General features: G+C 53.0%; 211 protein-coding genes and 12 tRNA genes (2 of these 223 cut by a window edge). 119 read left to right on the top strand and 104 right to left on the bottom strand.

The genetic code is table 11. The annotated features are described in order from the left end of the window. Positions 1-2412, bottom strand: the 5' portion of a protein-coding gene (locus ACTUJZ_RS00515) for a hybrid sensor histidine kinase/response regulator (protein ID WP_463634312.1). The gene continues 915 nt to the left of window position 1, outside the view; only the first 2412 of its 3327 coding nucleotides appear in the window; its start codon is at positions 2410-2412; its stop codon lies off the left edge, out of view. A 262-nt stretch (positions 2413-2674) separates the two neighbouring features. Here ACTUJZ_RS00515 and grpE point away from each other — a divergent pair, with 262 nt between their 5' ends. From grpE to ACTUJZ_RS00545, 6 genes are all read left to right on the top strand, one after another. Then, positions 2675-3319 (top strand): nucleotide exchange factor GrpE, encoded by a 645-nt coding sequence (gene grpE / locus ACTUJZ_RS00520; RefSeq protein ID WP_463634313.1) that lies wholly within the window; start codon positions 2675-2677, stop codon positions 3317-3319. A 92-nt stretch (positions 3320-3411) separates the two neighbouring features. After that, positions 3412-5343, top strand: coding sequence for a molecular chaperone DnaK (gene dnaK, locus ACTUJZ_RS00525; protein WP_463634314.1), 1932 nt, complete (start codon positions 3412-3414; stop codon positions 5341-5343). A gap of 188 nt (positions 5344-5531) precedes the next feature. Further along, complete coding sequence (gene dnaJ, locus ACTUJZ_RS00530; protein WP_463634315.1) at positions 5532-6665, top strand: molecular chaperone DnaJ; 1134 nt, start codon at positions 5532-5534, stop codon at positions 6663-6665. Positions 6666-6776: 111 nt separating this feature from the next. Next, the gene (locus ACTUJZ_RS00535; protein WP_463634316.1) at positions 6777-7259 is read left to right on the top strand and encodes a c-type cytochrome; all 483 of its coding nucleotides are present in this window, start codon (positions 6777-6779) and stop codon (positions 7257-7259) included. A gap of 100 nt (positions 7260-7359) precedes the next feature. Next, entirely contained in the window at positions 7360-7578 is a 219-nt protein-coding gene (locus ACTUJZ_RS00540) for a hypothetical protein (RefSeq protein ID WP_463634317.1), read from the top strand. 263 nt (positions 7579-7841) lie between these two features. Beyond that, on the top strand, positions 7842-10061 hold the full coding sequence (locus ACTUJZ_RS00545; protein WP_463634318.1) for a putative bifunctional diguanylate cyclase/phosphodiesterase: 2220 nt from the start codon (positions 7842-7844) through the stop codon (positions 10059-10061). A 15-nt stretch (positions 10062-10076) separates the two neighbouring features. Here the strand turns inward: ACTUJZ_RS00545 and ACTUJZ_RS00550 are convergent, their stop codons facing one another. Next, positions 10077-10760 carry a cytochrome b/b6 domain-containing protein gene (locus tag ACTUJZ_RS00550; RefSeq protein ID WP_463634319.1) on the bottom strand — a complete coding sequence of 228 codons (684 nt, stop codon included), beginning with the start codon at positions 10758-10760 and terminating at the stop codon, positions 10077-10079. A 148-nt stretch (positions 10761-10908) separates the two neighbouring features. On the opposite strand from ACTUJZ_RS00550, the gene dapB reads away from it, so the two are divergent. From dapB to ACTUJZ_RS00585, 7 genes are all read left to right on the top strand, one after another. Beyond that, on the top strand, positions 10909-11718 hold the full coding sequence (gene dapB, locus ACTUJZ_RS00555) for a 4-hydroxy-tetrahydrodipicolinate reductase (RefSeq protein ID WP_463634320.1): 810 nt from the start codon (positions 10909-10911) through the stop codon (positions 11716-11718). Between the two features lie 267 nt (positions 11719-11985). Beyond that, positions 11986-13113: a glutamine-hydrolyzing carbamoyl-phosphate synthase small subunit gene (gene carA / locus ACTUJZ_RS00560; protein WP_463634321.1), complete on the top strand. Its 1128-nt coding sequence runs from the start codon at positions 11986-11988 to the stop codon at positions 13111-13113. 15 nt (positions 13114-13128) lie between these two features. Next, on the top strand, positions 13129-16350 hold the full coding sequence (carB, locus tag ACTUJZ_RS00565) for a carbamoyl-phosphate synthase large subunit (protein WP_463634322.1): 3222 nt from the start codon (positions 13129-13131) through the stop codon (positions 16348-16350). Positions 16351-16459: 109 nt separating this feature from the next. Beyond that, a complete protein-coding gene (gene greA, locus ACTUJZ_RS00570) occupies positions 16460-16936 on the top strand; it encodes a transcription elongation factor GreA (RefSeq protein WP_463634323.1) in 477 nt (158 codons plus the stop codon). Between the two features lie 67 nt (positions 16937-17003). Further along, a complete protein-coding gene (locus ACTUJZ_RS00575) occupies positions 17004-18080 on the top strand; it encodes an alpha/beta hydrolase (RefSeq protein WP_463634324.1) in 1077 nt (358 codons plus the stop codon). After that, positions 18077-18631 carry an NUDIX domain-containing protein gene (locus tag ACTUJZ_RS00580; protein WP_463634325.1) on the top strand — a complete coding sequence of 185 codons (555 nt, stop codon included), beginning with the start codon at positions 18077-18079 and terminating at the stop codon, positions 18629-18631. Before ACTUJZ_RS00575 ends, ACTUJZ_RS00580 begins: the two co-directional genes overlap by 4 nt. 3 nt (positions 18632-18634) lie before the next feature. Next, positions 18635-19075, top strand: a complete 441-nt coding sequence (locus tag ACTUJZ_RS00585; RefSeq protein ID WP_463634326.1) for an RDD family protein — start codon at positions 18635-18637, stop codon at positions 19073-19075. On the opposite strand, the gene ACTUJZ_RS00590 is transcribed toward ACTUJZ_RS00585, so the two are convergent. Then, positions 19072-19512: an Hsp20 family protein gene (locus tag ACTUJZ_RS00590; RefSeq protein WP_463634327.1), complete on the bottom strand. Its 441-nt coding sequence runs from the start codon at positions 19510-19512 to the stop codon at positions 19072-19074. The two genes, ACTUJZ_RS00585 and ACTUJZ_RS00590, sit on opposite strands and share 4 nt — an antisense overlap. 273 nt (positions 19513-19785) lie before the next feature. Here ACTUJZ_RS00590 and ACTUJZ_RS00595 point away from each other — a divergent pair, with 273 nt between their 5' ends. Further along, positions 19786-20649, top strand: a complete 864-nt coding sequence (locus ACTUJZ_RS00595) for a type 2 periplasmic-binding domain-containing protein (RefSeq protein ID WP_463634328.1) — start codon at positions 19786-19788, stop codon at positions 20647-20649. Positions 20650-20712: 63 nt separating this feature from the next. On the opposite strand, the gene ACTUJZ_RS00600 is transcribed toward ACTUJZ_RS00595, so the two are convergent. Beyond that, entirely contained in the window at positions 20713-23205 is a 2493-nt protein-coding gene (locus ACTUJZ_RS00600) for a TonB-dependent receptor plug domain-containing protein (protein WP_463634329.1), read from the bottom strand. 606 nt (positions 23206-23811) lie between these two features. Here ACTUJZ_RS00600 and ACTUJZ_RS00605 point away from each other — a divergent pair. Next, the gene (locus ACTUJZ_RS00605) at positions 23812-24099 is read left to right on the top strand and encodes a GIY-YIG nuclease family protein (protein WP_463634330.1); all 288 of its coding nucleotides are present in this window, start codon (positions 23812-23814) and stop codon (positions 24097-24099) included. Positions 24100-25080: 981 nt separating this feature from the next. Beyond that, positions 25081-26637 (top strand): BamA/TamA family outer membrane protein, encoded by a 1557-nt coding sequence (locus tag ACTUJZ_RS00610; protein ID WP_463634331.1) that lies wholly within the window; start codon positions 25081-25083, stop codon positions 26635-26637. Here ACTUJZ_RS00610 and ACTUJZ_RS00615 read toward each other — a convergent pair. Both ACTUJZ_RS00615 and ACTUJZ_RS00620 read right to left on the bottom strand, forming a co-directional pair. Beyond that, positions 26614-27207 carry a hypothetical protein gene (locus ACTUJZ_RS00615; RefSeq protein WP_463634332.1) on the bottom strand — a complete coding sequence of 198 codons (594 nt, stop codon included), beginning with the start codon at positions 27205-27207 and terminating at the stop codon, positions 26614-26616. The genes ACTUJZ_RS00610 and ACTUJZ_RS00615 overlap by 24 nt on opposite strands. 101 nt (positions 27208-27308) lie before the next feature. Beyond that, positions 27309-27431, bottom strand: a complete 123-nt coding sequence (locus ACTUJZ_RS00620; protein ID WP_463634333.1) for a hypothetical protein — start codon at positions 27429-27431, stop codon at positions 27309-27311. 138 nt (positions 27432-27569) lie between these two features. On the opposite strand from ACTUJZ_RS00620, the gene ACTUJZ_RS00625 reads away from it, so the two are divergent. After that, on the top strand, positions 27570-27920 hold the full coding sequence (locus tag ACTUJZ_RS00625) for a VOC family protein (protein ID WP_463634334.1): 351 nt from the start codon (positions 27570-27572) through the stop codon (positions 27918-27920). Between the two features lie 8 nt (positions 27921-27928). On the opposite strand, the gene ACTUJZ_RS00630 is transcribed toward ACTUJZ_RS00625, so the two are convergent. From ACTUJZ_RS00630 to miaB, 6 genes are read right to left on the bottom strand one after another with little or no spacing between them, the layout of a single operon-like run. After that, positions 27929-29200 (bottom strand): Xaa-Pro dipeptidase, encoded by a 1272-nt coding sequence (locus tag ACTUJZ_RS00630; protein WP_463634335.1) that lies wholly within the window; start codon positions 29198-29200, stop codon positions 27929-27931. Between the two features lie 31 nt (positions 29201-29231). Then, on the bottom strand, positions 29232-30740 hold the full coding sequence (gene lnt, locus ACTUJZ_RS00635) for an apolipoprotein N-acyltransferase (protein WP_463634336.1): 1509 nt from the start codon (positions 30738-30740) through the stop codon (positions 29232-29234). 17 nt (positions 30741-30757) lie between these two features. Then, positions 30758-31615, bottom strand: coding sequence for a CNNM family magnesium/cobalt transport protein CorC (corC, locus tag ACTUJZ_RS00640; protein WP_463634337.1), 858 nt, complete (start codon positions 31613-31615; stop codon positions 30758-30760). 28 nt (positions 31616-31643) lie between these two features. Beyond that, positions 31644-32123: an rRNA maturation RNase YbeY gene (ybeY, locus tag ACTUJZ_RS00645; RefSeq protein ID WP_463634338.1), complete on the bottom strand. Its 480-nt coding sequence runs from the start codon at positions 32121-32123 to the stop codon at positions 31644-31646. After that, positions 32120-33199 carry a PhoH family protein gene (locus ACTUJZ_RS00650; RefSeq protein WP_463634339.1) on the bottom strand — a complete coding sequence of 360 codons (1080 nt, stop codon included), beginning with the start codon at positions 33197-33199 and terminating at the stop codon, positions 32120-32122. Before ACTUJZ_RS00650 ends, ybeY begins: the two co-directional genes overlap by 4 nt. Before the next feature lie 29 nt (positions 33200-33228). Then, positions 33229-34665 (bottom strand): tRNA (N6-isopentenyl adenosine(37)-C2)-methylthiotransferase MiaB, encoded by a 1437-nt coding sequence (gene miaB, locus ACTUJZ_RS00655; RefSeq protein ID WP_463634340.1) that lies wholly within the window; start codon positions 34663-34665, stop codon positions 33229-33231. Between the two features lie 280 nt (positions 34666-34945). On the opposite strand from miaB, the gene ACTUJZ_RS00660 reads away from it, so the two are divergent. Then, positions 34946-36127 (top strand): FAD-dependent monooxygenase, encoded by a 1182-nt coding sequence (locus tag ACTUJZ_RS00660; RefSeq protein ID WP_463634341.1) that lies wholly within the window; start codon positions 34946-34948, stop codon positions 36125-36127. Continuing rightward, the gene (locus tag ACTUJZ_RS00665) at positions 36115-36294 is read left to right on the top strand and encodes a hypothetical protein (protein WP_463634342.1); all 180 of its coding nucleotides are present in this window, start codon (positions 36115-36117) and stop codon (positions 36292-36294) included. Before ACTUJZ_RS00660 ends, ACTUJZ_RS00665 begins: the two co-directional genes overlap by 13 nt. On the opposite strand, the gene ACTUJZ_RS00670 is transcribed toward ACTUJZ_RS00665, so the two are convergent. Further along, a complete protein-coding gene (locus ACTUJZ_RS00670; protein WP_463634343.1) occupies positions 36272-36895 on the bottom strand; it encodes a TetR/AcrR family transcriptional regulator in 624 nt (207 codons plus the stop codon). The genes ACTUJZ_RS00665 and ACTUJZ_RS00670 overlap by 23 nt on opposite strands. A 91-nt stretch (positions 36896-36986) precedes the next feature. Here ACTUJZ_RS00670 and ACTUJZ_RS00675 point away from each other — a divergent pair, with 91 nt between their 5' ends. Beyond that, positions 36987-37538 (top strand): carboxymuconolactone decarboxylase family protein, encoded by a 552-nt coding sequence (locus tag ACTUJZ_RS00675; protein WP_463634344.1) that lies wholly within the window; start codon positions 36987-36989, stop codon positions 37536-37538. Positions 37539-37593: 55 nt separating this feature from the next. Here the strand turns inward: ACTUJZ_RS00675 and ACTUJZ_RS00680 are convergent, their stop codons facing one another. The 16 genes from ACTUJZ_RS00680 to lolB all read right to left on the bottom strand — a co-directional run bounded on the left by ACTUJZ_RS00680 (position 37594) and on the right by lolB (position 46910). Next, positions 37594-39039, bottom strand: a complete 1446-nt coding sequence (locus ACTUJZ_RS00680) for an alanine/glycine:cation symporter family protein (protein WP_463634345.1) — start codon at positions 39037-39039, stop codon at positions 37594-37596. A 192-nt stretch (positions 39040-39231) separates the two neighbouring features. Continuing rightward, a tRNA-Gln gene (locus ACTUJZ_RS00685) sits at positions 39232-39307 on the bottom strand. A gap of 39 nt (positions 39308-39346) precedes the next feature. Continuing rightward, a tRNA-Met gene (locus tag ACTUJZ_RS00690) sits at positions 39347-39423 on the bottom strand. Between the two features lie 37 nt (positions 39424-39460). Further along, positions 39461-39536: transfer RNA gene (locus tag ACTUJZ_RS00695), tRNA-Gln, on the bottom strand. Between the two features lie 54 nt (positions 39537-39590). Next, positions 39591-39666: transfer RNA gene (locus ACTUJZ_RS00700), tRNA-Gln, on the bottom strand. Positions 39667-39670: 4 nt separating this feature from the next. Beyond that, positions 39671-39755 (bottom strand) — tRNA-Leu (locus ACTUJZ_RS00705). Positions 39756-39785: 30 nt separating this feature from the next. Continuing rightward, positions 39786-39862, bottom strand: a tRNA-Met gene (locus ACTUJZ_RS00710). Between the two features lie 171 nt (positions 39863-40033). Further along, entirely contained in the window at positions 40034-40888 is an 855-nt protein-coding gene (locus tag ACTUJZ_RS00715; RefSeq protein ID WP_463634346.1) for a peptidylprolyl isomerase, read from the bottom strand. Positions 40889-41273: 385 nt separating this feature from the next. After that, positions 41274-42365, bottom strand: coding sequence for a redox-regulated ATPase YchF (gene ychF / locus ACTUJZ_RS00720; RefSeq protein ID WP_463634347.1), 1092 nt, complete (start codon positions 42363-42365; stop codon positions 41274-41276). Positions 42366-42388: 23 nt separating this feature from the next. Beyond that, positions 42389-42982, bottom strand: a complete 594-nt coding sequence (gene pth, locus ACTUJZ_RS00725) for an aminoacyl-tRNA hydrolase (protein WP_463634348.1) — start codon at positions 42980-42982, stop codon at positions 42389-42391. 6 nt (positions 42983-42988) lie between these two features. Next, positions 42989-43633, bottom strand: coding sequence for a 50S ribosomal protein L25/general stress protein Ctc (locus ACTUJZ_RS00730; RefSeq protein ID WP_463634349.1), 645 nt, complete (start codon positions 43631-43633; stop codon positions 42989-42991). A 211-nt stretch (positions 43634-43844) separates the two neighbouring features. Further along, positions 43845-44228: a hypothetical protein gene (locus tag ACTUJZ_RS00735; RefSeq protein WP_463634350.1), complete on the bottom strand. Its 384-nt coding sequence runs from the start codon at positions 44226-44228 to the stop codon at positions 43845-43847. 152 nt (positions 44229-44380) lie between these two features. Then, positions 44381-45319 carry a ribose-phosphate pyrophosphokinase gene (locus ACTUJZ_RS00740; protein WP_463634351.1) on the bottom strand — a complete coding sequence of 313 codons (939 nt, stop codon included), beginning with the start codon at positions 45317-45319 and terminating at the stop codon, positions 44381-44383. 40 nt (positions 45320-45359) lie between these two features. Further along, positions 45360-45435 (bottom strand) — tRNA-Gln (locus ACTUJZ_RS00745). 6 nt (positions 45436-45441) lie between these two features. Further along, complete coding sequence (gene ispE, locus ACTUJZ_RS00750; RefSeq protein ID WP_463634352.1) at positions 45442-46305, bottom strand: 4-(cytidine 5'-diphospho)-2-C-methyl-D-erythritol kinase; 864 nt, start codon at positions 46303-46305, stop codon at positions 45442-45444. A 2-nt stretch (positions 46306-46307) separates the two neighbouring features. Beyond that, positions 46308-46910, bottom strand: coding sequence for a lipoprotein insertase outer membrane protein LolB (lolB, locus tag ACTUJZ_RS00755; protein ID WP_463634353.1), 603 nt, complete (start codon positions 46908-46910; stop codon positions 46308-46310). A 114-nt stretch (positions 46911-47024) separates the two neighbouring features. On the opposite strand from lolB, the gene hemA reads away from it, so the two are divergent. From hemA to kdsA, 5 genes are all read left to right on the top strand, one after another. Next, the gene (hemA, locus tag ACTUJZ_RS00760) at positions 47025-48308 is read left to right on the top strand and encodes a glutamyl-tRNA reductase (protein WP_463634354.1); all 1284 of its coding nucleotides are present in this window, start codon (positions 47025-47027) and stop codon (positions 48306-48308) included. 14 nt (positions 48309-48322) lie between these two features. Then, positions 48323-49408: a peptide chain release factor 1 gene (gene prfA, locus ACTUJZ_RS00765; protein WP_463634355.1), complete on the top strand. Its 1086-nt coding sequence runs from the start codon at positions 48323-48325 to the stop codon at positions 49406-49408. Next, complete coding sequence (gene prmC, locus ACTUJZ_RS00770) at positions 49409-50263, top strand: peptide chain release factor N(5)-glutamine methyltransferase (protein WP_463634356.1); 855 nt, start codon at positions 49409-49411, stop codon at positions 50261-50263. It abuts the gene before it with no gap. A gap of 91 nt (positions 50264-50354) precedes the next feature. Beyond that, positions 50355-50729, top strand: a complete 375-nt coding sequence (locus ACTUJZ_RS00775; RefSeq protein ID WP_463634357.1) for a SirB2 family protein — start codon at positions 50355-50357, stop codon at positions 50727-50729. An 11-nt stretch (positions 50730-50740) separates the two neighbouring features. After that, positions 50741-51595, top strand: a complete 855-nt coding sequence (gene kdsA / locus ACTUJZ_RS00780) for a 3-deoxy-8-phosphooctulonate synthase (RefSeq protein ID WP_463634358.1) — start codon at positions 50741-50743, stop codon at positions 51593-51595. Positions 51596-51654: 59 nt separating this feature from the next. Here the strand turns inward: kdsA and ACTUJZ_RS00785 are convergent, their stop codons facing one another. Beyond that, positions 51655-51921 (bottom strand): hypothetical protein, encoded by a 267-nt coding sequence (locus ACTUJZ_RS00785; protein ID WP_463634359.1) that lies wholly within the window; start codon positions 51919-51921, stop codon positions 51655-51657. Between the two features lie 216 nt (positions 51922-52137). On the opposite strand from ACTUJZ_RS00785, the gene ACTUJZ_RS00790 reads away from it, so the two are divergent. From ACTUJZ_RS00790 to fusA, 5 genes are all read left to right on the top strand, one after another. Next, positions 52138-53037, top strand: a complete 900-nt coding sequence (locus ACTUJZ_RS00790) for a transcriptional regulator GcvA (RefSeq protein WP_463634360.1) — start codon at positions 52138-52140, stop codon at positions 53035-53037. After that, entirely contained in the window at positions 53027-53665 is a 639-nt protein-coding gene (locus ACTUJZ_RS00795) for an alpha/beta fold hydrolase (RefSeq protein WP_463634361.1), read from the top strand. Before ACTUJZ_RS00790 ends, ACTUJZ_RS00795 begins: the two co-directional genes overlap by 11 nt. Positions 53666-53673: 8 nt before the next feature. Beyond that, entirely contained in the window at positions 53674-54045 is a 372-nt protein-coding gene (locus ACTUJZ_RS00800) for a DUF423 domain-containing protein (protein WP_463634362.1), read from the top strand. Then, a complete protein-coding gene (gene rlmM / locus ACTUJZ_RS00805; protein ID WP_463634363.1) occupies positions 54038-55114 on the top strand; it encodes a 23S rRNA (cytidine(2498)-2'-O)-methyltransferase RlmM in 1077 nt (358 codons plus the stop codon). The genes ACTUJZ_RS00800 and rlmM overlap by 8 nt, the downstream gene beginning before the upstream one ends. Before the next feature lie 168 nt (positions 55115-55282). Further along, entirely contained in the window at positions 55283-57370 is a 2088-nt protein-coding gene (fusA, locus tag ACTUJZ_RS00810) for an elongation factor G (RefSeq protein ID WP_463634364.1), read from the top strand. A gap of 407 nt (positions 57371-57777) precedes the next feature. Here the strand turns inward: fusA and ACTUJZ_RS00815 are convergent, their stop codons facing one another. Genes ACTUJZ_RS00815 through ACTUJZ_RS00825 form a run of 3 tightly spaced genes read right to left on the bottom strand, consistent with a single transcriptional unit; the run spans position 57778 to position 61714 of the window. Then, the gene (locus ACTUJZ_RS00815) at positions 57778-59841 is read right to left on the bottom strand and encodes a transglutaminase TgpA family protein (protein ID WP_463634365.1); all 2064 of its coding nucleotides are present in this window, start codon (positions 59839-59841) and stop codon (positions 57778-57780) included. After that, a complete protein-coding gene (locus ACTUJZ_RS00820; RefSeq protein WP_463634366.1) occupies positions 59838-60794 on the bottom strand; it encodes a DUF58 domain-containing protein in 957 nt (318 codons plus the stop codon). The genes ACTUJZ_RS00815 and ACTUJZ_RS00820 overlap by 4 nt, the downstream gene beginning before the upstream one ends. A gap of 5 nt (positions 60795-60799) precedes the next feature. After that, a complete protein-coding gene (locus ACTUJZ_RS00825; RefSeq protein WP_463634367.1) occupies positions 60800-61714 on the bottom strand; it encodes an AAA family ATPase in 915 nt (304 codons plus the stop codon). Positions 61715-61920: 206 nt separating this feature from the next. Between ACTUJZ_RS00825 and seqA the strand changes: the two genes are divergently transcribed. The 4 genes from seqA to ACTUJZ_RS00845 all read left to right on the top strand — a co-directional run bounded on the left by seqA (position 61921) and on the right by ACTUJZ_RS00845 (position 67848). Further along, complete coding sequence (gene seqA, locus ACTUJZ_RS00830) at positions 61921-62529, top strand: replication initiation negative regulator SeqA (RefSeq protein ID WP_463634368.1); 609 nt, start codon at positions 61921-61923, stop codon at positions 62527-62529. Positions 62530-62568: 39 nt separating this feature from the next. Beyond that, a complete protein-coding gene (gene pgm, locus ACTUJZ_RS00835) occupies positions 62569-64221 on the top strand; it encodes a phosphoglucomutase (alpha-D-glucose-1,6-bisphosphate-dependent) (RefSeq protein ID WP_463634369.1) in 1653 nt (550 codons plus the stop codon). A gap of 233 nt (positions 64222-64454) precedes the next feature. Next, entirely contained in the window at positions 64455-66941 is a 2487-nt protein-coding gene (locus ACTUJZ_RS00840) for a glycogen/starch/alpha-glucan phosphorylase (protein ID WP_463634370.1), read from the top strand. Positions 66942-67065: 124 nt separating this feature from the next. Further along, on the top strand, positions 67066-67848 hold the full coding sequence (locus ACTUJZ_RS00845; protein WP_463634371.1) for a hypothetical protein: 783 nt from the start codon (positions 67066-67068) through the stop codon (positions 67846-67848). A gap of 6 nt (positions 67849-67854) precedes the next feature. On the opposite strand, the gene ACTUJZ_RS00850 is transcribed toward ACTUJZ_RS00845, so the two are convergent. The 6 genes from ACTUJZ_RS00850 to betB all read right to left on the bottom strand — a co-directional run bounded on the left by ACTUJZ_RS00850 (position 67855) and on the right by betB (position 74916). Beyond that, a complete protein-coding gene (locus tag ACTUJZ_RS00850; protein WP_463634372.1) occupies positions 67855-68730 on the bottom strand; it encodes a DMT family transporter in 876 nt (291 codons plus the stop codon). Positions 68731-68815: 85 nt separating this feature from the next. Further along, complete coding sequence (locus ACTUJZ_RS00855; protein ID WP_463634373.1) at positions 68816-69604, bottom strand: helix-turn-helix domain-containing protein; 789 nt, start codon at positions 69602-69604, stop codon at positions 68816-68818. 170 nt (positions 69605-69774) lie between these two features. After that, entirely contained in the window at positions 69775-70473 is a 699-nt protein-coding gene (locus tag ACTUJZ_RS00860) for a TorF family putative porin (RefSeq protein WP_463634374.1), read from the bottom strand. 9 nt (positions 70474-70482) lie between these two features. After that, complete coding sequence (locus ACTUJZ_RS00865; protein WP_463634375.1) at positions 70483-71700, bottom strand: BCCT family transporter; 1218 nt, start codon at positions 71698-71700, stop codon at positions 70483-70485. Between the two features lie 69 nt (positions 71701-71769). Beyond that, entirely contained in the window at positions 71770-73443 is a 1674-nt protein-coding gene (betA, locus tag ACTUJZ_RS00870; RefSeq protein WP_463634376.1) for a choline dehydrogenase, read from the bottom strand. A 9-nt stretch (positions 73444-73452) separates the two neighbouring features. After that, the gene (gene betB / locus ACTUJZ_RS00875) at positions 73453-74916 is read right to left on the bottom strand and encodes a betaine-aldehyde dehydrogenase (RefSeq protein ID WP_463634377.1); all 1464 of its coding nucleotides are present in this window, start codon (positions 74914-74916) and stop codon (positions 73453-73455) included. 588 nt (positions 74917-75504) lie between these two features. Between betB and astE the strand changes: the two genes are divergently transcribed. The 3 genes from astE to ACTUJZ_RS00890 are packed head-to-tail and all read left to right on the top strand — an operon-like array spanning position 75505 to position 77283. Beyond that, positions 75505-76542 (top strand): succinylglutamate desuccinylase, encoded by a 1038-nt coding sequence (astE, locus tag ACTUJZ_RS00880; protein WP_463634378.1) that lies wholly within the window; start codon positions 75505-75507, stop codon positions 76540-76542. Beyond that, positions 76542-76955 (top strand): HIT domain-containing protein, encoded by a 414-nt coding sequence (locus tag ACTUJZ_RS00885; RefSeq protein WP_463634379.1) that lies wholly within the window; start codon positions 76542-76544, stop codon positions 76953-76955. The genes astE and ACTUJZ_RS00885 overlap by 1 nt, the downstream gene beginning before the upstream one ends. Position 76956: 1 nt before the next feature. Then, complete coding sequence (locus ACTUJZ_RS00890) at positions 76957-77283, top strand: heavy metal-binding domain-containing protein (RefSeq protein ID WP_463634380.1); 327 nt, start codon at positions 76957-76959, stop codon at positions 77281-77283. A gap of 69 nt (positions 77284-77352) precedes the next feature. On the opposite strand, the gene ACTUJZ_RS00895 is transcribed toward ACTUJZ_RS00890, so the two are convergent. From ACTUJZ_RS00895 to ACTUJZ_RS00910, 4 genes are read right to left on the bottom strand one after another with little or no spacing between them, the layout of a single operon-like run. Then, on the bottom strand, positions 77353-77496 hold the full coding sequence (locus ACTUJZ_RS00895) for a DUF2897 family protein (RefSeq protein ID WP_463634381.1): 144 nt from the start codon (positions 77494-77496) through the stop codon (positions 77353-77355). Then, the gene (locus tag ACTUJZ_RS00900) at positions 77493-78167 is read right to left on the bottom strand and encodes a M15 family metallopeptidase (protein WP_463634382.1); all 675 of its coding nucleotides are present in this window, start codon (positions 78165-78167) and stop codon (positions 77493-77495) included. The genes ACTUJZ_RS00895 and ACTUJZ_RS00900 overlap by 4 nt, the downstream gene beginning before the upstream one ends. Next, positions 78164-79291 (bottom strand): succinyl-diaminopimelate desuccinylase, encoded by a 1128-nt coding sequence (dapE, locus tag ACTUJZ_RS00905; protein WP_463634383.1) that lies wholly within the window; start codon positions 79289-79291, stop codon positions 78164-78166. Before dapE ends, ACTUJZ_RS00900 begins: the two co-directional genes overlap by 4 nt. Then, positions 79284-79637 carry an ArsC family reductase gene (locus tag ACTUJZ_RS00910; RefSeq protein ID WP_463634384.1) on the bottom strand — a complete coding sequence of 118 codons (354 nt, stop codon included), beginning with the start codon at positions 79635-79637 and terminating at the stop codon, positions 79284-79286. Before ACTUJZ_RS00910 ends, dapE begins: the two co-directional genes overlap by 8 nt. Before the next feature lie 254 nt (positions 79638-79891). Here ACTUJZ_RS00910 and ACTUJZ_RS00915 point away from each other — a divergent pair, with 254 nt between their 5' ends. Further along, positions 79892-80323, top strand: a complete 432-nt coding sequence (locus ACTUJZ_RS00915; protein ID WP_463634385.1) for an OsmC family protein — start codon at positions 79892-79894, stop codon at positions 80321-80323. On the opposite strand, the gene ACTUJZ_RS00920 is transcribed toward ACTUJZ_RS00915, so the two are convergent. Both ACTUJZ_RS00920 and ACTUJZ_RS00925 read right to left on the bottom strand, forming a co-directional pair. Further along, on the bottom strand, positions 80320-80793 hold the full coding sequence (locus ACTUJZ_RS00920) for a PTS glucose transporter subunit IIA (protein WP_463634386.1): 474 nt from the start codon (positions 80791-80793) through the stop codon (positions 80320-80322). The genes ACTUJZ_RS00915 and ACTUJZ_RS00920 overlap by 4 nt on opposite strands. Further along, a complete protein-coding gene (locus tag ACTUJZ_RS00925) occupies positions 80786-81187 on the bottom strand; it encodes an ACT domain-containing protein (protein WP_463634387.1) in 402 nt (133 codons plus the stop codon). The genes ACTUJZ_RS00920 and ACTUJZ_RS00925 overlap by 8 nt, the downstream gene beginning before the upstream one ends. 490 nt (positions 81188-81677) lie before the next feature. Between ACTUJZ_RS00925 and ACTUJZ_RS00930 the strand changes: the two genes are divergently transcribed. Then, on the top strand, positions 81678-82751 hold the full coding sequence (locus ACTUJZ_RS00930) for a patatin-like phospholipase family protein (protein ID WP_463635217.1): 1074 nt from the start codon (positions 81678-81680) through the stop codon (positions 82749-82751). A gap of 126 nt (positions 82752-82877) precedes the next feature. Next, positions 82878-82954, top strand: a tRNA-Val gene (locus ACTUJZ_RS00935). Positions 82955-83116: 162 nt separating this feature from the next. Here ACTUJZ_RS00935 and ACTUJZ_RS00940 read toward each other — a convergent pair. From ACTUJZ_RS00940 to ACTUJZ_RS00950, 3 genes are all read right to left on the bottom strand, one after another. Next, positions 83117-84748 (bottom strand): methyl-accepting chemotaxis protein, encoded by a 1632-nt coding sequence (locus tag ACTUJZ_RS00940; protein WP_463634388.1) that lies wholly within the window; start codon positions 84746-84748, stop codon positions 83117-83119. Between the two features lie 380 nt (positions 84749-85128). Continuing rightward, the gene (guaD, locus tag ACTUJZ_RS00945) at positions 85129-86424 is read right to left on the bottom strand and encodes a guanine deaminase (RefSeq protein ID WP_463634389.1); all 1296 of its coding nucleotides are present in this window, start codon (positions 86422-86424) and stop codon (positions 85129-85131) included. A 118-nt stretch (positions 86425-86542) separates the two neighbouring features. Continuing rightward, positions 86543-86992: a 2-oxo-4-hydroxy-4-carboxy-5-ureidoimidazoline decarboxylase gene (locus ACTUJZ_RS00950; protein WP_463634390.1), complete on the bottom strand. Its 450-nt coding sequence runs from the start codon at positions 86990-86992 to the stop codon at positions 86543-86545. Positions 86993-87139: 147 nt separating this feature from the next. Between ACTUJZ_RS00950 and ACTUJZ_RS00955 the strand changes: the two genes are divergently transcribed. After that, on the top strand, positions 87140-87778 hold the full coding sequence (locus ACTUJZ_RS00955; RefSeq protein WP_463634391.1) for a TetR family transcriptional regulator C-terminal domain-containing protein: 639 nt from the start codon (positions 87140-87142) through the stop codon (positions 87776-87778). A 167-nt stretch (positions 87779-87945) separates the two neighbouring features. Then, complete coding sequence (locus ACTUJZ_RS00960; RefSeq protein ID WP_463634392.1) at positions 87946-88200, top strand: DUF3862 domain-containing protein; 255 nt, start codon at positions 87946-87948, stop codon at positions 88198-88200. 56 nt (positions 88201-88256) lie between these two features. Here ACTUJZ_RS00960 and ACTUJZ_RS00965 read toward each other — a convergent pair whose 3' ends face one another. Continuing rightward, positions 88257-89588: an NCS2 family permease gene (locus ACTUJZ_RS00965; RefSeq protein WP_463634393.1), complete on the bottom strand. Its 1332-nt coding sequence runs from the start codon at positions 89586-89588 to the stop codon at positions 88257-88259. A gap of 329 nt (positions 89589-89917) precedes the next feature. On the opposite strand from ACTUJZ_RS00965, the gene ACTUJZ_RS00970 reads away from it, so the two are divergent. Next, entirely contained in the window at positions 89918-90925 is a 1008-nt protein-coding gene (locus ACTUJZ_RS00970; RefSeq protein ID WP_463634394.1) for an adenosine deaminase, read from the top strand. Between the two features lie 34 nt (positions 90926-90959). Here ACTUJZ_RS00970 and ACTUJZ_RS00975 read toward each other — a convergent pair whose 3' ends face one another. Further along, complete coding sequence (locus ACTUJZ_RS00975; RefSeq protein WP_463634395.1) at positions 90960-91517, bottom strand: DUF924 family protein; 558 nt, start codon at positions 91515-91517, stop codon at positions 90960-90962. 280 nt (positions 91518-91797) lie between these two features. Here ACTUJZ_RS00975 and ACTUJZ_RS00980 point away from each other — a divergent pair, with 280 nt between their 5' ends. Continuing rightward, a complete protein-coding gene (locus tag ACTUJZ_RS00980; RefSeq protein ID WP_463634396.1) occupies positions 91798-92874 on the top strand; it encodes a mechanosensitive ion channel family protein in 1077 nt (358 codons plus the stop codon). A 3-nt stretch (positions 92875-92877) separates the two neighbouring features. Here ACTUJZ_RS00980 and ACTUJZ_RS00985 read toward each other — a convergent pair whose 3' ends face one another. The 3 genes from ACTUJZ_RS00985 to ACTUJZ_RS00995 are packed head-to-tail and all read right to left on the bottom strand — an operon-like array spanning position 92878 to position 95559. After that, positions 92878-93936 carry a DUF3080 family protein gene (locus ACTUJZ_RS00985; protein ID WP_463634397.1) on the bottom strand — a complete coding sequence of 353 codons (1059 nt, stop codon included), beginning with the start codon at positions 93934-93936 and terminating at the stop codon, positions 92878-92880. Then, a complete protein-coding gene (locus ACTUJZ_RS00990) occupies positions 93893-94654 on the bottom strand; it encodes a pteridine reductase (RefSeq protein WP_463634398.1) in 762 nt (253 codons plus the stop codon). The genes ACTUJZ_RS00985 and ACTUJZ_RS00990 overlap by 44 nt, the downstream gene beginning before the upstream one ends. Then, positions 94651-95559 carry a fructosamine kinase family protein gene (locus tag ACTUJZ_RS00995; protein ID WP_463634399.1) on the bottom strand — a complete coding sequence of 303 codons (909 nt, stop codon included), beginning with the start codon at positions 95557-95559 and terminating at the stop codon, positions 94651-94653. Before ACTUJZ_RS00995 ends, ACTUJZ_RS00990 begins: the two co-directional genes overlap by 4 nt. A gap of 255 nt (positions 95560-95814) precedes the next feature. On the opposite strand from ACTUJZ_RS00995, the gene thrS reads away from it, so the two are divergent. The 9 genes from thrS to arsH all read left to right on the top strand — a co-directional run bounded on the left by thrS (position 95815) and on the right by arsH (position 104526). Next, positions 95815-97731, top strand: a complete 1917-nt coding sequence (gene thrS, locus ACTUJZ_RS01000; protein ID WP_463634400.1) for a threonine--tRNA ligase — start codon at positions 95815-95817, stop codon at positions 97729-97731. 82 nt (positions 97732-97813) lie between these two features. After that, positions 97814-98356 carry a translation initiation factor IF-3 gene (gene infC, locus ACTUJZ_RS01005; RefSeq protein ID WP_463635218.1) on the top strand — a complete coding sequence of 181 codons (543 nt, stop codon included), beginning with the start codon at positions 97814-97816 and terminating at the stop codon, positions 98354-98356. Between the two features lie 116 nt (positions 98357-98472). Continuing rightward, on the top strand, positions 98473-98670 hold the full coding sequence (rpmI, locus tag ACTUJZ_RS01010) for a 50S ribosomal protein L35 (RefSeq protein ID WP_463634401.1): 198 nt from the start codon (positions 98473-98475) through the stop codon (positions 98668-98670). A gap of 16 nt (positions 98671-98686) precedes the next feature. Continuing rightward, entirely contained in the window at positions 98687-99043 is a 357-nt protein-coding gene (rplT, locus tag ACTUJZ_RS01015; RefSeq protein WP_463634402.1) for a 50S ribosomal protein L20, read from the top strand. 290 nt (positions 99044-99333) lie between these two features. After that, complete coding sequence (gene pheS / locus ACTUJZ_RS01020) at positions 99334-100314, top strand: phenylalanine--tRNA ligase subunit alpha (RefSeq protein WP_463634403.1); 981 nt, start codon at positions 99334-99336, stop codon at positions 100312-100314. A gap of 18 nt (positions 100315-100332) precedes the next feature. Beyond that, a complete protein-coding gene (pheT, locus tag ACTUJZ_RS01025; protein WP_463634404.1) occupies positions 100333-102720 on the top strand; it encodes a phenylalanine--tRNA ligase subunit beta in 2388 nt (795 codons plus the stop codon). Positions 102721-102723: 3 nt separating this feature from the next. Then, on the top strand, positions 102724-103023 hold the full coding sequence (ihfA, locus tag ACTUJZ_RS01030; protein ID WP_463634405.1) for an integration host factor subunit alpha: 300 nt from the start codon (positions 102724-102726) through the stop codon (positions 103021-103023). Between the two features lie 141 nt (positions 103024-103164). Beyond that, positions 103165-103719: a hypothetical protein gene (locus tag ACTUJZ_RS01035; protein ID WP_463634406.1), complete on the top strand. Its 555-nt coding sequence runs from the start codon at positions 103165-103167 to the stop codon at positions 103717-103719. Positions 103720-103806: 87 nt separating this feature from the next. Continuing rightward, positions 103807-104526: an arsenical resistance protein ArsH gene (gene arsH, locus ACTUJZ_RS01040; protein WP_463634407.1), complete on the top strand. Its 720-nt coding sequence runs from the start codon at positions 103807-103809 to the stop codon at positions 104524-104526. Positions 104527-104544: 18 nt separating this feature from the next. Here arsH and ACTUJZ_RS01045 read toward each other — a convergent pair whose 3' ends face one another. Genes ACTUJZ_RS01045 through ACTUJZ_RS01060 form a run of 4 tightly spaced genes read right to left on the bottom strand, consistent with a single transcriptional unit; the run spans position 104545 to position 106554 of the window. Further along, entirely contained in the window at positions 104545-104841 is a 297-nt protein-coding gene (locus tag ACTUJZ_RS01045) for an ArsR/SmtB family transcription factor (protein WP_463634408.1), read from the bottom strand. Further along, positions 104841-105263, bottom strand: coding sequence for a DUF6691 family protein (locus ACTUJZ_RS01050; protein ID WP_463634409.1), 423 nt, complete (start codon positions 105261-105263; stop codon positions 104841-104843). Before ACTUJZ_RS01050 ends, ACTUJZ_RS01045 begins: the two co-directional genes overlap by 1 nt. A gap of 9 nt (positions 105264-105272) precedes the next feature. Further along, the gene (locus ACTUJZ_RS01055; RefSeq protein WP_463634410.1) at positions 105273-105677 is read right to left on the bottom strand and encodes a YeeE/YedE family protein; all 405 of its coding nucleotides are present in this window, start codon (positions 105675-105677) and stop codon (positions 105273-105275) included. A 1-nt stretch (position 105678) separates the two neighbouring features. Continuing rightward, positions 105679-106554, bottom strand: coding sequence for an MBL fold metallo-hydrolase (locus ACTUJZ_RS01060; protein WP_463634411.1), 876 nt, complete (start codon positions 106552-106554; stop codon positions 105679-105681). Positions 106555-106636: 82 nt separating this feature from the next. Here ACTUJZ_RS01060 and ACTUJZ_RS01065 point away from each other — a divergent pair, with 82 nt between their 5' ends. Then, positions 106637-107386, top strand: coding sequence for a sulfite exporter TauE/SafE family protein (locus ACTUJZ_RS01065; RefSeq protein ID WP_463634412.1), 750 nt, complete (start codon positions 106637-106639; stop codon positions 107384-107386). 7 nt (positions 107387-107393) lie between these two features. Further along, positions 107394-107804 (top strand): rhodanese-like domain-containing protein, encoded by a 411-nt coding sequence (locus ACTUJZ_RS01070; RefSeq protein WP_463634413.1) that lies wholly within the window; start codon positions 107394-107396, stop codon positions 107802-107804. A 41-nt stretch (positions 107805-107845) separates the two neighbouring features. Here the strand turns inward: ACTUJZ_RS01070 and ACTUJZ_RS01075 are convergent, their stop codons facing one another. The 6 genes from ACTUJZ_RS01075 to ACTUJZ_RS01100 all read right to left on the bottom strand — a co-directional run bounded on the left by ACTUJZ_RS01075 (position 107846) and on the right by ACTUJZ_RS01100 (position 116046). Continuing rightward, positions 107846-109753, bottom strand: a complete 1908-nt coding sequence (locus ACTUJZ_RS01075) for a putative bifunctional diguanylate cyclase/phosphodiesterase (RefSeq protein WP_463634414.1) — start codon at positions 109751-109753, stop codon at positions 107846-107848. Beyond that, a complete protein-coding gene (locus tag ACTUJZ_RS01080) occupies positions 109746-111356 on the bottom strand; it encodes a sensor domain-containing diguanylate cyclase (protein WP_463634415.1) in 1611 nt (536 codons plus the stop codon). Before ACTUJZ_RS01080 ends, ACTUJZ_RS01075 begins: the two co-directional genes overlap by 8 nt. Continuing rightward, positions 111325-111717, bottom strand: coding sequence for a hypothetical protein (locus ACTUJZ_RS01085; RefSeq protein ID WP_463634416.1), 393 nt, complete (start codon positions 111715-111717; stop codon positions 111325-111327). The genes ACTUJZ_RS01080 and ACTUJZ_RS01085 overlap by 32 nt, the downstream gene beginning before the upstream one ends. A gap of 44 nt (positions 111718-111761) precedes the next feature. Further along, positions 111762-112988, bottom strand: a complete 1227-nt coding sequence (locus tag ACTUJZ_RS01090) for a porin (protein ID WP_463634417.1) — start codon at positions 112986-112988, stop codon at positions 111762-111764. 252 nt (positions 112989-113240) lie between these two features. Continuing rightward, a complete protein-coding gene (locus ACTUJZ_RS01095) occupies positions 113241-113705 on the bottom strand; it encodes an aminoacyl-tRNA deacylase (protein ID WP_463634418.1) in 465 nt (154 codons plus the stop codon). 55 nt (positions 113706-113760) lie between these two features. Beyond that, positions 113761-116046, bottom strand: a complete 2286-nt coding sequence (locus tag ACTUJZ_RS01100; RefSeq protein ID WP_463634419.1) for a penicillin acylase family protein — start codon at positions 116044-116046, stop codon at positions 113761-113763. A gap of 75 nt (positions 116047-116121) precedes the next feature. Between ACTUJZ_RS01100 and nagZ the strand changes: the two genes are divergently transcribed. Both nagZ and ACTUJZ_RS01110 read left to right on the top strand, forming a co-directional pair. Further along, positions 116122-117117 carry a beta-N-acetylhexosaminidase gene (gene nagZ / locus ACTUJZ_RS01105; protein WP_463634420.1) on the top strand — a complete coding sequence of 332 codons (996 nt, stop codon included), beginning with the start codon at positions 116122-116124 and terminating at the stop codon, positions 117115-117117. Further along, the gene (locus tag ACTUJZ_RS01110) at positions 117101-118471 is read left to right on the top strand and encodes an SLC13 family permease (protein ID WP_463634421.1); all 1371 of its coding nucleotides are present in this window, start codon (positions 117101-117103) and stop codon (positions 118469-118471) included. Before nagZ ends, ACTUJZ_RS01110 begins: the two co-directional genes overlap by 17 nt. 20 nt (positions 118472-118491) lie before the next feature. On the opposite strand, the gene ACTUJZ_RS01115 is transcribed toward ACTUJZ_RS01110, so the two are convergent. Next, on the bottom strand, positions 118492-118920 hold the full coding sequence (locus ACTUJZ_RS01115) for a nuclear transport factor 2 family protein (protein WP_463634422.1): 429 nt from the start codon (positions 118918-118920) through the stop codon (positions 118492-118494). A gap of 276 nt (positions 118921-119196) precedes the next feature. Here ACTUJZ_RS01115 and nhaC point away from each other — a divergent pair, with 276 nt between their 5' ends. Beyond that, the gene (gene nhaC / locus ACTUJZ_RS01120; protein ID WP_463634423.1) at positions 119197-120705 is read left to right on the top strand and encodes a Na+/H+ antiporter NhaC; all 1509 of its coding nucleotides are present in this window, start codon (positions 119197-119199) and stop codon (positions 120703-120705) included. Between the two features lie 403 nt (positions 120706-121108). On the opposite strand, the gene ACTUJZ_RS01125 is transcribed toward nhaC, so the two are convergent. From ACTUJZ_RS01125 to ACTUJZ_RS01145, 5 genes are all read right to left on the bottom strand, one after another. Beyond that, positions 121109-122005: an aspartyl protease family protein gene (locus ACTUJZ_RS01125; RefSeq protein ID WP_463634424.1), complete on the bottom strand. Its 897-nt coding sequence runs from the start codon at positions 122003-122005 to the stop codon at positions 121109-121111. 184 nt (positions 122006-122189) lie between these two features. After that, positions 122190-122711, bottom strand: a complete 522-nt coding sequence (locus tag ACTUJZ_RS01130) for a cob(I)yrinic acid a,c-diamide adenosyltransferase (protein WP_463634425.1) — start codon at positions 122709-122711, stop codon at positions 122190-122192. A 1-nt stretch (position 122712) separates the two neighbouring features. Beyond that, positions 122713-123984: a CsiV family protein gene (locus tag ACTUJZ_RS01135; protein WP_463634426.1), complete on the bottom strand. Its 1272-nt coding sequence runs from the start codon at positions 123982-123984 to the stop codon at positions 122713-122715. Beyond that, positions 123985-127476, bottom strand: coding sequence for a transcription-repair coupling factor (gene mfd, locus ACTUJZ_RS01140; protein WP_463634427.1), 3492 nt, complete (start codon positions 127474-127476; stop codon positions 123985-123987). 43 nt (positions 127477-127519) lie between these two features. Continuing rightward, the gene (locus tag ACTUJZ_RS01145) at positions 127520-128116 is read right to left on the bottom strand and encodes a PilZ domain-containing protein (protein ID WP_463634428.1); all 597 of its coding nucleotides are present in this window, start codon (positions 128114-128116) and stop codon (positions 127520-127522) included. A 175-nt stretch (positions 128117-128291) separates the two neighbouring features. On the opposite strand from ACTUJZ_RS01145, the gene ACTUJZ_RS01150 reads away from it, so the two are divergent. Both ACTUJZ_RS01150 and ACTUJZ_RS01155 read left to right on the top strand, forming a co-directional pair. After that, complete coding sequence (locus ACTUJZ_RS01150) at positions 128292-129494, top strand: lipoprotein-releasing ABC transporter permease subunit (RefSeq protein WP_463634429.1); 1203 nt, start codon at positions 128292-128294, stop codon at positions 129492-129494. Positions 129495-129592: 98 nt separating this feature from the next. Then, positions 129593-130153, top strand: coding sequence for a phosphoribosyltransferase (locus ACTUJZ_RS01155; RefSeq protein ID WP_463634430.1), 561 nt, complete (start codon positions 129593-129595; stop codon positions 130151-130153). Between the two features lie 67 nt (positions 130154-130220). Here ACTUJZ_RS01155 and ACTUJZ_RS01160 read toward each other — a convergent pair whose 3' ends face one another. From ACTUJZ_RS01160 to ACTUJZ_RS01170, 3 genes are read right to left on the bottom strand one after another with little or no spacing between them, the layout of a single operon-like run. Continuing rightward, on the bottom strand, positions 130221-130862 hold the full coding sequence (locus ACTUJZ_RS01160) for an energy-coupling factor ABC transporter permease (RefSeq protein WP_463634431.1): 642 nt from the start codon (positions 130860-130862) through the stop codon (positions 130221-130223). A 5-nt stretch (positions 130863-130867) separates the two neighbouring features. Continuing rightward, the gene (gene xthA / locus ACTUJZ_RS01165; RefSeq protein WP_463634432.1) at positions 130868-131677 is read right to left on the bottom strand and encodes an exodeoxyribonuclease III; all 810 of its coding nucleotides are present in this window, start codon (positions 131675-131677) and stop codon (positions 130868-130870) included. A 5-nt stretch (positions 131678-131682) separates the two neighbouring features. After that, positions 131683-132336 carry a biliverdin-producing heme oxygenase gene (locus ACTUJZ_RS01170; protein WP_463634433.1) on the bottom strand — a complete coding sequence of 218 codons (654 nt, stop codon included), beginning with the start codon at positions 132334-132336 and terminating at the stop codon, positions 131683-131685. A 48-nt stretch (positions 132337-132384) separates the two neighbouring features. On the opposite strand from ACTUJZ_RS01170, the gene ACTUJZ_RS01175 reads away from it, so the two are divergent. Next, on the top strand, positions 132385-134973 hold the full coding sequence (locus ACTUJZ_RS01175) for an HWE histidine kinase domain-containing protein (RefSeq protein ID WP_463634434.1): 2589 nt from the start codon (positions 132385-132387) through the stop codon (positions 134971-134973). Continuing rightward, positions 134970-137342 carry an EAL domain-containing protein gene (locus tag ACTUJZ_RS01180; RefSeq protein WP_463634435.1) on the top strand — a complete coding sequence of 791 codons (2373 nt, stop codon included), beginning with the start codon at positions 134970-134972 and terminating at the stop codon, positions 137340-137342. The genes ACTUJZ_RS01175 and ACTUJZ_RS01180 overlap by 4 nt, the downstream gene beginning before the upstream one ends. Here ACTUJZ_RS01180 and ACTUJZ_RS01185 read toward each other — a convergent pair whose 3' ends face one another. Together ACTUJZ_RS01185 and ACTUJZ_RS01190 are read right to left on the bottom strand one after the other, a co-directional pair. Continuing rightward, entirely contained in the window at positions 137343-137783 is a 441-nt protein-coding gene (locus ACTUJZ_RS01185) for a hypothetical protein (RefSeq protein ID WP_463634436.1), read from the bottom strand. It lies immediately after the preceding gene. Positions 137784-137793: 10 nt separating this feature from the next. After that, positions 137794-138645 carry a hypothetical protein gene (locus tag ACTUJZ_RS01190; RefSeq protein WP_463634437.1) on the bottom strand — a complete coding sequence of 284 codons (852 nt, stop codon included), beginning with the start codon at positions 138643-138645 and terminating at the stop codon, positions 137794-137796. A gap of 187 nt (positions 138646-138832) precedes the next feature. Between ACTUJZ_RS01190 and ACTUJZ_RS01195 the strand changes: the two genes are divergently transcribed. After that, a complete protein-coding gene (locus ACTUJZ_RS01195) occupies positions 138833-139264 on the top strand; it encodes a DUF2750 domain-containing protein (protein ID WP_463634438.1) in 432 nt (143 codons plus the stop codon). After that, the gene (locus ACTUJZ_RS01200; protein WP_463634439.1) at positions 139254-139643 is read left to right on the top strand and encodes a SufE family protein; all 390 of its coding nucleotides are present in this window, start codon (positions 139254-139256) and stop codon (positions 139641-139643) included. Before ACTUJZ_RS01195 ends, ACTUJZ_RS01200 begins: the two co-directional genes overlap by 11 nt. Here the strand turns inward: ACTUJZ_RS01200 and ACTUJZ_RS01205 are convergent. Then, on the bottom strand, positions 139636-140070 hold the full coding sequence (locus ACTUJZ_RS01205) for a hypothetical protein (RefSeq protein WP_463634440.1): 435 nt from the start codon (positions 140068-140070) through the stop codon (positions 139636-139638). The genes ACTUJZ_RS01200 and ACTUJZ_RS01205 overlap by 8 nt on opposite strands. 59 nt (positions 140071-140129) lie before the next feature. Further along, positions 140130-141356 (bottom strand): glycosyltransferase, encoded by a 1227-nt coding sequence (locus tag ACTUJZ_RS01210; protein ID WP_463634441.1) that lies wholly within the window; start codon positions 141354-141356, stop codon positions 140130-140132. A gap of 132 nt (positions 141357-141488) precedes the next feature. Between ACTUJZ_RS01210 and ACTUJZ_RS01215 the strand changes: the two genes are divergently transcribed. Both ACTUJZ_RS01215 and ACTUJZ_RS01220 read left to right on the top strand, forming a co-directional pair. Continuing rightward, the gene (locus ACTUJZ_RS01215; RefSeq protein WP_463634442.1) at positions 141489-142520 is read left to right on the top strand and encodes a 2-dehydropantoate 2-reductase; all 1032 of its coding nucleotides are present in this window, start codon (positions 141489-141491) and stop codon (positions 142518-142520) included. 128 nt (positions 142521-142648) lie between these two features. Continuing rightward, positions 142649-143491, top strand: a complete 843-nt coding sequence (locus ACTUJZ_RS01220) for an HDOD domain-containing protein (RefSeq protein ID WP_463634443.1) — start codon at positions 142649-142651, stop codon at positions 143489-143491. On the opposite strand, the gene ACTUJZ_RS01225 is transcribed toward ACTUJZ_RS01220, so the two are convergent. Further along, on the bottom strand, positions 143488-144303 hold the full coding sequence (locus ACTUJZ_RS01225) for an acyl-CoA thioesterase (RefSeq protein WP_463634444.1): 816 nt from the start codon (positions 144301-144303) through the stop codon (positions 143488-143490). The genes ACTUJZ_RS01220 and ACTUJZ_RS01225 overlap by 4 nt on opposite strands. 99 nt (positions 144304-144402) lie before the next feature. Here ACTUJZ_RS01225 and ACTUJZ_RS01230 point away from each other — a divergent pair, with 99 nt between their 5' ends. Next, on the top strand, positions 144403-145203 hold the full coding sequence (locus tag ACTUJZ_RS01230) for an alpha/beta fold hydrolase (protein ID WP_463634445.1): 801 nt from the start codon (positions 144403-144405) through the stop codon (positions 145201-145203). Here ACTUJZ_RS01230 and glgC read toward each other — a convergent pair. Further along, positions 145200-146453, bottom strand: coding sequence for a glucose-1-phosphate adenylyltransferase (glgC, locus tag ACTUJZ_RS01235; RefSeq protein ID WP_463634446.1), 1254 nt, complete (start codon positions 146451-146453; stop codon positions 145200-145202). The genes ACTUJZ_RS01230 and glgC overlap by 4 nt on opposite strands. A 281-nt stretch (positions 146454-146734) precedes the next feature. Here glgC and ACTUJZ_RS01240 point away from each other — a divergent pair, with 281 nt between their 5' ends. The 3 genes from ACTUJZ_RS01240 to ACTUJZ_RS01250 all read left to right on the top strand — a co-directional run bounded on the left by ACTUJZ_RS01240 (position 146735) and on the right by ACTUJZ_RS01250 (position 150058). Then, on the top strand, positions 146735-147268 hold the full coding sequence (locus tag ACTUJZ_RS01240; RefSeq protein WP_463634447.1) for an SRPBCC family protein: 534 nt from the start codon (positions 146735-146737) through the stop codon (positions 147266-147268). A gap of 135 nt (positions 147269-147403) precedes the next feature. Next, complete coding sequence (locus ACTUJZ_RS01245) at positions 147404-148672, top strand: MFS transporter (RefSeq protein ID WP_463634448.1); 1269 nt, start codon at positions 147404-147406, stop codon at positions 148670-148672. A 183-nt stretch (positions 148673-148855) separates the two neighbouring features. Then, positions 148856-150058 carry an NRAMP family divalent metal transporter gene (locus tag ACTUJZ_RS01250; RefSeq protein ID WP_463635219.1) on the top strand — a complete coding sequence of 401 codons (1203 nt, stop codon included), beginning with the start codon at positions 148856-148858 and terminating at the stop codon, positions 150056-150058. A 24-nt stretch (positions 150059-150082) separates the two neighbouring features. Here the strand turns inward: ACTUJZ_RS01250 and ACTUJZ_RS01255 are convergent, their stop codons facing one another. From ACTUJZ_RS01255 to ACTUJZ_RS01280, 6 genes are read right to left on the bottom strand one after another with little or no spacing between them, the layout of a single operon-like run. Further along, positions 150083-150991 carry a hydroxymethylglutaryl-CoA lyase gene (locus ACTUJZ_RS01255; protein ID WP_463634449.1) on the bottom strand — a complete coding sequence of 303 codons (909 nt, stop codon included), beginning with the start codon at positions 150989-150991 and terminating at the stop codon, positions 150083-150085. Next, entirely contained in the window at positions 150984-152981 is a 1998-nt protein-coding gene (locus ACTUJZ_RS01260; RefSeq protein ID WP_463634450.1) for an acetyl/propionyl/methylcrotonyl-CoA carboxylase subunit alpha, read from the bottom strand. Before ACTUJZ_RS01260 ends, ACTUJZ_RS01255 begins: the two co-directional genes overlap by 8 nt. Then, the gene (locus ACTUJZ_RS01265) at positions 152978-153781 is read right to left on the bottom strand and encodes an enoyl-CoA hydratase/isomerase family protein (RefSeq protein ID WP_463634451.1); all 804 of its coding nucleotides are present in this window, start codon (positions 153779-153781) and stop codon (positions 152978-152980) included. Before ACTUJZ_RS01265 ends, ACTUJZ_RS01260 begins: the two co-directional genes overlap by 4 nt. Positions 153782-153793: 12 nt before the next feature. Further along, entirely contained in the window at positions 153794-155401 is a 1608-nt protein-coding gene (locus tag ACTUJZ_RS01270; RefSeq protein WP_463634452.1) for a carboxyl transferase domain-containing protein, read from the bottom strand. Between the two features lie 58 nt (positions 155402-155459). After that, positions 155460-156629 carry an isovaleryl-CoA dehydrogenase gene (locus ACTUJZ_RS01275; RefSeq protein WP_463634453.1) on the bottom strand — a complete coding sequence of 390 codons (1170 nt, stop codon included), beginning with the start codon at positions 156627-156629 and terminating at the stop codon, positions 155460-155462. Then, the gene (locus ACTUJZ_RS01280; RefSeq protein WP_463634454.1) at positions 156626-157033 is read right to left on the bottom strand and encodes a MerR family transcriptional regulator; all 408 of its coding nucleotides are present in this window, start codon (positions 157031-157033) and stop codon (positions 156626-156628) included. Before ACTUJZ_RS01280 ends, ACTUJZ_RS01275 begins: the two co-directional genes overlap by 4 nt. A 258-nt stretch (positions 157034-157291) precedes the next feature. Here ACTUJZ_RS01280 and ACTUJZ_RS01285 point away from each other — a divergent pair, with 258 nt between their 5' ends. The 4 genes from ACTUJZ_RS01285 to ACTUJZ_RS01300 all read left to right on the top strand — a co-directional run bounded on the left by ACTUJZ_RS01285 (position 157292) and on the right by ACTUJZ_RS01300 (position 164117). Next, positions 157292-158467 carry a thiolase family protein gene (locus ACTUJZ_RS01285; RefSeq protein ID WP_463634455.1) on the top strand — a complete coding sequence of 392 codons (1176 nt, stop codon included), beginning with the start codon at positions 157292-157294 and terminating at the stop codon, positions 158465-158467. Between the two features lie 401 nt (positions 158468-158868). Next, positions 158869-161967, top strand: a complete 3099-nt coding sequence (locus ACTUJZ_RS01290) for a S8 family serine peptidase (protein WP_463634456.1) — start codon at positions 158869-158871, stop codon at positions 161965-161967. Between the two features lie 58 nt (positions 161968-162025). Continuing rightward, entirely contained in the window at positions 162026-162574 is a 549-nt protein-coding gene (locus ACTUJZ_RS01295; RefSeq protein WP_463634457.1) for a PEP-CTERM sorting domain-containing protein, read from the top strand. Between the two features lie 169 nt (positions 162575-162743). After that, entirely contained in the window at positions 162744-164117 is a 1374-nt protein-coding gene (locus tag ACTUJZ_RS01300) for a transporter substrate-binding domain-containing diguanylate cyclase (protein WP_463634458.1), read from the top strand. A gap of 3 nt (positions 164118-164120) precedes the next feature. Here ACTUJZ_RS01300 and ACTUJZ_RS01305 read toward each other — a convergent pair whose 3' ends face one another. Next, complete coding sequence (locus ACTUJZ_RS01305) at positions 164121-164534, bottom strand: hypothetical protein (protein WP_463634459.1); 414 nt, start codon at positions 164532-164534, stop codon at positions 164121-164123. Between the two features lie 148 nt (positions 164535-164682). Here ACTUJZ_RS01305 and ACTUJZ_RS01310 point away from each other — a divergent pair, with 148 nt between their 5' ends. Genes ACTUJZ_RS01310 through ACTUJZ_RS01345 form a run of 8 tightly spaced genes read left to right on the top strand, consistent with a single transcriptional unit; the run spans position 164683 to position 175025 of the window. Then, on the top strand, positions 164683-167040 hold the full coding sequence (locus tag ACTUJZ_RS01310) for a TonB-dependent receptor (RefSeq protein WP_463634460.1): 2358 nt from the start codon (positions 164683-164685) through the stop codon (positions 167038-167040). Between the two features lie 17 nt (positions 167041-167057). After that, entirely contained in the window at positions 167058-169208 is a 2151-nt protein-coding gene (locus ACTUJZ_RS01315; protein ID WP_463634461.1) for an FAD-dependent oxidoreductase, read from the top strand. Further along, positions 169192-170049, top strand: a complete 858-nt coding sequence (locus ACTUJZ_RS01320; RefSeq protein WP_463634462.1) for a DUF547 domain-containing protein — start codon at positions 169192-169194, stop codon at positions 170047-170049. Before ACTUJZ_RS01315 ends, ACTUJZ_RS01320 begins: the two co-directional genes overlap by 17 nt. Beyond that, a complete protein-coding gene (locus ACTUJZ_RS01325; RefSeq protein WP_463634463.1) occupies positions 170033-171259 on the top strand; it encodes an ABC transporter substrate-binding protein in 1227 nt (408 codons plus the stop codon). Before ACTUJZ_RS01320 ends, ACTUJZ_RS01325 begins: the two co-directional genes overlap by 17 nt. Next, positions 171256-172980: an ABC transporter permease gene (locus ACTUJZ_RS01330; RefSeq protein ID WP_463634464.1), complete on the top strand. Its 1725-nt coding sequence runs from the start codon at positions 171256-171258 to the stop codon at positions 172978-172980. Before ACTUJZ_RS01325 ends, ACTUJZ_RS01330 begins: the two co-directional genes overlap by 4 nt. Next, a complete protein-coding gene (locus ACTUJZ_RS01335) occupies positions 172977-173615 on the top strand; it encodes an ATP-binding cassette domain-containing protein (protein ID WP_463634465.1) in 639 nt (212 codons plus the stop codon). Before ACTUJZ_RS01330 ends, ACTUJZ_RS01335 begins: the two co-directional genes overlap by 4 nt. Next, the gene (locus tag ACTUJZ_RS01340) at positions 173609-174235 is read left to right on the top strand and encodes a CDP-alcohol phosphatidyltransferase family protein (RefSeq protein WP_463634466.1); all 627 of its coding nucleotides are present in this window, start codon (positions 173609-173611) and stop codon (positions 174233-174235) included. Before ACTUJZ_RS01335 ends, ACTUJZ_RS01340 begins: the two co-directional genes overlap by 7 nt. Then, positions 174228-175025, top strand: coding sequence for a sterol desaturase family protein (locus tag ACTUJZ_RS01345; RefSeq protein ID WP_463634467.1), 798 nt, complete (start codon positions 174228-174230; stop codon positions 175023-175025). Before ACTUJZ_RS01340 ends, ACTUJZ_RS01345 begins: the two co-directional genes overlap by 8 nt. Here the strand turns inward: ACTUJZ_RS01345 and ACTUJZ_RS01350 are convergent. Together ACTUJZ_RS01350 and sbcB are read right to left on the bottom strand one after the other, a co-directional pair. Next, positions 175022-176677 (bottom strand): DUF342 domain-containing protein, encoded by a 1656-nt coding sequence (locus ACTUJZ_RS01350; protein ID WP_463634468.1) that lies wholly within the window; start codon positions 176675-176677, stop codon positions 175022-175024. The genes ACTUJZ_RS01345 and ACTUJZ_RS01350 overlap by 4 nt on opposite strands. Positions 176678-176772: 95 nt before the next feature. Beyond that, the gene (gene sbcB / locus ACTUJZ_RS01355) at positions 176773-178203 is read right to left on the bottom strand and encodes an exodeoxyribonuclease I (RefSeq protein ID WP_463634469.1); all 1431 of its coding nucleotides are present in this window, start codon (positions 178201-178203) and stop codon (positions 176773-176775) included. Positions 178204-178379: 176 nt separating this feature from the next. On the opposite strand from sbcB, the gene ACTUJZ_RS01360 reads away from it, so the two are divergent. From ACTUJZ_RS01360 to ACTUJZ_RS01375, 4 genes are all read left to right on the top strand, one after another. Beyond that, positions 178380-179360 carry an isoaspartyl peptidase/L-asparaginase family protein gene (locus ACTUJZ_RS01360; RefSeq protein ID WP_463635220.1) on the top strand — a complete coding sequence of 327 codons (981 nt, stop codon included), beginning with the start codon at positions 178380-178382 and terminating at the stop codon, positions 179358-179360. Positions 179361-179502: 142 nt separating this feature from the next. After that, entirely contained in the window at positions 179503-179922 is a 420-nt protein-coding gene (locus ACTUJZ_RS01365) for a CBS domain-containing protein (RefSeq protein WP_463634470.1), read from the top strand. Between the two features lie 252 nt (positions 179923-180174). Further along, positions 180175-183981, top strand: a complete 3807-nt coding sequence (gene hrpA / locus ACTUJZ_RS01370; protein ID WP_463635221.1) for an ATP-dependent RNA helicase HrpA — start codon at positions 180175-180177, stop codon at positions 183979-183981. Positions 183982-184149: 168 nt separating this feature from the next. Then, a complete protein-coding gene (locus tag ACTUJZ_RS01375) occupies positions 184150-184452 on the top strand; it encodes a PilZ domain-containing protein (protein ID WP_463634471.1) in 303 nt (100 codons plus the stop codon). 61 nt (positions 184453-184513) lie between these two features. Here ACTUJZ_RS01375 and ACTUJZ_RS01380 read toward each other — a convergent pair whose 3' ends face one another. Then, complete coding sequence (locus ACTUJZ_RS01380) at positions 184514-185704, bottom strand: class I SAM-dependent rRNA methyltransferase (protein WP_463634472.1); 1191 nt, start codon at positions 185702-185704, stop codon at positions 184514-184516. 106 nt (positions 185705-185810) lie between these two features. Between ACTUJZ_RS01380 and ACTUJZ_RS01385 the strand changes: the two genes are divergently transcribed. Continuing rightward, the gene (locus ACTUJZ_RS01385; protein ID WP_463634473.1) at positions 185811-186791 is read left to right on the top strand and encodes an NAD(P)H-quinone oxidoreductase; all 981 of its coding nucleotides are present in this window, start codon (positions 185811-185813) and stop codon (positions 186789-186791) included. Positions 186792-186797: 6 nt separating this feature from the next. On the opposite strand, the gene rnhA is transcribed toward ACTUJZ_RS01385, so the two are convergent. Continuing rightward, on the bottom strand, positions 186798-187268 hold the full coding sequence (gene rnhA, locus ACTUJZ_RS01390; RefSeq protein WP_463634474.1) for a ribonuclease HI: 471 nt from the start codon (positions 187266-187268) through the stop codon (positions 186798-186800). Positions 187269-187355: 87 nt separating this feature from the next. Between rnhA and dnaQ the strand changes: the two genes are divergently transcribed. The 8 genes from dnaQ to ACTUJZ_RS01430 all read left to right on the top strand — a co-directional run bounded on the left by dnaQ (position 187356) and on the right by ACTUJZ_RS01430 (position 192142). After that, positions 187356-188072, top strand: a complete 717-nt coding sequence (gene dnaQ, locus ACTUJZ_RS01395; RefSeq protein WP_463634475.1) for a DNA polymerase III subunit epsilon — start codon at positions 187356-187358, stop codon at positions 188070-188072. Between the two features lie 48 nt (positions 188073-188120). Next, complete coding sequence (locus tag ACTUJZ_RS01400; protein ID WP_463634476.1) at positions 188121-189566, top strand: TIGR03503 family protein; 1446 nt, start codon at positions 188121-188123, stop codon at positions 189564-189566. Between the two features lie 183 nt (positions 189567-189749). Then, a tRNA-Asp gene (locus ACTUJZ_RS01405) sits at positions 189750-189826 on the top strand. A 26-nt stretch (positions 189827-189852) separates the two neighbouring features. After that, positions 189853-189929: transfer RNA gene (locus ACTUJZ_RS01410), tRNA-Asp, on the top strand. Between the two features lie 23 nt (positions 189930-189952). Next, a tRNA-Asp gene (locus tag ACTUJZ_RS01415) sits at positions 189953-190029 on the top strand. A 27-nt stretch (positions 190030-190056) separates the two neighbouring features. Continuing rightward, positions 190057-190133, top strand: a tRNA-Asp gene (locus ACTUJZ_RS01420). Positions 190134-190217: 84 nt separating this feature from the next. Beyond that, positions 190218-190910 carry a lipoprotein-releasing ABC transporter ATP-binding protein LolD gene (lolD, locus tag ACTUJZ_RS01425; protein ID WP_463634477.1) on the top strand — a complete coding sequence of 231 codons (693 nt, stop codon included), beginning with the start codon at positions 190218-190220 and terminating at the stop codon, positions 190908-190910. Continuing rightward, entirely contained in the window at positions 190907-192142 is a 1236-nt protein-coding gene (locus ACTUJZ_RS01430) for a lipoprotein-releasing ABC transporter permease subunit (protein ID WP_463634478.1), read from the top strand. Before lolD ends, ACTUJZ_RS01430 begins: the two co-directional genes overlap by 4 nt. A gap of 25 nt (positions 192143-192167) precedes the next feature. On the opposite strand, the gene ACTUJZ_RS01435 is transcribed toward ACTUJZ_RS01430, so the two are convergent. Then, a complete protein-coding gene (locus ACTUJZ_RS01435) occupies positions 192168-193514 on the bottom strand; it encodes a dicarboxylate/amino acid:cation symporter (RefSeq protein ID WP_463634479.1) in 1347 nt (448 codons plus the stop codon). A 118-nt stretch (positions 193515-193632) separates the two neighbouring features. Between ACTUJZ_RS01435 and ACTUJZ_RS01440 the strand changes: the two genes are divergently transcribed. Next, on the top strand, positions 193633-195864 hold the full coding sequence (locus ACTUJZ_RS01440) for an Ig-like domain-containing protein (RefSeq protein WP_463634480.1): 2232 nt from the start codon (positions 193633-193635) through the stop codon (positions 195862-195864). Positions 195865-195925: 61 nt separating this feature from the next. Here ACTUJZ_RS01440 and astB read toward each other — a convergent pair whose 3' ends face one another. Beyond that, a complete protein-coding gene (astB, locus tag ACTUJZ_RS01445; RefSeq protein WP_463634481.1) occupies positions 195926-197266 on the bottom strand; it encodes an N-succinylarginine dihydrolase in 1341 nt (446 codons plus the stop codon). 356 nt (positions 197267-197622) lie between these two features. Here astB and topA point away from each other — a divergent pair, with 356 nt between their 5' ends. Both topA and ACTUJZ_RS01455 read left to right on the top strand, forming a co-directional pair. Next, positions 197623-200262 (top strand): type I DNA topoisomerase, encoded by a 2640-nt coding sequence (topA, locus tag ACTUJZ_RS01450; protein WP_463634482.1) that lies wholly within the window; start codon positions 197623-197625, stop codon positions 200260-200262. 11 nt (positions 200263-200273) lie between these two features. Next, positions 200274-200825, top strand: coding sequence for a DUF2058 domain-containing protein (locus tag ACTUJZ_RS01455; protein ID WP_463634483.1), 552 nt, complete (start codon positions 200274-200276; stop codon positions 200823-200825). Between the two features lie 75 nt (positions 200826-200900). Here the strand turns inward: ACTUJZ_RS01455 and ACTUJZ_RS01460 are convergent, their stop codons facing one another. Then, positions 200901-201137 (bottom strand): hypothetical protein, encoded by a 237-nt coding sequence (locus ACTUJZ_RS01460; protein WP_463634484.1) that lies wholly within the window; start codon positions 201135-201137, stop codon positions 200901-200903. A 452-nt stretch (positions 201138-201589) separates the two neighbouring features. On the opposite strand from ACTUJZ_RS01460, the gene ACTUJZ_RS01465 reads away from it, so the two are divergent. Then, positions 201590-202708, top strand: a complete 1119-nt coding sequence (locus tag ACTUJZ_RS01465; RefSeq protein WP_463634485.1) for a porin — start codon at positions 201590-201592, stop codon at positions 202706-202708. A gap of 11 nt (positions 202709-202719) precedes the next feature. Continuing rightward, positions 202720-203526 carry a substrate-binding periplasmic protein gene (locus ACTUJZ_RS01470; protein WP_463634486.1) on the top strand — a complete coding sequence of 269 codons (807 nt, stop codon included), beginning with the start codon at positions 202720-202722 and terminating at the stop codon, positions 203524-203526. Positions 203527-203597: 71 nt separating this feature from the next. Here the strand turns inward: ACTUJZ_RS01470 and ACTUJZ_RS01475 are convergent, their stop codons facing one another. From ACTUJZ_RS01475 to ACTUJZ_RS01490, 4 genes are read right to left on the bottom strand one after another with little or no spacing between them, the layout of a single operon-like run. Further along, the gene (locus ACTUJZ_RS01475) at positions 203598-204101 is read right to left on the bottom strand and encodes a GNAT family N-acetyltransferase (RefSeq protein ID WP_463634487.1); all 504 of its coding nucleotides are present in this window, start codon (positions 204099-204101) and stop codon (positions 203598-203600) included. Positions 204102-204130: 29 nt separating this feature from the next. Then, a complete protein-coding gene (locus ACTUJZ_RS01480) occupies positions 204131-204580 on the bottom strand; it encodes a YaiI/YqxD family protein (protein ID WP_463634488.1) in 450 nt (149 codons plus the stop codon). Positions 204581-204623: 43 nt separating this feature from the next. Continuing rightward, on the bottom strand, positions 204624-205535 hold the full coding sequence (locus ACTUJZ_RS01485) for a bile acid:sodium symporter family protein (protein ID WP_463634489.1): 912 nt from the start codon (positions 205533-205535) through the stop codon (positions 204624-204626). A gap of 5 nt (positions 205536-205540) precedes the next feature. Further along, positions 205541-206341, bottom strand: coding sequence for a class II aldolase/adducin family protein (locus tag ACTUJZ_RS01490; RefSeq protein WP_463634490.1), 801 nt, complete (start codon positions 206339-206341; stop codon positions 205541-205543). Positions 206342-206425: 84 nt separating this feature from the next. On the opposite strand from ACTUJZ_RS01490, the gene ACTUJZ_RS01495 reads away from it, so the two are divergent. After that, positions 206426-207379 (top strand): LysR family transcriptional regulator, encoded by a 954-nt coding sequence (locus ACTUJZ_RS01495; RefSeq protein WP_463634491.1) that lies wholly within the window; start codon positions 206426-206428, stop codon positions 207377-207379. On the opposite strand, the gene ACTUJZ_RS01500 is transcribed toward ACTUJZ_RS01495, so the two are convergent. Next, positions 207318-208301: a phosphotransferase gene (locus tag ACTUJZ_RS01500; protein WP_463634492.1), complete on the bottom strand. Its 984-nt coding sequence runs from the start codon at positions 208299-208301 to the stop codon at positions 207318-207320. The genes ACTUJZ_RS01495 and ACTUJZ_RS01500 overlap by 62 nt on opposite strands. Positions 208302-208351: 50 nt before the next feature. Continuing rightward, complete coding sequence (gene rne / locus ACTUJZ_RS01505; protein WP_463634493.1) at positions 208352-211708, bottom strand: ribonuclease E; 3357 nt, start codon at positions 211706-211708, stop codon at positions 208352-208354. Positions 211709-212316: 608 nt separating this feature from the next. Here rne and rluC point away from each other — a divergent pair. Together rluC and ACTUJZ_RS01515 are read left to right on the top strand one after the other, a co-directional pair. Beyond that, positions 212317-213261, top strand: coding sequence for a 23S rRNA pseudouridine(955/2504/2580) synthase RluC (gene rluC, locus ACTUJZ_RS01510; RefSeq protein WP_463635222.1), 945 nt, complete (start codon positions 212317-212319; stop codon positions 213259-213261). After that, positions 213258-213911 (top strand): HAD family hydrolase, encoded by a 654-nt coding sequence (locus tag ACTUJZ_RS01515; protein ID WP_463634494.1) that lies wholly within the window; start codon positions 213258-213260, stop codon positions 213909-213911. The genes rluC and ACTUJZ_RS01515 overlap by 4 nt, the downstream gene beginning before the upstream one ends. Here the strand turns inward: ACTUJZ_RS01515 and ACTUJZ_RS01520 are convergent. After that, positions 213893-214513: a Maf family protein gene (locus ACTUJZ_RS01520; RefSeq protein WP_463634495.1), complete on the bottom strand. Its 621-nt coding sequence runs from the start codon at positions 214511-214513 to the stop codon at positions 213893-213895. The two genes, ACTUJZ_RS01515 and ACTUJZ_RS01520, sit on opposite strands and share 19 nt — an antisense overlap. A 162-nt stretch (positions 214514-214675) precedes the next feature. On the opposite strand from ACTUJZ_RS01520, the gene yceD reads away from it, so the two are divergent. From yceD to ACTUJZ_RS01590, 14 genes are all read left to right on the top strand, one after another. Next, entirely contained in the window at positions 214676-215203 is a 528-nt protein-coding gene (gene yceD / locus ACTUJZ_RS01525; protein ID WP_463634496.1) for a 23S rRNA accumulation protein YceD, read from the top strand. A 3-nt stretch (positions 215204-215206) separates the two neighbouring features. Beyond that, the gene (rpmF, locus tag ACTUJZ_RS01530; RefSeq protein WP_139756505.1) at positions 215207-215377 is read left to right on the top strand and encodes a 50S ribosomal protein L32; all 171 of its coding nucleotides are present in this window, start codon (positions 215207-215209) and stop codon (positions 215375-215377) included. Between the two features lie 20 nt (positions 215378-215397). Continuing rightward, positions 215398-216423 carry a phosphate acyltransferase PlsX gene (gene plsX / locus ACTUJZ_RS01535; protein ID WP_463634497.1) on the top strand — a complete coding sequence of 342 codons (1026 nt, stop codon included), beginning with the start codon at positions 215398-215400 and terminating at the stop codon, positions 216421-216423. Beyond that, positions 216420-217385, top strand: coding sequence for a beta-ketoacyl-ACP synthase III (locus ACTUJZ_RS01540; RefSeq protein WP_463634498.1), 966 nt, complete (start codon positions 216420-216422; stop codon positions 217383-217385). Before plsX ends, ACTUJZ_RS01540 begins: the two co-directional genes overlap by 4 nt. 39 nt (positions 217386-217424) lie before the next feature. After that, on the top strand, positions 217425-218342 hold the full coding sequence (gene fabD / locus ACTUJZ_RS01545) for an ACP S-malonyltransferase (RefSeq protein WP_463634499.1): 918 nt from the start codon (positions 217425-217427) through the stop codon (positions 218340-218342). A gap of 17 nt (positions 218343-218359) precedes the next feature. Beyond that, the gene (gene fabG, locus ACTUJZ_RS01550; RefSeq protein WP_463634500.1) at positions 218360-219100 is read left to right on the top strand and encodes a 3-oxoacyl-ACP reductase FabG; all 741 of its coding nucleotides are present in this window, start codon (positions 218360-218362) and stop codon (positions 219098-219100) included. 199 nt (positions 219101-219299) lie between these two features. Further along, on the top strand, positions 219300-219539 hold the full coding sequence (acpP, locus tag ACTUJZ_RS01555) for an acyl carrier protein (RefSeq protein ID WP_044056889.1): 240 nt from the start codon (positions 219300-219302) through the stop codon (positions 219537-219539). Between the two features lie 73 nt (positions 219540-219612). Further along, complete coding sequence (fabF, locus tag ACTUJZ_RS01560; protein WP_463634501.1) at positions 219613-220851, top strand: beta-ketoacyl-ACP synthase II; 1239 nt, start codon at positions 219613-219615, stop codon at positions 220849-220851. A gap of 117 nt (positions 220852-220968) precedes the next feature. Continuing rightward, positions 220969-221772, top strand: a complete 804-nt coding sequence (gene pabC, locus ACTUJZ_RS01565; RefSeq protein ID WP_463634502.1) for an aminodeoxychorismate lyase — start codon at positions 220969-220971, stop codon at positions 221770-221772. Further along, positions 221759-222814: an endolytic transglycosylase MltG gene (mltG, locus tag ACTUJZ_RS01570; protein ID WP_463634503.1), complete on the top strand. Its 1056-nt coding sequence runs from the start codon at positions 221759-221761 to the stop codon at positions 222812-222814. Before pabC ends, mltG begins: the two co-directional genes overlap by 14 nt. A gap of 9 nt (positions 222815-222823) precedes the next feature. Further along, the gene (tmk, locus tag ACTUJZ_RS01575; protein ID WP_463634504.1) at positions 222824-223447 is read left to right on the top strand and encodes a dTMP kinase; all 624 of its coding nucleotides are present in this window, start codon (positions 222824-222826) and stop codon (positions 223445-223447) included. Beyond that, positions 223438-224337 carry a DNA polymerase III subunit delta' gene (holB, locus tag ACTUJZ_RS01580; RefSeq protein ID WP_463634505.1) on the top strand — a complete coding sequence of 300 codons (900 nt, stop codon included), beginning with the start codon at positions 223438-223440 and terminating at the stop codon, positions 224335-224337. The genes tmk and holB overlap by 10 nt, the downstream gene beginning before the upstream one ends. 36 nt (positions 224338-224373) lie before the next feature. Next, positions 224374-225153, top strand: coding sequence for a TatD family hydrolase (locus ACTUJZ_RS01585; protein ID WP_463634506.1), 780 nt, complete (start codon positions 224374-224376; stop codon positions 225151-225153). A gap of 15 nt (positions 225154-225168) precedes the next feature. Further along, positions 225169-225729: a pyridoxamine 5'-phosphate oxidase family protein gene (locus tag ACTUJZ_RS01590; protein ID WP_463634507.1), complete on the top strand. Its 561-nt coding sequence runs from the start codon at positions 225169-225171 to the stop codon at positions 225727-225729. A gap of 104 nt (positions 225730-225833) precedes the next feature. Here the strand turns inward: ACTUJZ_RS01590 and ACTUJZ_RS01595 are convergent, their stop codons facing one another. The 3 genes from ACTUJZ_RS01595 to ACTUJZ_RS01605 form a co-directional block, all read right to left on the bottom strand. Next, positions 225834-226469, bottom strand: a complete 636-nt coding sequence (locus ACTUJZ_RS01595; protein WP_463634508.1) for an SDR family oxidoreductase — start codon at positions 226467-226469, stop codon at positions 225834-225836. A gap of 480 nt (positions 226470-226949) precedes the next feature. Next, a complete protein-coding gene (locus tag ACTUJZ_RS01600; protein WP_463634509.1) occupies positions 226950-227417 on the bottom strand; it encodes a CreA family protein in 468 nt (155 codons plus the stop codon). Between the two features lie 101 nt (positions 227418-227518). After that, positions 227519-227881, bottom strand: coding sequence for a winged helix-turn-helix domain-containing protein (locus ACTUJZ_RS01605; protein WP_463634510.1), 363 nt, complete (start codon positions 227879-227881; stop codon positions 227519-227521). 247 nt (positions 227882-228128) lie between these two features. Here ACTUJZ_RS01605 and ACTUJZ_RS01610 point away from each other — a divergent pair, with 247 nt between their 5' ends. Then, on the top strand, positions 228129-228533 hold the full coding sequence (locus ACTUJZ_RS01610; protein WP_463634511.1) for a hypothetical protein: 405 nt from the start codon (positions 228129-228131) through the stop codon (positions 228531-228533). Between the two features lie 614 nt (positions 228534-229147). Here the strand turns inward: ACTUJZ_RS01610 and ACTUJZ_RS01615 are convergent. Both ACTUJZ_RS01615 and ACTUJZ_RS01620 read right to left on the bottom strand, forming a co-directional pair. Next, positions 229148-229615, bottom strand: a complete 468-nt coding sequence (locus ACTUJZ_RS01615) for a YchJ family protein (RefSeq protein ID WP_463634512.1) — start codon at positions 229613-229615, stop codon at positions 229148-229150. 98 nt (positions 229616-229713) lie between these two features. Continuing rightward, entirely contained in the window at positions 229714-230064 is a 351-nt protein-coding gene (locus tag ACTUJZ_RS01620) for a hypothetical protein (protein WP_463634513.1), read from the bottom strand. A gap of 263 nt (positions 230065-230327) precedes the next feature. On the opposite strand from ACTUJZ_RS01620, the gene ACTUJZ_RS01625 reads away from it, so the two are divergent. Beyond that, positions 230328-230686, top strand: the 5' end (the start) of a protein-coding gene (locus ACTUJZ_RS01625; protein ID WP_463634514.1) for an efflux RND transporter periplasmic adaptor subunit. 832 nt of this gene lie beyond the right edge of the window; 359 of the gene's 1191 nt are visible here — the first part of the coding sequence; the start codon lies at positions 230328-230330; the stop codon falls past the right edge of the window.

Genomic DNA, 230686 nt, shown 5'->3' on the forward strand with positions numbered 1-230686 from the left:
ACTAAGAAGCGCTTCAGCGCTTTGCAGCGAGGATTGCAGCTGCTGGCTCAGCGAAAAATGGGGGGTGTGGCGGGTCTGCTCAGTAAGCAGGGCGGCAAACAGGGTGGCAGCATTAAATGGCTGCATCAGATCGTGACCGGCAGCGGCCAAAAAGCGGGTTTTGCTTTCATTGGCCTGTTCTGCCTGTTGTTGTGCCTGCTGCAGTTGTTGAGTGCGCTGGCGCACCCGCTGTTCTAATACCTGCTGGGTTTTGATGTGCTCGGAAATATCACTGTAGGTGGTCACATAGCCACCGCCGGGCAGCGGGCTGCCATGTAACTCAATAACCTTGCCATCCGGTTGCCGTCGAACGTATTTGTAGCGGGTGCCGGCCTGCATATGAGCAATACGCTTGGCAATTTCCTGCTCTACATTTTCAGCATCGCCCAACAGCCCGCGCCGGGCATTAAATGCCAGTAAGGCATGAATGGTCATGCCGGCTTGCAGTGCCTGGGGTGGATAGTCAAATAAGGTCGCGTATTGCTGGTTCCAGGCCAGCAGGCACAGATTATGATCTAGTACGCAAATTCCCTGTTCGATGTGCTGCACCGAGGATTGCAGCACCTCATGGTTAAATTGAAACGACACCGAGGCTTCTTCTGCCCATTCCACCAAATCCGGTACGGTATGGTGGCGATCTTCAGCGATGGCGCTGAGTAACACCCTGGCCCCGGGCGTGCCCACCTGGCCAGCCAGCAATTGTTCCACCTTATTTAACAGCGCGGCACTGGCAAAGCCCTGGTTGGACCCCAGGCGGGTCGCCAGTTGAGCCTGCAACGACTGATAATCGCCGGAATCCAGAACCCGTTCAGTCAGCTGCATCAGGGTGGCCAGGCGGATCATCAACAACGGTGGTCGGGCGTGCTGGCTATCTGTCTGAACCACGCGCGGCCGGGTAAGCAAGCTGATAATCAGCAACACAGTTACATTTGCCAGCAGGCTCAACACAAAACCGCGGGCCAGTATGGCATCGCTGGGCGGCGGGTCAAAATAATAACTGGATAATACACTGGGGTAGAGCACCCACACCAGCCAGCCGGCCAGGCCGGCCAGTAAGCCCGCTCCGGCCCCGGCTAAGCTGGCGCGCGACCAGTACAGCCCCAGCAACATCGCCGGTAGCATCTGGCCTAACAGGGCAATAGCAATGATACCGCTTTTCACCAGCGGGGCTGACTGACTGACATGCAGGTGATACCAGTAGGCGACGCTGAGCACCACCAACACGGTGGCGCGGCGAATGGTCAATATCCCGCCCGGGCGCATGGTGTTTAACGAGCGGGTGGAAATGCGCGCCCGCAGCCATAGCGGCGTCACCACATTATTGGCAATCATAATCCCCAGTGCCAGAGTGGCCACAATGATCATGCTGGTGGTGGCCGACAGCCCGCCCACAAAGGCTGCCAGGGTTATCGTCGGCGCATCACTGGCCAGTGGCAGCGCCAGTACAAATGCATCAGAACTGATGGTAGCCGTGTCAAGCAACACACTGCCGGCCAGCGCAATGGGCAGCACAAATACGGTCATGGCCAGTAAGTAGAGGGGAAACAGCCAGCGCGCAGTGCGCAGCTCGCCCTCGCCATTGCATTCAACAAAGTTCATATGAAACTGGCGCGGTAACACAAACATGGAACAGACCCCCAGCAGCATATGCCCGGCATACACCCAGCCGCTGGTATCGGCGCCTAGCACCGCCCGTCCGGCCGGATGTGCAGCAGCTTGCAATAACAAATCCAGCGGCCCGTCGAACAAGCTGTAGCACACAAATATTCCGACAATAGTCAGGCCGGCCAGCTTAAGCACAGATTCCACCGCGATGGTCAGCAGCAGGCCAGGATGTTTTTCTTTCAGACTTAAGCTGCGCGTGCCAAACAAAATGGCAAACAGTGCCATCAATGCGGCTACATACATGCCGACTGTATGGGGGCCGCTGGAAGCTTCAGGCGCAAGCAGCGCAATGCTTTTGGTGATGGCATCCAGCTGCAGGGCAATATAGGGCACCACACCAATAAAGCACAGCAGGGAGATAAGCGCGGCAATCATGTGCGAGCGCTGATAGCGCAATGCCACAAAGTCGGCCAGCGAACTGATGCTGTGCTGCTGGCACAGCCGGTTGATACGTAGGAGCACAGGAAACATAAAGGCCATCACCATTATGATCCCGGCATAGGTCGGCACGACCGGCCACCCAAACTGGAGTGCCTGTGTGGTAGTGCCAAAAAATGCCCAGGAGGTGCAATGTACCCCCAGGCCCAGGCTATACAGATACGGATGCTGCTGATTGGGGCGTAAATATTTATCGCCCAAAAAGGCCACAGCAAACAAAAAACACAGATACAGAATGACGATGGCGCCAACTGTCCAGATTGTCAGCATGTTAATCAGATGCGCAGAGTGTGTTGAGTCTATTAACATACCGAATAGTGCCGGGTCCGCCTAGTGTGTATTTCCACAAAAATCCGAAGGTCTTGCCCTTGAAGACATCACAAACAGCCCCATAAATTGCTGCACACGATGTTCAGCGTGCCATTTAGCTAAAGGCGGTAAAAAAAATTGTAGCCCAAGGCTGGAAAAATCGTTGAACGACCCTATTGAAGGGGTAATTCGAATTGCCCTGAATATTTAGTTGGAGGTAGGCATGAGCGACAAGCGCGACGAACAGGCGCAACCCGAGCAGGACGAGGTAGTGACCGAACAGGCGAACGACCAACAGGCACAAGAGGTGCCGGTACACGAAGGTGAAGTGGTCAGCGAAGACGCCGCCGGCGAAGATGCTGCCCAGGCGCGCATCTATGAGCTGGAAACAGCCTTGTCAGATGCCCAGGCAAAAATCAAAGAGCAGCAAGACGGCGTGTTACGCGCTCGTGCTGACATGGAGAATGCCCGTCGCCGTGCCGAAGCCGAAGTGGAAAAAGCGCGTAAGTTTGCGCTGGAACGCTTTGCTGGCGAATTACTCCCAGTGGTGGATAACCTGGAGCGGGCGCTGGAAGCCGGCGACAGCAGCAATGACGCAGTGAAGCCATTGCTGGAAGGTGTTGAGATGACGCAAAAAGCGTTTTTGAGCACCATCGAAAAATTTGGGGTGAAGACTATCGACCCACAGGGCGAGGTGTTTAACCCGGAACTGCATCAGGCGATGTCGATGCAGGAAAGTGCCGAGCATGAGCCAAATACAGTTATGGCGGTGATGCAAAAAGGCTACGAATTAAATGGCCGGTTGTTGCGGCCAGCCATGGTTATGGTCGCCCGCGCCCCGGACAGTGGCGTGGACACCAAAGCTTAAAAGCAATTTTTTTAAACACTCACTGTTGAATTGTGGGTAAATAACCCCACTAAAAATGCAGACTTTAAAGAATAGAAATTCGGAGACACGTAATGGGTAGAATCATTGGTATCGATTTAGGTACAACGAATTCATGTGTCGCGGTGCTGGATGGTGACAAGCCGCGCGTTATCGAAAATGCGGAAGGCGATCGTACAACTCCCTCCATTATTGCGTACACCAATGACGGTGAAACACTGGTAGGTTCAGCAGCGAAGCGTCAGGCAGTAACAAACCCTGAAAACACGCTGTTTGCTATCAAGCGTCTGATTGGCCGTCGTTTTGAAGATAAAGAAGTGCAGCGTGATATCGACATCATGCCGTACAAAATTGTTAAAGCCGATAATGGCGATGCCTGGGTAGAAGCCAAAGGCGACAAAATGGCACCGCCGCAGGTATCTGCTGAAGTGCTGAAAAAGATGAAGAAAACTGCCGAGGATTACCTGGGCGAAGAAGTCACTGCTGCGGTTATCACCGTACCTGCTTACTTCAATGATTCTCAGCGTCAGGCAACTAAAGATGCCGGTCGTATTGCTGGTCTGGAAGTTAAGCGGATCATCAACGAGCCAACTGCAGCGGCGCTGGCCTATGGTATGGACAAGAAAAAAGGTGACAATGTTGTCGCGGTATACGATTTAGGTGGTGGTACCTTTGATATCTCTATCATCGAAATCGACGCGGTAGACGGCGAGCATACCTTTGAAGTACTGGCGACTAACGGTGACACCCACTTAGGTGGTGAAGATTTCGATAACCGCATGATTACCTACCTGGTTGACGAATTTAAGCGTGAGCAAGGTATCGATCTGCGTAAAGATCCACTGGCCATGCAGCGTCTGAAAGAAGCCGGAGAAAAAGCCAAGATTGAATTGTCTTCAGCGCAGCAAACTGAAGTGAACCTGCCGTACATCACTGCAGATTCTTCAGGTCCTAAGCACTTAGCGATCAAAGTGACCCGTGCCAAGCTGGAATCACTGGTTGAAGATCTGGTTAAACAGTCTCTGGACCCAGTGAAAAAAGCTCTGGCCGATGCTGATCTGTCAGTAAGCGATATCCAGGACATCATCATGGTAGGCGGTCAGACCCGTATGCCTCTGGTACAAAAATATGTGTCAGAATTCTTCGGCAAAGATCCGCGTAAAGATGTAAACCCGGATGAAGCGGTAGCGGTAGGTGCTGCGATTCAAGGTGGTGTACTGGCCGGTGACGTAAAAGATGTACTGCTGCTGGACGTTACTCCTCTGTCACTGGGTATTGAGACCATGGGCGGCGTGATGACGGTGTTGATTGAGAAAAACACCACTATCCCGACTAAGAAGTCGCAAACCTTCTCCACGGCTGAAGACAATCAGTCTGCAGTAACTGTGCATGTACTTCAGGGTGAGCGTAAACAGTCCAGTGGCAACAAGTCACTGGGTCAGTTTAACTTAGAAGGTATTCGCCCGGCGGCCCGCGGTGTACCACAAATCGAAGTGACCTTCGATTTGGACGCTGACGGTATCTTGCATGTGTCTGCTAAAGATAAAGACACTGGCAAAGAGCAGAAGATCACCATCAAAGCGTCTTCAGGCTTGAGCGATGAAGAAGTGGAAAAAATGGTAGCGGATGCCGAAGCCAATAAAGATGCCGATAAGAAGTTCGAAGAACTGATTCAGGCGCGTAACCAGGCTGACGGCATGATCCACGCAACTCGCAAGCAGCTTGAAGAAGTAGGCGATGCGTTGAGCGAAGAAGACAAAGCTCCTATCGAGCAAGCATTGTCGGACCTGGAAGCTGCAAGCAAAGGCGAAGACAAAGCGGAAATCGAAGCGAAAACCCAGGCGTTGGTTGAAGCGTCTGGCAAACTGATGGAAGCTGCCCAGGCCCAGGCTGGTCAGGGTGAAGCTGACGCTGGTGGTGAGCAAGCGCAGCAGAGCAGAGGCAAAGGCGACGATGATGTTGTCGATGCTGAGTTCGAAGAAGTGAAAGACGACGATAAAAAGTAAGCTGTCGTTTGATGTTCCGGCCTGCTATCGGGCCGGGATGTAGTCACAGTGCAGGCGCAGCAGGACTTTCTTGTTGCGCCTTTTGTTGTGTAAGAGACAGGGCAAAAAAATGCACTGTAGCAACCAAATTTGAGTGGGTGGGCCGGTAAGCGCCCGCCCTCTGCTAACGAAGTAGGAAAAGTAGCGATATGTCGAAACGTGACTACTACGAAGTGTTAGGCGTGGATAAAAGCGCCGGTGTACGCGATATTAAAAAGGCGTACAAAAAACTGGCGATGAAGTATCACCCCGACCGCACCCAGGGCGATAAATCGCTGGAAGATAAATTTAAGGAAATTCAGGAAGCCTACGAAATTCTGACCGATGATCAGAAACGTGCTGCGTATGATCAGTACGGCCATGCAGGTGTGGATCCTAATCGCGGCGGAGCCGGCTTCGGTGGTGGTGGCGCTGATTTTGGCGACATTTTTGGCGATGTATTTGGCGATATCTTTGGCGGTGGTCGCGGTGGCCGTCAATCTCGCGCCCGCCAGGGTGCAGATTTGCGCTATAACCTGGAAATGAGCCTGGAAGAAGCGGTACGCGGCAAAGATGTCGAAATACGTGTACCGACCCTGGTTGAGTGTGAGCCATGTCATGGTTCCGGTGCTAAAAAAGGCACGTCGCCGACCACTTGCCCTACCTGTCATGGTGCCGGCCAAGTGCAGATGCGTCAGGGCTTTTTTGCAGTACAGCAAACCTGTCCAACCTGTTCAGGGCGCGGCAAGATCATCTCTGATCCGTGTAATAGCTGCCGTGGTCAGGGCCGGGTTGAAAAAACCAAAACCTTGTCGGTTAAAATCCCGGCGGGTGTGGATACCGGCGACCGTATTCGCTTAAATGGCGAAGGCGAAGCAGGTGAAGCGGGTGCTCCGGCAGGTGATTTGTACGTGCAGGTGCATGTTAAACAACATGATATCTTCACCCGTGACGGCAATAATCTGTACTGCGAAGTGCCGCTGAGCTTCACCACTGCTGCACTGGGTGGCGAGTTACAAGTGCCGACCTTAGATGGCAAGGTTAAACTGAAGGTCAGCCCGGAAACCCAAACCGGCCGCATGTTCCGCTTACGCGGTAAAGGCGTTAAATCGGTGCGTAACGGTATGGTTGGCGACCTGATGTGTAAGGTGGTCGTAGAAACGCCGGTCAATCTGTCATCTAAGCAAAAAGAATTGCTCAAAGAGCTCGATGCGTCGATGGACAGTGAAAAAAGCAAACACCGGCCCAAAGAACAGGGCTTTTTCGATGGTGTGAAAAAGTTTTTTGACGACCTGACCAACTAATTTAAAGACCCTCCGCTCGCGGAGGGTTTTTTTTGCTGGTAAGCAATCCCAGGACTGCGTAGAGTATAAAATAAACAGCACCCAATGGTGATAGTAAATAAGGAATGTTTTATGAAAACTCAGGTAAAGCACTTGCTGGCTGTAGCCGGCTTGTTACTGGCCCCTCATACCTTCGCGCAGGACACAGTTAAGCCCGCCATGTCTGAAAAGCATGCCAAAGCCATGGTGGACTACCGCCAGTCGGTATATACCCTGTTAGGCAGCAATATGGCGCCGCTGGGCGGCATGGCCAAAGGCGCAATTGAATATGATGCCCAGGCGATGCAAACCCACGGCATGCGGATTGAACAGCTAGCCGCCATGCTGCGCGATTATTTGTACGTGGATACCCGTGACTTTGAGGTTGAAACAGGTGCCAAAGACAACCTGTGGGATAACTACGAGGATGTGACCGCAAAAATCGATGCCCTGGCAGATGCCGCGCGCACCTTGCAGCAGATCGCGCAAAAAGGTGAGCAGGATAAATACCGCCAGGCCATTGCCGATGTGGGAGCCAGCTGCAAATCCTGTCATGACGACTATAAAAAGGATTAACCGCCGGGGGCCAGCCTAAGTTTTTGACGGGCGCGGTAAACTCTTTGGCGGTCTGAAGCGAATCTATAGACACCCTGACCAGAACTGCAAAGGACAAACTATGGATACCGACAAGTCAGATTCGCCAAATCAACAAACCATCGCGGGCATGGAAGGACTGCAATCCGCCATCGCCAATGGAGAGATCAACCGGGTAAAACAATTGCTTACCCACGAGATGCTGGACGAGTTGCAAAAGCAGCACCTTATTGAACTGGCCAAAAGCAGTAATCAAAGTGAGATTGCTGAACTGCTCGATAATACGCCAGCCAAACCCTGATTATCTGCACGCTGAACAGCCAACATTTTCTGTTGGCTGCTTTATCATTCTAACCTGCTGTTAAGTAAACCGTTGTTACGCTATACCGGTCAGTCAAGCGGTGTGTTGAATGCGTTTACATCATTTCCCGTGGCGATTTAAATTTGCCAGACCTACGGTTTGTGACTAGTTTCAAATGAAGTGCAGTGCTGCCAAAGTTGCAATAAAAGCGGGTATAAAGCTTTGTCGGTATTGCGTGTGCTAGGACACAAAGGAGAGCCCCGGTGAGTAGCGCAGTAGGATTATCATTATTTATCCAACCCGACGGCAAAGCCCAGTTAGAGATTGCACTGGCGGCGATTGCTACCCATCCCAGTATCAGCTGCTGCGCATTAGGCGTACGCCAAACCCCAGCCGGCCAATGGCGAGCTATTGCCGGTGAGTGCCCGTTGCCTGAAGCATTTGAATGGCCAGCGCCCCGGGCTCGCTACCCGCTGGTCTGCTGGCAGACGCCACAGGCAGGCTGGGCCGCCAGTCGGGTGTTGGCTGTGTCAGCGAATCAAGAAATCTGGTTTATTTGTCAATTGCAGCAGGATGCCGACGAGCGTCTGATGGCCCAGGTGAGCGCGGCCAGCAGTGCGCTGGATGCCTGGTTTACCGGCCACGCCGATCAGCACTGTGAGCCTGACGAGCCCCCAGTGCTCATCAGTGACGCCGAGCAATCGGCGATTGCATCACGCCGGTCCGACCCGGGGTATCTAAAAACAGTGCTGGATAGTCTCAATGATGCAGTGTTTACCATTAGCCAGACCGGTCAGGTGATTACCACCAATGCCGCTGTAAACCGTATTTTTGATCTGGCAACCGATGAGGCGGTTGAAGGCAGCATCAGCTTGTTTATTCCAGAATTGTTAAGCAGCGCTGACCACGGTGAGCCCGCACCTTTACTGCTCAAAAATGCAGTGCGCCATGTGCAGCATTACGGGGTGCGGCACAATGGCGAGTATTTTCCGGTAGAGCTCAGTGTGCATCCGATCGCCAGCCCCCAACCAGACCAGTTTGTGGTGATAGTCAGTGATATTACTGCGCGCAAGCAAGCCTCCGACGATATCTACCGCATGGCGTTTTATGATGATGTCACCGGTCTGCCCAACTTTAAATCGTTTGAAAGGGATGTGAACCAACTGATTGAACAATCGCGTCAGGCCAGACAGGACTTGTTTTGCCTGATGTTCGATATCGACAAGTTCTCCCATTACAACCTAACCTATGGCAAAGACACCGGCGATTTTATTCTGCGCATTCTGGCCAAGCGTATTGATGCGCACATCTCACCGTTGTTCACCGCGTACCGCGGTCATGCTGATTTGTTTTTTATCTTGTACAGCGCACCGTTTGATGCAGATAACAGCACAGTTGAAGCCATTTTGGAAGATGCCCAGCGTATCTTGCAGCAGGAGATCCTGGCGGATATCAGCTTGCATGACCATTGCCATCCCATCAGTGCGTCGGTGTCCTCAGCGCTGATCCAGGGCGAACTGGCCAGTTTTGAAAAAATTGTCGGGATCCTCGAATACGGCCGCAACCGCGCTAAGGGGCAGGGGGTAGCCGGCAAGGTCACTTTTGACCGGCGCGCATTTTCAGACTACGAACGGCACAATTATATCGCCCAGGCATTTACCGGAGCGCTGGAAAATAATGAGTTTTATCTGGTATTACAGCCGCAATACAGCGCCTCGGGGGAGATCATCTGTTCAGAAGCACTGTTGCGGTGGGAGCAACCCGAATTGGGCGCCATCGGTCCGGCCGAGTTTATTCCCGTTGCCGAAGAAAGTGATGTGATTGTGGACATTGGCTACTGGGTGCTAGAAGAAGCCTGTCGGCTACTCGCCCAAAGCAAAGCCAAAGGCTCGACCACCCGCATTGCGGTGAACATCAGTGGCCGCCATATTGCCCGCCCGGATTTTGACGACAAACTGATGGCCATCGTCAAAAAGTGGAAAGTGCATCCGAACCAGTTGCAACTGGAAATTACCGAAACCACCGTGGTCTCGGGGATCAGTATCGTGCGCGAACGCATGGCGGCGTTGGCTGCCTGTGGCTTTTCATTTTCCATTGATGATTTTGGCACCGGCTACTCAAGCTTAAGCTATCTCAAGGAACTGCCCATTTGTGAGCTCAAAATCGACCGTTATTTTGTCGATGAAATCAATTTTGAGCAGCATGATGTGCCAATTGTAAACACCATTATTGATATGGCGGATGCCATGGGGATCCGCACCGTGGCTGAAGGCATCGAAAACGAAGTGCAGTTAAGTTATCTGATCCAGCGCGGCTGCGATGTGCTGCAGGGTTTTCATCTGTCGCGGCCTATGCCAGAAGCGGATTGGCTGGAGTTGTTGCAATTGACACGCGACACCAGGCCTGCGACATGCAACCAGCCGGTACAAATCGGCCAGGCCAGCTTCCGCCCGTCTCGCTCAAATCAGGAAAAAGCCGGGTAGCCGCTGCAACTGCTGTTAGTAATAGAGCGCATCGGCCATCGGCTTAGGCGGCGCTACCTCAACCACATAGTAGGTCAGCGCACAGCACAGCAGAAGAATCACCAGCGCCAGCCACAACCGCGACGAGCCAATCGGGCGGTGCGCGGTGGCTTTTTTACCATGTACCATGGCACTTACCAGGGCCTGTCGCTTTCTCAGGACATACCAGGCCACAGCTACCAGATGCAGCGCAATCACCACCAGCAGGGCCTCAAAACTGACATGGTGTAGCCAGTTCATGAGCTCACGCGTGGCCTCATCGGCCTGGCCATACCAAGGCCCCTGCATAAAGATATCATCGGTCATAAACAGACCGCTGACTGCCTGGACCAATACTAGCGCCAGCATCACTAACACCCCGTAGCCGCCTAGCGGATTATGGCTGGCATAATCATTGGGCTGGCGCGAAAACACGCTGCGGCTGTATCGCAACACTGCCAGCGGGTGGGTCACAAAGGCGCTAAACCGAGCATAGCGCGGCCCGCACAGCCCCCAGCACAGACGAAACAAAATCAGAGTTAATAAGCCATAGCCAATATAAAAATGCCATTGCATGGCATCGTCCAGCCATTCAGCGGTGACATACTGCCCGCCTAACCCGACCACCAGTAGCCAGTGAAATAAGCGGGTGGGTAAATCCCAAATTAACTGTGGTTTCATGCTATGCTCCTGCCATTGACATGTATGTTGTATCAGCCTGCCTTAAAAAAACAAGCCTGAACATAATCTTACAGGTTTTGCCAGGCAGGCTTGCAGCGCCCCGGCAGACAGGCACAATACCCATATGCAAACCACAGGTAACAAAATAATGAACACAGGAATTTTTGGTGCCAACGGCCGCATGGGCCGGGTACTGATCGATGCTGTGCGCCAGCAAGAGCAAGCCACACTCAGTGCGGCAACCGTACGCGCTGACTCGCCATTCAAAGGCATGAATGTGGGTGAGCTGGCCGGCGTCGGTAGCTTGCCGGTGCACTGCCAGGCGGTGGCTGATATCGATCCTAAGCAGGTCGATGTCATGATTGATTTTACGCTGCCAGCAGCGTTGACCGACAACCTTGATTGGTGTGTCGAAAATCATATGCCAGTGGTGATTGGTACCACCGGTTTAAATGATGAACAACTGGCGCGGCTGCATCAGGCCAGTCAGTCGATTCCGATTGTGTTTGCCGCCAATTACAGTGTGGGCATCAACCTGATGCTTAGCCTGGTACGCCAGGCCGCCCGGGCACTGGGCCACAGCGCAGATATCGAGATTACCGAAGCCCATCACCGGTTTAAAAAGGATGCCCCGTCGGGCACAGCCATGGCCATTGGTGAAGCCATTGCCGACGAACTGGGTCGTGATTTATCCCAGTGTGCGGTGTACGGCCGTGAGGGGCATGAGCCAGAGCGGGATCAGCAAACCATTGGCTTTGCCACCATTCGGGCGGGCGACATCGTGGGCGAACACACTGCGTTGTTCGCGGATTTAGGCGAGCGCCTGGAGATCACGCACAAGGCATCCAGCCGTCTCACTTTTGCCAATGGCGCCGTGCGCGCGGCATTGTGGCTCAATGGTCAGCCACCGGGGCTATATTCCATGGCCGATGTACTGGGCCTGCCATCAGCGGGTTAACTGTAAGTTTCACGGTGTTTTACTGAAAATAATGGTTAAAGCGCTGTTTTTTACACTTTTCCCAGATCAGCGTAGACCTTGAGCAAAAGCTGCTGTATACTTATTGGAATTTGCCAAGATTTTGCGCTGAGCTGGGCTTAGCGCAGGTTTATTAGCTGCAAAGACTACAAACGGGAAGCAGAGCCAGCGTGACTCGCATCCCGTTTTTTGTACGTTTCGATACGTAAAGTGTTGAAACTAATGGTTATCCTTAATTTGGAGGTTGACTTGGCTAATTCTGCCCTTTTGGTGTTAGAGGATGGGTCTGTTTTTAAAGGTACGGCGATAGGTGCCAAAGGTACTGCCGTTGGGGAAGTTGTTTTTAATACTTCCATGACCGGTTACCAAGAAATCCTCACTGACCCCTCTTACGCTGAACAAATCATCACCCTGACTTATCCCCACATCGGTAACACCGGTATCAATTCTGAAGACGTCGAAGCTGACACCATCTGGTCCAAAGGCCTGGTGATACGTGATCTGCCCCTGATCGCCAGTAACTTTCGTCAACAACAAAGCTTATCTGACTATCTGGCTGCCAATAATGTGGTAGGCATTGCCGATATCGACACCCGTCGACTGACCCGTTTGCTGCGTGATAAAGGCGCGCAAAACGGCTGCATCGTGTGCACAGACGAGCTGGATGAACAGGATGCATTAAAGCAAGCCCAGGCATTCCCAGGCTTAAAAGGCATGGATTTAGCGAAGGAAGTGTGCACCAAAGAAGCCCGCGAGTGGACCAGCGGCAGCTGGCAGCTGGGGCAGGGCTATGTCACGCCTGAGTCGTTTCGCTTTCACGTGGTGGCCTACGATTACGGGGTCAAACACAATATTCTACGGATGCTGGTGGACCGTGGCTGTAAGGTCACGCTGGTGCCAGCCCAAACCCCGGCCAGCGAAGTCATGGCGATGCAACCGGACGGTGTGTTTTTATCTAATGGCCCGGGCGACCCGGCGCCTTGTGACTATGCCATCGCCGCGATTAAGGAAATTGTTGAAGCCGGCATTCCGACCTTCGGCATTTGTTTAGGTCATCAGTTATTGGCGCTGGCCAGCGGTGCCTCGACCATCAAGATGAAATTTGGCCACCACGGTGCCAACCATCCGGTCAAAGATCTGGCCCGCAATACGGTCATGATCACCAGCCAGAACCACGGTTTTGCGGTGGATGAAACCACGTTGCCGGATAATCTGGAAGTGACCCACATTTCTCTGTTCGATCAGTCATTGCAAGGCATCCATCGTAAAGATAAGCCGGCTTTCAGCTTTCAGGGCCACCCTGAAGCCAGCCCCGGCCCGCAGGAAGCCAGTGCATTATTTGATCACTTTATCGAACTCATCGAACAAGCCAAGTAGTAGGACACGCCCGCTATGCCAAAACGTACTGACTTAAAAAGCATTCTAATCTTAGGCGCTGGTCCGATTGTGATCGGCCAGGCCTGTGAATTCGATTACTCCGGTGCCCAGGCGTGTAAAGCCCTGCGCGAAGAAGGTTACCGGGTCATTCTGGTTAACTCTAACCCTGCCACCATCATGACCGACCCGAACATGGCCGATGCCACCTACATCGAGCCAATTCAGTGGGAAGTGGTGCGCAAAATCATTGAAAAAGAACGCCCGGATGCGGTACTGCCGACCATGGGTGGGCAAACCGCGCTGAACTGTGCGTTAGAACTTGACCGCAAAGGTGTACTGGAAGAGTTTGGTGTAGAGCTTATCGGCGCTACCGCCGATGCTATCGATAAAGCCGAAGACCGTGACCGTTTTGATAAAGCCATGCGCAATATCGGCCTGGAATGTCCACGCGCTGAAATTGCCCACAGTATGGACGAAGCGCACGATGTGCTCACCCGCATCGGTTTTCCGTGTATTATCCGTCCCTCATTTACCATGGGTGGCTCCGGCGGCGGGATTGCCTACAACATTGATGAATTCAATGAAATCTGCCACCGCGGGCTGGACTTGTCACCCATCAACGAGCTGTTGATTGACGAGTCGCTGATCGGCTGGAAAGAGTATGAAATGGAAGTGGTGCGCGACAAAAATGATAATTGCATCATTGTGTGTACCATTGAAAACTTCGATGCCATGGGTGTGCATACTGGTGACTCCATTACGGTGGCCCCGGCCCAGACCCTGACCGACAAAGAATTTCAGATTATGCGTAATGCCGCCATGGCAGTGTTGCGTGAAATCGGCGTGGAAACCGGCGGCTCTAACGTACAATTTGGTGTCGATCCACAAACCGGCCGCATGGTGATCATCGAGATGAACCCGCGGGTATCGCGCTCATCAGCACTGGCATCTAAAGCCACCGGCTTCCCCATCGCCAAGGTCGCCGCCAAGCTGGCGGTGGGCTATTCGCTGGATGAGCTGGACAATGACATCACTGGCGGCCTGACCCCTGCGTCGTTTGAACCATCCATCGACTATGTGGTTACCAAGATCCCACGGTTTAACTTTGAAAAATTTGCCGGGGCCAATGACCGCCTGACCACCCAGATGAAATCCGTGGGTGAGGTGATGGCTATTGGCCGTAATCAGCAAGAGTCCCTGCAAAAAGCCCTGCGCGGCCTGGAAGTGGGTGCTACCGGGTTTAACCCCATGATCAACCTGGACGATGCCGATGCCCGCAGCAAGCTGATGTATGAACTGCGCGAGCCGGGTGCTGAGCGAATTTGGTATATCGCTGATGCGTTCCGCATGGGCATGTCGGTGGACGAAATTTTTGAGCTGACTAATGTTGACCGCTGGTACCTGGTACAGATTGAAGAGCTGGTCCAGCTGGAAAGCCAGGTGGCTGAAATGGGCATCGGCAAAATTGATGCCCATATGATGCGCACCTTAAAGCGCAAAGGGTTCTCTGATGCACGGTTGGCCGAACTGACCGATGTGGCTGAGAGCGATGTGCGCGATGTGCGCCACGGCTTTGGCATCCGCCCGGTATATAAACGGGTCGACACCTGCGCGGCTGAGTTTTCTACCAGCACTGCCTACATGTACTCCACCTATGATGAAGAGTGTGAGGCAGCGCCGACCACCAATGACAAAATCATGGTACTGGGTGGCGGGCCTAACCGCATCGGCCAGGGCATCGAATTTGATTATTGTTGTGTCCATGCGGCGCTGGCGCTGCGCGATGATGGCTATGAAACCATCATGGTCAACTGTAATCCGGAAACCGTCTCTACCGATTACGACACCTCAGACCGCCTGTATTTTGAGCCGGTAACATTAGAAGATGTTCTGGAAATTGTGGCCAAAGAAAAGCCCAAGGGCGTGATCGTACAGTACGGCGGCCAAACTCCGCTGAAACTGGCTCGCGCGCTGGAAGCTAACGGTGTACCTATCATCGGCACGCCGCCGGATGCTATCGACCGCGCTGAAGATCGTAAGCGCTTCCAGCATATGGTCAATAAGCTGAGCCTGAAGCAACCTGCCAATGCTACGGTCAGCAACATGGAAGAAGCGCTGGAACAGGCTGAACAAATCGGTTTCCCATTGGTAGTGCGTCCGTCCTATGTACTGGGTGGCCGTGCCATGGAAATTGTCTATGACATGAAAGATCTGAAGCGCTATCTGACCGAAGCGGTGAAGGTCTCCAATGACTCGCCGGTCTTGCTGGATCGCTTTTTGGATGACGCCATCGAGGTAGATATCGACGCCATCAGCGATGGCACCGATGTGGTAATTGGCGGCATCATGGAGCATATCGAACAAGCCGGGGTTCACTCGGGCGATTCTGCCTGCTCGTTGCCACCGCATTCGCTGCCACAGGACATTCAGGATGTGATGCGCCAGCAAGTGAAAGACATGGCGCTGGAGCTGGGGGTTATCGGCCTGATGAATACTCAGTTTGCGGTTAAAGACGGTGAGGTATATCTGATTGAGGTAAACCCGCGTGCTGCCCGGACTGTGCCGTTTGTGTCTAAAGCCACTGGTATCCCGCTGGCCAAAGTGGCCGCCCGGGTCATGGCTGGCACCAGCCTGATTGAACAAGGCGTCACCGAAGAAGTCATTCCGCCGTTCTACTCAGTTAAAGAAGTGGTGCTGCCGTTTGCCAAGTTCCAGGGTGTGGATCCGCTATTGGGCCCGGAGATGCGTTCTACCGGTGAGGTGATGGGCGTCGGGGAAACTTTCGAAGAAGCCTACGCCAAAGCCAACCTGGGTGCTGGCGCGCCACTGCCCAAAGCCGGTAAGGTATTGTTATCCGTTCGTGAAAACGACAAAAAACGGGTGATTGAGCTGGCGCGTCTGCTGGCTGATAATGGCTTTGAGATTGAGTGTACCCGCGGTACCGCGACCACGCTGTATGATGCCGGCATCATGAGTTCGGTGGTCAATAAGGTATCCGAAGGGCGGCCCAATATTGTCGATGCCATCAAAAACGGGGTGTACGACTACATCATCAATACCACTGAAGGCCGTCAGGCCATCACTGACTCGGTGTATATCCGTCGCGAAGCGCTGCTCAACAAGGTGACCTATACCACCACCATGAATGCCGCCTTTGCCACAGTGCAGGCCAAGTCAGCCGATGATCGTAACCGGGCAACCTCCGTACAGGAATTGCACGCACGCATTAATCCTTGATGACAAAAAAAAGGATACGCGGTATCCTTTTAAATAATTAAAGAAATCAGTGCGCCTTTAGGGCGCACTTTTTTTGTTCAACCAGCTAAAAACAGGTGAGACACATTCCATGGCTCAGTATCCAATGACCGCTCACGGTGCAGAGCTTCTGCGCAAAGAGCTTAATGAATTAAAATCAGTGACCCGCCCGCGCATTATCGAAGCCATCGCCGAAGCCCGCGAACATGGCGATTTAAAAGAAAATGCTGAGTATCATGCCGCGCGCGAACAGCAAAGTTTTTGTGAAGGCCGGATCCAGGATATTGAAGGCAAACTGTCCAACGCCCAAATCATTGATGTCACCAAAATGGACAACAATGGCAAGGTGATCTTTGGTGCCACTGTGACCATCATGAATCTGGAAACTGATAAAGAAACCCGCTATCGCATCGTTGGCGATGATGAAGCGGACATCAAGAACAACTTGATTTCAGTCAATTCTCCCATCGCTCGCGGCCTGATTGGCAAAGAGTTGGACGATGTGGTCAACATCCAGACCCCGTCCGGCCCGGTCGAGTTCGAGATTACCGAAGTCGAGTATATCTGATAAACAAAACAGGGGAGCCAGCGGTTCCCCTTTTGTTTGCCTATACTTGGCATCAATGTCCTGCCCGGTGAGCCCTGTTATAGCCATGCGTGTGTATTTTGTAGTAGCCATACTTGGCGCAATGTTATTGAGTGGTGGTTGTGCTACCCTGGTGGCCGACAAAATTGATAATGCCCGCCTTGATTCGCGGTTTAGCAACGCAGAGACGAACGCACTGCACACTTCTTTGGGGATCACCTCCAATGCCTATTGCAACCCCGCTGGCACCTTCTGCACCCGCTACCTGCTCGCGCAACCTGAGACGAGCGCCGCTACCCAGCACAGTGCCGAGCCTGGCGGTCAACATAAGCCTGGCGGCCAAGATGAGCCTGATAGCCAGTGTGGTCTATCGCTAACAGCTGAGCTTAAGACCAACCATGGCTATGTGGCAAAAAACCTGTGCGTGGATAAGCAGTCCAATGCGGCATTTCGTGGCACCGTTGTGTTACTGCATGGCCATGGTGGCGACAAAAGTCTGTGGACCATGACCATGGCGTATTTTCGCTATCTGGGGTTCACCGTACTGGCGCCGGATTTACCCGGCCATGGCAGTGCGAATCTGCAAAAAGGTTATGGTGTGGCAGACGGACAGCGCGTGGCGGAGTTTATCCGTCACCACCGGTTACCGCAGCCGGTGATTGTGGCCGGCCACTCCATGGGCGCTCTGGCTGCAGTGAATGTAGCGCAGGTAGATAAGAGCGTGGATGGCCTGATGCTGCTGGCACCGGTGCAGCGTTTTGATAAGGCCTCGCTAGGGGTAGCCAAAACCTATTCGCCCTGGCTGAGTAGGCTTACCCCGGATAGCAGTATCATCGCTGGCGCAGAGCTGGCGTTAGACCGCGCGGGTGTTACGCTGGAGCAAACTGATCTGGTCAGTCAGCTGCCTATGCTGTCGATACCAGTACTGGTCTACGGCGCGGCGACCGACCCGGTCAGCAACATCGGCCAGCCACAACACTGGCAGTTCGCCCATGTTGAGCGCCAAGTAAACAATGACGAATCGCATTTATCGGTGGTGTTGATTGGCCAGCAGCAACACAACATTATTTCTCGGTGGTTAACCCGGATACCCGGCGCGCAATCAAAGTGGCAGGAGCAGCAATGACTCAAAAAGATCCCAAATATGCCTTTACCACGCTGGCGTCAAAAACGGTGTACCAAAATAAGTGGGTCAGCGTTCGCGAGGACACCATTGCGCGCCCCAGTGGCCAGCAGGGCATTTATTCGGTAGTAGAAAAACCGCATTTTGCCGTTATCATTCCGTGCGATGAGGGTGGGGTGGTGATGGTGGAACAATATCGTTATCCGGTGCGCCGCCAGCTGGAGTTTCCCCAGGGCACGGCCGCAGATGATCCTAATATTGACCCGGCCACGCTGGCCGCACAGGAATTAAAAGAAGAAACCGGCTATACCGCCGAGCACTGGCATTACGTGGGCTTTCAGTATATGGCCCACGGCCTGAGCACCCAGGGCTATCACATTTATTTGGCAAAAGGCCTGCAGCCAGGCGCACAACAACTGGATGCTGAAGAAGAAGATCTGACGGTCCACAATCTGTCTCTGACAGAGTTAGAACGCCGTATTGTGGCAGGGGAAATTACCGACGCCACCACCTGTAACGCACTGGGCCTAGCCCGGTTAAAAGGACTGTTGTAAGTCATGACTAACTATACCCCCGCTGGCTTTGTTCGCCGGTTTGCCGCGGTCTTAATCGACTGTGTATTGTTTTTTTTGTTTGTCACCATACCGGTGTCACTGACCTTAGGCTCGGTGTCCATTGCCACCGGCAATGAGCTCAACTGGATGAATGTCACCATAGGTTATGCCATCCCGTTTGTATTGACGATGTGGTTTTGGCAAAAATACCTGGGCACGCCGGGTAAAATGCTCATCGGCATCCAGATAGTGGACAATGAAACCGGGCGCAAACCCGGCATGCTTAAGCTGGTGGTGCGCTATGTAGCGTATCTGGTGTCCATCGGCCTGTTTATGCTGGGCTTTATCTGGATTATTTTTGATAAGCGCAAGCGCGGCTTTCACGACTATTTATCCGGTACTGCTGTCATTAAAACCGTACCGGAATACATTGATCGCTATTAGTCGGGCAATTGTTTATTGATTTGGATTTGGCGCGGCTTTTTGGCTTCAGGGATGATGCGCTCCATATCAATATGCAGCAAACCCAGCTCTAATTCCGCCCCCAGCACTTTAACATTGTCGCCCAGCTGAAATTTTCGCTCGAATCCGCGCTCAGAGATCCCCTTATGTAAAAACGTCCGCTCTGGCTGGCCGGCGTCCCGTGGGGGCAGTTTGCCGGTGATAGTCAGGGTGTTTTCCAGCATCTCAATATTGATGTCCTGCTGGCTAAAGCCGGCCACGGCCATGGTGATGCGGTATTTAGTTTCGCTGAGCACTTCAACATTGTACGGCGGATAGCCGCTTTGTTTTTCCGATTGGGCAGCTGCATCAATCAGCGCGGCCAGATGATCGCTACCAATAAATGAGCGATACAGGGGGGTAAGGTCAATAGAACGCATGGTTAGCATATCCTCATGTAAAGCAATATGTGTGAGATAACCGCCGCGTGCGCGCACAGTCTGCTACTAGCATAAGTCCATATTTGGCAGAATCAAGGCCCTGCTTTTCGATTAGCGCATTGGCTATTTCGTCAACGCAGCGCAGGCCGCGATCTTCCCCAGTATCTGACTTAGCTTTAAACATCTTCATGCAGGCCTCACACAGCGGAAAGATACGACCCCTGTCGGTTTGTGATAGCCTTACCGCATATTTACCAACACCTATAAAGTACTATGCAAAATCTACCATCGTTTTTTATCCTGACCGCATTGTTTATTGTCAGTGCAACGGCAAAGGCTTCCCAAACCATTGAGTTTTGGAATGGCAATAAAACCGAAACGCGCCAGCAATATGAATTGGATGTTCTGAATGCTGCCCTGGCCGCCACCACCGCACAATACGGGGCGTACCAGATAGACAATGACACCCGTCAGCTTACCAACAGTGAAGAGTCGGCGGTGTTTCGCGATAAAAATGCTGATGTATTTGTGACGGTAGCAGGCAACCCCAAATTGCGGGATGAAAGCAAAATCATCGTGACGCATCCGCTAATGAAAGGTTTGCTGGGCTATCGGCTGCTCATCGTCAAAGAACAAGCGTTGGATAAATTTGCTGCAATAGATTCGGCCGAAGAATTTAAACAACTGCGTGCCGGGATCCCTGATGGCTGGGCCGATGCTGACTTGTTTCGCCACAATGGCTACAACGTAGTCGAAGAAGGCACTTTCGATGACTTATTTGAGCGGTTTGCCGCCGGGCAGTTTGACTATGTAGCCTTTGGTGCCAACGAAATCGAAAAGGTGTTCGATAATCGCGCTGCCGCCTATAAGCAGTTTCATATTGAACCGACCAAATTGGTATACTACCCGTTTGCGCTGGTGTTTTATGTAAGCCCTGACAAACCCGAGCTGGCCGAACGACTGCGCAAAGGGCTGAAGGCGATTGAACATAGTGGTGAAGCAGAACGCTTGTTCGAGCAGGCGACACAAAATCTGGTGGACAGACTTAACCTGCACCAGCGCACCCGCTTTGAGTTGACCAATCCGCAGTTGCCTGCCGAGATGAAAAATTACCGCTCCGACTTGCTCAGTCAATAACGCGATTATAGAGCCACAAACAAAAACGCCACAGGTCACTGTGGCGTTTTTTTAGATGGGCAGTTAGAACGTATACGCAATCTTGCCGTAGACAAAACGCCCGGTGAACCCAAACGGTGAAAATGGCGAATAGGCAAAGATGCGGGTAAAGGTGCTAACATCTTCAATCAAATCCCGGCTGGCATCGGGGTACACATCAAACACATTGTTGGCACCCACGGTTACCGACCAGTGATCGGTCAGTGCATAATTCACATCTACATCGGTTAGCCATTTTTCCGGTAACACTTCGTAGCGTAGTGGGTTAGAGCTAGGGTCGTCAGTCTCACCATAGCGTGTGGCACGCACAGTAGCACTCACATCACTGTAATCCCATGAAACGCTCAGGTTTACCTTATTTTCCGGCGCACCACGTTCAAACCGGCGTAACTCCACCCCGGAGAACAGGTTGTCCTGATCAAAGCCAGCGTCCTGCAATACCGCAGGTGGCCCTAAGATGTCGGTGACCTCATTGTCATTAATGTTAATCCCGGCGTTAAAAACATAACTGCCAAGCTCGGCAGTATTGAGGGTATAGCTGCTGACAATGTCCACACCCTGGGTGCGGGTGTTAATCGCATTTAAGAAAAACCGGGCGCGGGTGGCATCGGTACCGGCCAGTAACGCTTCGATGTTTGGCCCTGACAGGTTGTTACTCAGCACAATCCGCTCATCGATATTAATGCGATAAAAGTCCACGGTCAGGTTAAAGTCAGCAGTCGGGGTCCAGGTGATGCCGGCGCTGAAGTTATCTGACTCTTCAGCATCCAGGCCAGGCGAGCCCAACGCGCGTGCCACCTCACTGGATGGAGCGAAGGTGCCGGTTTCAGTAGGCACCGAGTCCACAAAGGTCGTCGCGATAGAGGTGAAAAACTGCTGCTGCAAACTGGGGGCTCGAAACCCGGTAGACACCGAGGCGCGCAGCGCCACCGCTGGGTTGATTTCATAACGGTGCGACATTTTCCAGTTAAAGGTAGAGCCAAAATCAGAATAATCTTCGTAACGCCCGGCTACCGCCACATTCCAGTTGTCAGTGACATCGGCTTCCAGGTCAATATACACACTCTTGTTATTGCGGTTGTTGTCGTCGGCTGATGCAGGCGTGAAGCCTGGAAAGACCTGTGACCCGGCCGCGCCAAACGGGCCGTTTACCGGGTCGGTGGCCGCACCGCCCGGGCCGAATGTGCCGCGCTCATACGAGCCGGGTTCACCGGCAATAATTTCGTAGCCTTCACGGCGATATTCCGCACCCACCGCCAGGTTCATGTCACCGGCAAAGGCTTCTACAGCAATCAGTCGCGAAGCATCCAGATTGAATATCAGTTGGTCGTATTGCAATTCACCGGCAAAAAACTCGGTGGGGCTGGTGGGACCAAAGGAGGTATTCAGGGTGTTCGTGATATCGTAGCGCAGATCGTTGGCACCGTAGTTGGCTGACACATCATAGGTCCACTCTCCGCGGTAGCCTTCCACCCCCACAATCAAAGAGGTGTCCTGAATATCGGTGTTGATGATCGGCAAGAAGCCGTCCGGGTAGATACTTAAAATATTGCGCGAATCGTTGGCGCGGCGATAAAAGCCCGAGCCCTGACTGTCCCGGGTGCTATGGCCGGCGGTGACATACAGTTCAGCACTGTCGCTAATAAACATGCCACCATTGGCGAACAGCGCAAAATCTTCTACCGCACCGTTGCCAAACACATGGTTGTAGCGGTTGATTTCCAGCTCCCGTGGGTCCAGTGCGCCATCAGCCTGGCGTGGATAGTTTTCGCGTGGATCAAAGTCGGCACGGTTCGCCTGGGCTCTGTCGCGGTATTCAGTTGACAGATGTAAATAGCCATCGTCACCCAGCTCGAAACCCACGTTACCGCGTAAGGTCAGGGTTTGGCCATCGGTGACCTCGCGGTCATCGCCTGTAGTGAAGGTCAGGTCACCATTGTCGTCCACACTGACTGCTTCCAGATTCGGCACACCATCCATTGAGGTCACGTTGGCGCCATAAGTGGCCGAAAGGCTACCGCCGTCCGGCGCATCTTTAAGCACGATGTTGATCACCCCGGCAATAGCATCTGAGCCGTATTGGGCGGCGGCACCGTCGCGCAGTACTTCAATGCGCTTAATGGCATTGGCTGGAATGGCATTAAGATCGACAGCCGAAGAACCACGCCCGGTCGAGCCGTTCAGGTTAAGCAGGGCGCTGGTGTGACGCCGCTTGCCATTGACCAACACCAGTGTGTGATCAGGCGCCAGGCCCCGCAACTGTGCCGGACGCACATGGTCGGTGCCATCGGTCAGTGACGGCTGCGGAAAGTTAAAGCTTGGCAGCAGCGTGTTTAAAATCATGTTGGTTTCGGTCAACCCGGTGGCGCTGATGGCATCTTCGTCAATTAAATCAATGGGTACCGGAGAGTCGTTCACGGTTCTGCCAGGGCGACGCGACCCTACCACGCTAATTTTTTCAACTTCCGCTTCTGCGTCAGACGTGGAAGTTTGCGCATGGGCGGTCGCCATACCCATTCCACCGCCTAGAGTCAGAACAAAAGAAACAGCAAGAGCGGCAGCTCTGGGTATGAAGTGTGTTGTACCTGGTTGAGGTTGCATAATAATGTACTCAGTGTTGTCGGTATTAAACCTTAAGGTCATGAATAGGTGTTACTTGCTGGAAGATCAACAGGATTAACTCTGCCAGGAGGCACAAAGGAATAACTTATGATTAAAGCCCGCCCGGTGGCGGTATGCTGGTTCCTCTGACGCGACACTCTATCGAAAGGCAGGGGAGTGTAGGAGATCGCGAAGTCGTCTGCAATCGCCTGACGTGTATAACTTTTATTAATTGAGAAAGGTGGTGAAAACGCCGCCAATTGTTTGGAAACGCCCCTGTCGAGGAGCAGGTCGCGATTTTCACGAACCGCAAATAAGACCGTCATCGCGACGAAAGTTGCGATCTCACACTAGTCTTGGCAAGTCTGAACAAGGCGGTAGTGGTAGGCTGCTCAAGTAATCTAGGGAGATCCCGGCTGTTGCCGGGATGACTATGAGTGAGTAGAACTGGTCTAAAACTGGCCTGGGCAACGCTGATGGCCGAGCCTAAGGTATAGCAGGTTTCTCAGGCAAGGTTAGACAGTGAAAACAGCAACGGTCTATATCATTACAAACACTCATCACACGACACTGTATATCGGCATCACCAGTAATCTACTGCAACGGGTTTATCAGCATCGCTGTAAGCTTATTCCCGGATTCAGCGCCCGTTACAACCTGTTCAAGCTAGTGTATTACGAGCATCACGAAGATATTACAGAAGTTATCTTGCGAGAGAAGCGTTTGAAAGAATGGCGTCGCCCGTGGAAGAACCAGCTAATTTCGGAATTTAACCCACATTGGCGGGATTTATACGACCAGATTTTATAAGCAAGAAAAAAACCTAGTCATCGCAACGAAAGTCGCGAACTCCCATTTGTCATGGCAAGTCTAAAAAAGGTGGTATTGGTGGGCTGTATAAGCAACCCAAGGAGAGCCCGGCTGTTGCCGGGATGACGGCGAATTGGGTAAAGCCGTAAAAAAAAGACCGTCGTCGCGACGAAAGTCGCGATCTCCCACCGGTAATGGCTAGTCTCCAAAAGGCGGTAGTGGTAGGCCGAGAGAGTAAACCAAGGAGATCCCGGCTGCTGCCGGGATGACGGCGAATTGGGTAAAGCCGTAAAAAAAAGACCGTCATCGCGACGAAAGTCGCGATCTCCCACCGGTAATGGCTAGTCTCCAAAAGGCGGTAGTGGTAGGCCGAGAGAGTAAACCAAGGAGATCCCGGCTGCTGCCGGGATGACGGCGAATTGGGTAAAGCCGTAAAAAAAAAAACGTCATCGCGACGAAAGTCGCGATCTCCCATTTGTCATGGCAAGTCTAAAAAAGGTGGTAGTGGTGGGCTGTATAAGCAACCCAAGGAGATCCCGACTGTTGCCGGTATGACGGCGAATTGGCGAAAGCCGTAAAAAACCGTCATCGCGACGAAAGTCGCGATTTCCCACCAGCCATGGCAATTCTAAAAAAGGTGGTAGTGGTGGGCTGTATAAGCAAACCAAGGAGATCCCGGCTGTTACCGGGATGACGGCGAATTGGCGAAAGCCGTAAAAAACCGTCATCGCGACGAAAGTCGTGATCTCCCACCAGCCATGGCAAGTCTGAAAAAGGGGGAGTGGTAGGCTGAAGAGGTAACCCAAGAAGATCCCGGCTGTTCTATACTTGACGAAGTGTTACTTTTTTACCGGAATTGAATCATTTATGTCTGTGCGGCCTGGGCAATGCCACCTCTTCAACCCCCTGCTGGTGTGGCTATGGCTGGCGGCGAGCTCTACGCACGCAATCGCGTCAGCTGCGCAGGGAGACAAGTCATCGATGGCGCAGTCGGCGTGTGGCGCGGATTCTGAAACCTTGTACACCATCAGTCGCATCGCTCTGCATCCTCAGCCTATTTTTGACGAAAATGCTCCTAACACCATTGCCTTGCATCGTTGGGCTAACGCGCTGCATATTGTGACTAAACCTTTTGTACTGGCAGAACGCCTGCCATTTGATGAGCACGATGAAGTCACCCAGCAGGATATTGTAGAGGCGGAGGCGATTTTGAGGAATGAGCGCTATATCGCCAATGCGGAGATTGAGGCCAACTATGATTGCGCACAGCAAACCGTAGGGCTGGATGTGACTTCGTATGATAACTGGTCTCTGATCCCGACGTTATCGTTTAGCCGCAGCGGCGGCGAAAACTCGACCTTACTGGGGATCCGAGAAGACAACCTGCTGGGGCTGGGGATCCGCAGTACCTTTCGTTATACCGATGATGAGCAGCGTACCGGCTATCAGCTGGGCTTTGTGTCGGCGGTGCCAGGAGTGCGCCACTCCAATATCTATATTGACTTGGCCGACAATGACGACGGTGAAATATACGGGCTGGTATTTGCCAAGCCATTTTACTTTTTAAACAGCCGCAACAGTTATCAGGTGTCCTTGCAATCGACCGCACTGACCGAAGATATTTATCACAATGGCCAGACTCGCAACAGCCTGGATATTGATGCTCACGAGGTCAGCCTGAGTTATGGCTGGCAGCTTGCTGGCTCGGCGCTGTCTACTTCCCGTATTACAGTGGGGATGACCAAGCTGCACACCCGGTTTTTACTGGCACCAGAGAGTCCTGCACAGAATCCGCTATTCGTGCCTGAGGATCGCGATTTTTTTTATTCGTCACTGGCTTATGAATTTATCCAGCGTGACATCGTGGTGCTGCAAAATATTTATCTTATCGAACAACCTGAAGACATCAACCTGGGCTGGGAGTTAACTGCCCGGCTTGGCGTGGAGCTGGATAACTCCCACAGTTCGGTGGGCATGCATTCCACCTTTGCCGCCAGAAAAGGCGTGCTGACGGACGATGCTTTGTTTTTATTCAGTGGGGCCTTTCACAGTATCACCAATACCCAGCTGGCCGATTTTTTACGCCTGGATATCAAAGCCGAACATTTTTATCGGATCTCCCCGCGCTATGCCACTTATGCCAGCCTGACCGCTACAGTATCTGACAACAACTTTGCCGATCGGCCCATCGTGATTGACGATGACAACGGGGTACGTGGCTTTCCCAATCAGTATCAACATGGCCGGCATCGGATCACCGCATCAGCCGAGCTGCGGCTGTTTACCGGGTATAATTTTTACCAGCTATTTGATGTGGGCCTGGCCGGTTTTGTCGATGCCGGAAGGGCCTTTGACGGGCCTTTTGCTGCTTTCAACGAAGATCCGGGCTGGCTATCCAGTGTAGGGCTTGGGGCGCGCCTGTACTCCAACAAATCCAGTAACCCGGGCATTGCCCATATTGATTTTGCCAGGCCGTTTGGTGATGGGGGAAATATCAACAACTGGGAGTGGAGCTTACAGTTTCGGCGGGCGTTTTAACTGCGTGCTGACAGTCAGACCGGTAACTTTCCACATATTTCCCACCTGGTAAAACATACTGATCATTACCACGGCATACCACCATTCATACGCATTTTCCCAGCGCTCCCAGCCAGGCCAGAAAGCGCCCAGCCCAGCACTAAGTAACGCCGAACCAATTAGTAGCAGGCAGGTGAGGGTCAGCGTGTATTGTTGGTTAGCCAACACTGTTGCCAGGCTGTCCAGCCGGTCCAGATAACGCAACAACACAAGGTGGGCCAATGCAGTGAGGGCAAAATAGAGCACCGCGCCGATACGCCTGGGGAGCACATACTGCTCGCCCATCCCCAGCGTGACCGTGTAGAGCACCAGCGCCAGGGCACTGACCAGCCCTAATGCCACCGCCACCTTGTAACCACTATGACTGGCACGCGCCGCCGGGTGATGCAACCATCGGCACCAGACAGCTACCAGAGCCCAGTAAAAGAGCATCAGCACAGCACAGGGAATGAGCAGGGCTTTGAACACCAAAAATTCCGGCATTTGGCGCCCGCTAGCACTGATCGAATGGCAATCAGCCCAATAGGGCATACAGGCATCGAGATTGCCGATACTCACACCAATAATCAAAGTGATATGCACCGACGCAAAGGGAAAAAATGCGCATAGGTAGGCAAAGCGGTACGCGGGCATTACTGGCCACGCAGGCTGTAAATTGACACCGCCAGTACCAACACAATCGCCACCACGGCGATGCCAATCAGCACATCCAGATTAATCGCGAGTTTTTTGCGTTGGGGTTTTGATGGGGGCATGGGGCGACCTGATTGCGAGCGGTGGCAATGTTGTAAGCATAGCAACAGCCTGTAAAAAAAGCGCATGGCCAATCGCCCTGCCCGAGGATGGAAAGTGCGCTAATCTTAATATTAACAACAGTGACACGAGACCCGGCCATGAGCGCGCACCATCATATTAATTACATTGAAATTCCTGCCAAAGATATTGCGGCAACCAAAGCCTTTTTCAGCCAGGTGTTTGACTGGACCTTTGTGGATTATGGCCCGGAGTACTGCAGCTTTACCCATCAGGGCATTGACGGCGGCTTTTATCAGTCGGAGCAAACCGTCTCGGTAAAAAACGGCGCGCCGCTGATTGTGATGTATAGTGATGCGATAGATTCTACCCAAACCAGTATTGTGGCAGCCGGTGGCAGTATTACCCGGCCGATTTTTTCATTCCCCGGCGGCCGCCGCTTTCATTTTAGCGACCCGAATGGCAATGAATATGCGGTGTGGTCAGAATAAGCGGCAGCTTAGCGTGCTGGCTGCTTGACCACCTGACCATCTTTGATCACCAGCGTAACCTGTTCCATTAGCTGCATATCGTCTAAGGGGTTACCGGGCACCGCGACCACATCGGCCAGTTTACCAGCGCGCAGGCTGCCTATCTGATCTTGCTGTTTCAGCAGGGTAGCGGCATTGAGGGTAGCGGCCTGAATCGCCTGCATCGGTGTCATGCCAAATTTGACCATACGGGCAAACTGTTTGGCATTGTCGCCATGCGGATAAACCCCGGCGTCCGAGCCAAACACCATGTTAACGCCGGCTTGAACAGCCTTGGCAAAATTGTCACGCTGGGTCTGGCCCACCATGCGTTCTTTGGCCAGACTTTCTTCTAAGATACCGGCTGCCGCGCCTTCATTTAAAATGTATTCGGTCACATAGATATCCATGGAAAAGTAGGTACCCTGCTTCAAAGCCAGTTCAATGGCCTCGTCATCCAACAGGCTGACATGCTCTACCGAGTCCACGCCGGCTTTGATGGCGGCCTTGATACCAGCACTGCCATGGGCATGAGTGGCCACGGTCAGGCCGCGCAGGTGCGCTTCATCCACCAGCGCCTGCATCTCTTCCAATGTGTATTGCTGGGCGCCCACTTTGGTGCCTTTGGATAATACACCGCCGGTGCCGCAAAATTTGATTACCGTAGCGCCGTATTTGATGTTGCGACGTACTGCCTTGCGCACTTCCCATGGGCCATCGGCCACGCCATCGCTGGCGACATCGTATTCAAAGGGCAGCAGGTTGTTGTCGCAGTGGCCGCCCGTCACACCCAATGAGGGGCCGGCCACAAACATGCGCGGGCCGGGGACATCGCCGGCATTGATGGCATCGCGCAGGGCTACATCGGCAAAGCCGGGAGCACCTACATTGCGCACTGTGGTAAAACCGGCTTCCAGAGTCTGGCGGGCATGTTTGACCCCGGTAATGGCAGCGCGGGGCAATGAGATTGCCAGACGTTTATAACCATGAGTACTGGCATCGCTGGTCAGATGCACATGCATATCCATCAAACCCGGCATCAAGGTGGCATCACCCAGCGCAATCACGTCAGCGGCTTCTGGCACGTCCAACTCAGCCAGTTTCCCGGCCGCGATGATTTTATTATCCTGTATCACAACCGCAGCCTGTTCCACCAGGGCGCCAGCTTCCACATCGACTAATCGATCCGCAGTGACCACCTTGGTGGCGGCCAATACCCAGGGGCTGGCCAGCAGCCATAATGCACCTACCACATATTTCATAGCTATCCTTATTGTTATCACATCGTGTGACTTAAGCCGCCGGCGTACTCACCGGTTGGGCGCGACGCTGCGCCAGCCAGGCCGCACCCACCGACAGCGCCAGCAGGATGCCTACTGGCAGGTCGCCTAAGTGCCGGTAGGGGGTAAACCCAGTGGTGGCACTGACCGAAGAGCTCAAGCTTGCCCGGGTAAACTGTGGCAGGCGGCTGTCTATCTGGCCCTGGGCGTCAATAAACGCGCTGATCCCATTATTGGTTGCCCGGATCACCGGGCGGCCAAGCTCTTTAGCCCGCACCCGGGCAATTTGTAAGTGCTGGGCCGGGCCGTGAGAATCACCAAACCAGGCATCGTTACTGACCGTGATGATCATATCGGTATCCTGGTGCACATTGGCGGCCACCTGGCGGGGAAAAGCAATTTCAAAGCACAGCGCCGGGGCCAGGCGTAAACCATTGGCCTGTAAATTCGGCTGCACAAATTCGCCGCGGGAAAACGACGACATGGGTAAGTCAAACAAGGGCGCGAGCGGGCGAAGCAGTGATTCGAACGGCACAAATTCACCCACCGGCAATAAATGATGCTTGGCATACCGATTGGTGTGGTTGTAGCGGTAATGGCCGGGCTCGCCAGTATCTTGCGCTCCCACCACAATCATGCTGTTCCAGGATTGCTTGGTCTCAAAATTGTAATCAACAATACCGGTGACAATGGCTGTGCCGGCGGCGGCAGCTTGTTCATCCAGCTGACGTAAATAATCGTTGGCCAGATACTCCAGCTTAGGAATAGCAGCTTCCGGCCAGATGATCAGCCGGCTGTCCAGCAGGGGCTGGCTCATCGACTGATACAACGCCATGGTGGGGCGGTCCTGCTCAGGCTCCCAACGCATGGACTGCTTGATATTGCCCTGGACCATGGCCACCTGATGCGCGCCGGTGGTGTTCACCCAGCTGTGCTGATTGAGCACCCAACCGCTAAGGCCGGTTATTGTAAACAACAGTACCAGAGGGATATATTTTTTGCTCAATAACCAGATGGCACTGGCGCTGGCCAGCAGCATCACCAGTGCGGTGACACCGGTTTCACCAATCACCGGGAACCAGCCCGCCAATGGGCTGTCCAGCTGGCTGTAGCCCACCGATAACCAGGGAAAGCCCGAAAGTAACCAACTGCGTAGCCATTCACTGATAAACCATAGCGCAGGCAGCGCTAAAGGCCACAGCGCTGGCGTGAACCAGCGCTTGGTACAGTAAAAGGCTAGCGCTGGGAACAGAGCCAGATAGGCGCATAGCAAAGCCATTATGCCTACCGAGGCTATCAAAGGCAGGCCGCCAAATTCAGCAATACTCACATGCACCCAGCTGATACCGGCGCCAAACCAGCCCAGGCCGAATAACCAGCCAGCGGCAAAGCCGCGCCCGGGCATCCGATAGAGTTGAGTAATGGCCAGCGCCAGTGCGACAAAGGTCACTGGCCAGGCATTGAAAGGGGCAAAAGCAAAAGTCAGGCTGGCCCCGCTTAATAGCAGCAGGGCGTGGGGCAACAAGCGTTTCAGGGGACTTACTCCAAAGAAGGGATGGTCACTTTTAACTGCACCAGACGACGTTTGTCAGAATGGGTGATTTTAAAATGCAGCTCGCCAATGGAGATTTCATCATTGGTGGACGGCATGTGACCAAAGGCTTTGAGCACAATCCCGCCAATGGTATCGGCTTCTTCTTCGCTAAAGCTGGTTTCAAAAAATTCGTTGAACTCATCCACCGGCGTCAGTGCTTTTACCGAGTAAGTGTATTTGTTGAGCGGGCGGATATCATCGGTACCGTCTTCTTCGGTATCGTATTCATCTTCAATCTCGCCAACAATCAGCTCCAGAATATCTTCGATGGTCACCAGTCCGGAAACGCCGCCGTACTCGTCCACCACAATGGCCATGTGATAGCGTTGCTGGCGGAATTCTTTTAACAGCACATCCACGCGCTTGCTTTCCGGTACGATGACCGCCTGACGCAGCACATTGCGTAAGTTAAATTCTTTTTCGGTATTGAACATGTAGGCCAGTAGATCCTTGGCCAGCAAAATACCCTCAATATGGTCTTTGTCTTCGCTGATCACCGGAAAGCGCGAGTGCGCCGATTCCAGCATGATGGGCAAAAACTCTTCCACACTCTGGTTGATATCTATGGTGGTCATTTGGGTGCGGGGGATCATGATATCGCGCACGCGCATATCGTTCACACTAATTACACCTTCAATCATTTCGCGGGTTTGCGGGTCAATCACTTCGCGCTGTTCGGCTTCGGTGATGACTTCAACCAGATCTTCTTTACTTTTCGGCTCTCCGGAAAATGACAGTTTGATTTTGTCTATCCAACTTTTGGTCGAAGAGCCGTTGGTAGAAGGGGGATTATCGTCGCTCATAATATCCATGTTAGTTGTATTTCAATGGTCAAAGTAGATCGTCCCGGTAAGGGTCGTCAATGCCTAATTCGGCCAGGATACGTTTTTCCAACGCTTCCATTTCCTGAGCCTGATGTTCTTCAATGTGGTCGTAGCCTAATAGATGCAGGATCCCGTGCACAATCATATGGGCATAGTGATCGTGAACCGTTTTATCCTGCTCCGCAGCTTCTGCATTGATCACCGGCGCGCAGATTACCAGGTCGCCCAGCAAAGGTAGCTCCAGGCCGGGCGGCGATTCGAATGGAAAGGATAACACATTGGTAGGTTTATCTTTGCCCCGGTACTGATGATTCAGCGATTGAGACTCAGTCACTCCGACAAAACGCGCAGTCAGTTCCTGCTCACCCAGTTCCAACAGGGCAAACACGGTGTCTGCCCACTGTTGTAACTGGTCAGCATCAGGGATGGTCGCGGCGATGGCCGGGTCATCCTCATAGGCCAGCTGAATATCAATCAGGGCACTCATGAGGCGGAGGAAGTGTTACCTGCATTGGACGTAGCCTTATTGGCATTGGCCTGCTCTGCCAGCGCCTGGGCTTTTTTTGCCTCGCGTGCTTCTTCCTGCTGGGTGTCGTATTTCTCGTAAGCTTGAACAATGCGCGCCACTACCGGGTGACGAACCACATCGGTGGCGGTGAAAAAGTTAAATGAGATATCATTTACACTGCGCAGCACTTCAATAGCATGGCGCAAGCCTGAACGGGCGCCACGAGGAAGATCAATCTGAGTAATATCCCCGGTGATGACTGCTTTAGAATTAAAGCCAATCCGGGTCAAAAACATCTTCATTTGTTCGGTGGTAGTATTCTGGCTTTCATCCAAAATGATAAAGGCATCATTGAGGGTGCGGCCACGCATATACGCCAGGGGCGCCACTTCAATGACATTGCGCTCCATCAGCTTTTCGACTTTTTCAAAGCCCAGCATTTCAAACAGCGCATCGTAGAGCGGGCGCAGATACGGGTCGACTTTCTGTGACAGGTCGCCAGGCAGAAAACCCAGCTTTTCGCCGGCTTCTACCGCCGGACGGGTCAGCAGGATACGCCGTACTTCGTGGCGCTCCAGCGCGTCCACCGCGGCAGCTACCGCCAGATAAGTTTTTCCGGTTCCGGCCGGGCCAATGCCAAAGGTAATATCGTGATTAACGATGTTCGCCACATACTGGCCCTGGTTGGGATTGCGCGGCTTGATCACGCCACGCTTAGTCTTGATGGTGACATCTTTGTTGAAGTGGTCGCCGCTGGTGTCTTGCTCTAGCACCCTGGCTTCCTGAATAGCCAGATGCACCTGTTCAGGCGTCAGCTCCACCGGCTGGCCTTTAACCGGCTGGGTTTCCACATACAACGATTTGAGTAACTCAGCCGCACCACTGGCTTGCTGATCATCGCCTAACACCTTGAACGCATTATTGCGGTAGGTGATCTCCACCCCTAAACGGCGTTCAATTTGTTTGATATTGTCATCAAATGGCCCACAGAGCACAGATAACCGTTTGTTATCTGCTGGCTCCAGTACAATTTCATTACTTACCAAATTACTCAAGCTGTTTTAGTCCTCACTTTTCGACTGATTCAGGCGCTGGGTACAAACTGGCCCACACCAAGTGCATCGGGTTGCTCACCCACATGCTTTGCGGTAATAGATTGGGGTGAAACTGCCACACGCAACCCCATCTCCTGTTCGCGGCGAATCACCTCACCACGCAGCGAGTTGGTAAACACATCGGTGATTTTGATATCCACAAATTCACCAATCATGTCCGGTGTGCCTTCAAAGTTTACCACCCGGTTGTTCTCTGTACGCCCGGAAAGCTCCATTGGGTTCTTTTTCGACGGGCCTTCCACCAGGATCCGCTGTTCGGTCCCCACCATATGGCGGGCAATCCGCAACGCTTGCTGGGTAATCCGTTGCTGTAACAAGTGCAGGCGCTGCTTTTTAGTTTCTTCGGTCACATCGTCCACCGCATCCGCTGCCGGCGTACCGGGGCGCGCGCTGTAGATAAAGCTGAAGCTCAGGTCAAAGTCGATGGCCTGGATTAAATCCATAGTGGCTTCAAAATCCGCATCGGTTTCACCGGGAAAGCCGATGATAAAGTCAGATGACATACTGATATTGGGGCGTACTTTGCGCAGCTTGCGTACCCGCGACTTGTATTCCAGCGCCGTATGGCCACGCTTCATCAGGTTCAAAATGCGATCTGAGCCACTTTGTACCGGCAGGTGTAAATGATCCACCAGTTCCGGAATGGTTTCGTAGGCAGCGATGATATCATCGGTAAATTCCACCGGATGCGAGGTGGTGTAACGAATGCGATCGATACCATCAATGGCTGCTACCAGTTCCAGCAGTTCAGCAAAGCGGCACTCGCTGCCGTCATGGTGATCGCCGCGAAAAGCATTTACATTCTGACCTAACAGGTTGACTTCACGGACTCCCTGTTCTGCCAGCTGCGCCACTTCCAGCAGCACATCATCCACCGGTCGGCTAACTTCTTCACCGCGGGTATACGGCACCACACAAAAGCTGCAATATTTAGAACAGCCTTCCATGATGGAAACAAACGCTGTCGGGCCTTCGGCACGTGGCTCAGGCAAACGGTCAAATTTTTCAATTTCCGGGAAGCTCACATCCACCACCGAGCGGGCACCGCCGTGCAGTTGCTGGATCATCTCCGGTAAACGGTGCAGGGTTTGCGGGCCGAACACCAAATCTACAAACGGCGCGCGCTGGCGAATGGCGTCACCTTCCTGAGAAGCCACGCAACCACCGACACCGATGATCAGCTCTGGCTTATCCTGCTTAAGGTTTTTCCAGCGGCCCAGCTGGTGAAAGACTTTTTCCTGCGCCTTTTCCCGAATCGAGCACGTATTAAGAAGGATAACATCTGCGTCTTCAGGTTCTTCAGCGCGCTGAAAACCGTGAGTCGAGTCGAGCAGGTCTGCCATTTTGTCCGAGTCATACTCGTTCATTTGGCAGCCCCAGGTTTTGATATACAGCTTTTTGGTCATAGCAACAACTACACAGTTGGATACCGGCACGGGTAAATGCGCCCACAGGTCAGGCAGCGCTGACAGCGCCTGCAAATTGCAGGGGCGGCCTGCCTGGCTGGAAATAGGGTGCCAGTAGTGTTCAAAATAGCCGCGTATTTTACCTGTTATCAGGCGATTTGCCCAGCGATTCACACCCTGGCGAGGTTAAATTTCACCAATCTGTGGGGCAGGTGGCACCGGGCCACATGACGCAGGCCATGCTTTAGGCCATAATAGCCGCATCACGGCAGGAGGGCGTATGTACGATTTTTGTGTAAACGGCGGCGGCATGATTGGTGCGGCCACCGCATTAGGGCTGATTCGTCAGGGATACCGGGTTGCCTTACTGGAGCCCCAGCCGGCCACCCCTTACAGTGCCAAACAAGGCCCGGACCTGCGGGTGTCGGCCTTGTCCATGGCCAGTATCGATTTACTCAAGGATCTGGGCGCCTGGCCGTATTTGCAGGCCATGCGCATGCGCGCTTACACTCGCCTGTCAGTATGGGAAGCCGGCGGTGCGCGCACCGATTTTGATGCCGGTATGATTGATGCCGAGCAGGTGGGCTATTTTATTGAAAATCGTTTGGTGCAGCTGGCGTGCATGCAGGCCTTAAGCGAACACCCGCAACATGAAAATCTCACCGTCCGTGAAGAAGCCGCTGCCCATGTTTTGTTTGACCAGCCCCACGGCTGTACGGTGACCCTATCGAATTTAGACACCCTGCAGTGCCGTTGGATCATTGGCGCCGACGGGGCGCAGTCGGTGGTCCGGCGTCAGGCGGGTATCGGCACCACCGGCTGGCAGTATGGTCAGCAAGCCCTGGGGGTGGTGGTAAAAACTGCACAACCGGTGCCTGACTGGACCTGGCAGGAATTTCACCCCAGCGGGCCACGGGCGTTTTTGCCTATGTACGACAACTTTGGTTCGTTTGTCTGGTATGACAGCCCGGCCACCATTCAGTCACTGAGCAAGCTGGACAATCGCCGCCTGGCACAACGTATTGAAGAAGCCTTTCCGGACCAGACCGGCCCGTTTGAGGTGCTGGAAAAAGCCGCATTTCCTTTATCCCGCATGCACGCCCAGCACTATGTGGCGCGCCAGGCTATTATTACAGGCGATGCAGCCCATACTATCAACCCGTTGGCCGGGCAGGGGGTGAATATTGGTTACAAAGATGTGGCAGCCTTGCTGGCGGTAACCCAGCAACATCTGGAGCCCACGGCTATGCAGCGGGCATTAAAATCGCAGTATGAAGGGCGCCGGCGTACAGACAACCTGGCCATGATGTCGGCGATGGATGCATTTTATGTCTTGTTTAGTAATCCGTTACCCCCAGTTAAGTGGTTGCGCAATACTATGCTGGCCACCGCGCAGCGGGCGCAGCCAGCCAAACAACACATCCTGCGCTATGCTATGGGGTTACCGCAATGGAAATTTTAGTCATTCTGGGCATCTTGTTTTTAGCCCTGTTTATCGTAGTGCCACTGATTGAACGTTCAAACATGCGGGTCAGCGGTGAAACCGCCTCCAAGCTGGCTCGCTGGATCTGGCCATTGATTATGATCAGCCTGATCATTCAGCTAATCATGATGATGGTGCGGGGTTAGCCGGCCAGGCACCCTGCAAATCCAGCATCAGCTTTTCAATAAAAAATTGCACCTGGCTGTCATCCTGGGCCACATAGGCCATGTGCCGCAGGCCGATGAACTGGGTTTGCAGCCAGCTACCTGCCTGGCTGACATCGGTCCCCGTTGCCAGCACACCTTGAGTCTGTAACGCTTTTATCACTGCGCAAAATTCATTTCGCAGCTGGCCGATGGCCGCTTCCAGGGCCGCCGCGTTGGTCTCGTTCAGCTTGCTGGTCTGGCTCATCGCATTAACCAGCAAACACTGGCGCTGATAGCGCCGGGTAGGGGGCGTGAGTAACTCCTGTTCAAAAAACGCCTGCATTGCCGCCAACACATCGGATTGCGCGACAGCCGCTTGCAGGCGAGCTTGTAAGCGGCTGGCGTAATAGTCAATCACCTGATTGAACAATTCGGCTTTGCCGGCAAAGCGCGCGTACAAGCTGCCCGGGCGCATATTCAGTACCTGCTGAACATCTCGCATGCTGGTGGCCTGAAAGCCTTTTTGCCAGAATAAGTCTGTAGCTTTGTCCAAAATGTCATTGTGTTCGTACAACTTACTACCCCCACGTAAACAGGCCACTCCCGGCCCTGAAATTCTTTTTGCATTGTCCCTTGAACAAGTGTTCAAGTAAACCCATTATAAAGGGACACGCACAAGACAGGAGACACTGATGACTGACTACACCATTTATGATGAAAACAATGCACCGGAAAAAGCCAAAGAGGCTTTAGCGGCGTCAAAAAAAGAAAATGGCATGATCCCGAATTTGCACGGTGTGATGGCCGAAGCCCCCGGTTTACTGGAAGGCTACTTGAAACTACATCAGCTTGCGCTGGACAGTTCGTTTAGCAAAGAAGAGCTGACGGTGGTGTGGCAGGCGATTAATGTGGAGCATAACTGCCATTATTGTGTACCGGCCCACACCGCCATTGCCAAAAGTATGGAAGTGGATGATGAACTCATCGACGCCCTGCGTGACGAGCAGCCTATTCAGGACAGCAAGTTGAGCACATTGCGTGATACTGTGCTGTCGATGACCCGTAACCGCGGCTACGTGGACGAAGAAGTGCTGAACAAGTTTTTTGACGCTGGCTATGGCCGTCAGCAGTTGCTGGAAATTGTGTTGGTGCTGTCGCAAAAAGTGATGAGTAACTACACCAACCATCTGGCCGAAACGCCACTGGATGCGCCATTTAAAAAATTCGACTGGTCTAAATCCTAATCCAGGATTTGTCAGCGTAAGATAAAAAAAGCGGCTTGGATAAGCCGCTTTTTTATTACCAGATATTTTTTTCCGTGCTGCCCTGTATCTCACAGTCGCCGGTTTTGTATTCCGGCCGTTCGCCACGCTCGCGTTTGCTAAAATAATCTTTGCTGATGGCCACGATAGTGGGTGTCATCCAGATAATTGCCACAATGTTAATTACCGACATTAATCCCAGTGCCATATCGGCCATGGCCCAGACAGTAGGCAGAGCGGCCATGGAGCCCCACAAAATCATACCCAGGTACCCTGCGGTATATACCAGCCGGCCTACCTTGTTATCTAAGCGGAACATATGCAGATTACTTTCACCATAGGCGTAGTTGGCCACCACTGAGGTAAAGGCAAATAAGCAGATGGCAGCTGAGATAAAGTCAGTGCCCGAGCCGCCAATATGCACGCTTAACGCATCCTGGGTCAGACCAATGCCGCCCATGCCTTCGGCCGCATTCTCGCCGCCGGCCAGTAAGATGATAAAAGCGGTACAGGTACACAAAATAATGGTATCGAAAAACACCCCCAGCATCTGAACATAGCCCTGGGACACCGGGTGATTCGGATTGGGCGCAGCGCCGGCCGCGGCGTGCGGCACACTGCCTGAGCCGGCTTCATTAGAATACAAACCGCGCTGAATGCCGTTTTTAATGGCCGCGCCCAGTACTCCGGCACCGGCTTCTTCCAGCCCAAATGCGGCTTTAACAATATGTGCTAACAAGGCTGGTATTTCAGCAATATTGATGGCGGTGACCACCAGGGCCACCAGGATATAGCCCACCCCCATAAATGGCACGGCCAGTTCGGCAAAGCGGGCAATGCCACGCAGACCGCCCACCACAATGAGCGCGGCTAAAATAATGATAGCCAGGCCCGAATAGAGGGTGGGAATGGCATAGGCATTTTCCAGCGCATCGGTGATAGTATTGGCCTGCACCGCGCTAAATACAAAGCCATAGCCAAAAAATAAACACAGTGAAAATGCCACCGCCAGCCAGGTTTTGCCTAAACCCTGCTTAATGTAATACGCCGGGCCGCCACGAAATTCACCATTGTCATCGCGTACCTTGTACAGCTGGCCTAACACACTCTCGGCAAAGCCGGTGGCCATGCCAATCAGCGCAATCATCCACATCCAAAAGATGGCACCGGCGCCGCCCAAAGAGATGGCCACTGCGACACCGGCCAGGTTACCGGTACCGACCCGGGCAGATAAGCTGGTACATAGAGCCTGAAACGAGCTGATCCCCTCTTTGGTGGCTGTGGTGCTGCCTTTCATCAGCGAGAACATATGGAAAAAATGACGAAACTGTACGCCACCTAATTTGACGCTAAACCAGAGTCCACAAAAAACAAGCAGGTAAATCAGAAGAGGGCCGGTGGCCAGGGTGGTATTGCCAATATCCAGGGCAAACCCATCGCCCCACAGAATATTATTTACTGCCCCCACAATTGTTTCTAGCACAGAAGATCCTTGGAAATGTTGTGTTTACGTCATTTTGTAAGGTTATCTTACCACGCACAGGCTGGGGAAAAAGCTGCGGATATTCACAAAAGTAACGGATAATGGCATATCTAATGATTTTTTAATCTGATATAGGCAGAGTTTGGGCGGGCAGACAATAAAAAACCGGCCAGAGGCCGGTTTTTTGAAATATGGCTGGGGTAGCAGGACTCGAACCTACGAATCGCGGGATCAAAACCCGCTGCCTTACCAACTTGGCTATACCCCAATTGTGTGGCAATGTTTTTTTCATCTTCTGCCAAAAAGATGGTGGCTACGGCGAGATTCGAACTTGCGACCCCATCATTATGAGTGATGTGCTCTAACCAACTGAGCTACGTAGCCTTAGATAAAAAAACAGGAATGTACCGGTTTTAATATATGGCTGGGGTAGCAGGACTCGAACCTACGAATCGCGGGATCAAAACCCGCTGCCTTACCAACTTGGCTATACCCCAGTAGATAATCACGCAAATCTGCAGCGCAAACTTGCATCACTATGCTGGAAAAAATGGCTGGGGTAGCAGGACTCGAACCTACGAATCGCGGGATCAAAACCCGCTGCCTTACCAACTTGGCTATACCCCAACTGTGGTGCGGAAGGAGAGACTTGAACTCTCACGCCGTGAAGCACTGGAACCTAAATCCAGCGTGTCTACCAATTCCACCACTCCCGCACAGTCGGACAACACTGAGAGTTATGAAATTGGTGGCTACGGCGAGATTCGAACTTGCGACCCCATCATTATGAGTGATGTGCTCTAACCAACTGAGCTACGTAGCCTCACATTTTCAACGTTCCCTCTCAGGAAGTGGCGCGTATTATGCGAATATGAGGCAAGCCCGTCAACCCCTTTTTTGCTAACTTTGGTTAACTGCGCATAATATGTACGCCAACGCCTTAAAAACCAAACATTTGTCTGAAAAATAACACATTTCAGTCGGTTTGCAGCGATTATTCAGGCCGGCTCACCCGCACCTCAGGCTGGTAATAACATATGTCGATGGGGCGGGGCGCCAGCGCATCATCCACAAAAAACGGATTAGACATTGCCCGCGCTTCGGCCACTTTTTTCTGATAGTCACTGTGCCCGGGTAATTGCAGCGCCACCTGGCGCCGGCGGTATTTGGGCACATCGGTGCCCAGGCGGGCATCGATCAGTTCGCTGGCTTCGGAAAAATCTTTTAAAACACCATGGTTGTCGGCACTGCCGCGAGGCAGTTTTTGCAGTGCAGCCATACCGTCCACCACCCGGCCAAACACCGACATATTACGATCCAGATGGCGCGGAGCCTGACCCAATACCACGTAAAATTCGGTGGCGCCGGTATCGGCCTTATTGTCGCGAGCCATGGCGACCGTGCCAGGACAGTGAGCCAGCCAGTAGCGCTGTCTGTCCGGGGTGGTAGCCGCAGCAAAGCCATTGATAAATCCACTGACCGGGGCAAACGGGGCTGGCCGCTCCACCTCGTAAAATCCTTCTACCGAACTGGCGGTAAATTCAGCCGGCAGGGGCGCTGTGCTATCCCCGGCCCGGTGGGTGCCGTTAGACCCTGCCTGGGCCACAAAGCCTTCAATCACCCGGTAAAAATAGCGGTTGTTGTAAAAGCCACTTTTTACCAGCTCACGAAAACGCTGGGCATGTTGCGGGGCGATACTGTCGGTCAGTGCAATAATTACCGGCCCCTGGGTGGTTTGCAGGTAGACCAGATCCGATTGCGGCACCTGATACCAGTGTGTGTCATCCTGGGCGTAAATGGCGGGGGTGCTAAGCAGCCATGCCAGTAATCCCAATCCGAATCGCTTCATGATTGTTGCCTGTAGACTAAACATGGGCTGTATTTGACACATAATCGGCCATGGTTGCAAGTATCCACAGTCGGAATGACAGTCAGCAAAACTGTACTGATAGCCAGTGGGCGCCGATAGTGTAGCAAGTTGGGATACATGACCGGTCAGCTAACCTGATTACTGGACGTGGGCCGTGGGTGGTTGCCGGTGTGGCGCTGCTGGCTTGGAGCTAATGGCCTGGTGCTAAGGGGCTACATCGATGGTCAGCGTTAGCGTCGTTGGCAGGCAGATAAAGCAAAGTCAGTTACTGTGGGTAAGCCAAACAGTTTTTGTCACCCTATAAAAAAACCGCCCTTTAAAAAGGGCGGTGTTTGATAAGCGTGGCTTTTAGCAGCGCGTAAGCTTACACATTAAAGCGGAAGTGTATTACATCGCCATCTTTAACAATGTAGTCTTTACCTTCCAGGCGCCATTTACCGGCATCTTTGGCACCTTGTTCACCATTAAATTCAACATAATGGTCAAACGATACCACTTCGGCGCGGATAAAGCCTTTTTCAAAATCAGTGTGGATCTTACCGGCTGCCTGCGGAGCAGTAGACCCTTCCGGGTAGGTCCAGGCCCGCACTTCTTTTTCACCGGCAGTGAAATAGGTTTGCAGGGTCAGCAAGTTATACCCGCCGCGGATAACACGGTTCAGGCCAGGCTCTTCTAAGCCCATGTCCTGCATGAACTCTTCACGTTCATCGTCGTCCAGCTCGGCAATTTCAGACTCAATGGCGGCACATACAGCCACCACTACGGCATTTTCGCCCTCAGCAATGGCACGTACCTGATCCAGATACGGATTGTTTTCAAACCCTTCTTCATTGACATTAGCAATGTACATGGTGGGCTTCAAGGTCAGCATATTCATGTAACCGATGGCGGCCAGCTCTTCTTTGCTTAGCTCAAGAGAGCGCAGCAGCTTGCCTTCATCCAGATGCGGTTTGATTTTTTCCAGTACTTTTAACTCGTACTTGGCTTCACTGTCACCGCCTTTGGCCCGTTTGGCCACCCGCAACAGAGCTTTTTCGGTGGTCTCCAGGTCGGCCAGCGCCAGCTCTGTATTGATTACATCAATATCATCCTGTGGGCTTACCCGGCCATTAACGTGCACAATGTTGTCGTCTTCAAAACAACGAACCACGTGGCCGATGGCATCGGTTTCACGGATATTGGCCAAAAATTTGTTGCCCAGGCCTTCGCCTTTAGAGGCACCTTCTACCAGGCCGGCAATGTCCACAAATTCCATGGTGGTGGGGATGACGCGTTGCGGATTAACGATGGCTGCCAGTTTATCCAGGCGTAAATCCGGCACAGGTACCACACCGGTGTTCGGCTCAATGGTACAAAATGGAAAGTTAGCGGCTTCAATGCCGGCTTTGGTCAGAGCGTTAAATAGCGTCGATTTGCCTACGTTGGGCAGGCCGACGATACCACATTTGAAACCCATGCTAGCCTCGTGTCTCGGTTAGATTATTTGGTGACTTCGGCTTTAAATGAATGAAGCCGGTTTTGAGCAGTTTTTAAATCATCCTGCAGCAATAGCTCGGTACAGCGCACTGCTTCGTCGATAGCACTGTCCATGGCGTCTTTTTCTGCTGCACTGGGTTTACCCAGGACATGACCTGTCACCCTGGCTTTATGCCCGGGGTGGCCTATGCCAATGCGCAAACGTAAAAAATTCTTGTTGTTGGCCATACGGGCCACTATATCGCGTACCCCATTTTGGCTCGAACTTCCCCCCAGCTTGAACTTCGCAATGCCTGGCGGTAGATCCAACTCGTCAAAAGCCACCAGAATCTGTTCAGGCTCGATCCGGTAAAAATTGGCGAGTGCGCCAACTGCCTGACCGCTTTTGTTCATAAAGGTGGTGGGGTAGAGCAGTCGAACATCCTGACCGGCCACGGTGATCCGTGCGGTCTTGCCATAAAATTTGGCTTCCGGGGTCAACTGAGTATGAAAACGCGCGGCTAACTCCTGCAGATACCAGGCGCCGGCATTATGACGGGTATGTTCATATTCGGGGCCTGGATTACCCAGGCCCACAATCAGACGAATGTCAGACAACCGGGATTATTCCTCAGTGCCTTCTTCTTTTTCGCCTTCTGCATCTTCTTCAGCTGCTGGAGCTTTAGGAGCAGGTTTGATGGTCACTACTGTCAGGTTGTGATCTTCATCTTCTTTAGCCAGTTCAACCGAAGTTACACCAGCTGGCAGAGAGATGTCTGACAAGTGAACCGTACCGTCCATTTCAACACCAGCCATATCTACATTGATGTACTCTGGCAGGTCTTTAGGCAGACAGGTGATTTCAATTTCATTCAGGTGATGTTCTGCAATGCCGCCTGCTTTGATGGCTTCATTTTTGTCTTCATTGATGAAGTGCAGAGGCACGTTAGTGTGCAGTTTTTCGCCCGCTACAACGCGCTGAAAATCGATGTGCGTGATTTTTGGCTTGTATGGGTGACGCTGCATGTCTTTTACCAGCGCTTCTACTTTCTTGCCATCGATGTTGATGGTCAGAACGTGTGAATAAAACGCTTCGTAATCCGCAGAGTTATTTACTTTGTTGTGGTCCAGGGTCAGTGAAACCGGCTCTTCGTTACCACCGTAAATGATCGCAGGAACCAAGTCTGCACGACGCAGGCGGCGGCTCGCACCTTTCCCTTTATCAGTACGGACGTTAGCATCCAGAGTAAAAATTGTGTTTGTAGACATTACCTGTCTCCAGAATAAATAAATGTGAGTGATTAATGTGCTTCCGCGACCAAAAGCACATCGCGTACTGCATCAGTTGCCCGCTACTGCAATACAGTAAACAGCCAGCCGCACAGCGCCCTATTAATTAAGGGCGGCGAATTCTACCACCGAACGTATCGGGAGACAAATGTTTGGCGCAGCCCACCGCGGCCTGCGCACACGGTGCCGGTTAGTGAGTATCGTTGATGGGGCTCACCTGGCTGTCATCCAGCACTTTTACCGCTTCTACTTCAAACACACTACCAAACTGGGTAATAGTTAAGATGTCATCGCGAACATGGCCGGTGACTGCCAGACGGATACCATTTTGTTTATATTCCGGGGCCAGATTACGCAGGGTATAGTTGCGACCATTGTCCCCGATAAAGCCGTAAAAGCCACCTTCAAGATCTTTGTAAACCAATTGACCTTGTATTTGCTCAGATTTGCTTGCGTTCATGCTTTGCTCACTGCTGGTTTGCTCGCTGTTGGATTGATTGGCTTGCACCGGTTGCTGACTACACGCTGATAGTGGGAGGCTAAGCAGGGCCAGCCCCAAAAGTGCCATTTTCATAGGAGATCCTTTTGTGCGAAAACAAAAAAACCATTGTGCACAGATTAAGCTGAATAAACAATGAATCTGGTGGAGCGTTCAAAGTGAACAGGGGGACGGCAGGTTTTGGGTAGGACAAAAAACGCCGCCATGAAAGGCGGCGTTAACAAAAATCAATATTCGAACATGGCCGAAATAGATTCTTCATTACTGATGCGGCGAATAGTTTCGGCCAGCATCTCAGATAAGGTCAGCTGTTTGACTTTATCCAGCTTTTTCATCTGCGCATTAAGCGGAATACTGTCCGTCACAATGATTTCATCAATCACTGAGTCGCGGATATTTTGCACCGCATTGCCAGAGAAAATCGCGTGAGTGGCATACGCAAAGACCCGGCGCGCGCCGTGACTTTTCAGCGCTTCAGCGGCTTTGGCCAGTGTTCCGCCGGTATCAATCATGTCATCCACGATGATGCAGTCACGATCCTTCACATCGCCGATAATATTCATCACCTGCGCCACATTGGCTTTGGGACGACGCTTATCGATAATGGCCAGGTCGGTATCATTCATCAGTTTGGCAGTTGCACGCGCACGCACCACACCACCGATGTCCGGTGATACCACCACCGGATCTGCCAGATTGCGGCGCATCATATCGGCAAGCAAAATTGGTGTTCCAAAGGCATTGTCTACCGGAACATCAAAAAAGCCCTGAATCTGTTCAGCATGCAGGTCAATGGTCAGAACCCGATCGACACCCACGTTTGACAGAAAATCAGCAACCACCTTGGCGGTAATCGGCACCCGGGCCGAACGTACCCGACGGTCCTGACGGGCATAGCCAAAGTAGGGCATCACCGCGGTGATACGCCCGGCTGATGCGCGACGCAGCGCATCAATCATGACAATCAATTCCATCAGGTTATCGTTGGTGGGGGCACATGTAGACTGGATAATAAAAACGTCCGAACCACGGACGTTTTCATGTATCTCTACGCTGATTTCACCGTCACTGAAGCGGCCAACGCTGGCGTTTCCAAGCTTGGTATAGAGACGATCGGCCACTTTCTGGGCAAGTTCTGGTACGGCATTACCTGCAAAGAGCTTCATATCTGGCACAAGTGTTTCCTCAGTGCATTGATAGTAGAGGTGGCTGGGGTAGCAGGACTCGAACCTACGAATCGCGGGATCAAAACCCGCTGCCTTACCAACTTGGCTATACCCCAACGGTATTAAAATCTGTCCGGAGCTGCGTTCACTGCTTGTTGTTTTACTAATAAAGGCGATTGAGCCACGCCTTTTGCCACAAAGCCAGTCCAGTCAGCGGGCAACCTTGCCAGTACATCCCGGGCTTCTTGCTGGTGCTTAAAGGTGGCGAACACGCACGCCCCTGTGCCCGTCATCCGCGACGGTGCGTAGTGTAGCAACCACTGTAATAAATTTGCAACTTCGGGATGCCGTTTACAGACAATTTGCTGACAATCATTGCCTGTCTGGTCAAATTCATAGCCGGCCCAGTCGATGGGCGCAGTGTTCCGAGGCAAATCGGGTTCGCCAAACACCGCCGGGGTACTCACATGTACACCCGGGTTCACTACCAGGTACCAGGCCGGTGCTGTGGCGGCAGGGTAAAAATGCTCACCCACCCCCTCGGCAAAAGTGGTCTTGCCATGCACAAACACCGGCACATCCGCGCCCAGTTGTAAGCCCAGTGTAGCCAGCTCGGCATTGGTCAGGCCGCAGCCCCAAAGATGATTGAGCGCCACAAGGGTAGTGGCCGCATTAGACGAGCCGCCGCCAATCCCGCCGCCCATGGGCAGTTGTTTGTCCAGGGTGATCGCCACCCCTTGCTTAACATCAGCAGCCTCAGCAAGCAGACGCGCAGCGCGCACAATCAGATTATCCTCATCCGGTACACCGGCTAACGGCGTGGCCATGCAGATAGTGCCATTAGGGGCCGGGGCAAAAGCCAGCCGGTCGCCCACATCCAGCATCTGAAACAGGGTTTGCAACAGGTGATAACCTTTTTCGTTGCGCCCGGTGATGTGCAAAAACAAATTCAGTTTGGCCGGGCTGGGCCACCAGTCGTGGGACATAGCTACAGCGTCCATTGGTCAATACGAATTTTGATAAAGGTGTTGGGCTGGCTCAGGTCGGTCAGGGTCAGGGCATGGGGCAGCCAGGTTTGATCCACCTTGCCATAATGGCTATAGCTGACCCGCCACTGGCCACAGCCATTACAATTAGGGGTCAGGGTGGCCAGCAGTTGTTTATCGTTAAGAGTATACTGGTCGGTGGGGCCGGGCAGGCCCTTGATCCAATCTTGTAACTGAGCCACCGGCACCTGCCAGCCGGTGACCCGGGCAATCAATGCCTGAGCGTCGGTATCGGTAAAGGTTTGATCATCAGCCTCTAAAGTAACCAGACCGGCATCTTCCGTAAGGTCCACCAGCGTGATGCCCAGTAAATTTGTGAGCTTGAAACGAAACTCTTGCGGTCGGTGGCGCCACAGTAAGTTGGCACTCACCCCTTCTTGCTGCTGACGCATCGCCATTTTGCCTTTCACCCGCCACTGGGTGATATCGCGCAAGGCTTCAAGCTGCGCCGGTAAATTTACTGACTCGGTGGGCCCTTGGGGTAAGGAAGTGCAGCCAGCCAGGATTGCCAGGCACAGGGCGAGAATAACGGGACGTAAAGACATACAAAAAATCGATTGGGCTGATTGACCTATATATAGGAACACAAGTTCGCCAACACTTTCAATAATTTTGCCTTTTTCGTACAATGCCGCTCCGAAGTCGCCAGATGAATTTAAATGAGCTTACTTGCCCTCGGAATCAATCACAAAACTGCTCCTGTTGCTTTGCGTGAAAAGGTGGCTTTTACACCTGATTCGCTGGCGATCGCGCTGGCGTCGTTAAAACGGCTGGCCGGGGTGAACGAGTCGGTGATTGTTTCGACGTGCAACCGCACTGAAATCTATATCAATGCCGAACAGGATGCAGCCCGCATCGCGCCTGCCTTAAAACAATGGCTGGCCGGGTTTCATCATGTGGAGGAAGCATTGGTGGAAGATCACAGCTATGTGTACGAGCAAAAAGCCGCAATCACGCATATAATGCGGGTAGCCGCCGGGCTGGACTCACTGATTTTAGGGGAGCCGCAGATCCTGGGTCAGGTCAAGCAGGCCTATAATGATGCCCGCCACAATGGCACGGTAGGGGCAGACTTCGAGCGCTTGTTTCAGCATACCTTCTCGGTGGCAAAAAAAGTGCGTACCGATACCGATATTGGCGCCAATGCGGTCTCAGTGGCCTTTGCTGCGGTGCAATTGGCTAAGCATATTTTTGCCGCGCTGCCCGAACGCTCGGTACTGTTGGTGGGGGCAGGGGAAACCATCGAACTGGTGGCCCAGCATTTAAAAGAACAGGGCGTAGCCAATATTAGTGTGGCAAACCGCACCCTGGCCCGGGCACAAACACTGGCCAGCCGCCTGCACGCCGATGTGCTGACCCTGGCGCAGGTGCCTGAACAATTACATCATTTTGATATAGTGATCAGCTCTACGGCCAGCCAGCTACCATTAATTGGCAAAGGCATGGTCGAGCGTGCTTTGCGCCAGCGGCGCAACATGCCCATGTTTCTGGTGGATCTGGCGGTGCCCCGGGACATTGAATCTGAGGTTAATGAACTGGGCGATGCATATTTATATACGGTGGATGATTTGCAGCACATTGTAGAGCAAAACCTGGCTAGCCGGGAAGAAGCCGCCCAGGATGCAGAACAGATCATTGCCGGGCAGGTGGAACAATACCAGTCATGGCAACAAGCCCAGCAGTCGATTGACTTGGTACGCCAGTTCAGGGAACGCGGCACCGGCCAGCGCGATGAGCTGGTGGCCCGTGCTCTGGCACAATTACAGGACGGAAAGGCAGCCGAACAAATCATTGAAGAGCTGGCCTATAAACTAACTAATTCACTGATGCATGGGCCAACCCGCGTGTTACGCGAAGCGGCTGCAAAACGTGAAGCATCGCTGACCCAGTGGCTAAGTGACTCGCTGGAACTGGATAGCCAGTCAGATCAGCGTCGAGAATAAGGTAAAATGAGTGTATGAAAGAGTCGGTGATCCGCAAACTGGAACATCTGGTTGAACGCTTTGACGAAGTGCAGGCCTTATTGGGCGATCCAGGTGTTATCGGCGATCAGGATAAGTTTCGCAATTTGTCCAAAGAATACAGCCAATTGGAAGATGTGGTAAAAGGCTTTAACGCCTATCAGCAGGCCGAAGAAAACCTGGCGTCTGCGCAGGAAATGCTGGCCGAAGATGATGCCGAAATGCGTGAGATGGCGCAGGAAGAAATCAAACAGGCCAAAGAAACCCTGGCACAGCTGGAAGAAGAACTGCAAATCTTACTGCTGCCTAAAGATCCCAATGATGATCACAACTGCTTTTTGGAGGTACGCGCGGGCGCCGGTGGCGACGAAGCCGCTATTTTTGCCGGTGATCTGTTCAGAATGTACAGCCGCTTTGCCGAAAATCAGGGCTGGCGGATGGAAGTGGTCAGCGCCAGTGAGGGTGAGCATGGCGGCTTTAAAGAAATCATCGCCAATGTGTCGGGCGACGGCGCCTACGGCATCTTGAAGTTTGAGTCTGGCGGTCACCGCGTGCAGCGAGTGCCGGAAACCGAAAGCCAGGGACGTATTCATACCTCTGCCTGTACCGTGGCGGTGTTGCCCGAAGTACCTGAATCCGAAGCTATTGAAATCAATTCGGCAGATTTGAAAGTGGATACCTTCCGCGCTTCAGGCGCCGGTGGTCAGCACGTTAACAAAACCGACTCGGCGATTCGCATCACGCACATACCCACGGGTCTAGTGGTGGAGTGTCAGGACGAGCGCTCTCAGCATAAGAACCGGGCCAAAGCCATGTCGGTATTGCAGGCTCGTCTGAACCAGATTGAAGAAGAAAAGCGCATGGCCGAAGAAGCCTCTACCCGGCGTAACCTGGTGGGCAGCGGCGATCGTTCTGAGCGGATCCGCACCTACAACTTCCCCCAGGGCCGGGTCACCGATCACCGTATCAATCTTACCCTGTACCGGTTAGACGAAGTGGTGCAGGGCGATTTGAATGCAGTGCTTGAACCTATTCGTCAGGAGCATCACGCCGATCTGCTGGCTTCACTGGCAGACGACTAAGTGGATATTCAGCAGGCGCTCAGTTGGGCTGCTGCCCGGCTGACCGAATCGGACTCGGCTGCAGTAGATGCACGAGTTCTGCTGGCCCATGTGCTCAACCGTTCGGCTACTTATTTGTACACCTGGCCAGAACAGCCTTTGTCTGCTGAGGAACAGCAGCGCTTTGAAGCCTTGGTGCAACAGCGTGTTGACGGCCAGCCGGTGGCGTATCTGACCGGTGAAAAACCATTTTGGACCCTGTCATTACAGGTGAGCCCAGCCACCCTGATCCCACGCGCTGATACTGAAATATTGGTGGAGCAGGCGCTGGCTGTTATGCCGGCGGGCCCGGCGCGGGTGTGCGATTTGGGCACCGGTACCGGCGCGGTGGCGCTGGCGCTGGCCAGCGAGCGCGCCGATGCGTTTGTCATGGGACTGGACAGCCAGGCTGATGCTGTTGCGCTGGCGCGAGCCAACGCCACCCGCAATGGGTTGGACCACGTGCAGTTTATCCAGAGTCACTGGTTTGATGCATTGTCCGGCGAGCGTTTTGATGTGCTAGTCAGTAACCCGCCTTATGTAGAGGCGGCCAGCCCGTATCTGCAGCAAGGGGATGTACGTTTTGAGCCGACCTCGGCCCTTACCGCCGGTGATGACGGACTGGATGACATTCGCCACATTATTGCCCAGGCATCGCAGCACTTGCGCGCCGGCGGCTGGCTGTTGTTAGAGCACGGCTTTGCCCAGGGCAGTGCTGTGCAGGCACTATTGGTGGAGGCTGGCTTTAGCGCTGTGATCACTCATCACGATTTAGCCGGGCTGGCCCGGGTGACCGCAGGGCAGCTGTCTTCTGAGGCCGAGCTTACACAAGATTAATGGATAGCAGTGCTTATCCTGCGTATAGGTAAGCACCCGATAACAACGAACGGCCTGTTGGCCGGCGGTTTAAAATGCAAAGGAACCACTCATGTACATGTTGGCCAAAAATATCCACTTAACCGCAGTCGCGTTAAGTATTTTGCTGTTTATTCTGCGCTTTATGCTGGTGCAGGCCAGCCCTAAGATACTTGAACAAAAATGGGCAAAAGTGCTGCCTCATGTCATTGATACTGTGTTGATTGCCAGTGCGCTGTGGTTATGCAGCATTTTATCGCAATGGCCATTTGTCAACGACTGGCTCACCTTCAAGGTCATGGGCCTGGTTCTGTATATCTTAATGGGCTTGTTTGCGCTGAAATGGGCGCGCTCCACGCCCATGCGCTGGATTGGCTTTGTTGGCGCGCTGACCTGGATCGTACTGATTGCCCGGGTCGCATTTACCAAACAAGCCATCATTTTTTAAGGTAATTTATCATGTCTGTATCACAGCAAGTTATTCAGGTTGGTAACACTGAGGTTGCCAACCATCGTCCGTTTGTTTTGTTTGGTGGCATGAATGTGCTGGAGTCTCGTGACCTGGCCATGCGTATTGCCGAGCACTACACAACCGTGACCGACAAACTGGCGATTCCCTATGTGTTCAAAGCCTCGTTCGATAAAGCTAACCGTTCTTCGGTCCATTCCTATCGCGGGCCGGGCATGGATGAGGGCCTGAAGATTTTTCAGGAAATTAAGCAGACCTTTGATATTCCGGTCATTACCGATGTTCATGAACCGCATCAGGCAGCACCCGTGGCCGAGGTGGCCGATGTGATCCAGTTGCCGGCGTTTTTAGCCCGCCAGACCGACCTGGTGGTGGCTATGGCGAAAACCGGTGCTGTAATCAATGTCAAAAAGCCGCAGTTTTTGGCGCCAAATGAAATGCGCCATATCATTACCAAGCTGGGTGAAGCCGGCAACGATAAGGTGATTTTGTGCGAACGGGGCAGCTCGTTTGGCTACAACAACCTGGTGGTGGACATGCTGGGCATGGAAGCTATGAAAAGTTATGCACCGGTAATTTTTGATGCCACCCATGCGCTACAAATGCCCGGTGGGCGTGAATCGTCGGCAGACGGTCGGCGCGCACAAGCAGCGCAGTTAGCGCGCAGTGGTATGGCACTTGGCCTGGCAGGTTTATTTATTGAAGCCCATCCGAATCCGGACGAAGCAAAATGTGACGGCCCGTGTGCGTTGCCATTGTCAAAGCTGGAGCCTTATCTGGCCCAGATGAAAGCATTGGATGAGCTGATTAAAGGCTTTGCGCCTTTGGATACCTCAGCCAATTAATCAGTAAGACATACAGGCAGGCAATCCTGCCTGTATGTTATCAGGTGTAAATAGAACGCTTACTCGCTGTATTGCGTGCGCTTAGGTTGTTTGGCTTTGCGTTTGAAAGCCAGCAGCGATTTTTTCAGGTAGCGTTGTTTACCTTGTTCCAGGGTAGCCTGGGCTTGCGCTTTGATGTCTGATTCCAGATTGGAGGTGGGCGTCACCAGGGCAATATCCAGATCCAGCGCTAATGCATTATTGGTTGCAGCAGTGTCAGCCTGGCTCGCCTGAGCCGCGCCAACAAATGCCATAACAGAAACTGTAGAAAGCAGTAGTTTGTTCATATTCACACCTAATATAATTTATTGAAACATTGTTTGATAATTGTTAAAAAACTTAACAAAGCAATAATGTAACTTATTGTTCATGAAGTGTTAGTCTTCATGACGGGTAAATATTAAGCATTAATTGTGCAAAATTAAAACGAGTAAAAGTATGGTTGATCGATTAGATAAACTAATGCTTTTGTCCTTATTTCGTCACCCTTTGCGAGTACTGTTATGCATCGCCGTTTGCCGCCGTTAAATGCTCTGAAAGCCTTTGAAGCTGCGGCGCGTCATTTAAGCTTCACCCGCGCTGCCGATGAGCTGTTTGTGACCCAGGCTGCGGTCAGCCACCAGATAAAAGCCCTGGAAGAATACTTATCCATGAAGCTGTTTATCCGGCGTAATCGCACCTTGTTGCTGACCGAAGAAGGGCAGGCGTACTTTTTAGAGCTTAAAGATATTTTCAAAAGCTTGCAGGAAGCCACCGAGCGGTTACTGGCCAAAGGCAGTAAAGGGGCGATCACTGTGGCCATGCCGCCCAGCTTTGCCGCGCAGTGGCTGGTGCCACGGATCAGCAAATTCAGTGTGGCGCACCCGGATATCGATGTGCGTATCAAAGCAGTGGATTTTGACGAAGGGTTTTTGGACGATGATGTGGATGTGGCCATTTATTATGGCAAGGGGCGCTGGTCCGGGGTTCAGGCCGACAAACTGCACAAAGAGTTTTTAACGCCCTTATGCTCACCCAGTTTGTTTAGCGGGCCCAAGCCCCTGTCCAGCCTGGCTGACCTGAAACACCATGTGCTATTGCACGACTTAAGTCGTGAAGCTTGGAAAACCTGGTTGCGCCAGGTTGGGGTCAGCGGGGTCAATGTAAACCAGGGGCCGGTATTCAGCCACTCGATGCTGGTCTTGCAAGCCGCCGCACTGGGGCAGGGCATCGCGCTGGCCAATACTATCCTGGCGCGGCCGGAAATTGATGCAGGGCGTTTGATAATGCCGTTTTCCGAGCGGGTAGAAAGCCGTGATGCCTTTTATGTGGTGTGTGACGAAGCCCAGGCAGAGCTGGGGAAAATTGCCGCTTTTCGCAGTTGGATCCTGGCGCTGGTAGAGGAAGAGCAAGATGAATTTTGATTATACCCGGGTCACCGCCAGCAAGCCGCTGGCTCGGTTAGTGCTGGCTCACGGTGCGGGTGCCGGCAAGCAGTCCGACTTTATGCAGGATATGGCAGTACGCCTGACAGCCCGGCAACTTGAAGTAGTGCTGTTTGATTTTCCCTATATGCAAACCATCGCCGCCACCGGTAAGCGCCGCCCGCCGGATAAAGCCGAGCGACTACGGGACCACTATTCGCAGCTACTAGCCCACTTGCAGGCCGAATTGCCAGCACTTCCTACCTGTATCGGTGGTAAGTCCATGGGCGGGCGCATGGCCACCATGCTGCTGGAAGACAGCAGCGCACATGCTGCAGTGGTATTTGGGTATCCGTTTCATCCGCCCGGCAAGCCGGATAAGTTGCGCACCGAGCATTTGCAAGCAGACGGCAAGCCAGTGTGCATTGTGCAGGGCGCTCGCGATACTTTTGGCACAGAACACGAAATTGACAGTTTTGGTTTGCATAAACGGGTGCAGGTACACTGCCTGGCCGACGGCGACCATAGTTTAAAGCCGCGTAAAGCCAGTGGCTTCACCCATACCGGGCATCTTGACCAGGCTGCCTCGCTGGCGGCGGACTTTGTTGCCCGGCAGGTTCACGCGTGAGCCGCCGGATGCGCACCTGGACGGCCACTGGCGCGGCCGGAGCATTGTTGGCGGTAATGTTAGGGGCCTGGGTCAGCCACGGGCTTGATGAGGCGATATCGGCACAGGGTAAGCAGGCGCTGGGCACAGCGGTGGATTACCTGATGTACCATAGCGTGGCCATCTTGCTGTGCTGCGCATTGCCTTTGGCGCGGCGCTGGGAACAGGCGGCCGTCTGGTGTTTTACGTTGGGAATGCTGTGTTTTAGTGGCAGTATTTTCATGCTGACCCTGACCACCGCAACCTGGCTGTGGCCGGTTACCCCCATTGGCGGCACCCTGCTAATGGCCGGCTGGGCATGTGTAATTTTTGGAGCTGTATACAGGAGGGCCAATGGCTAGTGTTTTAGGCTATTGCCGGGCCGGATATGAAAATGATTTGGCCAACGAGCTGACCCAGCGTGCCACCGAACTGGGCTGTTACGGCTTTGCCCGGTTTACCCGCGGCCAGGGCTATGTGGAGTGGGAATGTTATCAACCTGGTGATGCCGACAAACTGGGCCGGTCGCTGGCGGTGGCTGACACCATCTTTGCCCGCCAGTTGGCTGTGATCACCGCCACCTTGAGCGACCTGGATAAACAGGACCGACTGGCGCCGATTGTTGCTGAGATCCAGGCCCACGATAGCCAGGAGTGGAAAAATGGCCTGGTGTTTGTGGATCATGCTGATACCGATGCAGGTAACACGCTGGCCAAATTTTGCCGCAAATTTGCCGTAGTGCTGCGTCAGGCGTTACGGAAAGAGCGCTGTCTGACTTTCAAAGAGCAGCCACAGCAGCGCGCCCTGCATGTGTTTTTTACCGATTTTGACCGTTGCCTGGTGGGGTATTCCTATCCGGATTGCCGCAGCCCGCATGCCAATGGCATCTATCGGTTGAAGTTTCCGCCCAGTGCGCCCAGTCGTTCAACCCTCAAGCTGGAAGAAGCGATCCTGACCATGCTGACTGAACCCCAGCGGCAGCAGGTGTTTCGCGCCGGCGGCCGGGCAGTGGATTTGGGCGCCTGCCCGGGCGGCTGGACCTATCAGCTGGTGCAGCGTGGCCTGCATGTGGAAGCGATTGACAACGGCAGTATTGATGAGGCGCTGATGGCTACCGGCCTGGTTGAACATTTTGCTGCCGACGGCTTTGCCTACCGGCCACAATTTGGCCGTGTAGATTTACTGGTTTGTGATATGATAGAGCAACCCGACCGGGTCGCCACACTGATGGGGGATTGGTTAGTTAAAGGCTGGGCTGACCATGCTATTTTCAACCTGAAATTACCTATGAAGCAGCGCTATGAAACCGTGGTGACTGCGATGGCGGGCCTGACGTCTCGATTACAACAACGCGAAGATCGGTTTGTCGTCCATCTTCGGCATCTTTATCATGACCGTGATGAAATTACCGTCTCAGTAATAAGAGTGTAACTATACGCTCTAAAAGTCGTAAGCTCATGATAAATAAAGACAACAACAAATGCTGGCGGGAATTAGCTGGATAAGTTTTATACTTTTTACCTAAAGGGCTGTCAATCTGGTATTGAAATCCTTTATAATCCCGCCGTTTTTTTACTCTGAACCAACGAAAGTGAACTAATGGCAGACTTATCTCATTATAGAAATATTGGTATTTTCGCCCACGTAGACGCGGGTAAAACTACCACGACTGAACGTATTTTGAAGCTTACCGGTAAAATCCACAAAACCGGTGAAGTACACGATGGTGAGTCAACAACTGACTTCATGGAACAGGAAGCTGAGCGTGGTATTACCATCCAGTCAGCAGCAACAACCTGTTTCTGGAAAGACCATCGGATGAACATCATCGATACTCCTGGACACGTTGACTTCACCGTAGAAGTTTACCGTTCACTGAAAGTACTGGACGGTGGTATCGGTGTATTCTGTGGTTCTGGTGGTGTTGAGCCGCAATCAGAAACCAACTGGCGTTATGCTAACGAATCAGGCGTTGCACGGATAATCTTTGTTAACAAACTTGACCGTATGGGTGCTGATTTTTACCGTGTAATCGGCCAAATCAAAAAAGTACTGGGTGCTAAGCCTGTTGTCATGACGCTGCCTATCGGTATCGAAGACGAGTTCAACGGCATCATCGACGTACTGGAACAAAAAGCTTACATCTGGGACGAAACTGGTCTGCCAGAAAACTACGAAGTATGCGATGTACCAGACGACATGAAAGATAAAGTTGCTGAGTACCGTGAAGATCTGATCGAAACTGCGGTAGAAATGGACGACGACCTGATGATGGCGTACATGGATGGCGAAGAGCCGTCTATCGAAGATATTAAGCGTTGTATCCGTAAAGGTACTCGCGATCTGGAATTCTTCCCAACTTACTGTGGTTCTGCCTTTAAGAACAAAGGTGTACAGCTGGTACTGGACGCGGTAATCGATTACCTGCCTAACCCAACGGAAGTTATTCCTCAGGATCTGACTGACAAAGACACTGGTGAACCTACTGGTGAGGTGGCGACTGTATCTAAAGACGAGCCGTTCCGTGCGCTGGCGTTCAAAATCATGGACGACCGTTTTGGTGCACTGACCTTCATCCGTGTTTACTCTGGTGTACTGAACAAGGGTGACACCATTCTGAACAGTGCCACGGGCAAAACAGAGCGTATCGGCCGGATGGTTGAAATGCACGCTAACGACCGTACCGAGCTAACTACCGCACATGCCGGTGACATCCTGGCGATTGTTGGTATGAAGAATGTTCAGACTGGCCACACTCTGTGTTCAACTGCACATCCTTGTACGCTTGAGCCGATGATCTTCCCTGAGCCGGTAATCTCAATCGCTGTTAAGCCTAAAGATAAAGGCGCAACTGAGAAGATGGGTATCGCTATCGGTAAACTGGTTGCTGAAGACCCGTCGTTCCAGGTGGAGACTGACGAAGATTCTGGTGAAACTATCCTGAAAGGGATGGGTGAATTGCACCTGGATATCAAAGTAGACATCCTGAAACGTACTTACGGCGTTGAGCTGGAAGTTGGTCAGCCACAGGTTGCATACCGCGAGTCTATCACGCAAGAAATCGAAGACAGCTACACGCACAAGAAGCAGTCTGGTGGTTCTGGTCAGTTCGGTAAGATCGATTACCGCATCCGTCCGGGCGAAACCAACTCAGGCTTCAGCTTCAAGTCAACTGTTGTTGGCGGTAACGTACCAAAAGAATTCTTCCCGGCCATCGAAAAAGGCTTCAAGAATATGATGGAAGAAGGTCCGCTGGCGGGTTACCCGGTACTGGACGTTGAAATTGAACTGTTCGACGGTGGCTTCCACGCGGTGGATTCATCAGCTGTTGCGTTCGAAATCGCAGCCAAAGGTGCATACCGTCAAACAATGCCAAAAGCGGGTCCTCAGATCCTTGAGCCAATCATGAAAGTGGACGTGTTCACACCAGAAGATCACGTTGGTGATGTTATCGGTGACCTGAACCGTCGTCGCGGCATGATTAAAGACCAGGAAGCTGGCGCAACTGGCGTACGTATCAAAGCAGATGTACCTCTGTCAGAAATGTTCGGTTACATCGGCCACCTGCGTACTATGACATCTGGTCGTGGTCAGTTCTCTATGGAGTTCAGCCACTATGCTTCATGTCCTAACAATGTTGCTGAAAAAGTTATCGAAGAAGCTAAAGCACGTAAAGCTGCTAAGTAATCGCTTCTGAGTTATTAAAAACCCGCCTTTTGGCGGGTTTTTTTATGCCTGATATTTGGTTAACTGAGCGTCATACCTGTAATTGTGGAGATGACGATGATAACCATTGCATATTTGAGTGTAGCTCTGATGCTGATCGTTGCCGGCCTGGCTGCATTGGGCGTTTGGCAGATGGTGCAGCGCTGCTGCTGGCCGCATGGCAGCGGCGTCAAAGTGTATGGTTCGGCGGCCATCTGGTGGGCCCGGGGGCCGGGCTGTGATATTCCCAACGGCCTGGTGACCGGGGTGTATTGCTGGGCCGGCGGGGTGGTGCTGATGGCCGGGCCGTATGATCTTAAAACTTTATGTGTCTCACCCTGGCTGCGGCCATTATTAGTGTACCGGCTACGCCGGCATTTTAGCCAGTGTCAGGTGTCTGACGCAGACACTGATGCTGGCGAGACAGGTGCTGGACGGCGCATATGGCGACATGCTGCCAGCACCTTTTTTTGTTGGGCTTTAAGTTGCTGGAGCCGTTGTTTAGGGCGGGGAGGGGGCTGATACAACACCCCCTCAAATAACTGTAAAAAGTGGTCCAATTCTGCTGCGGTAGCGGCGTCTACCCGCTCCCGGGCGGCCTGGATAAACTGTCGCGCCGAACCATACTGGCGTTGCAGCCCCAGCCGCTTGGACAGCAACCGTTCAACCTGGGCAAACAGTTGCTCAGCCACGCTGCCTTTGAGCCGACGCGGTCGAGGCATAAAATACAGCACTAACAAACCAGCGATAAATGCCATCACCGTCAGGCCTAATACAAAGACCCGGCTGGTGGTGGGCTCCCCGACAATTTTTTCAATCATATTTTGTTGCTGGTCGGCATCAAAGCCTAGCACCCAGCGATTCCACTGATAATTCATCCCATCCAGTAAGCCGTACATTGAAGCCAGCCAGGCATGCTCACCCATGCGACTGCGCGAGAAAAACGGCGCATCCTGTTGCTGATTGGCCAGCGCCTGGCGAAATCCATATTGCAACCGAGACGCTGCAACCATGGCGGTAGGATCAAAACGTTGCCAGTACTGGCCATCCAGGGCTACTTCCACCCAGGCATGAGCATCGTACTGGTAAACAGCCAGCGCGTTGTCGGTAATGGCTTCGCCGCCCTGATAGCCAGACACAATCCGCGCCGGTACCCCTGCCAAGCGCATCACATAGGCCATGGCGCTGGCGTAATGGGCACAAAAGCCTTGTTTGGCATCAAACAAAAAAGTGTCCACCGGATGATGCGGCATGGTTGGAGGCGTCAGGGTGTATTCAAAACGCTGTTGCGCAAAATGCTGCATCACCGCCTGGGCCAGCGCCTGATTATCAGGATGCTGATTACGCAGCTCAGCAGCCCAGGCTTGTGTTTTGGGGTTGGTCGCATTGGCAGGCACCTGTACATTGAGCACCTTATCCAAGGCCCGATGGGTCATCTTTCGAGGAGCATCCGGGTAGGCCACCAGTGCAAAAGCTTGTTTGCTCACCAGTGGTTGCCGGGCACGCAGGGTATACGTGGGTTGCTGACTGATGCGTTGCGCACTGGCCACGCTGGCAGGTCGGGTTGGGCCTAAACTGAATAGATACTCATTGCCGCTGGCTTCGGTTATCAGCTCATAGGGCAGGGGAGGGCCGGTGAGCGGGCCTTCGGCAGGCGGGGGGCTTAGCAGAGGTGCAATCAATTGTTGCTGGCGCCGGTAATCACTGACCTGCCAGGTTTTACCGTCAAAATGTTCCAATACCAGCGCTCGCCAATAGCGCTGTTCTGACGGCGGGACCGGGCCGTCAAAGGTCGCCGTGAAAACTCTATCGCTTGAGCGGGTCAGGCTAGCCACATCACCGGGGGTGAGGGTATCTGATAACCCGGTTTGGGCCTGCTGCTCTGCCGGCATCCCCCACAATGGCGGTAACTGTGGGGTGATAAAAAACAGCAGCAGCGCAATGGGCAGCGCTTGCAGAGCCAGCACCATGGCTTTAAAAAACTGGCGTTTAAACGCCTGCTGCGGGGCAAAAAACTGGTGTAAACACAAAAGGCTGGATAGCAGCACCAGGGCGACACCCAATGCCACCGACAATGCCTGGTCAAACACCAGCGCACAGCCGGCCAAAAACAGTATGCAACCGGTCAGTTGGACCACATCTTTAGGCTGGCGTAACAGCAGCAATTTTAACGCACACCCGCAAATGAGCAGGTTCACCATCATTTCCAGCAACCCATGGCGGGTGGCTGACCAGGCCAGCGCCAGGCAGGTGAGCACACCGAGCAGATTGATCAGTCGGGTATTGATGGGCCGGGTCAGCGGGCGAACAAAAAGTGCAAGTCGGATGACCAGGCTACATAGCATGAGTAACACCACCCAGCTCATCAGTGGTGCCAGTAGGGTGAGGGTAACCAAACCGGCGGCCAGGCTGAGCAATAACACCGCTCTGGGGTTGTGCAGAGGCAAACTCATGTGACTGCTCCGGGTAGCATGGCTAGCGTGTGCAGGCAGCGGTCGCGGTGCGCCTGGCCGGTGGCCACCGCAATCTGTTGCGGACCGGCTTTGAGACCGAATGGCTGACGTTGCCGGCTAAGCTCCACAATCTGAAAGGCCAGTTCGCTGATATGCTGTTCGCGCTGCGGATGGTGGTTATTGAGCACCAGGTAGCCGGCCTGTTGGTCGGGTTCATCAAACTGTTTAACCACCGCTGCTCCCCCTTTGGCCACGTTTTTCCAGACAATACGCTGCAGCGGATCGCCGGGGGTGTAATTACGCAGCCCGGCAAAGTCTTCGGTACCTGGCGTTCCCTGAGGTTGCAGCTCGGCATCGCCGGTTGCTGGCTGCAAGGCTAGCGCAGCAGGCTTGAGTGCCGGGTAAACGGTCATTGGCTGGTCAAAATCCAGGTGGGTCCAGCAACGAAACCAGCCCAGGGGGTATAAGCTGCTAAAGGTCACCCGCGGCAGACTAAAACAGCCACGGCGGTAGGTGGGCCGGGGCAGGAGCAGACGGGTGGGGGCCGCATCCAGATCGACCTGGGTCACTTCTGTGTGGCCCCACCAGGCAATTTGCAGCATGCCGCAGGGGCGTTGATCACCGGGGCTGGTCAGCTGCAGCTGAAAATGGGCCTGCTCGCCAGCAAACACCGGATCTACGCCGGTGGCCTTAACCTGCAGACGGGCAAAGTTTTGATAGCTGGCAAACAATGCCAGCAATTGCAGGGCGAGAAAAAAAAAGCTCAGCAGCAACAGTAAATTGTTTTGATAGTTGGTCCCCAATACAAATAGGCACAAACCCAGAACCAGCATGCACAGGCCAAAGCGGGTAGGCAGGATAAATACTGAGTTGAGCGACAGGGCGTGATGCCGGTGGCGCGGGATCCGCACCGCCAGCCATTTTAATAGCAGGGTATTTTTAAGCCGGCCCACGACGATCAGGCGGCCAGTGGATCAACAGCATCAAGCAGTTGCTGGCTTAACACGCCGTCATCTGCACCGGGCTGGGTATCGGCGCGCAGCCGGTGCTCGGCTACCGCACAAAAGATGGCTTGCACATCATCAGGCAGCACATGGTCGCGCTGGTGAATAAACGCCCAGGCCCGGGCCGCTTGAAGCAGTGCCTTGCTGGCCCGCGGCGATAGCGCATGATAAAAGCCGGGGGCGGTGCGGCTATGGGTGACCAGGCGCAAAATGTAGTCAATCACCGGCTCTGCCGCGTGGACACGGCTTACCGCCGCTTGCCAGCCAGCTAAAGTCTCGACTGACAGACAGGGGCTGAGTTCTGGTTTTTGGGCTGGCGCACTGAGCATGATTTTTTCTGCTTCCCAACTGGGGTAGCCTAACGAGATACGCATCAAAAACCGGTCGAGCTGTGATTCTGGCAGCGGATAGGTGCCCGACTGATACGTCGGATTTTGGGTGCCAATAACAAAAAACGGCGCAGGCAGCGTATAGGTTTTGCCATCGATACTGACCTGATGTTCTTCCATCGCTTCTAACAATGCGCTTTGAGTTTTCGGGCTGGCGCGGTTGATCTCATCTGCCAGGACCAGCTGGCTGAACACCGGGCCGGGGCGAAATACAAATTCCTGAGTTTGGCTGTTGAAAATGGTGGCGCCCAGCATATCCGCCGGTAGCAAATCCGAGGTAAACTGAATGCGGGAAAACTGCAGCCCGAATAAGCTGGCCAGCGACTGCGACAGGGTGGTTTTGCCCATGCCGGGTAAATCTTCAATTAACAAATGCCCTTTGGCCAGCAAACAGGCAATAGCCAGTTTAATTTGTTCCGGTTTTCCCAGGATCTGCTGGCCCAAAGCCTGCGTGAGTGCATGAAGTTCAGTCCCGCTCATTGCTACTGCCGCCATTTTGTCATTATGCAAAGATAGTATCAGCAGTCTGCTGCTGCTAACGTGGTGGTACTAATACGTGAGTATAGTCCCAACAGAGCAACTAAATGATCTTATGAGCAAAACAGCGCAAAATTAGACAGCAGAAAGTGCTGCGTGAGCGCTGTGGGTTGTCTATAATAGGGCAGCTTTTACAGGAATGTGGTTATATGAAAAGTATTGATATAGATGATGATTTATACGCGTTTATTGCCAGCCAGACAAAGCACATCGGCGAAAGTGCGTCAGACATCTTACGCCGCCTGCTGATGGACAAAACCGCGAAGGTTCCGGCTAAAGCGTCTGCGGCATCAGCCAGCGCCGGCACGCCGCGTACACAAGCCGCAGGCCGGGCCTCTTCGGCTGCGGATAAGTCTCAGCCAGCAGCACCGGCCCTTCCGAACAGCAATGGCAGCGGTAATGAAAAAGCCCGCCCGAATGGCGAAATTACCCTGCGCCTGAATGATGATGTGCTGGGACATTATTCTAAGCGGGTGGATTTATTCTTGTTTATTCTGGCCCAGCTGCATGAGCTGCATCCCCAGGCCTTTGCCGCGGTAGAACAGATCAAAGGAAAAAATCGTATCTATTTTGCGACCTCCAAAGAGGCCCTGCTGAAAACCGGCAGCAGCACCAACCCCAAGCAAATCCCTGATAGCCCTTACTGGGTGGTCACCAATAACAATACAGCAAAAAAAGTGGCGATGTTAGAACAGGTTTTGCAGGTGCTGGGCTATGATGAGGCTACAGCAGCCACCGTGGTGGCACGATTTGCCTGAACGCAAAATTCTTCCATGATAATTGATTAAGGAAAGCCCATGGCACTTCACCCTCAAGCCGGACAGCCGGCTGACCCTGAGCAGTTGATCAACGTTGCTGAACTGGTAAGCCAGTATTACAGCTACCGACCTGACCCGGGAAACCCGGCCGAAGCTGTTTCATTTGGCACTTCCGGCCACCGGGGCAGTGCAGCGCATAGTACCTTTAATGACATGCACATTGCGGCCATTTGCCAGGCGCTGGCCGAATACCGCGCGGCCAACCACATTACCGGGCCGTTGTTTATTGGCAAAGATACCCATGCCTTGTCAGAACCCGCCCTAAATACCGCCATCGAAGTGTTGTGCGCCAACGATATCAAAGTGGTGATCCAGCAAAAGAACAATGAAAGCCGCGGCTTCACCCCCACGCCAGTGATTTCACGCACCATTATTCGCTACAACCTGGACCGCACTGATCACCTAGCCGATGGGGTAGTGATCACGCCTTCTCATAATCCGCCGGCAGATGGTGGCTTTAAATATAATCCACCCAATGGCGGGCCGGCAGACAGCACAGTCACCAGTCAGATTGAGCAGCGCGCTAACGCCTTGCTGGCCGAATACAACCAGGATGTAAAACGGATTTCATTACGGGATGCATTAAATCAGGAGTCGGTTAAAGAACAGGACTTTATGCACCCGTATATCGACGACCTAGCCAAAGTCATCGATATGGAAGCTATTGCCAACGCTAAGCTGAAGCTGGGTACTGATCCCCTTGGCGGCGCCGGCGTGGGTTACTGGGAGTGTATTGCCAAGCAATATGGGCTCGACATTGAAGTGGTGAATAATCGTATCGATCCGCAGTTTGGATTTATGCGCCGCGACAAAGACGGGAAGTTGCGTATGGACTGCTCGTCAGCCTATGCCATGGCCGGCCTGATTGAGCTCAAAGATAAGTTCGACCTGGCCTGGGGCAACGACCCTGATTTTGACCGCCACGGTATTGTGTGCCAAAGCGCCGGGCTGATGAATCCCAATCATTATCTGGCGGTGGCGACCCAGTATTTGTACAGCCACCGAAAAGAATGGCCTGACTCACTGAAAGTGGGCAAAACCCTGGTCTCCAGCTCCATGATTGACCGGGTGGCCAAAGCCTTACCCCGCGAGCTGGCAGAAATGCCGGTTGGGTTTAAATGGTTTGTGCAAGGGATGGGCGATGCCACCATCGGATTTGCCGGTGAAGAAAGTGCCGGGGGCATTTTTCTGCAACGCGATGGCAGCACCTGGGCAACCGATAAAGACGGCTTTATTTTGTGCCTGCTGGCCGCCGAAATTCTGGCAGTGACCGGCAAAGATCCTGGCCAGCATTATGCTGCGCTGACTGAGCAATTTGGTGAACCTGTGTATGAGCGCCGCGATATCAGTGCCACGCTGGAGCAAAAACAGGCGCTGTCAGCCATGGATAAGTCAGTCATCACCAGCAACACCCTGGCCGGTGACCCCATTACCGCCATCCAGACCCATGCAGCGGGCAATAATGCCAGCATCGGCGGGGTGAAAGTGTCCACCGAGAATGGCTGGTTTGCTGCGCGTCCGTCGGGTACCGAGCAAATTTACAAAATTTATGCAGAGAGCTTTAAAGGTGAAGCTCACTTACAGGAATTAATTAGCGAGGCTGAGCAATTAGTGAACGAGGTAATAAGCTAATCATGGGAATGTAAAGTCATGATAAAATTTGTGTAAAGTAGGTGTAAATAAATGAGGCTTTTTTTAAAATTGGCCTCATTTTTTTTGGAAATTAACAAATAAATTACAAAAAAGCTGTGTGAACCTTGCTATATTGCTGACGTATTGTTGTTCAATGTTGTAATTTAATTACCGTTTGAGCATGCGCCAAATGCATTTCAGCGCCGGCGTATCTGTTAAATAGAGAGACTGATATGAACGCAAAAGCACCCTCACTCCCTGATGTTCGCATCGACAAAAGTGATTTCAAAGCTGCTGTTATCCGCCATCTTCACTGCACACTAGGCACCGACGAAAACAAAGCTAACAACCATGCCTGGTGGAAAGCAACCTGCGCCGCGATCCAGGAAAATGTTCTGGAAGGTCTGCGCCGCACGCAAAAAACCCATTACATGAATGACACCCGCGCGGTGCATTATTTTTCGGCCGAATTTTTGATGGGCCGGTTACTGTCTAATAATATGCAAAACTTTGGTTTGTATGACGTGGCGCAAGCCGGCCTCAAAGAGCTGGGCGTTGAGCTGACCGATGTTTTAGAAGAAGAACCCGATATGGCACTGGGTAATGGCGGTTTGGGCCGTCTGGCTGCCTGTTTTATCGATTCACTGGCGACCATGGAACTACCGGCCATTGGCTATGGCATCCATTATGAGCATGGTTTGTTTCGTCAGGAAATCAAAAGCGGTGCGCAAATTGAGCGGCCGGATAGCTGGCGTGACTACGGCAATCCGTGGGAAATTTGTCGCCCGGAATCGATTCAGGAAGTGTCGCTATTCGGCTATGTCGAAACCAAATACGGTGACAACGGCGGCATTCAAAAAGAATGGCACCCGGGAACCATCGTTAAAGGGGTACCATGGGATATTCCGGTGGTCGGCTACGGCGGTAAAACGGTCAATGTGCTGCGTTTATGGCAGTCAGAAGCCTCTGACTATTTCAACTGGGATGTATTTAATGCCGGCGGTTATGTGGATGCCCAGCGTGAAAATATCCAGGCAGAAACCATTTCCAAAGTACTGTATCCCAACGATGAAACCGAATCTGGCAAAGAGCTACGCCTGATCCAGCAGTATTTCTTCTGCTCATGTTCACTTAAAGACATTATTCGTCGCTACAAGCGCGCCCATGGGGATGACTGGAGCCGCTTTGCCGAGCAGGTGGTGATCCAGCTAAACGACACCCACCCTGCCATCGCCATTCCCGAATTGATGCGCATTCTGGTCGACCGTGCTCAGCTAGACTGGGATTCTGCCTGGGCCATCAGCACTAAGGTGTTTGCTTATACCAACCACACATTGTTGCCAGAGGCACTGGAAAAATGGCCGGCCCGCATGCTGGAAAAAATTCTGCCGCGGCACTTAGAAATCATCTACGAAATTAACCATCGCTTCATGAACGAAGTTGACAAAAAGTGGCCGGGCGACAATGCCATGAAAGCCAAGTTGTCAATCATCGAAGAAGGCAATGAAAAGATGGTGCGCATGGGTCATCTGTCAGTGGTAGGTTCGTTCCGTGTCAATGGTGTGGCCGAACTGCATTCGCGCCTGGTGAAGGAAAATCTGTTCCCGGAATTTGATGCGCTTTGGCCAGAAAAACTGACCAATGTCACTAACGGAATCACCCCGCGTCGTTGGCTGAAAGCCTGTAATCCGTTGCTGTCTGACTTGGTGGATCAAAAAGTGGGTAACGACTGGCCACTGGATCTGAAAAAGCTGGAAGGGTTGGCCAAACACGCCACCAACAAAACTTTCCAGAAGCAGTTTATGCAGGTTAAGCAGCAAAACAAACAGATCCTGGCCGAGGAAATCAAGCAATCCACTGGCATCGAAGTGGATACCAACGCGATTTTTGATATCCAGATTAAGCGTTTGCACGAATACAAACGGCAGCATCTGAACCTGTTACACATCATGGCCTTGTATCGTCGTATTCTGGAAAACCCGGACTATGACATGCATCCACGGGTGTTTATTTTTGGTGCTAAAGCCGCGCCGGGCTACAAGCTGGCTAAAGACATTATCTTTGCCATCAATAAGATTGCCGATAAGGTGAACAACGATCCGCGGGTGGGCAATAAGCTCAAAGTGGTCTTTTTACCGAACTATCGGGTGTCACTGGCTGAGAAGATGATCCCGGCCTGCGATGTGTCTGAGCAAATCAGTACAGCCGGTAAAGAAGCCTCAGGTACCGGCAACATGAAGCTGGCACTAAACGGTGCGGTCACAGTAGGTACTCTGGATGGTGCTAATGTGGAAATTGCCGAGGAAGTGGGCGAGGAAAATATCTTTATTTTCGGCCTGACGGTAGAAGAGGTGAACGACCTGAAAGCCAAAGGGTATAATCCAAAAGATTATTACTATCAGGATCCTGAGATCAAAGCAGTACTGGACTGGCTGGAGACCGATTACTTCACACCAGGCAAACCGGGTGCGCTGGTATCCATTAAGCAAAGCCTGCTGGATCAGGGCGACCCCTTCTTTGTACTGGCTGACTTTAGAGCGTATTCAGATGCCCAACTGGCGGTGGATGAAGCCTATCGCGACAAAACCCGCTGGGCGGAGATGGCAATCATCAATACAGCCAAGATGGGTAAGTTTACTTCCGACCGGTCTATCCAGGATTATGTGGATCGGGTATGGAAACTCAACAGTTGCCCGGTAGAGCAGCAAAAAATCTCCTAGTCTGAAAGACTTAAAAAGCCGCTGTAAAAAGCGGCTTTTTTTTGGTCTTTTTTTCATCACCCATGCGTACCAAGACATTATAAGAATAATTAAATTTTTGTTATTTTTACGGTAGGAACGCATCATGGATAAACGGTTCAGCACTATCGCCCTGGCGGTAATCGCCACCGGCTTAATCAGTCATTTCTCCAGCCTGGCCACCGGCGGCGCATACTACGCCGGCGCAACGGTTCAGGATCCTCAGGCCAGCCAACAGCAAGATCCAGAGCCGCTTCTGGATCCTAAAGAAGGCCAGCAAGCCTGGGAAAAGGAAAAACAGGATGTTGAACAAAAAGCCATGGACGCTGAACAACAAGTGGTTGCCGAACAACGGGCCCAGGCCGAGGCGCGTAAACAGCAGTGGCGCAAAGAGCAACAAAAAGCCGATGAAGTTTGGCAGGACAAGCAGCCAGAACACAAGCAGTACTCAGACACTATGACGGCTGAAGATATGGATAACGCTGCGCACAGCGACGCAATAAGCCATGTCAGTGACCCGCCCGAAGAGCCTCTGGACGATTCCATGGATAGCGTGGATGACTCTATGGATTCCATGGATAGCATGGATGATTCAATGGATACGATGGACGACTCTATGGATACCATGGATGACTCTATGGACACCGTGAATGATTCAATGGATACCATGGACGACTCTATGGATGACTCAATGGACACTATGGATGACTCGATGGACACCATGGACGACTCGATGGATAGCATGGATGACCCCATAGACGAAGAGTCAAAACACAAAGCCATGGAAGAAGAGGCCCTCAAAGAAAAAGCTCGGCAGGAAAAAGACAAAGAAGCCATTATCGACCAGGCTCAGCATGATGCGCTGGGCAACGATTACGGCCAGGACTAACCGGTTTTAGGACTGACCCCAATAAAACCGCCGCCAGCGTTGTAATCTGGCGGCTTGTTGGCAAATCACAGCCCCCAATGTAATCAGGCACACGGCGATAAGTACCGCATTGGTCAAAGGGCTGTGCCCGGCAAAAAATAAGGCACCGGCAGAGATGACCGGGGTGGCAAAGCTGCAGGAAGCCAACAGCCCCGGATTGGCGCCTTTCATGCCAGCATCCCACAGGTAAAATGCTCCGCCAATAGGGCCAAGCCCTAACAGCAACATCGCCAGCCAGCCGGAACCATCAGTCGGCCAGAAAGTTTCTTCAATGCCAAGATGCATTGCCCAGGCCAGCCCGGCCACCAGCAACGCCACCCAGCCAATGTGTAACGGACTGCTGGCGGTACGGGATAAAAACCACGAGTAACCAGCCCAAATCAGCGCACACAGTAATGCCAGCACATAGCCGGTCACATACGCTGGCTCAATGCTCAGCGCCTGGCCGCCGGTCACCGGCACCGCAGCACCGGCCAGGCCACACAGGCCACCGGTGAGGGCATAGCGCCGCAACCCTGGAGCGGCAATCAAAATGCCCAGTAACAGGGGCCACAGATAGCCAATCAGGCTAACCTGCATTGCCGGGGCATACCGGATGGCAAAAAAATAACAAGCATGAAACCCGAACAGGCAGCCGGCATGCACCAGCCAGTGGGCAAGGGGCAGCGGTTGCGGCCAGCTCGGCTTGCGGCCTTGCACCATTTGGCTGACCAGCATGAGTGCAAAGGCGATGGCAAAACATACCGCCAGTAATTGAAAAGGCGGCACCTGCCGGGTGTACACTGTCAATACGGCCAACAAACCCCACATCATAATCGCTATTAGCCCCAGTCCGGTCGCCATGGTTTTTTCCCTGATCACACTAAAGCCTTGACCATAGCGAAGCGAGGCACCCATGTCTGTGCTAAACAGACGGAGTTGTTGGCTGTTAGGATTCAGCCGGCTGGCAGTGGCTGAGTTTATTGCGTTGCGAAAAATATTTTGGCGAACGACCAAAAAAAGCATGAAAGCGGCGGCTGAAGGCTGACACATCCCGGTAGCCTACCTCCAAGGCCACCAGAGTGACCGGCATGTCGGTCTGGCGCAACAAAGCCTGAGCTTTCTGCATGCGCACTTGTCGGATAAATGTGCCCACGCTCATATGCAGAGTTTGCCGAAATAATTGTTTGAACTGGGTGGCACTTAGACAGGCAATCTCACAAAGCCGTTCGGTGGTGAGCTCTTGATCCGGATGGCGCTGGATATATTCTGTAGCCGCCCTAATGCCGCGATGCGGGATCAGACTGACCGGTTGCTGCTCCAGCAATTGTTTAAACAAGCCCACCATCTGTTGCAAGGTGGCAGTGGGGCAACATTGATGCAGCTGTGTTTCAACAAACTGTAAATAAGCCTGCACCGCAGGTGCCAGCCTGAAAACCGGGCAGGGTAGCTGGATTAGATTGGTGGGGATGCTGGCCAGGTCGGCCACCACAAACCGGGCTTGCTCGTGCGCATGAAACTGATGCAGGGTGCCAGGCACAATGAGCACCGCCTCGCCCACACCCACCTGGCCGCGAAAATTTGGCAGCTTGATATTAATCACGCCATTAAGCGGCAACACCATCTGCACAAACGGGTGCTGATGCTCATCACGCTGGCGCGTGTAGGCGCGGATCGATAAGCTTTCCTGCATTGCCGGCAACTCCTGGGAATTACCCGTTTGACCAAAGGTGTGCATGTCTATTTTGCTAGCGGAAAATCCAGCCGGCAGCGTTAATACTGGCCTATACACATCCCTGCCAAAGAATAGTGAGCCATAAACCCTACTCTACGGTAGCCCGGTGGCGGCTGACAAGAAAAAAATGCCCCCGGGGAAGCGGGGGCATAAGAGCAGAATAATGGAGGTCGTTAGAAACTAAACGTCCGGCTGACGCTAGCCACGATACGCTGATCCGCGGTTGAACGATCCAATGTGGTATCTTCGGCCGCCACTTCAAAGTTAAAGCCCTGCCAGCTGGTTTGATACGCCACCCGGTAATGGACAAACGAGGTGTCATCTACATTCCAGGTCCATTGATCGCCGTCAAAGGAATTTGATACATCCACACTCAAGCGGATGGCATGGTTTTCTGCCAGGCTAAAAGTGTGCGCTACCATGCCCACAACGTGCTCGGCGTTAAACCCAAAATAGTCCCACGAATACCAGCCATTAAATTCAGTTAAACCATAATCAGAGGTGTAACCAAACTTGGCCCATAATTCAGGAAAGTTAAACGAGTCAGAAATGGAGCCGCCATAGTAAGTGTAATAAGCGATGCCATAATCAAAGGTCCAGTCTTTGTTTAACTGCTGAAATTTACCCACGTAAAAATCAACTTCCCGATTGGTCGGGCCGCCAAAATCCACATTAGATGTCCAGGCACCGGCGTACCAGCCGCTGTCTGCAGCATAATCCAGGCTGGCCTGTAAGGCGGGGTCATCCTGAGTTTGGCTAACGCCATTGAACATATAGTCGGTCGCCAGTGTGACGGTGCTCGACCAGTCTGCATACAATGCCGGGCTAAAGGCCAGAGTGCAACCGGCAAGGGTGGTTTTCAAATACTTCATAAACGCCTCCTAGTGAACCGAATCGATTTTTTCAAAGTCCAGAATGTTGTCTTTGGGTGAGCTGTCGATAGCTTTCACCCGGCCGAATTTGCTGTACAAAATGTAGCCTAAGCAACAGTAGAACAGGGCGATTACCAAAGCGCCGACCCATTGAATGCGTAAAAAATCGATTTTGAACAGCAAGGTTAATGCGCACAGCGAGAAAAAGTTAAAGGCCCAGTATTTCACTTTGCCCAAACGCTGTGACGACAGATTGAGGTTATCGGTGTATAGCCGAATCAAGGAATCCAGTGAATTGATGACAAACACGATGCCAACAAACACCATGGCGATATTGCGGATCCCCGAAGTATCCAGGCCGGCATCATGGTAGTGATACAGCACGCCAAACCACATCGCGATGGGGATAGACGGGAAGATCAGCATCGCGGCCAGCACCTGATACGTTTTCAGGCCACCCACAAAGCGTGAGGTAAACTGGCCAATCATGATGCTCCAGGCAAACCACCAGAAAAGATAAAATGCGTGGTAATCATTTATCGGGAACAAGAAATGCTGAATGTTGGCAAAATACCCACCTAACAAAGTGGTGGCAGCCATATACTCCTTCATGTCGCTGTCGCCCCATAGGAAAGCACTGCCCCACATAAAGAAAATCAGAGCAATAAACATCCAGGTGGTCGACACACTCAATATGCGTACATATTTGAGGTCGGTACTGCTGTAGACCGCAAAGCCGATCGCCGCGGCGACAATGACATAAAACAGTGGGGTGATGGTTTCTCCATCGCCCAGAGAGGGCAGATACCAGGGCAGGTTAGACAGCAGCAAAAAGGCGGTGAAAGCACAAGTGCCGATGATCACGACATTATTGATTAATTTTACCAGCGGGATTTCAAAAAACTTCACCCGAGGTTCAATGATGCAAAAATAAAAGCAGGTTAAAAAATAAAAGGACCAAATGAAAAAGCCCCAAAACCCGAATTCAATCGCCAGTGGATTGGTAAAACTGTATTCGGGATTTTCACCGGTATTGGCATAGCCGCCAAATTCGGTCAGCGGGAACATGATCAGTCCCACATCCAGACCAGAGGTGAAAAGAATAGAGATAAATGTCAGAGTTTTGACCGGCGTAACGCCGACCATTCGCACATTCCCCCACTTCGCCACGATAAACACAATGGCAGCAAGGGTAAGTGCGATCCCGGCACTTAACCACATCAACATAGTTGTCTCCTGTTGTTTTAATTAATTCGCTTGTGAGGACAAGCGCCAGGGGCCAGAGGGCCCCTGGATTTAAGAACCGCCCAAGGTGCGGCTGCGCTGTGTTGATTCCCAGTTTTGTTCTTCAACAACAGCAACATTTTCGGTAGGCAGTAAGGCCTTGCCCAGAATATGGTCAGCAGCTTTTTCAGCGACCATGATGGTTGGGGCATTCAAGTTCCCGTTCGGGATAGTGGGGAAGATGGAAGAGTCGACCACATGCAAATTGGCGATGCCGTGCACTTCGGTGCGCGAGTTCACCACGGCCATGTCGTCTTCGCCCATTTTACACGAGCAGGATGGGTGGTAGGCGCTTTCCACTGCGCTACGCACAAAGGCATCAATCTGCTCATCGGTTTCTACATCTTCACCTGGCTGGATTTCAGCGCCGCGGTATTTATCAAACGCCGGCTGGTTGATGATTTCGCGGGTCAGGCGCACGCAGGCACGAAAGCCTTCGATATCATCCTGATGCTGCAGATAGTTAAACTGAATCGCCGGTGCGTCATCCGGGTTACTGCTCTTGGCACGCACAAACCCGCGGCTGCGCGGTTTGTTATGCCCAATGTGAACCTGAAAGCCATCGCCATCAAAGGCACTTTTGCCGTCGTAACGGATCGCCGCCGGCAAAAAGTGATACTGCAGATCCGGCCATTCGACGCCTGCTTTAGAGCGGATAAAGCCGCAGGATTCAAAGTGGTTGGTAGCCCCCAGGCCTGATTTAAACAACAACCAGCGCGCGCCAATCATGCCTTTAGACACCAGGCCCAGCTCACGGTTGAGACTGACCGGCTCGGTGCAACGAAACTGAAAATAAAATTCCAGATGGTCCTGCAGGTTTTCACCCACGCCGGGTAACTCGTGCACACATTTAATACCCGCATCGGCCAGATGCTGTTTGTTGCCAATCCCGGATAACTGCAACAAATGCGGTGAGCCAATGGAGCCGGCACTTAAAATCACTTTTTTGCTGGCTTTGGCTTCTACCATGTCATCTTTGTGCTGATAGCGCACGCCGGATGCGGTTTTGCCGTCCAGCAACACCTTGTGCACAGTAGCATGGGTGACAATGGTCAGGTTATCGCGGTCTTTAACTGGGTCCAGATAAGCGCGGGCAGCAGAGCAGCGCTGACCGTCTTTAACGGTCATGTGCATTGGGCCAAAGCCTTCCTGCTGCGCGCCATTGTAATCAAACGTTTCGGCGTAGCCGGCCTGTTTACCGGCTTCGATAAAGGTTTTGTACAACGGGTTTTCCATCTCATTACCGTTGTTCACCCCTAACGGGCCGTCGCCGCCACGGTATTCATCACCGCCTAAGTACCATTCTTCGGCGCGTTTGAAGTAAGGCAGGCAGTGCTGGTAATTCCAGTCTTTAGCGCCGTATTCTTCCCATTCATCAAAGTCCCTGGCGTGGCCTCGCACATACACCATACCGTTGATAGACGATGAGCCGCCTAACACCTTGCCCCGTGGGCAGTGCATTTTGCGCTTATCCAGATAGGGTTCTTCTTCAGTGTAAAACTGCCAGGCGTATTTTTCGGTGTTCATCGGGATGGACAGGGCAGTGGGCATCTGAATGAAGATGCTTTTATCACTGCCGCCCGTTTCCACCAGTAACACCTTGTTGCCGGCATCTGCCGACAACCGATTAGCCAGTACACAGCCGGCAGAGCCGGCGCCAACTACAATATAATCGTAGGTTTCCATGAGGCCTCCTTAGAACGGGCTTTCCAGCTCCACCATGCCCATATACACCGATTTTGTCTGGGTGTAGTTATTTAATGTTTCGATACCATTTTCACGACCGATACCGGACAATTTGTAACCGCCAACCGGCATTTCTGCCGGCGATGCGCCCCAGCTGTTCACCCAGCAGATGCCGGCTTGCAGCTGGTGGATAACCCGGTGCGCACGAGTGACATTCTGCGTCATCACACCGGCCGCCAGGCCCAGTGGGGTGTTATTGGCACGCGCAATCACTTCGTCTTCGTCACTAAAGGTCAGCACGCTCATCACCGGGCCAAAAATTTCTTCTTTGACGATGGTCATGTCATCGGTGCAATCGGTGAAGATAGTGGGGGCAACAAAGTAACCGTTCTCGGCGCCCTCAGGCTGCAGCGTGGTGCCGCCGGTGACCAGGGTGGCGCCTTCGGCTTTGCCTTTTTCGATATAGTCCATCACCAGCTTTTGATGGTCCCTGGAGATCATGGCCCCTAAATTGACTTTCGGGTCCAGCGGGTCGCCAGCGATGATATTGTTGTTGGTGCGCTCGGTCAGCTCCTGCATAAACTGCTCATACACGTCCTGATGCACAAATACCCGGGTGCAGTTAGTGCACACTTCGCCCTGAGTAAAAAAGTTGCCCAGCATGGCAGCAGACACAGCCTGGCTGATATCCGCATCGTCAAACACAATCAGAGGCGATTTGCCGCCCAGTTCCATGGTCACATCTTTTAAGGTAGAAGCCGACGACTCCATCACTTTGCGGCCTGTGCCGACTTCGCCGGTAAACGAGACCTTTTCAATCTCTGGGTGCTGGGTGAGCCACTGGCCTACATCGCCGGCGCCAAACACAACATTAAATACGCCCGCCGGTACGCCGGCCTCAATAAAGATCTTGGCCAGTTCCAGCGCCCCGCGTGGGGTTTCTTCAGACGGCTTGAAAATCATCGCGTTGCCGGCCGCCAGCGCAGGGGCAGATTTCCAGCAGGCGATTTGCAGCGGGTAGTTCCAGGCGCCGATTCCGGCACAGATACCCAGCGGCTCTTTGCGGGTATAGTAAAAATCACCACCCAGGTCCTGCTGCTGGCCAACCTGCGTAGGCGCCAGCGCAGCAAAAAATTCGATTACATCGGCACCGGTCACCACATCAACGGCTTCGGCTTCCTGCATCGGCTTGCCGGTGTCCAGCACTTCAATTTTAGCCAGCTCATCATTTTTTTCATGCAACAAGGCAACAGCTTTGTGCAAAATGCGCGAGCGTGCCATGGCCGGTGTAGCGGACCATTGTTTAAACGCGGCTTTGGCGCTTTTTATGGCTTCTTGCTGAATATGTTCATCGGCCACTTCCACCTCGTATAGGGTTTCGCCGGTAGCAGGATTGATTACTTCAAAGGTCTCGCCTGACTGGTTCGCCATCGCGGCACCATTGATAAAATTCTGCAAGCGCGGGATGCTCATTTTTTCACTCCGTTTGTCAAAGTCTGTGTGTGATGTGTTGCTACCTGGTATCACCTAAAAGATAGCAGGCGTAAGCCGCCGTGTATGAGGTCAGGTCCGTTGACAGGAAATAATGAGAAATCCGTTATTTGACGACAAAGTATGCAATTCAGCTTATTTATACTAAAGAATAATAGGCTTTGGCTCAAAGGAGGTTGCACAGATTTCATGAACGGCGGGTGTCCGTCTCTGCTTCTCATCGATAAAAATCGTCATTTCATCGTATGTTATGGTTTGATTTACGAGCAGTACAAAGACGTTACGGCAAGGGCGTCATTTCCGGCTATAGCCCTTATATTGCAGGCGTTATAGCGGTTTGAGTGAAAAGTGCGCGGGTAAAAAACAAGCACTTGAACAAGTGTTATCAAATCGCGCCAGGTTGCATTGCGGCTGACTTCTAGATATGGCACCGATGTTTGTGCAGGCCGGCGTTGAAAATCTGGCCAGCGGAACAGGTGTACCAGTGGTGTTATTTTGCACAAAGCTACTGACCAGCTTGGCATTTGCGCACGTATCTGAGGTAAACTAAAACGCAAGGTAATCAACATTATGAGTTCCATGCAGTCAGATTTATGTCAACAAGGTGATTTTTTACACCGTTCGCGCACCCAGCCTGAGCAATTTACCACCCCCCTTGCGTTTTCGCTGGATAATGGTGTGCAGGTGGCCATTCATCATGCCGGGATCATTGAATTTACCCCGGCGTCGGTCAGCGGCGACACCAAAAGTATAGTGTTGTCGTGTGGCGTGCATGGTAATGAAACCGCCCCGATAGAGTTGTGTGATGCCTGGGTGGCGCAGTTTTTAACCGGTCGGCTGAGGCCTGTCCATCGGGTACTATTTTTGTTTGGCAACTTGCCGGCGATGGACCAGGCGCAGCGGTTTGTAGAAGAAAATATGAACCGGCTGTTTAGCGGTGCCCACGCAGATCCTGACCAGCCTACTAACCAAGAACGTCAGCGGGCGGCGCAATTAGAGCAGGCCGTGAGCCAGTTTTTTGCCAGTGCCCATGGCCCGCGGTTGCATTATGATTTGCATACTGCCATCCGCGAGTCAAAAAATGAAAAATTTGCGGTGTACCCGTATCTGCACGGGCATCCCAGAAGCGAAGAGCAGATTATCTTCTTGGCCGATTGTGGCGTAAAAACCATTCTCTTATCGCAAAGCCCCACCACCACATTTAGTTATTACTCCAGTCATGAACACCAGGCCCATGCATTTACGGTGGAGCTGGGCAAAGTGCGACCCTTTGGACAAAATGATATGCAGCGCTTTGAAGATGCCCGACAAACTCTTGAGGCATTGATGACGCAAACAGACTACAGCCCACGCAGTCGCTTAGAAGAAGTCGAAATCTTCACGGTCAATCAGGTGGTGCTTAAACAGCAGGATGATTTTACCCTGCATTTTGCTGATGATACGCCAAACTTCACCGGCTTTAAGCAAGGTACCGTGCTGGCTAGCGAGACGGGCGCTCAGTATGTGGCAGAGCAGGATGGTGAAGCCATTGTGTTCCCCAATGCCGGAGTGGCCAAAGGCCAGCGGGCATTATTGACCGTGGTACCCACCACGCTGGACCAGGCCTGATGTTTAGCCTTGACCCGCGTCTGGAACAGGATACCTGGCTGGTGGGTGATTTGCCGGTCTGCCAGGTATTACTGATGAACGATAGCCAGTTTCCCTGGCTGATTTTAGTGCCCCGGCGCGCTGATGCGCGCGAAGTGTATCTGTTGGATGCGGAAGACCAGCATGCGGTATGGCAGGAATCAGCCTTATTGTGTAAGGCTCTGCAACATCTGTTTTCCCCCGAGAAACTGAATGTGGCAGCGCTGGGAAATGTGGTGGCGCAACTGCACATTCATCATGTCGCACGGTTTAGCCACGATTGTGCCTGGCCGGCACCCGTTTGGGGCCGCCAGCCAGCTATACCTTACACCCACGACCAGGCCCAGCAACTGCTGAGCGAGCTGCGTGCCCAATTACCGTTACAGGACAACTAACATGATACTAACCACCACCCCGGATGTTGAGGGACAACCCATCGAACAGTATCACGGTATTGTGATTGGAGAAGCCGTGATGGGGGCCAATGTGTTTAAAGACTTTTTTGCGTCTATCCGGGATATCGTCGGCGGCCGCTCCGGGGCCTACGAAGATGAGCTTACCAAAGCGCGCAAAATGGCCTTTGCCGAGCTGGAACAAGAGGCACGTAACATGGGGGCCAATGCGGTGGTAGGCATTGATATTGATTATGAGGTGATGGGTGAAAAGGGCAGCATGCTGATGGTCAGCATCAGTGGCACAGCGGTCACGGTAGCCGGGCATTAATCCCGGCTGCATTCCTGGCGATGAGCGCGCTTAATGATCGTATCTAACGAACGCACCTAACGCTCGCGATTAGCGATCCTCATCGTCATCATATTTACGCGGTTTGAAATCTGGCGGCACGCGAAATTTTTTGCTGGCTTTTAGCAGCATTAGGTTGCCGGCTATCAAACCGATAACCAGCGCAATGATCAGCAATACCCAAAACAGACTCATGCGCCTGCTCCTTGATTAAGCACATACTGTTGGTACAGCCCGGCCAGGTTATCGATCACCACCTGCTTGCCCGCCATGTCACTGGCTGCCAGGCAGTCGGCCAGTTGTGACAGCGAGCGCTGCTGTTCGTAATAACTGGCCGTGCTGCGATGGCTCAAATGCCACAATTCACAGGCCACCCCGCCGGTGTAGGTCAAAAACGGCCGGACAAAGCCAAACTGATGAGCGTGGCTGTCAAGCCAGCTGGCCAGGCGCGCACACGGGCCGTTATCGCGGTATTCGCTATCCACTAATTGCAACCGGTGATTTTGCTGCGCCACATTGCGGGCATCATACACATCCACATCGGTGCCCCAATGATGGCGGCTGCCTCCGGGCAGGGCCGACCAGGTCAGTATCGCGTGCATTTTTTCCGTATCACTAAGCCGGGCTGGATCCAGCGGCTGACCCTGGCTATTCAATAGTGGTAACTGGCCCTGCCATTTACGGTTCCAGATGGACAACTGGCGGTCGAAATCCCGGTAACTGCTGGCCAGCTGGCAATCCACGCCATCTTCGGCCGCGGCTGCCTGCATCGCCAGCCAGGGGCCGATGACTGCCTGGTGCATGCGATGGCCGTCACCGGCATCCACCAGGTCACTGTGGGCAACTCCCAGCCAGTCAGTGCTCACGCCAGCAGCCTTTTGAGCGTGTGGTAGTAGATGCGGCTTAAGGTTTCCAGATCCGCCATGCTGACATGTTCATCCACTTTGTGAATGGTGGCATTCACCGGGCCCAGCTCCACCACCTGCGCGCCGGTAGGGGCAATAAAGCGCCCGTCTGATGTACCACCGGCAGTAGACAATTCAGCCGGCTGGCCGTGGACATGAGTGATGGCATCCTGAGTGGCTTGCACCAGCTCGCCGCTGTCGGTTAAAAATGGCTGACCATTGAAGGTCCAGGTAATGTCGTAATCCAGCTCATGGCGGGTGAGTAATTCATTGACCCGGGTAATCAGCTGTTTGTCGGTGACCTCGGTAGAAAAGCGAAAGTTAAAACATACATGCATCTCGCCGGGGATCACATTGCCTGCACCGGTACCGGCATGCAGGTTGGAAATCTGAAAGCTGGTGGGCGGAAAATAGTCATTACCTTCATCCCAGTGGGTGTGGGCCAGCTCATCTAACGCAGCTGCAGCCTCATGCACCGGGTTGCGGGCCAGGTGCGGGTAGGCCACATGGCCCTGAACCCCTTTAATATGCAGATCACCGGTTAGCGAGCCACGCCGGCCATTTTTAACGATGTCGGCCACCCGCTCGGTACTGCTGGGCTCACCTACAATACACCAGTCGATTTTTTCGTTGCGTGCTTCTAAGGTGTCGATGACCCGGGTCGTGCCGTTGATAAACGGGCCTTCTTCATCGCTGGTGATCAAAAACGCAATGCTGCCGCGATGGTCGGGAAAATCTGCCACAAACTGCTCGGTGGCCACCAGCATGGCAGCCAGGCTGCCTTTCATGTCTGCGGCTCCGCGGCCGTGTAGGTTGCCATCAATTTCGGTGGCTACAAATGGCGGCGTCTGCCAGGCATCTTCCGGACCGCTGGGCACCACATCGGTATGACCGGCAAAACAAAATACCGGGCCGTCACTGCCGCGGCGTGCCCACAGGTTGGTGGTATCTTCAAACACCAGGGTTTCATTGGTAAACCCTACCGCGGCCAGACGCTCTTTCATCAGCTCCTGACAACCTGCATCCTCGGGGGTGACCGACTGACGGTTAATTAAATCTTTGGCTAGCGCAATAACATCATTCATTGGCAAACACATCCGCGTACTGATCAGGTTTAAACCCTATATGCAGTTGGTCGTCGTGCTGCAGAATAGGGCGCTTGATGATAGCCGGTTTTTCCAGCATCACAGTTAAGGCCTGCTCACGATCCATATTGGCTTTAGTTTCTTCATCCAACTGCCGGTAAGTGGTGCCGCGTTTATTGAGCATGGTTTCCCAGCTTAAGTGCTGCTCGGTTTGCTCCAGCCACTGACGGTTGATGCCGTCTTTACGATAATCGTGGAACTGATAGTCCACAGCATGCTGCTCAAGCCATTTTTTAGCTTTACGAATGGTGTCACACTGGCTGATGCCATAGAGGGTTGTTTGCATGGGTTATGTCCAAAGTTTTTTCAAAAGTGTATCTGGTCGGTGAGCGCGATGCAAAAGGTACACAAAGGGTGCAACCTTTACAGATCCCGCCTTAACAAAACCGGTCCGGGCCACCTTGTCAGAGGAGGTACAGCCCACGTGAATACTGCTGTGATCAGGTACAGTTTATTAGCGGCATGGGATCTGCTTTACCAGTGGTCCGTTTAGTCTGTGACAGGCTAATTGAACCATCGACACCCTATTAAGGAGATACTATGGCTATTGTAAAAACTGCTTCTGCACATTATCAACCGCTAGGTAAAGACGGGCAGGGCCATGTAAGCCTGGCCAGTGGTGCGTTATCAGATCAACCTTATGGGTTTAATACCCGCTTTGAAGACAAAGCCGGTACTAATCCTGAAGAGATGGTGGCCGGTGCCCACGCCAGCTGCTATGCCATGGCCTTATCATTTGCACTGGCTGATGCTGGTTACGAAAGTGGTGAGCTGAAAGTCGATGCAGCAGTGACCCTGGAAAAAGACGGTGACGGTTTTACGATCACCCAATCCGCGCTGACGTTAAACGCCAAAGTGTCTGGCATTGATGAAGACAAATTTGCCGGCATTGCGCAGGACGCCAAGCAAAATTGCCCAATCTCCAAACTGCTTAAAGCCGACATCACCCTGGATTACACCTTTTCCAATTAATTGCCGGCAGGCAGAGTGACCGAAAATAGAGTATCTTCCACAGCCAGGCACTGCCTGGCTGAACTGACATTAAGTTTGCTGATGTTCAGCAAATTGGTCAGTGCCACCAGCGCCAGCGCTTCTGTATGTTGTTTTATCAGCGCCAGATTAAAGCTGAGCAATACCTGTCCCTGAGCAATCTGCTGACCCTTGCGTACCTTAGCCACACAGCCTTGCGTATGTAAGGCATGAGTGTCCACCCCAACACGTAATAGCACCACTAATCCATTCGTAGCCTTTAACTGAACAGAGTGGTTGAGTACATCGACCGCCACTACAGTACCTGATAGCGGCGCGAACAATTGATTGCCGGTGACGGTCATCACCGCACTGGCCGGGTACAAAGTTGTGGCCACAAAGGCGCTGGTCGAAGCTTGCGGCTGGCCGGACACCGGTGCAGGAATATGCAGGAGGGGTGGGTTTTTAGCCACGATCGCTAAGATCCAATGTCACCTTATACCCAGCCTGCCGCAATGCGGCCATCGCCATGTCCAGTTTATTGTCTTTTACTAAAAAGAAATCGGTATCAAAGGTAGAAACAATAAAAATGCTGACTTTTGCCTGAGCCAAAACCTGGCCGATACGGGCCATAATCCCTACCATGGATAATTCCAGCGGGCCAAGTAATTCAAGGGCTCGCCAGTGGGTGTCGGTTTCTTCTGAGGGCACTGTTACGGTATCGGGAACCACAATCGAAAGTTGATCTTCTGTTTTTCCAATAAAAAAGATCTCGCAACTAAATACTGCTGCCGGGATCGTGCTATCAGCAGCCAGGCTGTGGATTGTAAACTGCTGTGGCAGCACAGCCAGAGTCTGAACGGTCATTGTTCAATTTCACCTTGCGTCTATTCTGTGTGCATTAAATCACTATCATCTGCAAAGTGCCACGTGTTATCCACGCTTTCTGTGGATAACCTTGTTGAGTAGTTTGGGGCTTGATTGTAAGTTATTGATATTAAATGATTAAAAATATTGTTCAAAAATCGCTCAGTGGATAACGTGCGGTTACTCACAAGCATTTATGGCCAGCTGTGTCTAGCACCATATCAAAAAAATAATCGAATAAGGGCAAAAAAAAGCGAATTGATATTGTTGACATCGGACCAGAGAACCGGTTGTAGTGAGCCTCAGATGCCGAAAATATCAGCGATCCCGTGAGCGCTTGCCCGGCGTCGGCATAGCTATTTCAGCGTGCTGGTTGCCGAGGTAAAAATTCGTTTTTTTTATAAATAAGTATTTAATAGGCAAATTGAGCGAAACTGCATAAAACTGGTACATTATTGCATCTGATACATTCACCAGGGACTTTGATTTGATTGCACCATTGAATATCTATGCCGGCCCTGCCGCGATGGGCACCTTACAGCAAGATGGCTTTCAGCCGGCATTGTTCGATTATTTTCTTGGCGCCTCAGGCGGGCCTAAGTGGTTTGTGCTGACCGGGTTGGATCGGGTGGTGTTTCCGGAGTTTTTTGCCCGACGCGAAGGCCAGATGCAAATTATCGGTTCTTCAGCCGGGGCGTTTCGGGCAGCCTGCGTGGCTCAGCAGGATCCGCTGGCGGCGATCAATCGTCTGGCCAGTGCGTATGCCAATACAGTGTATTCGGCCAAACCCACCGCGGGTGAAATTACTCACAAAGCCAGAGAGTTGCTTGGCTATATGTTAGGCGAGCAGGGGGCAGAGCACATTGTGGCTAATCCCGCGCATAAGGTTCATTTGATCACCGCGCGCTGTCATGGCCTTACCGCCGCGCGGGGGAAGCTGGGCCAACTGACCGGCCTGGCCACCAGTGCCGCTGCTAACCGGCTAAGCCGTAAGTATTTGGGCCGCAGCTTCACCCGCACGGTATTTGGCGCACCCGGCGGCAACCTGGCGATTACCGATCCATATGGCTTGCATACCGAACATGTGGACCTCACAGCAGACAATGTACACGATGCCTTGCTGGCCTCCGGCTCAATACCGCTGGTGTTAGAAGGGGTGGCCAACATTGCCGGCGCGCCGGCCGGGGTCTATCGGGACGGCGGGATCATTGATTACCATTTTGATCTGCAATTCGGCCCGCACCAGGGCCTTATTCTGTATCCGCATTTTTATCCCCGGCCGGTCACCGGCTGGTTTGATAAAAACAATCAGCGCCGCCTGGTGCATCAGGGCAGTTACGACAATGTGGTGATGCTGGTGCCTTCAGCCTCCTTTGTAGAAAAACTGCCGTTTGGCAAAATCCCTGATCGCAAGGATTTTGAAACCATGGCACCGCAGCAGCGTATCCCCTATTGGGAGCAGGTCATCAGTGAGTCTGACCGTCTTGGTGAGTATTTTATGCAACAAGTAGCGTCAGGCGCCATTATGGATGAGCTGCAACCGCTGCCATTTGACTGTTTTTAATCCAGGCTGCTCACATAGCAGCCAAACAGTTCATTTTTTTGAAAATTTGCTTGCTTGCTGCCACAGCCGCCGTTATTATACGCGCCATCTTAACGCAGCAATGCTGCGCCAAAGCTCTCGCATTTTGCGTCTATAGCTCAGTTGGTTAGAGCGCTACCTTGACATGGTAGAGGTCCCCTGTTCGAGTCAGGGTAGACGCACCACTTTCTCGTTTTCTCCCAATCTTTTCTAGTCTAAAGCCACATTCTTATGCGTGGTGATTAACCGTATTCTATTTAGCTAAGCCAGTGTGAAAATCATCGTGGGCGGTTTGCTCGTGCATAGCACTGGCCACACCCAAATGATGCGGCCAGATACCCGGCCGGTTACAGCTTAAAGGCGTTGGTTAATTCATTCAGCGCCGCTGCCAGACGGGCCAGTTCATCAGCTGAGGCATTAGTTTGCGCAGCACCTGAGGCGGTTGAGCTGGACAGATCTTTCACTCGAACCAAATTTTGATCCACAATTCGTGAGACTTCTGCCTGTTGCTCTGACGCGTCGGCTATCGAGGCATTACGGTTTTGGATCTCTGCCACAGCGGCTTCAATATCGGCCAGCGCCAGTTCGGCATCTTTGGCCATTTTCAGGGTTTCCCCGGCGCGTTCCACACTTTGCTGCATCGTTGAAACCGACTCGGCGGACGAGCTATTAATAGCGCTGACCAAGTCTTCAATTTCGCTGGTAGACTGCTGAGTGCGCTTAGCCAGTGCGCGCACTTCGTCAGCCACCACAGAAAATCCGCGGCCTGATTCGCCTGCCCGCGCCGCCTCGATGGCCGCGTTTAAGGCCAGCAAGTTGGTTTGCTCAGCAATATCACGGATCACCTGCAACACCTTGGTAATTTCATTAACCTTTTTGGCCAGGGTGGTGACCTTGCCTGACGACGTGGTCATCTCTTCCGTCAGCTTTTCGATAGCCAGTTCGGTTTGCTGCACCTGCTGGCCGCCCTGGCGGGCTTTTTCATTGGCCAGATCAGAAGACTGTGAAGCTTGATGTGCATCAGAAGCAACCGCCTCAATGGCGGCGGTGAGCTGTGTGATGGCTGACGCGGCTTGTTCAACCTGTTCATTCTGCCCGCGAATATGAGACGTTGAATCATTGGTCACCGAGCTCAGTTCTTCGGAAGTGGTGGCCAGCTGCTCAGATGACTGTACGATGGCAAATATAGATTCACGCAGGCTTTGCTGTGTGCGCTCCAACTGCGTTAACAAGGCCGTGATTTCATCATTGCCTTCCGGGCGAATGACAGCGGTAAGATCCTTACGCGAGATCTGCTCAGCCACCGCCAGGGCTTTACGAATCGGCGGCACAATGCTTTGAGTGAACAACACAGACAATAAGGCCACCAGCGCCACCGTGCAGCCAATGGCAACAATAATGGCGGTAGTCGCTGTACGGCTGACCTCCTCGGCGGTGACCGTCGCCAGGTCAACCTTTTTGGCCTGATATTTCAGATAAGCATCCAGCGCCCGCGAAATCTCACCGGTTAAAGGTAACTGTTCGTCGCGGCGCAATTGCTTGGCCTGCTGTTCAGCACCACGCTGGATCAACGCCAGATAATCGTCGTGCAACGCCCAGTAGCGCTCGTCCAGTTGCTGATAATTGTCCAGTAACTGCTGGGCTTCATCACTTTCCACCAAAGTCTGTAATTTGCGTTGGTTAACCTGCAAAATTTGTTTGGCGTCGGCCAGGCGTTGCAAATAGCGCTGACGATCAGCATCGGTGGTAGCGGCCTCTACGTTAGCGGTGTGCACACGTACCCGCAAAAACTGGCGGTCGATACTGTTCACCAGCTCGGTGCTGGGAATGCGCTGCTGGGTCACATAATCCAACTGGTCGTTCAGCTTGCCCATTTCGTTAAGCGCGTACACGCCAAGGCATAATACAATGAGCCCGATCGCTCCAAAAGCCAGCGCGGAGCGAACACCTAAAGAAAAACGTCGAAGAAAGTGCACCATGTGAAATCCTTAGCAGGGATGGAAGGTTAGCCGTACTAAAGCCTGAAAAATATGGGTTTAGGCGGGCAATAGTATCATTACTTTTCCGGGTATTTTCTGGTATACGTTTTTTGGCTAACCGTAATGACCTGAAAAAGCGCAAGCATATCTTACAACAGAAAGATTTTTGTACAAGCTGGTGTCGAGGTTTCTTACAGATGAACGAAAAACCACAGGGAATAAGGATTGCAGGATGAGAATGCTAAAGGCATGAAAATTAGTTAATTTTTTCCAAAAAAGTCGGCGGGTGTTGATTTGTTTTTAAAGTATGACGATAGCAATTTGGGTGTTACTTAATATACCATTTGGGCGATCAGTATCTTTTGGCCTGGCTCGTTTGCCTAATTCCGCTGATGCTGGCGTACACCTGCCACCCAGGTTTCAGCAATGGCGCGATCATCACCCAGCATGCTCATAGCAAACAGCATATCGCCGGCCGAGGCACTGTCGGCCATACGCGCCTGAGTTAGCTCATCAAAGCCGGGTTCCAGTACCACAAAGTCGGCGTGGCTGCCTGGATTGAGGTTACCAATAGTATCGGTAAGCCCGTACGCTGCGGCGGCGCCCTGAGTCATCATATAAAAACCCTGGTAGGCTGACAGGCTTTGCTGTTGTAGCTGAGCTACTTTGTATGCTTCACCATAGGTGTTAAGCATATTAAAGGTGGTGCCGGCGCCCACATCGGAGGCCAAGACCACATTTGCATTGGCCTGGCGGGCTTTTTCAAAATTAAACAAGCCACTGCCTAAAAAGGTATTGGAAGTGGGGCAGCAGGCGGCGGTGGCACCGCGCTCAGCCAGCTGGTGCCATTCTTCATCGGTAAGATGAATGCAATGGCCAAATACCGAGCGCGCACGCACCATGTGGTAAGCATCGTACACATCCAGGTAGCCATTGTGCTCCGGGTACAATGATTTTACCCATTCAATCTCGTCCATGTTTTCAGACAAATGGGTTTGCACAAACACATCCGGGTAGTGCTGAGCCAGTTCACCTAATGCCTGCATTTGTGCCTGGCTGCTGGTAGGTGCGAAGCGCGGCGTCAGCGCATACAGGTTACGCCCGCGCTGGTGCCAGGTATCAATCAGCCGGGCACTGTCTTGCTGGGCCGAGTCTGCAGTATCCTGCAACCACGGGGGGCAGTTGCGATCCATGCACACTTTGCCAGCCACCACTGCCATATTAATATCGCTGGCTGCATTGAACAGACTGTCGATGGCATGGGCATGTACAGTGCCAAATACCAGCCCGGTGGTGGTGCCGTGCTTTAACAGTTGGCGTAAAAATACCGCCGATAAGGCATTGGCATAGTCTGGATCAGAAAACTTATGCTCGGTGGGAAAGGTGTAGCTTTCTAGCCAGTGCAGTAATTGCTTACCATAACGGGCAATCATTTCGGTTTGCGGATAGTGCAGATGGCTGTCGATAAATCCTGGCAGGATCCAGTTGCCGCGATGATCATGGATTTGGGCGTCGGGGTACTCAGGGTGCAGATCAGCATAATTGCCCACGGCCACGATTTGCTCGTCGCTAATCACCAGCGCGCCATCTGCAAAGGTTTGCAGGGCGTCATCCGGGGTGACGGTAGACTCGGGAAAATGCGCAATACTGGCGCGAAATAGCTGGCGGTGGGACACTTACAACCTCAAAAAACGCAAAAACTCCAAAAATCAGCACAGGGCCGGCAAGCACAGCATAGGCGTTTGCTGCGGGAGTTTACAGCGCAACAGGGCGGTTGTGCAAGCCGCTCTGGCGTCAACCGGTCAGCTCAAAGGCCAGCCGTTGCCGCATATGGGCGTATTCAATCTCGGCTGCGGCGGCGGTTTCCTGTGCGGTAGGATTTTCAATGCGATGCGACAATTCGGCGATGATGGCATCCAGCGAGCGGTCAGCCTGGCGGGTAATAAAGATAAAGCCATGCTTTTTCATGTAGGCATGATTAAGTTCTTTAAGCACCTGGGTACTGGTGTCATCGACGTGGGTAAAATCCCGGGCGCTGATCAGGGCCCGGGCAGCAAACGCTTCGCGATAGTCGCAGGGGGACAGAGTCTGCCAGTGGTACGTGGCAGCCTCAAAAAGTTCATCTGTCGACGGGTAAGGGCGGTGCTCGACCATCTGGCAAATCCAGTTTCGCGCCGGGCAAATCTGGCTGAACCATTCAGTCGCCCCCGCCACCGACAGGCGGTTAAGTTTATCCAGTGTCATAGCTACAGGCCTGTGCCTTGTTCAACAAAATCAGTGATGCACTAAGTATAATTCAGGCTGGCCGGAACAGTAGGAAATTTGCAGCGCAATGGGTATGATACCGGCCAGAATTATGACCGCAATCCACAGCAGTGAGTGACGTAAGCGATGCACAAGCCGACCAGTGCGCTTCCGGTAGGCGAAAAAAACCGGGCAATCATCTTACAGGCGGCTGAGCACATATTTGCTCAGCATGGGTTTAAAGGCGCAGCGGTACAGCAGATTGCTGACAAAGCCGGCCTGCCCAAAACCAATGTGCTGTATTATTTTAAATCCAAAAAAGCTTTGTATCTGGCGATTTTAAAACGCACCTTGAGCCTGTGGAACTCCCGCTTCGATAAGGCTACCGCCACCGATGACCCGGCGATCACGCTGGCCGAATACATCAGTGAAAAAATGGCGATGTCCCGCACCCACCCGCGACTGTCGCGCATCTTCGCCATGGAAATCATCAATGGGGCACCCAATCTGGATGATTATTTTACCCAGGAACATGTCAGCTGGATGGCAGGCCGGGTGGCCATCATTGAGGCCTGGATTGCTGAAGGCAAAATGCAGCCCACTGACCCACATTATCTGTTGTATACCATCTGGGCCAGCACCCAGCATTATGCCGATTTTGCTACGCAAATCCTGCGCCTGCGGGGCACGGCAATGAATGCTGCTGAATTTGAACAAGCCACCCGCAACCTGATCCAGCTGGTGCTGACTGGCTGTGGTTTATCCGTGCCAGCAAAATATCAATAGGGGGATCCCCTTATTTTTGCCGATTTTTTATTGCCATAATGGCCTTCGCGGGTCATGATAAAGTATGGTGTATTTCTAATATACAAGATGCATCGCTGCGATATTTGTATGTGACCGGCAATACACCTGCAACAACCTGGGGTTTCATAAGCAATAGGAGTCAACATATGTTGAAGCGTGTTGCAGCTCTGTTATGCCTGGCAGTGATGCTGAGCGGGTGTTCAAAGCTGAACAAAGAAAACTATGAAAAACTAGAAATGGGAATGTCTCAGGATGAGGTGGAGAAAGTACTGGGCGAAGCAGATAGCTGTAGCAAGTCACTGGGTACAGTGAGCTGTATCTGGGGCAGTGAAGATGATAAACATATTCAGATTATGTTTATGTCAAACAAAGCCGTTACGTTCTCGTACGAAGGATTGTAATAACAGCAAAGCCGGTGGACAACCACCGGCTTTGTTCTCATGCCAGCCGGTCGTTGCTACTTCAAATCAAGTGCATAGCGCAGCAAAAATATCAGCGCCAAGGCGTAGGTCAGCATACTTACCTGGCGTGCTTTACCGGTGCCCAGCATTACCGTCACATAGGTAATAAATCCCAGTGCAATACCTTCGCTGATACTAAAGGTCAGGGGCATGGCCAGTAATGCCACCGAAGCGGTGGCCAGCGCACCAAGATCATCAAAATCCAGTTGCCGTATTGAGTCCATCATTAAAATGCCCACCATGATTAAAGCCGGTGTAGTGGCCATCAATGGAATGACCTTCATTAACGGGGTAAACAGCAGCGCCAGCAAAAAGCACATCGCCACTACCACTGCGGTCAGGCCGGTGCGCCCGCCTGCCGACACCCCGGCAGCCGATTCCACATAGCTGGTGACCGGCGAGGTGCCCAAAGCTGCACCGGCCACACTGGCAGTGGCATCGGCGGTCATGGCTTTACCAATTTTTGGCAGTTTGCCATGCTCATCAAGCAAATGAGCCCGGCGCGACACACCAATCAGGGTACCGATGGTATCGAACATATTGACAAACATCAGGGCAAAAATCAGGTCCCAGGTATTGGCAAAATTGGTGATGGGATACCACAGGTCCATCGCGAGCCAGGTGGGTGCGATACTGTCGGGTAAGCCAACCAGCGCGTCAGGCGTGGCGGTGAGCATGCCTTCTTCGGTGGGAATAAACAGGCCAATCAAGCTAAGCACCACAATCGACAGCAGAATACCGCCGGTAATTTGTTTCATTACCACCACAATGGTCAGCAAAATACCCGCCAGAGCCAGCATGACCGCCGGCTTAGACAGATCGCCTAAGGTCACAAAGGTGGCTGGATGATCAACAACCAGACCGGCATTCTTTAAACCGATAAACGCAATGAACAAACCAATCCCGCACTGCACACCAATTTTCAGCGACGCCGGAATGGCCTCAGCCACTTTGGTGCGCACGCCGGTCAGGGTGAGTAATAAAAATAAAATGCCGTTCCAGAACACAATGCCCAGCGCCCCTTCCCACGGCACATCCCGGGTCATACAAATGGTAAAGGCAAAAAAAGCATTAAGACCCATGCCCGGTGCCAGGGCTACCGGATAATTGGTCATCAGTGCCATTAACAGCGTACCAATACAGGCTGACAATGCGGTGACAGTGATCAAACCTTCTATGGGCATACCACTTAAGCCCAGAATGCCAGGATTGACCACCAAAATGTATGACATAGCAGCAAATGTGGTCAGGCCGGCAATCACTTCGGTTTTCACGGTGGTGCCGCTGGCTTGAAGTTTAAACAGTTTTTCTAACAGATGTGCGGTCATGCGTTCTCTCAACAGACACTAAATTGATAACAGAGCGTAAGAACTTGACCAGTTAGTCAGGCGGTGGGTGTACCGGGTGATGCACTGGTCAGCACCGCGATACACTATCGCTAAGAATTGATGAAGATGGCCTTATGGGCCACACCGTCTACAGTCCGGTGTCGGTTTTTTTATCAAAACGGCTTTCACGACATGCGTTTAGTCACTAAAATGACAGAGCAATAAGGTCAACGCGGTGAATTGCCGGCAATTGTGCGTGAACACATCGCCCGGTGCAATCCTTACTGTGTTATATGTTTGTTAATTCAATCTGGTAACAAAGAGGCTGTATGAGCATTTCGAAGTTAATTGCCACCCTGCCAAAAGCTGAGCTGCATTTACACATTGAAGGCTCGCTGGAACCCAGCCGTTTGTGGCAGTTAGCGCAAAAACATCAGATGGCGTTGCCCTACAACAGTGTTGCTGAGATTGAAGCAGCCTATCAGTTTAAAGATCTGCAAAGTTTTCTGGATATATATTATGCCGGCGCGGCGGTGCTGCGCGATGAAGACGATTTTTATATGCTGATGTGGGACTATCTGACCCACTGCCGTGAGCAAAACATTGTTCATGCAGAAATCATGTTCGATCCGCAAACCCACACCCAGCGCGGTATAGGCTTTGATGTGTTTATGCCAGGCTTTTTACGTGCCATGCGCCAGGCCAATACAGAGTGGGGGATTACCACCAATCTTATCATGTGTTTTTTACGTCATTTAAGCGAAGAAGAGGCATTTACCACGCTACAGGACGCCAAGCCTTATTACGAGATGATCACCGCCGTAGGGCTGGATAGCTCAGAATTGGGTCATCCACCGGAGAAATTTGCCCGGGTGTTTGAGCAGGTGCGCAACCTGGGTTTTCAGGTGGTCGCGCATGCCGGCGAAGAAGGCCCGGCCGACTATATCTGGCAGGCAGTGGAGGTGCTGAAAGTCGACCGTATCGACCATGGTATTCGCTGTATGGAAGATCCCGAGTTACTGGCTTTGCTCAAAGACCGTCAGATCCCGCTCACCGTTTGCCCGCTAAGCAATGTTAAATTGCAGGTAACCCCGGATATTCGCACCCATACCATCTTGAAATTGCTGGCCGAAGGGGTGGTGGTCACTGTCAATTCCGACGACCCCACATACTTTGGCGGCTACCTGAATGAAAATTTTGAGGTGTTGCACGACGCGCTGGGTATGAATGAAACACAATTGCGCCAGATGGTGGCCAACAGTTTCGAAGCCAGTTTTTTGCCGGCGGCGCAGCAGCAATACTGGGTCGATCGGGTGATGCAACACCCTGAACAGTAAACTCGCGGGCCAGGCAAACGGCTGGCTAAAACGCTTATTTGCTACGGCTCAAAAATGCTTGCTCGGCGTCAGTGGACTGGCGCCCCAGGGCCTGATTGCGTTGCGGGTAGCGGCCAAACTCCAGCAAAATATCCCGGTGACGAATCTCAAAATCCAATTGGGTTTCCAGCCCGCGTACATCAAACAACTCCATGGCGACATCGTGCACTGCTAACGATTCACTATGCATAAACGGCATATACAAAAATGGTAACTGGCGCGGAGTCAACGCTTTATCAGCGCCCACACTGATGGCTTCCTGGGCCAGCACCAGGGCGACCGTATCAAAGGCAAATGCAGTGGCGGTATGGCGGTACAAGTTGCGGGAAAACTGATCCAGTACAATGACTTCCGCCAGCCGGCCATGCGGAGTAGCCCGCCACGGCCACAATTCACCGCGGGCGGCGGCGGCATGCACTTTATCAAAGCGCGAGCGAATTAAGCTATCCAGCCCGTCATCGGCTTTAAACCACTGCGCCGGTTCCAACTCATCAAACCAAAACGACAGCACTTCCGTGGCTTCTTCAACCGTAATTAAAGACGCAGCTTCCATAGAGTCTCCCTTGCACCTGGTGAAAAATTAGTCAGCATGGTGTTCTTATTGTGAATGAGGATAAAATTTAATCAACACTTATGTAGTACAGTTCTGTAATTATCGCTAGTGTTTTACAAGTAATTGGTAGGTAAATAAAAAACGAATGATTTTACACAGCGCAAAACGGCCCGGTAAGTGAGCCGGGCATCTTAGCGATGCGTAAATATCGGCACTGGCCGCAGTAGTTCCCGGCCAGGTAACCAGCAGTTCTTCTTTACCATCAAACAAAGGGCAGCTCATGGCAGCTACGTACGTATCACTTGGATTCATCAGCTCTGGCACTGCTACCGACCCACTGGTGGACTTTTGGCAAACAACCCTGGAGCGACTGCCAGCACTGGGCGTAGGCCTGGGTATATTTTTAGGCTGTGCACTGTTAGCTGGTCCGATATCGCGGCTGGCCATTCGCCCGTTTGGGACGTTAACCCAAAGTTCGTTAATTCGTTCTGTTGTACGTCGCAGCATCAGTATTTTGATCGTATTGTTGGGGCTGTATTTATTTCTACAGCTGGCCGGGCTGACCGGTTTTGCGGTGGCCGTGGTCAGTGGTACCGGGGTAGTAGGTATTATCCTGGGCTTTGCCTTTCGTGATATCGCCGAAAACTTTATCTCCAGTTTGCTGCTCACCGTGCAGCGCCCGTTTCGCTTAAAGGATGTGGTGCAAATAGATGAGCATGTGGGGGTGGTACAAAAAGTCACGGCCCGGGCCACCACGCTGGTGGATTTTGACGGCAACCATATTCAGATCCCTAATGCTGCCATCTACAAAGGCACCATTAAGAACCTTACTGCTAATCCCAATATGCGTGGGCATTTTATCGTTGGTGTGGGTTACGACAGCGATGTTCGACAGGCTCAACGCCTGGCAATGGCGATCCTGCGTGACCAGGCTGAGGTGCTGGATGAGCCCGAGCCGCAAGTGCTGATCGATAACCTGGGGGCATCTTGCCTGAATCTTAAGATCTATTTCTGGGTCAATGCAGAGCAAAACAGCCTGCTGAAAATGGCCTCGATGTTGATGCGCAAAGTGGTAGAAACCTTTACCGCGCAAGGGATCAGCATGCCAGACGACGCCCGCGAAATCATATTCCCGCAGGGCGTACCTGTGGTGCAGGCGGGAAGTTCAGCGGCCGATCAACAGGCATCCAGCCGGCAGGAGGACGCCTTGCCAAGCGAGCGGGATGCAAATCAAAGTAAAATCGAGCACCGTAAACCGGCGGTTGAAGACAATGAAGATGTCAGCAGTGAAAATGACACCATTCGGCATCAGGCGGCCCAGGCCCGTGACCCGGATGCTGGACAAAATATTTTGTGATGATCAGGCCGACGGCGCCTGCGGCGATAAGTTACAACGCGCGAACAGCGTTTGCCACAATGTCACGTGCTGTTGAATGGCCGCCTGATACTGGGCAAAGCCGTCAATGGCCTGGCGCTGTAAATAGGCTTTAAACGGCGCGCTGAGCGCGGGCTGCTCAAGCCAGGCTTGCCAGAGTGGCAGCAGCTGGTAGTGATACTGATTCAATTTGCTGCCCAGCGGCTGGATCTTTTCAATAAAAAACAGGTAAAACACATTACGCAATATTTCTACCTCCGGGGAGGCTTTACCCTGTGGGCATTGCTGTAGCGGCAACTGGGTGGCCAGCATGGCGGTCAACGGCTCCAGAGTCAGGGCCAGCGCACGCTGGGTGCGCCAGATTTTGGCTGGTAAGCGTGCCGAGTCCAGCACTTTTAGCTCATTTTCCAGCCCCTCCAAAGGCTTATCAACATCCTGGCGGATGGCCTCGAGGTAATTAAGCGCCGAGATGGCGGCACCAGCGTCGGGGTTCTTTTCGGCGGTAAGTAACTGCCCACTGCGAGAAAAAGTTGCCCGGGTTTCCTGGCTGGTTTGCACCAGATTGGCCCAGATAATCGGACGCTGGGCTAGTTTTGCCTGGCGCCATTGAGTCAGCTTGCTGGCCAATGCTTTATCCTCTAATTGTGCACTGCAACTGGCCAGTTGCTGTAATAACCGGGTTTCGTAGACAAAGCGTTGCGACGGCTGGGCGGTTTTGCCCAGTGCGGTATTGCGCTCGGCTACCAGCGTACCCAGCTCACATTTCTGTAAGCGGTAAAACTCCCGCAAATTTACGCTGAATTCAGGTACGTCTTGCTGCAACTGATCCGAAGGGGGATAAGACAGTGGCGGAATTTTCACATTACTTGCATAGTCGGTGTCCAGCACCCGGCTTAAGCGGCTTTGATATTCTTCAATGTCATCGACCACCGAATGCTCGGCGCAGCCTGCCAGCAAAGCGCAGCCAGCCAACGTCGCCCATCTTAGCAAGTCAAGCCAGTTACACACTGGCATTTGAGGCAATGCTGCGTCCGCCATCCACATACACAATCTGGCCGGTGACATATTTAGCGTCGACTAAAAACTGCAGGGCGTGGGCAATATGAGCCGGGCTGCCCAAGGATTGCAAGGGAATGCTGGCCAGCAGAGCTTGTTTATCGCTGTCTGAAATATCCCGCTCCGGCCATAAGATCGCGCCCGGTGCGATACCATTGACCCGCACCGCCGGGGCCAGCTCAGCGGCCAGTGAGCGGGTAACCGAAGCCAGCGCACTTTTGGCCGCACAATACACCGTATGCTGGGGCAGGGGGCGGTCGATATGCATATCAATCATATTGACGATATTGCCGTGCTGTTGGGCCAGTGCGTCGTTTAGCGCCTGGGCGAGAAATACCGGGCCCTGCACGTTGCTACCAAACAGCAGGTCCCAGTCTGCTTTGGTAACCTCGCCTAGCGGGGTGGGGTAAAAGGCTGATGCATTGTTGACCAGTAAGTCCAAGCGGCCAAATGCGGCTTCGGCATTGCTGGCAATCTGGCTGATGTCATTAAGGTTGCATAAGTCACCCTGCACCAGTGCCGCCGAGCCCTCGCGCACCGCGTTAAGCGCCTGACACAGCTGTTCGGCATCGGCCTGGGACTGGTGATAATGGATCACCACCCGCCATTGTTGCTGATGCAGGCTTTTGGCAAGATGGGCACCGATGCGTTTGGCGCCGCCAGTGACCAGCGCCACAGGCTGGTCAGAATGTGCAGGTTGTGTCATAGCTGTTGTTGGATCCGTGAAATAGTGGATTTTGCCATATCCTGATACTGGCCACCAAATAACAATGCATGATTAAGTATATGATACAGCTGATAAACCAGCCGGCGCTGGGGGTAATCCTCTGGCAACGGGTAAACCTGCTGGTAATGCTCATAAAAAGTTTCTGGCAGACGCCCGAATAATTCGGTCATGGCCAGGTCAGTTTCGCGATCTGCCCGATGCACCGCCGGGTCAAACACCACCGGGCCGTGGGAGCAAAAACCTACATTGCCGGCCCACAAATCACCGTGTACCAGGCTGACCGCCGGGGTATGGCCATTGAGTATAGTACGGGTTTGATCGACCAGGGTATCCGGCTCAGCCACTGCCAGGCCGTCCCGGGCCAGTTTCTCAGCCATCGCCCCAATGCGCTGTTCGGCAAAAAAAGCCGGCCAGTGCTCATAGGTAGTATTGGTCTGCGGGCTTAAGCCGATAAAATTATCCTGTGACCAGCCAAAGCTCTGCGGTTGCGGGGCCTGATGTAGCGCGGCCACCTGCGCCGCCAGTTGCGGCCAATTGGTATGGCGACTGTCAAAGCGCAGGTAACTGAGCACCAGGTATTCAATAGGCGCGTCATTTTGCTGGCAAAGCCCGTGGCAGATGACGGTGGGGCAGTGCACGGTATCGGTTGCGGCCAGGGCCTTAAGGCCATCGGCTTCATGCACCAGCTGGGCGGGGCCGGTGGCCGGGCGCAGTTTCACAAAATAGCGCTGGCGATCGTCACGTACACACACGCTTTGGTGGCTGTCACCGCCGGCCACCGGAGTCACTCGCTGGCACACAAATGGCCGCGCGGTAGCCTGGCTGATCTGCTCGCTGATAAAATGCCACATAGCGGTGTGCTGTACCGGTTCAGACAAATCCATGAATGCTGTTAAGTATAGTAATTTACATAGGGCATGCGATTTTTTACTCAAAACGCCGGCAAATTGATCGGCTATGGGTATTGTCTCACACCAATTTGCGCAACAGGCATTGCAAGCCGCCGGCAAGCCGTTATAATTTCGGTCGTTTTGGCATGGCTGCATGTCGTCATTCGAGATTGGTCACCAACCAATACCCAAGTCAACCTAACTGCACAAGTGGCACAGAGTAGGTGTCACCACTGTAAAGGAATCACAATGCCTGTAATTACCCTTCCTGATGGAAGCCAGCGTGCTTTCGAAAATCCTGTTTCTGTTTTAGATGTCGCCAACGACATCGGCCCGGGTCTGGCGAAAGCCACCATTGCCGGGAAAGTCGACGGTGAATTGGTCGACGCGGTGGATATGATCACCCAGGACGCACGCTTACAAATCATCACAGCTAAGGATGAAGACGGCCTGGAGATTATCCGCCACAGTTGCGCCCATTTGATTGGCCATGCCATTAAACAAATGTGGCCTGATGCCAAAATGGCCATCGGGCCGGTCATCGACAATGGCTTTTATTATGATGTCGACATGGACCACTCGCTGACCCAGGAAGATTTGCAGGCGCTGGAAAAGCGTATGCTGGAGCTGGCAAAAACCAACTATGATGTGGTGAAGAAAAAAGTCAGCTGGCAGGAAGCGCGCGATACCTTTGAGCAGCGCGGCGAAGCCTACAAAATGGAAATTCTGGACCAGAATATCAGCCAGGATGATCGCCCGGGGCTTTACCACCACGAAGAATACGTGGATATGTGCCGTGGCCCGCACGTGCCAAACATGAAATTCTGCCACCACTTCAAACTGATGAAAGTGGCCGGTGCTTACTGGCGTGGCGACAGCGACAACAAGATGTTGCAGCGTATCTACGGCACAGCCTGGGCAGACAAAAAACAGCTCAAAGCCTATCTGCAGCGCTTAGAAGAAGCGGAAAAACGTGACCACCGTAAAATCGGCAAAACCCTGGACCTCTTCCATTGGCAGGAAGAAGCACCTGGCATGGTGTTCTGGCACAACGATGGCTGGTCGATTTACACTGAGCTGGAGTCCTTTGTACGCCAGAAACTGCGCCAATACGATTACGGCGAAGTAAAAGGCCCATTGATGATGGACCGCTCGCTGTGGGAAAAATCTGGCCACTGGGACAAGTACGCCGAAAACATGTTCACCACCGAATCGGAAAAGCGTGAATATGCCATTAAGCCAATGAACTGCCCGGGTCATGTGCAAATTTTCAACCAGGGCCTGAAATCTTACCGTGACCTGCCGTTGCGCATGGCAGAATTTGGCTGCTGCCACCGTAATGAACCATCTGGTGCCTTGCATGGTCTGATGCGGGTGCGTGGCTTTACCCAGGATGATGCACACATCTTCTGTACCGAAGAACAGATCTTAGAAGAAGTCAGCGGCTGTATTCGCATGGTGTATGAAACCTATGCTGCCTTCGGCTTTGACAAGGTGGCTGTAAAATTATCCACCCGCCCGGACAAGCGTGTTGGCTCGGATGAAATCTGGGATAAATCAGAAAAAGCCCTGGCCGAAGCACTGGAAGCCAATGATATCGAATTTGCTTATCAGCCGGGTGAAGGAGCGTTCTACGGCCCGAAAATCGAATTTACCCTGCATGACTGCCTGGATCGGGCATGGCAGTGCGGTACTATCCAGCTGGATTTCTCAATGCCAGGCCGGTTAGGTTCCACCTACGTGGCTGAAGACGGTGAGCGCCGGGTACCGGTGATGATTCACCGCGCCATTTTGGGTTCGCTGGAACGCTTTATCGGTATCTTGACCGAAGAATACGCCGGTTTCTTCCCGTTGTGGTTAGCACCACAACAGGTGGTGGTGATGAATATCACCGATAACCAGGCCGATTATGTCACTCAAACCGTGGCAAAATTGCAGGAATGTGGATTTAGAGTGAAGTCTGACTTGAGAAATGAGAAAATAGGCTTTAAGATCCGTGAGCATACCCTGAAGCGTATCCCGTACATGCTGGTGGTTGGTGATAAAGAAGTTGAAGCCGGTCAGGTTGCAGTACGGTCACGGCGTGGCGAAGATTTGGGCACAATGAGCCTGGCCGCGTTTATCGATACTGCCCAGCAGGAAGTCGCTGACAAAACCATCGAGTGATGGTGTAGGACTTGAAGATGCCTGCCCGCACCCCTATTTTCAGGGGCAGGCAGATAAGATTAAATGTTTGGAGGAATAGCACATTAAAGGCGCTAACAACAAGGCTCAGGGCTCTAAAGCCCGCATTAACGATGAAATCAAAGCCAGAGAAGTAAGACTGATCGGCAAAGATGGTGAACAGGTAGGCGTTGTTTCATTAAACGAAGCAGTGCAAGCAGCGGAAGAAGCAAGCCTGGATCTAGTAGAGATTAGTCCGAATGCCGAGCCGCCAGTCTGTAAAGTTATGGACTATGGCAAGTTCCTCTTTGAAAAGAGCAAGGCTCAAAAAGAGCAAAAGAAAAAGCAAAAGCAAATTCAGGTCAAGGAGGTTAAATTCCGCCCTGGCACTGATGAAGGCGATTACCAGGTAAAACTGCGCAACCTGCGTCGCTTTCTGGAAAGTGGTGATAAAGCCAAGGTCACGATCCGTTTTCGCGGACGTGAAATGGCGCACCAAGAGATCGGCATTGACCTTTTAAAGCGGATTAAAACCGAGTTAGAAGAGATTGCCACCTGCGAGTCTTTCCCACGTCGGGTAGAGGGTCGTCAGATGATCATGGTGCTCGCCCCACATAAGAAACAGTAATGGTCTAAAAGTTTTCGAAGACTCTGCACCTTCGAAACACCTTGCTGTTAACATTAATCGATGAACAATGACTGCACATCAAGTTCGTCGCAACATTACAATGCGGAGTTTTAGCAATGCCTAAAATGAAATCAAACAGTGGTGCAGCCAAGCGCTTTCAGAAGACTGGCTCTGGCCGCTTTAAAAGCAAACAGTCTCACCTTCGTCACATCCTGACTAAGAAGAGCACTAAGCGTAAACGCCATCTACGTGGCAAAAAAATGGTTCATGACGCCGATACCAAATTGGTTCAGCGCATGCTGCCTTACGTTTAAGCGAGGAGACTGAATAATGGCAAGAGTAAAACGCGGGACAATTGCACGCGCCCGTCACAAAAAAGTTCTGAAGCAGGCAAAAGGTTATTACGGTGCTCGCTCACGTGTTTATCGCGTAGCGGTACAGGCAGTAACTAAAGCTGGTCAATATGCATATCGTGACCGTCGTCAGCGTAAACGTCAATTCCGTCAACTGTGGATTGCACGTATCAATGCTGCGGCTCGTCAAAATGGCATGTCTTACAGCCGTTTCATCAACGGTCTGAAAAAAGCGTCTGTCGAAATCGATCGTAAGATCCTGTCCGACATCGCTGTACATGACAAGGTAGCATTCAGCGCGTTAGTCGATGCGGCTAAAGGCGCATTAGCTTAATTTTTTAAACTAAATTAAGTTTAAGTTCTTTCGGAAAACGGCGAGCAGGATGCTCGCCGTTTTTCGTTTCGCCCCTAAAAAAACACTCCCCTTATTTCACGGCCGCCCGACCGGGACTGGCATCGTGAGGGCGTTTTCTGCCCATTTCTATTTTTCTTCTACAAATACCGGATTTATCAGCCCGTTAGGGTAGCGGCAACAAATAGCACTCGTGTAGACTATAGCCTTTTGTATTCCGGCACACTCTGGCATGCCAGAGTCCCGTCGTTTTTCGCCACGTTGAGGAAATCATGGAACTTGAAGCGATTATCAGTCAGGCCCAGGGCCAGATTGATGCTGCCCAAGATGCAGCCACGCTCGACCAGGTCCGGGTCGAGTTTATGGGTAAAAAAGGTAAGCTAACCGAGTTATTAAAAGGGCTGGGTAAGTTATCTGCCGAAGAACGCCCGGCGGCTGGCCAGAAAATCAATCAGGCAAAGCAGACCATCGCCCAGGCCATTGCTGCCAAAGGCGACGCCTTACGCACTGCTGAGCTCAATCAAAAACTGGCCGAAGAAGCCATTGATGTGACCCTGCCTGGCCGGGTTGAACAGCCGGGTAACTTGCATCCGGTGAGCCGCACCATCGCGCGCATCGAGCAGTTTTTTGGTCAGCTGGGTTTTGCCACCAAAACCGGCCCCGAGGTAGAAGACAGCTTCCATAATTTTGATGCGCTGAATATTCCGGCCAATCACCCGGCCCGAGCGGATCACGATACCTTCTACTTTAATCCGGATGTGATGCTGCGTACCCAGACCTCGGGCGTGCAGATCCGCACCATGGAAGTTGAAAAGCCGCCGCTGCGCATTATCTCGCCTGGGCGTGTGTATCGTAATGATTACGACCAAACCCACACGCCAATGTTCCACCAGGTTGAAGGCCTGATGGTGGACAAAAATGTCAGCTTCACTGAGCTTAAAGGGATCCTGCACGACTTTTTGCATCACTTTTTTGAAGAGTCGCTGCAAGTGCGTTTCCGCCCTTCATACTTCCCGTTTACCGAACCGTCTGCAGAAGTCGACGTGATGGGTAAAGATGGCCAGTGGCTGGAAGTGCTGGGGTGCGGCATGGTCCACCCTAATGTGCTTAAAGCCGTTAATATCGACCCGGAAGAATACACCGGTTTTGCCTTTGGTATGGGCGTTGAGCGCCTGACCATGCTGCGTTACGGCGTGACCGACCTACGTGCGTTTTTCGAAAACGACTTACGCTTTCTCAAACAATTTAACTAAGGCAGGGCAGTACAGGTTATGAAATTTAGTGAAAATTGGTTAAGAGAATGGGTCAATCCAGAGCTGTCCACCAACGAGCTGTCTGAACAGCTAAGCATGGCGGGCCTGGAAGTTGATGGCGCGCTGCCGGTGGCCGGTGAGTTTAGCGGTGTGGTGATTGGTGAAGTCGTCGAATGCGGTCAGCACCCTAATGCTGATAAACTACGTGTGACCAAAATCAATGTTGGCGAAGCCGAGTATCTGGACATTGTGTGTGGGGCACCCAATTGCCGCCAGGGCATCAAGGTCGCAGTAGCGGTGGTTGGTGCGGTGTTACCGGGCGATTTTAAAATCAAAAAAGCCAAGCTGCGTGGCGAACCTTCATTTGGCATGCTGTGCAGCTTTTCTGAGCTGGGGATCAGCGACGACCATGACGGCATTATTGAATTGCCTGAAGATGCGCCAATTGGTACTGACATTCGCCAGTATCTGGGCTTGGATGATCACACACTGGATGTGGACCTGACCCCTAACCGTGCTGATTGCTTAGGTATTCGCGGCATCGCTCGGGAAGTGGGCGTGTTGAATAATCTGGATGTGACCGTGCCGGCCATCGAAGCGGTAAATTCGCGCATCGATGACAAGCTGGCCATTCACTTGCACGCACCGCAAGCCTGCCCACGGTATCTGGGCCGGGTAATTTGCCATGTGGATATGCAGGCCAAAAGCCCATTATGGCTGACCGAAAAACTGCGCCGCAGCGGTATTCGCAGTATCGATCCAATTGTGGATGTGACGAACTTTGTGCTGCTGGAGTTAGGCCAGCCGATGCACGCCTTTAACCTGGACAGCATCGACGGCAATATCCAGGTGCGCATGGCACACGCCGGCGAATCGCTGACCCTGTTGGATGAAAATACCGTAGAGCTGGCGGATAACACCCTGGTAATTGCCGATGAGCAAAAGGCACTGGCCATGGCCGGTATCTTTGGCGGTCTGCATTCTGGTGTTACCCAGGATACCCAGCACATCCTGTTAGAAAGCGCCTTTTTTGCCCCGGATGTCATTGCCGGACGTGCCCGTCAATATGGCTTGCACACTGATGCGTCGCACCGCTATGAGCGTGGCGTCGACCCGCAGCTGCAACGCGATGCCATGGAGCGTGCAACAGCGCTTATCATGCAAATCTGCGGCGGCGAGCCCGGCCCGATTGTAGAAGCCGTGTCGCAAGACGATCTGCCTCAGCGTAACAGTGTGCTGCTGCGCCAGTCGCGTCTGGAGCGGGTCTTGGGCATCGCCATCGACGCCGATCAGGTGACTGAGCTACTGACCCGCCTGGGTCTGGAAGTCAGCGCCGAAGACGACGGCTGGCGCGCACAGGTGCCTTCCTACCGCTTTGATATAGCTATTGAAGAAGATCTGATTGAAGAAGTGGCCCGGGTTTACGGCTACAACAACATTCCCAATGTGGCGCCGACCGCGCAGCTGGCTATGTTGCCCACCCAGGAAGCCAGTATTGAGCTGAATGTCTTCAAGCAGCAGTTGCTGGCGCGGGGATACTCTGAAGCCATCACTTACTCGTTTGTTGATCCCAAGGTCCAGGACAGCTTATTCCCAACCAGCAAAGGCATGGTGCTGCCGCATCCGATTTCCTCGGATATGTCGGTCATGCGGGTCAGCCTGTGGCCAGGCCTGTTGCAGGCTGCAGCGTACAACCAAAAACGCCAGCAGCCGCGAGTACGCCTGTTTGAAACCGGTCTGCGATTCTTACCCGATGCCGGTGCCCCCAATGGCGTTAGCCAGCAGCCGGTGATTGCCGGGTTAATCATGGGCCGGCGCACCGCAGAAAGCTGGCATGGTGGCGACGACAGTGTCGACTTTTTTGATGCGAAAGGCGATGTCGAAGCCTTGCTAGCCCTGACTGCCCGCAGTGGGGAAGTGAGCTTTGTGGCGGCGCAGCATGATGCCTTGCACCCAGGTATGACAGCCGACATCGTACTGGATGACGAAGTCATTGGAACACTGGGCGCGCTGCACCCGCAATTTGCAAAATTATGCGGTGTGAATGGCCGGGTATTTTTGTTCGAACTTGACCTTAACACATTGTCTAAGCGGCAATTACCTGCAGCAAAAGCGATCTCAAAGTACCCTGCAAACCGTAGAGATATAGCAATTACAGTGAAAGATGCAGTGTCTGTTGGAGCCATTCTTTCTTTTGTAGAAAAAATTGGCGTAAATCAACTAGTTGGCCTAAACTTGTTCGACGTGTATAAAGGGAAAGGCATTGAGCCTGGGTATAAGAGCCTGGCCTTGTCAATTATCTTGCAAAATCCTGAAAAAACGTTGGAAGAAGCTGAAATTCAAGCCGCAGTAGACACCGTAGTCAATGGGTTGGAATCCGAGTTCGGGGCAGCGTTAAGAGAGTAAACTATGGCATTGACCAAAGCCGAAATGGCTGAACACTTATTCGAAAAACTGGGTATTAACAAAAAAGACGCTAAAGACTTAGTGGAGGGCTTTTTTGAGGAAATCAAAGGTGCCCTGGAATCTAATGAACAAGTGAAGTTATCAGGTTTTGGTAATTTTGACCTGCGGGACAAAAATGAACGGCCTGGACGTAATCCCAAAACGGGCGAAGATATTCCTATCAAAGCGCGTAGGGTGGTCACGTTCCGGCCAGGCCAAAAGCTTAAAAGCCGGGTGGAAAATTCCAAGCCGCCTGGTGAATAAGTGTTGTAGCTAATCGGTATAAAAGCGAGCCTGCTTATCAGGCTCGCTTTTTTTTGCCTGGCGATCCACTTTACTTCGGTTCCCCAACCGGCTAGGGTACGCGCTACTTTTCCCAGACGCGATACAGTTTTTGAGGTCCTAATGAAAAAAGCAGCCCTGGTTCTGGTTTTTATTCTGATCGGCGTGGCCGGTTATTTTGCCTGGCTGGCCGACGAGTCTACTACCGAGAAACCGGTGCCGGTGATCACCGTGATGGACATTCTCAGTGCCAGTGATTTGGCCGAAGGGGTTAAGCAGGCGGTACAAGCCGGTGATGAAGCGGCCATTGCCCGCTGGCTGGAAAAAGGCCGAGATGTAGGCGAAGAAGCCGGCTTGAGTAAACAGGACATGGCGTACCTTAATTCAGATCAGGCCCGCGACTATGTGGTGTTCAATGCTAAACGGGATTTGTTTAACGAAGCCTTCGAGCAGCGCTATGCCAACCTGGAAAGTATTGACGATTTGAAACAGCGGTATCCGCAGGCTAACGACCAGTTTGCCAAAGCCGATGCGGTGATTGAAAAACGTGATGCCATTATTGAACAAATTGCCCAGACCCTGGCGCAGGGTGAAGCAGTCACCGAAGCTCATCGGGAAAAAGCCCGCCAGTTATGGCAGGAGCGCTATCAGGCGCGTCAGGCTGAACAGCCGGAATGACATACCTAAGCAGGTCTAAAGATTGACATATGTTATTTCATATGTAAAAGTTGGTGGTATATGAATTTTCAGATGTGAGTAAAGCACATGTCATCTGACGATCCTTCTTGCCCCAATATTCAACCCGACCAGCTTGAGCCTGTTACATCAGGTGCCTTTGCTGCGCCGGACTTATCGGTTAAACCTCGTATTTTGCTGCTCTATGGCTCGCTGCGGGAAAAATCCTACAGCCGGCTCGTAGTACAGGAAGCCGCCCGGATCCTGACGCAACTTGGCGCAGACACACACATCTTTGACCCGCGTGGCCTGCCACAATCCGATACCGAGGATGACAGCCACCCCAAGGTTGCCGAACTTCGTGAACTGATGATGTGGTCTGATGGTCAGGTCTGGTGTTCGCCCGAGCGCCATGGCTCAATGACCTCTATATTCAAAAGCCAGTTAGACTGGGTGCCGTTAAATTTGGGCGGTGTGCGGCCTACGCAAGGAAAAACCCTGGCGGTGATGCAGGTGTGCGGCGGGTCGCAATCATTTAATACTGTGAACCAACTACGGATTTTAGGCCGCTGGATGCGTATGGTCACTATCCCCAACCAGTCGTCGGTACCCAAGGCCTTTTTAGAATTTGATGACCACGGACGTATGAAGCCTTCCCCGTACTACAATCGGATTGTGGATGTGATGGAGGAGCTGATGAAGTTTACCTGGTTGTTGCGCGACAACAGCGCCTATATGGTAGATCGCTACTCAGAGCGGGTCGAATCGGCACAGCAGGTGAGTGTTCGGGTCAATCAGCGTAGTCTTTAATTAGGCTGGCGGATTAACCTAATCCTGGCAATACAGCTGATACAAAGTGCCAATCACCGCTTTGACTTCATCACTGGATAACGAATAGTAAATGGTCTGCGCTTCGCGGCGGGTACTGACCAGGCCGTCTTTACGCAATACCCCCAGCTGCTGAGATAAGCTGGACTGGGGGATTTGCACCGTCTCATTAAGCTGTGAGACTGAGCGCTCGCCTTCATTGAGTAAACAGAGCAGCAATAGCCGGTGCTTGTTCGCCATCGCGCGTAATAACTCGGCGGCGAGTTCGGCATTGTCTGCCATATCCTGCAAATTCATTATCTGGGTTTAGGTTGGGCAATTGTGGTGCCTATCATACCAATCAATAATGCTGCGATGAATACTAATATGTTTGCTGAACCCTGGGTCAGGTTGGCCAGCCCCGGCCCCGGGCAGATGCCGCTTAACCCCCAGCCAATGCCAAATAATACTGCGCCAGTCAAAAGCGGCTTATCTAACCGGGTTTTATCGGGCAACTGACACGGTTCGCCTAACAGGGTTTGCCGGGTAGGGCGCACCAGCCACTGATACAGCGGTAGATAGACACACAATGCGCCTGCCATCACAAAGGCCAGGGTTGGGTCCCAGTCACCGCTAATGTCCAAAAAGGCCAGCACCCGCAACGGGTCTACCATGGTGGAAATAGTGAGCCCGGCACCAAACAGCAAGCCGGCCAGTAGAGCTGTCATCATAGATCGCATTGTTTTTCCTTACAGCAGCTGTTTGCTGATAAACACCGTGAGCATGGCGGTGGCCATAAAGGTGAGCGTGGCCACCAACGAGCGCACCGATAATCTCGATAAACCGCAAATACCATGGCCACTGGTACAGCCCGAGCCCAGCCGGGTGCCGATACCTACTAACAAACCGGCAATAGCCAGGGTGACCCAGTGCCCCGGAATTGCGTTAGGCAGGGCAAAGCCAGCCGGGGCAGTAAGCAGTGGGGCCAGAATTAAACCGGCCAAAAACGCCCAGCGCCACCGATTATCCTTACTCGCACTGGTAATAGCGGTCGCGGTGATACCCGAAATACCGGCTATGCGACCGTTAAATAACATCAGTAAGATGGCACCGGCGCCTATCAGGCTACCGCCAATAAATGCTTGTAAAAACATACTAATCTGGCTCCACGGTAAAGGTTGGCTCTAACGGGATACTCAGGTAGCGCCTGCCATTGCTAGCGGGTGCTGGCAACTGCGCACCCCATAAATTAATTTGCAGTGATGGGTACAACAGTTTGGGGACAGTCAACTGACGGTCTCGCTGTGTCCGGCGCTGCACAAACTCCGCTTCGCTTATACCTTCGTTCACATGAATATTATTTTGCCGGCTGTCGGCCACTGTGGTCGACAAACCTGGCCCGCGGGAAGCGGGAGGATAATCATGGCAAACCCACAGCGTGGTGTCATCGGCAAGCTGGTGAATTCGCGAAATACTTTGATACAGCAGTGCAGCATCGCCACCTGGAAAGTCGCAGCGTGCTGTTCCCACATCCGGCATAAATAAGGTATCACCCACAAACAGATTATCGCTGATACGGTAACTGACACTGTCGGGGGTATGGCCGGGTGTGGCCATAATATCTATAGGGATGTTGCCCAGCATCAGCGTATCCCCGCCATCAACCAATACATCATAGAGATTGGTTAAATCAGCTTCCGGTGGTTTGTTAAACAGTGCGGCAAAGTGCGCCTGAGTGCGGCCAATTCCACGACTAATGACCGTCTTGGCGCCGGTGCGCTGCTTGAGATAGGCAGCCGCGCTTAAATGATCGGCATGTGCATGGGTATCACAGATATACACCAGCTCAAGTTGTTGCTGTTCAATCCAGGCTAGCTGAGCATCAGCGAGTTGGGTGCTGACCTTGCCGGCGCTTAGGTCAAGATGTAACACAGGGTCAATGATCATAGCCTGTCTCGATGCGCTGTCGTGCACTACATAGGTGCCTGTGCCAGTGTCCTGATCATAAAAATCTTGTACATGAATCGACATAATCTCTATTGCTAAACTTTGTCTTTAAATTGTATATTGTAAATATACGAAATAACGGATAGGTCTGACAAGACAAATGTTGATGTTAACGCTAATCAGTGGGCTGGTGATCGGAGCAAGCCTGGGCGTGTTAGGAGCCGGCGGAGCCATTTTAACTGTGCCGGCATTGATGTATCTGGTAGGTATGGGCGAAAAAACCGCCATCGCACATTCTGTTGTCATTGTTGGCATCATTGCGTTAACCGGTACGTTGATGAACTGGCGAAGAGGTCATTTACCTGCCGGGTCGGTGTACTGGCTGTTTGCTCTGGCCAGCGTACCGGCAGCGGCACTGGGGGCGGTGATTAGCACCCACATCGATAGCGTTTGGCAGTTGAGCCTGCTCATCACACTGATGTTAGTTGCGGCGATTAAAATGTTAAAGCCAGCCACACCCGGGGCGCTCAACAGGCCATCCATGTTGAGGCTTTTTATTGCTGGCAGCGGGACCGGTGCAGTTACCGGCCTGGCCGGGGTCGGCGGTGGGTTTTTGATGGTGCCGGCGTTAGTACTGTATGCGGGCTTGAGCATATCCCAGGCTACCGCCACCAGCCTCGCGTTGATTGTGCTTAATACACTTTCTGCCGGCGTGACGCTGTATAGCCTTGAACAGGCATTGCAGTGGCAAGCCTTGGTACTCCTGGCGGTCAGTGCCTTTGGCATTGCCGGTGTGCTGGCTGGCCAGCAGATATCAGCCCGGCTACCAGCAACCACTTTGCGACGTATTTTTGCCCTGGGCCTGCTATTGCTTAGCGTGGTGCTGACAATTGATCTGTTAGATTGGCCGGGGTGACTACGCTATGAGCTTATTTACGCAACATATCCAAACGCTCACAGCGGCGGTTCAACATATAGAGGTACTGGCATTAAGTCAGCTATTGCATATGCAGTCCGGCCACAATCTGAATAGCACCGCATTGCTGATCGATGTTCGCGAGCCGCAGGAGTGGGCGCCATTTATCATTCCGGGGGCGCGCTGTTGCCCACGTGGGCGGCTGGAAAGTACTATTGAGGCCTTATTGCCATCAGCAAACCTAGAGCAAACACAATCTGTATACCTGTATTGCCGAAGCGGAGTCCGTTCAGTGATGGCAGCGCACACATTAAAAAGCATGGGGGTTCAGCACTGCTATTCGGTAAAAGGCGGATTTTTAGCCTGGCAGGCTGCGGGATTACCGCTGGGTGCGTTTACCCCTCAGTCTGTGTGCTAGTCATACCCGTGGCTATAGTTAGCCGGCGTTTCTGGGGCTGGTCAGGCAGCCTGATTGTGCTGGCGCAGCAGGCGTAAAAATTTGTCACGGCGAACCGGCGGGGACCAAAAATAGCCCTGGCCATACACACAGCCCTGGTTCAATAATTCCAGAGCAGTTTGTGCATCCTCCACGCCTTCTGCCACATTTTCCAGCTCCATCACCCGGCTCATTTTGATAATGGCATTCACAATATGTTGCTGCTGGGGGTTCTGCAGCATGGTGCGCACAAATGACATGTCAATTTTCAGGGTAGAGGCATTAAAGTTCGACAGATAATTGAGGTTGGAATAGCCGGTACCAAAATCATCAATGGCAAAGTTGATGCCCTTTTCTGCCATCACATGGATTTGCTGTTTGACATGCTCGGCATTGTCGATAAACAGGGACTCGGTGATTTCCAGCTCCAACATGCTCGGGTCGAGGCTGTATTGTTGCAAGGCGCGAAATACATGGTTGGGCAGGTTACCGCGTTTAAACTGGACTGGTGACAGGTTGACAGCCACCGTGACGCCTTTGAGGCCACTTTTTTGCCAGATAGCACATTCCTTACAGGCGCTTTCGATGGCCCATTTGCCAATTTCATTGATCAGGCCGGATTCTTCGGCCACCGGGATAAACTCGTTGGGCGGTACCAGGGCGCCGTCTTTATGCCAGCGGATCAGGGCTTCTGCGCCCACGATGATATTGGAGGCCAGGTGTACTTTGGGCTGATAGTACAGCTCGAACTGGCGCTGCTCGATGGCCACTTTCAAATCATTGATCATATCCAGTCGACGCACGATAGACGCTTCCATATCATTGTCATAAAAATAATAGGAGTTGGGTTCGTCTTCCTTGGCCCGGTACACCGCAAAACTGGCTTTACGCTGCAAGTCGGCGTAGGTATTGCCATCAAATGGGGCGGCAGACACGCCCAGCGAACAATTTATCTCATAATCATAATCGGCCATGGACACTGGCATGATGGTCAGGCGAATAACCTGGTTGCAAAAATCCGTCAGGCTCTCAAAATCGGGCACACGTTTCACAAAGGTAAACTCGATGCCTGAGGTGTGGTACACCGCGGTTTTGTCGTCTTCCAGATTTTTAAAACGTTTGGCCAACATTTGCAGCAATTGATTCCCAAAGCTGTGGCCCAGGGTAGAATTAATCCAGTTAAAATTGTTCAGATGCAGGGTGACAAACCCCAGCAGGCTGCCGTCTTTGGGGCTATTTTGCAGGCTACGCTCAATGTCTTGTTTACATTTTTCGGCATTAGCCAGGCCGGTGAGATCATTAAACAGGATGCGTTGTTCAGACTCTTCACGGGCCTGCCGGTTGGCTTCTTTTTGCTGCGATAATTTGCTGATGAGCGCACGAATAAACCGCGCTACCACCACAATGCCTAAACCGTAGGTCGCCATCATAAGCGCCATATCGTTAGCTTTGGCCCAGTCTGAATAGCTGGTGACCACATGGTTATCGATCATCTGGCTGGATACCGCATAGGCGATAAAATAGTAGCTGACGAGCATAAAGCACACCAACGGGATCACCATGACCCGGCTGCCTAAGAACACCGAAAAAATCACCACAAAGGGATACAGCAGCAGGGAGGTGTCGTACAAGCCGTCATAATAAAACGCTTTAGAAACCGCATAAATGGTGACAGTCCACAGCATCATGCCCGCCACAATATTGGTGGTATCAGCGGTTAAAAACCAGTTCAGCGCCAGCAAGATAACTACAATACCCACGCTTTCTGCGGCCCATTCACCGTTTAGATGCAAAAGACTGCTAAGTGCCATCAATAAAAACAATATGATGAAAACAGCAATCACTGCTTTGACCTGGGCCACTCGCGATTTGATGTTTTTTAGCGACAACAGGGCACCGATAGCGTGCCACACGCGGGTAAAATCAGGCATGATCTTGTTCAGCCGGCTCAGCGGCCGCAAAATGCAAAAAGTGCTCGGGGCGACTTTCTTTGTCTTTTTTAGCTTGGTACATGGCCTGGTCAGCAAGGTGCAGTAAGGCTTGCAGATCGGTGGAGTCGGTGGGGAAGGCGGCTGCACCAGCGCTGGCTCCAATAGTGACATTCTGGTCGAACTTGCGCAGATAATAGGGTTTGGAAATCAGCCGCACCAGGCGCTCTACCACTTCGGTGGTTTGCGCCTTATCTGCATCATTTAAAATTAGCACAAACTCATCGCCACCCCAGCGCCCGGCCAGATCGGTCGGGCGGATAGCTTTTTTAATTTTATCGGCCACAAAAATCAAAATCTCGTCACCGGATTTGTGCCCGTAAATATCATTGACCTGTTTAAACCAGTTCAGGTCCAGCAACACCAGACTAAAGGCCACCTGGTCTTCCATCAGCGTATATAATTGTTTTTCCAGACCCTGGCGATTATGTAATTTGGTTAGCTTGTCAAAATCAGCCTGGTAGGCCAGTAGATCCAGTTCGCGTTTTCGCTTGGAGATATCATGTAGAGTGATCTGATAGTATTCTCGCAGATCTTCGCTGACAATCGCCGTAACAATTACCTGCACCCACATCGACTCGCTATCGTTGTCACTGAGCAGGCGAAATTCACCGGTGGCAATTTCATCATTAGCAAAGGCAAATTCCACCGCACTGGAAAGCGCATCTGGCTCGGCAAATAACTCACTGAGCAGTGGCCCGAAACTTTTTCGAAACGACTGGCCCAGCTTATTCAAGGTTTGCTCAAAAGCACTGTTATACAACAAGATGTTACCACGTGGCTCCATCAAGATAATCGGTGAAATGGATTTTTCAAACAACATCCGAAACCGTTTTTCCAGCGCTTCGATTTCTTCGCGTAGTTTACGCTCCCGGGAAAATTGATCTTCGGTTTTATCCAGCAGTTTATTGACGTCGCGCACCAGAACGCCCAGTTCGCTGTGGTTATGAAAATGGGGCACTGCCAGGCGGCCGCCATCACCTGGGGTGGTGCGGTGCAACGCTCTGGCAATACTGATCATCGGCTGTGTAATAAGATAGAAGGCCACCAGAATCGCCACTATGGTGACCACCACCGCCTGCATGATCATGGCTTTGGCATTTTCACCGGCCAGCTGTTCAGCCCGGGCTTTAATGTAATCAAAATTCGGCGCGATACGAATGTCGCCCACCGCCCGGTCGGGCTGAAACATCGACGCGATAGGTATGGTGATGGGGCTTTCGATGGGGGCATCATTAGCCAGTACGATGGTGTCATCGAATTGCATGCTGACATTTTTGACCACCTCATTGGTGGCCAGACCATCCACCACTTCCTGTGCCAGGTCCTTATCGGCCATATAGGCAGCAGTAAATGCAGTGGCTTCCACGGTTTTGATCAGGTTTTCGATACTCTGATGCGCAATGCGCACTTCCTGGTTCACCGTGAGCCGGTAAAATAACTGGGTGGACAAAAAGCCGATCGCCACCGAGGCAAACCCAATTACCACCGCCAGACGAACCAGCAAGCCACTCTTATTCATCGAACCGGTACACCACTTTGACATTGTCGGTCACATTGCTTTCATGAATATAAGCAATGGCCGAGTCGCTGGCATGTAAAAACTCCAGCACGGCTTGCTGATTCTCCTGAGCCACCGGGGGGCGCGCCCGTCCAGAAAATTTGACCCGCGACCAGTACGCATTGACTCGGTTTAGCGGCATGCCAACGAGCGCCTGATAAAATTGCTCTTTGGTCACCTCATCGTTTTCGATATCCAATGGCTGTGCCTTGCTACCATCAGGGAAGGCAACATATTTACCCATGTACAGGTCAATCAGCTGTGAGCGGGTTAGGGTGTTGGTAGGGTTATCCTTATGCACCACCACCACCAGTTCTTGTCCGGCGGTCAGGCCAGTCAGGCTCATACTTCCAACCAGTACTACGGTTTTTAATAATGATAATCCCAACATCAGAACGAAAAACTCACATTAGCAAAAATTGTATTAACCTGGCCCTTCGGGATGTCTAACTCGACAGCTTCGGCCGGCGGTTGCCATAGCGTGCTGCCGTCATCGTCAATGCGAGTATGGTCCCATTGTGCTTTTAGCGACATATTGTCATGAAAATCCCAGCGCCAGCCGACGCTCAGGGTTTGTTGATTGACGCTATAAAAGTTTAAGAAAAAACGTGCGCTGTTAAGCAATTCCGTGCCGCCTGGAATCTGGCTAAGCACCTGCTCGTTGGCCTCGCCGACTTCAAACTTATCTGCATCGCTAAAGGCAAACGTGGCATACCAGTTATGCTGGCCAGTGTGATAAATCGCACTAACATAGCCGCTGTTGACTTTTTGCACCGCTAGACTTTCAGAATCAATATGAGCCAGTTCTGACATTACCGTCACTGTGCCAAAGCGATATTGGCCACCTACAGAGGTATAGCGGCCTTCCCGATTATTCACATCTATATGCTCAGCAATGATGCCAGCGGTGGGCCAGAGTGCGCTTATGCCCGGTACCTGTTGATTGAGCATAGCAAGGCCATTCGCCAATGGGCTCACCTCCAGAGTGTCAAACTTTACCCGGGTGTGATTAAACGCCAAGTCCCAGTTGAAACTTTGCGCATCTAGCGCCAACCCGACAATGTTATCTAAATTGAGTGGGATTACCGCCTCGGTGGAAAATGCGGTCACTCCGTACTCGCTTTCGCCGGCAAACACTTTGGCCGATATTGTCATGTCGCGCCAGCGGCGGCTGTAGGTAATATCGCCACCATCCACAAACCGGTGTGGAATAACCGCATAAATTTCACTAGGCACATGGGCCCAGGGCAATGCAAAGTCGATATCCCGGTATTCGGTCAGCAAGAACAAATCAAAGGCCGTGCGACCGGCGCGAAATGACCATTCCGGCGAGGGGGCATAGCGAATAAAGGCCAGGTTTAACAGCGAGTCCAGAGTGTAATCCTGTTGATCCCGGTAGATCACCTGGACCACCGCATCAAAAGTGGGGGAGGCGATTATGTCCAGTTGCAGGCCCAGCTTACTGGTTTGCTCAAAATCCACGTCGCTATCAAACACGCCATCAGGCTTGGAAAAATCGCTACGAAAGCCAAATTGCTCTGAGTCTGACGTCACCACGCCTAACGAGCCAAACCCGGACACATTGGCAGTGGGGGCGGCTATTGTGGCGGCGGACACACACGCGCTTAGTAAAAAAAGAGGAATAATACGCATTATATATAGTTTTATTTTTATCATCCATGGGCTTACAGGCAAATTTGCTTTTTGCCTGAGCTTTTTTCAGCGTAACCTATCACACTTTTGGGTGGCGGCAAGTGTCTTTTTAAGGCATAAGGTATAGCTTTTATTATGTAAACGTATCCAACATCACTGCGGCTACTGATCGATAACCAATCACCCTCAACTCAATAGTGGCCGCTCACTCTCATCCTAATCAGTGATGACCGCCACCCGACTGTGCGGGCAGCGCAACAATGTAGGCAGGCTAACTTTAAGCTCCACACCCCGTTTTCCAGCACTGACATATAAGGTGGATTCATCTTGCGCCAGATGACTAATCACCAGTGGCCACGACCGTTTTTGCCCAAAAGGAGAGACCGCGCCGGCGATATAGCCGGTAGCCGCGGGCAAAGCCGGTTTTGCAGCCAGTTGTACTGATTTGTGGCCTAGTGCAGTGGCCAGTTTTTTCAGGCTTAACTGATGCGTTTGGGGGATCAGCGCACAGGCGTAGCCGCCTGGGGTCTTTACCATCAGCGTTTTAAAAACCTGTGAGGGGGGGACGCCCAGCTTGGCAGCCGCTTCAGCGCCATAACCTGCCTGGCCGGGCTGGTGCTCAAAGTTAAGCACTTCAAACTCAAGCGCCAGCGCGCGCAACCAGTTAATGGCCGGCGTCATCTGGTAGCCCTGCCTGGATTCGACATTGATAACGGTAGCGGCGCGCTGCGTTTCATCACTCGGCCGGCGTAAGGGTCAGAGTGTGCTGGGCGTCACCTGGCAACAGTGGGGTAGACTGATGTTCTGCATAGGCGGCAAACCCGGCCTGGAAATATTGCGACAACGGATGGCCGGACTGGCCACCTGGTAATGTGAGCACGGCATCGGCTAAGCGGCCTGGTTGCACAAGCAAGCGTTGAGAAGCGCCAAAGGTCGGTTGCTGCACGGCTGGCATATAGCTGTCACCAAATCCTGCCACTGCCGGCATATTCAGATACTGGCCCAGGAGTGGCACGGTATCGGCAAACGGGTGCTTGATGGTAAGAGCGTTGGCTGCGCCCCAGTTAACTTCTGCCAGGCTACTTTGCGGGCCGGCTGCAGTTAATAGCTGTGTGCGTGCCTGCTCATAAGCGGCTAGCTGCAAGGCCTGCCAGCTATCGACATCCGGCGGTAACCAGCTGTCCGGCTGTTCGCTAAGCAGGCGTTGTACCGCGGGTTCAATCTGGCGCAACAGGCCATTGGGGTAAAAACCATGCTGTTCCAGACGGGAGAATATGGGTGCCATCAGGCTATTGATCACCTGGCTGCGAAAACGCCGGGTGAGGGTATAACCCACGGATTCCGGGCAGGCGCAGTCCTGCCAGTTTTCCAGCGCTGCCAGCGCTTCTGCATGCTCGCCCTCAGCTGATTTTAAGGTATGCATCAGCAGCTGGTGCCAGGGGCGCATAAAGCGGGCCTCGTTATCCAGCTGAATGGCATAAAAATCCTGCTCATTAAATTGCTGGCGTTCGGCTAAGCGATCGCGAATCTGCGTCTGGCGCGCGCCCAGTGCATAACCACCATCACCAAAGCGTTCTAACTGCTCGGCAGAAATCACCCGGGCGTTGGCTGTCCAGATACGACTCTCTGCAGGGTTGTACACCACCGGTAGATTGGTTTCGGCCTGTTGCCAGGCCGCACTAATCTCATCCGGGGCAATGGCAACCGGCGAGGGTGTAGGGCGGGCGGTAACAGCACCGGCCGGGGTCCAGGCAATATTGCCATCGGCATCGGCGATAACCATGTTCTGGACCGGCATACGGATTTGCCGGGCCAGCGCAACAGCGTCCTGAGTTGTGGTGACCACATCCAAATCCAGGATCCCCAGATTGGCCGCGTACGGCTGATGGGCCACCCATTGCAGCGCATAGTTTTGCTCGCCAATAGTTTGCACCGGCCCGTATTCACTCATGGTTAACGGCATAGTGTGCTGGCCGTCAGGCAGCAATAGGGTTTCGCTGACTTGCCAGGTGGGCGCCTCGTCGGGCAGTGCTACCCAGTCCACATTATCCAGGTTGGCATTGGTAAAGCCCCATGCAATCTTGCCATTGGTACCGACCACAATGCCCGGCAGGCCCGGCAATGTAACCCCGGTGACCTGCACCGACTGGCCATCACGGGTGTAAGACAACTGTGCACGATACCAGGTCAGCGGCACGCGCAGGCCCAGGTGCATATCATTGGCCAGCATGGCGCTGCCTGAGTTAGTTAAGGCACCGCTGACCGCCCAGTTGTTACTGCCGATATCCGGCGGTGCTTCGCCCTGCCACTGGGCTGTTTTGTTGACATCAAGTGGCGGCACCGGGCCGTCATATACAGGCAGGGTAGAGCCGTCCAGGGCCGACTGATATTGCGATGGGGATTGTAAAAACCGCAGCATTTGCGGGCCAAAGTTCAGCGCTACGCCAGTCCGGGCCAGGTCCAGTTTTACCTGGCCTTCCTGCAAATCCAGGTACATGCTGTATACCACCAGCAAACTGTCTTCCGGCGTCCATGACGCAGGGTTAAAGCCAGTCAGCCAGTATTCAAAGGGTTTACTGCCAAATTCGGCAATGGCCTGATTCACCCCATCGGCATAGCGTTGCAACAAGCGGCGCTGCTCGGCCGGCAGGCTGGCCAGGGTGGTGCGGGCACGGGCACGAAACTGGTGAAAGCGCACCGACTCATCATGGTTTAAAGCCCGCTCGCCCAGCCACTGGGCTAGTTCACCGGCTGCTGCGCGACGCTGTAAATCCATCTGAAAAAAGCGGTCCTGGCCATGAGCCAACCCCAGTGCATAGGCGGCATCGGCCCGGCTGGTGGCTTTTATTACCGCCTGGCCCAGCGCATCGCGATGCAGGCTGACCGGGGCATCAAGCTGCGCCACGGCTAGCTTGCCATCCAGTTGAGGCAGGCTTTGATTCAAAATAAAGAAAGCTGCACTGCCAGCGCCTAGTACCAGTATCAAAAGGCTGATTGTTAACCACTTAATCCAATTTAGCACGTGTGTTACTCCCTGTTTTTCTCTATCCTATCGGGTAATTTAGGTGAATTGAAGACAAAATAAGCAGGAGCAAGCATGGGCCCTCTGATGCTGGATTGTGCCGGCTATGAGCTGACCGGCGAGGACCGGGATATTCTTGATCATCCGCTGGTGGGCGGAGTCATTTTGTTTAGCCGTAATTATCACGATAAAGCGCAACTGGCAGCATTGGTAAAAGCCATGCGCGGTGCCGCCCGCAACCGCTTGCTGATTGGAGTGGATCATGAAGGAGGCCGGGTACAGCGTTTTCGCGAACGCTTTACCCGCCTGCCGGCCATGGGCCGCCTGCAAAGCCTGGCTAGCGGTGGCACCACTGCCGAGCAGCTGGCCAGCGCCTGCGGCCATATACTGGCCCACGAGTTGCGCCAGCTTGACGTGGATTTGAGCTTTGGCCCGGTGCTGGATGTAGACGGCGTTTCCACGGTGATAGGCGATCGCGCCTTTGCGACCGACCCGGATACGGTGGTGGCGCTGGCCACAGAGCTGATTGAAGGCATGCATGCCCAGGGCATGGCGGCCACCGGCAAACATTTTCCCGGCCACGGCAGCGTAGTGGCCGACTCGCACGTGGCCATCCCGGTGGACGAACGGCCGCTGGCTGAGATCAACGCCCACGATCTACGTACCTTTAGACAACTCTTGCCGCAGCTGGACGCCGTAATGCCGGCGCATGTGATTTACAATGCTGTGGATGACCAGCCGGCCGGGTTTTCTGACTATTGGCTGCAAACCTGTCTGCGCGGGCAGTTAGGCTTCGACGGTGTGATTTTTTCCGATGATTTATCCATGAATGGGGCGAGTGTGGCCGGCGGCTACCCTGAGCGTGCGCGCCAGGCCTTAAGCGCAGGATGCGATATGGTGCTGGCCTGTAATAACCGTGCCGGTGCGGTGACTATTCTGGATTCTCTGGCGCTACCAAAACAGGCCAACGACCGGTTGCATGCCTTTAATCGCCGCCAGGCCATGCCCGGTGCAACAGAGGCATACAAACGGGCAGTAAAACTGTTGGACCGGTATGGCGATCAAATATAACTGGCTAGGGATTTGCGCATTGGGCAGCCTGCTTAGCTGGCAGGGGCTGCTGTGGGGCGGGCTGACTGAGGCGCAGGCCATCACCGCCGGGCTGACGGTATTAATTGCCGGGTTGTGGATCACCGAAGCCTTACCCATTGCGCTGACCGCGCTGGTGCCGTTTGCCGCCTTTCCCATGGCCGGCATTATGACCTACCAGCAGGCCGCTGGCGCGCTGGGCTCCCATGTCATTGTGCTGCTAATGGGTGCATTTATGCTCTCCAAAGCCTTAGAAAGCTGCGGCGTACATAACCGGCTGGCAGCCTATATGCTGGCGCTGACGGGGGCCGGCAGCGCGCGGCGCCTGGTGCTGGCCTTTATGTTGACCTCGGCAGTGCTGAGCATGTGGATCTCTAATACCGCCACAGCTTTGATGCTGCTGCCTATCGCCATGGCAGTGGTCAATGCCATCGGCTCACCAAGGGTGGCGGTGGCGCTGTTACTAGGGTTAGCTTATGCCGCCAGCGTTGGCGGGGTGGGTACGCCCATTGGTACGCCGCCCAACATCATCTTTATGAATGTGTATACCCAGACCACTGGCAATGAAATCAGCTTTTTAAACTGGATGTCTACGGCGCTGCCGATTGTGGTGGTGGGCATTATCCTGATGGCTTTCTGGCTGACCCGCTCATTAGGCACCTTGCCAGCGGTCAATCTACCAGTGGCCGGGCCCTGGCGGCCAGCTGAACAGCGCGTGCTGATGGTATTTGCCACAGTGGCACTGGCCTGGGTATTTCGACCGTACTGGACGGACTGGCTGAATATGCCCAATGTGGGGGATAGCACCATTGCCATTGCTGGCGTGCTGCTGATGTGTACTCTACCCAATGGAGACCGCCAACAGCCTGCGCCCTTGCTGCACTGGAATACTGCCACCCAGATCCCGTGGGGCTTATTGTTGGTGTATGCCGGTGGCATCTGCCTGGCGACCGCGTTTATGGAGTCCGGCCTGAGCCGGTTGCTGGGCGAGCAACTGGCCACCCTGGGTGTGTCCCCGGTGATTTTGGTGGTGCTTATCCTTTGCCTGGCTGTGAGCTTTGTTACCGAAGTGACTTCCAACACTGCCACCGCCACCCTGTTGATGCCCATTTTGGCCAGCGCTGCAGTAAGCATGCAAATAGACCCGCTGATCTTAATGATGCCGGCAGCCATCAGCGCCAGTTGCGCCTTTATGATGCCGGTAGCCACTCCTACCAACACCATTGTGTATAGCAGCGGCGAGCTCAAAGTCGCCGACATGGCCCGCGAAGGGGTTGTGCTAAACCTGATGATGGCGGTAGTGATCACCGCCGGCGTAGCGCTGACGCGGTTGTAAGTTGGCAAACTGTTAGTGCATTACCGCTCTACGTATTGAGCAACTTTGTCGGTAATATGCCAACTGCCCTCATGGTTAATCAAGTTCAGGTAGTCAACGTACCCTTGTTTACCCTCGTCACCCCAAGTGAATTCCACCGTGGCATTAGCAGCATTGCCAGTGGTTTTTAAATCGGTGATCTCAATCGAGACATTCCACTCATTGCCGGTATTCACAAGATCAGCAAAATCGTCGCGGGTGTAGTTTAGGTAACTGCCATCTTTGCCATAATATTGGATTGACGCCGACTGCAAAAATGCCATTTTAATATGCTCACCCGACCCGGTTTTTACCGCGGTAATATAGCTGTTTACAGCGTCCTGCGGTGAGCCGAACTCATGGGCCAACACCTTTGCTGACAATAGCAAGCTCATCGCTAACGCCGCCACCTTTATTGAACGAACTAACATACTGGATCCCTTATTGTTTTTTGAATAGTTATCGAAGACTAGCGGCAAAATGCATTTTGTGCAATGTGGTGTTCGTTTTGCTCGATTCTCACGCGCTAAAATTGCCGAAGTCAAAGCCGCCGCGGCGTGTGGCATCACTCTTTCCCGATCCATTACGCGCTTCCAGCGTAGATAATTTTTTACAAAAAAAAACAATATTTTTATGATGCCTGTTCTAGGACGTCGTTTGACCTAGGGGCTTACAAACATCAATCGTTTTGAATATCAGGAAGATGTATGGAAGTTGAAAAGAACGAAACACCAAGCCTCTCAGTGGCGTTAACGCCAGTTATACTGACGCTTATTATTTTGGGGATACAAATTTTTTACTTCGGGGTGTTCGAACCCCACATTCCGCTTGCCATTGGGGTAGCGCTGGCAAGTTTAGTCGGGATCTACCAGGGCCTGACATGGGAAAACATTCGGGATGGTATTTTCAAGGTGATTCATGTAGCGTTGCCCGCGGTGAGCGTGCTCATCGTTGTGGGGATGATCATAGGGATATGGATCGCCAGCGGGACGGTGCCGACCATTATCTACTATGGGTTAAAAACCTTATCCCCAGAACTCTTTTTGCCAGCAGCCATGGTGATTTGTGCTGTAGTGGCGGTATCGCTGGGCACCAGCTGGGGCAGTGTGGGCACAGTGGGTCTGGCCTTGATGGGGATCGGTGATGGCTTTGATATCCCCATGTACTGGACGGCGGGTGCCGTGGTCTCTGGCGCCTTTTTCGGCGACAAGGTCTCACCACTTTCTGATACCACCAACCTTGCGCCGGCAGTAACCGGCACCGATGTGTTTTCACATATCAAAAATATGATGGCCACGACCATACCTGCCATGGTCATTGCGTTTTTCATCTACCTGGCAGTGGGCTTTTTGGTGATTGATGCCGAAAGCGTGTCATTTCAAAAGATAGAAGGTATTACCACCGCGCTGCAGGATAATTTTTATATCTCTGGGTGGGCGTTGCTGCCCGCGTTGGTGGTTATGGCGCTGGCGCTGAAAAAACTGCCGCCACTACCGTCGCTGTTTGTCGGCGTATTAGTTGGGGGCGCTTTTGCCATGATTGCGCAGGGCCAAAACCTGCAAGCTGTGTTTGATTATGCCAACAACGGCTATTCCATCCAGACCAATATCAGTGAGATAGACGATCTGCTTAATCGGGGTGGGGTACAGTCGATGATGTGGACCATCTCGCTGGTGCTTATTGCGCTGGCATTTGGTGGCGCACTAGAAGCCACAGGCTGCCTGAAAAGTATCATCAATTCGATTAAAAAAACGGCAACTACCTTTGCCCGCACCCAGGTGGCCGCTGTAGGCACCGCGTTTTCAACTAACCTGGTGGCGGGTGACCCCTATCTGTCAGTAGCCCTACCCGGCAGAATGTTTTCGCCGGTCTACCGCGGCATGGGGTATTCAACACTGAATTTGTCCCGCGCTGTTGAAGAAGGAGGCACCCTGATGTCCCCTCTGATTCCCTGGAATGCCGGTGGTGCCTTTGTGATATCGGCGCTTGGCCTGGGCATATCCGGCGATAATTTAGAAAACTTACTGTACATCCCGCTGGCATTTGCCTGTTGGACCGCACCAATCATAGGCATCATTTACGCCTACCTGGACTGGTTCTCGCCTAAGGCCTCGGATGAGGAACGTGAGCGGTGGGAGTCAGAAGATGCTGCCATTGCCCGGTTTAATGATGACGGTAAGCCTGTGCAAGAACAGGTAGAAAAAATGGAGACCTAGCATTTTAAGCCCTGCAAGACATCGGCTGATTTTAAACCAGCCGATGTCTTGCAAAATCGGCTTTCTCAACTTCCGTATTTTTAAAATTATTTCGAAGTAAAATGTCATAAACCAATTAACTTTAAGCATCAATAAGCATTTATGTTCATCGTGAACCTGTAAGTAAAAATTGCGAGATAAACAGGTTCTACAAAATAGCAAACATTCGGGAAACTTTTTCAATGAGTTTCATTTCAAGGGCTATTTAAGTCAAAAAATCTGAGTAATAATATATAGAAAAAACGCTATTCGCACTCAACTGCCAATAAAATAGCAATAAGCCAACGGCTGCTTTTCGTACAGAGGGGCCGCCGGCCTCCAATTGATATTCGGACTGCAATCAGCCCATCAACAAGTCGCTTTCTCACTCCGGTAACGCCGCATGCAGGTAGCCACGGCCATAGTCCATGGTAATGACAAAATGCTTTAAAACTTCATAGCCAATTAAGCCCTCGACTTTCTTTCCTCTGATGCGGGTGCCGGTGGTTTTAAATTGATTATTCAGGTTGATGTTACTGCTTTCAGCATTAAAAGAGACCAGTGTGTTTTCCAGGGTATAGGGCCCGAATACGACCTTATCGATTCTGGTGGTTTCCATATTACCTGATTTATTCATGCCACTGGATTTGTGCACCTGGTTGCTTGTATTGGCTAAATTCAGGCCTTCTGCCAGGCTCCGTTCAATCATGATGCCGCCGGCATTACCGGTATCCAGTACTAACCAGGTTTTGCGCCCATTTAAGGAAACTTCCACCAGTGGCCTGCCCGAGCCGCGCTGTTCCACCATAGGAACATTTTTTATTTCATGTAAATTGACCGAATCACGACTGATAAGGCGCATTTTTTTATTGGGGTAATCGATTTGCATAACGTTGCCCTGGAACAACGCTGCCCCCAGCAGCAGGCCTTTGGAGCTGTGGCCTAGCGAAACCTCGACCACATTGTCTATTTTCATTGTGGTACCGAATATGCCAACCGGGACATTGGAAAACTTATTGTGCCGCTTTTTGCCAAACACACCTTCGATATAGGTGCTGCCGGTACCGGTATATTCGAGTTCGTGCTTCTCCATAAATGCTTTATTGATGGCACTGACCTGGGAACCACTGTCTAAAATGGCAAAAGTGGGGTGGCCACTGACGGTCACGGGGAGGGCAATGTGACCGCCATATAATTCAAAGTTAAGCCAGGGAGATACTGAGGCGTGCGCGGTACCAGCCCCAATTAATAATACAAAACCACACAATAAACGACGTAACATAACCGATCCTTAGTTAAATTCCTTATTGGAGACTACCATACTTTGTACAAATAAAAACCGCCTGAAAAGGCGGTTTTTATATAAGAAAAATTTAAAAAAGGTGCAGTTTTTAATTTTTATTGGGAGTTTCTTTTTATCTCTGAGATGGCATTAAATCTATGCTACTGGAGCCAGGTTCTTTTATTTACTGAGCAGGCACTTCCACATCGGCCACGCCGGCCTGATGGTTACAATAACGGGCCAGTACAAATAAATAATCGGATAGCCGGTTGATGTAGGCCAGTGCGGTAGCCGGTACATCGTGCTGGTGGCTTAGTGCTACCAGGGTACGTTCAGCGCGCCGGCATACGGTGCGACACACATGGGCCTGGGCGGCGGCCACACAACCACCAGGTAAAATAAACTGGCGCTGGGCAGGTAGCAGTGCTGATAAGCGATCGATATCATTTTCCAACTGGGTCACCTGTTTTTCGCCCAGGCTGCTGGTTGCTGAGATCAGATAACCGAGCTGGAACAAGTTGTATTGCACAGTTTGAAGCGTGGCTTTTTCCTGCTCGGTTTGTGCCACCAATAGCCCAATCTGGCTGTTCAGCTCATCAATATCGCCATAGCTGGCCAAGATCAAATCATCTTTGCCCACACGGATCGGTTTGTCGGCATAAATACGGGTCTGGCCGGCATCGCCGCCGCGGGTGTAAATCTTCATATTAAAAGCCTTCGGGAATGTTGTAACGGCGGATCTCAATCACCATGCCAAACAACGGATGGTCAAAATAATGCAGTTGTTTGCTGATCACGCGCCGTATCTGGTTAAAAGGCACTGACACCAACTGGTATTCAGGCTCAGCGCCGTCACTGATAGCCTCGGGATCCAGCGGAATGGGCTGGCGATAAAATAACTCAGAATCGATATGCAAATAGGGCACCCGATTAATGTATTTCAAATACACCCGCACCTGGCCGTCGAGCTGCCAGATGGGCTCGCCACCTTCCATCGGCGCCAGGCTGCTGCCATCGGCTGGCGCGGTCGCCGCGGGGGAGAGGGTAGCCAGCATACCAGCCACATCCAGCGGTTCTGCCTGACGCAGGCGGCTATCTAAGCGGTCAAAAAAGCGGTTGGAGTCGGCAGATGCAGGGCCTTCCGCCTGCATTTCAAGATCGTTGTCTTCGCGCCACGGGTTCGGCTGGCGCTGACGGCCATCAGCCTGAAACTGGCTGGCATAATTTTGTCCGGCAAACAGCCTTACTGAGGGGGCTTTGTTCTGGCCAAAGGCAACCGGCTGGCGCCAGGCTGTATGCAGCAGCCGGGTGAGGCCGCGGGTACGGCGGATTTGTTCCGATAATTTGGTCAGCTGCAGCGCATCGGCACTTAACACCTGCGGAGAGCCTTTGAAGGCATCGCTGCCTTTGGGGATGACCGGCAGCACATCGGGCATCGGCAAGCTGTTATCGGGCAGGTGGCGCTGCCAACGGTTGTTGGCATAAGTTAACCAGGGGGTATCAGGCTGGCAGCTTTTGACCGCAGGAATCCGGATATCCACCGGCTGTGGGCCATGAAATTCCAGCCACCAGGCCGCCGCCTGAGCTGGCGTAACATATTGGGCATTACCTGTGGACAGGCGTTGCGCATTTCCGGTAGATAGACTGCTTGGGTCTGCGGCCGGTGTGTCAGCTACGGTTGATAGCGCATCCGGTGCCTGCCACAGCGGCCGCGGCCAGTCTGCGGCGGGTTCGTGCTGGCAATGCGGCAGGCTTTGTTTTAACAGGCTAATATCCGGCTGTAACAATTTACCGAGTAGGTCCCAGCCCGCCGGTGGTGTTGCCAGATTGTCGGCATACTCAAACTGTTCTTCCGAAGCGCTGACAGACTGGCCGCGGTCAAATACGATAACCTCCACATCGAACCACCAGTTTTGTTGCGCCCGGGCGGTCCCGGCCAGGCTCATCATCAGCAGCGTTACATACAGCGCGAACTTCATTTAGCGCGTCTCCCTGGCAAATTCATTTAATAGCTCTTCGGTAAAGGTAATACGATCTTTGGCGGACTCAGTTTGTTTGAGCACTTTAAGTTTCTGGCTGCCTTCAAATTTAAAGATGCGCGGCTGGGTTTGCACCAGCTGAATAATAAAACCCGGGTCCACCGCAGTGTCCTGGCGAAACTCCAGGCTGCCGCCACCGCCGGAGAAATCAATTTTACTGATCCCCAGTGCTTTGGCCTGCAGCTTAAGCTCGGCCACTTTAACCAGATTTTTGGCAGCATCCGGTAACAGGCCGAAGCGGTCAATCAGCTCCACCTGAAACTCATCAATGTCGGCCTTACTGGCACAGCTTGCCAGCTGCTTGTACAGCGACAGCCTGGTATTCACATCGGCAATATAATCTTCCGGGAACAGCGCCGGGATACGCAGCTCCACCTCGGTCTGGCCGGCCAGGCTGTCATCCAGTGATGGCTCGCGGCCTTCTTTTAAGGCGGTTACAGCCTGGTCCAGCATATCCATGTACAGGGTAAAGCCTACGGTGGCAATCTGGCCGGATTGTTCATCGCCCAGCAGTTCACCGGCGCCACGAATTTCCAGGTCGTGGGTGGCCAGGGCAAAACCGGCCCCCAAATCTTCCAAATTGGCGATGGCTTCTAGTCGCTTGCCAGCATCTTTGGTCATGCGTTTGGGGTGGGGTGTGAGCAAATAGGCATAGGCCTGGTGATGGGAACGGCCGACCCGGCCTCGCAACTGGTGCAACTGCGCCAGGCCCAGATTATCCGCCCGATCCATAATGATGGTATTGGCGGTGGGTACGTCGATGCCGGTCTCGATGATGGTGGTACACACCAACACATTGTAACGCTGGTGGTAAAAGTCGCTCATGATGGCTTCCAGCTCGCGCTCACGCATCTGGCCGTGGCCGATGGCGATACGGGCTTCTGGCACAATTTGGGCAATTTCTTCGGCAGTGCGCTCGATGGTCTCGACTTCATTGTGTAAAAAGTACACCTGCCCGCCGCGCAAGATCTCCCGCATGATGGCTTCGCGGATCACCGGTTTGTTGCGTTGCTGCACAAAGGTTTTGATGGACAAGCGCTTGGCCGGCGGTGTGGCGATAATGGAAAGATCGCGCATGCCCGATAAGGACATGTTCAGCGTCCGGGGGATGGGCGTAGCGGTCAGGGTCAAAACGTCCACATCGGCGCGCAGGGCTTTAAATTTTTCTTTTTGTCGTACCCCGAAGCGGTGTTCTTCATCGATGATAACCAGGCCCAAATCGGCAAATTTCACATCTTTGCTCAGCAGTTTGTGGGTGCCCACCACAATGTCCACCTGGCCGCTGGTGATGCCTTCGGTGACCGACTTTTGCGCTTTACCACTGACAAAACGGCTCATCACCTGAATATTAAACGGCCACTGAGCAAAGCGGTCTTTAAAGTTTTCATAATGCTGCTGGGCCAGCAGGGTAGTGGGCACCAGAATGGCCACCTGTTTGCCCTGGCTGGCGGCCAGAAAGGCTGCACGCATGGCCACTTCGGTTTTACCAAAGCCTACATCGCCGCACACCAGCCGATCCATGGCCTGCGGGCTGCCCATGTCCTGGATCACTGCATTAATGGCTTGTTGCTGGTCGGCGGTTTCTTCAAACGGGAAGCTGTCGGCAAAGGTTTGATAGTCCTGCCATTCAATGGGGTAGGCAAACCCCGGGTTGGCGGCGCGCTTGGCGTACACATCGAGTAATTCGGCGGCCACATCGCGGACCCGTTCAGCGGCTTTTTGTTTGGCTTTCGACCAGGCATCTGAGCCCAGCCCGTGCAGTGGCGCATGCTCCACATCGCCACCGGTGTAGCGCGAAATTAAATGCAGCGACGACACCGGCACATACAGTTTGGATTGACGGGCGTATTCGATGCACACATATTCGGTGGTCACACCGCCAGCATCCAGCGTTTGCAGCCCAATATAGCGGCCCACGCCATGGTCCAGATGCACCACCGGCTGGCCCACCGACAACTCGGCCAGGTTGCGAATAATGGCACTTTCATCGGTGGATGTGCGTTTTTCCCGTAACCGGCGCTGGCTGATTTTGTAGCCCAGTAATTCGGTTTCGGTGATGATGAGCAGCGGCGTGCTGGTATCGCTCCAGCTGAAGCTGTTTTCCACCAGGCCAATGGTGATCCCCAGCGGTGCGTCGCTGTCACAAAACTCTGTATACGAGCCAAACTGTGGCGGGCGCAGCTGGCTTTTGCCCAAAATTTCCAGCAGATTTTCACGTCGCCCGGCCGATTCAGCCACGAACAAGGCGCGGCCGCCCTGAGCTTTGGCATTATCCAGTGTCTTGTGTAAGGCCTCGGCTTGCTGTTTCTTCTGTGGATTTAACGTAATGCCGGTGAGGCTGGCGCAGGGCGCATTGACGTGGCCGGCTTTATCTTCCAGCACCTCGGTGTGCAGACTGATGCGCGGCCATTGCTTGATGCGTTCAAACAAGCTGTTGATGGGTAAAAATACCTCATCGGGGGCTAGCAGCGGGCGCGACAGGTTATAGCGCAACTGTTCGTAGCGCTCGTTCACATCTTCCCAGAAAAACTCACTGGCTTTGTACAAATCGCCGTGCAACATCAAGGTGGTAGCCGGATGCAGATAATCAAACAGGGTAGCGGTTTGTTCAAAAAACAGCGGCAGATAATATTCCACCCCGGCAGGCATAGTGCCTTTGCTGACCTGCGCAAAAACCGACTCCTGCGCCTGACTGGACTCGAACTTGTCTAAAAACTGTTGGCGAAACAGCGAAATGGCGTCTTTATCGGTGGGGAATTCGCGGGCTGGTAGCAGCCGGATTTTCTTGACTTCATCGGCTGAGCGCTGGGTTTCCGGATCAAAATAGCGGATGGACTCGATTTCATCGTCAAACATATCCAGCCGGAAGGGCCGCTCGCTACCCATGGGGTACAAATCGATAATCGACCCACGCACGGAAAATTCGCTGTGGCTCATCACCTGGCTAACATGCAGATAGCCGGCCTGTTCTAAGTTGCGGCGAAACTGGTCGCGATCCAGGGTTTGGCCCTGTTCCAGCATCAGCAGGTATTTGTTTAAGTAATCCACTGGCGCCAGGCGCTGCATCAGGGTGTTGACCGGCACAATAAAGATGCCCTGGCGCTGGGTGGAAAAATGATACAGGGTTTCTAAACGCTGCGAGACAATGTCCTGATGCGGCGAGAACATGTCATAGGGCAGGGTTTCCCAATCCGGGAACAAAGTTATTTGCGGGTCGCTGTCGGCCAGAAAAAAACCAATCTCGCGCTGCATCTTCAGCGCCGATGGCGTATCGGCGGTCAGCAACACCACCGGGCCTTTGCTGTCGCTGAAGGCGCGGGCTACTGCCAGCGCATCACTGCTGCCCTGCAGGTGCCCCCAGTGCTGGTGGTCCTGGCTGGCGCCGGTGGATTTTGCTTTGGGTAGGGGCAGGACTGTGCTGATGGCTGTCATATCACCTAATGTCTATTCAAGGATGGCCGCGGTGCGTGTAAGCCTACTGGTCGTGGCGGGCCTGCGCACGTTTTCTTAACTGCAGCGTTTGCAAATGCAAACTGGCCCGGACCAGCAGTTCCTGATCCTGCTCGCGGATACGGTTAAAAATAAAGGATATATGGTAGTCATCCTCGACCTGCTGACAAGCAATAACTTCACCAAAACAAAAAATGGCAGCGGCTTCTTCGGTCAAAAATAACTTTATCTGGGCATGGGTGCCGACGGCTAATTCGTGGGCAGCCTTGATGACGACGCCACCGCCACCAAATTTCACGGTGGCCTGGCGGTGGGCTGGATCATCCTGCTGGTGCAGAATGTAGGACATCATCAGGTCAATTTTTTTCGACTGATGATTTAAAAAATCGGCCAGGGCTGTGGCTTGATCACCCATCCCGCGCAAATTACGTAAGGTCGAGGCATCCAGCGCCGACACTTCACCGGCTATGCGAAATGCATATGGCATGGCCTCTTCCAGCTTATCCTGAGCTGGAAGAGCTGTGATATCATCTAATGGCACCACATTGGCATTGAGTTCATGGCCAATCATGAAGTATTCGTCAAACTGTGCCTGTTTTTCTGCCAGTGTCATTGTGTCCATGATTGCTACCACCAATTTCTTGTACGTGCCTGCCCATCCACGTAGTATACCCGATTCGATGTGCCTGTGGGCGAAACCCACTGTTATTGCGGCACTTTAACACGACTTTTGCACGGCGCGTTATTTTACTTAAATAAGCCGGGGCAGAATAATTCGATCATAACTTTGGGCGTGTATGTTTCATCCGGTTTCTGCTTTTATTGCCTGGCGTTATTCCATCGCCGGCAAACAAAACAGCTTTGTTTCTTTCATCAACCGCTTCTCGGTGGCCGGTATTGCCTTAGGCCTGATGGCGCTGATTGTGGTGGTGTCGGTGATGAATGGCTTCGAATCGCAGCTAAAATCACGCATCTTGGGCCTGGTGCCGCAGGTGGTGGTACCGCATCAGCCTGAAAAAGCGCCGGCAGACTGGGCCAGCCTGCCCAATGTGGCACGTGCAGCGCCGTTTGTGGAGACCCAGGGCGTACTACAGTCTGCCGGCGCTTTACGTGGGGTCAATGTGCAGGGCATTCAGGCGGCGGATATGCAACACAGCGTGCTGGCTGAGCATATTCAGCAAGGCGAGCTGGCATCGCTGGCCGAAGGGCAGTTTTTTATCGTGATTAGCCAGGCACTGGCCCAGCAGTTACAAGTGGGGCTGGGCGACCGGGTGCGGATTTTGATGGCCGGAGCCAGTGTGTACACCCCGTTTGGTCGCATGCCCAGCCAGCGTTTACTAACCATCAGCGCAGTGCACAATGTGGGCTCGCGTATGGATGAAAAGATTGTCTTTATGGCGCTGGAGGATGTGCAAAAATTGCTGCGCCAGCCGGCCGGTAGCCCGGCCGATACCCGCTTGTTTTTAAATGATGCCTTCGCCTACCAGCAAACCATTGCTGCATTGGATGCCCGCGGCCTGGCCAGTGAAAACTGGCGTACCCGTCAGGGGCCGCTGTTTGATGCAGTGAAAATGGAAGGCAATATGATGTTTTTGATGCTGGTGCTAATTATTGCGGTAGCGGCCTTTAATATTGTGTCAGCGCTGGTCATGGTGGTAAGTGAAAAACAAGGTGATATTGCGATCCTGCAGACTCAGGGGCTCAGCCAGAGCCGCCTGATGGCGGTGTTTATGCTCAACGGCGTATTCAATGGGGTTAAAGGAGCATCTATCGGGCTGTTACTGGGGCTGCTACTGGCGTTTAACCTCAACAGTTTACTGGAGCTTTTGGGCATAACGCTGGCCTTGTCGGCCGACGGTGCGTCAGTGCCGGTTGAACTGCGCTGGGGCCAGGTAGCGACCTATACCGGGTTATCGCTAGCACTGTGTTTTGTGGCCAGTTTATACCCGGCCTACAAAGCCATGCAGACCCAGCCGGCCACCGCCTTGCAAAATGATTAACACACCAGCAATGGGGCGAAAATATTGCGCGGCAGGATGCAAGTTGGCTGCGAATTCACTATAATCGCCCTCTTTTAGATTTTGGGCCGGTAAGTCGCATGAACAAGAATTTTATTACCTCGCAATCATTACTCCAGGATTCGTTTCGTCTTGCAGCAAAAGTGTATGAAGACGACTTTCGCCCCGATTTTATCGTCGGGATTTGGCGTGGGGGTGCGCCCATCGGTATCGCTGTGCAGGAATTTTTTGAATTCAAAAACAGCCCTACTGATCATATTGCGGTGCGTACGTCGTCGTATTACGGCATCAATCAGCAATCCAAAGAAATTCGCGTTCACGGCTTACATTATCTGGTAGAAAATGCCAACGCTGGAGATAAGCTGCTAATCGTTGATGACGTGTTTGACTCTGGCCGCAGTGTGGATGCGTTGATCAAGCAGATTCAAAAGCTGATGCGCCTGAACACGCCTACCGATATGCGGATTGCCTGCCCATGGTATAAGCCGCAAAACAACAAAACAGACATTGTGCCGGATTATTACATCAACCAAAGTGATGAATGGCTGGTGTTCCCGCATGAAATTGCCGGGTTGAGTGAAGAAGAAATTCGTGAAGGTAAGTCAGAATTAACCGATGTGATGGACCTGTTGTTTAAATAAGCTGGCCACATTGCGCTGATAATTAAAAGCCGGGCCTCGCGCCCGGTTTTTTGATCACGCTTCAAACTTATTGATCAAAATAAAATTTATCGTGGAAGGTGTGCACCCAGGTGGGCTTGAACACGACCAGCATGGTCATAATAGCCCCGTTGAGCAACGCCTCAGGAAAGGCCAATAGCACAATCACTAGCCAGTAATTGTCATTGACGGCCTGAAACGCGTACAGCCCGTCCACAATCATATAGCCGCCCATCAGCCCCATGGACACACTTAATACCAATGCCGCCGGCAGAAAAGCGCACAAAAAGACATAGACCAAAAAGTGTCGGGTCAGCCGATGAAACAGCCAGGCATAAATGGCATAACTGAGAGTGACCGGGACCATCACAGTGGTCAGCCCGTAGATCCCGGCTAGCGACCAATCAATCTGGCCGAAGACAAGCAGCGCTAGCAATACCACCGATGCGCTGATGAGTGCCAGGCGAAAGCCTAAGGTGAGGGTTAGCGCTGTAACCAGCAAAAAATGTAAGTCAGGCGCCTGCGGTGGGGTCAGGCGGAAAAACCAGAATACACTAAGCAGGGCGGTGGCATTGACCAGCGCCAACTGGCGAGGTCGGTCGGCTTTGAGGCTGGCCCAGTCGATACGTTTGAGCACAAACAGCAGGCTGCTGAGGTAAAGCACCAGCGCGCCCAGCTGTATTGTGCTCATACAGGCTAGTCCTTATACACTGCCCAGATAGGGGCGTGATCAGAGGGTTTTTCGATGCCGCGCAGCGCATAATCAATGCCGGTTTCGACCAGGCGATCGTGCACCGGCGTGGTGGCCAGGATGTGGTCAATACGCAGGCCGCGGTTATCCAAAAAGCCTTTGGAGCGGTAGTCAAACCAGCTAAATTCGTCGTCACGCTGCGGATGCATGGCGCGGTAGCTATCGGTCAGGCCCCAGCTATACAGCTGTTCAATCCACTCACGCTCTTCAGGTAAAAAGCTGCACTTGCCGGTGCGTAGCCAGCGTTTTTTATTTTGCTCGCCAATGCCGATGTCTAAATCGGTCGGGGAGATATTCAGATCGCCCATGATCACCACTTCATCGTCGCTGGTGTGATGGTCGGTTAAATATTGCATCAAATCAGCATAAAAACGTCGCTTAGCTGGAAACTTGGTTTCGTGGTCGCGGTTTTCACCTTGCGGAAAATAGCCATTGAGTACGGTCAGCGGGCGCTCGCGGCCGCTTTCAAAGGTTAGCATGATCATGCGACGCTGGGCGTCTTCGTCATCGGTGGGAAAGCCATACTGGACTTTATCGGCTGGCTGCTTGCTTAAAAACGCCACGCCATAATGACTTTTCTGGCCATGATAATACACATGGTAGCCCATCTCGCGCACTGCCTCTTCAGGAAACTGATCGTTGTGAACTTTGATTTCCTGCAAACCAATGACATCTGGCTGATGCTGGTCGATAACCGCTTGCAATTGATGCAAACGAGCGCGAATTCCGTTGATATTAAAAGAAATAAACTTCATTATGGTCACTGTTGATTAATTGTAAATAATGATTCAGAGCGGGTTTGCGGATAATACTTGCGGGCAGTGTTTTGCAAGCCGCTAAACAAGGTGTTGGCTGCATCGATGCAGTCTGCCGCGTGCACCTGGTGTTGTTGGGCTAAGTCAGCGGCATGGCTGACAAAATCCGGCCAGTGGCTACCTACGAGCTGCATCTTCGCATAATAGTGGCAGGGCAGGTTGGTATAGCCTGCTTTTTGCAGCCATTTGTGTAAAATGCGGGCTCCCATAGAGGAGCCCATCCATACATAAGCTGCACTCAGCAAATCAGCAGGATTATTGGCTGAAAGTGTAACATCAAAGCCCGGTACAGCATCGCTGATCTCCAGGTGCTGCAAATCTGCCTGTAAAGCGGCGTTCACTTCGGCACTGTGCAGATAGGGCTGGAGTTCGCCAAAGGCTGAGTCACTGGCAGCAAAGCAGTCACTCACAACGCGGTGAAAACTGGCTAACACCAACAGGTTCTGCCCATAGGTAACCTTATTGAAAACGCCAGGTTTCATCATGGTATTAAATGGATAGGTTGCTTCCAGCGCGCGATGGGCTGAGGCCGTCCCCTGTTTTAGCTGCGCAAATAGTGGCGCGGTGGTTGGTGATGGCTTGATCTTAATAACCCTCATGTTGGTAGCAGTGGTGTATTCACCCTATTGTGCAGTAAGAGCGGAAGTATGAGCAACGATGATTTTTTAGCAGCAACACAGGATGTTGATCTCACGAACTGTGATCGTGAGCCCATTCATCGCCTTGGCCATACCCAGCCATTCGGGTGTTTGGTTGCATTGCGTGCCGATTGGCTTATTGCCTTTTGTTCGCAAAATACCCAGGCCTACTTTGGGCGTGACAGCGAGCAGGTTATCGCCACGCCACTAAAAAGCTGGCTGGACCCGCAGACCTTGCACGATATCCGCTCAGCCTATCAAGTCTCTACCATTACCGGCAACAATGAGCGGTTGTTTGACCGCCATATCGAATGCAGCGGGCTGGCGGTGGATATTTCGGTGCATTATAACGGCACCTTTATCATTGTCGAATTTGAACAACTGGCGCAGGACACCGCGCCCGAAGATTCCATCGTCCGCTCCATGCTGACCCAGTTTAAACACACTCGTAACAGCCGGGATTTGTTACAGGATACCGCCCGCCAGGTGCAGTTTGTCACCGGCTATGACCGGGTGATGATTTATCAGTTTTTAGATGATGGTGCTGGTGAAGTGGTGGCTGAGGCCACTCAACCTGATATTGAGCCTTTTTTAGGTTTGCGTTACCCGGCTACAGATATTCCCAAACAAGCCCGGACGCTGTACAAAAAAAATCTGCTGCGTATGATTGGCGACGTACACGCAGAGCCGGTGCCTGTTTTGCCGGGAGTAAAAGCAGATAGTGAGCAACTGGATTTATCTTTTTCCAGCTTACGCGCGGTGTCTCCCATCCACATTCAGTACCTGAAAAACATGGGTGTGGGTGCGTCTATGTCTATCAGTATTCTGGTCAACGGTGAATTATGGGGCTTGATTGCCTGTCATCATTACAGTGCCAGAATACTCTCGTCTACTCTGCGTGCAGAGTTGGAATTATTTGCCGAAGTGTTCTCCCTTGAGCTATCAGCGCGGCTCATCCGTGAACAGGATGTTGAAAATGACCGTTTGCGCGATGTGCATGACAATATTATGGCGTCCATTGGCACCACCGGCAGTTTGCTGACGCTGTTAGCAGAGCAATTTGAGACCATGCGCACTCTGGTACAATGCGATGGAATTGCCGCGATAGTAGATGGTGAATATAGGGGGCTCGGTAACTATTTACCCGATACCCAGCTTAACCAGCTTTTGCATTATCTTAATCGGCAGAAAAGTAGCGAGGTATGCACGCTACAGTCGTTAGCCGAGGTGCTAAGTGATTATGATACCGCGGCGCCCCAGGTAGCCGGAGTGCTGGCCATTCCGGTGTCTAAAAGTCCGCGGGATTATCTGTTGTTTTACCGCAGTGCGCAGACCCAAACCGTTAACTGGGCGGGCAACCCGCAAAAATCGGTGGTGTCCGGGCCGCAGGGCGATACGCTGCTACCTCGCAATAGCTTTGCTAAATGGCAGCAAACCCATGATGATCGCTGTGAGGCCTGGCAACGCAAAGATTTGCGCAGTGCCGAATCCCTGCGCATTACGTTGTTAGAGGTGATTATCCGCCACTTTCAGGAACGCGAAGAATTTCAGCAAAAAGCCTATAAAAAACAAGAAGTGCTGATTTCAGAGTTGAACCATCGGGTGCGCAATATCTTAAACCTGGTCAATGCCATTGTGATGCAAACCGATCAGCAAGGCCGTGAGTTGGATGAATTTGTGAATGTGCTGACCGGGCGACTCAGTGCACTGGCCTCGGCGCATGACCAGCTCACCGCGTCGCATTGGGCCGATGTAAGTTTTCAAACCCTGCTAGAAACCGAAATTCAGGCCTATGCCTATACCAGCGGCGTGATCCAACTGGATGGCCCGCCTGTGGCCATTAAGCCAGAAGCTACCACGCCTATTGTGCTGGTAATTCACGAAATGTTTACCAACGCGGCAAAATATGGCGCATTGTCTACGTCCAGTGGCGAAGGCACAGTCAGCTTACGCTGGCAGGTAGATGCCAAGCGTGGCCTGACCATTGACTGGCGCGAAAGTGGCGGCCCGCCGGTTACTGCGCCCAGCCGTGAAGGCTTTGGCATGACCCTGATTCAAAGTGTGATCCCGCACGAGCTTAGCGGTCAGATGGATATCGATTTTAATGACACCGGGGTGGCCGCGCGTATGCGGGTGCCAGCGCGCTTTTTGACCCTCACTGAAACACCCCCTGAGCCACTGGTAACCGGGGCGGAACAAGAGACTACAGCGCAGCTACCAGAAAGTGTTCTATTGGTGGAAGACAGCCTGGTGATTGCCCTGGATTTACAAAAGAAGCTGCAGCAACTGGGGATAGAGCAAGTGGCCATTGCCGGCAATCTGCCGTCCGCCGAGCAGCAACTTAATGAAAAACGCCCGGATTTTTTAATCTCGGATGTGCACCTGGGGCGTGAAACTACATTTTCACTGGTGGCCAGGGCGGTCGAAGCCGGCATTCCCAGTATGATCATTTCTGGTTATGGCGATGAGCTGGCACTGCCCGATACGCTTAGCCAGGTGCCTATGCTGACCAAGCCGGTGGGTGAATCCGTATTATTACAAACCCTGCATCAGTTAATGGCTAAGGCCAGCGGTGCTGCGACACGAGAATCTTTATGAGTTTACTGACCCATACCCGGGTATTGGTGGTGGAAGATACCACGATAGCAGCAACTTATTTGGCCCGGGAATTATCCAATCTGGGCGCACAGGTGGTGGGGCTGGCACGTTCCGGTGATCAGGCCCTGGAGCTGGTAGAAAAACATCGACCTCAACTTATTCTAATGGATATCCATCTGGCTGATGGTGGTAATGGCATTGAGGCCGCGCAGGCGATTGCCGAGCAACATGCCATTCCGCTAGTGTTCACCACCTCCTATTCCGATGATGCCACCATTGAAGCCGCCATGCATGCTTCGCCCTACGGCTATGTGGTGAAACCCTTTGACACTAAAACCATTAAGGTGACGTGCGAAACCGCCTTACGCCGTTTTGCCCTGGAAGAGCAAGCTCGGTCGAGTGAAAAACGCTTTAAAGTGGCTGCCGAGGCTGCCCAGATGGGGATCATGGAGCTGCAAAGCGATGGCGAGAATTTTTTGTTCAGTGGTGCACGCAGTTTGCAAAATCGCTTCGGTGCCGGGACGTCCATTGAGGTAAACACCTTTTTAGACTTGTTTGATGAATCTGAGCGCGACGATGTGCTGGCCAGTGTGCAGCAAAAAAACAACCTGCACAAAACCGTGTGTGTTGATGCCGAACAAGATATCTGGCTGGATGTGGTGTTTAGTGAGCTTGACCTGCAGGAGCAGCAGGTGCACATCGGCGCGGTCATAGATGTCACCGAACGCCAGCGGCAGAGCAAAAAATTGCGCTTATCCAGTATCATTCTTGACCAGCTGGCCGAGGGTGTGGTGGTGCTAAGCGATGACTTTACTGTCATTGACTGTAACCAGCCGCTTACCCGGCTGGTGGGCACCAGCAGCGAAAATTTGCTTGGCAAATCCTTGTTTGATTTTGGTATCAGCCGGGCGCTGGTGGCCAGCTTGCAAAAACAACAGGGTGTGCTACGCCAAAAAGTGACCTTACTGGATGCTCAGGGTAATGAGTTCCCGGTGATGTTTACCTTAGCCGAGTTATCCCGCCAAAGTCAGCCCGAACGCTATGTGGCAACCTTGTCAGATATTACCGAGCTGACCCGGGCGGAAAAACAGCTGGAAAGCCTGGCTTTTACCGACACCCTTACCGGCGCCGGAAACCGCAATTATCTTAAGCTGATGCTCAATGACAATGACTTTACCAATGCCATTCAGGCGCTGGTATTTATCGACCTGGACGGCTTTAAAGCCATTAATGATACCCACGGCCATGACATCGGCGATGATGTGTTGTGTGAATGTGCGCTGCGCTTAAAACACACTATCCGCGAGGACGATACCCTGATCCGCCACGGCGGCGATGAATTTGTGGTGCTGGTTCAGCAAAGTGATGATTTGACTGCCTTTGGCGAGCGGCTGCTGGCCGCCTTTGCCGAACCGGTAATTATTGGCGACTTATCATTAAAAGTGGGGGCCAGCATCGGGGTGGCCGAAGCAGCCAGCGGCAAAACGGCCAATCAGTTGCTCAAACATGCTGACATTGCCATGTATGAAGCAAAAAAGCAGGGCAAAGGGCAGATTACCTACTATTCAGCCGAGCAAAATGATGCCATTGAGTATCGCCTGTATGTCGAGCAGGGGTTGATGGATGCCATCATCAACCATGATTTGTATGCGGCTTACCAGCCCATTGTGGATATCCAGGGCAACATGGTGGCGTTAGAGGCGCTATGCCGCTGGAAAAGCCAGGATATCGGTGATATCCACCCCGGCTCATTTATCCCCATTGCCGAGGAAACCGGGTTGATCAATGAGCTGGGCTTAAAGATGCTACGCGAGGTGTGCATTGCCAGCACCCTGCTTAAAGACGCTGGCTTAGGTCATGTAAAGGTACATATCAATGTGTCGATTCTGCAGCTGAATTCGGCTGAACTGGTGAAACAATTTTTAAGCTTTTTGGAAGAATTTGCTGTCAGCACAAACGACATTGTGTTGGAGGTGACCGAATCTGGGATGCACGATGTGGGCACCCGGCGTATCTTACGGGAAATGGCGGCGGCAGGCTTTAGCATCGCCATTGACGACTTTGGCTCGGGCTATGCGTCGGTGTCTGAACTGACCGAGCCGTATACCCACATCGTGAAACTGGATAAAACCTTGTTACCGGAAGGCGAGAGCGCCAATACCAAGCGCATTATTGTGGACACCCTGATCCAGATGTGTGGCCGGCTGGGTAAGGCCGTATTGCTTGAAGGCGTGGAAACCGAGCAGCAGGCCGAGTTTGCCCGTCAGGCGGGTTGTGACATGATGCAGGGCTTTTTGTTTTCCAAGCCATTAACCATCAATGAAGTGATTAACGCGGTGAATGAAGACCGCCTGTTAGTATCGGCCTGATCAGGCCGGCAGGGCCTGACGCCGGGCGGCAACGTGAGTGGCCGGCGTTTCATCATGATTGACCATTTGAGGCATAGCAAACATGTCTGGACAGGGCATATTTAACAGCCCCTGGTACACCACCTGGGGCAGCGGTGCCACCACCGAAATCGCACAGACAAATTTATCCACTTCACAGCAGATAATCTTGCAGTTGGCCGAGCGTAGGGTACGATTTATCAGCGCCATGGTGTCGATGGCATGCTGGGCAATATGATTAAGCTTGTTATCAAAATTGGCTTGCTTGGCGTTGTCGCTCCACTGAAACTGAATTTCGGTGACCGCGCCGGATAACGGGTCAAGCAGGTCCTGGCGCAACCACAGTGCAAAATGGCGGTAGTTGATGCTGATCACATCGTTGCTTTCATAATCCAGCGAAATTTCCAGCGGGTTATAGGTCATTGGATGGGCCCTAGCTCAGCTGCGACAGCAGTAAGCGGTTGTTGACATACATTGACAGTGGGAACCGGTCATAAACCTTGTCGCCAAATGCACGGGTTTTGTGCACCACAAAAATGTTGGCGTATTGGGAGCCAAACTGGCCGATAAACACATTCACAAATTCATGCACGATGGTCTGAGATTCCTCAAAGGTTTCTTTGAGCATTTGCATGGCCAGATCATGCAAGCGTTTGAGAGCCTGATTGAATTCCCCTAACAGCGCACTGACATCTACCCGGGGTGGGGTTTCTTCAAGCACCGAAGCCCGAAAATCGGCTGGACCACCCATATAATCGCGTTCTACATAGGCCTTGAATTCATAGGCGCGCTGGGGCTGTCCCTGCTCATCTAAATCGACTTTAGACTGGCAGTGAAAGGCATGAAAACTTAAGCCGTAGTAGGTGACATAATCGTATAAGGCATCGACAAAGCGATAAGAAAATGAGCGTTGATACTCTTTTTCCATCTGTTCGGCCAGGGTTTTGATTTGCTCACGGTCAGTGGGCAGGCAACTTTGTACATGCCGTTTTAACTGACTGGTGAAGATCCGCGCGCTGAGTACATAATTGTTCATGCTGACATTCAGTTGCGGTTTGATCCGCTCGATGTCATCCACATTGTGCTGGCTGGCGTACAGCTCGCCCAGCTGTTCCATGTTTTGTTCAATCAAGCGAAAATTTGACAATACCAACTGATATTTGTGCGATACCGCATGAATCAGCGACAGGCGCTTACGCGCACGCTTGAGCTCGCGAAACTGTTCTTCGGTGAGCGGCAAGGCTTTTTCTTGATTGTGTGAGGTTAGGTAAAACTCAGAATCCATCGCTGTGCAATCAGTTAGTTAGTACAACAAGCCTAGCATGCTAACAGGCTCAGGTTAACTCTATTTACGCCGGCTTAGGGATGAATATCGGCGGGCTGCGATAGTAGCAGGTAACATAGGCTGGCGGTATACCTGACTGGCGCAAAATCGTATACTTCACTCTTTTGCAATTCCAGGAGCTAATCGCGTGTTTCCGCAAACCAGAACAGATTCTTTACCCCCGGCTGTGGTGCAACAGGCAGCCAAACTCAGCCCGCAGGAACGCCTTGCACTGGTATTAGATTATGCCGACACTGCTCAGCAGGTCTGCCTACTACAAGGGCAAGAAGGTTTTGTCATGATGGCGCCTGAACCGCAAGACGGGGAAAATGATTTTGAAGCCTTGTTGCCGGTGTGGCCCCATGCCGATCTGGTGCCGCTATGGGCCAGCCAGGATATGTCCGACGCCATAGTGACCACGCTAGCCTTGCATGAATTTGTAGATACCTGGTTGCCCGGCCTGGAAAAAAACAATATCGGGCTGGTGGTCTTTCCGGTCAGCGGTGAAGCACATATGGTGCTTAGCGCTCAGGAGTTAGCCGACAGCCTGGAAGAAGGAACCATTCAACGTGAACCCTGATGGAAGCTTACCCCTGGCTGGTCAGGTCGCTGCTGCCTCCGGCTGGGATGAAAAAACCCGGCAGCTAATACTGGCGGGCAAACATCTGCCGATGTTGTCGGAGGCCCAGCGAGAGGCTGGTAAACAGGTTCCCGGCTGCCAGAGTCAAGTATATCTGGATTATCAGGCGGGCCAGTTCAGCGGCTGGTCGGATGCCAAAATTTTACGCGGTGTATTGGCCTTGTTGTTGGAAAAAGCCCATACATTACCCGCCGGCGAAATTGCGGAATTTGATTTTAATGCCTATTTGCATGAGCTGGGCATTCAGCGCCAGCTGAGTCAGTCGCGCGCCGATGGCGTGGGGCAAATTATTGCGCGGCTGCGCCTGCTGGCTAAATAGAGTGCAGGATAGGCAGCTCGGCATACACCTGCTGTAGACAATCCGGGCTGGCCAGTGCCAAATCACATTGCTGGGTCAGGCGTTCGCTCATCAGCGCCACCTGGGCCAAGTCGTCAGTATAATCAAATAAACACGCGTGGGTAAAAAGTGCGGCTGTCCAGTGAGGGGGCAGGGCGCTGGTGTGGGCTAAAAAATTTTCCACCGGGGTATGTAAGTCCTGTTGCAGGGTATCTTCCAAATCTCGCAGGATCTTTAACCCTTCGTTGTCCTGCTCACTGGCACCGTTGGCGCGCTCCATCTGTACTGACGCCACCGTCTGGCCCACCCCGTGACACAGCATGATGACATCCGGGGCAAAAGTGGGCGAGGCGAGGGCCGCCGGGCTAATCAACAAAGCGGCCAGCCACCCGCGAATAAGATAGCGCATGAGAGATCGCCATAATTAAGCCTGGATAACTATTTATAGTGCCGGCGCCGGCAAACAGCTCACCGTGGCCGGTTTTTGGCCTCAATCCACTGGCCCATGTATTGAGTGGCCCGCAATGAGTGATGCCACAACAGGTGTTGGTAAAACAGCGGCTGGCGATGACTGATGATGTCGCCAGTCAGTCGCTCAATGTGACTGACCAGGCGATGCTGATGGTACCCGGTATCATATTCACTGGCCAAAATAGCCTGGCCTTGTGCATTAGCCTGCTGCCAGGCGGTTTCATTGTGATACAGCTGTTGGCAAGCACGCACAAAATCCTGCTCTTCTTCGGCCACCGCGCCTGGCCACTGGCCGTTATCATTAATGCCTTCGGCGCCACAGGGGGTGGTGATGCTGGGAGTGTGGCATTGCATGGCAGTCAGCAGTTTGCCTTTGATACCGGCGCCAAAGCGCAACGGGGCTAATAATAGCCGATGTTGGCTTAGCGCCGCGCGGGCATCATCTACCCAGCCACGCACCTCGAAGCCTTGTTTAGGGTTATGCAGATCTGTGACTTTTTTGCCCGGATACGCGCCATACACCGATAAGGTGGCACCGGGAACCACTTTGCGGATCTGCGGCCATAACCGGGTTTTTAGCTGTAAAACCGCATCCCAGTTGGGCGCATGGCGAAAATTACCGATAAAGGCAAAGCCCTGGCGCTGGTCAAAAGGCGGTGGAGTCAGACTGGCCGGGCTGAGCAACAAGGGCAGCTGCAGTAACTGGGCCGGGTCGACCTTTAATTGTTGGGTGAGCAGTTGCAATTCTACCGCTGAGATAATCAAGCTTATATCACAGCGCAGGATGCTGGCCACTTCGCGCTGCAGCATGGGGTCGCTGACATCTATCTTGAAAGGTTGCTCGTGCTTGACCGCCTGCTGGCGCTGATGGCGCACACTGTGTAAGTCTTCGGTGTTGAGCATTCTCACCGCATGAGGGCAATGCTGCTGCACCCGCCATGAAAATTGTTCTTCAATCATAAATCGGTCGAACACCACCACATCCGGCTGCAGGGCACATATCTGACGGTCAAACAACGCATCATTGATCAGGGTGGTGACGACTTTGATGCCCAGACTGGTTAAGTCTGCTTTATGGCTGGACTCAGCGGCAGCGGTCATAAAGGTGACCTGCCAGTTAGCCTGCTCAAAGGCGCGCAGTAAATTCAGCATATTTTCACCGGCAGCCGATGAATTGGGTTCAGGCCAGACATAGCCAATGACCAGCAAATGTTTTTGCGACAAAACAGTCCCCGTGGCGTAAGAAATAGCCAGCGAATATAGCAAATTATGCCGATAAAGGGCATGCTTATCCTTTACTGCCCTCACCGGGGCGGCAGGCGTATTAATACTTCGTGCAGGCAATAAGGAGACGCAGTGCATCTGGTTTTTGGCAGTGGATTGATTGGTAGCTTTATTGCTGCCGCCGGCGCCCATGCGGGGCTTACCGTGCAGGTGATTGGCCGGCACGCGGCGCTTCAACGGTTGGCGGCCGGTGTCACTCTGACCGATTATCTGGGGCATGAGTTGCAGGCGCCGTCGGTGGCGGAGTATGCCCATGACCAGGCCCCGGATGTGGTCTGGCTCACCGTCAAATGTACCGGTTTAAATCGGGCAGTAGACCAGCTGCGCCAGTTAGTTGGCCCACAAACCATGATCGTGTGCTGCCAAAACGGATTAAGGGCGGTGCATCAGATCCGCAGTGCCTTTCCCAGGTTGCGGGTATTTGCGGCTGTAGTGCCGTTTAATGTGGTGCTGACTGAGCAGGGTACCCTGCACCGCGGCTCAGAGGGCTCGCTGACCTTGCCCAAAGAGCTGGGGCGGATTGTGCCCTCACTGGTGCCCGGCTTGCACAGCGAGCTGCTGCCAGTGCGCCTGACCAGCCAGATTCATGCGGTACAGGCGGCCAAATTGCAGTTGAATTTAAGTAACGCGGTGAATGCTTTGAGCAACCTGCCGGTTAAAACCATGCTGTCACACCGAGGCTACCGGCGCATCATTGCCGAGTTAATGCGTGAATGGCTGGATGTGGCCCGGGTCAATAAAATTCCGTTGGTAAAAGTTGCCCGGGTCGACGGAAAGTGGCTACCCTTTATGTTGAACCTACCCGATGGTGTGTTTAAACGTGTGGCCAGTAAGATGCTGGATATCGACCCGAGTGTACGAACCTCCATGTGGTGGGATTTGCAACAGGGCAAGCTCACCGAAGTGGACGACTTGAACGGTGAGGTGGTGCGTCAGGGTGTGCTGGCACGCAATTACTGCCCGGCCAATAAGGTGATTATTGATCTGGTACATCAGGCCGAGCAGCAACGCCGTCAGACCGGTACCTGTCCGGCCATGAGTGCCAGCCAGATTTGGCACGAGATTGAAATCAAGCGGCTGGAAAAAAGCAGTTACAAATTTTGATAAGTGAGTCAGCGGCAGGATACCTTATACTTTTACTTTGTCAGGTATAACCGTAGATGGGATAGCAGAATGCCACGGGTTGAACCGGGCACTCGGGCAATCTGTTTGTGGTTACCAAGGAGCCATTTATGAATATGCAGGATGTGGCAGCACAAGCCGGGGAATTGTTTGTATTGCCCGAAGCTGTGACGCGGCTAAAAGAGTGCATGGACGATCAGGCTGCCAGTATTGATGATGTGGCTGAAATTATTGCCTTTGATCCAGGCTTAGCCAGTCAACTGTTGAAAGTGGCGAACAGCGCGCTGTATCGTTTCCCCAATAAAATCGAAACCATTTCCAAAGCCCTGCAGGTCATAGGCACCCGCGCGGCGTATGATTTGGCGCTAGCCTACGGTGTCTCCCATGCCTTTAGCGATGTTGAGGCAAAAATCATCGACCTGGATAAATTCTGGGAGCAAAGTGTCAGCTGTGCTTTGCTAGCCAAATATTTTGCTGAAGCCAAGCGGCTGCGTGAGCCGGAACGCTTGTTTGTAGCGGGGCTACTGCACAATATTGGTGAGCTGGTGATGGTGTCTTTGTACCCGGAAAAGGCCCGGCGCTGCCTGGACTTTAATGCCCGGGTTAGCCCCAATGAACTGCAGCAGGCAATATTTGGGTTTACCTATGCTGAGTTATCGGCGCAGTTGATCCGCAACTGGGGGATCCCGGAGTGTATCGCCGCTCCCATCGCCAATATCCATGCTACCCATCTTGAGGTGGAGCCGGATGTACGGATATTGCAGCTTAGCTATGTACTGGCGCTGGACAATGTGTTCCCGGATATCTACCCCAGTTACAACAATCTGCAGCCTCAATTGCACGAGCCGTTGGCACTGGGCCGGGGCGACCTTGAGGACGCCCTGGATATCACTAACTTACAATGTATCAGCGTGATCGCCTTATTTAACCCCCACGCGTTCGCTCTGTACTAGTCAAATACCGCCACCGTCTGACGGCTGATGGCGACCACTTCATTGTCTTTATCCCAGATGGTGGCTTCGGTATGTCCGTAGCCACCGGCTGCCTGGCGGGTATGCGCCTGGTAAGCAAACCAGTCACTGCCGCTGACCGGGCGATGCGGGTGAATAAATTCCAGATTCCAGGTGACTGTGCTGGCCGGCGCTGGCCATTTCATCATCTGGAGCAGGGTGGGAGGCCAGGCATCAATCATGGTGATCAGATGGCCATCGCTAAGGATTTCCGGGGCCTGTTTAAAGCGCATAAAGCCGTGATAATGGTGGGTCTTTCGCCCGGTAAATGGTACGCCGCCCTCAGCAATGGCCAAATCAAAATGGCGCAAAAATTTGGGGGTGACCTTGGGAATTTGCGGGATAAACTGGGCTTTGGTCGGTGCCGGCATAGCATGCACTTCGTGACTGGTCACCGAAATTTTGGACTCTCTGGCCACCCCAAAGCACGCCTGGCTGGCCACGCACACTTTGTTGTCCTGAATAATCTGCGCGCTGTAGTGGCTGACATTTTTGCCTTCACGCAGTTTATCCACTGTAATGGAAAACGGGGTATCCAGAGCAATCGGGCCAATAAAATTGGTGTTGAAGGCTCGTAACACCCGGTCCGAACTCACCTGCTTGTTAATCGCGGTAAACAGCATGCCGGCACTGACCCCACCAAACGCGGTGCGGCCCTGTCCCCAGTCGGCGGTAATCATCAAATTCGGGTAGCTGCCCTGATGGTCATTATGAGCTTCTATGGCAGGCAAATTCAGCAGTTCATCGATATGCATAAGGGTTCTGGTCAGATGAGTTGATTATGCTATCCTAGCGTAAGGTGGCCAGCGCGCCAATATTAAATTTTGCTTTACAGACAGAGGGATGCCCTAGCCATGTCGGCGGTTACACTTCATTTTGCCCATGCCAATGGCTTTCCTGCCGGCAGCTATCGGCAGATTTTCAACCAATTGCCAGCGGAGTGGAAGGTGCTGGCAAAACCGCAGTTTGGACATGAGGGGCATTTGCCGGTCAATGCCAACTGGAGCAACCAGGTCACCGAGTTGCTGGAGTATGTGAAGCAGCATAACAATGGCCGCCCGGTCTATGCTGTGGGGCATTCTTTTGGCGCGGTGATCTCGTTTATGGCAGCCTGCGAACAGCCAGAGTTGTTTAGCGGGCTGATTGCCATTGACCCGCCACTGGTGACTGGCCCCGGCAGCCTGTTATTACGCGGCGCGAAATATACCCCGTACATCAACAAAATCACACCGGCCAAACTGGCTCAGACCCGTAATACCCGCTGGCGCCAGGACACCGATCTGGTGGCGTATTTTCGCAGTAAGGCGTTATTCAAAAATATGCCTGATGCCTGTATTGCCGATTATGTTGAGGCGGCCACGGCGCTGCGCCAGGACCAACGTGAGCTGACCTTTAAAGCCGCGGTGGAAGCCGATATCTTTCGCAACATTCCACATAATTTGAATCAGTATAAAGGGCGTTTGAAGTGCCCGGGATTGCTTATCACCGGCGAGCATACCACGGTATGTCGGCCGCAATATTGGAAGCGATTTATAGCGATGAACCCGATGCAGCACATCAGGATGGCAGGGGGGCATATGCTGCCACTGGAATATCCAGACCAAATGGCAGCACAAATTTGTCAAACAATCAGTCAGTGGCAGCAGGGGGCCTAGAGCACATCCAGCATATCCTGAGTGACCAGCACCACGCCTTTTTCAGAGACCCTGAAGCCGCGGGCCCGGTCATCATCATGGTCGTAGCCTATGGTCGTGCCTTCAGGAATCTTACAGCCGCGGTCGATGATCACTTTGCGCAATTTACAGTGGCGCATGATTTCTACTTCCGGCAGTAGCACGGCTTCTTCAATCAGGCCGTAGGAATGCACCCGGACATTGGAAAAGACCAGGCTGTTACGAATGGTCGAACCAGATACAATACAGCCGCCGGAGACCACTGAGTTGATGGCTTCACCGCGCCGGTCGTGATCTTCCCACACAAACTTGGCTGGCGGTAACTGTTCCTGATAAGTCCAGATAGGCCATTTGTGATCATACAGGTTCAACTGTGGCACCGGTGCCACCATTTCCATATTGGCTTCCCAGAACGAGTCGATGGTCCCTACATCACGCCAGTAGGCGGTGCCGCCAGTGCCATGTTCAAATGGAAAAGCGTAGACATTATGATCATTGATAATTGACGGAATAATATCTTTACCAAAGTCACGCTGTGAACCTTGGGTGCGCGAGTCACGCAATAACTGGTCAAACAAAAACTCGGTATCAAACACATAATTGCCCATAGAGGCCAGGCAATGGTCAGGATCATTGGGCAGGGGCGTGGGCTTTTCCGGTTTTTCTTCAAACCCGGTGATGCGATAATCTTCATCCACCGACAGCACGCCAAAAGCGCCAGCGGCTTCTTCCACCGGTACCTTCATACAAGATACTGTCATCTTAGCGTCGGTCTCCACATGATGGGCCAGCATATCGCCATAATCCATGCGGTAGATGTGGTCTCCAGATAGGATCATGACATATTTGGGCAGCTCATCGCGGATAATATCAATATTTTGAAACACCGCATCGGCGGTACCGGCATACCAGTCCTCACCGAAACGCTGTGAGGCTGGCAAAATTTCTACCGATTCACCCAGCTCTTTTTTGAAATGCCCCCAGCCGCGAACCAAATGCCGGATTAAGGAGTGCGATTTGTACTGGGTGACTACCCCAATTTTGCGGATCCCAGAGTTGACACAATTGGACAAAGGAAAATCGATTATCCGAAACTTACCGCCAAAATACAGGGCTGGCTTGGCGCGCCAGTTAGTCAGTTCATGTAGCCGGGAGCCTTTGCCACCGGCTAAGATCAGCGCGTAGGTATCACGCGTTAGATTACTGATATAGCGATTACTTGAATCTGCCATTGTCGCGTTCTCCGTATTGTTGTCACCCTGGCACGGGGTGTACAGACTAATCTTTAGCTGCCAGTCAACTGGCTATTCCATCATGGCAGTCAGTTCAGTGTACACCAATCCAGCGTGATTGCTATAGGTGGAAAATTCAACAATCTTAAGCAGTTGCAGCACCTTCTTTGGGCCTGTGTGAACAAATTGTTGACTGAGCTCAGCCGTACCTTTATATCTATACTGTTCAATGTTAAAAAAGTGTTATAATTTTTTATTAAGTCAAATAAACAGGATAAAACATGGGCTTACTAAAAAAATTTCTTATCGGTATTGTCTTGATTGTACTGGCAGTGGTGTTGGTAGGCTTTGCCTTGCCAGCCGACTATGAAGTACGTCGCAGTATCGTGATTGATGCTGAGCCACAGGAAATTTACCCGCAGGTGGTGAACCTGAAAGCCTGGAGTGATTGGGGGGTGTGGTTTCAGCGTGATCCGGATATGAAAATTGAATACAGCGGCCCGGACCGTGCCATCGGGATGCGCTCAGAATGGCAAAGTGAAAGCCAGGGCAATGGCGAGATGGAAATCACCGAGTTGCAGCACAATAAAAAAGTGCAGTACAGCCTGTATTTTCCTGATTATGAGATGGGCTCCACCGGTTCCATTGAACTGGAAACCGTGCCCGAAGGTACCCTGGTCACTTGGAGCGATGTGGGCGAAGTGGGGGCCAACCCCATCGACCGTTATTTTGCTCTGATGATGGACGACATGATTGGTCCGGATTTTAAGGTGGGCCTGGAAAATCTGAAAACCCTGGTGGAAAACCAAAGCTGACCCTCTCACGGACAGCGCATTTCCAGGCGCTGTCACCTTCATTAGCCGAAGCCGTCATGGCCACCCACCCCCGGTAGACTGGCCGGAGGAGGGTGATCTGGCCTGAAGCACCCGGCGTAAGTATGGCAATAATTTTTGCCTCATCCCTTTTTGGTAGCGCAAACTGATCATCAGTGCCCGGGCGATGCGGTATGTATATGTGCCATCCTTGAGCAGGGAGACAAATCTGTGCCCGGCAGTGATAAACACAAGCTGATTGCCAGCCTGTCGGCCAATAAACTGGCTGACATCCTGGTATCCCCCAAAACCACCTTACCGGCGTTATTGCTTACTCTGGGCGCGCCTGGCTGGATGATCGGCTGGCTGGTGCCACTGCGCGAATCCGGTGCTTTATTACCTCAAGCTTTAATTGGTGTAGCACTGCGCCATACCAAAGCGCGCCACCCGATATGGCGGGTTGGCATCTGTATACAAACGCTGGCGGTCTTGGCCATGCTGCTCAGTGCACTGTGGTTGTCTGCCACTGCAGCAGGCTGGGCAATTTTGATTGCGCTGGCAGTGTTAAGCCTGGGCCGCTCTGCCTGTTCACTGACCGTCAAGGATATGGAAGCGGATGTGGCGGCCAAAGGCGAGCGGGGCGATTTGATTGGCAAAGCCTCAACCATCTCCGGGGTGCTTACTTTACTGGTGGCAGTGCCGCTGGTGTTTTTTCAGCAGACTTTGGGCACCGCGATGATTATCAGCCTGTTGGGGCTGGCTGCCGCAGCTTTTGCCTGCACCCTGGTACTGATGTTACCGATTACCACCTATGTAGAAGTAGACCAGGCTGACAGTGCCAATAACAAAACCCGCTTCTGGCAGTTTGACCCAGTGGTGTATCGCTTTGTGCTGGTGCGCGGCTTGTTTGTACATTCGGCTTTGGTGGCCCCATATTTTATGCTCGAAAGCAAAGCCGGCCCGCAGGCTCTTCTGCCCTTGTATCTGGCAGCGCAGGCTGCGGCATCCATGCTCTCTTCTATGGTGTGGGGTAAGGTGGCCGACAGCAGCGCCCGGACTACTTTGCAACTGGCCGGTGTGGTAGCGGTAATCGCCTGTGTGGGCCTGTTATGGCTACAGCCAGATTCGGCCTGGATATCCGGCGTGTTGTTTTTTGTATTAGCCATTGCTCATACCGGGGTCAGAACCGGGCGTAAAACCTACAGCCTGGATGTTAAAGAAGGGCAGGACCGCACCGAGCTGGTGGCCTTTAGCAATACTGCCATTGGTCTTATTCTGCTGGCCTTTGGAGCACTGTACAGTGTTCTACAGGCGATACTGCCCTTTTCGGTGGTGTATGTGATGACAGCGGTGCTGGTGTTGGCTATCGGCCTGACCGTGCTGCTTCCGCATGAAAAATCATCCTGATCGTTAGCGCATTCCAATTTCTAAAATTCCGCCAAAACAGGCACCTAAGTGGTTGTGCCTGATGCTGCATCATGGCAGTCTGCAAACAGATGTATCGCAGTATAAGCAGGAGCCAGTGTGTTACAGCAAGCAACCGCCCCCTCCCTAGGGCAATTATTTCGGCTACTCGGGCCCGGTGTATTGATGGCCACTGCCGCCATCGGTGGTAGTCATCTGGTGGCGGCTACCCAGGCCGGGGCGCAGTTTGGCTGGCAGCTGGCCTTACTGTTATTGCTGGTCAATGTGGTCAAGTATCCGTTTTTTCGCGCAGGTATCAGTTATACCGTAAGCAGTGGCCACACCCTGCAGCACGGCTATGCGCAAATGGGCCGCGGTTACCTGCTTACCGCGCTGGTGCTCAATGGCATCGGTGCGGTGGTAAACAGTGCAGCGCTGTTATTGTTTGCTGCCAGTTTGCTGGGCTATTTTATGCCTGCGGCTGTTCCTCTCTCCGGGCTGGCCGCCGGGGTACTGGTAGCCATTTTGTTTATCATTCTTGCCGGCCATTTCAGCGCTATGAACCAGGCGGCTAAACTGATCATGGGCTTATTGGTGGTGGCCACTTTACTGGCGGCAGCGGCAGCGTTTTACAACGGGCCGGTGGCGCCGCCTGAATTTGTCAGTCCTTCACCCTGGACCTTAGCCGCCCTGGGCTTTTTGGTGGTGACCATGGGCTGGATGCCGGCACCTATTGAAATCTCGGCGATCACCTCATTGTGGCTGACCCGCCAAATGCAGACCCGCCCGGTGACGCCCGCCTCAGCCATGTTTGATTTTAATCTGGGCTACTGCCTGACCCTGGTGCTGGCACTGGTCTTTTTGGCCCTGGGCGCTTTGGTGCTACACGGCAATGGCAGTGAGCTGGCTACCGGCGGGATTGGCTTTGCTCAACAGCTGGTGGGCATGTATGCCGGCACCATTGGCGAATGGTCGCGCTGGTTGATCGCACTGATTGCCTTTTTATGTATATTTGGCTCTGCCCTGACAGTGTATGACGGCTATTGCCGCGCCATCAGCGAAGCGGTGGGGTTGCTGCATGGGCAAACAAACACCCACAGTACACAGTTTACCCGACGCTTTCATCGGGTGCTGGTAGGCGTGGCCATTGTGAGCTTCGCGATTGTGCTGTTTTTCAAGTCAGCCTTGTTGGCCATGCTGGGCTTTGCCATGACTCTGGCATTTGTGACCACGCCGTTATTTGCCTGGCTAAATCATCGGTTGGTTCGGCGTACTACGCTGGCTGCCGACATTCAACCCGGCCCGTGGCTGACCGGGTTAAGCTATGTGGGATTGGTGTATTTGTTTGGCTTTTTGGCAGTGTTTGCCTGGTGGCGACTTGCCGGGTAGGGCACCGGCAAGCCATGTGAGTGGTTATGCAGAAGCGGGTAACAGGGCATTGGCCACTTTTGAAGCTGGCTTACGGCCGGTGGCCTGACTGATAAACGCGGTGGCTTTGAGTAGTTTATTCATGTCCACCCCGGTCTCAATATCCATCCCATTTAGCATGTACAACACATCTTCGGTGGCGACATTGCCACTGGCGCCTTTGGCATAAGGGCAACCGCCTAAGCCGGCCACCGCACTGTCAATAACCCGGATCCCCTGAGACAAGGCTACATACAGGTTGGCCAGCGCCTGGCCATAAGTATCGTGAAAATGCACCGCTAACTGACTGGCTGGCACATGCTCCATCACGGTATCCAGCATCCAGCGGGTGTGATGGGGCGTGCCGGTGCCAATGGTATCGCCTAAAGAAATCTCATAGCAGCCCATATCCAGCATTTGCTGGGCAACTTCGGCCACGGCCTGCGGATCAATGTCGCCTTCATAAGGGCAGCCCATCACGCAGGATACATACCCGCGAACCTTAAGTTTGTGCGCGCGGGCGTGTTCCACCACTGGTGCAAAGCGCTCCAGGCTTTGTTCGATGGAGCAGTTGATATTTTTCTGGCTGAAGGTTTGCGACGCCGCGCCAAAGATAGCCACCTCTTCAGCCCCGGCTGCCAGCGCATTTTCCAAGCCCTTTTGATTGGGGGTGAGCACACTGTAGATCACCCCCGGCTGGCGCGTCAGCCCGGCCAGCACCTTGTCCGAGTCGGCCATTTGTGGCACCCAGCGCGGGGAGACAAAACTGCCGGCTTCAATGCGGGTATGGCCCGCTTGTACCAGCAAATCAATCAGCTGTATTTTGGTCTCAGCAGTCAGCGTAGTGGGTTCGTTTTGCAGCCCGTCGCGCGGGCCCACTTCCACCAGGCTGACGCTATCGGGAAAGTTATTCATCAGCCTCAAACTCCAACAACTGCGCGCCGCCATCCACCAAATCGCCGGCTTTAAAGTACAAGGCGGTGACCTTACCATCCCGGGGCGCTTTAATGCTGTGCTCCATCTTCATGGCTTCCATCACCACCAGGGTGGCGCCTTTTTTCACGCTATCGCCTTCCTTAACCTGGTTTTCCACCAGGGTGCCGTTCATGGGTGCGGCAAAATCGCTGCTGTGTGCAGCATCTTCCACCTGGCCCATATCCGGTGGGACAAAATCCAGATGAGCAGCGCCCTGAGCAGAAAACAGAGTGAACCGATCGCCGTCTCTGGCCCAACCGATGCGCTGATGGTGATTATCAATCTGCGCCTGCAGGGTATGGCCATCAAGCTTGCCGCTAATCTGATAGTCCTGCTCATCAATAGCCATGTGCCATTGATAGGGCTGGGCCAGGGTGCCGGTGTGGGTTACCCGCACGGTCATCTCCTGACCGGCTGCGCGAAATTGCAGCTGTTGCTGATACTGATGATTAGGCCGCCAGGCAATGGGCAGCGCCCACGGTGAAGTCGGGTCGCCACTGTTGACCGGTGGCTGTGCGGTATCCAGCATCACCAACAGGCTGGCCTGTAACAAGGCTGCGTGGTCTGGTGCCTGCTGATCTTTAAGTAACATGTCCTGATGCTTATCCACAAAGGTGGTCAGCAGCTCGGCTTGCTGAAACGGCTCGCTGGCCGCCACATTGTATAAAAACTCCAGGTTAGTGGTGACGCCGGCCACATGATAATCACGTAGCGCCGCCAGCAGGCGTTGTAGCGCACGCTCGCGGTTTTCGTCCCACACCACCAGTTTGGCGATCATTGGGTCGTAATACACTGACACTTCGTCGCCCTGAACCACCCCGGTATCCACCCGTACATGAGCCGATTCTGTCGGCGGTTGCAGCAGGGTAAGCGTGCCGGTGGCTGGTAAAAAACCATTGGCGGGATCTTCAGCATACAGGCGGGCTTCAAAGGCATGGCCATGTAAGCGCAGCTGATCCTGTGTTTTTGGCAGGGGCAGGCCATTGGCTACCTGAATCTGCCAGGCCACTAAGTCTTCGCCGGAGATCATTTCGGTGACCGGGTGCTCCACCTGCAGGCGGGTATTCATTTCCATGAAATAAAAATCATTGCCGTCGAGCAAGAACTCGACAGTACCGGCACCCACATATTTAATGGCCTGGGCGGCTTTGATGGCCGCTTCGCCCATACGCTGGCGCAGCTCGTCGGTCATGCCGGGCGCGGGCGCTTCTTCGATGATTTTCTGATGACGGCGCTGCACAGAACAGTCGCGCTCAAACAGGTACACGCCATTGCCGTGCTCATCACAAAATACCTGAATTTCCACATGGCGCGGCTGGGTCAGGTATTTTTCAACCAGCATAATATCGTCGCTGAAGCTGGCCATTGATTCACGTTTTGCTGCCTGCAAGGCAGCGCTAAACTCGTCAGCCTGCCAGACCTGACGCATACCTTTGCCACCACCACCGGCAGCGGCTTTGAGCAGCACCGGATAGCCCATATCATCAGCATGTCGTTTAAGCGTCGCTTCGCTTTGATCATCGCCATGATAACCAGGTACCAGCGGTACGCCAGCGTCTTCCATGATGTGTTTGGCAGCAGACTTTGAGCCCATTGCCGCGATGGCGTCCGGGCCCGGGCCAATAAATTTAATATTATTGTCGGCACAGGCGCGGGCAAATTTGGCATTTTCTGATAAGAAGCCATAGCCCGGGTGGATGGCATCCACCTGCAGGCGTTTTGCTACGGCTAAAATGGTATCGGCTTTTAAATAGCTGTCTTTGGACGGCGCCGCGCCAATGTGTACAGCTTCGTCGGCCAGTTGTACATGTAGCGCGTGCCGGTCGGCGTCGGAATACACCGCCACCGTGCTAATCCCCAGTTGACGGGCGGTTTTAATTACCCGGCAGGCAATTTCGCCACGGTTTGCGATGAGAATTTTTTTAATCATACTTTGTTCTCCTGCCAGGCTGCCGGTTGCTTGTTTAAAAATGCGTTGAGACCTTGCTGGCCCTCATCAGATACCCGGACCTTGGCAATCCACTGACTGGTTTTTTGCATCAGGTCGTCATTGATGGGGACACCGGCCACATATTCCACCAGCGCTTTGGCCTGGCCCACTGCACGCGGGCCGTTTTTAAGAACCTGCGCGATGATGTCGTCAATGGTGCTATCCAGTTCATCTTCGGTAACCGCTTCACTGAGTAATCCCAGGCGGCGCGCCCGGCGCGCCGAAAAAACCTCGGCAGTCTGAAAATACCGGCGGCAAACCCGTGCGCCCATGGCTTCCACCACATAAGGGGCGATGGTGGCGGGGATAAGCCCAATGCGTACTTCGCTTAAACAAAATTTGCTTAAGCGGCTGCCAATGGCGATGTCACAACAGGCAATCAGCCCGATAGCGCCGCCAAAAGCCGCACCCTGAACCCGGGCTATCGTCAGCTTGGGCAGGGTATAGAGAGTTTGTAACATGGTGGCCAGTGCCATAGCGTCGCGTTCATTCTCACTTTCTGAATAATCCGCCATGCGCTGCATCCACTGCAAATTGGCGCCGGCACTAAAGCTTTTGCCGGTGGCTTTAAGTACCACCACACGGACCGCGTCATCGTCAGCAGCCTGCGTAAAATACTCGGTCAGGGTGCTGATCATCGCATCATCAAAGGCGTTATGCTTATCGGGGTTATTTAACGTCACCGTGGCAACGCCGCGGCTGTCTACATCGTAGAGCACAGCAGAAGTTGTATCAGTCATGTTGGCGCATCCTTACATTCTGAAAATGCCAAACCGGGTTTCGTCTATCGGCGCATTGAGCGCGGCAGATAGCGACAAGCCCAGAACCAGACGGGTATCGGCCGGGTCGATGACACCATCGTCCCACAGCCGCGCAGACGCATAATAGGGGTGGCCCTGTTTTTCGTAGGTATCAATGATTGGCTGCTTAAAGCTCGCCTCTTCTTCGGCGGACCAGTTTTCATCGGCCCGTTCTTTTTGATCCCGTTTGACCTGAGCCAGCACGCCGGCTGCCTGCTCACCCCCCATTACCGATATGCGCGCATTGGGCCACATAAACAAAAAGCGTGGGTCATAGGCGCGGCCGCACATGCCGTAGTTGCCCGCGCCAAAACTGCCGCCGATAAGCACTGTCAGTTTGGGCACATTGGCACAGGCTACCGCGGTAACCATCTTGGCGCCGTGTTTAGCAATACCGCCAGCTTCATATTGCTGGCCAACCATAAAGCCGGTGATATTTTGCAAAAATACCAGCGGGATCTTGCGTTGCGCACACAGCTCAACAAAATGCGCGCCCTTGAGCGCACTTTCGCCGAACAAAATGCCGTTATTGGCAACGATGCCTACTGGGTAGCCGAAGATGCGCGCAAACCCGCATACCAGGGTGGTGCCGTACAGGGGTTTAAATTCATCAAAGGCTGAGTCATCTACCACCCGGGCGATAATTTCGCGTACATCGTAGGTTTTACGGCTGTCTTTGGGCACAATGCCGTAGATATCACTGGCCGGGTAGCGCGGCGCAACCGCTTCGCGTACATCCAGTGACACGGTTTTTTTACGGTTTAAGCGGGCCACGGCATCACGGGCCAGGGTCAATGCGTGATGATCATTATTGGCCAGCAAATCCGCCACTCCAGAGGTGCGGGTATGCACATCACCACCGCCCAGCTCTTCGGCCGAAACCACTTCCCCGGTAGCGGCTTTAACCAGCGGCGGACCGCCTAAAAAGATGGTGCCCTGTTCTTTAACAATGATGCTGACATCCGCCATGGCCGGGACATAAGCACCGCCGGCGGTGCACGAGCCCATTACCACAGCGATTTGCGGAATATTTTTAGCCGACATATTGGCCTGGTTGAAAAAGATCCGGCCAAAATGCTCTTTATCCGGAAACACTTCATCCTGACGCGGCAGGTTAGCGCCGCCGGAATCCACCAGATAGATACAGGGCAAGTGATTTTGCTCGGCAATTTCTTGTGCCCGTAGGTGTTTTTTCACTGTTAGCGGATAATAGGTGCCGCCTTTCACGGTGGCATCATTGGCCACCACCATACACTCGACGCCGGCTACCCGGCCGATACCCGCGACAACGCCGGCACCCGGCACATAATCGTCATACACTTCCCAGCCGGCCAGCTGGCCGATTTCCAAAAAGGGCGTGCAAGGGTCCAGTAAGGCTTCAATGCGTTCCCGCGGCAGTAGTTTGCCGCGTGATACATGGCGCTGGGCGGCTTTGTCGCCGCCGCCAGCTTTGATTTGCGTAATTTTATCCTGCAGATCGGCAACTTGCGCCTGCATATGCTGCGCATTTTCGGCAAAATCTGCGGAATTGGAGTTTACAGAGGTTGGTAGTACGGACACAGGCGTCTCCTGACTATACAAGTAGGCCGGCATTGCTGCCGGCCGGCTGTTCCTAAAGTTATTCTGACTCTTTAAATAGCTCGCGGCCGATGAGCATGCGGCGGATCTCAGAGGTTCCGGCACCGATCTCATACAGTTTGGCATCACGTAATAAGCGCCCGGTGGGGTATTCGTTGACATAGCCGTTGCCGCCCAGCAACTGAATCGCATCCAGTGCCATCTTAGTGGCCAGCTCGGCAGAATATAATATAGCCCCGGCGGCATCTTTACGGGTGGTTTCACCGCGGTCGCAAGAATTGGCCACTGCATACACATAGGCCCGGGCGGCATTCATCTGGGTGTACATATCTGCCACCTTGCCCTGCACCAGCTGGAACTGACCGATAGACTGGCCAAACTGCTCGCGCTCGTGAATATAGGGTACCACTGCATCCATGCAGGCCTGCATGATGCCCAGTGGGCCGCCGGATAACACCAGGCGCTCATAATCTAAGCCACTCATCAGTACTTTGACGCCTTCGCCTTCACGGCCCAGAATGTTAGCCGCCGGTACTTCGCAGTCTTCGAAAATCAGCTCACAGGTGTTGGAGGAGCGCATGCCCAGTTTGTCGAGCTTTTGCGCCTGCGAAAAGCCAGCAAAATCTTTTTCTACGATAAAGGCGGTAATGCCTTTGGCGCCGGCATCCGGGTCGGTTTTGGCATAAATTACAAAGGTATGGGCATCCGGGCCGTTGGTGATCCACATTTTATTGCCATTAAGCACATAGGTATCGCCATGCTTTTTCGCCCGCAGCTTCATGCTCACTACATCTGAACCGGCATTGGGCTCGCTCATGGCCAGCGCGCCGATATGCTCACCGGAGCAAAGTTTGGGCAGGTACTTTTCACGCTGAGCATCATTGCCATTTTTGAAAATCTGGTTCACGCACAAATTGGAATGAGCACCATAAGACAAACCAATGCCGGCAGAGGCCCGGCTGATTTCTTCCATGGCCACGGTGTGGGCCAGGTAACCCATCTCAGAGCCACCATATTGCTCGCTCACAGTCACACCCAGTAGACCCATCTCGCCCAGCTTGGGCCACAATTCGTTGGGGAACTGGTTGGCTTCATCGGCACTGGCGGCCAATGGCGCAATTTCATTTTTGGCAAATTGATAGACCTGGTCGCGCAACATGTCAATGTCTTCGCCAAGGCCAAAATTAAGAGTAGGGTAGGGCGTGTTCATGCAATATTTCCTCGTTTTAATTCAGCCAGCTCTTCCCGGCAGCGGGTCTCTACCTCATCCAGCTCTCGCATCAACATCGTGATGTCTTCGAGTTGTTGGGTAAGTAAAGCCCGCTTGTGCTCAGTTAATTGCAGCATGGTTTCAAGCTGCACCGCAGAATTAGGGTTAGTGTCGTACAGCTCAAACAGATTTTTTACCTCAGCCAGAGAAAAGCCTAACCTCTTACCACGTAAAATTAGCTTTAACCTGACCCGGTCTTTGATACAGTAAATACGGTTTTGTCCGGTACGTCGAGGGCTCAGCAACCCCTGTTCTTCGTAAAAACGAATCGAACGCGGGGTGATCTCAAACTCACGTGCCAGCTCGCCAATGGTATAGGTCGGTTCAGAATTGTGGTCACTCATTGTAAAGCACCTGTGAAATACGCCTGTGTTTGCCCGGCTGGCTTTGTCAGAACCTGATATCCGCGGATATCAGCGCGTTGACACTCTCAACGTTCGGGTTTACGTTAACGTAAATTGCATTTTACGTTAAGGTAAAGTAACAACTTCTTAACGTCAATATGGCAACTATCCGTTACGCAAATCAGCGGATGAGAGTGAAATAAGAACAGTCTGCGTAGGGTTGTGCAGACAGGGAACATCAATACAGAGGCAAATTTTATGAGCAACAAAACGGTGGTAATTGTAGCGGCTAAACGTACGCCGATGGGGGGATTCAATGGCAGTCTTGCCGCTGTGCCAGCAACTGAGCTGGGTTCCCACGCGATCAAAGCATGCTGTGAAAATATCGATGTCAGCCAGATTGATGAAGTGATCATGGGCTGTGTATTGCCGGCCGGATTAGGCCAGTCACCGGCGCGCCAGGCCTCTTTAAAAGCGGGTCTGCCGTTATCAGCCGGGGTCACCACTATTAACAAGGTGTGTGGCTCAGGGCTAAAAGCGGTGATGCTGGCCCATGATTTAATCAAGGCAGGTTCGGTGTCTACAGTGCTGGCCGGGGGCATGGAAAGCATGAGTAATGCACCATACATGTTACCCAAAGCCCGTTCAGGCTACCGCATGGGTCATGGCCAGGTGCTTGATCATATGATGTTAGACGGCCTGGAAAATGCCTATGACGGCAAAGCCATGGGCTGCTTTGCTCAGGATACCGCCGATGATGAAGGCATTACCCGTGGCCAGATGGACGAGTTTGCATTAAGTTCGTTATCCAAAGCCAATCAGGCCATTGAAGACGGCACCTTTGCCGATGAAATCGTAGCGGTCACGATTTCTGGACGTAAAGGCGATGTGACGGTGGATACCGACGAAGGCCCAGGCAGTGCCCGACCCGACAAAATCCCCAGCCTGCGCCCGGCCTTCAAAAAAGACGGCACAGTCACTGCGGCCAATTCCAGCTCCATTTCTGACGGGGCAGCCGCTTTGATGGTAATGAGCGAAGACAAAGCCCGCGAACAGGGACTAACCCCACTGGCAAAAATTGTCGCTCATGCCACTCATTCTATCGCCCCGGAAGATTTTACTGTCGCCCCGGTAGGCGCGATGGAAAAGGTGTTGGATAAAGCCGGCTGGACCAAAGACGACGTAGATTTGTTTGAAATCAACGAGGCGTTTGCCATGGTCACGATGTTGGCGATTCAAAAACTGGGTCTGGATGAAGCCAAAGTAAATGTGAAAGGGGGTGCGTGTGCATTGGGCCATCCTATCGGAGCCTCCGGCGCCCGCATTCTGGTCACCCTGATCCATGCGTTACGTCAACGCCAGGGCAAAAAAGGCATCGCGTCGCTGTGCATTGGCGGCGGTGAAGGTGTCGCTGTCGCTATCGAAATGATGTAAAGAATTGTTTGCAAAACAATTTTTTTAATAGTTAGGGGTAACTCCCTATTTTTGTTTAATTTTAAAGCAAAAAGCCTGGCCATCGTGTCAGGCTTTTTTACATTTCGCCCTTATTATCCCTTCGTATAAGATTGCCCCACTGGTCCGATTTTTGGGTTGCATTGGTGAATAGTCTTATGCATATTCGATGCGTTGGTTGTTAATTTTTAATCACTTTTAGCGCCAGCAGTTCTACGCAAAAAATAATAATAACATCATTCGCCAGAACGCCTTTCCACACAACCAGGAGGTTGTCAGGGAACACTCGGCCATTCCAGCTTGGCGTGGCCGACTACAACAAGAAGTGTCGATGGGAGACGCAAATGAGATTCAAAAAACATCTATTGGGAACAATGGTTTCGATGGCAGTATCAGCTTCGCTGGTACCGGCTGCGCTGGCGCAGCAAGTCACGATTCCAGATGCAGGGAAGTTGAGCCTGGCAAAAGGCCAACAGCATACTGCCACTAAGAGCACTGGCATTTATATTGTTCAGCTCAAGGATAAAGCCGCTGTTACTTATGCTGAAGATATCGGCGAGCTGGTGCCCAGTAACAAAGTGGCGACCGATAACGGCAACCGCTACAATGCCAAGAGCAGCGCCATTGTTGAGTACACCAACAAATTGCGCTCACGCCAACAGGCCATCGCCAATACAGCCGGCAATGTCGATGTACTGCACAATTATGTGCACACCTTCAACGGCTTTTCCGCCAAATTATCTAAATCTCAGGCCCAGGCCTTACGCCAAAACCCTGATGTGGTTGGCGTCTGGGAAGACGAACTGCTTAGAATCGACACCGCCAATACCCCTGAATTTTTGGGCCTGACCGACGGCCAGGGCCAGCACAATGTGGGCATCAAAGGCGAAGATGTAATTGTGGGGATCCTGGATACCGGTATCACACCGGAAAATCCGAGTTTCTCCGGTGATGGCTATTCCAGCCCTTCAACGTTAGAAGATTGGAGCGGTATTTGTGACACCGGTGAAGATGAGACCTTTGCCTGTAACAACAAAGTGATTGGTGCGCGTTATTACGGCGACGCTTTTGCTTCTGTCTATCCGATTCAAACCGAACTGGGCGAATTTATCAGCCCCCGCGATGCTGATGGCCACGGTAGCCATACCGCTGGTACCGCTGCGGGTAACGAAAATGTCACTGCCGAGAAAAATGGTGGTAGCCTGGGTAGCATCACCGGGATTGCGCCACGGGCGCGGATCGCGGCCTACAAAGTGTGTTGGAACTCTGACTACACCACACCAGATGGCGATGATCAGGCAGGCTGCTTCCCGTCAGACACCATGGCCGCCATCGACCAGGCCACTGCTGATGGCGTAGATGTGATCAACTATTCCATTGGTGGTAGCCGCACAGATTTAACGTATCCTCCTACAGCCGCCATGTTGCGTGCCACTGCAGCTGGTGTTTTTGTGTCAGTGTCTGCCGGTAACTCCGGCCCCGTCGCTCAGACGATCGGTACACCAGCACCCTGGGTAACCACCGTGGGTGCATCGACCTATGAAGGCTTTAGCCAGACCAATGCCCTGGAAGCCCTCGTGGGTAACACTACCTCTCAGTACGGTTTTGTGGAAGGTGCCATCACCAAGCCACTATCAGAAACCGGCCCGGTAGCCGGTGAGCTGGTGGTCGCTGAACCACTGCGCGCGTGTTTTGACGAATCCGGCGCGCCCACACCGTTACAAAATGCTGACGATGTGGCCGGCAAAGTGGTCTTGATTGAACGGGGTGACTGCGCCTTTACGCAAAAAGTCAGCCGCGCCCTGGAATCCGGTGCTAAAGCGGCGGTGGTATTCACTGTTGAAGGCAACCCGATTACCGCACTGGGCGGTGATTTTGTCGGCGGCATCCCAGGCGGCATGATTGGCGCTGCTGATGGTAATGCGCTGTTGGCGGCGGTAAATGCGGGCGACGCAGTTACGGTTGAGCTGAATGCTGGTAATTTCATGCCCCAAAAGGAAGACGGTAACATCATGGCCGGTTTCTCCTCACGGGGTCCTAACCTGTCAACGCTGGATGTGATCAAGCCGGATATTACTGCACCTGGTGTTCGTATTCTGGCAGCCACCACCGATACGCCAATGTTTGGTGCGGCTGGTCAGCAGGTGGCTTACCTAAGCGGCACCTCCATGTCATCACCGCATATTGCCGGTATGGCTGCACTGCTGCGTGACCAGAATCCGGATTGGAGCCCGGCACAAATTAAATCAGCGTTGATGACCACCGCCTATCAGGGCGTAACCAAAGAAGATGGTATCACCCCGGCTGACCCGTTTGATTTTGGTGCAGGGCACGCTAACCCGGTGCCGGCCATGGAACCTGGCCTGACCTACGATACCGGTTTCTTTGACTATATGGCCTTTATGTGTGGCCTTGGCGAAGATACCTTTGTGGCTGAAGAGTCGGGCTACTCATGTGGAGCATACGAGGGCGCCGGGTTCTCACTGGATCCATCACAGCTTAACTATCCGTCTATTGCGGTGGGCGAGCTGCAGGAGCCTAAGACCATCTACCGGACAGTAACCGATATGACTGGCACCGGTGGGACCTACACGGTATCGCTGGAGGGTTTAGAAGGCCTGAATGTCGATGTGCAAACATTTGGCGCTGATGGCAACGAAACCCCTTCTGGCGACCTGGTGGTAGACGCGGGCGGTGTTGCCGCTTACGGTCTGACCTTCTCAAAAACAGCCGATACTAAGATTGATGAATGGGTATTTGGTGGTATCACATTGCGCAGTGGTAACCATACCGTGCGCAGCCCAATTGCTGTTCTGCCTAAGCCAGATATCAAAATCGATGTACCTGAGTCGCAAACCCTGACATTGCGCCGCGGTCGCGCCAGCTTCCCGGTTCAAATGAAATACAGCGGCCGCACCAGTATTGATTATTCAGGCCTGGCACCACGTATGGGTAAAGTGGGTACGGTCACCGACGATCCGGGCAACTCGTTTGTGTTCTTAGGCGCGGGAACAACCTTTACAGCGTGGACAGTACCAGAAGGCTCTACGGTAGCCCGCTTTAGCCTGCGCGATGAAGATGTGGGGGTAGAAGGCAGCGACCTGGACTTACATGTTTATCGCTGTATCAGTTACAGATGCAGCCCGGTAGGTTCGTCGTTAAATGCCGGCTCCAATGAAGATGTGATTATCACCAACCCAGAGCCAGCAGCGAACGGCGAGGGTAACTTCTACATTGCTTTTGTACATGGTTATGACGTCCCGGGTGGCGAAACCACGTTTACCCAAAGTGTGTGGGTAGCCAATGGTAAAGAGCCGACCACACGAGTGAGTGCATCTCGCCGCGCAGTAGAAGGGCGCTTTAATAATGTCAATATATTGACCCGTGGACTGGCCCCTGACAGTACTTATATGGGCACTGTAAGTTTCTTTGATGATGAAGGTAACGAGCAAGGCACCACCGTACTGGAAGTACGTAACTAAAATACAATAAAGCATGGTAAGGGGGGCGGATGCTCCCCCTTAAATAAGGAATACACACATGACAAAATTTAAAACCTGGTGCAGCGCGGCTGCGCTGTTATTAAGCACACTGACGTTGTCTAGCGCTGCCAATGCCGCGATTGTTACGCAAGAGTTGCGTGTTGATGGCGAAAACTTCGCCAATTTTGGGTTTAACCTGAATGAAGATGTGCTGGCTGAAGCCCTCGCCACGGACCCATGGTTTGACCCAACCATGGCCGACAATCTTTTCTATCCCGATCTGATTTCGTTGGAAAGCTTAAGATTGTTTGGTAGTTCAGTAGAGATCGCCGAGGTGTTTAGACTGGATGTGGTCTTTAATGCGCTGGATCTGACCCAGGCTTTCGGTCTGTTATCTGTTGACCTGTTGCTTGACTCTGGTCTTGGCCTTCAGCTTGACCTGGATCAGGCATTTCCAGACGACAGCCTGGTTGTGTTTGATTTTCCAAACGGTGACCTGTTTGTATTTGATGCCACAGATAACATCTCTGTAGTACCAGAGCCTTCAGTGTTGTCTGCGCTGGGCCTGGGCTTTTTAATGCTGGTGGGTGCCCGCCGCAAAGCCTGATTTAAATAATAATTTAATGCTAAGCCCTCTTCGGAGGGCTTTTTTATGGCTGCTCAAAGCAACTTTGCCGGTTGCAAAGCCAGCAGCTAACAGCAATACTTCAGTTAACAGGATACTGTTTTCAAATCAGAGGCTTGCATTGATAAAAAGGTATGTGATGGGAGCTTTGTTGGGATGGCTGTTAAGCACCCAGGCTTACGGGCAGGCGCTGACGGTAAACTATTGTGCACAGCAAAACTGGATGCCCTACGAGGGCGTGCGCAATAACAAGCATATCGGGCTGGTGGCAGATTATATGGCGGTGCTGAGCCAACTGACCGGCGTACGCTTTGTACCGGTCATCACGTCAAACTGGCAACAGTCGCTAGAATTTTTAGCGGCCGGACAATGTGATATTACCGTCACTGTGGATCATCTGGATCCCAGCCGCCAGTCGATGGCGGTGACCCAACGCTTTTTTTCTATTCCTCATGTGCTGGTCACACCGGCCAAGACAACCCTGTTAACCGGCTATGCCGGCCTGGGCGAGCGGCGTACTGGTGTGGTAGACGATTTTTATCATGATGAATATGTGCGCCGCTATTACCCGGGGGTGCAGCTTATCGAAGTGCAAAGCGAGCAGGAAGGCCTGGCCATGCTGCAAGACGGCGAGCTGGATGCCATGATTGCGTCGCTACTCAGTGTGAACAGCTTTTTAAAAAAACTGAACAAAACCGGCCTGGTTATCGCCGGGGGCGCCGAGCCGGTCAGCAGCCTGCGCTTTGCTGTGGCCGGGCCGCAGCGCGATGAGTTGGTGGGCCTGCTTAACCGCGCCATTCAGACCATCCCACAAAGTCAGCGGGTAGAAATCTATCAGCGCTGGAATCAGGTAGTGGTGCATCAGCAGGGCGTGTGGCTGTATATTGTGGCTGCGGTGGTGATACTGGCCGCAATCGCTGTGTTGCTATATTGGGTGCGGCACAAGGTCGGGCGGCTTGCCGAACTGCTGAAAAGTAAAACGCGTGAGCTGGATGCCATGCAGGCGGTGGTCCTGGATAAAAACCGCACCATCGAATTTTTGAGCAATCATGATGCCGACTCAGGTTTATATAATCGAAACCATATTATTTTAAAAGCCGAGGAAGAGATTGCCCGGTTTAAGCGGTTTAATTCGCCGGCGTCATTGGTGGTGCTGGACTTTATGACCATAGAAGTCCATAGCCCTAACGGGCATGGGCATACCGATGCTGGCCTGATCCGCATGTTGGGGCGCGCCTGCTTAAGCTCCATCCGTGAAGTGGATGTGCTCGCGCGCTGGAGTCCTGAGCAACTGGTGTTTTTATGCCCGCAAACTAAGCAAGGCGATGGCAGCTTGCTGGCGGAGCGGCTGATTGAGTGTATTGAACAAACCGGGAAAGAGCATGGTGTGACCATCAAGGTGGCGGCGGGGATTGCCGGCCTGCGCGATAACTGGTCATTTAACGACTGGTACGAACAAGCCTGCAGTGTGCTGTATCACGCACGCCGCCAGGGCGGCGGCGTGGTCAATTATGATTTTTATTAAGCCTTACTTACCCAGCGTGAACCTGGTGTCTGCATCGCGTAACAAGAATAACGCAAAGCAGGCGCCCCACATGGGCCAGGCAGCAAAAAACAGCAGATTGTTGAAGGCATCAAAATACTGCGGCATGGACGAAAGAGTAGAGGCCCCGTGTAGGATAAAGACCAGGCCATAGGTCCAGAACTTGGCAATACCGGCAACAAATGCCAGTACCAGTATTAATTGCAGCGTGCCCATGATGTAAACCATCACTTCAGACAAGCCGCCAATACTATAAAAAGATTCAAAGATGCCGATGCTGTGAGAAGGATTGACAAATTTGTCCAGCGTCCAGACCAGCATCACCAGAAAAACTGTCAGACGTAGGGCCAGTAATGACCAGGCCAGACGGGTTTGCAGGCCAGTATTCGAACTTTGCATAAAATCTCCAAGTGTAATGTTCTGGGCTATAGAACGGTCTTTTACGTAAAATCTTTCAATTTTGTCAAAGATTTATTTTATTACCGGTGAAAGTTTCATGTTGCCGGTACGGTCAGTACACATAACAAGAATTTAAACGGAATCCAGCATGATCCATCCCCAGGGAAAGATGCGTTATCTTGCCTTTTTTATCGGCGCCACGTGCGCGCCTGCTGTGTGGGCGCAAAGCGCTGCCGATGCAGACAGTGACATTGAGATTATTGAAGTAACCGGCCAGGAAACCGGGCGAGCGTCATTGAATCCGGGGGCCGGGACCATCGAAAGTATATTCGGGGCCGGTTTGGCATTAAAAGACACCCCGCGTGCAGCCACGGTTCTCAGTGCAGAAGCGCTGCAGCAGTACAATATCAATAGTTTGCACGACATTGCCCGGGTGGCGCCTAATACCTATGCGGCCAGCGGCTTTGGTACGCCAAGCCTGCCCTCGGTGCGCGGGCAGCTGGGGGAGTTGTTTCAGGATGGCATTCGTCGCCAGGCCGGCAATAATGGCTTTGGCCTCCCCTTTTCGTTTAACAGTGTTGGCCAGCTGGCGGTGGTCAAAGGGCCGCCAACGGTGCTGTTAGGTAGCACCCAGCGCAATGGCGGGTTTGTGAATGTGACGTCAAAACGGGCATCAGTAACCCAAAGGCGGGGCCTGGCCAGTATATCGGGCGGCCGCTGGGATGATTATGTTGCCCAGCTTGACTACACCACACCGCTCAGCAACACCACTGGGGTGCGGGTAAGTGCCCGCTATCAGGATGCAGACGACTTTTATGATTTTGGCCAAAGTCAGCATGAAAATGTGTTTGTGACTTTACGTCATCAGCCTGATAGCGCCACTACTTGGGATGTGTCGCTGGAATGGTATCAGGCTGATTACCCGGATATTGCTGGTATTAACCGGCCCACCCAGCAACTGATTGATGACGGGGTGTATATTACCGGCCAGGGCCGCCAGCCTGACGGTTCGTTGGTACCTGGTGCGGGTGCGGTGATCTCACCTACCGGGGCGGTGGTCATTCCCCGAAACCGTGTGCTGGCTCATCCGGATGATATCAACACAGCGCAAACCAGTATCTGGCGCAGCCATTTTTCGCATCAGTTTGATGAGGCCATCAGCCTGCGCAATATCAGTTATTACCAGCACCTAAGCCGTGAGGAGATTGCCCAAAACAGTTTTGTCGAAATCATCGACAGTGCTGATACCGTGCAAAACCGCACCGAGCTGGATGTGGCCTTCAATGACAGTCAGCTCACCACGGTGGCCCTGGATCTTCGTTATAATAATGTACTGGGCTATAGCCAGTTTACCACCGAGGCCGATAACCCGATTGATCTTACCGGCAGTTTAAACCTGCGCCAGATCCCGCTAAGCCCGGCACAGCAGGCTCGCCTGGTGGCGTTGCGCCCGGGGGTCTTGGTGTCACCCGGCGCACAATATGATGTGAATAATGATGGCAGCGGCGATTTTAATTTATCCGACACCACTGATTCGGTGACCTGGCAGACCGGCCTGGCACTGCAGCAACAGTCGCAGTGGCACGAACGCTTAAACACCATCATTGGCTATCGTGTCGACCGCTATGATGTCACCGCCAAAGATGCGTTGCCGCCAGCTGACGTGGTAGCAGCTTCGGATCGTCATACGGCCTATCTACATAGCCTCCAGGTCAATGCGACTTTTGCGCTGACCGACACCCTGAACCTCTACGCGGCCTATGGTGACAGCGACGCCACATCCAACAGTATGGCCGGAGGCACTGTGCTGGGCGCGCAGAATCAAATAGACCCGAAAAATTTTGCCACTGAAAATACGCTTTACGAAGTGGGCATAAAGTATGCGCCTGACGCCGGCATATCGGCAGCTCTGGCGGTGTTTGAACAAACCCGCAGTCTGCGCAACCGGGATGGCAGCAACACCGGGATTGTCACCCAGGGGCTGGAGCTGGAAGGCTTTTATCAGACAGACAATGTTTGGGTCAATGCCAGCTACAGTTACCTCGACGCTCGTTATGATGACTCGGCTGCGTTTCAGGGAACCGGCCAGGTTGCCGATGCCTTTGACGCCAGCCGGCCTGATTTGATTACTGGCACCGCAGTGGGCTCACCGTCATTTACCGCCTTTGCGCCGTCTCGACAGCAGGTGCAGGGCATGGCCCCCCAAATGGTCACGCTCAACGGCGGCTGGCAGGTGATGCCGCGCTGGGAAGTGGGCAGCTCACTGGTGTATACCAAATCCTTCCCGCTGGATTTTTTACAAACTGTGTATATTCGTGACCAGTTTCGCTGGGACCTGAACAGCCGCATCCGGGTCACCGATGCACTGGCGCTGCGCCTGGATGTGGTCAATGTGACCGATGAAGACAACTGGCAGCCGGTGTTCGAAGGCGGCTTTTTTGGTGCCACCCTGGTGATGCCAGAGCGGCCCCGACATGCCCGTGCGACCCTTGAGTACACCTTTTAACCCAGGAGCTGCTGTACATGCTTAAAAAATCCGCGCTGCTGCTGGTGATTGCAGCATTAATCGCCAGCTTTTTTTACTTTGATATAAATCAGTATTTTACCTTGAGCGGGCTGAAAAGCTCGGTGGATGAATTTAGCCAGTATATCGACAACAACCCGGTGCTCAGTGTGGCGGTGTTTTTTGTGCTGTATGTGGCAGTCACGGCGTTGTCACTGCCCGGCGCGGCGATTCTGACCCTGGGCGCGGGTGCCCTGTTCGGCTTGTGGCTGGGCTTGTTGCTGGTGTCTTTTGCTTCAACCCTCGGCGCCACCCTGGCATTTTTGTCGGCCCGCTTTATTTTTCGCGATACCGTCAAAAATCGCTTTGGCGAACGCTTGCAAAAAATCGACCGCGGGGTAGAAAAACAAGGTGCGTTTTATCTGTTTACCCTGCGCCTGGTGCCGGTGTTTCCGTTTTTTCTGATTAACCTGGCCATGGGCCTGACCAGCCTGAACATCTGGACATTTTACTGGGTGAGTCAGGTGGGGATGCTGGCCGGTACCCTGGTGTATGTAAACGCGGGTACACAGCTGGCTCAGCTGGACAGTGTTTCCGGCATTGTATCGTTTGATTTGATCATCAGCTTTGTGCTGTTAGGGATCTTCCCATGGATTGCCAAAGCCATAGTGGCGCTGGTAAATCGGCGCCGGGTCTACAAGGGGTACAACAAGCCTTCCTCGTTTGACCGTAATTTGATTGTCATTGGTGCCGGCTCCGGCGGCCTGGTGACTGCCTATATTGCGGCCGCGGTCAAAGCCAAAGTGACCCTGGTGGAAGCCTCCGAGATGGGGGGGGATTGTCTGAATTATGGCTGTGTACCCAGTAAAGCCTTGATTAAATCGGCCAAAGCCGTGCAGCAAATGCGCAATGCCAGTGCTTATGGATTAGAAAACACCGAGGCACAGTTTTCGTTTGCCAAAGTGATGGAGCGCATTCATGCAGTCATTGCCCAGATCGCGCCTAACGACAGTGTAGAGCGTTATACCAAGCTGGGGGTAGAGGTCAAAAAAGGCTATGCCACGCTGCAAGACCCGTGGACGGTAAAAATTGCCTATGACGATGGGACCAGCGAACAACTGACCGGCCGGGCTATTGTGATTGCCACGGGGGCCAGCCCGCTGGTGCCGCCATTACCCCATATTGAGCAAAGCGGCTATGTCACCTCCGACACGCTGTGGCAGCAATTTGCCCAACGCGATAGCGCACCTCAAAAGCTGCTGGTACTGGGTGGCGGCCCCATTGGCTGTGAACTGGCGCAGGCTATGGGACGGCTGGGCAGCGATGTGCGCATCGTTGAACAGGCTGACCAGATCATGGGAAAAGAAGACGCGGAGGTGGCACAGTTTGTCTCGAAGACTCTGGTCAACGAAGGGGTTAAGGTATTGACCGGCCATACCGCCAAAGCTTTTGGCCAGGACGAGCAGGGCCGCTTTTTGACAGTGGAACATGCTGGTGAGCAACAACAGCTGTATTATGATGAAATTATTGTGGCGGTGGGGCGTAAGGCCCGGCTAAAAGGTTTTGGTCTGGAAGAACTGGGTATTGAGTTTGACCGAACCCTGGATACCGATGAGTTTTTGCAAACCAAATTCCCCAATATCTATGCTGCTGGCGATGTGGTGGGGCCGTATCAATTTACCCATGTTGCCTCTCATCAGGCCTGGTATGCCGCGGTCAATGGTTTGTTTGGCACCTTCAAAAAATTCAAGGTGGATTATAGCGTGATCCCCTGGACGACGTTTGTGGATCCGGAAGTGGCTCGGGTCGGCTTAAGTGAACGCGATGCGGCTGACAAGGGCATTGAGGTGGAGGTGACCCGGTATGAGTTTGACGATCTGGACCGCGCAGTAACCGAAAGTGCCAATACGGGCTTTATCAAAGTGCTCACACCGCCAGGCAAAGATAAAATTTTAGGCGTGACCATTATCAGCGAGCATGCCGGTGACCTGATGGCAGAATTTGTGCTGGCCATGAAGCATGGCCTGGGCCTGGAAAAAATTCTGGGGACCATCCATGCATACCCAACCTGGGCTGAAGGGGCCAAGTACGTGGCCGGTAACTGGAAGCGCGCCAATGCCCCGGAAAAATTATTGTCCTATGTGGAAAAGTTTCATGCCTGGCGCCGTTAGTTTTTTTACGGTGCGCCGGACCTGGTGCTGGCTCTGCCTGGCGCTGGTTGGCTGTTTTTTCGCGCCAGTTGGCCTGGCCGAGGACTCGCTGCATGCCAGTTGGCAACGCCAGCTGGCGCAACATGTGGTGGTGACAGAGCAGGGCCGCGACAGCCGCGTGGATTATGCAGCCTGGCGCGCTGATAAAGCGCAGCTGGATGGTTATCTCAAAGCGTTAGGGCAGGTGTCAAAAACCACCTATGAGAGCTGGCCGTCAGCGCAGCAACTGGCATTTTTAATTAATGCCTACAATGCGTTTACCGTGCAATTAATTCTAACCCGCTATCCAGACTTAGACTCAATCAAAGATATTGGCGGCTGGTTTTCCGGCCCCTGGAGTCAGGATGTGGGCGTATTGCTGGGCCAGCCACGTACTTTGGATGAGATTGAACATGGCATGATCCGGGGCCAGCTGGGCAGTTTGCGCCGGGCAGGGTTTAACGGTTTTGCCGAGCCGCGCATTCATTTTGCGGTCAATTGCGCCAGCATCAGTTGCCCGCCGCTGCGTAATGAAGCCTATGTGGGTGCGCGCCTGGACGCCCAGTTAGCAGATCAGACCCGGCAATTTTTAGCTCATCGCCAGCGCAACTGGCTGGATGGCGATACTCTGTGGGTATCAAAATTATTCGACTGGTATGCCAGCGATTTTCATCTCAGCGGGCAAGACAGTATCCGCCCATTTCTGGCCAATTACAGCGAGGCACTGGGGCTGGATGAAGCGCAGCAACAAGCGTTGCAACAAGGCAATCTGAACATCCGCTTCGCTGATTATGACTGGGGGCTAAATGCGCTGGAGCGTTAACCCGGCGCAGTGGCAGGGACGAAGTGTCTGGCATCGGGGGGTAAGCAAGTGGGTAGGTATAAGCTTGCTTTGGCTAAGCGCGCTGGCAGCCAGCCCGTTGCACGCCCAAACAGTGAACTTTTATGCCTGGGGCGGGAGCCCGCAGGTCAATGACTACTTACAGTGGGTGTCAGCTCAAACCCAGGCGCGCTTTGGAATCACAGTGAACCACGTCAAACTGGCCGATACCAGTGATGCAGTGTCGCGGGTGCTGGCTGAAAAAGCCGCTGGCAATCATGCTAATGGCCAAATCGACTTACTGTGGATCAATGGGGAAAATTTTGCCGCCATGAAGCAGCATGGCTTGCTATTGAAAGACTGGGTGCACACACTGGAACATTTTACCCTAACCAATCCCGCCGAAAATCCCAACATGACCCGTGATTTTGGCGTGCCCACCGACGGCCAGGAAGCGCCATGGGGCAAGGCTGCTATGGTGTTTTATTATAATCAGTCGCGGTTGGCGCAACCGCCGCAAAATGCCGCCGCGCTGTTACGCTTTGCTCAGGCTCACCCGGGCCGCTTTGCCTACCCATTGCCGGCTGATTATCTAGGGATCAGCTTTTTAAAATATCTGGTGATGGCGCTAAACCCTGACCAGCACCCGCAATTATTTGCTCCGGTCACCCCGGCGGCATTGGACCAGGTCACCCCTGCGTTGTTTGCTTATCTGGATGCATTGCACCCGCACCTGTGGCAGCAAGGGCGCTTTTTTCCCCGCCAGGCCGCGCGCCTGACCCAGCTAATGGGCGATGAGCAGCTGTGGCTGGCCTTTTCGTTTACCGCAGCAGAAATTCCGGCAGCGGTGCAGCGCTATGATTTGCCCGCGGCGACCCGCACCTATGCCATGACAGACGGTAGCCTGGCCAATGTCCATTTTGTGGCAATTCCATATAACAGCGACCAGACACAGGCAGCCCGCAAGGTGGTGAATTTTTTATTATCCCCTGAGGCCCAGGCCAAAAAATACCAGCCCGATGTGTGGGGCGATGACACTGTGTTAGATGTCAGCCTGTTGCCCGCAGCACAACAGGCTTTGTTTGACCCGGCACAGCGCCATCCTGCTGCGCTGCCGGCCAGTGGTTATCACACCTTGCTGCCCGAACCCCACGCCAGCTGGAGTGATGCCTTACGCGAAGCCTGGTATGCCCGCTACGGAGCGCATTTGTGACAGGCTTTAAACTCAGCCTGCTTGCTGCACGCTGGCTGTTTATCGGGTGTCTGATTATTCCGGTGACGGTGGGTATTGCCGGCGTGATGGTACCGGCAGCCGGTTATTTTCCGGCACTGGGTGAAACCGAGTTTTCCTTTCAGGCAGTGAATGCGCTACTGGCGACCCCGGGGCTGGTGAAGATGGCCGGCTTGTCCCTGGGCACTGCGTTGCTGGCCACCGCACTGGCGCTGCTGGTCACCCTGGCCATCCTGGCGGTGTTTATTATGCGCCCGACATTGAACATTGTTCAGCATGTACTGAGCCCGGTACTGGTGATCCCGCATGCCGCAGCAGCTATCGCCGTGGCGTTTTTGCTGGCGCCCGGAGGCTGGGCAGCCCGGCTTGTGTCGCCTTGGCTAAGCGGCTGGCACGAGGTGCCGGCAGCCAGTGTGCTGCACGATCCCTGGGGATTGAGCATCGTGCTAGCACTGGCCTTAAAAGAACTGCCTTTTTTACTGCTAATAGCGCTGGGGGTATGGTCACAGCCCCATCTGCAGCAACGTATCAGTCAGACCTTGCGACTGGGCCAGTCGCTGGGCTATCACCCGGTGACTGCATTCACCAAATTAATCTGGCCGCAATTGTATCCGCACATGCGCCTGCCAGTGCTGGCTGTACTGGCCTATGCCAGCGCCAATGTGGAAATTCCGCTTATTTTGGGGCCGGGCAACCCGCCCACGCTGGCGGTGGCTGTGCTGCAATGGTTTAACCATATTGATTTAGCCATGCGTTTGCAGGCCTCGGCGGCGGCCTGTTTGCAAATTCTGGTAACCGGACTGACACTGGGCCTGTGGTGGCTGGCAGAATGCGCGATTGCGCGGTGGTGGCGCGGCGCCGTCCTAAATGGTCGCCATCGTCAGCTGGTGGTCCGCTTACATCTGGTGTGCTGGCTGGGTCTCACCATCATTGGAATGATGATGGTGCTGATGGCGGTCAGCCTGGTGCTTAGCTCAATGGCCACCCACTGGCCATTTCCTGCTCTTTTGCCTGATGATCTGACCCTGATGCACTGGCAGCGCGCCGCAGCGGCTGTTACTACTCCGCTGGCCAATACTCTGGTCCTGGCGCTCAGTGTTACCGGTGTGGCCATTGTGATCAGTGTGCTGGCCTTAGAGTATGAGCATCAGGCACCGCAGTTTGGTCAGCATCGACGTGGCTCGGCCCCAGCACTAGATATGTTATTATTTGTGCCTTTGCTGATGCCCGGCGTGGCCTTTTTGTTTGGCCTGACCTGGTTTGCCCAATTGATGCTGCCCGAGGCTATCTGGCTGGTGACCCTGGTCAGTCACCTGGTGTATGTATTGCCCTATGTGTTTTTATCACTGGCGGTGGCTTACCGGCGTTTTGATACGCGCTACACCCATGTGGCCTACGGCCTGGGCGCGTCGCCCTGGCGGGTCTTTAGCGCTGTGCGGCTGCCATTGCTGTTTGGCCCGCTCTGTATTGCCATGGCGTTGGGTCTGGCCATCAGTTATAGCCAATATCTGGCTACCTTACTGCCCGGTGGTGGCGAAATTGCCACCCTGACCACCGAAGCCGTGGCGGTGGCCGCCGGCGCCAGCCGCCGGTTATCGGCGGTTTATACCCTGATGCAGATGGGCCTGCCGCTGGTCGGTTTTGTGCTTGCCTGGTGGCTACCCACTGTCTTGTTTAATCCGGCTAAAAAGGCGTCGTCATGAGTTCATCCACACCTGCTGTGCTCAGTCTTGAGCAGGTCGCTATTTTTCATCACCAACGCCAGTTACTGGAAGTCACTGCCGACATTGAGCCAGGCCAGATCTTAACCATAATGGGGCCGTCAGGGGCGGGCAAGTCTATGTTATTGGCCGGGCTGGCGGGCGTCTTGCCGGCTGATTTTTCATTGACCGGCCAAGTGGTACTGGGGCAAACGCGGCTCAACCAACTGCCAGCGTATCAGCGCCAGCTGGGGTTGTTATATCAGGATCCGCTGCTGTTCGAGCATTTGAATGTAGAACAGAATATTGCCTTTGGTATGCCGCGCGGCAGCGATCGCCGCACCATCATCGACGATTTGGCGCAGGTGGGCCTGGCAGCCATGGCCAGCCAGGCTGTGCAGCATTTATCCGGCGGCCAGCAGGCCAGGGTGGCGTTGTTGCGCACCCTGGCGGCCCAGCCTCGGGCGATTTTACTGGATGAGCCGTTCAGTAAGCTGGACACCCAGACCCGCGCTCAGACCCGCCAGTGGGTATTTAGTCAAATTACCCGGCGCCAGCTTCCTGTTATACTGGTGACGCACGATGCCCAGGACGCAGAAGCTGCCAATGGGCCCATCATCGAGGTAGCACCATGTTAGATTCGCGCATTACGCCATTTATCAAACCAGCACTGCGGCCGCTGGTCAAAGCCCTGGACCGCGCTGGGGTGCACCCGGACCATTTAACCCTGGCCGGCTTTGGCATCGGCTTGTTGGCCCTGCCAGCGATTATCGCAGGCTGGTATGGTGTGGCATTGGTGATGATTGTGCTTAACCGAGTCATGGATGGCCTGGATGGCGAACTGGCCCGCTTTCAGCAGTCATCGTCCAGTGCCGGCGGATTTTTAGATATCTGCCTGGATTTTTTATTTTATGCGACTATCCCGCTGGCTTTTGGGCTGGCTGACCCGGCTGGCTGGGGGCCGCCGGCTCTGGTGCTTATTGCCGCCTTTATCGGCACCGGTAGCAGTTTTTTAGCCTTTGCCATCGCCGCCGAAAAATATCACATTGACCGGCCGCAGTTCAGCCATAAAAGTTTTTATTATATGCAGGGGCTTACCGAGGGTACCGAAACCATCGCTATCTTTATCGCATTTTGCCTGTTTCCGCAGTGGTTTACGCCGTTGGCCTACGGCTTTGCACTGGCCTGTTTTATCACGGTGTTCACGCGAATTTATGGTGGTTATATGACACTTAAAAAGGTGGCGCAGCATGGATAATGTCAGCGCACTGCGCGTGGGCATATTTATCGGGGTGTTTACCGTAATGGCACTTGTAGAAGCACGCTGGCCGGCCCGGCACGATAGTCTGGGGCGCAAAGTGCGCTGGCGGGCCAACCTGTTGATGGTTGTGTGTGGCGCGCTACTGGCGCGGCTTATCTTACCGGTCACACTGGCCGGGGTTGCCCTGTACGCCAGTAAGCAGCAGCTGGGCGTATTGCCTGTACTGGCCGTTCCTGAGGTACCTGGCATCGTTGTCGGGGTTTTGCTGCTGGATCTGGCCATTTACTGGCAGCATCGCTTGTTTCACCGCGTGCCGCTACTGTGGCGCCTGCATCAGGTACATCATGCTGACAGCCATGTAGACAGCTCTACCGGGTTGCGCTTTCACCCGCTGGAAATTGGCCTGAGCTTATTCATAAAGGCGGCAGTGATCCTGGCATTTGGCATTCCGGTACTGGCAGTGATCATCTTTGAGATTGCGCTCAATGCGTTTTCGATTTTCAATCACAGCAATATCCGGCTGCCGCAAAAGCTGGACGATAAACTGGCCTGGCTGGTGATCACCCAGCGCTTGCACCGTATTCATCACAGTCAGCATGGCCTGGAAACCCACAGCAATTTTGGCTTTAGTGTGTCGTGGTGGGACAGGCTGTTTGGCAGTTTTAAAGCCCGCGCCCGACAGCCTGATGAGCAATTGGATATCGGCCAGCGGGCCTATCCCGCCAGCCGACAAAACAGTGCCATTGGGCGGCTGTTACTAATGCCGTTTGGCAAGCTGCGTAATTAGACGATGGGGTCGTAGTGCCACTGATGATTGCTGTAATTGAGCTTACAGCGATCATAGTCACGCTCTGAACGCCAGTTACGATTGTTAAGTTTTACCGAAACGCCGTTGTACAGACGCTTAGTGGCAACCACACCAATGGCATTCTGGTAGTCTTCTTTTTGCTGGCGCATCTCGATGGCTTTGAGTTCCAGCCAGTTGAGCAGGCAGGTTTCATTGTTGAGCATGTCCAGCGCATTATCCACTTTCTGGCGGATTTCGGCCGGCAACAAGCGGGTTTTGATCAGATCCAGTTTTTCTTTATGGCGGCTATTGTTGTTACGCAGCTGCTTTAGCAAATCATCCAGCGCGTCTTTTCGTTCCAGCAGTTTGCTAAAACCGGGACTAAAATCAATTTTTAGGGTACTGCCGGACACCGCGCCCACCGTTCCGGCCTGGACCGAACCCTGGCTGACGATATCGCAGGCAAACAGGTTGCCTTGCGGGTTATCAATGCGGCCCACGGTGATGGAGCCGCCACTTTGAATGCGGCTATAGGCCAGCTGGCGGCTCACCGTCACATTGCCGCCGCACTGAATATCAATGCCCTGACCATGTTGCACATGGATACTGCCAGCGGCTTTTAAAAAACAGGAATGTTCGAGCTGACCGTCGGCCATTTTGCCCATGGCCCCTTCGGTAATAATGATATCTCCGCCAGCTTCAATCAGCGCTGATTCCACAAACCCGTTGATGGTCACATCCCCGGTGGCCTTGATTTGCATTTTTTCGGTGACATCGCCATTGACCAGCACCGCGCCATCATAATCCACATGGCCGGAGCCCACATTGACGCCCGAGCAGGTAAAGGTTTCATCGATGGTCATGCTGTTATCAGCAAACTTGGGCATGCCCGAGATGGCAGCCACCAGCAGATTGGGGTCACTGTCGCTAACCACAGTGCCTTTGCCAAGTTTAAACTCCTGCAGTTTGCCAGGCTGGGCGGGTAAGGCATTGCCTTTGACATCGTAGCCGGGGCGGCCAGGCGTGGGCGGCTCGCGCCGCAGTACCGGGGTGTGGATTTTAACACAGACCACCTCGCCCAGGTTGCGCATGTCCACCCGGTCATTGTCGGTTTGCTGAGGTTGTAATACCCGCTCCAGCGCATTGGGCACCAGCGGGATAAGTTTACTGTGCTTGCCATCACGAGGCGGCAGGCCTCGGGCCACTTCACTTTCCAGCACCGCGCCGGGTGGGGCCTTGGACAATTCCAGCAGCAGTGCTTCCACCCGCTTGCGGGATAAGCCGCGCTGGATGCCGGCATTAAAGGCGAGGTTACACAGAATATCGACAGTGGGCACCCGGCCGCCATAGGGCGCGGTTAACACCAGGGTGGCGCTTAAGCCGTCACTACTGATTTTAAAATCCACTTCGGTATTGCGGCGCTCACCGATGCGTTCCTGCACCGCGGTATGATCGCCGGTTTTAAAATAATGGTTGGCTTTATCGCAGGCAGCCTTAAGAGTACTTTGCGACACATACAGGCTTTTGAACTGGCCTTCGTGGATCTCATGCCATAACAATTTACTGTCGACTTCGCGCTCCAGCGCCGCCGGCTCAATGGTGATATCCACAAAATTTTTCGAACTATCAAGGGTGACAGCGACACCAATCATTTGCTACTTCCAGCCTGCATTTATTGTTGTAATTACTGTAACGGCCAAGCCGCCCATTCCTTTACCCTAAGACTATAGCGTGAGCCCTTATCAGGTCAAAGATTTTCAGCGTACTGATACAAGGCACGCAAAATAGCCTGTTTTTCAGCATCCTGGGCATGCCGGCTGGCCAGTTGTTCCAGCTCCATCAGATAAGGCTCTAAGGTGATGGTGGCCGGTGAGTCGGCTTCGGTCAGACGGGCTCGCCGGTGGGCCTGCCAGCGTTGCATTTCCGGCTCGCTCAGGGTGTAAGAAAAATTGCGCGCCCGGTAGCGAAACAGCATGCTGCGCAGCTTTTGATTTTGTGTTTGCTCGGCTAGCCCGGCTAACTGCTCGGGGTCGCTTTGTGTCACCTGATCACACCAGCGCCGTTCATCATCATTTAAAAAGCCACCGCTGTATAGCGCGTGGTCGATATCCGGCTGCTCGGTGGACGGAGGCGCGGCATAGACCTGGCTTAAGCGGGTGGCCAGATCCGGCAGCGCCGACAGTTGTTTAAAGTTGTCCAGGCAAAAGTCGCGATCCAGGCCCAGCCGCTGCGCATTGTCCTGGGTCATGGCCTTGGCAGTGGTGATAAAGGGCGAACGATTAATGTGTAACAGCTTGATCGGCGGGCGGGGCGCGCCGTTTAACTCCTGATTGCTGGCATACAACTGGGCTTTTAAGGTTTCAGCATCGGCGCTAAGCAACGGGGTAATGTCCTTGCTCAGGTCAATGGCAATAATAGCATTGCTATTGGTGGGGTGGGCCACCACCGGCATCACCCAGCTGGCGCAGCCCTGGGCGGCCGGCAATTTGGAGGAAATATGCAACACCACCGATGGCCGGCTTAAGTCCAGCTGTGCCATTACGGTATGTTTATTGCGTAAACTGAACGCGTAATCGTACAGCCGCGGCTGGTGTTTGCGGATCAGCCGGGCCAAATCGATGGTGGCATACACATCGCTTAATGCGTCATGAGCCTGGCCATGGGCGAGTTCATTGGCAGCGCTTAAATCCTCGAGGCGAAAGGACGGTGTGCCATCGTCGCGGGTCGGCCAGTTAATTCCGTCCGGGCGAAGGGCATAGCAGGCGCGGGCTAAGTCGATGATATCCCAGCGACTGTTACCATTTCGCCACTCTCTGGCGTACGGGTCGATAAAATTGCGGTAAAACAGATGACGGCTGACTTCGTCATCAAAGCGAATACTGTTGTAGCCGGCCACACAGGTGTTGGGCTGGCTCATCAGTGCCGCAATTTTTTGTGCAAAATCGGCTTCGGCCATGCCGTCGCGCAAGGTTTGCTGCGGCGTGATGCCGGTGACCAGACAAGCGCCGGGTTGCGGCAGATAATCATTGGCAATTTGACTCATTATATTGATAGGCTTACCAATAATGTTCAAATCACGATCGGTGCGGATGGCGGCAAACTGGCAGGGCAAATCTTTTTGCGCGCTGGTCCCAAAAGTTTCGTAATCGTGCCATAAAATACTGGCGTCTGACGTCATGTGAGTGGTGACCCTGTCGACAAATGAATGGCGGGCAGTGTACACCGTCAATTTTAAAAGTAAAAACACTAGTCTTGCTGAGGCCTGGCTTATCGCCCGGCACAGCAAGCTTAAGCAATCAAACAATGCAGGAGACGTGTGTGAACGTGTTAACAAAAATAATCACAGTTGGGTTGATGGCACTGGCACCATTGGCGCAGGCCGAGGTGGCCATCGTGGTGCATGGCGGTGCCGGTACCATTACCAAAGATCAGATGACTCCCGAAAGAGAACAAGCCTATGCGGCTAAATTGACCGAGGCGATTAAGGCCGGCCACGCCTTGCTTAAACAAGGCAAACCGGGCACTGATGCTGTGGTTGCGACCTTACAGATCCTGGAGGAGTCGCCCTTATTTAATGCCGGCAAAGGCGCAGTATATACCTATGATGAACGTCACGAACTGGATGCATCCATCATGCACGGTGCCAAGCGTAAAGCCGGTGCTGTGGCCGGCGTCACCACCATAAAAAGCCCTATTGCCGCGGCTCGGGCCGTGATGAACCATTCACCCCATGTGCTGTTAAGCGGTAGCGGTGCTGAAGCCTTTGCACAAGAGCAGGGCCTGGAGATGGTAGACAACAGTTATTTTAATACTGAGCATCGGCGCGAGGCACTGGGTAAAGCAAAAGACCGCATGGCTGCCGAAGGCGCCAAAGTGGGCGGCCAGAAAGGCAACGAAAAAATGGGTACCGTGGGTGTGGTGGTGCTCGATAGTAAAGGCAATATTGTGGCGGGGACGTCAACCGGCGGCATGACCGCCAAACGCTATGGCCGGGTCGGAGATTCGCCTATCATTGGCGCCGGCACCTTTGCTGAAAACAGCAGCTGTGGCGTATCGGCCACCGGCCACGGTGAGTTTTTTATCCGCTATAACGTGGCGGCGGATATCTGTGCGCGGGTCAAATACCACGGTGTCAGTGTTAACCGTGCCGCCGATACCGTGATTTTTGATGTGCTTAAACCGGCCGGCGGTACCGGCGGGGTAGTAGCCATCGACCATCAGGGCAACATTGCTATGCCGTTTAACACCGCCGGAATGTATCGTGCCAGCATCGATACCAATGGTGAGCTGAAAGTCGGTATTTATAAAGATCTGTTGGCCCCGCAAAAACCGTAAAAAAGAGTGAAAAAAGTTCGCTGTATACCCCGGCCAGAGCTAGGCTTAAAGTACCAGAGCGGGTCTGGTCGGGATTACAAAGAGACTACTCAGCCTGAACCACAACAGCAGTAAACAGGGTGTTTACCGCGTAGGAGGCATTATGGAATCGTTGCAAGTATGTGACTACATGAATCACCATCCGGTAAAACTTCTCAAAGACATGCCTGTCGCCGAGGCGGTTGAGCGCTTATTGCAAAGTGGTCAGTCGGGCGGCGCAGTGGCCGATGAGCGAGGGCGTCTGGTGGGATTTTTGTCAGAGCAGGACTGCATCCGGCAAATGATTGAGTCATGCTACTACCGCGAGCAGGTGTGTCGTGTCAAAGACATCATGCAAAGCCCGGCGCTTAGTGTAAAACCCTACATGTCGGTCATTGAGCTGGCCCAGCAACTGTTACAGGAAAAGCCGCGCATCTATCCGGTGGTCGACGATGACGGGGTGCTGGTCGGCAGCATCAACCGTTCAGCCATTCTCAAGGCCATCGACAAGCAGCTGCGCTCAGGCTACGAAGTAGCCAGTTAGATCACCTGATTAGGCGGGTTAACAGACCCGCCATCCTGCTTAGTTCTTCAATTCACCGCCATTTAACCTTTGCGACAGGCGCTTGTACCGGTTTGACTGGAAATAACTTAGCAATTTGCCTAGGATCGGGCGCTCAGTTGAGATGCTAAGGATGTTATTTTGGAGTCAGCCACTTTTCATGCCCGTTATCAGGCTTTGCGTGAGGCATTGCCATCAACCTATGGCGCTGAGCGCTTTCGGTTAAAGCGGCGTTTGTCCTCATTAAAACAGCACCATGAAAAGGGCACTCTAAAACCTGCTATTCTGGACAAACTGGAGCAGGCCATTGAGTCTGCGGTGGCCCGTCGTCAGTGGCGCCAGGAAAACTTACCCGCCATTGATTATCCGCCGCTACCGGTCAGCGATAAAAAAGATGACATCAAGGCGGCCATTGCGGCCCATCAGGTGGTGATCGTGGCCGGGGAGACCGGCTCAGGAAAAACCACTCAGTTGCCTAAAATCTGCCTGGAACTGGGCCGGGGTGTGGATGGCATGATTGCCCACACTCAGCCGCGCCGGCTGGCAGCACGCAGTGTGGCTAACCGCATCGCCGAAGAAATGCAGACCCCGCTGGGTGACAAGGTCGGCTTCAAGATCCGCTTTTCGGATAATGTCAGCGACAACAGCTATGTCAAGTTGATGACCGACGGCATGCTGCTGGCCGAAATGCAGCAGGATCGGTTTTTAAACCAGTACGACACCATCATCATCGACGAAGCCCACGAACGCAGTCTGAATATCGACTTTTTGCTGGGGTATCTGAAGCAGTTGCTGCCGCGCCGGCCTGATTTAAAAGTGATCATTACCTCGGCCACCATCGATCCGCAGCGCTTTTCGCGTCATTTCAACGACGCCCCGGTGATTGAAGTGAGCGGGCGTACCTATCCGGTGGAAATTCGCTACCGCGGGCCGGAAGAGCAGGGCGACGACCAGGACCAGGCCGATGCCATCATTGCTGCGGTGGACGAGCTCAGCCGTGAAGCACCAGGCGACATTCTTATCTTTTTAAGTGGTGAGCGGGATATTCGTGACACCCAGGATGCATTGCAAAAACAGCAGTATCGCAACACCGAAATCGTGCCACTGTATGCGCGGCTCTCCGCCGCCGAGCAAAACCGCATTTTTCAGTCACATACCGGCCGCCGAATTGTGTTGGCCACCAATGTGGCCGAAACCTCACTGACCGTGCCTGGCATCAAATATGTCATCGATCCGGGTACCGCCCGGATCTCGCGCTACAGCGCCCGCTCCAAGGTACAGCGCCTGCCTATTGAGCCGGTCTCACAGGCCTCGGCCAATCAGCGTGCCGGGCGTTGTGGACGGGTGTCTGACGGTATCTGTATTCGGCTGTACAGTGAAGAAGATTATCTGGGCCGGCCGGAATTTACCGACCCGGAAATCTTACGTACCAACCTGGCCTCAGTCATCCTGCAGATGCTGGCGCTGGGCTTGGGCGAAATCAGCCGCTTTCCCTTTGTAGAGCCACCGGATAATCGCAATATCAACGATGGTTTCCGGCTGCTTGAAGAAATTGAGGCCATTGGCAAACAGCAGGGTCGTGCTGTGCTGACTCCGATGGGTAAGCAAATCGCCCGGCTGCCCATCGACCCGCGCTATGCCCGCATGGTGCTGGAAGCGGATAAAACCAATGCGTTGCGTGAAGTGATGGTGATTGCCGCCGGTTTGTCGATTCAGGACCCGCGCGAGCGCCCCAGTGACAAACGCCAGCAGGCCGATGAAGCCCATCGGGAACATCTGGACAAAGACTCTGACTTTATCAGCCTGCTTAACACCTGGAATGCGTTTCGCGAACAGCAGCAGGCGCTGACCAACAATCAACTGCGCAAGTGGTGTAAGGCCAGCTTTTTAAATTATCTGCGCATGCGCGAATGGCAGGATATTGTCAGCCAGCTGAAAAAATCACTGGCCGAACTGCAGCTAGGTATTTCTTCTCAGGTTGCTGATTACCAGGCGGTGCATCAGGCCATTTGTGCCGGTTTGCTATCCCATCTGGGCACCAAAGACAAAGATCGTGAATACCTGGGCTCGCGCAATACCCGTTTTATGATTTTTCCCGGCTCCGGCCTGGCCAAAAACCAGCCCAAATGGGTAATGGCCGCCGAGCTGGTGGAAACCTCACGGCTGTTTGCGCGCATGAATGCCCGAATCGATCCGCGCTGGGTGGAGCCGCTGGCCAGCCACTTATCCCAGTCCAGCTACGCCGAGCCGCACTGGTCGAAAAAGCGCGGCGCGGTGCTGGCCTACGAAACCGTCACCCTGTTTGGCTTGCCTATCGTGACGCGCCGGGCGGTCGTTTACAGCCAGATTGACCCGGCGTTGTGCCAGCAGTTGTTTATTCGCGAAGCGCTGGTCAATGGTGATACCCGCTTAAACTATCCGTTTTTACAGGATAATCAGGCCTTGCTGGCGCAGGCTGATGAGCTGGAGCAAAAGGTGCGCCGCCGGGATCTAATGGTGGAAGAAGACACCCTGGTGGAGTTTTATGCCAATCGCCTGCCGGTAGAGGTCAATAACGAAGCGGCGTTCAAAAAATGGTACAAAAAACATCAGCGCAGTGTGGAGCTGACCTTTACCGAGGACGATGTGTATCGCCAGCAGCCCGATGCAGTGCAAAATGGCTACCCGGATGTGTGGAAGCAGGGCAACCTGACGTTGCCGCTCAGCTATCATTTTGAACCGAATGCCAAAGATGACGGGGTGACGGTGAATATTCCACTGCCAGTGCTCAACCAGGTCAGCCAGGTGGGATTTGACTGGCAGGTGCCGGGCTTGCGCCACGAATTGGTGGTGGCGCTTATCCGATCGCTGCCTAAACGGCTGCGCAAAAACTTTGTGCCGGCACCCAATTTTGCCGAAGCCTGCCTGGCTGATATCAGCCCGCAGGATAAAAACAACCGGCCGGTAGCGTTGCGTGACGCTTTATCTGACAAGCTGCGTAAAATGACCGGGGTGACAGTGGACGAAGAAGACTGGAACCTGGAAGGGGTGGATACCCATCTGGTGATGCATTTTGCGGTAGTAAACAACGACCAGCAGGTTATCGCCCGCGGTGATAATCTGGACAAGCTTAAGCAGCAATGTCAGGGCAAGGTGCAGCAAACCTTCGAACAGGCGGCGACCCCGGAGCTGGAACGTAAGGGCCTTAAACAATGGGATTTTGACAGCCTGCCAGCGACCTTTGTGCAAAAGGTGGGGGGCTTTGAAGTACAGGCATTTCCGGCGCTGGTGAAAAAAGGCCAGCAGGTGGACATTGAGCTGATTGATGATGAAGACCGTGCCCGCAAGCTGCATACCGATGGCGTCAACACCCTCATCCGTGCTGCCATTCCCTCACCGCTGGGCCATCTGGAAAAAAGCCTGCCCAACAAGGCCAAGCTGGGGCTGTATTTTAACCCATTTGGCCAGGTCAAAGCGCTTATCGATGATTGCATCTTTGCCGGCATTGATGCGCTGCGCCAGCAATTTGAAGCCAGGCAGGGCGAAGCGGTGCGCAGCGCCAGCCAGTTTGAAGGCTGTGTCGAATGGGTACGCGCTGAGATCAACGACATGGTTACTGAAATAGCACAGCAGGTGGAGCAGGGTCTGACCCTGGCCCATCAGTGCCAAAAACAGATGAAAGGCAACGTGCCGCTGACCATGGTGGGCGCCATGGGCGATATCAAGCAGCACTTAAACTCGCTGGTGTATCCAGGCTTTGTCAGTGACATTGGCGCTGCGCGGCTGGCCGACTGGCATCGCTACATCAAAGCCCTGGCGCGGCGCCTGGAAAAACTGCCGGTGGATCCAACCAGGGATCGTCAGGCCCAGATCACGGTGGAAAAAGTGCTGGCTGACTTTGACAAGGTGTGCCAGAAATACGCCCATAAAACGGTGCCGCAGGCCCTTAGCGAAGGACGCTGGATGATTGAAGAGCTACGGGTATCGCTGTTTGCCCAGCAGTTGGGCACGGCGTATCCCATATCGGCCAAACGCATCCAAAATTTTCTGGCTGAATTTTAAAGCCATTTTGCCACGCACCGCGTAAACAGCCCGACATGAGGTGCGAAACACTCACGAGGTTTGGGCCGCAACCGCCGGCCCTGTGTTGACAAGTTTTGGCTCACGCCCTATAACCAATAGACAGCAGGCGTTTTTTCAGGGCGTTCGGTCCGGTTCAGGAGATGTAAAATGTTGGGATACGACGACAAGCGTAACTTTTTTAGAATGATGGTCAATTCACCGTGTCAGGTGCAGATCAACGACGATGAATCCAGCCGCACATTGCAGGCCGTGTGCAAAGATATCAGCGCCACTGGCATGTCGCTGGAAGTGGATGAACCGTCGGTAGAGCTGGGCACTCAGGTGAAGGTGTCCATAGAGTCGACCAACTCGCAGATCCCATCACTGCAGGCGCTGGCCTCTGTGGTACGCTGCGTGGAGGAAACCCCCGTCAGTTGTATCATCGGTGTGGAAATTTCTGAGATGAAATGAGCTGTGGCCGGCTTGCGCCGGCCCCTGCGCACTGTTTGTCGCGCGTGAAGCGAGTCTCTGCCTAGTCCAGCACCTGGCACACTAGGCCTTTTAAGTAATAGCCTTCCGGATAAGCTGCTGCCACAGGGTGGTCCTGTGCCTGCGCCAGTCGCTCCACAATCTTGACGGTTCGGTTTGCATCCAACGCCGCATCGGCCACGATTTTTTGGAACAAATCTGCCGGCATCAGGCCCGAACAACTAAATGTTAGTAAAAAACCGCCAGGTTTGACCGCATGAATGCCATACATGTTGATGTCTTTGTAGCCCCGGGCTGCGCGTTTTAATGAGGCTTTAGAGTCGACAAATTTTGGCGGATCGAGGATCACCATATCAAACTGAGTGCCCGCCTGGTGATACTCGCGTAGCGCGGTAAACACATCCTGCTTCACCTGCGTCGCCTTAGTTGCATCAAGCTGGTTCATTGTCAGGTGCTGGGCGGCCAAATCCAGCGCGGGCTGGGAGACATCCACATTGGTCACATGACGGGCACCGCCAGCCAGCGCATAGACGCTGAACATGCCGGTGTAGCTAAAGCAGTTAAGCACGGTTTTGTCGCGGGCATAATGGCCGGCGCGGGCGCGGCTGTCACGCTGGTCCAGATAAAAGCCGGTTTTGTGGCCGCTGGCGATATCAATTTGCATCAGCAAGCCATTTTCTTTGACCTCTATCTGGGTCGGCGCATTCTCGGTAATGGGGCCGGCCAGTAATTCCAGACCTTCTTTTTTGCGCACATCTACATCTGAGCGCTCATACAGCGCCACATCCGGTAAAACTTTTTGCAGCGCCCAGACAATCTTTTTACGCTGGCGATCAGCACCGGCGCTCAGTAACTGCAGCACAGCGACCTGGGCATAGATATCAATAGTCACCCCGGGTAAGCCATCGGACTCGGCGGCAATCAACCGGTAGGCATTGGTTTGCTCCGGGTCCAGCACGGCACGGCGCAGGGTCAGAGCCTGCTCCAGCCGGCGCACAAAAAAGCCGTTGTCCACGGGTTCATCTTGCACAAAAGTCCAGATACGCACCCGAATTTGCGATTCCGGCGAATACGCACCACGGCCCAGCCAGCGGCCATCACTGGCCAGCACATCCACGGTATCGCCTGGCCGGCAACGCCCGTCCACGGTAGCAACCGCACTGGCAAACACCCAGGGGTGGCGGCGCAATAAGGATTTTTCCCGTTCGGGATGAAGAGTGATTTTTGCTGACATGAACGAGCCTGTGACACAAGAAAATGGCCGCGCAGTATAGCCTGATTCATCTTTTTTCACTATGGTCGCGTAATCGCTTGTACAACCCATGGCACAGGATCGCCCAATGCACTTTATTGATTATTCTTCTGACGCCGGTCCGCAAGGCCTGCGCATGGCTCAAACCGATGCGCCCAAGGTGGCGCCGGGAAAGGTGGTTATTCAGGTAAAAGCGTTTGGGGTCAATCGCGCTGACACCCTGCAGCGCCAGGGCAAATACCCGGCACCGCCTGGCGAAAGCCCGATCCTGGGCCTGGAAGCCGCCGGCACAGTGTTGGCAGTGGGCGAGGGTGTGAGCCGCTGGCAATGTGGAGATGAAGTATTCGGCCTGTTGCCCGGTGGCGGTTATGCCGAACAGGCGCTGGTGGATGAGGGCCATTTGATGGCCATTCCCGACGGAGTTTCTATGACCCATGCCGCCGGCCTGGCCGAAGTCTTTTTAACCGCTTATCAAGCACTGTTTACCATCGCCCAGGTACCGCCTAATGGGCGGGCACTGATTCACGCGGGGGCCTCCGGCGTCGGCCTGGCTGCGCTGCAATTGTGTAAGCTGCATAATATTGCCACTGCGGTGACCGCCTCATCTGCCGACAAGCTGGCCATGTGTGAACAAATGGGAGCGCAGCTGTTGATCAATTATAAAGAGCAGGATTTTGCCGAACAGCTCAGTGAGCACTGGCCAGAGGGCGTTAACGGCGTGGTGGATTTTGTCGGCGGTGATTATCTTAACCGCAATCTGAAATGCCTGGCGCAGGATGGCCACATCGTGTATCTGGCCATGCTGGCCGGGCGTTATGCCGACAAGCTGGATATGGCCTTGATGCTGGGCAAACGGGCGACCATCACAGGCTCCACGCTGCGTAGCCGCACCGATGCCTATAAGCGGGATTTGATTGCCCAGTTCAGCCAGACTTTTTTACCTGCCTTTGCCGATGGCCGGCTGCAGGTTAATGTGGACACTGTGCTGCCGGTCAGCGATATCAGCCAGGCGCACCAGCGGCTCGAAGACAACCAGACTCAGGGTAAGCTGATTGCCTATTGGCCGTAAGCATCATTACGCGGCAGGGGTGAAACCGTCATCTGGCTGGGTGGGGGCTTCGGCTGCTTCCCGGGCCAGCGCATCACAGCGTTCGTTTTCCGGGTGGCCGGAATGGCCTTTCACCCAGTGCCAGGTCACCTCATGCTTGCCGACAGCAGCATCCAGCTGGCGCCAAAGGTCAGCATTTTTTACCGGTTTTTTATCTTTGGTCTTCCAGCCATTTTTGCGCCAGTTGTGGATCCACTGATTAATCCCGTTTTTCACATACTGGCTGTCGGTGGTGATATCCACCTGACAGGCTTCGCTTAATTCTTCCAGCGCCACAATGGGCGCCAGTAGCTCCATGCGGTTATTGGTAGTTTTATAAAAACCGCCGGATAGCTCTTTGCGGTGCTGTTTGTAGATCATGATTGCGCCGTAGCCACCGGGGCCCGGATTACCCAGGCACGAGCCGTCGGTAAAAATCTCAATTGCTTTTTTCGCCACACTGGCTCCTTTTTTTATGCTGGCCCATAGTCAGCAAATTTTGGCTTGGTATACTAGCAAAAAGTGCTAAGTAACGAGAAGTCTCCCATGCGTCAGATTGTACTGGATACCGAAACCACAGGTATTGATCCCAAAGAAGGCCACCGCATCATCGAAATCGGGTGTGTCGAGCTAATAAACCGCAAGCTGACCGGCAATCATTTTCATGTGTATATCAATCCGCAACGTGAAATTGAGCAGGAAGCCATTGAAGTTCACGGTATCACCAATGAATTTTTGGCCGACAAACCTTTGTTTGGTGATATTGCCGAAGATTTTGTCGAGTTTATCCGTGGTGCACAGTTAGTCATCCACAACGCGCCGTTTGACGTCGGTTTCATGGACCACGAGTTTGCGAAAGAGCCGACCACCCGCAATCTTAAAACAGCCGATATTTGTGGCATTCTGGACAGCCTGGCGCAGGCCCGCAAGGTTCATCCGGGGCAAAAAAATAACCTGGATGCGTTATGTAAGCGCTATGGTATTGATAACAGCCATCGGGAATTGCACGGCGCATTACTCGATGCCGAGATCCTGGCCGATGTGTATCTGATCATGACGGGCGGCCAGACCGCCCTGAATCTGGCCGGCCAGGGCAGTGGTGAAAATTATGACAGCGGGGCAGTGCGCCGTTTGAGCCGTGGCGCAAATAAATTAAAGGTCATTCGGGCATCGGCCGATGAATTAGCACAACATGAAGCGCGCCTGGACATTGTGCAAGACAGCGCTGGCCAGTGTTTATGGCGGGCAGGCCTCAGCGAATAAATAATGCAAAGACTCACAATCGGGAAGTGGTTTAGACAAAGGTTATTATTGGCCAGCCTTGTTGCTGGCCTGGGGCCTGGTCTGGGATGTAGCGCCGCACACGCGCAAGATTCAGCGCCAGAAGTGCACCCACCAGCAGAACAAAATGCCCACGCGATACAACCGCCCAGCGCAGAGTTGCCCATCCGCGCTCTGGGCGATGCCTATCAAAATTCTATCAAATTGTTAAAAAACCGCTTTAGGGTCGACCCCGATGTGGATGAACTGACGCTGATTTTTTTTCGTGAGTATGGTTCGGCACCGGTGGTGCTGGTGCAGCCGGACGGCTCCAAGTTGTTCCAGGGGCGCGAAGATCAGCCGCAGGTGGAATGGTTTGATGAAGCCAGCTTTGACATGGTTAAAATCAGCCAGCCCACCCCCGGCCCCTGGCAGGCGGTCGGCCAGCTGTTACCAGGCAGCCGCATCATGGTGGTATCGGATATTGCGCTGGACGCACAGCCGTTGCCCGAGATGGTGTTTGCTGGGGAGATCCTCAAACAAACCGCAACCCTGGAGAATGGCGGCAAGGCGGTTTCTCATCCTGAATTTCGCGATGCGGTGGATTTAACCATCGAACTGGTCAGCACCAATAATGCTGATTACGACAATTTTGGCGCGGACAGCGAGATTGTGGCCACCTTTAAAGATGATGGGCTGGGCATGGATGAGCAGCGCATGGACGGTATTTTTACCGGGCAGTTTAATCTGACGGTGCCGGCCGGGCAATGGACACCGATTTTTCGGGTTACCACTCCTATGTTTACCCGTGAGCAAATTGACCCGCCGATTATCTTACATCCTAATCCGGTCAGCTTATCAGTGAGCCGGGCCAGTGAAGAAGAGCAATATCATACGCTGCAGATCGATGTAGATCGTAATCTGGTGGCCATCGAGTCTTTGATTGTAGATGGCAAGGTGCGCTATCCCAATGGGGATATACAAAATTTTTCATTAACCGAGCCGTCTGATGCGGTGCGCACCCACGATATCCTGGCCATGGAAGAAGGCCTGTTCAGAGTAAAACTGACTGTGTATGCCACCACGCTAACCGGCCGGGAGTTTATTTTAGATATTCCTGAGTACACCTTTGATGGCCGGCCACCACCGCCGGTGGTAGCCGAAGGGGCCAGCCAGGAAGAGCCGGGGGCCATGGACGCCGGCCAGGCCAGTGAGATGCAGGCCAGTGAGATGAATGTGCAAAACGCAGCGCAGAGCGAGCCGGTGACAGAGCCTGCTGCGCCCCCGGCGGAACCGGAAATGGCACAAAGTACCTTTATCTTATTGTTGGCATTAGTCAACGGCGGCATTCTGGTGATTGTGGTGGGCACTGTGTGGTTTCTAAAACGGCGGTCGGCCACCGCCCCGGCGCAAGTGTCATCGCCAGGCTGGTTAAGCCGCCTGACCAGCCGCTTTAAAAAATCGCCGGCCACTGATCAGAGTGAACAAAACTCTTAAAAAACAGTAAACTTGTTGGATATTTCAGCATTATGTTGATTACGTGTGCAATCGGTTACCTAATCCTTTTTTTTCGCAAAAAAAGCATTGACTCTTAATATCGATACTCGTATTATCTGCGCCGCAGTCAGGGGGAACCTGCTTTAAGGGCAAGTTTCAACTTACTGAAAATATTGAAAAAGTGGAGCGGTAGTTCAGTTGGTTAGAATACCGGCCTGTCACGCCGGGGGTCGCGGGTTCGAGTCCCGTCCGCTCCGCCACTTCAATAGCAAAAACTAAAGGCTTCGGAGCGGTAGTTCAGTTGGTTAGAATACCGGCCTGTCACGCCGGGGGTCGCGGGTTCGAGTCCCGTCCGCTCCGCCATTTAGTTTTGCATGCACCAGTGTGGAGCGGTAGTTCAGTTGGTTAGAATACCGGCCTGTCACGCCGGGGGTCGCGGGTTCGAGTCCCGTCCGCTCCGCCACATGTGCATCAATATCATTTCCTTTGCGGAGCGGTAGTTCAGTTGGTTAGAATACCGGCCTGTCACGCCGGGGGTCGCGGGTTCGAGTCCCGTCCGCTCCGCCACTTTCTTTGTCCATCAAATCCTTGGTTCAATGCCCGTATCACGGTACCATCACAGCAAGTAAAACCCTTGTTTGATTAGGTAAAATGGAACCATTACTTGTCTGTACGGACATCAGCAAAACCTACGATGATGGCGCAACCCAGACGGCTGTGCTGGATAATATCTCCTTTCATGTAAATGCCGCCGAACACATCGCCATTTTAGGCAGTTCCGGTTCGGGCAAAAGTACTCTGTTACATATTTTAGGCGGGCTCGATACGCCTTCTGCCGGCCAGGTCCACTTTGCCGGGCAATCCTTATTCAGCTTATCCAATACCCGGCTGGCTGCCTTGCGCAATCAGAAAATGGGTTTTATCTACCAGTTTCATCATTTACTGCCTGAATTCAGCGCGCTGGAAAATGTTGCCATGCCATTACTGATTGGCCAGCAGCCGGTTTCCGCTGCCCGCCAGCAAGCGGCCGAGATGCTTGAGCGGGTGGGCTTGTCGCACCGGCTGACCCACAAGCCTGGCGCCTTATCTGGTGGTGAACGCCAGCGGGTGGCCATTGCCCGGGCGCTGGTCAATAATCCGCAGCTGGTACTGGCCGATGAGCCCACCGGTAACCTCGATCATCAAACCGGGGTACAAATTTATCAGTTGCTGCAATCGCTCAGCCAGCAACTGGGGACCAGCTTTGTGGTGGTCACCCACGACACCGAACTGGCTGCCAAAATGGACCGTACCCTGACCATCCAGGACGGCCACCTGCAATCCACTACTGGGGCGCCGTTATGAGGCTGGCCTGGCAGTTGGCCCGGCGCTTTCGCCAGGCCCGGCAAACCAATCGGTATATCTCTTTTATCTCGTTTTCCTCTACATTTGGCATCGGACTGGGCTGTTTTGTGCTAATCACTTTGCTCAGTGTGATGAACGGGTTTGAGCGCGAGCTGACCCAGCGGATCCTGGCAATTATTCCCCATGGCGAGTTGTATTCGGTTTCCAACGAAGGGATCCAGGACTGGCAGCAAATCGCCGGTGAGTTGGCTGAGGACAGCCGCGTCAGCGATGTGGCGCCCTATACCAAGATCACCGGCATGGTCCAGCACAAAGGCCAGCTACGGCCGGTGGAACTGACCGGGATCCAGGCCACTGACGGCGGCCAGGCCAGCTGGTCACAGCAGGTATCTCAGGCTCACTGGCAACAATTTACTCAGTCTCCCAACAGTGTGTTACTGGGCAAGGGCTTAATGGACAAGCTGGCGTTGAGCCCGGGCGATAAAATCAGTGTGCTGGTGCCTGCCGCCAGCGGCGACCTGACCTTTAAAGCGCCATCACTGGTGCGCTTAAGCATTGCCGGTGCGCTGGATATTGGCGGGGAAATGGATAACTATCTGGGCCTGATGCATCTGCAAAAAGCCTCTGAAGAAGCCGGGATTGTATCCGGGGCGCAAGGCTTACGCTTTGTGCTTAACGACCCGTTTGCTGCACGCAACATTATGCGCGATATTGGCTACAGCTTTCCCCAGGCGGTGTATATGTCGGACTGGACCCGCACTCAGGGCCATTTGTATACCGATATCCAGCTGGTCAGGGTGGTGGTGTACATTGTGCTGACCCTGGTGATAGCCGTGGCGTGTTTTAATATTGTGTCCACCCTGGTAATGGCGGTACGTGAAAAGCGTGCAGCAATCGCCATATTAAAAACCATGGGCGCTACCGACCAATTGATCCGCCGCACATTTATGCTACAAGGCATGGTCAATGGGGTGATTGGCATTACGGTGGGTACTGTACTGGCGATACTGATTGCGCCTAATCTGGCCACCCTGGTGAAAGGCGCAGAAGCCGTCCTGGGTACTGAAATCTTGTCAGGCGATATCTATTTTATTGACTTTTTACCGTCCCAGCTGCAATGGCTGGATGTGGTGGTCACTGTGGTCGTGGCATTGCTGTTGGTGGTGCTGGCGACCTTATACCCGGCATCGCGGGCAGCTAAAGTGGCCCCGGCCAGCGCGTTAAACGGCTAGCCGGGCAGCAAGCTAGGCCGCAATCTTACTGATTGCGGTCAAAGTGCTCTAGGTCTACATCTTCTTCTTCGCGGCCCGCATTCATATCATTGTAACGGGCTTCATCCAGTTCATTTTCGCTCTTGGCAATAATACAGGCCACAGTACAGTCGCCGGTAATATTGATGGCGGTGCGGGTCATATCTAATAAGCGATCTACGCCAATGATCAAAGCAATACCCTCCACCGGCAAGTTTACCTGCTGAAGCACCATGGCCAGCATAATCAGGCCCACTCCAGGCACACCGGCAGTACCGATAGAAGCCAGCGTGGCAGTTAATACCACCATCAGATAATCCTGTAGTTCCAGGTTCACGCCATATACCTGGGCGATAAATACCGTGGCCACCCCCTGCATGATGGCAGTGCCATCCATGTTGATGGTGGAGCCCAACGGCAGGGTAAACGAAGACACCGATTTACCCACACCCAGTTTATTGCGGGCAGTTTCCATGGTCACCGGCAAGGTGGCGCTGGAGCTGGAAGTGGTAAAGGCAAACTGCGCCGCGTCGCGCATTTTTTTCAGCAGAATTACCGGATTTAAGCCGGTAAAGGATTTGAGCAGGATAGGATAGGTGACCAGACCGTGGATCAGTAGCACTGCCAGAACCAGCACAAAATATTTGGCCAGCCCGCCGAGCATCTCGCCGCCGATACTGGCAAACAATTTGGCCATCAGCACAAAGACGCCGTAGGGGGCGAGGTTCATGATGATGGTCACCAGGCGCATGATCACATGGTTAATGTCTTCAAAAAAGTTGGCCACCCGCTGGCCGGCTTTGCCACTCATGGCCATGGCAATACCAAACAGTACCGCAAAGATAATGATTTGCAGCATCTTGCCTTCAGCCATGGCACTGATGGGGTTGGTGGGGAACATATCCAGAATCACCTGACCCAGGCCCGGCGCTTCCTGAGCGGAATAGCTCACATCGGCTGGCGGGGTGACTTCACTGCCCGGTGCTACCATCAAAGCCAGACTCATGGCCAGTGTGATTGCGATGGCGGTTGTGAAAATATATAAGCCGATGGATTTGGCACCCAGCCGGCCCAGTTTGCTGGGCTCGGTCAGCGAGGAGACACCGCAAATAAGCGACACGAATACCAGGGGCACCACCAGCATCTTCAGGCTGGCGATAAAGATTTGGCCGAGAGTGGAAAATATACCTTCTACCAGAATGTTATACGTGGAAAAGGTGTATCCAAATATCGTGAAGCGTAAATCTCCGCTATCATCAAAAACCAGTTTAAGCAGAAATCCGATCAAAATCCCGGCGATCATGCCGATAAAGATTCGGGTGGTCAGACTATACTTGTGTGCGCTTTGAGACATGAATGTTCCCTGAAACTTCTGTTTTTATTCTTCGTAACGCGGGTAGTGTGCCAGATTTACAAAAGATTTAACAAGAAAACACACCATTCACCAGAAATAGAGGTTCAGGAAGTTGAATATGCGTGCAATTGGTCAGTCGCTGGTATGTATTAGCGCACTTTTTATGCTGGCAGGCTGTGGTGGCGGGGAGTCACTGGAACGTGATTCGAGTACCACAGGGTCAACCAACAATACCAGTACCGGCAGTAATGGGACTACTGCCGATCCGGTGTACACAGTGACGGTGGATACCCTCAATGCGGATGGCCAGAGCGATAAAGACTTAAGTCAGGGCAATACCCTGACTCTGGTGGCTACCGTGACCGATCAAGACGGCAACCCTAAAGCCGACGACCTGATTACCTTTTCATTGTCCAACGACCAGCTGGCCAATTTCAGTAACGACACCGGCACTGCCCGCACCAACGACCAGGGCGTCGCGCAATTAGGCTTAAGCGTAGGCGATCTGGCCGGCGATGGTCAGGTTACCGCAACCACCAGTGGCGGCGAAGCCGGTACCACCACCTTTTCGTCATCCGGTATCGCCCAGGTGGCTGAACAGCCTGCAACCCTGAATTTGTTTACCGATAAAGTGCAGTTGCCCTCCAGCGGTTCTGACAGTGCCCAGCTTACTGCACTGGTGAAAAATGCCCAAAGTGTATTGATGGAAGGCATCAATGTATCCTTCTCTGCGCCGGCCGACTCTGGCGTGGAAATTCAGGTGGACCAGAACCAGACCGATGCCAGTGGCCGTGCGCTGGCCACCTTATCCACCCGCAATAATGCGCAAAACCGTCTGGTGGAACTGACCGCCACCGTGGGCGAACTGAGCCAGGTACTGACCGTTGAAATTGCCGGCACTGAAGTGACCATCAATGGCCCGCGCTCGGTGATTATAGGTGACCAGGTGCCATTGACCCTGCGGGTCCAGGATTCTGACGGCGTGGCCATTGCAAATCAGTCTATTACCTTATCAGCCGATACCGGCAGCCTGAGTAACACCACCGTGACCAGTGGCAATAATGGTCAGGTGGAAGTGATGTATCAAGGCAGCGCATCCGGGGTGGATACCATCCGTGCAGAGGCGTTAAATGCCCAGGCGCAATTTACCCTGACGGTGCAGGAAGACGATTTTACCTTCACCGGCGTACCCGCAGCCGAAATCGAGTTGAATCAAAGCCAGGTATTAACCGTGACCTGGAACAAAGATGAAAGCCCGTTTGCCAACGGCCAGGTGGATTTTACCGCCTCGCGCGGCACCATTACCGCCGGTGCCAGCACCACCACCGATGCGAGTGGCCAGGCTTCGTTTACCATTGAATCTGACAATGCCGGTTTTGCGGCCATCACCGCCACCGGTACCGATAACAATGGTGATGAAGTGACCGCACAATTACAGATTGAGTTTATCGCCACCATGCCTGACTCGGTGCTGGTAGATGCCACGCCGGATATCGTCGGCCCGGATGGCCAGACCAGCACCATCACCGCCATTGTGCGCGATGCCGCCGGCAACCTGGTGAAAAATGCCGTGATCAGCTTCAATGTGGATGACACCAGCACCGGTTCTATCGCCCCGTCCCAAGCCACTACCGACAGCAATGGCGTGGCCTCTACTGTTTTTACCTCAGGCGCGGTTTCCAGTGAGGATGCAGTGGTAGTAACCGCACAGTATGTGGAAGACCCCGCAGCTCAGGGAAGCGTAGTACTTACAGTAGGCAACCGTGCTTTTGATATTTCGATTGGTACCGGCAATCTGGTAGAAAGCCAGGACGCTGCCACCTACTTAAAAGAATTCACCGTATTTGTCACCGATGCTGCCGGCCGCCCTGTGGCCGAAGAATCACTAACGGCTTCTGTTACACCAAACCGTAACCCCAACGGCGGCGAATACCGTCAGGGCACCTGGTTGTGGAGTGAAGAGCGTTCGTTATGGCTGCTTGATTTGGCCACCGAAAAACGCTGTATGAATGAAGATATTAACAAAGACGGGATTTTGCAGCCTGAAGAAGACTTTAATAATGATAATCTGCTTACTCCAGGTATCGTCGGCAGTATCACGTTTAAAGACAACATTAGCACTACCGATGCTAATGGCCAGGCGACATTGCAGTATCGTTATCCCAAAGCGTATGGTGCCTTTACCGATGTGGAAATCGCGGTATTTACCCGCTCTACTGGCAGTGAGGCAGCCGCCGATATGAAATACACGCTGGGTGTTGCCGCCAGTGACTTATCTGATGAAGCTTCTCCGCCCCCCATCAGCCCGTTTGGTGATGGCACAGAGCTTTGTCAGGAAATCACCAACTAACATACAAGCCAAAAAAAAACGGTGCCAACAGGCACCGTTTTTTGTCTATCTGACTAACTGATTAGCCTTGCTGGAACGGGTAGACCGAACCAATATTCAATAACTGGGTCAGCTCATCTAACGCTGTGCGAGACTCGATCAGTAGCTGCGGGTCGCGCAGGTCGTCCTCGCGCAACTCGTCGCGATAATGCTTGTCGACCCAGGCATTTAACCGTGCAAACTGGGTATCGTTAAGCAACGTGTTTGGATTGACTGCCGCCAGCTCGTCATCGTTTAAGGCAACACGCAAACGCAGACACGCGGGGCCGCCGCCATTGCGCATACTTTGCTTCACATCAAAATATTTGACCTGCTTGATGGGCGTATTCATGCCGACCAGCTCATCTAGGTAGCGCGACACTGCAGGATTTTCCTGACATTCGGTAGGCGCGATGATAGCCATTTCACCATTGGGCAGGGTGATGATCTGGGTATTGAATAGATAGGTTTTCACCGCATCTTCGATAGACACTGCCGAAGTTGGTACTTCAATAAAGTGCAATTCGCTATCACCAAATTTTTGCCGTACCTCGGCCAGTGCCTGGTCTTTGGCATAAAATGCCTGCTCATGGAAAAACAGAACATTCTGGTTGCCCACCGCAATCACATCATTGTGGAATACGCCCTGGTCAATCACATCCGGGTTTTGTTGGATAAATACCGTAGACTCGTCATCCAGGCCATGCAGACGGGCGATAGCCTGAGAGGCTTCCAGTGTCTGGCGGGCAGGAAAACGGGTCGGCGCCGGCTTGCTGCTGTTAAAGGCATAACGGCCGTACACAAACAGTTCAACCCCGGCGTGGCCGTATTCATTACACAAACGGGTATGGTTGGCAGCACCCTCATCACCAAAATGCTCGTTGTCCGGCAGATGAGTGTGATGGGCAAAATATTTATCGTTGGCAAAGGTGCCTTTTAAAATGCGCCCGGTTACCTGCGGCTCCAGCGAACGGTGAAATTTATTGGTCAGGTTAGCCGGGGTAAAGTGCACCCGGCCATCAGCCGTATCCGCACTGGGCGAAATGGTGGCAGCATTGGCGGTCCACATGCTTGAAGCAGAACAGCATGCCAAGAACACCTGGCGCGATTGCTTAGCCGCGGCTTCCAGCACACGGGCATCAGAGCCGGTAAAGCCCAGACGACGCAAGGTATTAAGATCAGGCCGTTCCTGTGGCGCCAGTACGCCCTGTGTCATGCCCATATCGGCCAGCGCTTTGGCTTTGGCCAGGCCTTGCTTGGCGGCCTGGCGGGGGCTGCTTATGGCATTGGCGTTACTTAAAGAGGCAACATTACCAAACGATAAGCCGGCATAATTGTGGGTGGGTCCTACCAGGCCGTCAAAGTTCACTTCAAAATGCTTCATGCGTTCCTCGGTCTGTCTGAATGACAACAATGTGCCATAATTGGAGGCGGTCTTTTTTGCCCGGTGCTGCGTAATTTGAGTTGAATCTGCAGCCACAGACACGTAAATTCCGCGCTGGAATGGCCCGCATTATACGGCTTTTCCGGGCGATGCCAATCAGGTTGGTTAAAAATTGGCCGCAATTTGAACGGGAAAAAAGCGCTTAGCCGAATAACTATTAAGAAGATCTTGTTTTCCATTCACTTTGTCGATATATGTTAAAAAAGCACAGGCGTCATTCAGGCATTCACGACGACGCGAAATTCTTTCTATTAGCGCTGTAAGCTAATGATTAAAAACAGGTTTATTTCAATTTTATGGCAAAATCACTGGTCATAGTCGAGTCGCCGGCCAAAGCCAAAACGATAAATAAATATCTTGGTAAAAATTTTATCGTAAAATCTTCTGTGGGCCATGTCCGCGACTTGCCTACCAAAGCCTTAGGCAAGGTAGAGCCTAAAAAACCGGCAAAAGAACTGAAATCCTATTCGGACGAAGAACGGGCCGAATACCTGCGCCATTACGAGTACCGTAAACTGGTGGATCGTATGGGCGTAGATCCGCAAAATGACTGGCAAGCTCACTATCAGGTATTGCAGGGCAAAGAAAAGGTCGTCAACGAACTTAAAAAGCTGGCCAAAGATGCCGACACTATCTATCTGGCAACGGATTTGGATAGAGAAGGGGAGGCCATTGCCTGGCATTTACGCGAACTGCTGGGTAACAAAAATCAGTCGTATCAACGTGTGGTATTTAACGAAATCACCAAAAATGCCATTCAGGAAGCGTTCTCAGCCCCTGGTGAAGTCAATGTAGACCGGGTTAATGCCCAGCAGGCCCGGCGCTTTTTAGACCGGGTAGTGGGCTTTATGGTCTCGCCATTGCTGTGGAAAAAAGTTGCCCGGGGCTTATCTGCCGGCCGCGTTCAGTCAGTGGCGGTGCGCCTTGTGGTAGAGCGTGAGCGTGAGATCAAAGCCTTTGTGCCGGAAGAGTTCTGGGACATCCATGCCGATCTGCAATCTGCTGACAGCACAGCGCTGCGCATGCTGGTTAACCGCTATCAGGGCAACGCCTTTAAGCCGGTTAACAAAGACCAGGCTGAGACAGCGGTGGCCCAGCTACAGCAGGCCGATTATGTGGTAGACAGCCGTGAATCCCGGCCCACCCAGAGTAAGCCGTCGGCGCCGTTTATCACCTCCACGCTACAGCAAGCGGCCAGCACCCGCTTAGGCTTTGGGGTGAAAAAAACCATGATGATGGCCCAGCGCTTGTACGAAGCTGGTCACATCACCTATATGCGTACCGATTCCACCAATCTGTCCCAGGAAGCACTGGACAGTTGCCGCAGCTACATCGACGATAATTTTGGCGGCCGCTATCTGCCGGAGAATCCGATTCGATATGGCAGCAAAGAAGGGGCTCAGGAAGCGCACGAAGCCATCCGTCCGTCCAGTGTCACTACCAAATCAGAGCATTTGGGAGATATGGAGCGTGACGCTCAGCGTTTGTATGAACTAATCTGGCGCCAGTTTGTGGCGTGTCAGATGACCCCGGCCAAATATGACGCCACCACGGTCAAAGTCAGCGCTGGCGATTATGAGCTGGTGGCTAAAGGCCGGGTGCTGCGCTTTGATGGTTGGACCAAGGTTCAACCGCAGGTCCGTAAAAAAGGCGAAGAAGACAAGCTACTTCCAGATGTGCAGCAAGGCGATAGCCTGAAGCTCAAAGACCTGGATCCCAAACAGCACTTTACCAAACCGGTGGCGCGCTACAATGAAGCTTCGCTGGTTAAAGAGCTGGAAAAACGCGGCATTGGCCGGCCGTCAACCTATGCCAGCATCATTTCGACCATCCAGGATCGCGGCTATGTGCGGCTGGAAAATAAGCGTTTCTATGCTGAAAAAATGGGTGAGATCGTCAACGACCGTTTGATGGAAAATTTTGACGACCTGATGAGTTTTGATTTTACCGCCAACATGGAGCAACAGCTCGATGATATCGCCGGCGGAAACAAAAACTGGAAGCAGGTGCTTAACGACTTTTATGCCGACTTCTACAACAAGCTGCTGACCGCGGAAAAAGACACCGATGAAGGTGGCATGCGCGTGAATCAGGCCATCCCGGCGGGTATCAGCTGTGAAAAATGTGGCCGTGAAATGAACGTGCGCACCGCCAGTACCGGCGTGTTTTTAGGCTGTTCGGGCTATAATCTGCCACCAAAAGAACGTTGCACCAACACCATGAACCTGATCCCGGGCGATGAAGTGGTCAAGGTTGATGATGATGAAGAGTTAGAAACCGAAGCGTTGCGCGCGAAACGTCGCTGCCAGAAGTGCGGTACCGCCATGGACAGCTATTTGGTGGATGAAACCCGCAAACTGCATGTGTGCGGTAATGCGCCCACCTGTGATGGCACTTATGTTGAATCTGGTACCTTCAAAATTAAAGGCTATGATGGTCCTCTGATCGAGTGCGACAAGTGCGGCCATGATATGGAGCTGAAAAACGGCCGCTTTGGCAAGTATTTTGGCTGTACCAACGACGAATGTAAAAATACCCGTAAATTGCTGCGTAGCGGCGAGCCGGCGCCACCGAAAGAAGATCCCGTGGATTTGCCAGAGCTGGAATGTGAAAAAAGTGATGCCCACTTCGTATTGCGCGATGGCGCATCGGGGATCTTTTTAGCCGCGCATAATTTTCCTAAGTCGCGTGAGACTCGTGCGCCAAAAGTGGCCGAACTGGCCCGCTTCAGGGAGAGAATTTCGCCGAAATTCCATTATCTGGCTGATGCACCGCAACAGGATCCGGATGGCAACCCCACCATCGTGCGCTTTAGCCGCAAGACTAAGCAGCAGTATGTGATGTCAGAAAATGACAATGGTAAGTCCACCGGATGGTCTGCCTGGTACGATAATGGTAAGTGGGTGGCAAAAGACACCCGCAAAAAATCAAAGTAAGGGGGTGAGCCATGGCATCGCTTCAGGACCAATTGCTTAAAGCCGGGCTGGCCGACAAAACATCGGCCAAACAGGCGCGGCAGGATAAGCGTAAAAAGCAAAAGCTCAAAAATAAACAAAAACAGCCGGTGGTGGATGAAACCACCGCCGCTGCGCAACAAGCTGCAGAAGCCAAAAAAGCCCGCGATCGGGAATTGAACGAGCAGCAACAGGCCGCCCGTGAGCAGCGTTCAATCGCTGCGCAGGTGCGTCAGTTGATTACCATCAACACTCAGGATCCTGGCAAGCCGGATGTGGTGTTAAATTTCACTGACGATAATGTGGTTAAGCGCATGCATGTGAGTGAGCAGGTGCGGGTGCAGGTAACCCAAGGCCGGCTGGCAGTGGTGAAACTGGATGACGCGTATCGGTTGGTGCCGATGCCGGTGGCCGATAAGATCGCCCAGCGTGATGAAGCATCTGTGATCCATCGCGCTGATAAGCATACCAGCCAGGCAGAACAACATCAGGAAGAAGATGATTGGTATGCCGATTATCAGATCCCGGATGATCTGACCTGGTAATACAGCGCTATCGCTTGCCTGGCGAAGAAATAAAGCTTGACACTTGTTTGCCCCGGCATATCGCCGGGGCAATGTTTATCTGGCGCCTAACAAGCTTTTCAGGCGTTTTTGGTAGTAGCAGATAGCTGCCAGCAAACCAGCCACACAACCGCCTAATATAGCCGCTGAAAAGCTGTTAGCGGCCACACCAACTATGATCATAGAGCCTATGGCTACGCCCAGTAACAGGGCGACAACCGGTAACAAGACAAAAGCAAGTTGAACAGAATGCAGCGCTCTGCGCTGTTGTTGAATTTCGACCGTCCGTGACATTAACTTCTCCTTAACGAAATATTGTAATATTCATCCCTGCCGCAGCCCGGCCAGTCACTTCTCAGGCAGACCTGAGGGGGCAGGAAAGCCGCCAGTATAGCATTGAATTATCTTCACTAAAGCTGAACCTTTATATAACAAAAAGTTAATCTATTGCGATTTTAGCGCAAGCCTTGTCTGATGTGCGCTGCAGCTTGCTTAGCCCCGGGCACTGTACGGTAAGTTATTGGTCTGGCAGGTAAACAAATTGATCTTTTTGCGCTGCTCAGCGATACCTTTTGTGTTCAAACAAATGGATTGCGGCCTTGCCACACACCCTGGCTGTGGATCCATTGCGGCAGCGCTCATCGTTACCCTGATGAGCACCATACCGCCCCTGTGACGCTGGCGTCAGGAACCGCGCCTGTAACGCTTATGCACAGTATAAAAACCATTTTAAACAAGGTGTATAAATGAAACACACAATCACCGGGTATTCTGTACTGTTTCTCAGTACGCTGGCTGCCTCGCCCACCTTTGCTGACGAGCTGCCAGTGGATATTGGCGGCCATGTACGAGTCAACTATGGCCATCTCGACTGGCAGGAATCTGAAATCCGCGATGGCTTTGAATTTGAATCGCTGCGGCTCAACTTATCCGGGGAGCTGGATAAGTTTTCCTATAAAGCTGAGTACCGCTGGTACGAAAATGTTGATTTCGATACCGTGCGTTATGCCGATCTTACCTATACATTCGATGAAGAGCTCAGTGTAACCGGCGGCATCACCAAAGTGCCGTTTGGTTTATTGCCCTTTGCGTCTAACAGTTTTTGGTTTTCGGTTAATTATTACATCGGCTTTGAAGATGATTATGATGCCGGCTTTACCACGAATTACACCCGGGGCAACTGGGATTTTCATGCCGGATATTTTTTGAATGATGAGTACAATGATGCCGCTACCTTTGGCCGCTACACCTTTGATGTGGCTGATGACGGTGAGTTCCGCAACCAGGAAGACGGTCAGTACAACCTGCGGGCAAATTACACCGGGCGTTGGATCGACGGCGCTTCCACCGATGTGGGGGTCTCCTTTCAGTACGGCGATATCCTGAACCTGGACACGCTGGAACACGGTGACATGTCAGCTTATGCCTTGCACCTGCGCCATATACAGGGGCCGTTCAAAGTTGAATTGCAGTATATTGATTTTGACTATGACCTTGAGGCACCAGAAGGGCAGCTGCGCGACCGGATTGCCATGTCATCGTTTACCTTTCCGTTTTTGCAGGTTGCAGAAGGGTCGAGCATTATGACCAATCTGGTCTACACCGTACCCTATAAATTTGAAAATGTGTCAGATGTGACCTGTTACACCGAATACAGTCAGGTCAGTGGCGATGTGGATAACGAAAAAACCTCGTCACAGTGGGTAAATGGCTGCAGTTTTGGCTGGGATAAACTGTTTGTGTATGTTGATAGTATCCGAGGCCGCAACATGTGGTTCTCCGGCGGCCCGGGCATTGGCCTGGACCTGGGTGGACTGCAAGACACCACACATCGTCTTAATATCAGTTTAGGGATTTATTTTTAAAAGGTTTTGTTATGCGCTCACTACTAACCCGTGTCTTATTTGTTGCTTCCGCGCTGTTATTTAGTGCCAACAGTGCGGCTCATGCCTGGCTCAAACTGGAGCTGGCAACCTCTGAATATCCGCCGTATACCTCCACCGAGATGGAATACAATGGTTATATCAACCACATCATCAATCAGGCGTTTTTAGAAACCGGTGTGGTCATCGAATATTCATCCCTGCAATGGGATGACGCCATCGAAGCCGCGCGCAAGGGCGACTACGATGCGGTCTCCTACGGTAACTATGTGCGTGCCCGTGAAGACGAGTTCTGGCATAGCAAGCCTATTACCGCCGAAAATCTGATTTTATATGTGCGCAAAGATGGCCAGCTGAAAGAGTGGCAAACGCTGGAGGATCTGAAGCAATACAAGATGGGCGTGACCAAAGGCTATTTGTATACCGACGAGATTGCCGAATACATTGAGCAGGGCAAAAATGTGCAGGTGTTTGAATCAGATGAAGCCAACTTTAATGCGTTGTTGGAAGGCAAGATTGATGTCTTTCCGGTCGATGAGCTGACCGGCTGGTATTTGCTGCAACGAGAGTTTTCTGACCAACAGCGCCGTCAGTTAATGCCTCTGGATACCTATCTGGCCACTGTGACCACGCATTTATTGGTACCCAAAGGTCGAAAAAACAGCCGCCTGATTCTGGAACTGTTCAACAGAGGCTTAGAACAAATGACTCTGGAAGGTAAAATGCAGCGCTTTAAGCGCTTATTAAAAGAGGGCTTTTATCAGCATCCCAAAAAACCGGTAAATTACGACCGGCGCTAGTCAGCACATCGGCGCAGCACCCGGGTGGGTGCTGCCTGCCATTGACAGGCTAGTACTGCGCCGAAGCCGTGCTAGCCAAACAGATATCGCTGCACCAGCATCCCATCCACCTCTTCCGCGCTATCCAGCAAACCACCACAACTTTTTATCAGCGCCACCGAAGACAGATTGTCTGCATGGCAGTGCACCTGCACCGGTTTGATGTGTAAATCCTTAGCCTGCTGCAGTGTGTAAGCCAACAGTAGCGCGCCTAACCCCAAGCGCCGGAAGGACGGGCGGATCCCGATGCCGATATGGCCACCAGCATGAGCGAGCGCCGGATTCAGATGATGTCGTAGGTTGGCCACCCCGGCCAGTTGGTTGTTGCAAATCAGCCAAAAGGTAGAATTGGGAACCAGACCTGCGGGCAAATTGTGACCGGCCGCAAAAGATTCCAGTGTGGCAATCAGGCCAGCAAAGTCCGCATGGCATAAATCCATGGGCATGGGATAGCGTTCTTCATCGCCCAGCTCAACAATATACTGGCGATAACACTGTTCAAAAGCCGGTGTCGGCGGAATGATTCGAATGTCCATATTCTGTCTTTGTTGTTCTTTTTGCCCACTCAGGCCCGGTGTTGCTGTAACCAGCGATCCAACTGATTGGCAAATTGCTGTTTTTCGGCCTCGGACAAAGCCGCCGGGCCGCCGGTTTGGATCCCGCTACTGCGCAGGGTATCCATAAAATCACGCATATTCAGCCGACTGCGAATATTGTCACGGGTATAATATTCACCCCGCGGGCTTAATGCGGTGCATTGTTTTTCAATCACTTCAGCCGCCAGCGGAATATCGCTGGTGATCACCAGCTCACCGGGCTGACAACGCTGCACAATTTCATTATCAGCTACATCGAAACCGCTAGCTACCTGTAACAGACGCACATATTTGGTCGCCGGGGTCTTCATATAGTGGTTTGCCACCAACACTGTGTCGGTGTGTGTGCGCTGTGCTGCGCGAAACAAAATTTCTTTAATCGGTGCCGGGCAGGCATCCGCATCAACCCAAAGTGTCACCAGGGCTCCTCATGCTTTTTTGGTAAGCTTACCTGATTGCTCGCTAATGTACACTGCTATTACGCGCCGGAGTTGGCCTGCGCCCTATCTTATTTGCCAGTGGCTGGCCGTGTCCCAGCCACTGGCAAATAAGATAGGGCGCCAGGTACATAATAAGCCCATACAGGCCGGCCACCAGGCTCACTGCCGGCATATCCAGAACCGAAATGGCTATCACCATGGCCAGCGCGGCGTTTTGGATCCCTACTTCAATGCATAGGGTTTTACAGGTTTGCAGCGGTTGCCCGCACAGCCGGCCCAAAAAACCGCCCAGCAGGCAGGTGCTCAGGCTCAGCAGGCCGACACTGCCCACCAACAGCACACTGCTTTGGCGCAAGGTGGCAAATTCGCGCCAAATCATGGTGAGTACCAGCACCACTAAAAACAATAAGGAAAAGCGCGCAAACACTGGCTGCGAACGCTGGGCAAAGCCCGGCAAGCCATACGCCACGGCCATGCCCAGGCATACCGGTAATAATGCAATCAGCGCAATATTGCCGCCTACCTGCCATACCGAGAATGGCTGGGCTGTGTCTTCTCCAAACCAGCTCAGAGCCAGTTGTACCAGCCAGGGCGTAGTCAGCACACACAGTAAGGTAGATAGCGCGGTGAGACTCACCGACAGCGGCAGGTTTGCCTTCAACAACTGGCTCATCACATTGGACATAGTACCACCAGGGCAGGCTGCCAGTAATACCAGGCCAATGGCGATTTCTGACGGCACCGGCAAGAGCATCGCAATAGCAATGGCGGTAGCCGGCATCAACAGCAGCTGACCGGCCAGCCCCAACAGCACTGGCGCAGGGGCCTGCCACAGGCGACGAAAGTCCTGCACCCGCAATGCCAGGCCAATGCCAAACATGATAGCTGCCAGTGCCAACGGCAACACCCAGTCAATGATAACGCCACCTTGCATCTGTGTTACTCCAGAAAGTCCTGAGTTTCAGCCAGTAATTTTTGATACACCGGCTGAAAATTACCCCAGGTCACCAGGTCTGATGCATTGACCGCACGGGTTTTGCGGGCTGTGGCCTCATCAATCAGCTTTAACGGGCCTGCGGCCTGAGCCAGCAGCTGACTGTGGCAGCAACTGTCCAGCAGCAAAAAGTTCGCTGCGGCGGCATCCACCGTGTGGCCGGCGGTTAGCAGCCCGTGGTTTTGCAGGATTACCGCAATATTGTCCGCCAGGCAGGCAGCAATAGCATCTCCCTCATTGGTATCTGCCACCACACCATCAAATTCGGCAAACAGCCCATGGTTTTCAAAAAACATACAGGCATCCTGAGACAGTGGCGCCAGCGGCTCGCCCAATGCGGCAAAAGCGCGTCCGTAGACGGTATGCGCATGGGCCACTGCATTCACCCCGGGGTGAGCGGCATGGATGCGTGAGTGGATGGCAAACGCGGCATTGTTGATTGGCGCCTGACCCTCCACGATTTCACCACTGTGCGACACCCGCACCAGATCAGAGACTTTAATCAAACCAAAATGTACGCCCACCGGGTTGACCCAAAATGTGTCCGGGTCAATGCAGTCGCGTAAAGAGATATGACCGGCCAGGCCTTCATCGTAGCCGTGCTGGCTAAAAATTCGAAAGGCACCGGCCAGACGTTGTTTTTCGTAAGTCTGGCGGGCTGCTAGGTCATCAAATTCGGGTGGGGCAAACAGGCTGAAGCGGTCGCTGCCTTTGGTTAGCCGGGCAGCCAGAGTGTCATCGAGCATGGAAGTCTCCTTGTTTTGCTGTACAGCTTAGCGGAGGGTATGATAAATAAAAGTGATTATTGTTAATGCAGTGTTATTAATCTGATGCATAGTAAGCTGGATCTGAATTTGTTTGTGGTGCTGATTGCCATTTACCGGGAAGGGTCTATTACCGCGGCTGCGGACCACTTGCACCTGACCCAGCCTGCGGTAAGCCATGCCCTGGGCCGGTTGCGCAGTATGTTAGACGACCCATTATTTGAACGGCATGGCCGGCGCATGGTCCCCACCGGACGCTGTCATCAGCTTGTGCCGGTGGTCAGTCAGGCCATTGATACTTTGCACATCAGTGCGCTACAGCCCTGGTCGCCGGCGCTGGCACTGACCAGCCGTACCATCAGTTTGGGTTTACGGGACATTATGGAATGGTGGTGGCTGCCGCCATTACAGCAGCATTTATGCGAACAGGCACCCCGGGTAAAAACTCGCAGTGTACCGGCACCACTGGATGATATTCCCACCTTATTGGCCCGGGGCGAGATTGATGTGGCGGTGGATGCGCTGATGCCGGTGAGCAGTGACATCTGCCAGCAAAAAATCGTCGAGGAGCCGTTTGTTATGCTGTGCCGGCCGGATCATTCACTGGTGCGTCATCCCAGTTTGACTAGCTACACCCAGGCTCAGCATGTGGTAGTGAGCGCGCCGCGCTCCCACATCAACCAGGTGGATATGGCACTGGCCAAAAATGGCCGGCAACGCCAGGTTGCGTTTACCTGCAGTCATTTTTTGGCTGCTGCCCGACTGGCCGCTACTAGCAACCTGGTATTGACGCTGCCGCAGGCTTACGCGCGCTGTATTCGCCAGTCGGTGGCCGTTGCGGTGTGCCCGCTGCCCTTTGAGGTGCCGCCGTTGGCGGTGCATATGTACTGGCATTGTGCCACTCAACAGGACCCGTTACTGGCGCAGGTCAGAGCCTGGCTGGTTGAAGCGGCGGCAATCAGTAGTGCGACGACAGACGCGCCAGACCTTCATCAGAGTGCGCCTTCAGCCAGTCATTAATTTTCCAGTGCTGCGGGCTCCAGCCGGCTAAAAAGCGATGAAAATCGGCGCAGGCGACCGCAAACAGCGGACGCCAGGCGGCCTCCACCTGTTGGGCGCAAATGGCACTGCCTGACAGGGCTTGGTGTAAGGCATTGAAATAATGATCCAGTAATGCCGGTGTGGCGCACTGCAGATCCTCAAGTGATAATGCGCTGCCTAAAAAATAGGCCACATCCTGCACCCCAGTGCCCTGGCCCACATACTGAAAATCCACTGCGGCACAGGCCTGCATATCCGGGCGAAAACAAAAATTGGCGACCTTGGCATCGCCATGCACCACAGTTTGAAAAGGCGCGGCGGCCAACGCTTGGTGCAGGGCACCGGCCCGTGCCTTTAACGGACCGTTGGGCATGGCCTGCCATTCTGCCTGACGAGTGGGTAAGTGCCAGTAGGTCCCGCGAGGCCATAAATCGGTCACCGGACGGCGCAAAAACCAGCCATGAAAGTCTGCCAGATAAGTCAGCACGGTGCGCGCCTCAGCAATCTGTAATGTTTCGCAGCGTCGCGCAAAGCCAGCATGATCCAAATCACTCATAACCAATAAGCGCTTATCGCCGTCACAAGCAGTGTGAATCAGCGCTGGCATCGCCGGTCCGCCGGGTAAGACCTGATTGTGCTGATAAAATCGCTGCTCCACTGCGTAGGAGGTAAGTTTTCTGCTGTGACTGTGCGGGCTGGACCAGCCTTTTGGGTGGTAGGGACTGGCCGGCGGGCCGATCACCTTGGCCACCAGTGGCGCTGCAAAGCGCGCACAGCGGAATCGAAAGCACTGGCCATAGCCACTCCACAATTGTTGCAGTAGCTCAACATCCCACAACGAATCGCACTGCAATTGCTGGCAGACCCAATCGGTAAAAGCAGGTTGGATAGAATCAGACATAGAACAAAAAAGGGCGATCTGAGGAACAGACCGCCCGTTTGGCAGGGTTATCAGGCAGCGTCTGAGCTACCAGGTTTGGTGGCCGGTGCCGAAGCCTGAGATTTGGCATCGGCACGTTTGGCAGAACGTCCACAAGTTTGTACATTCGGACGGCTGCTGTCGTCACGAGCCACCAGATCACGCTCTTCAAACGCGGCTTCAATCGCCGCTGGCAGGGCCGTAGGGTGCGAGACATTAAATTTGCCCCGGCCACTGGCAGCTAACACGCTGGGCGCTTCATCACTGATAGCGGCACGTACTGTCTGGCGTGGTTTGCGGCTAGCCGGCGCAGCAGTCGGTGCTACCTGCTCTGGTTCATCCTGCTGTGATGCAACCTGCTCAGGAGCATCGTGCTTTGGCACATCTAACGTCAGCTCACTTTGCTGCGGTGCCTGGCTGTCTACCTGATCAGCTGACGTCACCGGCGTGGCAATGGTTTGCTCAGCATCTGCCTGCGCATCTTGTGATTCTTGCGCTGTCAGCGTTTCCTGCACCTCTGACTCGGCTGCCGGAGCAGCTGTTTCGGTTGCAGATTTCTCTTCAACAACCGGAGCTTCAGCGGCTGGTGCCTGTCGCTCAGCCGGTTCCTGCTCTGCAACTGGTGCGGGCGATGATTTTGCCGCTGCCTGGTTGTCGCTGGCCTGGTCATCAGCAGACTCTGGCTGGTCGGCCATGGCTACACCCGCTGCTGATTTTGCATCATACTCTACCGGCTCAGCAGTTTGCGCTGTCATTTTGCGCGGGGCCTGACCCGAACGCGGCGCAGCAGTGTCATCCGCCTGCATGGTGCCTGGCTCAGTGACCGGCTCGGCGATGGTCGCCTCGGTGTTTTCAGCGGTTACGCCATTATCCGTCTGCTCTTTTTTACGGCGCTGACCTGCAGCCCGCACATGCCGCGGTGAACGGCGGCTGCGCCCACGACCACCATTGGCCTCGCGCTTGTCATCGCTGCTTGTTTCAACCGCTGCTGTTACCTCATTGGCGTTGTCCACAGACTCTGCAGACGCTTCAGCAGGGCGCTTAGTGGCTTCTGCCGCAGGCTGCTCAGCCTGTTCCTGAGGCGCTGCTTTAGCTTGCTTAGGCGCTGATTTAGCGGTTTCCTGCGCTGGCGTATCTTGTGCAGACGCTGGCGCCTTAGCCGCCGGAGCCGTTGCTTTTACTTCTTTTAACGGGACATTCTGGCCTTCGCTGTCTACCCGCACAGAACGGCGCAGATCACGGCGCTTGCGACGCTCAGCAACCTGCTTTTTCTTCTGGCTGGCAGCCTGGTCCTGTTGACCCTGCTGCGCAGTGTCCTCTTTGTTGGCTTTACCTTCAGGCTTGGCCTCACGACGCGGCTTGTTCTCATTCAGGTCTTTTTGCTCGGCAGCTTTATTATCTGCTGGCTTGTCATCACGGCTGCCACGCTCATCGCGATTTGGCCGACGCGGTTTTTTATTGCCGCTTGGCTTGTTACCACGCTTGTCCTGACCGCTTTTGACCTGGCCTTTGTTATCATCGCGCTCGGTGCCGGCATCACGCTCGTCACGTCTGCCACGCTGTTGTTTGTTGCGTGGTTTACGCTGGCGATTGCCCTGGTTACGCTGTTTATTGCGCTGCTCGCGTTCGCGCTCGGCACGTTCGGCTTCTTCCTGTTCCTGCGCTTTTTTAGCGGATTCGTCATCGCCAAACAAGCTGCCGATCCACTTGGATAAGCGGCCCAATAATGACGGGCTGTCAGCTTCGGTGATGGGCTGAGCCACCGGCTTTGGCGCCACTTTGGGCGCAGCATCCGGTGCTACCATGCCTTTGATGGCTGGCTCTTCACGTTTTTTCGCCGGGGCTGAGGTTGGCTTGTCAGCTTCACTGGTGGGCGTTTCAATTAACGCCAGACCATGGCTGGCATCATCTACCACCTCATCAGGACGGCGCCGGGTCACTTCATAGTGGGGCGTTTCCAGATTGGGATTGGGGATGATTACCAACTGCACATTGTGGCGCTGTTCAATCACATTGATTGATTTACGCTTTTCATTGAGCAGGTAAGTGGCAACCGGTACCGGTAATTGAGCTACAATCTGCCCCGTATTGTCTTTGATGCTTTCTTCTTCGATGATGCGCAAAATCGACAGTGCCAGCGACTCGGTACCCCGAATGGTGCCGTGGCCAGAACAACGCGGGCACACATGGTGGCTGGACTCACCCAGTGACGGACGCAAACGCTGACGGGACATTTCTAACAGGCCAAAGCGCGAAATCCGGCCGAGTTGAACCCGGGCACGGTCTGAGCGAACAGCTTCTTTCAAGCGGTTTTCTACTTCGCGCTGATGGCGCACCGGGGTCATATCGATAAAGTCGATAACTACCAGGCCCCCTAAGTCGCGCAAACGCAACTGGCGGGCAATTTCGTCGGCTGCTTCAAGGTTGGTATTAAACGCGGTCTCTTCAATGTCACCGCCTTTGGTGGCACGTGCCGAGTTAATATCAATAGAAGTCAGTGCTTCAGTGGGATCGATCACAATCGAACCGCCTGAAGGCAGCCGTACTTCGCGCTGAAACGCCGATTCGATCTGGCTTTCAATTTGGTAGTGGCTAAACAGAGGCACACCGCCTTCGTATTTTTTCACGCGGCTGGCAAAGTCTGGGCGCACTAGCTCGATATGCTGCAGAGCCTGTTCGTAGATATCAGCCTTGTCCACCAGGATCTCACCAATATCACGGCGCAGATAATCCCGAATGGCACGCACAATGACATTGCTTTCCTGGTGAATCAAAAACGGGGCAGAGCGCTTGTCTGCTTCTTCTTTCACCGCGTCCCAGTGCTTAAGCAGCACCCGCAGATCCCATTCCAGTTCTTCATAGGATTTGCCCACACCGGCGGTGCGTACAATCAGACCCATGCCGTCTGGCAGTTCAAGTTTGCTCAGTGCCTGTTTAAGTTCAGTGCGCTCATCGCCTTCGATACGGCGGCTGATACCACCAGCACGAGGGTTGTTGGGCATCAGTACCAGATAGCTACCGGCTAAGGATAAAAAGGTCGTCAGCGCGGCGCCTTTTTGGCCACGTTCTTCTTTATCAATCTGAACAATGACTTCCTGACCTTCTTTGATCACGTCCTTGATATTAGGACGACCTTCGAATTTATAGCCTTTCGGGAAGTAGGTACGGGCAATTTCTTTTAGCGGGAGGAAGCCATGACGCTCGGCGCCATAGTCAACAAACGCAGCTTCCAGGCTGGGCTCTACGCGGGTAATTTTACCCTTGTATATATTGGCTTTTTTTTGTTCGTGACCGGGACTTTCGATATCCAAATCATACAAGCGTTGCCCATCGACCAGGGCAACACGCAACTCTTCTTGCTGAGTTGCATTGATTAACATTCTTTTCATTGTATCTAACTCTGTTTTTTATACAGCCGTTCAGACACAAAATTAAACTGACATGTGCAAACCCTCAGCATGATGCCTCCCGGCAATATGTGGACCTTGTTGTTGTGTCGTATTACCCATGGTGCCTGGCATTGTATTCCTGCGTGCCGGCGCTGTATTCTCATAGGTGTCGGGAACGACCCGCCCTGTTGTACATCTTGTTGGTAATATCGCCAGCGGCCTCAGGCGGCCAGCGATCGTCATTTCAATTCTGTATGGCTAAACGGCGAACATGGTATTTTGGTGCCGCAATATTCTCAGTGAGCATAGGTTTTAGTACTACCTATGCAACTCACATCAGGCAATGATATTAGGCTGCCGAATCATTGCGGCTGTTACGTATGGTTGTTTTAACCGAAATAACGGTGTTCTAACCTGTTAAATCCTCTTGATTATCGCACCAAATTGCAAAATTAAGCAAGGAAAGAAACTCGGGCCTGATGAATCTGTCTGCATGTGAGATTCTACGTGGCTTGCAGCGCAAAAACTGGCCAGCGCTTACGGCTTTTTCGGGCGTCGCAAAAATGATGTTAGGAGAAGGCTGGCAAAATACTTTATACTCTGCGCCTATGACTGAACAAAGCTCCCCCCAAGTACGATTTGTGACCATCGACGCCGAACTGGCCGGTCAGCGTATCGACAATTTTTTACGTACCCAGTTAAAAGGGGTACCCAAAAGCATGATTTACCGCATTTTGCGCAAAGGCGAAGTGCGGGTCAATAAAGGTCGGGTAAAGCCCGAATACAAATTACAGGCCGAGGATGTGGTACGGGTGCCGCCGGTGCGCACCCAGCCAGCCAGTGATAAGCCCAATCCAAAACTGGCCACAGTAGCGTCACTGGAAGCGCACATCCTGTATGAAGATGACCGTCTGCTGGTGATGAACAAGCCGTCTGGGCTGGCAGTACATGGTGGCAGCGGGCTTAATTTTGGCCTGATCGAAGGGTTGCGCGCATTACGGCCTGACGCCAAATTTTTAGAACTGGTGCATCGGCTGGACCGCGATACTTCTGGTTGTATTTTAATCGCTAAGCGCCGTTCTGCCTTACGTAGCCTGCACGAGCAATTGCGCGAAGGGCAGATGGATAAACGTTACCAGGCCCTGGTAGCCGGCAGCTGGCCGGAAAACCGGTTTAAGGTAAAAGCCCCGCTGCAAAAAAATGTGCTGCAGTCAGGCGAGCGTCTGGTTTCGGTGGACCCGGCAGGTAAGCCCTCGGAAACCCGTTATCGCATCCTGCAACGCTTTGCCGATGCCACCCTGGTAGAAGCGTCACCCATTACCGGGCGTACCCATCAAATCCGGGTGCATTGTTTACACGCCGGCCATCCGATTGCACTGGACTCCAAATACGGCAATGCCGATTTTGACCAGACCATGAAAATACGCGGGCTTAACCGCCTGTTTTTGCATGCTGCCAGTATCCAGTTTTTTCACCCGCAAACCAATGAGCAGGTGACGTTTCATGCGCCACTTGATGCGCAGTTACGTGGTGCGCTGGAGCAGTTAGCATGAAGCCGTATTCGTTAATTATCTTTGACTGGGATGGCACGCTGATGGACTCGGCAGCCAAGATCATCAGTTGTATGCAGCAGGCTGCGCGGGATTGCCAGCAACCGGTTCCTAGCCCGGCCCAGGTGGCCGATATCATTGGCATCAGCCTGCGCCCGGCCATTGCGCGCTTGTTTGCTCTACAGGATGACGCGCTTATCGAAGCGCTGTTCGCGGCGTATAAAGACAATTTTGTCGCGCAGGATGCCACACCATGCCCGCTGTTTGACGGCACCGAGCAATTACTCGACGCTTTGCATAATCAGCAGCGCCAGTTAGCGGTAGCTACCGGCAAAGCCCGGCGCGGGCTGGATAGAGCGCTGGCCAATACCGGCACCGGGCAGTATTTTGTCGCGACCCGCACCGCTTGCGAGGCGCAATCCAAACCCTCGCCGGATATGCTGGAACAATTGCTGGTGCAAACCGGGCTGTCTGCAGACCAGGCTGTCATGATTGGCGATACGGTGTATGACATGCAGATGGCCGAGCAGTTAGGCATGGATCGCATTGCGGTGACCTACGGTGTGCATGACGCAGAGCGTTTAAAACAGCACACGCCGGTGGCAATGGTTGACTCGGTGGCCCAACTGCAGGCTTATTTACTGGCCGGCTGAGCGGTCGCCAGTGCCAGTAAGTCAATATTATGGTGGGCCAGCATATCGCGCAGTAGCATCACCGGCAGGCCAATCAGGCTATTGGGGTCGCGGCTCTCAATGCGCTCAAATAACAACGCCCCGCGGCCTTCTACTTTGAAACTGCCGGCACAATCCAGTGGTTGTTCTGCCTTTATATAAGCAGCAATGGCGGCGTCGGTCAGGTGGCGAAAATGCACCCGCGTGATATCCGTGTCAGTGATGGCCTGGCCGGTGGCCCCGTCATATATCGACAGTGCAGAATAAAAGGTGACAATATTCCCGCTACATAACGTCAGTTGCTCACAGCCGCGAGCTTCTGTGCCGGGTTTACCCAATTGACGCGCCTGCCCATCTACCATGACCACTGCTACCTGATCAGAGCCCAGGGTCAACGCCTGCGGATAGCGCTGGCCAACGGTGGTGGCTTTGGCACACGCTAACCGGCGCGCGACAGCTTCTGCTGATTCGTCAGCAAACGGTTGTTCATCGATGTCTGGTGCGATGGCTGGGCAGTGCAGGCCAAGTGCGGCCAGTTGGGCCTGGCGGTATTTAGACGAAGAAGCAAGGATCAGTGAGAGCATACCGGTTCAAGGGATTTAAATACATTTACCACTAGTGTAACCGCCGCTGCCAACGAACAAAAGCCAGTGCATTTGATGACCGGTTATATGCGGTAAGAATTCCGGGAGAAAACCCATTAATCCTTTGACAGCCATGGATGGAGTCTATATTATTCGCGCCCTATGCAGAAAGTGAAATTACCACACCAAATCGACCCGGTTAAAAGCGCGGTTAAGCGTTCTGATTATCAGGGCGTGTTCGCCAGCAAAGACATGGGCCGTTTACTCGGTGCTGTAGTCCGCTGTGATGAGTGGGTGGACGCCGAAGTACAGTTTGCAAAAGACGCGCAGGGTCTTACTGTCTTTCACGGTCATCTAAGCACACAGGTGACACTTATCTGTCAACGGTGTAACGGTGAATTTGACCATTCGCTGAACGTCGATTTTTGTTACAGCCCAGTGCAGGGGCAACACGATATCGATATGTTACCCGAAGCTTACGATCCGGTAGAGGTCGATGACCACGGAATGATCGATTTGCTTCAGTTACTTGAAGACGAATTGATTATCTCTCTGCCGATTGTGCCCCTTCATGCAGAGGAGGAGTGCTCAATTGGTGAAGATGATATGACATTTGGCAAAATCGAACCGGAACAAGAGCGCCCAAACCCTTTCGCGGTTTTGAAAGAACTTAAGCGAGACCAGGAGTAAGTTATGGCCGTACAACAAAATCGTAAAACGCGTGCGAAGCGCGGTATGCGTCGTTCACACGATGCGTTGACATGCGAAACTTTGTCTGTCGACTCTACATCAGGTGAAACGCACCGTCGTCACCACGTAACCGCTGACGGTTACTACAAAGGCAAAAAAGTTATCGAACGTTAATCACGTTTGGTGACAATATTTTGTCTCAGCTAACCTTAGCGTTAGATATCATGGGGGGCGATCATGGTCCCCCTGTTATTCTCTCTGCCTGTCTCAGGGCAATCCGCGAACATTCCTCTTTTCACTTTATCTTGTGTGGCCAGGCCGAGATTATCGAGCCGGCGGTTGCCAAACTGACTGCTGAACAACAAGCCCGCGTGACCATTGAAGCCTGTGAGGATGTGGTGGAAATGACCGACGCTCCGGCATTCGCCTTACGCAGAAAACAAGATTCTTCCATGCGCCGTGCCATTGAATTGGTGCAGTCCGGCCGCGCCGATGCCTGTGTTAGTGCGGGTAATACTGGTGCATTGCTAACCATGGCCTATTGCCTGTTAAAAACCCTGCAAGGGGTCGACCGCCCGGCACTGGTGTCGTTCATGCCTACCGCGGGCCACCATAAAGTCCTGCTGCTGGATTTAGGCGCGAACGTCAACTGTACCTCCGACAGCCTGTTTCAGTACGCGGTGATGGGGTCGGTACTGGCCGAAGAGATGATGGGCAAAACCTCGCCCAGAGTCGCCTTACTTAATGTGGGCGAAGAAGACATCAAAGGTAATGCCCTGGTTAAAGTGGCGGACCAGCAAATCCGTCAGTCGGCAGCGCTCAACTATATCGGTTATGTAGAGGGTGATGATATTTTCACCGATTATGCCGATGTGGTGGTGACAGATGGCTTTACCGGCAATGTGGCACTTAAATCCAGCGAAGGCCTGGCCAAATTGGTGGCGACCGAGGTTAAACGCCTGTCAGCTATGAATTTTTGGACCCGGGCCATGGCGCGAATTGCGCTACCGTTACTAAAAACTATTTATAATCGCGTGAACCCCGACCAGTATAATGGCGCCAGTCTGATAGGATTGCGCGGCATTGTAATCAAGAGTCACGGCAACGCGTCTTCCGATGCCTTCTATTACGCTATTTTACAGGCGATGCAGGAAGCGCGTTTACGGGTTCCGGAAAAAATAAAAAGCAAAATAGAAACGGTTTTGTTGGAGCAAATTTGAGTAATTATTCACGAATTATTGGCACGGGCAGTTATTACCCCAGCGATGTGCGAACCAACGCAGATTTAGAATCTATGGTAGATACCACTGATGAGTGGATCACAGACCGCACGGGTATTAAAGAGCGTCGCATTATCGGCGCAGATGAAACAGCTGCTACGATGGGCGCCGAAGCCTGCCGCCAGGCCCTGGATGCCGCCGGCCTGCAAGCCAGCGACATTGATATGATTGTCTGCGCCACCACCAGTGGCCGCTATGCGCTGCCCAGCACAGCTTGTGAAATTCAGTATTATCTGGGTATCGACGGCATCCCCGCATTTGATGTGGCGGCGGCCTGTGCCGGCTGGTGTTATGCCCTAAGTGTGGCTGACCAGTATGTTAAATCCGGTATGGCCAAGCGCATTCTGGTTGTGGGCACTGATTGCCTCAGCCGCTTGATCGACCCGAACGATCGCACCATGGTTATTTTATTTGGTGATGCCGCCGGTGCTGCAGTTATCGAAGCCAGTGACGAGCCAGGGATTTTGTCTACCCATATTCAGGCTGCAGGCTCCTATAAAGATTTATTGTATGTAGGAAATCCTACACGGGGCGATGAAGCGTCTGTGCATGCCAACTGGGGCGTAATGAAAGGCAATGAAGTATTCAAGGTCGCGGTCACAAAGTTGTCCGAGCTGGTAGAGCAAACCCTGCAAGCCAATAATATGCAAAAGTCTGATCTTGACTGGCTGGTGCCGCATCAGGCAAATTTCCGAATTATCAAAGCCACCGCGAAAAAGCTGAATATGTCACTGGATCAGGTGGTCATGACCCTCGAAAAATACGGCAACACTTCAGCGGCCACCGTGCCCACAGCGTTAGATGCCGCCATTCGTGACGGGCGTATCCAGCGCGGCCAGAATTTACTGCTGGAAGCCTTTGGCGGCGGCTTTGCCTGGGCATCGGCTCTGGTACGCTATTAAGCTGGCTGTGTGTTGCAAGATAAAGAATAAGGAATCATCATGAGCAAAACCGCATTTGTGTTTCCCGGTCAGGGCTCACAAACACCTGGCATGCTGGCTGAGCTGGCTGACGCCTATCCGGCTGTCAAAGAAACCTTTGCCGAGGCGTCTGAAGCGCTAGGCTATGATTTATGGGACCTGGTCCAAAACGATGACCAGGGTAAGCTGAATGAGACGCACGTTACCCAACCGGCGCTGCTCACAGCCAGTGTTGCAATCTTCCGTCTGCTACAGGCCCAGGGCAAAACCGCCGATTATCTGGCTGGCCACAGCCTGGGTGAATATTCAGCGTTAGTCTGTGCCGGCGCATTGCCGTTTGCTGAAGCTGTGCGCTTGGTAGAAGCGCGGGGCCGCTTTATGCAGGCGGCTGTTCCAGCGGGTGCTGGTGCCATGTATGCCATCATTAATTTAGATGACGCCACCATTGCTGATATCTGTCAGCAAACCGCCATCGCTACCGGGGAAGTAGTTGCTCCGGTGAATTACAATTCTCCGGGGCAGGTGGTGATTGCCGGCGAAAAATCGGCCACCGAGCAGGCGGCCAACGCATGTAAAGAAGCCGGTGCCAAGCGCGCGCTGCCATTACCGGTTAGTGTGCCCTCGCATTGTGAACTGATGCGCCCGGCGGCCGACCAGCTCGAAACCGCGCTGGCCGATATCACCATTGAGGCACCGCAAGTGAGCGTCATCAACAACGTGGATGTGGCTGCTGAAACTGATCCGGCGCGCATCCGCGATGCTCTGATTCGCCAGTTATACTGCCCGGTACAGTGGACCAAAACCATTGAGCAGCTTGCACAGCAGGGCGTGACCACCATTTATGAGGTGGGCCCGGGCAAAGTGTTAACCGGGCTGATTAAGCGTATTGATAAATCTATTGATGCAGGCAGCATTAACAGCCCTGCAGATTTTGAATAAAAAATAAGGAACTGTGCATGACCCAGTTAGCTTCCAAAGTTGCCCTGGTCACCGGGGCCAGCCGTGGAATCGGTAAGGCCATTGCCCAGCAGTTAGCCGAGCAGGGCGCCACTGTGATTGGAACAGCAACCAGCGATAATGGCGCCGCGGCTATCAGCGACTATCTGAGCGCTCACGGTGGCTTAGGCTTATGTCTGAATGTGACCGATAAAGCGTCAATAGATCAGGCGCTTGAGCGCATCAAAGCAGACTTCGGCGGGGTTGATATTCTGATCAACAATGCCGGGATTACCCGTGATAATTTGCTTATGCGGATGAAGGATGATGAGTGGCAAGATATCATCGATACCAATTTAACTGCCATTTTCAACTTGTCGAAAGCAGTTTTACGCGGCATGATGAAGAAAAAGCATGGACGGATCGTCAATGTGGGCTCTGTGGTAGGCAGCACCGGTAACCCGGGGCAGGCCAATTATGCTGCAGCCAAAGCCGGTGTGATCGGGTTCAGTAAGTCAATGGCACGGGAAGTGGCTTCTCGTGGGATCACCATCAATGTGGTGGCACCAGGCTTTATTGATACTGACATGACTAAAGCATTATCGGATGAGCAAAAGGAAGCTATCTTCAAAGATATTCCAGCCAATCGGTTAGGCCGTCCCGAAGAAATTGCTGCTACGGTGGCATTTCTGGTGAGCGACAGCGCTGCTTATATTACCGGTGAAACTATTCATGTGAATGGCGGTATGTATATGAGCTAAAAGCGCTTTGTCGCTTTTAGCAACGCTGTATAATGTGACTCAGGTTGCGTTATGCAAATATTAATAATTTATTAAAACCTCTGGATCGTTGCTGGTTAGACCAGAAAATTAGTTTAGTCTGGCGCTTGCAAGCAGTAGCCTTGCAAAATAAACTAGCGGCACTTTTTATATCTAGTTACGTTAAGGGAAACCTAGAATTATGAGTAACATCGAAGAACGCGTTAAAAAGATCATCGTTGAACAGCTTGGCGTTAAAGAAGAAGAAGTAAAACCTGAAGCCTCATTTGTTGATGACTTGGGCGCGGATTCACTTGATACCGTAGAGCTGGTAATGGCGTTGGAAGAAGAATTCGACACAGAGATTCCTGACGAAGAAGCAGAAAAAATCACTACTGTTCAGTCAGCTATCGACTACATCAACGCTAATAAAGACGCGTAATAACTTTTAGCAAAACGGCTCACCATGAGCCGTTTTCTATTTCCTACCTTAGTTCCAATGCGAGGGCTTTTGTGTGACAAAACGTCGCGTAGTGGTTACTGGTCTTGGCATGTTGTCCCCTTTAGCATCGTCGGTTGAACAAACCTGGCAGGCTATCTTAGCGGGTGACAGCGGCATCGGTGAAATAACCCATTTTGATTGCAGTAACTATTCGACTCGTTTTGCTGGTCAGGTTGATAATTTTGACCCGCAAGAATATATAGATAAAAAAGAGGCCAAAAAAATGGACCGGTTTATCCAGCTAGGTATAGCAGCGGGTAAACAGGCGCTGGCTGACTCGGGTCTGACCATTTCTGCCGCTAATGCTCACCGCGTGGGTGTGGCGATTGGCTCAGGCATCGGCGGACTGCAACAGATTGAGCAGAATCATCTTAAACTGCTCAACAGCGGGCCAAAGCGGGTATCACCATTTTTTGTACCTTCTACCATCACCAACATGATTTCCGGTTTTCTTTCCATTATGGAAGGATTCAAAGGCCCGAACCTGAATGTGGTGACTGCCTGTACTACGGGTGTCCACAACTTAGGCATTGCGGCGCGTACCATCGCTTATGGTGATGCCGATGCAATGCTGGCCGGTGGCGCAGAAGCGTCCATCACGCCATTAGGGATTGCCGGATTTGCTTCGGCGCGGGCGCTGTCGTCACGTAACGACAACCCGCAGGCTGCCAGCCGTCCCTGGGATCAGGACCGTGACGGTTTTGTTATGGGCGAAGGTGCTGGCGTGGTCATGCTGGAAGAATACGAAGCAGCCAAAGCACGTGGTGCCACCATTTATGCCGAGCTGGTAGGCTTTGGTATGAGTGGCGATGCCTATCACATGACGTCACCACCCGAAGATGGCGAAGGTGCTGCGGCGTCGATGGATAATGCGCTGCGTGATGCGAAGATTGCTGCCGAAGAAGTGGGTTATATCAATGCCCATGGTACATCTACCCCAGCCGGTGACAAAGCCGAAGTGGGTGCGGTGAAACGGGTATTTGGTGAGCATGCCTATGATTTAATGGTCAGCTCCACCAAATCCATGACCGGTCACCTGTTAGGCGCAGCCGGCTCAGTGGAAGCGATCTTTACTATTCTGGCCCTGCGCGACAAATTGGCACCGCCTACCATCAATCTGGATAATCCCAGTGAAGGCTGTGACCTCGATTTTGTGGCGCACAAAGCCAAAGCCTTTGAATCGCCTTACGCGTTATGTAACTCGTTTGGCTTTGGCGGTACCAACGGTACCCTGATTTTCAAACGGCTGTAACTATCAGGCAGCGCCGTCCGGCGCTGCTATATTCCTCTTTTTGAACGCTACCACCTGCCTGTATGGCTTGTTATACTGGCCAGCCTTGTTTCTATTGCCCAAAAAGGACTGCCAGCGGTGGCCGAATTTGCCCTGAACGACCGTGCCGCTAATTACGGTGATGCCATTTTTACTACCATGTCGGTGGAAGGTGGTCGTATTGCACTATACCAGCGTCATCTTGACCGTTTGCTTCACAATGCTAAAGCGTTGGGCATGGAGTTAACAGATGGCGCTAACCTGGCCGAGACCATGCGTCACCATGCTCAGATGCTGCAAGAAGGCACGCTCAAGCTGCTGGTCAGCGCCGGTAATGGCGGCCGTGGTTATGTCCGGCCCAACCCGGTCAGTTCCAGTTTGCATTTTTCCACTCATCCGCGGCCGGCGCACTATGGGCAGTGGCGGCAACACGGGATCCGGCTGGGGTTGAGCCCGGTGCAGCTGGCGCAGCAGCCGTTGCTGGCCGGTCTCAAGCATTGCAATCGCTTAGAGCAAGTGTTGGTAAAACGAGCGATGCAGGGCTGTGATGTCGATGATGTAATGGTCTGTGATAGCCAGGGGCATATTATCGAAGCCAGCGCTGCCAATGTGTTCTGGCAGGCCGATGGTGTGTGGCACACGCCATCATTAACCCGTTGCGGTGTGGCCGGTGTGATGCGCGAGTTTATTTTGGCCCACGCGGCGACCCAAGGCGTTACGGTGCACACCGGGGATTACCCGCTTGCTGCGCTGGAGCAGGCTGATGCCATCTTTTTGTCCAATGCTCTGATGCAGATTGTGCCGGTGCATACCTGGCAGGGGCGGGCCTTGGATATCACTGCGGCGCACTCGCTGGCGGCGCGACTTCAATATGCTTATCAGGACGAATATGACTCGAATTAAAGGACTGTTGCTGGCGTTGATAGTGCTTTTGGCACTGACAGCCGGTGCCATCAGTTATTGGCAACAACAGCTGGATAGCCCGATTGCAGTAGACCAGCCGACCTTATTTACGGTCCCCGCCGGAGCCACCGGCCACAGTGTGGTAAGCCAGTTGCAACAGGCGGGTCTTACAGATATCAGCGATCTGAGCGCCAGGCTGTGGCTTAAGCTAGAATTTAGCGGCCAGCATGTGCGCACCGGCACCTATCAGCTGATCCCATCTATGACACTGCCAGATGTGTTTGCGCTATTGGCCAGTGGTGATGAACATCAGTTTTCCATCAGTCTGGTGGAAGGGCTGACTTTTGCTCAATGGCAAACAGCCCTGGCCAGTCACGACCAAATCGATTTTGATTTAGACCCCCAGACCCTCAAGGCCCTACGTGCGCGCTGGAGCGAATCAGCAGATGCCGTTAGTGCCAATCCTGTCAACGTTGAGCAGCCGCAAGGGGCGCCGCCCAGTCTGGAAGGCTTATTGTTGGCAGATACCTACCATTTTACCGCCAATACTCGCGCATCGGCCATCTTGTATCGGGCCATGCAGGCGATGCAGGACTTTTTGCAGCAGCAGTGGCCGCAACGTGCCAGGAAATTGCCATTGGCCAGTCCGTTTGAAGCGCTGACCCTGGCCTCCATTATCGAAAAAGAAACCGCGGTGCCCGCTGAGCGGGCCAAAATTGCCGGGGTATTTGTCAATCGTCTGAATAAAAATATGCGTCTGCAAACCGATCCCACGGTGATCTACGGGCTGGGTGAGGCTTTTGACGGCAACCTGACCCGCGCTCACTTACGGCAAAAAACACCCTATAACACCTATGTTATCAAAGGCCTGCCACCAGGGCCTATCGCCATGGCCGGGCGTCCGGCAATTCTGGCAGCGTTGCAGCCAGAAGAAACCCAAGCCCTGTATTTTGTCGCCCGCGGCGATGGCTCGCACCAATTTTCCCGCTCCCTTGATCAACATAATCAGGCAGTGCGAAAATATCAGCTTAATCAAAGGTAGTAGAAGCATATGCGTGGAAAATTTATTGTGGTGGAAGGGCTTGAAGGGGCTGGCAAAAGTTCGGTCATCGCCCGGATTGTAGCTGCAGTTGAAGCTGCCGGACACATTTGTATTACCACCCGCGAACCCGGTGGCACGCCCATGGCTGAGGCCATTCGTGAGTGCGTTAAGCAGCCCTGGGACGAAACCGTGGCTGAAGAAACCGAACTCATGCTGATGTATGCGGCGCGCCGTCAGCTGCTGGTCAACCGCATTTTCCCGGCACTAGAGGCCGGGCAGTGGGTGATCGGAGACCGCCATGATCTTTCTTCGCAGGCGTACCAGGGGGGCGGGCGCGAATTGCCACAGGCGCTGCTCGACTCGTTGAGCCAGCTGACTCTGCAAGGGTTTACACCGGATTTGACTGTGTATCTGGATGTAGAACCGGCTACCGGTCTGGAGCGCGCGCGGGGGAGGGGCGAACTGGATCGCATTGAGCAGGCCGGGCTGGCATTTTTTGAGCGTACCCGGGCCCGCTATCTGGCATTGGCCGAACAAGCAGACACCATTATTACGGTGGATGCCATGCAGCCGATGGCGCAGGTTCACGCCACGGTGGACCGTCATATTCAGGACTTTGTCACATGTCCTTAGTGCCCTGGTTGCAACCGACCTTTGCCCAGCTGGTAGCGCGCCGTGCGCGCGGCCGCTTGCATCATGGCCTGCTGTTGGCGGGTCAGGCGGGCATTGGCAAACAGCAGCTGGCCATGCAACTGGCGCAGGCCTTGTTATGCAAACAGCCATCAGCGCAGGGTAGTTGCGGGCAATGTCAGTCCTGTCACCTTTTTGCGGCAGAAACCCATCCAGATTTTAGCTACCTGACCAGCGAGCGCCAGCTGGGGGTTGATAAGGTGCGCGAGGGGATTGGCCGGCTGACTGCCACCGCGCAGCTCAATGGCAACAAGGTATTGTGCATCCCGGCCGCTCAGACTATGACCGAGGCGGCGTCGAATGCACTGTTGAAAACCCTTGAAGAGCCCACCGGCAACACCTATTTGATTCTGGTCACCGACCGGCTGGCGCGCTTATTGCCTACTATTGTCAGTCGATGTGAAAAACATCTGTTGCAGCGACCCGATGAGCAGACCGCTTTACAATGGTTGCAGCAGGCAGGTGTTGCCGAAGCCACCCCGGCGCTATTGGCCGCTTATGGCGGGGCACCGTTGCATGTTCAGCAGGCCCTGGAAGATACTCAGGGCATCAGCTTTCGCCAGTTCAGCGAAGGGCTGGAGGCCTTGCTGGCTGGACAGGCCGATGCTGTCACCCTGGCCAGTCGCTGGGAAAAAGCCGGGCCGCAGGTGGCTGTCTGGTTGCAGCAGCACGCGCACAGTGCCTACTGTCAGCACAGTCAGCCTCAGGATTTTGCCTTATACCAGGCTTGCGCCCGGGCGCAACAGGCTATGCAAAACCCCGGCGTGAACAAAATTATGATCTTAAGCAGTCTGCTGGCCGAACTAAAATACCCGGCCAACACCATCCTGTAAGCCAGACTGTCGTTTTATTTTTATTGAGAGGTTGGTTTGTTTGTAGATTCTCATTGTCATCTTGATCGGTTAGAACAGGGCGAGACGCCATTAAAGGACACTTTGGAGTTTGCCCGCCGCCGTGGGGTCGAGCATTTTTTGTGTGTCAGTGTGTCGGTTAAAGAGTTCGACAGCATGGCAGACAAAGTATCGGCGTTTTCCGACGTGTCGGTCTCCTGTGGGGTGCACCCGTTGCACCAGGAAGATGCCTGCAGCTATCAGGAGTTATTACAAAAAGCCTCGCGGCCTGAGGTGGTGGCCATCGGTGAAACCGGATTGGATTATTTTTACAGTGCCGATACTCGCGAGGTGCAAAAGCAATCATTTATCGATCACATCAAGGTTGCTAACGCGCTTAACAAGCCCTTGATCATCCATACCCGCGATGCCCGTGAAGATACCATCGCATTACTCGAAGAGCACCGGGCGCCGGGCATCAATGGGGTATTACATTGCTTTACCGAAAGCCTGGAAATGGCCGAGGCAGCCATAGCGATGGATTTTTATATTTCCATCTCTGGCATCGTTACTTTTAATTCGGCTAAAGCCTTGCGTGAGGTGGTCAAAGCGGTGCCCCTGGAGCGTCTGCTGATTGAAACCGATTCTCCGTGGCTGGCGCCAGTGCCACATCGTGGCAAGAGTAACCAGCCTGGCTATGTGGTGGAAGTCGCCGAATTTATTGCCGAGCTTAAGGGGGTAAGTGTGGAGGAACTGGCTGCGGCCACCACGGCCAACTTTTACCGCTTGTTTAGCCATATCACACCGCCGACCAATTAATTTTCAGGGGGCATTATGCCAGTGTGGAACCAGCGCTTAACCAAAAGCTTACATCAGACCCGCAGTCAGCCGGAGAGCCGCTATTTTCAACTGGCCACGATTGACCCGCAGGGGTTGCCGGAAAACCGGACAGTGGTTTTTCGTACGCTGGATGATAAGGACTTTTCGCTGGTCATTGTGTCTGACACCCGTTCACGTAAGTGGGAATCCTTGCAGCAACATCCGATGGCGTCGGTTTGCTGGTATTTTTCCAAAACCCGTGAGCAATACCGGTTTACCACTAATGCAGAGTGTTATACCCGGGAGACTGACGAAGCGCTTATCCACCGGCATTGGGAAAAATTATCTGATGCCGGCCGTAAGCAATATTTCTGGGGTCGTCCAGCCTCAGTGCGCCATAATGATGCGCCGCTACGGGTGACGGATAATATGAGCGCGCCACCGGCGCATTTTTGTGTGATGCGCTTTGTGGTAGAGGCGGTGGATTATCTGGCGTTGCAGGGCAATCCTCAATATCGGGAAAAACACTGGAAAGACGAAGACGGTAACTGGCTGACACAGCCTATTATCCCTTAATCAGTATCTTTAGTGGTGGAAGGAAAAACCGGCTACCGCGCTTATAAAAACTCAATAAAAAAGCCCCTTTGCATAAAATATGTAAAGGGGCTTTTTGGTTGACCCTATTGGATCACAGATTTAAGCGCCTGGTCGCCCTTAAACAAGCCATAGGTGCGTTTGTAAGCTTTTTCATTGCCTACGCTGTAAACGATGGCGGTGGCCACATCCTCACGCGGAATCTCGCGTTTGTCCTCGTTCGACGGCATCATTTCCTGCACATTTTCTGTGCCGCGCTCATCGGTCAGCGAACCCGGACGCAAAATGGTATAGGCCAGCCCACTGTGCTTTAAATGCTCATCAGCCATATGTTTGGCCACCAGATAAGGCTTCAGAGGCGAATCGATAGCATCCGGATCATCTGCGCCAACGGAACTGACCATGATAAACTGGGTCACCTTGGCGGCTTTGGCATATTCCACCGCATTGCGTGCAGCCCATAGGTCGATCAGCAGGGTTTTTTCGGGCCCGGTGCTGGCACCAGAACCGGCACTAAATACCACAGTGTCCTGGCCTTCAAAAGCATCAGAAAAATCATTTTCCAGATCGGCTTCGTGGATGGTTAGTTGATCGTGCTGTATATCCGACAACTTACTTTTGTCGCGTACCAAGGCGGTGACGGCATGACCGGCATCCAACAATTTCTGGGTGGCCTGCTGGCCAATCTGACCACTGGCACCAATTACCAAAACTTTATTCATACTGTGCTCCGTAAAAGAAAACTGTCTTGTTTGTTCCTCTTGTCAGGGCTGGCAGATCATAAAAACCAATGTCTAACGTATTTTGGACAGTGTTCGCTCAGGTTTTTTGAGCACATGGGCCAGCCTGTTGAGCGCACTGTTATTATCTAAATATTTGATAAGTTAGTGTGTATTTTCTTTTTAAAACACTCGGGGGCTACTTTTAACAGGCTGCAAATTTGTCAAAATGCAAAAAATTAATAAATATTTATCGGGGATAATCATAACCGTTTGTTGACATCGTGTGCGGTTGATCCAGTAATGCAGATGAACAATGGATGTGATTCGCAGCAATATTGCGGATTGTTCCGCGCTGCCCAGCTCAACGGCTGATAGCATACTCATGTGGATAAAGGGGAGTGGTGGTTGAGCGTGATGATCTTCACCCGGTTAAACAGACCCGCCGTACGTATTTAGCAGGCGGGCCAGCGAATGAGCAGATCAGTCAGCACTAGCCATCACCTGATATGCCTGGGTATTGTACAGTGGCACGGTGGACAAACTGTGCTTAAAACTGCCAGACGACTCTTTGGTCGAGTAGGAGACATACATAAGGGTCATGGACTCAGCATCAAAGATGCGTCGCACTTTCATATTTTTAAAAAACACACTCTTGGATTTTTTAAACACAATTTCGCCGGACGAGGACTTGTCGATGTCATCGATCATGGCCTTGGTAATGTCACCAGTTTGACGACACGCGATGGAGCTATCTGATGGATCGGCAAAATCCAGATTTGCCTCGATACTAGAAATATGACAAGTCACTCCTGTGACCACAGGATCCTGCAACGAATCAATTTTAATGTCCTTGGTGGTAAATAAGCCCAGGGACACATCACCTACTTCATTGTCACTGCAACCGGTTAGTGCCAACAGCGCAATGGCTGTGCCCAATACTTGACGCATATAGATTGTCCTTAACGGTGTTCCCCATGAAAGCGCCAGTATAGGCTACCTGATGCTGATTTGTCTTTAGTTATGCGATTAGCATATGCCATTGCCCGGCACTAACGTAAATTCCCAAACCAGTCACTGGCCCGGTGCAGCCAGTATTTGAGGTCGTGAGGCTCTTGCTGTTCCAATAATCGGTAGCCCACCTTGGGGATGACTTCTATTTGCCAGGGGTTGGGGCCCGGCAGGCTGGTGATTTCCTTGCGCAGGCGGCTGACCAGATGATTGATTAGATCTTCACTGACCACATTGTGTTTCCAGATTGCACGACGCATTTGTTCCCGTGTCACAATGCCTGACGGTGTGTCGATAAGCAGTGTCAGCAGCCGGGCGCATTGCGGGGATAAAACTTTCTTATCACCCTGGGGGTTACTCAGGGTACGTGTGGCTGGCTCATAATGCTGTGAGATAGGGTACATGGTGCGTGACCCCTGAATGTCATTTCTCTATAAGTATAGCAACCCTGCATATCTCATACTGAATAAAATGATATAAAAATGACATTTTTAATATAATATATTGCATAAACATGCACATATATTGTCAGGTATTCATCATGGTTTTGTCAGCGAGATTTTGCGTGGAAGGCGTACACTTATTATTGTCCGAGCACGCACGGTGCCGGGCTCACTGTGTACATATCAAACAACGCCGAAGGAAAATATTATGAACAAATGCAAAGTTCTGCCCATTAGCCTTGCGATGTTTGCATTGTCAGGTTTTGTAGGTACTGCGGTAGCTGAGAATTATCCGCGCTCCATGGAAAAAGATCTTATATCAATTTGCAAACACACTGCACTCAATGATCGCGCTGGCCTGCACCAGTCAATCAAACAGGTCACCCCAGGTAAAGCCTGGCCCGGTTCAACCTATCGGTTGATTAACAAAGGCTTGATGTGCAACGGCATGACAGTTGCGTCATTTGCACAATACTATGGTGCTGCAGATACATTGGCTGTATTTGAGCGCTACGATCGAAGCAGACAGCGTATTGAAATTAGAGATATCCAGGTTAGCAGAGTCCCTACAGAGGATATGGAAATTAAGGTATCCTTTGTGGCATCACGGTAATCCGTGTCGGCCACCTGCAACCATCACAACATGGACACGCGTCGCTGGTTTTATCAGCATCGCAGCGCAAAGGATGTGCTGACTGGCAGTTTGATATGCCATCAAGATGTGGCTTTACGCTACATAGCAAAGCAATTGCTTAAATTACAACAAAAGTAAACATTGCTAATCTAACATCTGCCGGCTTCGCGAGCCGACGCATGTTAGATTTTTTTTTACCTGATAAGCACCACCAGCACATGGTGAGACATTAGTAAAACACCAGGCCTGGTCAGCATCAGACATTAAGAATACGCACTGCCATTGGTCAGTAATGCTTTCGATTATTGAATTTTATCTACAGGCAGCTCTCTGGCCAACAGATCAACTCGCCAGCAGGAGCTTTTGTTAGCAGAAGCATTCCCCAGCAGAACCTCTCGTCAGCAGAACAAACAGCCGTCTTTGGCGCTCTGGCCGGTTCTTGCTGCTGCGCTGTCATTACGCGCCAATCAGATGTCGGTGACCAGGGGGAGGGGTCAGCTGGCAGCCTGTATAGTTGCTTCAGTCGGTATAGGCGGGCGCGTGTGACCTTTTTAGGCAAATTATTGATAATTTGCCTTTGGCTACAGCGTTAACTAGCTACGCAGACAACACTGCTTGAATTTTTTGCCACTTAAGCAAGGGCAGAGGTCATTGCGGCCAATTTTCACCGGGCCGGTGTCATCGTGGATCACGCCATCCTCATAGCGCCACTGCCCGTCTTCCTGCACAAAGGTGGAGGTTTCATGCAGCACTGCCGGCTTGGTGCGGTCGAAATAAAATGCCCAAAACTCTACCTGATCATCCGATAGCGCTTCTGTCCCGGCTTGAGCTTGCAATGCAAACCAGCGCGCACCCTGCGCTGAGTTGGCCAGCTCGGCCACAGTTAGGGCATTACGCCGCGCTGCTGAGTAGGTTTGTAACACATAATCAAAATCTGCCACGCAATAGGCAGTAAAACGGGAGCGCATCAGCGCCAGCGGCGTATTGGCCTGCGCTACGCCGCCCAATACCGGGGCACAGCATTGGGCAAAGCTTTCGCCGCTACAGCAATAACATTTCATAAGGCAAGCAGGTAAACAATTTGCGCCAGTGTACCTGATCTTACTGCTGGTCTCATCCTCAAACCCACCGGCTGCGAGCTGTGGGCTTTAACCTGCAACTACCAGGGCCCTACTACAATATTGCCCGGTGCGTCCGGCTCGATGGTCAGGTTAACCAGGTTCACCCCATGCAGGGCACTTAGCTCGCTCAGGCGTTGATGCTCGTTCGCCGTCAAACGCATATTTTCCACATAAATCACTTCGCACTGGCCACTCATTACAAGCTTGCTCAACCAGCTGCACAGTTGTGACGGGGCCGGCTTACGTAACCAGATTCCATGTTCCACGCCTTTGGTAAAGCCAATAGTATTGGCCACCAGATAACGCCAACCGCGGGCCTTGGGGGGCGGCTGAACTCCGCTATCTAACGGAAGGGGAAGCTGAAACTCATTGTGCGTGGACTGAAGCATGTGCAAATCCTGTTTGGCTATACAGTGGTTTATACAGTAGTACTGTATGTCTATACATGCAAGTGTTTTTTTTGCACAATTTTATCCCGTGTCTGCACGCTTATCTGCAGACAGGCAAAATTGACTGCACACTTTTTGTTCGCTTTGGCCGTACCTACAGCAAGTCAGTGCAGCAGGCTGAATCGATGTTTGATTTAGCCCGGCCTCGAGTAGAGGCAGAATCAGGCAGGTATGCTGCGCGGTACATAGAAAAGGAACCAAGCATGCTGATGACCGCATCACAGCGCCGTGCGCTGTTATTAAGTCTGCTTATTATCGGCCTGACGGTGGGGGCGGTAGGGATCATTTACTCCACCGAGCCCGAGGCCCCTAAAGATGGCGCCACCCGGAGCGGTGCTATGCCGGTAACGGTTGCCCGGGTACAGCCCGACAACTACACGCCGAGGATCCAGGTGATGGGGGAGGTGGTGCCCGCACGCCAGATAGCGTTGCGGCCCCGGGTGGCCGGGCGGGTCACTGAGGTTTCAGACGCCTTGATACCCGGTAATATCGTGCCAGAAGGGCAGTGGCTGATGCGGCTTGAAAAGGCTGATTATCAGTTGGCTGTGCGTCAGACCGAGGC

It is taken from the genome of Alteromonas sp. WD8-37, assembly GCF_055326825.1.

Coding starts and splice junctions, on each gene's coding strand:
- grpE (WP_463634313.1), top strand. CDS start 2,675: ATGAGCGACAAGCGCGACGAACAGGCGCAACCCGAGCAGGACGAGGTA.
- dnaK (WP_463634314.1), top strand. CDS start 3,412: ATGGGTAGAATCATTGGTATCGATTTAGGTACAACGAATTCATGTGTC.
- dnaJ (WP_463634315.1), top strand. CDS start 5,532: ATGTCGAAACGTGACTACTACGAAGTGTTAGGCGTGGATAAAAGCGCC.
- ACTUJZ_RS00535 (WP_463634316.1), top strand. CDS start 6,777: ATGAAAACTCAGGTAAAGCACTTGCTGGCTGTAGCCGGCTTGTTACTG.
- ACTUJZ_RS00540 (WP_463634317.1), top strand. CDS start 7,360: ATGGATACCGACAAGTCAGATTCGCCAAATCAACAAACCATCGCGGGC.
- ACTUJZ_RS00550 (WP_463634319.1), bottom strand. CDS start 10,760: ATGAAACCACAGTTAATTTGGGATTTACCCACCCGCTTATTTCACTGG.
- dapB (WP_463634320.1), top strand. CDS start 10,909: ATGAACACAGGAATTTTTGGTGCCAACGGCCGCATGGGCCGGGTACTG.
- carB (WP_463634322.1), top strand. CDS start 13,129: ATGCCAAAACGTACTGACTTAAAAAGCATTCTAATCTTAGGCGCTGGT.
- greA (WP_463634323.1), top strand. CDS start 16,460: ATGGCTCAGTATCCAATGACCGCTCACGGTGCAGAGCTTCTGCGCAAA.
- ACTUJZ_RS00580 (WP_463634325.1), top strand. CDS start 18,077: ATGACTCAAAAAGATCCCAAATATGCCTTTACCACGCTGGCGTCAAAA.
- ACTUJZ_RS00585 (WP_463634326.1), top strand. CDS start 18,635: ATGACTAACTATACCCCCGCTGGCTTTGTTCGCCGGTTTGCCGCGGTC.
- ACTUJZ_RS00590 (WP_463634327.1), bottom strand. CDS start 19,512: ATGCGTTCTATTGACCTTACCCCCCTGTATCGCTCATTTATTGGTAGC.
- ACTUJZ_RS00595 (WP_463634328.1), top strand. CDS start 19,786: ATGCAAAATCTACCATCGTTTTTTATCCTGACCGCATTGTTTATTGTC.
- ACTUJZ_RS00600 (WP_463634329.1), bottom strand. CDS start 23,205: ATGGGTATGGCGACCGCCCATGCGCAAACTTCCACGTCTGACGCAGAA.
- ACTUJZ_RS00610 (WP_463634331.1), top strand. CDS start 25,081: ATGGCGCAGTCGGCGTGTGGCGCGGATTCTGAAACCTTGTACACCATC.
- ACTUJZ_RS00615 (WP_463634332.1), bottom strand. CDS start 27,207: ATGCCCTATTGGGCTGATTGCCATTCGATCAGTGCTAGCGGGCGCCAA.
- ACTUJZ_RS00620 (WP_463634333.1), bottom strand. CDS start 27,431: ATGCCCCCATCAAAACCCCAACGCAAAAAACTCGCGATTAATCTGGAT.
- ACTUJZ_RS00625 (WP_463634334.1), top strand. CDS start 27,570: ATGAGCGCGCACCATCATATTAATTACATTGAAATTCCTGCCAAAGAT.
- ACTUJZ_RS00630 (WP_463634335.1), bottom strand. CDS start 29,200: ATGAAATATGTGGTAGGTGCATTATGGCTGCTGGCCAGCCCCTGGGTA.
- corC (WP_463634337.1), bottom strand. CDS start 31,615: ATGAGCGACGATAATCCCCCTTCTACCAACGGCTCTTCGACCAAAAGT.
- ybeY (WP_463634338.1), bottom strand. CDS start 32,123: ATGAGTGCCCTGATTGATATTCAGCTGGCCTATGAGGATGACCCGGCC.
- miaB (WP_463634340.1), bottom strand. CDS start 34,665: ATGACCAAAAAGCTGTATATCAAAACCTGGGGCTGCCAAATGAACGAG.
- ACTUJZ_RS00660 (WP_463634341.1), top strand. CDS start 34,946: ATGTACGATTTTTGTGTAAACGGCGGCGGCATGATTGGTGCGGCCACC.
- ACTUJZ_RS00665 (WP_463634342.1), top strand. CDS start 36,115: ATGGAAATTTTAGTCATTCTGGGCATCTTGTTTTTAGCCCTGTTTATC.
- ACTUJZ_RS00675 (WP_463634344.1), top strand. CDS start 36,987: ATGACTGACTACACCATTTATGATGAAAACAATGCACCGGAAAAAGCC.
- ACTUJZ_RS00715 (WP_463634346.1), bottom strand. CDS start 40,888: ATGAAGCGATTCGGATTGGGATTACTGGCATGGCTGCTTAGCACCCCC.
- ychF (WP_463634347.1), bottom strand. CDS start 42,365: ATGGGTTTCAAATGTGGTATCGTCGGCCTGCCCAACGTAGGCAAATCG.
- ACTUJZ_RS00730 (WP_463634349.1), bottom strand. CDS start 43,633: ATGTCTACAAACACAATTTTTACTCTGGATGCTAACGTCCGTACTGAT.
- ACTUJZ_RS00735 (WP_463634350.1), bottom strand. CDS start 44,228: ATGAAAATGGCACTTTTGGGGCTGGCCCTGCTTAGCCTCCCACTATCA.
- ACTUJZ_RS00740 (WP_463634351.1), bottom strand. CDS start 45,319: ATGAAGCTCTTTGCAGGTAATGCCGTACCAGAACTTGCCCAGAAAGTG.
- ispE (WP_463634352.1), bottom strand. CDS start 46,305: ATGTCCCACGACTGGTGGCCCAGCCCGGCCAAACTGAATTTGTTTTTG.
- lolB (WP_463634353.1), bottom strand. CDS start 46,910: ATGTCTTTACGTCCCGTTATTCTCGCCCTGTGCCTGGCAATCCTGGCT.
- hemA (WP_463634354.1), top strand. CDS start 47,025: ATGAGCTTACTTGCCCTCGGAATCAATCACAAAACTGCTCCTGTTGCT.
- prfA (WP_463634355.1), top strand. CDS start 48,323: ATGAAAGAGTCGGTGATCCGCAAACTGGAACATCTGGTTGAACGCTTT.
- ACTUJZ_RS00775 (WP_463634357.1), top strand. CDS start 50,355: ATGTACATGTTGGCCAAAAATATCCACTTAACCGCAGTCGCGTTAAGT.
- kdsA (WP_463634358.1), top strand. CDS start 50,741: ATGTCTGTATCACAGCAAGTTATTCAGGTTGGTAACACTGAGGTTGCC.
- ACTUJZ_RS00785 (WP_463634359.1), bottom strand. CDS start 51,921: ATGAACAAACTACTGCTTTCTACAGTTTCTGTTATGGCATTTGTTGGC.
- ACTUJZ_RS00790 (WP_463634360.1), top strand. CDS start 52,138: ATGCATCGCCGTTTGCCGCCGTTAAATGCTCTGAAAGCCTTTGAAGCT.
- ACTUJZ_RS00795 (WP_463634361.1), top strand. CDS start 53,027: ATGAATTTTGATTATACCCGGGTCACCGCCAGCAAGCCGCTGGCTCGG.
- ACTUJZ_RS00800 (WP_463634362.1), top strand. CDS start 53,674: ATGCGCACCTGGACGGCCACTGGCGCGGCCGGAGCATTGTTGGCGGTA.
- rlmM (WP_463634363.1), top strand. CDS start 54,038: ATGGCTAGTGTTTTAGGCTATTGCCGGGCCGGATATGAAAATGATTTG.
- fusA (WP_463634364.1), top strand. CDS start 55,283: ATGGCAGACTTATCTCATTATAGAAATATTGGTATTTTCGCCCACGTA.
- ACTUJZ_RS00815 (WP_463634365.1), bottom strand. CDS start 59,841: ATGAGTTTGCCTCTGCACAACCCCAGAGCGGTGTTATTGCTCAGCCTG.
- ACTUJZ_RS00825 (WP_463634367.1), bottom strand. CDS start 61,714: ATGAGCGGGACTGAACTTCATGCACTCACGCAGGCTTTGGGCCAGCAG.
- seqA (WP_463634368.1), top strand. CDS start 61,921: ATGAAAAGTATTGATATAGATGATGATTTATACGCGTTTATTGCCAGC.
- pgm (WP_463634369.1), top strand. CDS start 62,569: ATGGCACTTCACCCTCAAGCCGGACAGCCGGCTGACCCTGAGCAGTTG.
- ACTUJZ_RS00840 (WP_463634370.1), top strand. CDS start 64,455: ATGAACGCAAAAGCACCCTCACTCCCTGATGTTCGCATCGACAAAAGT.
- ACTUJZ_RS00845 (WP_463634371.1), top strand. CDS start 67,066: ATGGATAAACGGTTCAGCACTATCGCCCTGGCGGTAATCGCCACCGGC.
- ACTUJZ_RS00850 (WP_463634372.1), bottom strand. CDS start 68,730: ATGGCGACCGGACTGGGGCTAATAGCGATTATGATGTGGGGTTTGTTG.
- ACTUJZ_RS00855 (WP_463634373.1), bottom strand. CDS start 69,604: ATGCACACCTTTGGTCAAACGGGTAATTCCCAGGAGTTGCCGGCAATG.
- ACTUJZ_RS00860 (WP_463634374.1), bottom strand. CDS start 70,473: ATGAAGTATTTGAAAACCACCCTTGCCGGTTGCACTCTGGCCTTTAGC.
- ACTUJZ_RS00865 (WP_463634375.1), bottom strand. CDS start 71,700: ATGTTGATGTGGTTAAGTGCCGGGATCGCACTTACCCTTGCTGCCATT.
- betA (WP_463634376.1), bottom strand. CDS start 73,443: ATGGAAACCTACGATTATATTGTAGTTGGCGCCGGCTCTGCCGGCTGT.
- betB (WP_463634377.1), bottom strand. CDS start 74,916: ATGAGCATCCCGCGCTTGCAGAATTTTATCAATGGTGCCGCGATGGCG.
- astE (WP_463634378.1), top strand. CDS start 75,505: ATGAGTTCCATGCAGTCAGATTTATGTCAACAAGGTGATTTTTTACAC.
- ACTUJZ_RS00885 (WP_463634379.1), top strand. CDS start 76,542: ATGTTTAGCCTTGACCCGCGTCTGGAACAGGATACCTGGCTGGTGGGT.
- ACTUJZ_RS00890 (WP_463634380.1), top strand. CDS start 76,957: ATGATACTAACCACCACCCCGGATGTTGAGGGACAACCCATCGAACAG.
- ACTUJZ_RS00895 (WP_463634381.1), bottom strand. CDS start 77,496: ATGAGTCTGTTTTGGGTATTGCTGATCATTGCGCTGGTTATCGGTTTG.
- dapE (WP_463634383.1), bottom strand. CDS start 79,291: ATGAATGATGTTATTGCGCTAGCCAAAGATTTAATTAACCGTCAGTCG.
- ACTUJZ_RS00910 (WP_463634384.1), bottom strand. CDS start 79,637: ATGCAAACAACCCTCTATGGCATCAGCCAGTGTGACACCATTCGTAAA.
- ACTUJZ_RS00915 (WP_463634385.1), top strand. CDS start 79,892: ATGGCTATTGTAAAAACTGCTTCTGCACATTATCAACCGCTAGGTAAA.
- ACTUJZ_RS00925 (WP_463634387.1), bottom strand. CDS start 81,187: ATGACCGTTCAGACTCTGGCTGTGCTGCCACAGCAGTTTACAATCCAC.
- ACTUJZ_RS00940 (WP_463634388.1), bottom strand. CDS start 84,748: ATGGTGCACTTTCTTCGACGTTTTTCTTTAGGTGTTCGCTCCGCGCTG.
- ACTUJZ_RS00950 (WP_463634390.1), bottom strand. CDS start 86,992: ATGACACTGGATAAACTTAACCGCCTGTCGGTGGCGGGGGCGACTGAA.
- ACTUJZ_RS00955 (WP_463634391.1), top strand. CDS start 87,140: ATGCACAAGCCGACCAGTGCGCTTCCGGTAGGCGAAAAAAACCGGGCA.
- ACTUJZ_RS00960 (WP_463634392.1), top strand. CDS start 87,946: ATGTTGAAGCGTGTTGCAGCTCTGTTATGCCTGGCAGTGATGCTGAGC.
- ACTUJZ_RS00965 (WP_463634393.1), bottom strand. CDS start 89,588: ATGACCGCACATCTGTTAGAAAAACTGTTTAAACTTCAAGCCAGCGGC.
- ACTUJZ_RS00970 (WP_463634394.1), top strand. CDS start 89,918: ATGAGCATTTCGAAGTTAATTGCCACCCTGCCAAAAGCTGAGCTGCAT.
- ACTUJZ_RS00975 (WP_463634395.1), bottom strand. CDS start 91,517: ATGGAAGCTGCGTCTTTAATTACGGTTGAAGAAGCCACGGAAGTGCTG.
- ACTUJZ_RS00980 (WP_463634396.1), top strand. CDS start 91,798: ATGGCAGCTACGTACGTATCACTTGGATTCATCAGCTCTGGCACTGCT.
- ACTUJZ_RS00985 (WP_463634397.1), bottom strand. CDS start 93,936: ATGTGGATGGCGGACGCAGCATTGCCTCAAATGCCAGTGTGTAACTGG.
- ACTUJZ_RS00990 (WP_463634398.1), bottom strand. CDS start 94,654: ATGACACAACCTGCACATTCTGACCAGCCTGTGGCGCTGGTCACTGGC.
- ACTUJZ_RS00995 (WP_463634399.1), bottom strand. CDS start 95,559: ATGGATTTGTCTGAACCGGTACAGCACACCGCTATGTGGCATTTTATC.
- thrS (WP_463634400.1), top strand. CDS start 95,815: ATGCCTGTAATTACCCTTCCTGATGGAAGCCAGCGTGCTTTCGAAAAT.
- rpmI (WP_463634401.1), top strand. CDS start 98,473: ATGCCTAAAATGAAATCAAACAGTGGTGCAGCCAAGCGCTTTCAGAAG.
- rplT (WP_463634402.1), top strand. CDS start 98,687: ATGGCAAGAGTAAAACGCGGGACAATTGCACGCGCCCGTCACAAAAAA.
- pheS (WP_463634403.1), top strand. CDS start 99,334: ATGGAACTTGAAGCGATTATCAGTCAGGCCCAGGGCCAGATTGATGCT.
- pheT (WP_463634404.1), top strand. CDS start 100,333: ATGAAATTTAGTGAAAATTGGTTAAGAGAATGGGTCAATCCAGAGCTG.
- ihfA (WP_463634405.1), top strand. CDS start 102,724: ATGGCATTGACCAAAGCCGAAATGGCTGAACACTTATTCGAAAAACTG.
- ACTUJZ_RS01035 (WP_463634406.1), top strand. CDS start 103,165: ATGAAAAAAGCAGCCCTGGTTCTGGTTTTTATTCTGATCGGCGTGGCC.
- arsH (WP_463634407.1), top strand. CDS start 103,807: ATGTCATCTGACGATCCTTCTTGCCCCAATATTCAACCCGACCAGCTT.
- ACTUJZ_RS01045 (WP_463634408.1), bottom strand. CDS start 104,841: ATGAATTTGCAGGATATGGCAGACAATGCCGAACTCGCCGCCGAGTTA.
- ACTUJZ_RS01050 (WP_463634409.1), bottom strand. CDS start 105,263: ATGCGATCTATGATGACAGCTCTACTGGCCGGCTTGCTGTTTGGTGCC.
- ACTUJZ_RS01055 (WP_463634410.1), bottom strand. CDS start 105,677: ATGTTTTTACAAGCATTTATTGGCGGTAGCCTGATAGGCGCCGGTGCC.
- ACTUJZ_RS01060 (WP_463634411.1), bottom strand. CDS start 106,554: ATGTCGATTCATGTACAAGATTTTTATGATCAGGACACTGGCACAGGC.
- ACTUJZ_RS01065 (WP_463634412.1), top strand. CDS start 106,637: ATGTTAACGCTAATCAGTGGGCTGGTGATCGGAGCAAGCCTGGGCGTG.
- ACTUJZ_RS01070 (WP_463634413.1), top strand. CDS start 107,394: ATGAGCTTATTTACGCAACATATCCAAACGCTCACAGCGGCGGTTCAA.
- ACTUJZ_RS01075 (WP_463634414.1), bottom strand. CDS start 109,753: ATGCCTGATTTTACCCGCGTGTGGCACGCTATCGGTGCCCTGTTGTCG.
- ACTUJZ_RS01080 (WP_463634415.1), bottom strand. CDS start 111,356: ATGTCAAAGTGGTGTACCGGTTCGATGAATAAGAGTGGCTTGCTGGTT.
- ACTUJZ_RS01085 (WP_463634416.1), bottom strand. CDS start 111,717: ATGAGCCTGACTGGCCTGACCGCCGGACAAGAACTGGTGGTGGTGGTG.
- ACTUJZ_RS01095 (WP_463634418.1), bottom strand. CDS start 113,705: ATGACGCCGGCCATTAACTGGTTGCGCGCGCTGGCGCTTGAGTTTGAA.
- nagZ (WP_463634420.1), top strand. CDS start 116,122: ATGGGCCCTCTGATGCTGGATTGTGCCGGCTATGAGCTGACCGGCGAG.
- ACTUJZ_RS01110 (WP_463634421.1), top strand. CDS start 117,101: ATGGCGATCAAATATAACTGGCTAGGGATTTGCGCATTGGGCAGCCTG.
- ACTUJZ_RS01115 (WP_463634422.1), bottom strand. CDS start 118,920: ATGTTAGTTCGTTCAATAAAGGTGGCGGCGTTAGCGATGAGCTTGCTA.
- nhaC (WP_463634423.1), top strand. CDS start 119,197: ATGGAAGTTGAAAAGAACGAAACACCAAGCCTCTCAGTGGCGTTAACG.
- ACTUJZ_RS01125 (WP_463634424.1), bottom strand. CDS start 122,005: ATGTTACGTCGTTTATTGTGTGGTTTTGTATTATTAATTGGGGCTGGT.
- ACTUJZ_RS01130 (WP_463634425.1), bottom strand. CDS start 122,711: ATGAAGATTTACACCCGCGGCGGCGATGCCGGCCAGACCCGTATTTAT.
- ACTUJZ_RS01135 (WP_463634426.1), bottom strand. CDS start 123,984: ATGAAGTTCGCGCTGTATGTAACGCTGCTGATGATGAGCCTGGCCGGG.
- mfd (WP_463634427.1), bottom strand. CDS start 127,476: ATGACAGCCATCAGCACAGTCCTGCCCCTACCCAAAGCAAAATCCACC.
- ACTUJZ_RS01145 (WP_463634428.1), bottom strand. CDS start 128,116: ATGGACACAATGACACTGGCAGAAAAACAGGCACAGTTTGACGAATAC.
- ACTUJZ_RS01150 (WP_463634429.1), top strand. CDS start 128,292: ATGTTTCATCCGGTTTCTGCTTTTATTGCCTGGCGTTATTCCATCGCC.
- ACTUJZ_RS01155 (WP_463634430.1), top strand. CDS start 129,593: ATGAACAAGAATTTTATTACCTCGCAATCATTACTCCAGGATTCGTTT.
- ACTUJZ_RS01160 (WP_463634431.1), bottom strand. CDS start 130,862: ATGAGCACAATACAGCTGGGCGCGCTGGTGCTTTACCTCAGCAGCCTG.
- xthA (WP_463634432.1), bottom strand. CDS start 131,677: ATGAAGTTTATTTCTTTTAATATCAACGGAATTCGCGCTCGTTTGCAT.
- ACTUJZ_RS01170 (WP_463634433.1), bottom strand. CDS start 132,336: ATGAGGGTTATTAAGATCAAGCCATCACCAACCACCGCGCCACTATTT.
- ACTUJZ_RS01175 (WP_463634434.1), top strand. CDS start 132,385: ATGAGCAACGATGATTTTTTAGCAGCAACACAGGATGTTGATCTCACG.
- ACTUJZ_RS01180 (WP_463634435.1), top strand. CDS start 134,970: ATGAGTTTACTGACCCATACCCGGGTATTGGTGGTGGAAGATACCACG.
- ACTUJZ_RS01185 (WP_463634436.1), bottom strand. CDS start 137,783: ATGACCTATAACCCGCTGGAAATTTCGCTGGATTATGAAAGCAACGAT.
- ACTUJZ_RS01190 (WP_463634437.1), bottom strand. CDS start 138,645: ATGGATTCTGAGTTTTACCTAACCTCACACAATCAAGAAAAAGCCTTG.
- ACTUJZ_RS01205 (WP_463634440.1), bottom strand. CDS start 140,070: ATGCGCTATCTTATTCGCGGGTGGCTGGCCGCTTTGTTGATTAGCCCG.
- ACTUJZ_RS01220 (WP_463634443.1), top strand. CDS start 142,649: ATGAATATGCAGGATGTGGCAGCACAAGCCGGGGAATTGTTTGTATTG.
- ACTUJZ_RS01225 (WP_463634444.1), bottom strand. CDS start 144,303: ATGCATATCGATGAACTGCTGAATTTGCCTGCCATAGAAGCTCATAAT.
- ACTUJZ_RS01230 (WP_463634445.1), top strand. CDS start 144,403: ATGTCGGCGGTTACACTTCATTTTGCCCATGCCAATGGCTTTCCTGCC.
- glgC (WP_463634446.1), bottom strand. CDS start 146,453: ATGGCAGATTCAAGTAATCGCTATATCAGTAATCTAACGCGTGATACC.
- ACTUJZ_RS01240 (WP_463634447.1), top strand. CDS start 146,735: ATGGGCTTACTAAAAAAATTTCTTATCGGTATTGTCTTGATTGTACTG.
- ACTUJZ_RS01250 (WP_463635219.1), top strand. CDS start 148,856: ATGGCCACTGCCGCCATCGGTGGTAGTCATCTGGTGGCGGCTACCCAG.
- ACTUJZ_RS01255 (WP_463634449.1), bottom strand. CDS start 150,991: ATGAATAACTTTCCCGATAGCGTCAGCCTGGTGGAAGTGGGCCCGCGC.
- ACTUJZ_RS01260 (WP_463634450.1), bottom strand. CDS start 152,981: ATGATTAAAAAAATTCTCATCGCAAACCGTGGCGAAATTGCCTGCCGG.
- ACTUJZ_RS01265 (WP_463634451.1), bottom strand. CDS start 153,781: ATGACTGATACAACTTCTGCTGTGCTCTACGATGTAGACAGCCGCGGC.
- ACTUJZ_RS01275 (WP_463634453.1), bottom strand. CDS start 156,629: ATGAACACGCCCTACCCTACTCTTAATTTTGGCCTTGGCGAAGACATT.
- ACTUJZ_RS01280 (WP_463634454.1), bottom strand. CDS start 157,033: ATGAGTGACCACAATTCTGAACCGACCTATACCATTGGCGAGCTGGCA.
- ACTUJZ_RS01285 (WP_463634455.1), top strand. CDS start 157,292: ATGAGCAACAAAACGGTGGTAATTGTAGCGGCTAAACGTACGCCGATG.
- ACTUJZ_RS01290 (WP_463634456.1), top strand. CDS start 158,869: ATGGCAGTATCAGCTTCGCTGGTACCGGCTGCGCTGGCGCAGCAAGTC.
- ACTUJZ_RS01295 (WP_463634457.1), top strand. CDS start 162,026: ATGACAAAATTTAAAACCTGGTGCAGCGCGGCTGCGCTGTTATTAAGC.
- ACTUJZ_RS01305 (WP_463634459.1), bottom strand. CDS start 164,534: ATGCAAAGTTCGAATACTGGCCTGCAAACCCGTCTGGCCTGGTCATTA.
- ACTUJZ_RS01310 (WP_463634460.1), top strand. CDS start 164,683: ATGATCCATCCCCAGGGAAAGATGCGTTATCTTGCCTTTTTTATCGGC.
- ACTUJZ_RS01315 (WP_463634461.1), top strand. CDS start 167,058: ATGCTTAAAAAATCCGCGCTGCTGCTGGTGATTGCAGCATTAATCGCC.
- ACTUJZ_RS01320 (WP_463634462.1), top strand. CDS start 169,192: ATGCCTGGCGCCGTTAGTTTTTTTACGGTGCGCCGGACCTGGTGCTGG.
- ACTUJZ_RS01325 (WP_463634463.1), top strand. CDS start 170,033: ATGCGCTGGAGCGTTAACCCGGCGCAGTGGCAGGGACGAAGTGTCTGG.
- ACTUJZ_RS01335 (WP_463634465.1), top strand. CDS start 172,977: ATGAGTTCATCCACACCTGCTGTGCTCAGTCTTGAGCAGGTCGCTATT.
- ACTUJZ_RS01340 (WP_463634466.1), top strand. CDS start 173,609: ATGTTAGATTCGCGCATTACGCCATTTATCAAACCAGCACTGCGGCCG.
- ACTUJZ_RS01345 (WP_463634467.1), top strand. CDS start 174,228: ATGGATAATGTCAGCGCACTGCGCGTGGGCATATTTATCGGGGTGTTT.
- ACTUJZ_RS01350 (WP_463634468.1), bottom strand. CDS start 176,677: ATGATTGGTGTCGCTGTCACCCTTGATAGTTCGAAAAATTTTGTGGAT.
- sbcB (WP_463634469.1), bottom strand. CDS start 178,203: ATGACGTCAGACGCCAGTATTTTATGGCACGATTACGAAACTTTTGGG.
- ACTUJZ_RS01360 (WP_463635220.1), top strand. CDS start 178,380: ATGGCACTGGCACCATTGGCGCAGGCCGAGGTGGCCATCGTGGTGCAT.
- ACTUJZ_RS01365 (WP_463634470.1), top strand. CDS start 179,503: ATGGAATCGTTGCAAGTATGTGACTACATGAATCACCATCCGGTAAAA.
- ACTUJZ_RS01375 (WP_463634471.1), top strand. CDS start 184,150: ATGTTGGGATACGACGACAAGCGTAACTTTTTTAGAATGATGGTCAAT.
- ACTUJZ_RS01380 (WP_463634472.1), bottom strand. CDS start 185,704: ATGTCAGCAAAAATCACTCTTCATCCCGAACGGGAAAAATCCTTATTG.
- ACTUJZ_RS01385 (WP_463634473.1), top strand. CDS start 185,811: ATGCACTTTATTGATTATTCTTCTGACGCCGGTCCGCAAGGCCTGCGC.
- dnaQ (WP_463634475.1), top strand. CDS start 187,356: ATGCGTCAGATTGTACTGGATACCGAAACCACAGGTATTGATCCCAAA.
- lolD (WP_463634477.1), top strand. CDS start 190,218: ATGGAACCATTACTTGTCTGTACGGACATCAGCAAAACCTACGATGAT.
- ACTUJZ_RS01430 (WP_463634478.1), top strand. CDS start 190,907: ATGAGGCTGGCCTGGCAGTTGGCCCGGCGCTTTCGCCAGGCCCGGCAA.
- ACTUJZ_RS01435 (WP_463634479.1), bottom strand. CDS start 193,514: ATGTCTCAAAGCGCACACAAGTATAGTCTGACCACCCGAATCTTTATC.
- ACTUJZ_RS01440 (WP_463634480.1), top strand. CDS start 193,633: ATGCGTGCAATTGGTCAGTCGCTGGTATGTATTAGCGCACTTTTTATG.
- astB (WP_463634481.1), bottom strand. CDS start 197,266: ATGAAGCATTTTGAAGTGAACTTTGACGGCCTGGTAGGACCCACCCAC.
- topA (WP_463634482.1), top strand. CDS start 197,623: ATGGCAAAATCACTGGTCATAGTCGAGTCGCCGGCCAAAGCCAAAACG.
- ACTUJZ_RS01455 (WP_463634483.1), top strand. CDS start 200,274: ATGGCATCGCTTCAGGACCAATTGCTTAAAGCCGGGCTGGCCGACAAA.
- ACTUJZ_RS01460 (WP_463634484.1), bottom strand. CDS start 201,137: ATGTCACGGACGGTCGAAATTCAACAACAGCGCAGAGCGCTGCATTCT.
- ACTUJZ_RS01465 (WP_463634485.1), top strand. CDS start 201,590: ATGAAACACACAATCACCGGGTATTCTGTACTGTTTCTCAGTACGCTG.
- ACTUJZ_RS01470 (WP_463634486.1), top strand. CDS start 202,720: ATGCGCTCACTACTAACCCGTGTCTTATTTGTTGCTTCCGCGCTGTTA.
- ACTUJZ_RS01475 (WP_463634487.1), bottom strand. CDS start 204,101: ATGGACATTCGAATCATTCCGCCGACACCGGCTTTTGAACAGTGTTAT.
- ACTUJZ_RS01485 (WP_463634489.1), bottom strand. CDS start 205,535: ATGCAAGGTGGCGTTATCATTGACTGGGTGTTGCCGTTGGCACTGGCA.
- ACTUJZ_RS01490 (WP_463634490.1), bottom strand. CDS start 206,341: ATGCTCGATGACACTCTGGCTGCCCGGCTAACCAAAGGCAGCGACCGC.
- ACTUJZ_RS01495 (WP_463634491.1), top strand. CDS start 206,426: ATGCATAGTAAGCTGGATCTGAATTTGTTTGTGGTGCTGATTGCCATT.
- ACTUJZ_RS01500 (WP_463634492.1), bottom strand. CDS start 208,301: ATGTCTGATTCTATCCAACCTGCTTTTACCGATTGGGTCTGCCAGCAA.
- rne (WP_463634493.1), bottom strand. CDS start 211,708: ATGAAAAGAATGTTAATCAATGCAACTCAGCAAGAAGAGTTGCGTGTT.
- rluC (WP_463635222.1), top strand. CDS start 212,317: ATGACTGAACAAAGCTCCCCCCAAGTACGATTTGTGACCATCGACGCC.
- ACTUJZ_RS01515 (WP_463634494.1), top strand. CDS start 213,258: ATGAAGCCGTATTCGTTAATTATCTTTGACTGGGATGGCACGCTGATG.
- ACTUJZ_RS01520 (WP_463634495.1), bottom strand. CDS start 214,513: ATGCTCTCACTGATCCTTGCTTCTTCGTCTAAATACCGCCAGGCCCAA.
- yceD (WP_463634496.1), top strand. CDS start 214,676: ATGCAGAAAGTGAAATTACCACACCAAATCGACCCGGTTAAAAGCGCG.
- rpmF (WP_139756505.1), top strand. CDS start 215,207: ATGGCCGTACAACAAAATCGTAAAACGCGTGCGAAGCGCGGTATGCGT.
- fabD (WP_463634499.1), top strand. CDS start 217,425: ATGAGCAAAACCGCATTTGTGTTTCCCGGTCAGGGCTCACAAACACCT.
- fabG (WP_463634500.1), top strand. CDS start 218,360: ATGACCCAGTTAGCTTCCAAAGTTGCCCTGGTCACCGGGGCCAGCCGT.
- acpP (WP_044056889.1), top strand. CDS start 219,300: ATGAGTAACATCGAAGAACGCGTTAAAAAGATCATCGTTGAACAGCTT.
- mltG (WP_463634503.1), top strand. CDS start 221,759: ATGACTCGAATTAAAGGACTGTTGCTGGCGTTGATAGTGCTTTTGGCA.
- tmk (WP_463634504.1), top strand. CDS start 222,824: ATGCGTGGAAAATTTATTGTGGTGGAAGGGCTTGAAGGGGCTGGCAAA.
- holB (WP_463634505.1), top strand. CDS start 223,438: ATGTCCTTAGTGCCCTGGTTGCAACCGACCTTTGCCCAGCTGGTAGCG.
- ACTUJZ_RS01590 (WP_463634507.1), top strand. CDS start 225,169: ATGCCAGTGTGGAACCAGCGCTTAACCAAAAGCTTACATCAGACCCGC.
- ACTUJZ_RS01595 (WP_463634508.1), bottom strand. CDS start 226,469: ATGAATAAAGTTTTGGTAATTGGTGCCAGTGGTCAGATTGGCCAGCAG.
- ACTUJZ_RS01600 (WP_463634509.1), bottom strand. CDS start 227,417: ATGCGTCAAGTATTGGGCACAGCCATTGCGCTGTTGGCACTAACCGGT.
- ACTUJZ_RS01605 (WP_463634510.1), bottom strand. CDS start 227,881: ATGTACCCTATCTCACAGCATTATGAGCCAGCCACACGTACCCTGAGT.
- ACTUJZ_RS01610 (WP_463634511.1), top strand. CDS start 228,129: ATGAACAAATGCAAAGTTCTGCCCATTAGCCTTGCGATGTTTGCATTG.
- ACTUJZ_RS01615 (WP_463634512.1), bottom strand. CDS start 229,615: ATGAAATGTTATTGCTGTAGCGGCGAAAGCTTTGCCCAATGCTGTGCC.
- ACTUJZ_RS01620 (WP_463634513.1), bottom strand. CDS start 230,064: ATGCTTCAGTCCACGCACAATGAGTTTCAGCTTCCCCTTCCGTTAGAT.